The sequence below is a fragment of the Streptomyces sp. NPDC026538 genome (assembly GCF_055567535.1).
In genome coordinates this window covers 230,687-457,581 of record NZ_JBVHQG010000002.1, presented here as the reverse complement: position 1 = coordinate 457,581, position 226,895 = coordinate 230,687, and the positions used below count along the sequence as shown (strand labels likewise).

Genomic DNA, 226,895 nt, shown 5'->3' with positions numbered 1-226,895 from the left:
GGCTTCGGCCGGCATTGGGACGACCACGATGTCGTCGTGATGCAACTGCATGGCTCGAAGCGGTGGCGCCTGTGGGGGATGACCCGTGAGGCGCCCACCTTCCGGGACGTGGAGTCGCCGGAGGAGCCGCAGGGCGACCCGGTGGCGGACCTCGTTCTGTCCCCGGGTGACGTGCTCTATCTGCCGCGCGGCTGGTGGCACTCGGTCACCGCCGATCAGGGGACGGAATCCCTTCACCTCACGTTCGGCATGGTCCCGCACACGGGCGCTGACCTGATGCTGTGGGTCGTCGATCAGCTCCGGGCGTCCCTCGCGCTGCGCAGGGACATCCCGCGCTTCGGCTCGCTGGCGGAACAGTCGGACTTCATCGACGCCGTACGCCGTGAGGTGGCCGACATGATGGCGGACCCCCGCCTCGTGGAGCGGTGGGCGGAGTCGATCGACACGACCGACCTGGGCCACGCGATTCCGTCCCTGCCCTACGTGGATGGACTCCCCGCACGGAGAGAGATCACGGTCAAGCTCACCGCCCCGAGAGGTCGCCTGACGGCCAACCGAGAACAGGGCACGGTCACCTTCTCGGCGGCCGGTACCGCGTGGGACTTCGCCGAGTCCGCAGCGCCCGCGCTAGGCACGCTGTTGACCAACCAGCCGACCACGCTGGGGGAGGTGGCCGACTCCGCCGGGCTTGAGGTCAAGGAGGTGGCCGAACTGGTCTCCGTCCTCATTGACGGCCACGCCGTCGCAGTCGTGGGAACGGCACTGTGACCGCCGCGCTCTGCTTGGGGACATACCGCGTGCGTGCCGTCAGTCAGGCGGCACGCACCGCCCTGGCCGCCGGCAGCCCCTGGGTGGACACGGCACCCAACTATGGTCGTGGTCAGGCGCATGAGGAGCTGCGGCCGGTGCTCGGGGAATACCCGACCGTGCGGGTAGCCACGAAGACGGGGTTCTTCACGGAGGAGCAAGGCCACAGCGCCCTGGCTGAGGGCGTGCTCACCCGGGAAGAGGCGGCCGGTAGGCACAGCCTTGAGCGAGGCTTCGTCCGCTGGCAGACGGAGCGATCCTTGGCCGCGCTCGGGCGCGTGGACCTCGTGTTCGTGCACAACCCCGAGCACCACGGGCACGGCCTTGACCGCGCCGCTCTGCACGGGCGTGTGCGGGAAGCCTTCACGGCGCTGGAGGAGTTCGCCCACGCGGGCAGGATCGGTGGGTACGGCGTCGCCACCTGGTCGGGCCTAACCTCCGGAGCGTTCAGTGTCGCCGAGTTGCTCGCGCTCGCACGCCAGGCGGCTGGTTCCGCCGAGCATCACTTCACGGGCATGCAGATGCCCGTGAGCCTGATCAGGGATGCCCCGATCACACAGGCCCTGAACGGCGGCGGACCACTGGTACAGGCGAAGGACGCCGGGCTGATCACGTTCGGCTCCGCGCCCCTGCACGGGGGCGAACTCCTCGACGCCATGACACCCGAACTGGTGAACCTCATCCGCCCCGGCCTGTCGGCCGCAGCCGCTGCCCTGCTGGCCGCTGGCTCATGCCCCGGCCTAGATGTCGTCCTCACCTCCGCGAGCACCCGCGAGCACTGGGACGATATGGCCAAGGCTCTGGCTGCGCCGCTGACGGCCCAGGAACTCAGGAGGGTGACGGATGAACTCGCCGGTGAATGAGGAGGTACGAGCCCTGATGGAGGCAGCCCACGACCGGGCGGCCAAGGCACTGGGCCTCACCTGCACGGGGCCGCTGGCGTGGGGCTTCCTCGGTGTCACCCTCGGACGCCGAGCGGAGGACCGGTGGCTACGGGTGAGCCGGACGGCGAAAAGGAACGCGGGCAGAAAGCAGGGGGAGGGCATCGTCGGGGCTTCCCAGCTCCTACCCGAAGGCGTCCCGCGCCCCCGCCTGCACGGGGTGCACGACTGGACTGACGGCGAGTGGGCCTTCGAGGCCGAAGTCCTGGACTACCTGAGGCAACCCGTGGTGTCCCCGGACAGAGCCGACATCGACCACGATCCGGCGCTGCCTGACGAATGGTGGGCGGACCTTCGCCAAGCCCTTGCCCTGCTCGCTGAAGCGGAGGGTGTGAAGACGACCGTCCGGGACGGATGGATCGAACGAGCCTTCCCCCAGTTCCTCGGCATCCCGGCCCCCGCCAACGTGGAGCGGGTGACCGGTCACGGTGACCTGCACTGGGGCAACCTCACCGCCGCGCCCCTGTGCCTGCTGGACTGGGAGCGGTGGGGCCTCGTGCCGTTCGGTTACGACGTGGGACTCCTCCACGCCAACAGCCTGCTTGTACCCGACGTAGCCGCCCGCATCCGCAAAGAGTTCGCCGCCATCCTCGACACCCCAGCCGGTCGAATCGGGGAACTCGCGGCCCTGGCCGAGATGCTGCAAGCCGTGGCCCGTGGCTGGTACCCCGACCTTGCGCCCCACCTTCTCGCCCGAGCGGAGGCACTCACGGGAGTGCGCCCGCCCGTTCCGGTGCACTCCGAGGTGAGCGCCTGACTGCGCCCCTGCGCGCCTCTCTCAGGCCCTCTCTGCCAGCTGGCGGTAGAGTGTGGCGCGGTGGACTCCCAGCGCCTTGGCAATGCTGGTGACGCTCTCGCCCTTGTCGCGTCGCGCACGGGCTATGTCCAGCTTGCCGTCCCCACCCGGCCGCGGGGCATCACCGGAGGACCCAGCGTTGTCGGACCGGAGACTGTCGTACCGGCTGTGGACGGCCGTGAGCTCCTCGGTCGATCGCACGTCGCTGTGGACGTACACCTGCGGGCCTTCGCTGCGGATGCCGGCGTCTTGGGCCTGCAGTACGAGGAGCTGCGAGCTGTGTACGAGGAGGCCGCCGCCGCCCTCGGACACGAACCGGGCGGGATGGAGCACGCGGTATGGCGGTTCAAGTCGAGGGCCGTCTGACCCGCCACGCCAGGCGGGCTGCTGCTCGGCGACACCCAGCACGCTCACCCAGATGCTCTGAAGCCTCGTATCGACACGGCGCCCTCGACAGCGGTGGTCGAGGGCGCCGTTGCGGGCGCGTCAGCGGGTTGCTGTCGCCTTGGCGAGGGCCTTGTCGAGATGCTGGTCGACCAGGGCTGGGGCGCCGGAGACGATGAGCAGCAGGCTTCCCTCACGTATCGCGGTCTGCTTGACGACGCTGTCCTGCCCACCGGAGGTGAAGATCATCAGCTGGCTCCACTGCTGGTCGCCGAGCCGGGGCGCGGTCGTCTTCTGTGAGGTGACGTTGATGGCGGTGCTGCCGGAGACGACTTGGTACGTCGGGCAGCCGGTCATGGCGTCGAAGATCCGATCGATGCCGGCGGACAGTTTCGTGGAGGTGTCGCTGTACAGCTCCTCGGAGACCTCCGAACCGGCGCTGCCGCCGGTGTAGGTGAAGGACACCTTCGCCTTGTTGGGGAAGTCGAGGGAGCCGCTGGCCGCCGCGTCGCCGCCCAGCTTCTCCAGGGCGGGGCAGCCGGTGACGGTGACGTCGTCGTGGCTGGAGGTGTCCTCCGGCTTGCGGGTGTAGTCGGACCCGAGGTCGCTCTCGTCGAGCAGGCGGGGCTGAAGCGCGGCCGACGACAGCGGGGCGTCGCTCTGCTTGGTGGTGGCCGGGTGGTCTGCGGGGGCGGAGGACGGGGAGGTGGACTTCGCCTGGCTGGTGCCGGCGGAGCAGGCGGGCAGGGTGAGGGCGGCGGCGGTGAGGCCGAGGGCGGTGATGGTGAGGCGAACGCGCATGGGTGAACTGACCCCTGTGGTGCTCGGTGACGGTTGGACAGTGCGGGCCCGTGGGCCCGAGAAGGGGCCGAAGGAGTGGAGGTCAGCGGTGGCCGAGGTGCCGCAGGCAGTCCTCGAACGTGGCGTGGATGGCATCTCCCGGGCCGGAGTGCCGGTTGAACCACGCGGTGTCGAGACGGGTCTCGTGCTGCTCGTGGCCGGCCTGGCAGCGCAGCCAGACCTGGTTGTGGGTGGAGAGGATGAGCCACTCGCGGTAGGCGCCGCACTCGGCGCAGGCGACGACCTCGCCGTCCAGGACGACCGGCCACGGCCAGGGCATCACCCGGCCGTCGAGCTGGTCGTGGCTGGGGACGCGCAGCTCCGGCGGGAGGAAGTCGTCCACAACCGGCGCCGGCTCCGCGAGCTGATGCTCCTCCTGCATCTGCAGGACCGGCGGCACCTGGTCGGCCATCCGCAGCCACGCCTCGCACGCTTGGCGCTGCACCTCACTGAACTCTTCCTCTTCCGCGCGGCGGCGTCGTCGTATCCGGTGAAACACCCGGTGTCCTCCCTCGTCTCGTCCTGCACGCGTCATGATCGTGCGCGAAGTCCGCTGACCTGTTCAATTCACAAAGTCCACAGTCACGACCGGCCACGCCCAGGCCGGGCCTGTCCGGGGATGTGCTGCCCGGCGCGCTGTGCCGAGCGCTGTGCGGCGTGAGCGTCGGGCACCATGCCGGTGGTATCCGCAGGCAGGTCCGCTGCCCGGCGCAGCCGCCACACCAGGACGTCGCTGACGGACTCCGCCGTGTCCAGCTCCCGCCGACCCGCGGCGTCGGCGAGCAGGGCGGCCGGGTCATGGCCGGCGGCTTCGGCGTCGGCGAGGGTGGCGGCGAGCGCGTACCAGCCGGGCTCGGCGAGGATCTGCTCGGCCAACTCCGGCAGCGCTGTGCGCAGCACCGTCGTCTGCCGCTGCCGCAGCGCCCGGCCCAGGCGCCGGCCTCGCTGGTAGAGGGCACCGAGGGGTTGGGCGGCGGCGGCCTGGTATGCGGCGCGCAGATGTTCGGCGGCCTGGCGGGCGGCGGCGGCCTGCTGGGCGTGGTTCTTCTTCGCGTGCCAGTGGGCGGCGGCGGTGATGAGGAAGAACAGCATGTCGATCGCCATCGCGGTGGTCGCGCCGTCCTCGCCGCGGCCCAACGCCGGACCGCTATAGACGAGGTCACGGGCGGCCTGCCGCAGCGCTCGGTCGTGGCCACGCTCGGCGCGGACGTGGGAGCGGGAGGCCCGCTCGAACGCGAAGGCGGCGTCACGCAGTTCGCGCCTGGTGCGGGCCGCGGAGGTCTTCGCGAGCGCGTCCAGGACCTCGCCGGCAGCGGCAATGTACGCGGCGGCGATGGCGTCGTCGCCGTGCTCGATGACGAGCACCGCGTTCCACGCGGCCGAGGCCGTGCGTCGGCGGGCGGCGGCCGGGTCGCTCGGCGCCGCAGGGGCGGGCACGTCTGCCGCTGTGGCGTCCTGGTCGCGAGTGTCGGCGGACCAGCGCTCCCGGATACGGGGCAGGGACAGATCGGGGGCCAGGCGGGCGCCGGGGTAGAAGACCGGTTCGCCGTCCTTGTTGCGGTCGTCGGGCAGGGCGACCTTGTAGCCGAGCAGGTCGCCGGAGGGGGCGACGCGCTTACGGATGATCAGGCCGGCGGCGGCCAGCCGGTCGAAGAACTCGGTCTCGCTGCTGGCGCCGGCCACCGCGCGGCGCACGGTTTCGCGCAGTTCCTCCCGCGCGGTGCGCTCGCGGCCCTGACGTTCGGCTTTGTGGCGCTCGGCGCTGGTGGGGCGTTGGGCCGCGGTGCCGTCGCCCTTGTTGAGCCGGCGCAAGCCCAGCTCCGCTTCCAAGGCGCGGGCCTGGGCCTGGGCGCGAGCGGCGTCGTGGTCGAGGTCGGGCTTGTAGCCGTCCTCACGGACGAGCGTGGCGACGATGTGAATGTGGTCGTCGGCATGCCGGACGGCCACCCACCGGCAGCCCGCGCCCTGTTCGGGGTAGTCGATACCGGTGGCGGCGACCATCCGGCGGGCCACCTCGCCCCACTCCTCGTCGGTCAGGATCCGGTCCTCGGCACTGTTGCGGACGGACAGATGCCACACGTGCTTCTTCGGCCGGTCAGCCTGGTCGATGTTCTCGACGGGTTGGTCCAGGAGCTGCTGGAGCTGCTTGAGGGTGGCAGACGGGTCGCGGCCGGGGTCGGGAGCGTTGTGGTCCCACGAGGCGACCAGGTGCGGGTCGATGTGCTCCTCGTGCTTCCCGGGCCCGTAGAGGTAGTAGAGGAGACCGATGGTGCGCTGCCCGCGCTTTTGTATCCGGGGGATCATGCTGCTGTCCGAGGTCGTCGCTGGGAGTGGCGGGATGCGGGGCGGTAAGGGGAGCCAGCTCAGCGCTGCTCCAGCAGTCGGTCTGTGGCTGCCTGTACGCGGGTCACGGCGCGCTGGACCGCCGCGACGACCGCGTCGATTTCCGCTGGCTGGCCGCCGGAGTTGATGGCCCGGGCTATCTGATTGAGGTTGTTGCCGACTTGTCCGAGGTGCCGGCGTGCGGCGAACAGCTCGGCGATCAGCTCGCGGTGGCCGGCGATGGCGGCGGCGGTGCTGTCGAGGTCGTGAGCGGCGGCGAGCCCACTGCGGGCGAGGAAGCCTGGCAGGCTCGTACGGGTCGCGGTGGCGGCAGCGCAGAGCAGGGTCTTCTCGTCGCCGTTCAGGCGGACGCTACAGACGTAATCACGCTTGTGCGAGGGCGGCTTGGGCGAGCGCTTGCGCGAGGTTTTCTTCGCGGCGCGCGGCTTGCGCAGTGAAGGCGTCTCCTCCAGCTGCGATCCTCCCTCGGTCGCTGTCTCACCGACCAGCACCCCCCGGTGCTGGTCCGCTCTCGCCACCCCCGGGGCGGGCTTGGCCAAGGCGCGCTTCCCCGACGGGGAAGAGTGTCTTGGCCGATAACTTGCTCGCCGCGAGACCGAGTTGGAGCCGGGAGCAGGTTCCGGGGTGGTGCCGGTCTGGGTGGGGTTCGTCATCAGGATTCGGTCCTCGTGGAGCGGGTGTGCTGTTGGATGCTCGCGGCCAGCGCGAGGACGTCGGCCGGTCCCGTAAGGACGCGGACGGATCCTTCTGAGTGGCCCTGGACGAGCCACTGGCCGGTAGGCGCGAGGACGGCGGCGTGCAGGAGTCTCCGGCGGACCAGGACGTCCGCCCAGGCGCTGGCCTCGACGACCGTGGGCTCGGATGAGCGAACAGGACGCGGAATCAAGGCGGGTCTCCTCAAGCGGGGCGGGTGGCCCGGCACGGAGCCGGGCCACCTTGAGCGGGGTTTTGCCGGTTCAGCCGCACTCGGGGCAGCGACCGACGTGGCTGTTGAGCGCGCGGGCCATCCGCTGCTTCGTCGAGGCAGCCTGCTTCGCGCTGGACTTCGCCGCCGGCCTGCCCTCGTGCCGCTTTGAGTGGGCGAGCATGAAGCCGATCTCCCGCTCGTACTCCGCACGGACGGCGTCGAACTGGTGGCAGGTCTTCATCGGGCGGAGCTCCTTGTCGTCGTGGTGGCGTCACTCCGCAGTTCCTGGAGGACGAGGCTCAGCCGGTCGTTCCGGCCGCCCTTCAGGCCCTCACGGCGGAGAATCTCCCGCAGCTGGACCCGGGTGACGGACTCGTTGCCGTCCCGTTCGAGCAGGGCAGAGACGTGCGGACGGACCTGCTGGACGAGCTGGTCCACCGACTGCTCGAGCTCCCGCAGCGCGCGCTGCGTCTGCGGGCTGCGGGACCGCGCGCGCTTCCCCTTGGTCTTAGTCCGGGGCTTCGTGGTCGTCTTGCTCCGCAGAGGCACCGTGTGTCCCCGGTCCCCGGTGGGCTCGGTCCCCGTGTCGGTGTCGTTCGGTCCCCGGTCCCCGGTGGGCTCGGTCCCCGTGTCGGTGTCGTTCGGTCCCCGGTCCCCGGTGGGCTCGGTCCCCGACTCGGCGGCGTTCGGTCCTGGATGCGAATCAGGGCCTTGAGCAGCTACTTCTCGCGTAGTGCGGTCGGTCCCCACGCCTCCGGCGTCCCCCTGTGAGGCTTCCGGGTCGGTGGGACCGGTCCCCGGGACCCCACCTGTGGCTGGAACCTCGGTCCCCACCCTGGTCCCCGCGTTCTCGCCCCCGGTCCCCGTGCCATCCGACGCCTTAGAGTCCGCAATCTTGGGGACCGGTCCCCTCGGGGCGCTCGGTCCCCGGTCCCTGTACGACTCGTGGTGGCCGGGGGGATCGGTTGCGGGGACCGGCGCCGTCGAGGCCGGATGCGAGGGGACGGCGGCTGCCCTCGCGGTGATGTGCGCCGGGGACCAGGGCGAGGGAAGCGGGACCGTGGCGAGCGCGAGTGCGTGCCGGCGCGCGGCGAGCTGGTCGAGCAGCTGTGCGCGCTGGCGGGCGTCGGTCCCGACCGAGGCCCTGCCGACCGCCTTCGACAGGCGCCGCGTCAGCCGCCGGCCGCGTCGGCTCTGCTGCTGCTCGGGTGTGCGTTCGGCGAGGCGGACGGCGAGGGCGACTGCACGGGCGGTGGCCCGGTCCCGAGTGATCTGTGCGGCGTCGCGGTCGCGTGCGGCGATCCCGAGGCGGGACAGCAGCCGCTCGCGTGCTTCCCGCCCCAGGACGGCGATCAGTCCGTGGGAGGCGGCACCCGGGGTGCGCAGGCGCAGCTCGATCCCCATCGCGAGGTGCCACAGCATCGCCGCCATGACCGGCCCGACGAAGGCCCTTACCGTGCCGCCGATAGGACCGCTCTCGGCATAGGCGGGGATCACCTGAACTGTGGTGATCACCCAGACCAGCGTGCCCGGCAGGCCGGGGGCGCCCTCGGTGGCCAGGTTCTGCCGTGCCATCAGCGCCGTCGCGAAGAGCGCCAGCTCGGCCGCGGCGAACATGCCGGCTCGCTCGGCGGCGCCGGCCATGTCGAGGTAGTCGGCGGCGAACCGCCAGCTCGTGTCCGCGGAGTAGCAAGTACAGCCGAGGGCGGCAAGGGCAGCGACCTTGACCGCCGGACCGCTGAGACGTTTCTGCGGGCGCGTGCTTCGGCGCCGGATCGTCCAGGCGGTCAGCACCAGCACGACGGCGGTGGGCACGACGGCGGCGAGGAGGAGAGGGAGGTCCGGAGCGGCGCTGAGGGACAGGAGGGGGTGGGTCATGCGGCCTTTCCGAGAGAGGCGTGCGCCGGAGTCGACGCTGCCGGGCGGGCTGCCGGCTGCTGTGTGCCGGGTGCGGCGGGCGCGGGGCCGCCTGCTGCTGGGGCGGTCTTCTTCCGCTTCTTCTTGGGCCGCGGCACGCCGTAGGTGCGGTCGCGGTCGAACACCTTGTTGGCCGCCTGCCGGAGCAGGTCACGGGCGTGCTTGTGGCTGATCTGCAGGGCGGTGGCGAGCCGGTCGGGCCGCCAGCCGCGTACGTAGGCGTGGTCGATGACGACCTGCCGCTCGGCCTCGGTCAGATGCACGTCGCGTCCCAGGAAGAAGGACGTGACGCGTCGGTAGTCGAGGCGCTGGTGCAGTCCGTCGTGCCAGGGACGCCGCTCGGCCTCGGTGAGGCCACCCCAGATGCCCTCCTTGAGAACGTTTTCCAGGGCGAAGTTGAGGCAGTCGCTGCGTACCGGGCACCAGCCGCACAGCTCCTTCGCCTCGGCTATGGCTTCGTGGTCCCGCGGGAGCGGGAAGAAGACGGCGTCAGCGTCCTCGACGTCCATGCCGTGGCACGCTCCCTGGGTGTGCCAGCTGGTGTCTCCGATACTGCGCAGGCCGGTGGCCGGCGCGTCGTGGGTGGTGATGTGACGCAAGGGTGGTCTCCGATGTGCTGCCGCGTCGGCCGGCTGGGGCGGTGCTGGGCGCGGCGTCGGGTGGCCGCAGCGCGCGGGCGTGCGCCACAGCCGGGGCGGGACGGTGATAGGGGGTAGCGGTGCATCGGGCGGGATGCGCGCGCCCGATGCGCCGGTCAGGCCACGGCGGGCTGCTGGACCTGCTCGCTCGGCTGGGCCTGCCGGGCGGCGGCGAGGTCGACGCGGCCGGGGTGCGGGGTGGCGCGCGGGGCGGTGGTGCGTACCCCGTCGTCGGGACCGATCCGGCGGCGACGACACGGCTCACCGGGCTGGGCCAGGCACCACTCGCACTTGACGCTCAGGGCGTCGGGCAGCCCCTGAGCGACGGCGGCCTCGCGGGCTGCGCGAGCGGGCCGATAGGGCGCGAGGGCTGCGCGGGCGGCGGGCGGTATGCAGGAGCCGATCTGCCGCAGCCTGGCCTCCAGCCGTGGGTCGATCCGGTCGCGACCGCTGGTGATGGCTCTGGCCTGGGCTGGCTGCACGGTGCCGGCGGCGACGGCGCGGCGGGTGCCGACCAGCTCGGCGGTCCAGGCGGCCTGGTCGTCCGGATCGGCGGACGGTGTGGGATCGGAGTGCCGGGCCAGGCGGTCGCGCCGGTAGCTCTCCCAGGGGCGGGCCACGTCTGCGGGCAGGATCTGGTACGGCGAGACTCGGATGTGCTGTCGGGCGGCGACGCGGGCGTCCCAGCCATGCGGAGTGGCCATCGGCACGTCGCCGAGCAGCTCGTGCCACTGGGCGAGCTGGTCGCGTGCCTCGCCCTGGTCGGTGCGGATGGTGCGGGGGTCGAGTCGGCCGATGTAGGCCAGCAGGGCGGCGATTTCGCGGCGGTCCACGGCTACTGCTCCGTTCCGGTCGGCTCGTTCAGGGCGGCGAGAAGTGCGGCGGTGTGTGCCTCTGCCCGCGTCATGCCGCCGGGCTGGCCGGGACCCGTGCCGGGCACGGCGTAGAGCTTCGGGCGGCCAGGGGGGTGTTCCCGGGCGACCCAGGAACGCCAGTCGGCAGCCCACGCAGCCGCCGACCTCGGCTTGAAGCCGGAGCGGTGGGCACGCCACTTCGCGTCGGCCGCCTGCAGGCCCTGCTCGCCCAGACGGTCGAGGTGCCCCTGCTCGCGGGCCCAAGTGTGGGTGGCTGGGTCGACCTGCCACTCGGCAGCTGAGAGGACGGCAGCACCACCACTGCTGTACCTCCGGTTCAAATCCGGTTCACTACGGTTCTGTGTGCCGGTTTCCGGTACATCGCTGTGCCGGTTCCCGGCACGTCGAGGTGCCGGTTTCCGTCCGGACCTGCCGGATTCCGGTACTGCCGGTTTCCGGGCCCTCCCAGGGGATTCCGGCACCTCACGCGGGCGGATGTTGTAGCGCCGCAGGGCCGAGATCCGGAGCGCCGGGGTGACCTCGGTCCCCTCCGCCGGGGTCTGGTCGGGGTCCTTGTCGTTCACGGTCTTCGCCAGGACCTTGGCGGCGAGGGGGAGGCGGTAGACGGTGCTGCGCTGCGGGCCGGTGAGGTCGTCGAGCTGCTCCAGCTCACCGGCGCCGACCAGACGGTCGATGGCTTCGCGGACCGTGGAGACGGAGGCGCGGGTGCGCTTGGCAAGGCTCGACAGGGAGGCCCAGGAGACGCACTGCTCGTCGCCCACCCGGTCGGCGATCGACAGCAGGACCAGACGCGCCGTCCCCCGGCTGCAACTGTGCTCCCACACCCAGTCGCGGGCTTCGCTGCTCATCGGCAGCTCCCGACGAGCGGGCGGGTCCCGCAGCTCGGCGGGGCCATGAAGGTGCGGTCCGGCTCGGGGCGCTGAGGCGCCGAGGCGGAGATGGCTGCCGCGCAGGCCAGGCGAAAGGGCCTTTTGCGCAGGGCAGGAGACATGCGATACTCCCCTTTGCAGTGTTGCCACGCTGACGCGCCCCTTGGAAGGACTCAGCGTGGTGATGGTGGGCAATCTCCGCCCTTGCCGGGGCGGGTATGCCGCTTAGCGTTCGGCGTCCGTGAGTTACCGCTCCCGGGCGCCGTCGCTGTTTGTGGACCTTCGCGGTCCGGTCCGTCCTCGTGCTCTCCTCAGGTCCGTCGCTGCGGGCGGGCTGCCCGGGGACGACGAACATACGCACGGACCCGTATCAAGATCCAGACTTGGTTCTTAAACTCTGTACTGGTTGCAGAGAGTCATGGGATGATCGTGTGCCGCAAGTGTCCGTACGGCGCGACCTGGGGCGCACCCCCGCGTCGAAGCGCACCGTTGCCGCGGTTGCCTCGAACGCCGAGAGCGTGCCACTGTGTCCGAATTGGAACGGGTGTCTGTTATTCCCCGCAGTGGAAATGCGAGGCGGATGGGGTGTTTCCACTGCCGCCTCCGCGCTTTCCGGTCGAAGATAAAATCCTGCGTGCCAGACGTGACCTATGTCGCTGACTGAATGTGGCTTGTGCCACGTCATCCGGCATACTCCTGCCGGTAAAAACGGACAGGCCGACCTGAAACAGGCGGTACGCGTCACACGGAAACGTGCTGGTGAGGAAGAACTTTCCATACAGTGGATCAGCTCGTCAACTCACGTTTATCGCGGGGTAGGGTGCTTGAAGCGACGACGAAGTCCACCCAGGAAAGGATCATGAAAGACACGACCGAAGGCCAGGTGAGCCCCAAGGGGCTCATGGACCGCCTAAACCGCCTGTTCGACACAGTGCACCCGCCCGACCGCGGCCCCTTCAGCAACGCCGAGGTGGCCGAACTCATGGAGAAGCGCGGGCTGGGCAAACTGTCGGCCCAGTACCTCTGGCTCCTGCGGACCGGGCAGCGCGATAACCCGACGAAGCGTCACCTCGAAGCGCTAGCAGGGTTTTTCGGCGTGGATCCCGCATACTGGTTCGACGACGCTGTCGCCGAAAAGACCGTGCAGGAACTTGAGTTGCTCGCACTGCTTCGCGACACGAAGATCAAAAACGTGCTCCTTCGCCTGTCTGACGTTTCCGCAGACGGAAAGGATGCCGTCCTGGGAATCGTCGAGAGCGTACGAAAATCCGAGGGGTTGCCGCCCTCAACTGGTTCGTAAAACGGCCGCGTTCAGTAAGTGATCAAGGAAAAGCAATGTGGTCCGCACGTAGGCTGCGCCGGCCTGACCTCTTGGCCGAGCTGCAGCTCCCGCACGTCACCAATATCCGCGACCTCAGCGACGAGGTCTCACGCCGCACGGGACGGAAGGTGGTCCTGGAGGCCCGTGAGCAGGCGCCCTCCGTGTGCGGGGCATGCGCCGTCACGGAGAGTGCCTTCCATGTGTACTACGACCCGCGGACCAGCTCCCTGCACCAGGACCACATCATCGCCCACGAGTTCAGCCACCTGCTGCTCGGCCACCATAAGAACCGCCCGGCGTCCGCGCTCTCCTCAACGATCTTCACCAGCGTGGGCTCGGCCACCGTCGAGATGATGCTGGGCCGTACCAAGTACGACGAGGACGAGGAGCGGGACACCGAGCTCCTCGCCTCGTTGATCCAGCGCCGGATCATCGACCGGTGGCTGCGCAGCGACGAGTCCTCCGGAGACGAAGTGCAGGACCGGGTCACGCACACGCTGCTGCGCCGACGGGTGGCCCGGCCGTGAAGGACCTGCTCCACCCGATCAGCCTCGTCGTCGCCACGCTCGGCTTCCTCTGTTTGCTGCGGGACGTGCCGACCCGCCGCCGAGACCCCGCCTCCACCGCGCTGGCCGCCGTCTTCTTGCTGTCAGGGCTGTCGTTCCTGTTCTCCATCACACTGATGTGGCAGTACCTCGACCATGTCCTGGGCGTGGTGAACCTGTCCGTACCCCTGGCGATGGGGTGCGTGGTCGTGCTGCTCGCCTGCCAGCAGATCGTCCTCACCTACTGGGGATCACCCCCCGAAGTCGCCCGGAGGAGGGCACGGGGGTGGCTAGCCGCCGGCTTCGCTGTGATCGCAGGGCTGCTGGTGTTGTTCGCCCTGCTGACGCCGAACGCGCCGCGACCGATCAACTTCACGCTGTACTACGCGCATGATGGCTGGTACGCCGCGTACCTCACCCTGTACGTCACGGCCTACACCATCGGTGAACTGTCCCTCGCCCGTGCCTGCTGGCGCCTGGCCCACCGCAGCACACGCGGGTCCGTCCGTATCGGCCTGCGCATCGTCGCCCTCGGCGCGACCGTCACTCTCGGATACAGCGCCGTGCGCATCGGGAACGTGATCGCCGGCGCCTTCAACGCGTCGCTCGCAGAGTGGGAGGGCTTCGCGTGGACCTGTGGCGATGTCGGCGCCATGCTCACGCTCATCGGCTGGCTAGTGCCCACCATCAACGATCAGGCTCAGAGCCTCCAGTACCGGATCAAGCAATACCGCAGCTACTACGGCCTACGCCCCCTGTGGCTGGCGTTCTACAGCGAGGCGCCCGAGATCGCACTGCCGATCGACCGAGTCGACCCGGCCCAGAGGCGCCGCTTCCGCAGCATCTCGATCCGTCTCTACCGCCGAGCAGTCGAGATCCGAGACGGACGGTTCGTGATCCGTCAGTACCTTGATGCCGCAGTCCGCGAAGCCAGCGAAGCCCGCCACCGGGCCCGAGGGCTTCACGGAGAAGAGCTGTCCGCGGCCGTCACCGCCGACCAGATCCTCGCCGGAATCGCCGCCCGGGCCGCCGGTACCCGCCCGGAGACCGACCAGCTCACCGAGTTCGCCGACTCCGAACGCCAGACCAGCAGGCCCATGGACGACATCGACGCTCTCCTCGACGTCGCGCGCCACCTGCCCCGCCAGCCCGCACGAGCCCCCCACCTTGAGCAGGTCTCCGCATGACGACCAACCTCACCCACCAGCCCGCCCACGTCCAGCTCCAGGCCCTGGATCGCCGCGAGATCTCCAGCCGCGAACTGCTCGACCTCCACCTGGCGCAGATCGAGGCCAGCCAGATCAACGCCGTCGTCACCCGCGACGACAGCGCTGCCCGAGCCGTCGCACACGCGGCCGACGAACGCCGCGCCCGCAACGAGCGCACCGGCATCCTCGATGGCCTTCCCCTCACGATCAAGGACAGCTTCGAGACGGCCGGCCTGCGCACCACCAGCGGTGCCGAAGACCTCGCCGATCACGTTCCCGCACACGACGCCGACGCCGTCGCCCGGCTCCGCCACCAAGGCGCCGTCATCATGGGCAAGACCAATACCCCGGCGTACTGCCAAGACCTGCACACCGACAACGTCCTGTTCGGCTCCACGCTTAACCCGCATGACCCCAAGCGCACTACCGGCGGCTCCTCGGGCGGCCCCGCCGCAGCAGTCGCCGCCCGTCTGACCCCCGCCGACCTCGGCAGCGACCTCGCCGGCTCCCTGCGGCTCCCCGCCCACTACTGCGGCGTCTACGGCTTGCGCCCCACGCAGGGACTCATCCCAGCCCGCGGCCACGTCCCTCGCCCGCCGGGGTGGTTCACCAGCAGCGACATGGTCACCCCCGGCCCCCTGGCCCGCCACCCCCGAGACCTCGACCTGCTCCTCGCCGCACTGACGACACCGTCACCCGACGAGAACAACCCCTGGAGCGTCACGCTGCCCACGGCGCAACGCCCGATCGGCCAGCTCCGCGTGGCAGTTTGGGCCGACGACGCGAGCTGCCCAGTCGACCGCAACACCGCCGATGCTCTCGCCACCGTCGAACGGACGCTGGCCTCCGCCGGCGCGAGTGTCCGCCGCACCGCGGGCCCGGTCGGCTTCGCTGACTCGCTGCGCCTCTTCGAGCAGCTCCTCTACGCCACCACGACGGCAGCCACCGACGACGACGCCGGCGCCGCCGAACTCGCCGCTGCCCGTGACCTGCACACGGACGATGCGAGCCCTCGAGCCACCTTCCTCCGCCACCGAACGCAGACACACCGTGTCTGGCTCCGCGCCAACGAGGAGCGCCTCCGGCTCCGGCAGACGTGGCACCGGTTCTTCGCCGACGCCCAGCACGACGTCCTCATTACGCCCGCCGCTCCTACTGCGGCGATCCCAGCCGGGAGCCGCTCTCTCATGGTCGACGGCGTCGAACGGAGCTTCTTCGACCAGACCGGCTGGGCCAACCTGACCAGCCACGTCGGTCTGCCCAGCCTGGTCATGCCTGCTGCGCGTAGCGCCGATGGCCTCCCGATCGGTGTGCAGCTGGTAGGACCGGCCTATTCGGAGCGGTCCTTGCTCGTGATGGCCGAGCACCTGGCGCCTCTGCTCGGCGGGACGGCCGGGGGCGTCATCGGATCATGGAGCGGATGACCTCTGCGTCGCCGTTGTAGGTGATGACGGCACCTTCATCATCGGTAGGCGGTTCGAACCGAGCGAAGAAGTCGTCCAAGGCTTCGGAAGTCACGTTCAAGGCATTGGCGTCCTTGCGCTGGTTGCGCGCGGCGAGGCGCCGCAGGAGCTCCTCCCTGGAGGCCGGCAGGTAGACGAGCAGCGGGAGTGCGCCCGCGGCCCGGACTGTCTTCTTCCATTCCTCGCGATCGGAACGACGCCACAGGCCGTGGTCGAGGACGACGGCACGGCCCGCGCGCAGGTGCTCCGTGAGCTGCGCACGTACCGTCTCGACCGCAGGAGCCTCGCGCTCGAAATACCCGTGCTCGGGGTAGTCGACCCCATACCGGCCGTGGAGGCGGTGGACCTCCTCGTCAACGCTGAGGCGGACAAGGCCCGTCGCGGCGAGGGCCTGTGCAAGGTGCGTCTTGCCGGAGCCGGTGATCCCGATGAGCAGGACGGCGGTCGGCTTGCTCACGATGTCGCGCTCCCTCGCGGTACTGCTGATAGCTGCTGCTTACTTGCGGTCGCGTGGTCCGTAGACCGCGGCTGCCTGGCCGGTGTGGAGGGCCCATTATCGGTCTCCATAGCTGAAATGCCACCACTCTGTTGGATAGTTCACAAAACCGGCGGCTGACATGACGCGGCAGAGCGTGTCGCGATGGGCCCGGGCAGCGCCGCTGATCGAGTTTGCATGGGTGTAGCAGGCGCCGTCGCTTTCCTCTGGGGAGGCGTTCATCCTCGTCCCCATGTCCACCTCCTGGCCGTCCGAGGCCGCGAGGGTCAGGTCGACGGCCGCGCCGGCGCTGTGCGGCGCGATCTCCGGTGGGGAGACGTAGCGGCTTGCGGCCTCGTGGACGCGGCTGTCGCTCCAGTCGGGGTTTCCGCGACGCAGCTCGGTCGCGTACTCCTCGAAGTACGCCCGCTGGAGCGCCGGAGGCCGGTACCCCTCGACGACGAGCAGGCGGAACTCAGTGGGAAGCAGTCGCTGGGCGTGTTCCAGGCGCTCGATGAGCCCGTGCCGCAGGTGCGCGAAGTGGCCGTCGGGGTCCTGCTTGCGTTGATCGACGAGGAACAGGCCGGACGCCCGTATGTCGATGAGTTCCTCGCCGCAGTCCTGAACAGGGATGGCGGCGACCCGAGGGTCGGACATCAGCACGATCTTCAACTACGTCTCCTTCGACAGTAAAAGATGAGCGGTGCCGCAGGCGTACGAGGGTGCTGGCGGTCAGGCCAGGCCGTCGCCCGGCATGGCCGCTGGTCCGGATGCGAAACGCGTGGAGTGCGCTGGTGAGTGGTCGATGGCCAAGTCGGGCCGCCATGCGGTGAGGATCTGGGCGCTGCACACGAACAGGCTGTCGGGGAGCTGATCGAGCGGGTGCCAAGCCCAGTCGCCGACGCTTTCGTCCGGCTGGGTGGGTGCGCTGGGGATCAGGTGTGCGTGGTGAGGTAGGCGGGGCCTTCGCCACGACGGGCCCGTTCGATGGCGTCGAGGCGAGCGAAGGCGCGCGGCGCCATCAGGCCCTGCCAGGTGGCGAGGTCGTGCACGGCCCACATGTCGTGCTCGGCGGGATCGAGTCGGATCCGACCGAGCTGCTCTGCGGTGAGCCGGCCTCCGTCGAAGATGAGCCCTACCTTGTTCAGCGGCAGGCGGGGCCCGGCGTGAAGGAAGTGCGTCAGGAGTAGCTTCGGCGTATCCAGGCCCAGTTCGAGGCCAGTCTCTTCGACCGCTTCGCGGCGAGCGGTTTGCAGCGGGTCCTCTCCTTGGGCGTCCAGGTTGCCGCCCGGGAACTGCCAGAGGCGCGAGCCGTAGACCGAGCGCAGTTGAACCGGCCGGTCGTGTTCGTCGCGGATGTACAGGCAGCCGTACACCGTATGGTGGGGGACGGTCTGCGCGTACTGCGCGGGCGTCATCGGCATCGGTCGGCCTGGCCGTGCAGGGCGGTGGTCGAATGCCAAGGCGAGGACGCCGAGGCCCTCCTTGGCTGGCGGGTAGATGCTGCGCAGGTTGGCGAGCAGTTCTCCGGGCGGCCCGTTCGGGTCGATGCGCGCAGGGTCCTCTGAACTGAGCAGATCCTCGAAGGAGGGGTACGGGGTGATCCGCTGCACGATGACGTCGAGCTCCCGGCCTGTGTCGCGGTCGTGGAAGACGACCGTGTCGCCGACGGCAACGGCGCGCTTCTGCGGGGTGGCCACCCTCACTTCGATCGTCTTGCGCCCTGCCTCTACTTGACGGTAGTACCGCGGGAGCAGGTGCATGTGGTGCTCCCGCGGTCCACCTCCTGTCGCCGGGTTCGGGACGGATGAGATCGCCTGTTGGGTGTCGTCCGGCACACGTGCCTCCGATCGATGGTCTGGCTGGTCCAGAGTTGAGAAGGGCGGTCGTTCGTGTCAGCTCAGCCGCATCCCCTTCGCAGGGACTTCGTCGATTGCGGTGGGGCGAGCGGTTGGCAGGCCCCAACGCTCTCGGGCTGTCTCAGCGGCGAGTCGGGCTTGCCGCGCTCCTGGCGGGCCCCATCCCAGAAGGGCGGCTGCCTGGGCGGGGGTTGCGAGCAGGCGTGCGAAGGGGCGGCCGGTGGCGGGGTCGACGGTCGCCGGCCCGATATCGGTGACCCGGGCGGCTAGGCGGAGCCGGGCGTTGGGGCCCACTCCGCCGTAGACCTCGCCGGTCTCGTCCAGCACCCAGCCCAGTCGCACCGGGTCGGTCAGGGTGAGCTGGGCTTCCTCGGCGGCTTCGCGGTGGAGGGTGTCCTCGGGTGTCGTGTCGGTCCTTTCCACAGTGCCGCCTGGCAGCATGGGCTGGGCGCCCCGGGGGCTTGGGTCGGCGACGAGGACGACCCGGCCGTCGGGCACGAAGCACCACGCCCAGGCTTGCTGCACGGGGAGCCGTTCAGGGACAGGGTCACGGTTGAGGGGGCTGTCCCACAGGGGCCGGTAGCGGACGTGGACGTCATGGCGGTCCAGGGGTGGGATATCGAGGATGTGCCGGCCGTCGGCGAGGTGGGCGGTGGCGGTGTTCCCGAGGCGGGCGCGGTAGGCGGCGAGCATGATCTGCCCGTCCACGGGGCGCAGCCGCTGCATCGCGTCCCGCGTTTCGAGGAAGGCGTACTCGGATAGTTCCTTGCGCGGCAGGCGGATCGCCTTCGCCTGGTCAGGGGTGAGGGTTCCGCCGTCGAAGACGTAGCGGATCTCTCCGGGGTATGGGATGCCGCGCCGGATGGCGGCGTGGTGTGACGAGAGGGAGTGGACGGCGAGCACGCTCGCCAGGGGCAGGTTCGGCAGACTCAGTTCTTCGGTGATCTCGCGTCGGCAGGCGTCGTGCGGGTGTTCGCCGGGTTCAACGACTCCTCCGGGCAACAGCCACCGGTCGTCCTCATGGTAGGTGGGGTGTACCAGCAGGACGCGGCCGACCTGGTCGGTGACGATCGCGGCGGCGCCGAGCCACACCGCGTGCCGGGAGGACACGGCGTACTGCGCTGCCGAGAGGGCAGCCCGAGGTGCAACGCGATCCGAAGGGGAAGCGGGGGAGGTCACGTGGCTCTGCCTTTCTGGACGGTGGGCGGGCGTGTCATGGCGCGGACGGGGGAGCGTGGATCAGGCGGCGCCGCCGCTCCGTCGCTGCAGCTCTCACTGGGACTGGAACAGCCTCGGTTCCTGGGTGAGTTGGTCGTAGGTGCTTTCCTGGATGATCTGTCCTTCGTCCAGGACGCCGATCCGGTTGCTGATGGCCACGTTGGTGAGTCGCGTTGGCGGCAGGGGTGTGGACTGTGCTGCCGATCGGCGTCCGCGAGCGGACGACCGGCATGCCTGGGCCGGCTTCGGCAGCCCGGCGACGGACATCAGCCGCTCGGCGTGCGGGCTGGTGATGAACCGCACGGTAGCGTGGCCGCGGACCGGGGCGGTTCTGGGGCGAGAGTGATCTTCATCCACGGAACGGCGTTCTCTCGGAAGGAATGCCCGACGGGCTCGATACCGCGTTGGTGGGGGAGGTCGAGACTGAAGCCGGTCACCATGATCATGTCTGTGGAGTCAGCGACGGAGATCAGGTGGGTGCCGCAGCGGGGGCAGAACCCGCGGCGAAGGTCTGGCCATGTCGAGTACCAGGTTGGTTCACCGCCGGGGCCTGTCCAGGCCAGCCCGTTCTTGTGGAAGCCGACCCAGAGTACGGCTGGACCGCCGGAGATCCGGGTTTCGTGAGGACATGAGCACAGATGGGGATCATCCGGGAGGCCGCTTACCTCGTATGCGATGTCACCGCACTGGCATCGGCCGGTTCGGATCTCTGGGGCCAGGAGGGTGACAGCCTGTTCGGTGGCTTCGGATCCGTCGGCTTGCTGGCTCTCGGACACCAGGCGGGGCGGTGTGTGCACCAGCACCGGGTCACCGGAAGGACTGCGTGTGGTGTTGCAGATTTCGCGCTCGGTTTGTTCGGAGGGGCGGGTCGTCTCGGCCATGGATCTCCTCGGGGAAATGGGATGCGGACGGCAGGGTCGTGGAGGCTTCTAGCAGGTGCAGGGATCGATGGGTGGGACTCGACGCCCGTGAGCCGGGGTTCCGTCGGGCTCACGTATGCCGGACATAGCAGGCCGTCCCGGTCCGGCGCGCTTCAGCGCCAGCCCCATGTCTTTCGTCCGGCCGGGTCTACGGTGAAGGCACACGGCCCGGCCACTGGAACACGAGGCGGCTGTGGGGCTTGTCCAGGACATCCCCGGCGGGTAGCTGGTCGTCGGGGGTGCTAGCCGGGTGAACGGTCAGGACAGGGTCGCTTTGCTTGCCGTCGTTCGTGCGTACGTCGCGGTCCCAGGCTCTCACCGTGGCCGCCAGCTGCTCGGCGAGCTGCGGGCCGTGCTGGCCGAAGGCGTGGACGACCCACTCCCACTCCTTTTCGGCGGAGCTGTCACCGTGCCGGGTCTGGGCGTGGATGAGGTAGGCCAGTGAGGCGTCGCCGAGGATCGCCGGCGCATCGCCGTCCTTCGCGATCTGGGTGACGCCCGTGCCTTTGTTCCGGTGGGCGGACAGACGGACGAAGCCTGGCAATGTGGTGGCCGCGTAGAGCTGCAGCGAGCCGAAGTAGAAGGCCGCCCCCATGGTGACCCCGGTGGCGACCTGGTGGCGCGGCCCGCGCAGCGCCTCTTCCAATCCCTTCGTCGAGGCGGGGGTGCCGTCTTTGAATCGGAGCTTCAGCTCGCCGTCGAGGAGGTCCACGGCCGGGATAGGGCGGGCGTGTTCGCCCTGGGCGCGGAGGAATCCGCAGTGCGTGAACTTCCGCGCGTGCAGTACCTCGCAGCGTCGCTCGAACGCGATCGCCCGGGTGTATCCGTGGATTTCGAGGGGCAGGACTAGGCGCCCGCCCTCAGCTACCTGCTCCCGCCAGGAGGGGGAGATGTCCCAGGAGTTGTAGGTGATCACGATTGCGTCGAAGCCGCCGCGCGGTACGAGGTGTGAGGGGGCGCCGAGTGCCGCATCGCCCTGGAACGCGGTGACACGGCCGCTGCCGGCCTCTGTGGTCAACCGCCGGGTGCGGAGTACGACGTAGGGGTCGATGTCGCCGGTGACCACCCTGCCCGTGGGGCCGGCCACATGGGCGATGAGCTCGGCGTTGTAGCCGCCGGATCCCGCCTCGAACACGATCGCTCCCGGCTTCAGGCACAGGCTTTGGAGCATGTCGGCCTGGAGCCAGGCAGCGGACACCGAACTGGTCGCCTTCCCCGTCTCGTCGCGGCGGGTGACGACGGCCCGGTCGCCGCCGTCGTACGCGGTCTTCAGGGCTTTCTCGGGGACGAAGCGGTGCCGGGGCACCGTGCGCAGCGCCTGCTGTACCGGTTCGGAGGGCGCCCAGCCGCCGTCGATGACCGTGTTGGTCATCTGCTGGCGCAGCCGGACAGCTTCTGCCGGTTCGCCGGGCACGGGCGGTTGGTCGATCGCGAGCGGATAGGAGTGGACCGGTGCAAGGCCAGGAATAATCCCGGGCCAGGTCGCGCCCAGGGCCTGCGCGGCTGGAGCGAACACGGGACCGAGGCAGGCCACGGCGTGCAGGTCATGCCACTCCCACCGGTCGAACAACTGCCGTTCTCGGTTGGCGAGGGTGCCGGACCATGCGGTGATACGGACGACCGCGGTGAGCCGCGGCACGCCGTGGCTGTCGTCGGCCAGCATCGTGACCACGTGCGCGTCCGAGGCCGAGGCGGTCAGGCCCGTCTCCTCGGCCAGTTCCCGAACCGCCGCCGCTTCGAAGGACTCCGCACCACTGGTCTTCCCGCCGGGAAGTTCCCACATGCCCCGGCGCGAGCGGCCGAGCAGGACCCGGCCGGCCTCGTCGGTGACGACCGCAAGGGCGCCTGTCACAGCCAGACCGGTGGGCGGTCGCTGCCGCTCCACCGCCCGGGTGCCGGTGTGGCACGGGCCGCGCAGGACCAGGACAGCGAGCTGGTCTGCCTCCAGCCACTCGACGGTCTCCCAGCCTTCGGCGAGCAGGCGGACCTCGTCCTCGTCGAGGGCGATGTCCCGTCGTTCGGCCGGGGTGTGCTCGACCACGGGGGTGATGGCCACAAGCGTGCCGCCGGGCCGCAGTCGTTCACCGAGCCCGTGCAGGACGCAGCTGCGATCGCGCAGGAAGGGGTACATCAGCCGCATGGTGACCAGGTCGTAGCCGTCCTCGTGCAGATCTGCCGGGTCGTCGCGCTCGATGTCCAGGCAGATCCAGCGCACCCGCTCGACGTCGGCGTGTTCGTCCCGGGCCCGGGCGAGAGCACTGTCGGCGAAGTCGACGGCGTCCACCGTGTAGCCGAGGGAGGAAAGGTAGGCGGCCAGGCTGCCGGTGCCGCAGCCCACATCGAGCGCCCGTCCGCCGCCATCGGGAACGGGAGCGTGCTCGGCGAGCAGGGCCCGCTCGCGCTCACCGAGTTCCCGGAACCCCTTGCCGTCGGCATAGTGCTGCTGCCACTGGTCGCGGACGACGTACGCCACGGGCGTGCTCCTCAACTGCTCTTCAGCTGGTGGGTGGTGTGGTGTGCTGTTCAAAGACGGTTCGTTGCGCGGAGCCGGGCCAGGGTGCGGCGGCCTCGCTCGACGAGTTCCGGATCGCCGTGGGCGGCGCCGTATTGGATGCCGGAGACGGCATCCAATACGGACAGGACGACCAGGTGCTCTTCTTCGGCGAGGGACAGGGGGCGGCCGTAGCCGGTCATCAGGGCCTCGTGCAGGTCCGGCCGTCCGTGCCAGGCGTCGGACAAGCGGACGAAGTCCCTGACGGCCGAACCGCCTTCGCTTCTTTCGAAGTCGATCACGTACAAGATGCCCGTCGAGTGCTCCCAACGAAGGTTCCGCCGCTGGAAGTCACCGTGCGTGGGAACCCTCTCCAGGGCCAGCAGACCAGTGGCCCCCTTTGCGGTGGCACGGATGAACGCCTCGTCCCCGGGCTCCAAGTAGGCGCGCGCGCCGTCGAGGTGCCGTTCCAGCTTCTCGAGCGGCAGAGAGTCGGGGAGGGGCGGCAGTGCCGGGGCGCTGCGGTGAATGGTTGCCGCGAGCTGCCCGATGCAGTGGAAGATCCGCCGCTCCTGGTCGGGCGGGTGGACGGCGCCGTGCAGGGAGCGGCCTGGCACCGTGGTGATGACGATGGCCCGCAGTGATTCGTCGGCGGCCACCAGACGGGGTGCCAGCGGGCCCAGACGGGGAACCCAGCTGCGGTATGCGGCCAACTCGCGCTGGTGGAAGCGGTCGTTCTGGTGGATCTTGACAAACCACACCCAATCCTCGGCATCGCGTGCCCGCCACACCTGACTGCCCTTGCGTGCCCAGGAGACATCCGTCCAGCCGGTGATCCTGCCGACCGCCCGCTCGACGAAGTCCCGCACCGCGTCCTCAGGGACCGTGCTGCTTGGACCGGCGTCGGGCACGAGGCGCAGCCGGTCGACGGCCGGGGCGTAGGCGATGGGATCGCCGGGCTCCTGGAAATGCAGGGCCATCCGGGCTCCGGCCCGGTAGGCGTCCAGCCCGGCCCGGCAGTAGGCCACCATGGGCTGCGGCAGCGCGTCGAGCGGGAACCAGCCCATGGCGTCGCACCGGTCCGGCTCCATGACGCGGGGGTTGCCGCGCCAGTGCCGGACCTCGAAGAAGAACCCGACGCGTGCGCCCCCGCCGGGGGAGCGGTGGTGCACGGTGACGGCCGCGCGGATACCAGCGGGGTCGACGATGACGCCGGTCTCCTCGCTGGTCTCCCGCACGAGCGCGGTGACGACATCCTCTCCGGGGTCGAGGTGACCAGATGGGAGATGCCACAGTCCTGTCGCGTAGACGTCGCCGGCCCGCCGGGACAGGAGCACTTCGGGGCCGGCCGCGGTATCGCGGACCGCGACCAGGTGCACGTCCAGCGGCTCGGTGTGCCGCCCCCCGCTCACCGGTCACCGCCGGGGCGGCGCGCGAGCAGCATGGTGAACACGGCGTCCTCGACGAGCCGTTCGCCTCGGGCGTGTTCCTCCAGCAGCAAGTGGGCCTCCCGCTCGAACCGTGCGTGCTGATCGCCGAAGAGCGCCGGGCGGGCGAAGCTCGTGCTGCGTAGATAACCGACCACGGCTGCGGGTGTCCACGTGCGGCGGACCGGGATCCGGTGCTCGCTGACGTCGCTGAACGCGGACTCGGCGAGGTCGTCCTCGTAGCGGCGCCCCGGCTCGGTGTACGCCCCAGCGGTGCCGGCCCGCCGCTCGGGGCCGAGGTAGGACTGGATGAGCCGCTGCAGATCTGCCGTCCACTGCGCTTGGTAGGTCCAGAGGCTGCCATCCCCCATGATCGCCACGCCGGCCCCGGGAGCGGTGACGCGGTCGGCCATCGTGAGGACCGCGGGGCGGGGCATCCAGTGAAACGCCCGCGCGCAGGTGACCAGGTCCGCTCGGTAGCCGTCGAACGGCGGCGTGAAGTCCTCGGCCCGCACGCAGTGGAAGCCAGCGGGACTGTCACCCAGGAGCGGGGCAAGGGTTTCAGTGGCCTCGCGGAGCATCCCATGGTCCGGATCCACTAGGTCCAGGCGGGCCTCATGCGCAAGAGCGGGGAGCAGCGCAGCCGCAACCTGTCCGGTCCCGGAGCCGAGATCGAGCACGACAGGCCGAGCGACACCTCTCACTGTGCCGACGAGTAGGCGGACCGCTTCGGACGGGATGCCCGGCCGGTATCGGGCGTAATCGGCCGCCGCAGAGGCGAACAGGTCCCCGGACTCTTCATCCGGGCGGCCCCTCATGCCTGCTCCAGCAGCGCGCGCAGCGCGGCGGCGTCCGCCTGGAGCTGTACTTCGTCCGGGCGGTTTGTATCTAGGGCCGTCCACGGGAGCGGCCCGCCTGGCGCCGGGTCGGCGTGGTCGGCGTAGCGGGGAACGATGTGGGTGTGGAGGTGGGGCACCACGTTGCCGAGGGTGGAGTAGTTCATCTTCACCGGCTGGTAGAACGCCGTCAGGGCCTTACCGAGCGTGAGGGTGTCGGCCCAGTACGCGGCGGCGTGGGCGTCTGAGAGGTCGGTGGGCTCGGCGACGTGCGGTGCGCCGCGGTGAATGAGTACGCAGTAGCCCCGGACCTGGCCCGAGCGCCACAGGTAGGCGTTGGCCACTTCGCCCTGGTGGAGCAGGATCCCCCAGCCGATGTCGTCGGCGGCGAAGTCGTTGTCACACATGGGGCAGCCCTGGCCGTCGCGGTGGCGGAGGAATTCCTCGGACCACCCGGCCGGTCGACTGGGGCCGTCGGCGAGCGGGTGAACGGGGTGCCGTTGCTGGGTCATGGACACCTCCCGAGCGATGGAGACGTCTGGTGGGGGACGGCGGCGAGCGGGGGCAGCGTCCAGGTGAGGGCCATCCGGCCGGGACCGGAGGCGACGCGCTGCGGGCCCCCGCCGTCCGGAATATCGACCCGGTACGTGTCCGGACGGCCCGCCCGCTCCCAAGCGTCGTGGACGTTTTCGAGTTCGGCCCACACATCACGCGGCCCGTGCACGCGGACCGTGCCGTCGCCGGGGCCGGCCACCGCCCAGGAATCCTCCTCCGGGGCGACGATGGTCATCGTGTCGGCCTGGAAATCCCTGACCAAGCCCGGTGCCAGGTACGCGGCGGCGATCCAGAGGCCGTGGGCGTCATCGTCGGGCGGCGCGAGTCGGGTTGGGCGCGGTCGGCCGGGGTCAGCCTTGACCTTGGGCCGGTGGGTCACGGCGGTGAGCCACTCGTAGCCGAGCAGGGGCCGGTGGCCGCGCGGCCTGCCCGTCAGCACCGCCTGAAGCCTGCCCTTCATCGTGCGAGTGGCGCGCATCTGACCTGGCCAGCTGGGCGTTCTGGTTACGAGCGTGGTCAGCAGCGTTCCGCCGGGGGCGAGCTGCTCCACCCAGGCCAGCGGGATGCAGGGCACGCCGATGCCGGAATGGATCCGGTCATACGGTGCCCCGGTGGCGTGTCCGTTGAGCGCGTCACCTTCGACGACCGTCGCTTCCAGCCCGAGCCGGTCCAGGTTCCGCTGGGCGAACACGCTCATATGCGGATCGCGTTCGACCCCGGTGGCACGGCCAGGGCCCGTGATGGCAGCGGCGAGCGCCAGGGAGATTCCCGGACCCGACCCAAGGTCCAGGAACCGCTGCCCGCAGTCCAGTTGGAGGCATTGCAACACCTCGACGGTGGCAGGGGCGTAAGTGCTCATGGAGGTCATGTGGCCGCCGGTCACCGGTCCTCGGCGAAGGGCGTCCAGCGGCTCGCCGTCACGCTGGAGCAAGACGGAGTCGCCACTGTGGACGAGGTCGAGCCACTCCGCCTGGTCGTCGGGGTGCGAGCCGTCGAGGAGCCGCCAGTCGATCGGATCCGCGCCTGGGCCGCTGACCCGGACGTATGCGTGGGGGAGAAGGACTTCCCGCCGCACACGCAGGAGGGCATCGCGCAGCCGCGGGTCGGTCAGCACGCCGTCGGCGACGAGGCGGTCGACCATCGCGGTTCTGGCGGCGGCCGTTGCGTCGAGCAGGTCAGCGGACATCCTTGGACGGTGTGCTGTACTCGATGTAGAACCCTCTCCTTGTTTCTGACCGGTTGGGCCTACGGCCGTTCTTGCAGTGCTTGCACCGGAAGGTGCGGGTGTATCCGGGATCTCTGCGCGGTGTTTGCAAGAGGAGTCCGGCTGTTGGGCGGCTTCAGGACCAGGCCGGTGCGTGTCCATCTCCGAGGCGCTCACTTCCGCCGCTCCCAACCGATCTCGGTATACAGCCGGCCAGCACGAATACCCTCGATGGCCGCTCGGGTGTAGGGAACGGTCGGCTCCGGCAGGCCGTCGACAGGCCACCAGGCCCAACGGAGGCACTTGTCCGGCTCCAGCACGCGGGGCTCGCCCTCCCACCGGCTGGGCCGGAAGAACAGCTGAACGCGCGGGACGGCGTCCTCGTGGTCGAGGAGGTGCACCGTATGCACGAGGATGAGGTCCTCCTCGGCGACGACCAGCTTCGCCTCCTCCATCGCCTCCCGTGCCACGCAGGTCCGCGCCGGTTCTCGTTCCACATGGCCAGCGAGCAGGTGCCACTGGCCGCCCGCGAATGCCGAAGCCGGGTGCCGCTGCCCGAGCAGCACCATCCCGTCCCGCTCCAGGTACAAGTGGCCGCCGACCATGTTCAGTTCCGCGCTCACGCCGTACCACCTCCGCCCACCGCGGGATTGCGCTGTGCGTCGTCAGCGGGGGCGGCGCCGGGTGAAGGTGAGGGGACGGGTGGTTGCATGAGTGGATCTCCTGGATGGGAGGGGACGGGCTGGGCTCCGGGCATCTGGCGGAGGCCGCGTAGTGGGGAGCGGTAGAGAACCACGAGGGGGACGAGGAGCAGGCAGGTGCCGACGACCAGGGTGGTCCGTACGCCGATCTGTGTCCCGAGGCCGCCCGCGACCAGGGCGGCCACCGGCCGGGCGCCTGAGGTGAGCCAGGTACTGACGGCCTGCATGCGGGCCTGCATGTCATCGGCGGTGACGACCTGACGAATGGAGCGCTGGGTGGTTCCCGCCGCCGCGGTGCAGGCCAGCTGGAGAAACAGGGCGGCGCCGATGCCGATCTGCCAGGCCAGGGCTGGGGAAGCGAGCAGCAGCGGGATCTGGGTGAGCGGGGTGAGCGCGAGCGCGACGAGCATCATCGGCCCGGGCCCGTACCGTCGCGCGAGGGCCGGGGCGGCAAGCGCTCCTGCCGCCGCGCCGAGGGCTCCCAGCCCCAGGACCACGCCGAAGGCGGTCGGGCTCATCGAAAGGGACTTGAGCAGGTACAGGGCCCACAGGGTGTTGAGGAGTGCCAGGGCGGCCGAGGTAGTCGCGTTGACCAGGGTCAGTGTGCGCAGCCGGTGGTCACGGCGTACGTACCGCAGGCCCTCACCGATCTCGGTGTGCAGACGGTGGCTTCCTGCTCGCGCCCGGGTGGTTTCGCGTGTCTGGATGCGGGCGGTGCACCAGGCGCTGACGAGGTAGGAGCCGACGTCGCCGAGCAGTGCCCGGGCCGGTCCGAGGAGCGCGGTCAGGGTGGCGCCGAGGTTGCTGCCGGCGGTGGCGGCGACGGCGAACAGGGCTCCGATACGGCTGTTGCTCCGTTGGATCAGGGACCGGTCGACCAAGCTGGGCAGGAGACTGATCGCGGCGGCATCATGCAGCACCCCTGCCGCACCCTGCACCGCAGCGACCACCATGAGCTGGGTCAGGGACAGCCTGTCCAGCGCCGCCGCTGCGGGCACGCTGGCCAGCGCGGCGGCGCTGACCAGATCTCCGGTGATCATCTGCTTACGTTTGGAGCGCCGGTCGGCCAGCGCTCCGGCGTGCAATGCCAGTAGCGCGGGCGGGAGTTGGCCCATGAACGTGATCCAGGCGACCTGGGCAGGGCTGGCATCCAGGTGAAGAACGGCCAGCACGGGCAGGGCCATCGAGCTGATCGAGCTGCCGGCCACACTGGCGGCCTGGCCGGTCAGGTACCGACGGAAGTCTTGGTGCCGCCACAGCGACGTCCGCCCAGCCGACGAGACGGGGTCACACGAGGAGGACATGACCTACTCCCTCGGCTTCCGTCGGGCGCACGCCTGGTACGACCGTGGCTGCGTGATCGTGTTGCTCGGGCATCCTGGGCACCGCAGTATCCACGGCCGGGTCGCTGGCGCCGCGGAGCAGAAACCCCTTCCGCCGCAGAAGGGGAGCGTCACATGGATGGGGGCCGTTCAGCACATCGGCATCCGGACGGGTCAGCATGGCGGTGTGCTGTGTGCTCACGGCGGCGGACAGGTCTGTGAGCATGATGCTCTTCCGCGGGCGTGTGCTCATGCGGATGCCTGCCGCTGTGCGTCATCGTCCCGGGCATCCGAGGAGACCTGGCACGACAGCAGCTGTCGGAACAGACCCGGTTGCTCGGCCAGCTCTTCGTAGGTGCCCTCCTGCACGACCCTGCCCTCGTCGAGAACGAGGATTCGGTCGGCTACGGCGACGCTGGTGATGCGGTGGGTCACCAGCAGTACCACCCGGTCCCGGGCAAGTCCCCGTAGCCGCCGGAAAATCCCGTACTCGGCAAGCGGATCGAGGTTCGCGGTCGGCTCGTCAAGGACCAAAAGCCCCGCCTGGCGGAAGAAGGCCCGTCCGAGAGCGATGCGCTGCCACTGGCCCCCGCTCAGTTCCTCCCCATTGAGCCACTCGCGGGCGAGGAGAGTGTCCAGGCCGGCGCCGAGCTTGTCGACGACCTCGTCGGCGCCGGCGGCCTCACACGCCTCGCGTACCGCCGCGTCGCCACGTGCCGTGGGCTGCCCGAGGGTGATGTTCTCCCGCACCGTCAACGGCCAACGCGCGTAGGTCTGGGGTACCAGGGCCACTTGCTTCCACAGCGCCTGCGGCTCGGCGTCGCCGGTGGGAACGCCGTCCCACAGCACCTGCCCCTCGGTGGGCAGGTACAGGCCACTGATCAATTTCGACAGCGTCGACTTACCCGAGCCGTTGAAGCCGACAAGGGCGGTGACCTCGCCCTGGCGCAGGGTGAGCGTCACGTCGGACAGAGCATCTTGGTTCTTGCCCGCGTACCGGTGCGTGACCGACTTGACCTCGATCTTCTTCGGCGGCCCCGGGCGATGCGCACCCCGGCGCATGCGGAACCCTCCGGCCTTGTCCAGGAAGCCGCTCCAGTCGTCCATGTACAGGCCCGTGCGCACGGCGCGCGCCCCTACCGAGACCAGACCGCGGACCGACTGGCCCACCGTCTGCAGGGCGAAAACAGCCGTCCCGGCGTGCCCGACGCTGATGCGGCCGGTGGCCAGCAGCCACACGACCGCTGCCCATACGACCGCCGAACCCACGCCGCCGCACAGCGCGCCGATCAGGGACATGCGGGCCCCCTTGTCGGCGGCGGCGCGGTCCTCGCGGTTGATCCGGGCGACCGTCTGCCGGTACCGGCCGGAGAGGAAACCGGCCATGGTGCCAGCACGGATCTGGTCGGCAGCCTCCTTGGTGTAGATGTGCCAGCGCAGGATCGACAGCATCCGCAGATCGCCGTTGCTGCGCAGATTCGCCAGGTATCGCACACGTGCGGCGCTGACCTGTGCCAGGGCCTGCGGCAGGCTGGCCGCGACCAGAAGGGGGAGAAGGACCCAGTGCACGCCGGCCAGCACGATCGCTCCGGCGACGAAGGAGGCCGACGAGGCGATCAGGTCCTGCCCCTCGTCGATCAGGTTCCCGGTGACCTGCGCCCCGCGGTCGGCGGCTTCGCGGTCGTGGTTGAAGTCGGGCTCGTCATAGGCGCACAGCTCCACCTCGGCGCAGCCGGTGAGGAGCATCTGCTCGGCCTCGCGCGACATCAGTGGGCCCAACCGGGAAGACAGCCAGGAGACGGTGATCCCCAAAAGGGCGCGTACGCCGGCGGTGCCGGCCAGCAGGGCCACGGACGGCCACGCCTGAAGGAGCCGCTGGTAGACGTCTCCGCTGGTCAGCAGGGCGGTCAGGGTGCCGCTGATGGCGACCAGGCCAAGGGCTTGCATCACGCCGGTGACGGCCTGGCACAGCAGGAGACCGATGGTCGCTCGGCGGTCGACCCGCCACGCGAGAGCCAGTGACCGGCGTACCAACTGCGGCAGCCGCCGGGCCATATCGCGCATCCTGATCGAACGGCCGGCCGCTTCACGGCTGCCCGTCAGATCGACATACCGCATCTGCGGCTCCGTGGCAGCCGTTTCCGATTCCGATGGCTCATCTGACTCGGCTGTAGAGGACGCGTCGGGCCCGGTCGTCGGTCCGGGAGGCAACGAAGAGGGGGTGGACTCCAGCGGGGCGGTGCGCGGCCCCGGGATGTTGTCGGGTGATGCATCGGTGGGCTCACTCATGCTGCCCACCTCGTATCCGGTCGTGCTGCGCGCTGGGCGGCGGCGTCAACTTGCCGCCCGGATCGTGCGGAGCATGGGACAGCCGGCATAGGTCGTTCGAATGCGGCGATGGGATTCGCAGGGACGGGCACAGGGTTCACGGAGTCCTCCAGATGGACGCACGAGGGGTACTGGTGCTCTAACAACGGCCCCCCGGACGGGTCTGTCACGGGCAGATCCGGGGCAGATAGTGGACGAATGTTCTATTGGGTGTCCGGGGTCAAGCGGGCCTTGTCGTGGGTCGCGCCTGTGTGGCTCGAACAGCTGGGATCACCCTTTCGAGGTATTGCGGGGGATCCCGTCGGGCGCGGTGCGGGCATGGCAACGAGGAGCAGCGGCGGCGGTGGCGTCCGCTGCTCTCGACCTGGGGGGCGGGTCAGGTTCCGGTCTGCTCCAGGGCCCCGTTCCATGCGGTGAGGGCGTCGGGGCCGGAACGCAGGAGCGGGGCGACGGGATTGGTCAGGTACTCGTGCTCGACGAGGTAGAGGCCGGCGGTGGCGGCGTAGCCGGGGAATAGTTCGTTGAGGCGGGTCATCACCGTCTCCGGCGCGGCGTCGTCAGCGTCGAGGAGGCGGCGCGCAAGGATCTTGCGGTTCCACACGTCGATGCCGAAGACGGCAGGGTCGCGGGAAGCGTGCGAGGCAATTACCGCGGCGGTGTAGGGGCCCACTCCTTGGATTTCCTGGACGGCCTCCATCAGGTTTCCGGCGGCCTTGAGGTCCTCGGTGCTGTGGTCGCGGAAGTAGGCCGCGTAGTGCGGAAGGCTTTTGGCGCGAAACCCCAGACGGTCCCGTTCCTTCAGCGTCTCCGGCGGGATGTGGGCGATCTCGTCTGGGGTGAACCAGGCCCGCAGCGTAATCCCGTCGAAGTGGACGAGACGGCCGTAGTGGACCAGCAGGTTGCGGGTCATCTGGGCGGTGCGGCGGATGGTGACGTTCTGCAGCAGCAGGGCGATCACGGCGACCTCGAAGTGGTCCTCCGGGCACGACTGCCGCATCCCGCCCAGGGCTGCGAGTGCCTCGCGCATTGCGGGCACTCGGGACGCGAGTTCCGCGAACGCCGCCTGGTCTTCGTCCAACCCGTATGAAGAGATGAGCCGGCGCGTCAGCTCCTCGCGGTCGGCGGGCTTGAAGTCGCCGTCGGTGTAGATGTCGGCGATCACGGTGCGGTCCTCGGCATGCAGCCGGACTCCGACCACGAGGTCGCCGACTCGGAAGGTACGCCAGCTGCAGGACTCGGTGTGGGCTTCCAGACCGGTGGCGTAGTGGGACGGCTTCCAGAAGGTATGCAGGGCGTTGAACGGACCGTCGCCGGTTACGGACAGTTCGAGGGTGTCGGCGTGGTCGAGGGTGCGGGGGTTCACGTCATGCTCCTGGGTGGCGGCCGTGGGTCGCAGGGGGCCGCCGAACAGCTCGTGTTCGGCGTCGGAGACCTGCGGATCGGCCATCGTGACCGGGCCGAAGAATCTCTTCACCGGGCGCCTCCCGCAGGCCAGTTGATGGCCCGATAGGACGGGCCGTGGGTGAGCATGTGGAAGATGGTGGCGGTGTAGGGGTGACAGTCCGGCGACGGTCGTTCCATCGGCACCCAGAAGAGCCCTTCGTGCTTGTGTGGCTCGGCGTTGTACGGCTCACCCGTCCACGACTGCGCCACGAACACGGCGGTGATCCGGTCCAGGCCACCGTCGGAGTCATGGTGGTGAATTAGCCCGCAGAACTCCTGATGCTCAGCAGTGATAAGGACCCCCACCTCCTCCATGGCCTCGCGTCGCGCAGCATGGTCGAGTGGTTCACCGACTTCCAGGTGGCCGCCCACGACAGTGAGCTGTCCCGGTGCGAGGGCGGCGTCCAGCGCGCGGCGTACGCACAGGGCGGCGCCGTTCGTACGGAGCAGGACCTGTGCCACGTCGGCGATCAGCTGGTGAGGCGAGTCGCTCACGGGCGGCCCTCCTGTACCAGGCGTTCTACGGTGTGCCGACCATTGGTCACGAGGGCACCGCCGTGCCGAAAGCTATAGGTGAGGACGGAGGACGGGAGAGGTGTGGGTTGTGTCATGCCAGGTACCTCGTATCCGGTCGTGACCCGTCGGCGAGCAGAGCTGCGCGACTGGAGGTGAGGCGAAGGCTGGCGCCCGAGGAGGTAGCGGCATTTTCGAACGCAGGATGAACAAGTCCAGGACGGCGTACGGGATGCATGGGGACTCCTCGGGGCGAGATGCGGACAGGTGATCGGGTAACGGCGGTCCTGCTGTAGCCGTAACGGGTGGAGGGGGGCGAAATCTAGAACATGATTTCGAATACCGGGCTCTCTCCTTGTGCGGTCGGGTGGGGCGGGCTGTGATGCAGTGTTCGATCACTCATGTGGGTTGCGGTACCTCCTGCGGGGGATTGCCGGGGGGCGCTTGGTCAGTCATCGCGTGGCGAGGTCCGGGCGGAGGGCGACGGCGTCGCGAAGGAAGCTGCGCTTGGAGTAGAAGGTGTGCTCGGCGGCCCAACCGTGACTGGCGAGGTACTCGCAGAGCCAGCTGTCGATCCGCTTCATCTCGATGAGGATCTCGTCCTGGTCGTGGTCGAGGATGCTGCGTGAGCGGAGGTACTCCAGCTCGCACTGGGAGAGCACCACGTCGGGGGCCGCCAGGAGGGCGCAGCGGTCGAGGAAGATGCCGTAGACGTGTCCGGTGCGCAGCGACTCGCACTGGATGTCGTAGCGGACGCGTTGGAAGGGCGGCATGGCCCGGACCTGGAGGTTCAGGTCTTGGCGCAGGAACGTCTCGAAGCGGTCGGGGGTGATGTCGAGGCCAGGGGTGAGTTCCTCGCGGCGGGCGAAGGCGTCCTTGGTGAACCACTTTCGCTTGAGTACGTGCCCGGCGGTGACGGTGGGGATGAAGGAGGCGTAGCCGATCTCGGGCTCGGGACCGGTGACGTCGAACAGATGGTTCTCGGTGTGGTGGATCTGGAACTCTTCCCGGTACTCCGGACGGCAGCCTTCCAGCTTGCCGTCGCGCAGTGCCTTGAGCAGTTCCATGGACGCGGACCAGATGTCCGGTGCCGGGTCGAGGGTGTACTTGATCTCCAGCTCAGTGCCGGAGAAGTGCTTGCGGAAGTACCGCAGATGGTTGTTGAGCGCCGTACTCGACTCTGCGTGCGCCGTCAGCACGGGGTCGAACCAGCGCAGTTCCTCGACCGGGCCGTGGCCGACTGGTTCCCGGGTGGTGCGGACGAAGCAGGCGTCCTCGGGGTGGAAGTGGATCTGAGCGTACGCGTGGTAGCCGCCGCCGGGGTGTTCGGCCAGGTAGCACAGCGGCACCAGGCCGGGGGCGGCCTCGGTACCGACCAGGCCGCGCAGGGCGGGGCCAGCGATGGCGTCGGGGAACAGTTCGCCGCCGTCGATCCTGGCCGCCCCGAGCCGGCTGCCGCCGGGCTGCAGCGCTTCGGCCGGGCAGGGCCCCAGCGCGTTCCAGCGGACGATCACGGTGGTGGCCGGCCGGCATACCTCCTGCGGTGGCACCCGTACGAGCACGATCGGCTCGTCTGGTCGCCGTGGCGCGGTGCGGTTGAGGAGGTGGACGCCGCCGAGGACGACCCAGGCTCCCCGGTCCGAGGGCTGCTCATCGGGCACGCTGGTCTCCTTCGTGTGAAGCGGGTGCCACGGGTGATCGCCCTGCAGCCCGAAGGGGCCACCGGGTCGGCCGGACATCCCCGGATGGCTGCCTGCTCGTCGCTGCGACGTCCGGCCGGTTTGTCGGCCTAGGGTGGGGCGGGTGAGTCATGGTGAAGTCGGTCAGGTGATCTTGGACGAGGCTGTTGCGGATGCCCGCCTCGCCGCATGGGAGTTCGACGGTGCACGGGCCTGGTTGGAGGAAGCCCGCCGGCATCCGATGGAGCCGCTGGCGGCCGAGGTGTGGGTCACCGACCCTGCTTTCGAGCACGTCCTGCTGGTCAAGCACCGCGTGCGCGGATGGGTGCCGCCGGGCGGCAAGGTGGAGCCGGGCGAGGCGCCGCGTGCGGCGGCGGCACGAGAGCTGCTGGAGGAGACCGGCCTGCGCACCGAGTTGCTGCCCGAGCCCGCGGCCGTGGCGGTGCGTTCCTACCGGGCCGACTGGTCTCCGACGCTGGGCCTGTCCTACGCCGCGATCGTGGGACGCGACGTGCCGCTCGCCGGGGAGCAGAACCAGCCGGCGGCATGGTTCCGTCTGGACACAGGCTGGGACAGTGTCTTCCCCGAGGACCGCGAGCGGATCTGTGCGCACGCTCGCCGTCTGGCAGCCGGCTGGGCGGTCGGCTCCCGCTGAGGTAGGTCCCTGGCCGCCGTTCACAGGAGGGCCTCGATCCGGTCGAGGTCGGCCAAGGGCATGGTGACGAGCTCAAGGTCGTGCAGGAAGCGGCACCACACTGGTTCCAGGCCGGGTTCGCGCTCGAACTCCTCACGGTCCAGGCATCCGTTGGCGTGCGCGGCGGTCCGCAGCGTGTGCTGCTGCAGCTGGGCAGGGTGGATCCACCGAGGGGCGAGGACCTCCCGGGGCGAGGGGCACAGCGACCCGGAAACCTCGGCCTGGAAGATCCACCAGTGGTGGCCGACCGGACCGCTGGGCGTGCGGTGGCAGTGGTTGGGCCGCCACTGGTCCAGCAGCAGGTGCAGGTGGGTGACGGTGAGACCGACCTCTTCGGTGACTTCGTCGCGCGCGGCCTGCTCGGGGCCGCCATGCTCGTCGACGTGGCCGGCGACCGGGGCGATTCCGGCCGGAGGAATCGCCCGCTCGAACACCAGCAGGCCGCTCGGGGAGGAGATCAGTACCCCGACGCTTGCGTGGTCACAGAGGGGGGCCCCGCCGCCGGGAGCCGGGGCGGCCGGGGTCATGCGGTGGCCTCCGGCCGTTGGGCGACGACGACGAGCCAGCTCGTCACGGCCGGGGCATCGGGGGTGGTCATGGCGTAGGCGGTGTCGAGGATCTGCATCCGCTGGGCGTGGGTGAAGTCGCCCTCGGGCCGCGCGAAGACGGGGATGGACAGCCACGCCTTCTTCTCGGCCATGGTGCTGTGCTGGGCGGTGACCTCAGTGCCGACGACCGTCAGTCCGGCTGAAGTCAGCTGCTCGGTGACTGTTTTCAGCGGCAGCTTCGGCGACATGTCCGCGTCGCGCGGCGGTGGGATGTATCCGTGGATCTCAGCGGCGACTTGGCGGATGAGGGCGTTCAGGGTAGGCCCGGTGCGGGGGGACAGTTCGTCGGGGTGCCGGACGCCGGCGAAGCCGCCGCCGATGTTGAAAACGAAGCGCCCGCCTGGGCGCAGGATGTGGGCGACGGCTGCGAACACTGCGGCGGTGTCGGTCTTCCAGATCGCGGAGTTGCACACTACGGCGTCGGCGCTGCTGGCGTGCAGGTGGTCGGCGAGCCGTTCGGCCGGGGAGGTGATCCAGGTCAGGCGGGCGTCGGTCAGGGTGCGGCGACCGACACGCTGCATCGCGGCGGCGTTGTCGACGGAGACGACCCGAGCGCGGGCCGGGATCAGGTCGAGGATCGCGCGGGCGGTCGCGCCGGCGCCGCCGCACAGGTCGACCACCAGGCTGGCGTCGGCCAGATGGCCTCGGCGGGCAAGGTCGCGGCTGGTCGCGTCGTACATGGGGTGGGCGCGGGTGAAGGCGTCGTACGCCTCGGCGTTGCTGTCCTCGTCCCAGCCGAGGATGGCGTCCTGGGGTGCCATGTCGCTGTGGCCTCCCTTCTCAGAGCGGCCCTGCAGTGCAGGCCGGGCGTTCGGACAGGGTCAAAAGAGCGCGGACTGTACGGCGGCGGGCGGTGAGGAGAACTGTGCGCCGAGGACGATGCGTCGGCCCTTGAGGGTGCCGAGGTCGAGCAGGTAGGGCAGTTGTTCACCGTCGCCGTCGAGGGTGGCGAGGACCTGGGAGCCGAGGCAGGAGAGCACAGTCAGCCCGTGCTCACCGGAGCGTGGGTCGTGCGGGTACAAGGCGCGCCCGGTCTTCGGCGTCCGTAGCAGGTCGCCTTCGCCGGCCGGCGTCCACGGCTCCGGTGTGGCCGGGACGTTCAGGCCGCTCAGGGCCGCGGTGGCGCGGTCGAGGTGCTGCTGGTGGGCGGCGCCGGCCGGGGCGAGGTCGCGCAGCTCGGCCAGGGCCGTCAGCTTGGCCGCGGCTCGCACGGTCTGCGTCAGGCCGAGGTGGCGGGTGAGGGCATCCTCCAGGAACCGCACGGCGCGGCCGTCAGCAGTCCGGGCGAGGTAGGTAGCGATCAGGGCACCCTGTTCGTCGAGGCGGGAGCGCTTACGGGGTTCGGCCGCGGTGCCGATCTTGGTGGTGCCGTCGGCGAACGTCGCCAGGTACAGCCAGTGCGGCTGGGCCATGTACGCCGCCAGGGCGTCGGGCACGTGCCCGACGGAGTGGAACCGGTGGGCGAAGCGGAAGTCGTCCCGCCCGGCGCAGGCCGCGCACTGTCCGCCGGCCTCGGCCGGGGCCCGGTCAGGGCAGGCCACCGCCTCGACGCGGACGCGGTCGGCGAACCGGTACCGGCCGGTGCACCACCGGCCGGTACCGCTCACCTGGTAACCCAGGCGCCTGCCGGCGACCGGTGCGTAGACGAGTGGTCCGCCGGTCACGGGGGCGAGCAGAAGACGGGGGTCTCCGCTCGCCCAGGTGATGCCGTGGCAGACGTATGTCCCGCTGGCGGGCAGGGCCTGGTCCATGGTGCGTTCCTTGTCGATCGGGATCGGGGCTGGGTCAGACGGTCAGGTGCAGACGGTCGGCCAGGGCAGCGGAGGCGGCCTTGAAGACCTGGTCGCGGTCCAACTGGGCCACGTCCAGCGTCAGCCAGGCGCCGCGCTCCGCCTGTTCGCGCATCTGCTCCAGGACGGTGTCCTGGTAGCGGATGAAGTCCTCGTCACCGCCGCCGGCGTGGCCGGCCTCCAGGGAAGTGAAAGAGCCCTTGCGGACGAGAGCCTCGCGGGCCCCGATGTTCAGGAAGAACACCAGGTCCGGCTTTGTCAGATGCGCGAAGACCTGCTCGCACAGGCGGGGAGAGACCTCGGGGTTGACCGCATAGCGGGCGAGAATCTTGTGGTGCGCGTTGTCGAGGATCACGTGGGTGCCCGAGGCGAGGGTCGGCTGGATGACGAGCCGGTCCTGCAGGGTGTACCAGGAGGCCAGGGCAAGCAGCCAGTAGTGGTCGCCGCATGCCTGGGCGACGCCGGCGTCGCGCCGGTAGACCAGCTCGTTGAGGCGGTCGAGGTAGCCGGACAGCTCCGGGTCCTGGGGGACGTCGGTGCTGTGCTTGCCGATGAGGACTGCCGTGTGGCCGGCGTCGTTGAGGGCCTGGTGCAGGCGGGCGGCGAGGGTGGACTTGCCGGCCCCGTCACCGCCGACGAAGGTGATCAGCTTCCCGGCTGCGGTGGTGGCCGGCGTGTTCGCCGTCATCGGGATTCTCCCAGGGGGTGGGTCGGGCTGGCGGTCAGGCGGCCGGTGATGATGGTGCGGATGCGGTCCACCAGGACGGCGCGCTGGCGCAGGACGTCGCTGTGACGCTCATTGGACAGGTCGGCGGGATAGTGGGTGGCGAGGTTGTTGGAAATGACGTGGAGGTAACCGAATCTGATCCCCGCCTGGCGCGCCGCCGCCCCCATAGGGCCGATCTCCGGGTCGACGAAGGCGTACGAGGCGGTGTGCTGGGCCAGCCAGTCGCGGTTCTCCAGCAGGATCGACGGGGAGGACACGTGCAGGCCGTTGCGCACCCCGTCGTGGGCGGCGGCGTAGTCGCCGAAGAAGTCGTCCCAGCTCACCATCGCCCCGCGTACCAGGCTGGTGTTGCCGGTCGCCAGCCAGGCGTTCGGTTCGACGCCGGGGGTCAGCGAGCCGACCTTGCCGACGTAGACGACATCGCCTGCGCCGAGTTCAGCAAGGCGCGCGACGACCCGTCCGGCCACGTCTCCCCATATGCTGTGGAGGAAGCCGAGGTAGACCACGCGACGGCCGGCGACTTCGGTGCGCTGCCACGCGTAGCCGGGTCCGCGGGTCCACACTCCGTTCTCGGGAGCAAGGTACTGAAGGCCCCAGCCGACGATCACCAGGTCGCCGTCCAGTTCCAGGTCGAGCGCGTCGAGCGCCGTTCGGCACTCCTCCTGCTCGGGCGGCTGATAGGTGACGGTGCCGACGGGGCGGCCGGTCATGGCCAGATACGTGGCGATGATCAGGGCGTAGTGCTGGACGTAGTCGGCTCCGGGGAAAGCCTTGACGATGAGGTCACGGCCGTGGATCTCTGCGGTGGGCCGTTCGATGTTGAACAGCTTCCCGGTCTTCTCGTACCGGGAGACCACCGCCGTGCGGTCGTAGCCGCCGATGACGCGGATGCTGTCCCAGTCCTGGTCCTGGATGAGGTGGTGGACCTTGATCTCCAGGTAGCGCAGCAGCCTCGCGTGGGTCATGGTGTGCCCGGCCGGCTCGATCGGGGCGGCGCGCAGGAGTCCGGGGGTCCGGTCGGCGAGTAAGGGCGTCATCGGTGCTCCTCGGCGATCGTCACGGTGCTGCCGGCCGCCGCGCGAACGACGGAGATGTTCTTCCGGATGAGGTCGAACCGGTCTTCGGCGATCGGGCCGAGCTTCTCGATGCGGGGCGTGGAGGGCTTCTCGTACGGCCCTTCGGGCAGCAGGGCGACGCCCATCGCGCCGAGGATGACCGGGGCTGCGCCGTCCACGGAGGAGATCCACTCGTGCTCGCGCTGCTCGATCAGCTCCAGGTGCCCGGTCCGGCCCAGACCGAGCAGCCGGTAGATGAGCAGATCGTCGACCAGGCCGCGATCCTGCAGGTAGGCGGTCGCCAACCAGCGGGTGCGGCACAGCTGCTCGTCGGGATCCGGTCGACGCGAGGCCGGCAGGGCGATGGCCCCGGCCCAGCCGCTGGTCACGAAGGCGTCGTAGGTGCGCAGCCACTCGTCGTCGTCCGCGGCGTGCAGGACCGCGCACAGCCGGAATGCGTCGCCGGACAGCTTCCGGATCTCTCGCGCGGCCTTCTCGCTCGCCTTCAAGGTCGCGGCCCCGTCCCGCATGACGTCCGGCAGGATGATTTCCCTCGCGGACACCGCCAGCGCGGCTTCGACGAGGCTTTCTGCCGGCAGGGCGTAGCCGAGGTCGAAGAGCCCGTTGTCGACGATGATCTCGGCGCCGCGCTCGGCCTCGCGAGCGAAGAAGGCCCGGTAGCTCTCGTCGGACAGCACGTGCTGGGCGGCCACGTGGTGGACGCGGGCCGGCTCCTGGGCGACGAAGTTCTTCAGGTAGGCAGGCGGAGCGATGACGGAGAAGTCGATGCCCGCTGTGGCGATCACGACGCCCCCCACAGGCCGGTGGTGAGGGTGAGGAACTGCTGGGAAAGGACGGGGTCGGTGCCGAAGCGCCCACCCGAGTGCACCGTGGTGGTGCGAGCCTCCTCCATCCGTACGCCCCGCATGCTCATGCACAGGTGCACGCCGCGCACGACGACGGCGACGTCCTCGTGTCCGATCACGCCGTTGAGGTATTCGGCGACCTGGCGGGTGAAGCGTTCCTGGACCTGCAGTCGGCCGGCGAAGTGCTGGGCGATCCGTCCGAACTTCGACAGGCCCACCACCTCGCCATCCGGCACGTATCCAGCAGTGACCTGCAAGTTCATGGGCAGCATGTGGTGCTCGCAGAGCGACCACACGCTCATGCCGCCCACGATGACCAGCTGACCACCCAGCTGGGACTCGGTGAAGCAGGTGGCCGTTTCGGCGCCGTCCGGGGACAGGAAGGCTTTCCACCAGGCCGCGACGCGGTCCGGGGTGCCGGTCAGCCCCTCGCGGGCGGGGTCCTCGCCCAGCTCGACCAAGAGCTGGTGGATCAGGGCGGCGACCCGGCCGGTGTCGATGACCGCAGCGGGCCCTGCGACGGCAGCCGTCGGCGCCGCCGCAGGGCTGGCGATAGAGGTCGTCATGGGCGTCTCTCGTTTCTGGGGACTGGGGAACGGATAGGGCGTGGAGTCGCGTGCGGTCAGCGGCCTCGGGCGTCCGCGAAGGCCAACACGTGAAGGCGGGTGGTGAAGTGCCAGTGCCGGGCCGCGACCCCGTCCGCGAGGACCCGGGTAGTCGCGGTGATCACCTCGGGGGTGGTGCCCTCCGGCATCACCCACACCGGCGCGAGCCGGTGGGCGTCGGCCAGCTCGGCGATCCGGTCGAGGTCGTCCACCGTGGAAGCGACGAACTTGAACGCCGCCCGCCCGGAGGCCACAAACGCCTCCAGGGCGGCTGGCACGATGCTCTTGGTCTCCTTCACGCCGAAGCTGGCAAGCTTGGGCGAGACGTTGAACCGGACCCCGTCGGCCACCAGCTCGGGAGTGGGCGCGATGGTGCCGTTCGTCTCGAACTCGATCCGCTTGCCGGCTGCTATCAGTCCCCGGACGAGAGGCACCAGTCGCGCCTGCTGGATCAACGGCTCGCCGCCGGTGATCACGACCAGCTCGACCGGTGAAGACGAGGCCCAGGCCACCAGGCCCGCGACGGATTGCCTCGTCGACTCCTCGTGCGGGTCGAACCGAGACCAGTCCCAGGTGTACTTCGTGTCGCATCGCGTGCAAGTGAGGTTGCACCGGGACAGGCGGATGAACAGGGCCGGGTGTCCGCAGCTTGGGCCCTCGCCCTGAAACGTCGGCACCTCGGTACCGAAGCACTCCGCGACGATCAGGAATTCGCCTTCGGCAGCTTCCGGTTCGAGGTTGAGCGGCTTGGTTGTGGTCATTGGCCCACCACATCGAAGCGGGCCCAGCTGCTTGCGGTCTCGCGGACCAGGACGGCGACAAGGCGGCCGGGGATCTCCGACTGGAGGTTCTGAACGAACCAGCCGGCCAGGAACTGGGCCAGGCGCTCCGAGGTGGGCTCGAAGGGCAGGATCTCGTGCAGGTTGCGGTGGTCGAGCTCGGTGTCCAGGAACGACTTGAACGGGGCGAGCGCACCGAAGTCCGTGACAAAGCCGGGATCCTCCAGCGCGGATGCAGTGAGGATGACCTCAACCTCGTAGCTGTGCCCGTGCTGGCGGGAGCACTTGTGCTCATGCGGCAGCCGGGGAAGCCGATGGCCAGCCTCGAAGCCGAACTTCTTACCGATGGTGAAATTGCCGGGCGGTAGTGGAACAGCAGTGAAGCCCATTCGATTTCTCCGAGAGGTGAGGGTGCGGCTGATTCGGGCGGGGTGGGGCAGCCGCCTCTTCAGGCGGCTACGGGCTGTGCCCCCAGGTGGTTCTTCGCGGCCTTGTCCAGCACCTTGGTGAAGTGCTCGGCGCGCTCGTCGCCCTCGGCCTCCTGAGCGCGGAGGCCCCCGAAACGGGCCCAGTACCGCCGACAGACGTCCCTCTCCATCAGCTTCGAGGCGTAGAACGGCAGACACCCGTCCCGGACGAAGCCGAGGCGGTCGCGCAAGCTGAGCATGCAGATGAGCTGGTTGGCCTTCAGCAGATGCATGTACCCCTCGACGTCCAGGTCCTCGGGCGTCCAGAGCTTGGCGAGGTCCGGGTTGGCGGACATCTGCGTCAGCCAGTCGAGTTGGTTGCGCGCGACGGTCGCCTCATTTCGTTCGGCCTGGTGCCGCGCGTCCTGCCTCAACCGGGCGGCTCCGACCACGACGGTGGCGAGGGAAACCGCGGCGCCGGCAGCGAGGACGGCGGTGGTGAGCTTCATGCTTTAACGGTCCTTTCACGCAAAGTGATCTGGGGCGAGGGCGGGTCTGTGGAAGCCTGCGTGGCTCGCTGCGTCATGCGACCCCCGCGAGCACGACGGCCGGTGAGCCGCCGTCAATGCGATCCAGGGCGTATCGGCGGCGCACAGTGTCCAAAGCGACGGCGATCGGCGGCAGTCCGACGGCGGCCCTTCGCTGGTCCAGCAACTGCGGCGCACGCAGTGGGCACAGCTCCACCCCTGCTGCGCTGAGGACGAGTTGCGTCCCGAACTCTTGGGGTCGCCCGCTGTTGACCAGGGCGCGGTCGTGAAGGTGGGCCCAGTGCTGGATGCGCGCATCGCCGTCCTGGACCGCACGTTTCAAAAGGGTGGTGGCCGCCCGCTGGAAGTCGGGTTCGTCGTCGGCGTGCAGAGCGATGCTCCAGGCGGCACGTGCTGCGTCGGGGCCCACGAGACGGTGGCCGGGCCAGTCATGTTCGGCCAGGATGCGGCGCAGCACTTTGGTGTCGGCGTGCTCAGCGTGACGGTCCTGGCCGAGGTGGACGGCGTCGAGCTGGTTGCGTACGCGTCTTGCCCGGCGTGCTGCCGACTGTGCGGCGCGGGCGATGAGTTCGCGGGCGAGGTCCGGCCGCAGCGGTTCCGCGGTCCTCACGCGATACTCCGCTGGTCGGCGGCGGACTGCGGCTCGTGGACCTGGCAGCCGATGAGCGCGCTCAGCCCAGGCCGAAGCTCGGCGGTGAGTTCGAGGCGCGCGACTCGCTCATGGTGCTGTCCGGTGCCCGATCCACGGACGTCCCAGCCCATGTCGGTGAGCCGACGAAGGAATGTGGCGATCGGATCGACGTCGAGAGGATGGCGGACCATGGCCTCGGCCCGCACAAGCGGTACCTCGAGCCGGGCGGTGAAGTCGGAGGCCCACAGAGTGATCAGCCGGACGGTGTCATCGGAGTGACCGGGCAGGGTGTGGACGCAGTCCAGGAAGAGGCACGGGCCTTCGCCCCATCCGAGGTCGGGCCCGCGTTGCGGGATCATGCAGGCCAGCAGCAGCCCGTCCTCGAACAGTCCAGCCGGCTTCACCTGCGGGGCGCGGAACAGGGCCGGGATATCGGACCGGGCGGGTGTAGGCACGCCGCGCATGGCGAGCCAGCGCTGACGGTCCTGGACGAGGGCCGCGGCCTCATCCCGTTCGGCGTCGGTGCGCAACGACCGCATCTCGTACACGGCCGGTAACCCTGTCGCGCACTGGCTTCGAGGCGCGGGGGAGGACTCGATGGCCGTAGAAGCGGGTGAGGCATTCACTGGCTAGCTCCGCTCTCCATCGTGGTGACCCGCCTGGCGCCCAGCAGGCCCCACGCGTGGGCCCAGGCGACAAGTTGGGTGGTGTTGGCCGCCCCGGTCTTGTCGAGCAGTTCGTCATGTGCGGCTCGCACGTCGGCGGGCGCGATCTTGGCTATGGCAGCAATGTCGCTGGGATTGCTGTGCTCAGCGACCGCCCGCAGCAACAGTTGCTGCTCTGGACTGAGTTCCGGCATTGGCCTGTCCGTTGTGGGCGGAGCGACCTGCCGGGCGTTGCACAGGAAGTGCACGATCACCGGGGGCTTGCAGCGGGGCGGGCAGTGGAGGCTCTCCCGGATGTCGCGTACGTACTGGCGGACGGTCACGGCCGACAGCCCGGTCCTCGCGGCGATCTCTTGAGGGCCGAGGCCGTCCACGAGGTGCTGGGCGACGCGCTGCAGGGTCGGGGTCAGGGGGGTGATCGGTGCGCTGGTCATCATGCGCGGGGTCACGGGTGTCTCTTTCGCGGCTGGGTTGAGGGATATCGGGTGGGGTGTCGCCGGACCCCGCGGGGGACGGGGGCCGGCGACACGGGCCCGTGCGCGGCGGTCTGGATTCACGGGGCGCCGCACACGGGGGCTCATGCGGCTGTCGGGTCGGGGCGGGCCCACGCCGCTTCGGCGGCGAGACGTTCTGACCACTGGATGTGGGCCTCGCCGAAGGCGGCGTCGGCGAGGCGTATGCGCTGGACTTCGCCGGTTCCGGCCGGTGGGTAGGTGAACTGGATGTCGCGCCACAGGCGCTGGAGGATGTAGTCGCCGTTGAGGGCATGGGCGCCGTGCAGCTCCATGGCGTCCTGGGTTGACTGCATGGCCCACTGGTGGCCGAGGTACTTGGCGTTGATCAGGTCGGCGTCGCAGGGCAGGCCCTGGTCGAGGAGGTGCACGGACTGATAGGCCAGGATTCGCCCGGCGCGCAGGCGGGCCTCCATGTCACCGATGCGGTCCCGCAGAACCGGCAGATCGGAGAGGGCGCCCCGGTAGCGGGAGCGCGTCTTGAGGTAAGCGGTCGAGGTGGCCACGACTGCCTCGTGTATTCCCAGGCTGACTGCGGCCAGGTTGGGACGGCCGTACAGGATGCTGCTGCTCTGCGCTACGCCCAGCCCCTGGCCGATCTCTCCGACCACGTTTTCCTCGGGGACGCGGACATGATCGAGGTCGAGGCGGCCGGCGGAGAAGCCGTGCAGGCCGAGGCCGGGACGGTGGTCGGCGACTGAGAGCCCTCGGCGCTTGGATTCGACCATGAACGCGGTCAGCGCCTGGGAGGTGCTCACGCCTGCCTTGGCGGTCCGGGCGACCACGAGGTGGGCTCCCGCGAGGTGGCTATTCCCGATGTGGATCTTGCTGCCGGTGATCACCCATTCGTTGCCGACGTGCTCGGCGATGGTCTCGATGCCGCCGATGTGTCCGCCGGCTCGCGGTTCGGTCACGGCGATCGACAAGAGCAGTGAACCGTCCGCTACGCGGGGCAGCCAGCGGCCCTTCTGCTCGTAGGTGGCGAAGTGCAACAGGGCGCCGACGGGGATCAGCGTGGCCTGGAGGATGGCCGCCGCAGCCGCCGAGACGCGGGCAATGCGGTGGACGAGGATTGTCTTGGCCACGTGTCCGGCGTCCAGCCCTCCGAAGGAGGACGGGACGCTGACGGCGAACCAGCGTCGTGCGGCCATCAGGTCGGCGACCTTGCGCTCCACCCTGCCGGGGGCGGCCTCCATGCGTGCGGCGCGCGGCGCGATGTGCTCGGCCGCGAAGGCGTCCGCCTCGTCCCACAGCAGTTCGTGGCGGGCGTTGAGATAGGGGCGCAGCGCCGGCGGCGGCGTGGTGGGTGTGGCGGGCATGGTCCTCTCCCTCTCCCTGGATGAAGGTCGCACGGTGGAGCGGCCGGGGATCGCCTGCGGCTCCCGGGTGGGGGGTCGTGCAACGGACTAGCGGACGGGCGCGCGGGCGATGTGGTCCATCACCCGGACGCCAGCGTTGATGACGATGTCTCTCAGCCGTCGGGCCTCGCTCAGGGGCCGCTTCTCGGGGTCGATGACGCACACCGTGCCCAGTACAGTGCCGCTGTCGTGGATGAGCGGGGCACCGAAGTAGGAGCGGATCCCGACCGCGTCGACCACGGGGTTGCCGCTGAAGCGCGGGCTGGCGTGCACGTCGTGCAGCGGAAGGGCCTTCTTGCGGGCCATGACCTCCGGGCACCAGCCGTGGTCGCGGCTCATGGTGCGGCCGACGATGACGTACCCGCTGTCCGCGGGCGGCTGGTGCAGCCCGACGAAGGTCTGCTCCTCCAGGAAGAGGTTGACGAAGCCGTACAGGAACCCGGCTTGTGTGGCCATGTCGCGGGCCAGTTCGTCGAAGTCCTCGCTGGCAGCGGTGGGCACGCCTAGGCGATCCAGCAGCTCGTACCGCTGCGCCAGCTCGGTCGCCTGCTGGGCCTGCGGGACGGGGACGGCGGCGCCGGCGGGGAGGGATGGCCCATGGGTGACGTCCCGCATGGTACGTCGCGGCAGCGACTGCGTGAGGGGGGCGGTCTGCCGCGCGCGGTAGGGGTCGTTGGGCTGATACGACATCAGGCGTCCTGAAAGGTGGTAGTGGATGCGGGGCGAGCGGGGCTTGCCGATGCGCTCTTCAAGGCGTGGCCAACGAGGGTCAGCAGGACGCCAGCGACGTGGTTCGGATCGCGGGCGTCGCAGGTGACCACCGGCACAGAGGCGGGCAGTTCGAGGGCGGTGCGGACCTCATCGGGGTGGTAACGATGTGCTCCGTCGAACTGGTTCACCGCGACGACGAAGGGCAGGCCGATGTCCTCGAAGAAACCGACGGGGGTGAAGCTGCTTTCCAGGCGGCGGGTGTCGACCAGGACGACCGCGCCGACGGCTCCGCGACAGAGGTCGTACCAGAGGTCGACGAACCGGTCCTGGCCGGGCGTGCCGAACAGGAACAATTCCAGGGGCACGGGCGCGTCGGGCAGGTTGAGGCGACCGAAGTCGAAGGCAACCGTGGTGGTCTGCTTGGCCTCGACGCCCGCCAGGCTGTCCACGTCCGCGCTCGCCTCGGTCAGGTACTCCTCCGTGCTCAGCGGCGTGATCTCACTGACGGCACCCACGGCGGTGGTCTTGCCCGCGCCGAAACCGCCAGCGATCACGACCTTAAGCACGGTCGGTGCACCGGTACGCGGGCGCGACGACGGCCGCAGCACCACGGCCGGGTCACCCGGCCTGGGGGTAGGCGATGGCATCGGGCCACTTTCTCTTCAGGCCGGCAGATAGGGCCGCCAGCAGTTGTGCAGAGGGACGTGCATGCGCGTCGGACGCGGCATAGGCGGTGACGGGGACGACCAGGGCGTCGGCGTCCAGGAGGTCGGAGATAAGGATCTTGACGGCGGTTACGGGACGGCCGAGTCGGCCCGCCAGCTCGGTCACCGAACGCCGGTGCTCCCGGCACAGGGCGAGGATCTCTGCGCATTCTTCGGCCTGGCCCGGGCCGGGCCGCCCGGGTCCGGCGTCCAGCACCGTGTCCAGGCCGAGCAGATGCCGTGGCCGGGTGCGACCGCGCGTCAGGGTGTAGGTCCGTACGAATGTCGAATCCTCGGCCGCGCTCCCGTGTGCGGTCACCGGACCTCATCACCCGTGCCGACGCGGACGGGGATCTGCATGTAGGGGGCGAACTTCTGCACCAGGCGCCCCATCTCGAACCCGACGGTGCCGGCATCGGCGTCCATGGTCGCGATCACCGCGAGGACCGTGTCCACCACTCCCCGTTCGTTGCCGGGATGGCCCTCGAAGGCCGCGCTGCGACCGGAACTCTGGACGAAGATCAGACAGTCGTCTCGCTCGATGACGACCTGCCTCGCCGGCCTCTTCTTGTGGGTGGGACCGGTGATGTTCGCCGCGAGTGAGGCCACTCCGCTGATGGCGGCCGACAGTTCGTCCGCCCAGTCCTTGTCGACGTCGCTGTCCAGCAGCCGCAGTCCGTCCCGCGAGAGCAGGACGGCGTGCGTGACGCCCGTCGTGTCGGAGGCGAACTGCCGCAGCAGCCACGCCATGTTGTCCCGCTGTCCGCTTGCCGTTGTCTCGGTTGCGGGTGCGTCGCCGGTCACGTTGTTCATCGCGGGGTGGGTACTCATAGGGATCGCTCCAGAAAGGGGGGAAGGGCCAGCGGATGTAACGGCCACCGGGAACGTGGAGGGACGAGGTTCAGGGCCTGGGGTGCTCTGTCGAAGCGGTGGGAGAACCGGCTTGCCCGCTGGCCTGGATGCCGGTGCGGAAGGCGGCTGCGAGCCCTGGCGTCGCCGCGATCACGGGGGCTTGCTCCCGCTCGTGTGGCGGACGGAAGGTGCCGGCCTGGCGTCTACGCGTGGGAAGCGCGGGTGGATCAGCAGGGTGACCTGCCTGTGCGGCTTCCGGCCCCCCTGTGGCACTGGTGCGTGGAACCTGCCCCGCTCTCGGGGTGGCTGGAGTCGCGGCAACCTGCTGCGAGTGCGGCCCCAAGGGGCGGGTGTCCTGGGGCGGCGCGCCCGCATCGTCGATGGAGGGAATCGCTACCAGGAGCCGTGCCGGGATGACCACCAGGGCGGTGGTGCCTCCTGTCACGTTCTCCTGCAGGAGAACGGACAGCCCGTGCGACTGGGCGATCTTCGCGGCGACCAGCAAGCCGAGCTGTCCCGCTCGCACCTGGCCGCTGACGTCGACCTCGTCGGGGGCCTGGAGCAGGTGGTTCATCTGCGCCCGCGTCTGCGGATGCATGGGGATGGCCCGGTCCTCGACCTCGACGGCCAGCCCGTTCGCCACCCGCTGCGCACGCACCGTCACCTTCGTAGCCGGATCGGAACACTCACAGGCGTTCTCGATCAGCTCAGCCAGCAGGTGCGTCAGGTCCGGACCCACATGGCCGGGAAGGCCCAGCTCCGCGCCCACGGACCCCGCCGCAACCGCCACCCGCGGATACTGCACGACCTCGGAGACGGCGCCGCGCAGCACGCTCTTGACGGGAACGGGCCGACGCACGCTGCGCAGGGACTGCCCGCCCAGCACCGCCGTGCTCTCGACCTGGCGACGCATCCGTGTCACGAGGTGATCGATCTCGAAGATCTTGGCGAGCAACTCCGGGTCGTCGGTCAGCATCTCCAGCTGGCTCAGTGCCTCAAGCGCCTTGCCGACCAGCGCGTGCTCGCGCATGGCCAGGCGACGCAGCACTTCCAGGAGGACGACGGACTGGGACTCGTCGTGCACCCGTATCAGCGACGCGATGGCCTGCACCTGGAGGGCACTCAACGCCTTGTTGATCTCGGCGTTCGGACTGGCCGATGGTGGCACCAGCAGGTCCGGCAGCGGCGGTCGTCCCCCGCGGCACAGCTCGTCTGCCGACCACTGCACCGACTTTTCGACGGCCGCCGCTGCTCCTGCGACCGCTGCCAATGCCGCTGCCTGGGCATGCTCCGCAGCCGTCTGCACGGCCCCTGCAGCCGTTCGCGCTCCGCGAGCCGCCAGCGTGGCGACCCCCGCCAGTCCGCAGACCAGGCCGGCGAGGAGCCAGCCGGGGCCCACCGCGGACACCGACCAGAGGATGAAGGCGGCACCCAGCAGTGCGGCAAGGAGCACTAGGGGCAGTGCGACGGCGCGGTGGACATGGTGCAGTGTGAACGCGTCGATCTGAGGCCGCCGTCGGCGGTGGCCGGTGGCGGCCGGCGCTGCCGCAAAGGCGCTGTCAGGCATGGGAATCCTCGTCAGGGTGGGGGTGGCTAGGCGTGCTGCGGCGTCAGGCTGCGCAGGTCTGGTGTGTGCTGCGTGGGGTCGAGCTCCCGTGGAGCGATGCGGCCGCTTACTCGATCACCACGAAGAGCCAGCCACGCCATGGGACCGAGAATCAGCGCGATCAGAACTGCCCCGGCGGCGGTCATGTCCGGGGCACCGACGCGGCCAGAACCACGCAGGCGAGGGCGAGAGCGAAGACCCCGCCGCGCAGCACGTTGATCGGCGGCTTCCACCAGCGCCGTCTCTGGACCGGCTTCGCTGGGGCCACGTAGTGGGCCTGCACGGCAGCGATAAGGTCTTGGGTTGCCTCGGCCAGCCTGACCAGATGGACCCTGCTGGGCATGTAGCCCTCGGGGATGCCCGCCGAGGCGAGTTGCTGCGCGCGGCGCAGTACGGGTGCTTCCGGGGGCACAACCAGCCCGAGCTGGCTGACGTGACCGCGAAGGCGGCACGCGAGTTCCTCCACGTCGGCGGCGCTCTCCGGCAGTGGCGACTCCTCGTCCAGCACGAGCGCCACCGTCTCCGCTGCGGCCATCGACCGATCGCGGTCAGGGCCTGGTTCGGCACCGACAGCGCCCTGTCCGCTCGGGCCAACGCGCTGGCTGGCGTCCCGGCGGAAAGTCAGCCGACGACGCATGAGACAACTCCTGTTCGCATGAGGCCAACTCGGCTTGGCCGTGGTCGGTGAGACGCCTGGTGTCGGGCGCAACCGTGTCCTCCCAGGCGGGTGGCACACGGGAGCGCGGCATGCGGCGTCGTGACATCGCGCTGCGCTGATCACCTCGCCGATCACTCGACGTGATTGCGCGGTGACTAGAGAACACCTCGCGTTGAAGCCTGGGGAATGACTTTCAGATGACGTTGACTCGTCAGTAACCCTGTTTGGGGTGCCGCCGGAGCAAAGGGGCCTGACATGCTGGGCGCCATGGTGACTCTCGATGGAACGCCCGTATCCGTAGACGACCTGCTTCCCTTGGCGCTCACAAACGTCGGCCACTTCACGTCCATGCGCGTCGACTCCGACGGCACTATCCGCGGCCTGACGCTGCACATGGAACGCCTCGCACGGGACTGCAAGATCGTGTGGCATGCGGCTTTGGACACAGACCGTGTGCGCGAGTACGTCCGTCAGGCCCTGGAGGCAGTGCCCCATCCGTGCGTCGTGCGTGTCACGATCTACGACCCGAAGGTCGAGCTGGGCCACCCGGCCGACGCCAAGGAACCGCACGTTCTCGTGTCCGTGCGCGGAGCCGGCGCCCTGCCGCCGGCTCCGCTGCGCGCCCAGAGCCTGGTCTACGAGCGTGACCTCCCCGAGGTGAAGCACGTCGGCCTCTTCGGCGCGTTGCACATCAGGGGCGCGGCCCAGCGAGCGGGCTTCGACGACGCCTTGTTCGTCGGCCGCGACGGCTTCGTCTCCGAGGGCGGTACTTGGAACGTGGCCTTCATCGACCAGGAAGGCACTGTGGTGTGGCCCGACGCCCCCGTACTGCCCGGCGTCACCATGACCCTGCTCCAGCAGCAAGTCGAACACCACACCGCTACCGTTACGTTGGAACAGGCGAAAGGCATGGCTGCGGCCTTCGCCACGAACACCTCGATCGGCGTCCGCCCCTTGGCCGCGATCGACGACACCCAGCTCCCCGTCGAGCACCCCGTCTTGACACGGCTCCAGGAGGCGTACCTGTCGATCCCCGGCGAGACGCTGTAAAGCAGCACCATGGCGGGGGTGACTAGGTGGACCGGCCGTGAAGCCGAGCTGCTGCGCAAGGCCATGCGGAAAACACAGAAGGAGTTCGCTGAACTGGTGGGAGTCAACCCCCGTCAGATTCCTCGCTGGAAGAGCCGGGCGGAGACCATCGAACTCGAACTCGACAACCAGGCAGCCCTGGATACTCTCCTGGCCCAAGCCGAGCCCGACGTCCAGCAGCGGTTCGCCACGCTCCTGACCGAACGTGCCGCTGCTGAGCATGATGAGCGCGCCGAGGAACTGCTGCGAAGGGACCCGAGCACCCGTCGGCACCCGATCGACGGGAAGGTCATGGCCCTCATCGAGGAGGGCATCTACCTCTCCGGCCCCGACAACCGCGCGGTGTGGCTGGAGCCGTTCTTCATCGACGTCTACCCGACGACCAACGAGGACTACGCGAAGTTCGTGCAGGCCACCAATCACCGGCCACCCCAGCACTGGCCTGACGGCCGCTGCCCCGCCGCCCTGGCCACCCACCCCGTGGTGTGGGTGACGTGGCACGACGCGACCGCCTACGCCCGCTGGGCAAGCAAAGCTCTGCCGACCGCTCGGCAGTGGGAGAAGGCGGCTCGCGGACCGCGCGGGCGCATCTACCCCTGGGGCAACGAGGCGACGGCCGCCAAGGCGAACACGGCGGAGGCCGGCATCGACGCGACGACCCCCGTCTCCCGTTACCAATCCGGCGTCAGCCCATTCGGCATCTTCGACATGTGCGGCAACGTCTGGGAGTGGTGCTCCACCGAAGAGGAGCCCGGCAACGGGCGGTACCACCTGAAAGGCTCGGCGTTCACGTCCCCGATCGAACGGGCTGCGCCGTCCTTGATGAACACTGCCGCTGCCTCGATGAAGGACAACGACACTGGATTCCGCTGTGCTATGCCAGCGTGATTCGGGCACCGTGAGCGACCAGTCGATCCTGCATCGGCAGCCGTGAGAGACGGCTCCGGCCATCAGGGCGCTACCCGCATCAGGCGAGGACGGGGCGCACCTCGTACTGCGGTTGCTTGTCATCAGCATGCCGCCAATCTCAGCTCACACCATGTGATGGCGCCGGCGTCCTCGACCCCGCCAGGCCCCTCGTCCCTCTTGGGTGAGCGACTGCACGAGCACCAGGCAGCGGCCGTTCTCGTCGGCGTCACGAGGGGCTTCCTGCCGGGCGCGGCCATGACAGATGTCCAGCCCAGTCCGGTCGTGCCCGCGACGGCATCGTCCGCATTCAGAGCGAGCTGCCGCCTGACCGGCAACGCGTCGGTGGCCACGTCACCGAACTGGACCACCGGGCACGGAACATGCTGCGGGACATAGGCTGACCGCGACACGGGCTCAGGGCCCCGTACGGCAGCTCGTGGATCCGCGTCTCCAAGGGGGAGGAACCAGTACCGGTGACGACGTACGAGGTCGAATCGATCGCAACGGTCGTTGGCGGCCACACCTGCGTTCAGGATGACTACCAGGGTGGGGTCGAGTCGGTCATCCGATTCAACGACGCATACCCCCTGGAAACCCTCCAGGGCATCGATGAGTTCTCCCACTTGACGGTGACGTGGCGCTTCCACCTGGCGCGACCCGAAGACGTCCAGCTCCACGCGCGCAGCCCCCGCGGGAATCCGGGCTGGCCGCCGACCGGTACCTTTGTCCACCGCGACCACCGGCGTCCCAATCAACTGGCGGTCAGTTACCCGCGGTTGCTCCAGGTCGAAGGACGGGACCTGTTGGTCACCGATCTCGACGCTGTAGACGGAACGCCCGTGATCGACTTGGCACCGTACTTCGAACAGATGGGGCCTCGTGGCCCGATCCGTCAGCCCGCCTGGCCCGGCGAGATGCTCGAACCGAATTACTGGGCGAAGGCAAGCGAACGGCCCTCGGAGCGCCCTGTATGACAGAAGCGACTGAGCTGCCCGGCTTGCCATTTGCATCGTCGGGAACCAACTGGAGGTCTGGCTCAAGCTGCAGCCCTCGCGTCTCGGAACTCACACCACGTCTCCTCGCCGTTGCTCTCCCATGCGTCTGAGATCGCATCAACCAGCCGGATCCCGCGCCCCGATTCGCCGTCGGGTCCGGCTTCCTTGAGCACAGCTGGCGCCGGGTTGTGGTCGGTTACCGAGACACGCACCACGTCGACGGCCACCGTGATGCGGAGCACGACTTCGCCCTCACCGTGGACCACGGCGTTGGTGACCAGCTCCGAAACGGCCAGTACGACGAACCCCGCCACCGGCTCCGAAACACGGCACCGCCGCAGGAACGCCCTGGCTATGCGCCGCATCTCCCCGACCTTCGCAAGGTCGGGGAGAAGGGCCGCCTGACAGGCATGGGATGCCGCCGGTACCTCTGCCCTCGCCCATGCGCCGGCCTCATCTTCCTGAACCGGCCTGACGCATGACGCGCCTGCTGTAGCCGCACAGCTGCGGATGCCCCCGCCGGGCGGGGCCGCCTCTTGGAGCCTGGTCATGTGGGCTATGGCACCGTGCGGCGACGCCGTCGACCAGGGGAATCCAGAGGGGGAAAATCATGTCAAGGGGGAAACTGGAGGGGGGAATTGAGGCCATGATTGGATTCCGCCCACCGACAGAGGTCACACTCATGCCAGACCCGTTCGCCGACCTGCTCCTCCGGCTTCGGCAGGAGGCGGGCCGGACGCAGGAGGAGCAGGCGGAGGCGATCAACGCTGTCTCCGGCCGGGACACCATGACCCGCCGAGAGATCAGCCGTTATGAGAACTTCGAGAACATTCCTACCAACCACACAATCGGCCACATCGCGGCGGCCTGCGGTGTCCCCTTCGAGGAACTACAGCGAGAGGCCAAGGCCGCCCGCGCTCGGAAGAGAAAGGGGCATGCCGATGCAGGGGAGGACCAAGACGCCGTGAAGCGTCGCACGCTCCTGGGTAGCGCCACTATCGGCGTGAGCGTGGCCGCCGAGCCGTGGGGGCGCCTCGCCTTCGCCCTCAGCAAGGGGAACAAGATCGATTCGACCGCTGCCGCCGCGCTCATCGACCGAGCCGCTGAACTGCACGTCCAGGAACTCAACCTCAGCGCGCGGCGGCTACAAAAAACGGTCGAGTCGCATCTTGACGCGATCACTGCGGCCCTGCCTCGTGCAGGCGAACACGAAGGCGCTCTCACCATCGCCGCCGGGGAAACCGCCGCTCTGGCCGGTTGGGTGGCCTGGGACCTGGGGGAGCACGACAAAGCCAACGCCTACTACAAGGTCACGTCGCAGTGCGCGGCGGCTGCCGGGCATCCTCCACTCCGAGCCCTGGCCCTGACCTACAGCAGCTACGGCGCTTTGACGCCAAAGGCGAAGATGGAGTTCCTCTCCCAAGCCGCCAACGACGTGCGAGGCCACGGTAACGCTACTGCTGCCGCCTGGGTTCTCGGTAGGCACGCGGAAGAAGCTGCGGCGGCCGGCGACGAGGTGGGGGCGCTCCAGGCGTTAGACCGAGCGCGCTTCGCCTACGATTTCGCGGACCACACCAGCGAGCAGGCATGGGTCAGGTTCGTGACCCCATACCGCATGGACTCGTTGGCCCTGTCCGTGTACGGCCAGCTGAGGCGCCCCGAGCTCACGTCCACAGCTGATACCGCGGTCGACCGCCTCGGAGACGGGCTACCGGACGGGGGCGTCGTAGTCCTCGGTGATCTGGCGTCGGCCCTACTGCGTGGGGGCGACGTCGACCAAGGCGTCTACGTGGCCCGCCAGTTCGCTGCGGCGGCACAGGCCAAGCCCAACACCATGGGCAAGGAGCGGGCGGCGGCTATTGCAGCGTTGCTCCCTGACAGCGAGCACGAACTTGCCGTTCATTTCCGGCGGTTCGCATCCTGATCCACCTCGGGTGGCACGCGGCAAGCCCAGGGCACCAACGTCGCCGACGCCCGGCCCGTGGCTCCTCAGTCGGATTCCGTCTCCTCGAAGACCCAGGACAGGTACGCCTCCGACCCGCCGGTTACGGGCAGTGTGATCCATTGGGGGACGTCGTACGAGTGCTTCTCGTGCACCCACGCTTCTAGCGCGGGAAGACGGTCCGTCGTAGTCATATACGAGATGCGCCACTCCCGCGCCGCCTCGACCTTCCCCTTCCACCAGTAGAAGGCGGTGGTTGGCGCATCGATGTGGACTCCCGCTGCCAGCTTGCTCTCGACCGCACCTCGGGCCAGCATCGTCGCCTGCCCCTCGTCGTCGCTGGTCGTCTGAGCAATCACAATATCGTGGGCCATGCAACTACCTCTCCAGCTCGGGTACCGCGACCCTACCCAGCCGTCCAGGGCACACCGAGAGCCGGTCGCCACCTCTCAAGGCGAGTGAGGGCTCGACCACGACCTGTACCAGTCAAGTGACGGCGGGCCATGCGGGGTGGCGCGTCGCTTCGGCACTGCGGTGGCAGGTTCTCATCAACGAGGTCGTGCGGCTGCATTATGCAGGCGCCGGGCCCGTGCGCTTCATAAGCCCGCGACAGGAGGACTTGCTGGCTGTCGGCGGCCATTCGCTCACGGCAGACGAGAAATAGGACCACAGGACTGGATACCTCCGTCCGGACCATGTCAACGTACAACGTCCCGGAAAACACCAGGCCAGGATGTGCAGATGCTCCACTGCGGCCCAGGTTGCGAAACGCCTTGGAATCCTGCACCCGTGTGACTGCCTTGCTGGCAGGCTCCTACTTGGGGAGGTCCGCCTGTCTGACTCCGCTATTCGATCCGCTCGCTTCACTGCACCCGCTCTTTATACGCGCGGCGCGTCTGAACGCCTGGTACAGCCAGGCAGCCGGCGACTACGGGACCCTTTCCGCCGGGCTGTACGTCTGCCTTTGCGTGGCTGGCCTGTTCGGCGAGGACCTGTTGCAACCCGGCTATCGCGGCGTCAGTGCAGCCCTCGCATACCGTGCGGCACGTCTTGGCGCCGCAACACGGCAAGTGGCACTCGCCATGAGGACGAGCGACTCGCTGCCCGGAATCTCGACCGCCTCACCGATGACGGTCTGCTGGTGCTCGCCACGGACGGCGCGCACCTGGTTGCGCGTCGGCTGGCCCTGGCTGCGGCGGGCCTAAGCAGATGCCGCCTTCGTGATGCGGTGCGCAACATAGACGACGATCGCCGGTTAGCAAAACCGGCGATCGTGAGGTTCCTTGAGGACGTTCGCATGCGCGGCTGTGCTTGGCGGCGGAGCTGCAGCGAACTCAGCAGCCCGTGAAACGGAATGGCACTGGTCTGGTGCCAGCCAGATGATCCGGCGCCCTGCTCGTGCAGGTCCCCTTGAAGGAGAGTGAGTACCCCCTGTCCGTTCCGATCAAGAAGCTTCCACCCAACTCCAGGGGACAGGTGCGCTACCGGTTCGTAGTCGACGTAGGCATCGACTCTGCCACCGGGAGGCGCAAACAGCTGACTCGTACGTTCGCCACTCTCAAGGAGGCGAAGGCTGAGTACGCGCGCATCACCAACCGCCGCGAGGAAGGGACGTTCGTACCGCCCAACCAGATAAATGTAAATGAGTGGCTTGATCAGTGGCTGGCCATGAAGGCAGAGGATCTGGAAGAAACCACTATTTACAACTATCGGGTTACCCTCGATCGAGTTCGAGGGAGGCTGGGGCGCATCCGGCTTCAAGAACTCACCGAGGAAGATGTAGAAAATTGGATGCACTGGGCGTTGAAGCATGGGCGGGTACGTGGTGACAAAGCAGGTACTCCGCTTGGAGTGACCAGTGTGGAGATGAGTCTCGCCCGATTGAAGGACGCCCTGAATCGAGCCGTTACGCGTCGGCTAGTAACCATGAATGTAGCCCAACATGTGACCATCCCACGTAGGGCACGTAAAGAAGAGCGAAAGAAGAAGCAGGAGGTGAAGCCGTGGAACGTGCAGGAGATTCAGACGTTCATTCACGGTGTCCGGACAGAACGGCTTTACGCTGCTCTCTTGCTGTCCCTCATGGGTCTACGTCCGGCTGAAGTCTGCGGACTCCGATGGGAAGACGTGGACTTGGAAGCCGCCACGATCACCATAGCCAACACGCGGACAATGATGGGGAATCGGTACGTTGTGGAGAAGGACACCAAGTCCCTGGCCGGGGAACGGGATCTTCCTTTGCCGGCACCGGTGCTGGCTGCCCTCAAGTCGTTCAGGGCTCTCCAAGCCAAGGAGAAGCTCGTCCTGGGTGAGGCTTACTCGGATTCCGGATACGTCGTGGTGCACGAGACCGGGGAAGCCTTCACGATCAAACAGCTCCGCAGGCGCGCTTACCGGCTCATGGAGATCCTTGAACTCCGCAGAGTGCGCCTCTACGACGCTCGCTCCTCCTGCCTCACATACCTCGCCAACAAAGGCGTGCCGGATCACATCCTTGCCCGGTGGGCCGGACACACGAACGTCAAGACCACCAAGAAGTGGTACGTGAAGCCGGACGTGGAGGACCTCCGCGGAGCCGCCACAACGTGGGACGGCCTGCACGGTGCTGCGACGGAGGGGCAAGCGTGACTCAGGCGGCCTGCCGATTGAGCGACCTGCCCAGCCGTATGGCAGTCAAATCGAGTGAACCCGGAAGCCGCTGCTGGCTGTGGACCAGCGACGGCAAGGGGGAGGGGCGGCCAGGCTACGGCCAACGTCTCCCCTCCTGCGAGGCAAGGCAGAGCTTGCCCGCCGTGTGGCGTTCGGGCTGTTCGTCGGTGAATCCCGGAAGGTTTTCAGGTGCGTCATGCCGATCCTTGGGGACGGCACTACACGCTTTGCTGCAAACCAGACCGTTTGGAAGCCGTGCCGAGGGTGGGAAGCTGTGCGGCGCAGGGATTGGGAGGGTGCGCGAGCCGGGAGGACGCACTGTCCCCACGGTCAGGCGTGCACATCGAGGAACCCGTACGTGGACCCATGAGGGTCTCGGCGGTGCCGGGCGTGCCGCGCCGCGAGGGTCACGAGCCGGCGGGTTCACCTGGCCGTGTGAGATTTCGTGAGACGTGAGAGGGTCTGGGGCGTGAGTGAGACACCCCCGAACACCCTGCAATACCGCTTTGACGGGCCAGAAGACGCTCCGGTCCTGATCTTGGGTCCCTCACTGGGTACCACATGGCACATGTGGGACCGGCAGGTCCCGGAGTTGACCCAGCAGTGGCGGGTCTTCCGTTACGACCTTCCCGGCCACGGTGGCTCCCCGGCACACCCGGCCGGTTCCGTCACCGAACTGACAGCCCGGCTGCTGGCCACGCTCGACTCCTTCGGGGTGCAGCGCTTCGGCTACGCGGGCTGCGCGCTCGGCGGTGCCGTCGGCATCGAGCTGGCCCTGCGGCACCCGGAGCGGATCGCCTCGCTCGCGCTGGTCGCCGCCTCACCCCGGTTCGGGACGGCGGACGAGTTCCGGCAGCGCGGTGTGATCGTGCGGACGAACGGCCTCGACCCGATCGCCCGGACCTCGCCCGAGCGCTGGTTCACCGGCGGGTTCGCCGCCGCGCAGCCCGCGATCACCGAGTGGGCCGTCCAGATGGTGCGCACCACCGACCCCGGCTGCTACATCGCCGCCTGCGAGGCCCTGGCGGGCTTCGACGTACGCCATGAACTCGCCCGGATCGGCGTGCCCACGCTCGTCCTGGTCGGCTCGGACGACCAGGTCACCGGCCCCGCCGAGGCCCGCACCCTGGTCGCCGGGATCCCGGACGCCCGGCTCGCCGTGGTACCCGGCGCCTCCCATCTGGTCCCGGTCGAGCAGCCCGCCGCCGTCACCGACCTGCTGGTGCGGCACTTCTCCACCGCCTGGCAGCCCGCCTACGACTCGACCACCGGCCAGATGGCCATCCCGGCCGCCCCGCCGAAGCCGGTCCTGGCCGCCGCTCCGCAGGCCGTGCCCCAGGTCGCCCCGCAGGTCACGCCCCTCGCCGAGATCGCCCCGGCCGCCGCGGTGCCGCAGCCGCTCGGGCGTCCCGACCCCTACGACGCGGGACTGAAGGTCCGCCGTGAGGTGCTCGGGGACGCGCATGTGGACCGGGCACTGGCCCAGGCGGACGAGTTCTCCGGGGACTTCCAGGAGTTCATCACCCGCTACGCGTGGGGCGAGATCTGGGACCGGCCCGGACTCGACCGGCGCTCGCGCAGCTGCGTCACGCTCACCGCGCTGGTCGCGGGCGGTCACCTGGAGGAGCTGGGCTTCCATGTCCGGGCGGCCCTGCGCAACGGCCTCACCCCGGGCGAGATCAAGGAGGTCCTGCTCCAGGCGGCGGTGTACTGCGGAGTGCCGGCGGCGAACAGCGCCTTCCGGGTCGCCCAGCAGATCATCCGTGAGGAGACCACTCCCGAGGACTGACGGGCCGCCCGGGGGCAGGATGGTGACCATGAAGCTCACGAAGAAGTCCCACGCGTGCGTGCGCCTGGAGAAGGACGGGCGCACGCTCGTCCTGGACCCCGGCGGTTTCAGCGAGGAGGACGCGGCCGTCGGCGCCGACGCGATCCTGATCACGCACGAGCACCCCGACCACTTCGACGAGGGCCGGCTGCGAGCCGCGCTGGACGCCGACCCGGCCGCCGAGATCTGGACCCTGAAGTCCGTCGCCGACCAGCTCGCGGCGGCCTTCCCGGGCCGCGTGCACACCGTCGGCCACGGCGACACGTTCACCGCCGCCGGCTTCGACGTCCAGGTGCACGGCGAGCTGCACGCGGTGATCCACCCCGACATCCCGCGCATCACCAACGTCGGCTACCTGATCGACGGCGGCAAGGTCTTCCACCCCGGCGACGCCCTCACCGTCCCCGAACACCCCGTCGAGACGCTGATGCTCCCCGTGATGGCCCCCTGGAACAAGATCTCCGAGGTCATCGACTACGTCCGGGAGGTGAAGCCGCGGCGCGCCTACGACATCCACGACGCCCTGCTCACCGACCTGGCCCGCCCGATCTACGACCGCCAGATCGGCGCCCTGGGCGGCGCGGACCACCAGCGGCTGGCCCCGGGGGCCTCGGCGGACGTCTGAGGCACGTTGTCAGAGGGGCCCGGTAGGTTGTCAGGCATGCGCATCGCGACCTGGAACGTGAACTCGATCACCGCCCGCCTGCCGAGGCTCCTCGCCTGGCTGGAGAGCAGCGGCACCGACGTGCTCTGCCTCCAGGAGGCCAAGGTCGCCGAGGCGCAGTTCCCGGTCGAGCAACTGCGCGAGCTGGGCTACGAGGCGGCGGTCCACGCCACCGGCCGGTGGAACGGCGTGGCGGTGCTGTCCAGGGTCGGCCTGGCGGACGTCGTCAAGGGCCTGCCCGGCGACCCCGGCTACGACGGGAGCGTGGAGCCCCGCGCGATCTCGGCGACCTGCGGCCCGGTCCGCGTCTGGTCGGTGTACGTGCCCAACGGCCGCGAGGTGGACCACCCGCACTACGCCTACAAGCTCCAGTGGTTCGAGGCCCTCAAGACGGCCGTGGCCGGCGACGCGGGCGGCAGCCGCCCCTTCGCGGTCCTCGGCGACTACAACGTGGCGCCGGCGGACGACGACGTCTTCGACCCGGCCGCCTTCGAGGGCCTCACCCACGTCACACCGGCCGAGCGGGCCGCCCTGACCGCACTGCGCGAGACCGGCCTGTCCGACGTGGTCCCGCGCCCCCTGAAGTACGACCACCCGTACACCTACTGGGACTACCGCCAGCTCGCCTTCCCCAAGAACCGCGGCATGCGCATCGACCTGGTGTACGGCAACGCACCCTTTGCCAAGGCCGTGCAGGACGCCTACGTCGACCGCGAGGAGCGCAAGGGAAAGGGCGCCTCCGATCACGCTCCGGTGGTGGTGGATCTGGACGTGTGAGTGTCAACCTGAGTCCATGAACATCCCCTTCCTGGGTAACAGGCACACCAAGACCGGTGACGTGCCCCTGACCGCCGACCCCGATCTGCTCGCCGAGTGCGAGTTGCTGCGCGCCCAGGCGGCCGAGGACGGTGTCACGCTCGACGACACCCCGGCCTCGCTGGAGGCCCTCGACCAGTTGATCCCGCGCTGGCGGGACGACGAGGAGACCCTGACCTGGCTCGGCACCGACGCCGGTCTGTATCTGGGCACCGTCCTGATCCGGACCGTGCCCGGCGCCGAATGGGAGATCCGTGCGGACGGGGAGCCGGTCGTACGTCTCGAGTCCGGGCGGGAGTTCGATGTCGTCGAGTCCGGCCACGACTGGGCATCGAGCGGCGTCCCCGAGCTCTCCCAGCTCTACGCGGAGGTCGCCGAGGCCTGACCGGCGGCCGTACGAACGCCGATCATCGCATCGATCACCGCATCGCCATCCCCAGCGATAAAGACCGTGTAAATACGGCTAATGCCCGAAAAGTGCGTGTCGTGCCTCAAGTCTTCCCGCGGCTGGATAGTTTGCGGCAACCACGACACAGCTGAGAGTGGGTAGGGCTGCGGATGGCCGTCGATCATTTGATCGAGCTGCGTGACGTCGACAAGTACCACGGCGAGCTCCATGTCCTGCGGGACGTCGGTGTCACCGTCGGCAAGGGGGAGGCGGCCGACGAGGTCCCGGCGGTCATGCGGCAGCTCGCCCGGGACGGCATGGACCGCGCCCCGGAGGAGTTCCTCACCGCCCCGCGCGGCCAGCGTGCCAGGGACGTCCACTCCGAGACCCTCGAGCCCTGAGCGGGGAGTGCGACCCATGCGCCGTACCCCCCGGGTGCCCGCTGCCCCGGCGCTGCTGTGCGCCTTGCTCACCGCACTGCTCGCCACCGCCGGAGCCGCCGGCTGCGGCAAGGAGGGCAGCCCGCCCAGGAAGGGCCCGGCGGCCGGCACACTTCCCCATTACCAGGTGGCGCGGAACGTCCGGCTGCCCGCCTCCAGGACCTGGACCAGGGCGAAGCGGCGCGGCTACTTCGTCGTGGGCGCCAAGGAGGACCAGCCCTACCTCGGTGAGCGGGACCCGGCCACCGGCGTCTACTCGGGCTTCGACATCGAGATCGCCAGGATGATGTCCGCCTCCCTGGGCCTCGCCCCGCAGACCATCCGCTTCCGGACCATCGCCTCCGCCAACCGCGAGACCGCCCTGCAGAACGGCCAGATCGACTACTACGTCGGCACCTACACCATCAACGCCAACCGCAGGAAGCTGGTCGGCTTCGCCGGACCCTACTACCTGGCCGGCCAGTCCCTGCTGGTGCGCCATGACGAGAACGACATCCACGGCCCCCAGGACCTCGCCGGCAAACGCGTCTGCTCGGCCGCCGGTTCGACGCCGTACCAGCGGATCAGGGCCGACTACCCGAAGGCGGTCCTGGTCGCCTACGACACCTACTCCGTGTGTGTGGACAACCTGCTCACCTACCAGGTCGCCGCCGTCACCACCGACGACGCCATCCTCATCGGCTACGCGGCGAAGGCCCCCGGCGAACTCAAGGTCGTCGGCAAGCCGTTCTCCCAGGAGCCGTTCGGCATCGGCGTCCCGCGCGACGACACCGCCCTGCGCTTCGCGATGGACGACGCATTGGAGGCCCGTGAGAAGAACGGCGACTGGAAGAAGGCCTACGACGCGACGCTCGGCCTGTCCGGCGTCCCCGCCCCGAAGCCGCCCCCGATCGACCGCTATCCCGCGAGCTGAGCGAGGACGGCATGAACGTACTGACCGACAACTTCCGCACGTACGCCGAGGGTTTCCTCGGCACCGTCGAACTGACCGTCTACGCGTCGGTCCTCGCCCTGGTCCTGGGCTTCCTGATGGCGGCCTTCCGGGTCGCCCCCGTGGCCTCGCTGCGGTTCCTCGGCACGGCCTGGGTCACCGTGCTGCGCAACACCCCGCTCACCCTGCTGTTCTTCGCGGTGCTGCTCGGCCTGCCGCGCTTCGGACTCGTGCTGCCCTTCCAGGCGTTCGCGGTCCTCGCGCTCGGCTGCTACACCTCGGCGTTCATCTGCGAGGCGCTGCGCGCCGGCATCAACACCGTGCCCAGGGGACAGGGCGAGGCCGCCCGCAGCCTCGGCATGACCTTCGGGCAGACCCTTGGCCTGGTGATCCTGCCCCAGGCGTTCCGGTCGGTCATCCCGCCGGTCGGCTCCACCCTCATCGCGCTCGCCAAGAACTCCGCGATCGCGGGCGCGTTCAGCGTCACCGAACTCCTCGGCACCTACCGGACCTTGAGCGAGCTCGGCCACGACATCGTCTGGACGTTCGTCTGGATCGCCGTCGGCTACCTCGTCATCACTCTCGCCATCAGCGCCCTGTTCACCCTGCTGGAGCGGAAGTGGGGGGTCGCCCGGTGACCGAGGCAGGCGCGCTCTACGACGTCCCGGGTCCCCTCACCAGAAGACGGCACGCGGTGTACGGCGTCCTGTCGGCCCTCGTCATCCTCGGCCTGCTCGCCTGGATCCTGTATCTCCTCATCGACACCGGACAGTTCACGTACACGAAGTGGATGCCCTTCGCGTACAAGGGGATTCAGGAACTCCTGCTGCGGGGCCTCGGCAACACGCTCGCGGCCTTCGCGACGGCCGCCGTCCTCTCCCTAGCGCTGGGCGGCCTGCTGGCCACCGGACGGCTCTCGGAACACCGGCCGGTGCGCTGGGCGGCCACCGTCGTCGTGGAGTTCTTCCGCGCCATGCCCGTACTGGTGATGATCTTCTTCATCTTCGTGGCGCTGAAGGTCCGGCCGCTGCCCGCCCTGGTCGCCGGACTCACCCTCTACAACGGCTCGGTGCTCGCCGAGGTGTTCCGCTCCGGTGTGAACAGCGTCGAACGCGGCCAGCGGGAGGCCGCGTTCGCGCTCGGTATGCGCAAGACCCAGGTCATGGCGTACGTCCTGGCGCCGCAGGCGGTACGGGCCATGCTGCCCGCCATCATCAGCCAGCTCGTGGTGGCCCTCAAGGACACCTCGCTCGGCTATCTCATCACCTACGAGGAGTTCCTCCATGCCGGGAAACTGATCGCATCCAACCTCGACTACGATTTGCCCTTCATCCCTGTGGTGATGGTGATCTCGCCGATCTACATCGGGATGTGTGTGTTGCTCTCGTGGTTCGCCGGCTGGGTGGCCAGACGGGAGCAGCGCAGTCCCAGGACCGAGGCCGTCGAGGTGGCCCCGGCCGAACCGGGGACGCTGTTGCCGTAGGGGGCGGCAGCCAGGGCCAGGCCCGGCCGGCGGCAGCCGGAGATCACTGCTCGCGCAGCGGAACGGACACGTACGACGGGTCGTCCACCGGCGAGGAGAAGGTCAGCTGCGCGCCGGACGGGTTGTGCTCGATGTAGAGCGGGTCCACCGTGTCGACCACCAGTGCCAGCCGGTGCCCGGCCGGCACGTCGTAGGCCGTGGAGAACAGGTCCAGGTCCACGTCGAACGCCTTGCCGGGGGCGCGGTCGTACCAGGTGTACGGCGCGTGGGTGACCAGCTTGCCGAAGCCGAGCGGGCCCACGTCGTACAGGTAGGCGACGAGGGTGCCGCTCTCCTTGGTCGGGGTGAGGGTGGTGTGCAGCCGGGCCGTGCCGCGCACCCGCTGGGCGCTGCCGTACCGCTCGGACTGCCAGACTGCGGCCCAGCGGCGGGGGAGCAGCGGGATCGAGGCGACCGGCGGCAGCTGGGCGATCTGGTCGAGGAGGCCGGAGAGGAGGACCACCCCGCCGTCCGCGCCCGAGTCGACGTTCGCGTGGATCGTGGTCGAGCCGGCGAGGGTGATCTTCTTGCGGGTGGCGCCCACCGACTTCCAGTCCGGGTAACCCTCGTAGCCGCCGTCGGTGCGGGACTTGAGCTGGACCGGCTGCTCGCGGTCGATGCCGTTGTCCGTGCCCTTGAGGTAGTGGTCGAACCAGCGCTCGGTGTCGGCCCACACGTCGTTCGGCACCCCCAGCAGGCCGGTGATCTCGGCCGTGGCGTGGTCGCCGGGGCGCAGCTCCAGGCGCTTGGGGCCGGTCAGCTTCCCGTAGAAGTCGGCGTACTGGTTGGCCGGGAAGACGGAATCGCTCCAGGCGTTGGCCATGAGGACGGCCGCGCCGTTCTCGTTGAGCTGGTCGACATAGGTCGCGACGGAACGTTTCGCCCCCCAGGCGATCAGGTCCTGTTCCCGGTCCAGGTTCGAGGCGTAGAAGTCGTCGAAGACCTGCCGGACTTCGGGGCTCTCGCGCCCGGTGAGGGTCGCCGAGCCGTCCAGGAGAGCGGCTGCCTCGACGTGCTGGGTACGACCCGAGTAGATCGAGTCGATCAGATCCGCCCAGCCGCTGAGCGCGCCGACCGCCTTGATCCGCTTGTCGTGCGCGGCGGCCAGCAGGCTGATCCCGGCGCCGTACGAGACCCCCGCGATGCCGATATGCCCGGGATCGGCGGTGGTGTTGGCGAGGGCCCAGTCGATGACCTTGGACGCGTCCGCCACGTCCGGCGGACCGGCCACTTCTATCTGCCCGCCGGACTGCCAGAACCCGCGCACGTTGTAGCTGAGCACGATGTAGCCGGCGTCGGCGAGCTTCTGGGCCTGGGCCAGATACTCGACCTGGGGCAGCGACCAGCTCGTGGGGAGCACGATGAGCGGGTAGCGCCGCGTGGCGTCGGCGCCCGCGGGCGTGACGACGTTCGCCTTCAGGACCGTGCCGCCGTCGCCGGTGATGTCGACGAAGCGGACGGAGGCGGCGGCCTGGGCGGCCGGGGCCACGCCGACGACGCCGGCGGCGATCAGCGCCGCGGAGACGGCCCCGGCGGCGGTCGTACGCAGAGCGGCGGTGCGGTGGTCGGCGCGGCGGCCGGTGGCGGTACGGCGGCTGGTGGTGGTGCGACCTCGTCCCATGGGTCACTCCTCACTCGTGTCAGTGCAAAGTGACCAGACGGTAACCGCCATCTCTTACCGTAAGTAACCCGTCGGTAAGTTACGTGCGGGTAACGATTGTTGAATGGTGCAGCTACTCAGGAGGCGCGGTGCGAGGAACGCGTGGTCTCGGTGGTGGCGGGCGGCAGCGGCGCCTGGGCGGCACGCGTCACGTCCGAGACGAGTTCGACCACGTCAGGGCCGTACGCCTGCGAGTTGACCACCTTGAGGAGCAGCACGAAGGTGTTGTTGCCGTGCTTGCGGGCGAGCCGCTCGTGGTTGCGGGCGAGGTAGCGGGTGGCCGCCTGGTTGGTGATCGCGCGCTGTCCGCAGAAGAGGAACACCGGTCGGGCGTCGGGGCGTTGGCCGGCGGTGAGACGGGCCAGCAGGACGTACTCGGTGATGCCCGGGTCGAGGCGGTAGCGCTCGGTGCCGATCTGGAAGGCGCCGCGGTCCGGGCCCGGTTCCGGGTCGATGTTGACCCGTACGCCCGGCAGCATCGCCGACATGTGCGCCAGCATGCGCCGGTTCGACCCGGGCCCGCCCACGCAGAACTCGGTGCGCTCGCCGAAGCCCTGCTGGACGTTCTCCTGGGTCACCATCTGGAGGTTGGCGCCGCAGTCCTTGATCAGGGCGGCCAGCTCCAGGAGCGCGAACACGTCGAAGCGGTGCACCGCCGGTTCGGAGGTGGCCGGATCGCGATTGACGACCAGCAGTGACTCCGAGTTCTCCGGCAGCCCGAAGAAGGCCTGCTTGCGGCGCAGACCGCGCCGCCACAGCGAGGTGCGGGCCAGCCAGCCGAGGGCCGCGCTGATGCCGGCGGCCACGACGCCAAGGATAATGTTCCGCAGGTCGTCATTCATGGGCGCGCATGGTAGCGGTCACGGGTGGCCGGAACGTACCCGTGTTCGAAGTGTGGCGGTCGTATGACAGTGCCCTGAATGTGGCTGTCGGGGCCGGGGCCTCGCGGATACGCTGCGCGGACGTTCCGGAACTGGAGGTGCGGATGCGTCGCCCTGTCACGCGGAAACTGACCGTTCTGGCGGTCTCGGCCGCCGTGGTGTCGGTGGGGGCGGCAGCGCCTCCCGCCCCCGGCGGTGCGACCGTCGCGAAATCGCCGGTGGCCGTCGGCTACGGCGGTGCGGTCTCCAGCGTCGACGCGGACGCCACCGCCGCCGGTATCGAGGTGCTCCGCAAGGGCGGCAACGCGGTCGACGCGGCCGTCGCGACGGCCGCCGCGCTCGGGGTCACCGAGCCCTACTCCTCCGGCGTCGGCGGAGGCGGCTACTTCGTCTACTACAACGCCAAGTCCCGTACGGTGCACACGATCGACGGCCGAGAGACCGCGCCGCTGACCGCCGACTCCAACCTCTTCGTGGAGAACGGCAAGCCGCTCGCCTTCGCGGACGCCGTGAGCAGCGGGCTGAGCGTCGGCACGCCCGGGACGCCGGCCACCTGGCAGACCGCGCTGGACCGGTGGGGGAGCGAACGGCTGGGCACGGTGCTGAAACCGGCCGAGCGGATCGCCCGCGACGGGTTCGTCGTCGACGACACCTTCCGGTCGCAGACCGCGTCCAACGAGACGCGGTTCCGGTACTTCCCGGACACGGCGAAGCTGTTCCTGCCCGGCGGGCAGCTGCCGGCGGTGGGGTCCACCTTCAAGAACCCCGACCTGGCCCGGACCTATCGGGAGCTGGGGCGGAAGGGGACCGGGGCGATCTACAAGGGGGACCTCGGCAAGGACATCGTGTCGACGGTCAACAATCCGCCGGTGGATCCCGGTTCGGGGTGGAAGGCCCGGGCGGGCAAGCTGTCGGCGAAGGATCTGGCGGCCTATCGGGCCAAGTCCCAGGCGCCCACCGAGACCGGCTACCGCGGACTGAAGGTGTACTCGATCGCGCCGTCCTCGTCCGGTGGGACGACCGTCGGGGAAGCCCTCAACATCCTTGAGAACACCGACCTCTCGAAGGCCGATGAGGTGCAGTACCTGCACCACTTCATCGAGGCGAGCCGGATCTCGTTCGCGGACCGGGGGAGGTGGGTCGGCGACCCCGCGTTCGAGAAGGTGCCGACGAAGGGGCTGCTGTCGCAGCGGTACGCCGACGAGCGGGCGAAGCTGATCAGCGACGACGCGGTGCTGACCAGCCCGGTCGCCCCGGGCGACCCGAACAACCCCGGGTCGACCGGTACGGCGGCGCCGACCACGTACGAGGGCGAGAACACGACACACCTCACGGTCGCCGACAAGTGGGGGAACGTCGTCTCCTACACGCTGACCATCGAGCAGACCGGTGGTAGCGCGATCACCGTTCCCGGACGGGGGTTCCTGCTCAACAACGAGCTGACCGACTTCTCGTTCACGCCGGCGAACCCCGCGGTGCACGACCCGAACCTGCCGGGGCCGGGGAAGCGGCCGCGGTCCTCCATCTCACCGACGATCGTGCTCGACAAGGCCGACAGGCCCGTGGTGGCGGTCGGTTCGCCCGGCGGGGCGACCATCATCACCACCGTGCTCCAGGTGCTGACCGAGTTCCTGGACCGGCATCTGCCGTTGGTGGACGCGATCGCCGCGCCTCGGGCGTCGCAGCGGAACGCGGCGAAGACCGAGTTGGAACCGGCGCTGTACAACGACCCCGTGGTGAGGGGCAAGTTGGAGGCCATCGGGCAGTCGTTCTCGCTGAATCCGGAGATCGGGGCGGCTACCGGGGTGCAGCGGTTGCCGGGCGGTAAGTGGCTGGCGGCGGCGGAGACGGTGCGGCGGGGTGGTGGAGCCGCGCAGGTGGTGGATCCGGCTCCGTAGTCGCGCGGGTGCGGCGGCGTGGGGGCCGGTCGCGCCCACGCGGCGGCAGCCGCAAATTGACACTGCCGCGGCGGCAGCCGCAAATTGACACAGCCCCGCGCCCCTGTCGGGGCGCCTCAGCCGGGCGCGCTTGAAAGGTCCTGCTTCCGAAACACCAGACTCCCGCCCTCCACATCCACCGTCACCACGCTGCCCTCCGTGACCGTGCCGTCCAGAAGCAGACGGGACAGCGGGTTGTCGACCTCCCGCTGGATCGTGCGGCGCAGTGGCCGTGCGCCGTACTCCGGCTGGTAGCCGTGTTCCGCCAGCCAGTCGACCGCCGCGTCCGTGAAGCGGGCCGTGATGCCCTGGGCGTGCAGCATGCGGCGGGTGTGCTCCAGCAGCAGTTCGGTGATCTGGTGCAGCTGTTCGCCGGTGAGCTGGCGGAAGACCACGATCTCGTCGATGCGGTTCAGGAACTCCGGGCGGAAGTGGTCCCGAAGCGGGCGGAGGACCTGTTCCCGGCGGGCCTCCTGCGTCGCCTCCTCCCCGCCGGGGCCGAAGCCGACAGTCGCGCCGCGCCTGGTGATCACGTCCGAGCCGAGGTTGCTCGTCATCACGATGACCGTGTTGGTGAAGTCCACCGTGCGGCCCTGGGAGTCGGTCAGGCGGCCGTCGTCCAGGACCTGGAGCAGGATGTTGAAGACGTCCGGGTGGGCCTTCTCCACCTCGTCGAGGAGGAGAAGCGAGTAGGGGTGGCGGCGGACCACCTCGGTGAGCTGCCCCGCCTCCTCGTGGCCGACATAGCCGGGCGGGGCGCCGACCAGGCGGGAGACGGTGTGGCGCTCCTGGTACTCGCTCATGTCCAGGCGGACCATCCGGTCCTCGCTGCCGAACAGGACCTCGGCGAGGGCACGGGCCAGTTCGGTCTTGCCGACACCGGTCGGGCCGAGGAAGAGGAAGCTGCCGATCGGGCGGTCCGGGCTGGCGAGCCCGGCGCGGGAGCGGAGCACCGCCTCGGAGACGGCCGCGACCGCCTCGTTCTGGCCGATGACCCGCTGGTGCAGATGAGCCTCCAGGCCCAGCAGCCGCTCCTTCTCCTCCTGGGTGAGGTTGCTGACCGGGATACCGGTCTGGCGGGACACCACCTCGGCGATCGCCTCGGCCGTCACCTCCAGGTCCATCCCCTCGTCCGCCTCGTCCTCGCCGGAGAGTTCGGCGATGCGTGTCTTCAACTCACCGATGCGGTCGCGGAGCTGGGTCGCGTGTTCGTACTGCTCGTCGGCGACCGCCTGGTCCTTGTCCCGGGTGAGCTGCTCGATCTCGCGCTCCATGGTCCGTACGTCGCTGCCCTTGGCGCGGGAGCCGAGGCGTACCCGGGCACCGGCCTGGTCGATCAGGTCGATCGCCTTGTCCGGGAGCCTGCGGTCGGTGAGGTAGCGGTCGGACAGCTCCACGGCGGCGACCAGGGCCTCGTCGGTGTAGCGGACCTGGTGGTGGGCCTCGTAGCGGTCGCGCAGGGCGCGCAGGATCTCGATGGTGTCCGGGACGGTCGGCTCGGGCACCAGGATCGGCTGGAAGCGGCGGGCCAGCGCCGCGTCCTTCTCGATCTTGCGGAACTCCTCCAGCGTGGTCGCGCCCACGATGTGCAGCTCGCCCCGGGCCAGCGCCGGCTTGAGGATGTTGCCCGCATCCATCGAGCCGCCCTCGCCGCCGCCTCCGGCGCCGACCACGGTGTGCAGTTCGTCGATGAAGACGACCAGCTGGTCGGAGTGGGCGCGGATCTCCTTCACGATGTTGGTCAGGCGCTCCTCGAAGTCACCCCGGAAGCGGGTGCCCGCGACCACGCCGGGCAGGTCGAGGGCGATCACCCGGCGCCCGGAGAGAACGTCCGGCACGTCCTGGTCGGCGATCCGCTGGGCCAGGCCCTCGACGATCGCGGTCTTGCCGACACCGGCGTCGCCGATCAGCACGGGGTTGTTCTTGCCGCGCCGGGAGAGCACCTCGATGGTCTGCTCGATCTCGTCGTCGCGGCCGATGACCGGGTCGATCCGGCCCTCACCGGCCAGCTCGGTGAGATCGCGGCCGTACTTGTCGAGTGTGGGCGTGCCGGTACGGCGGCGGCTGTCCGTGCTGGTGAGGACCCGGTCGGTGTCCGGGACGTCCGCCGGCAGGCCGGCCGCGAACCGGGCCGCGTTCAGGATGTGCCCGGCGGCCGAGTCCGGGTTGGCGGCGAGTGCGCCCAGTACGTGCTCGGGGCCGATGTATCCGGCGCCGCTGGCCCGGGCCAGGTCGTGCGCGTCCAGCAGGGCCCGCTTCACGGCCGGGGTCAGGGACAGCGAGGTCGGCGGGGGCGCCTCGCCGGGCGGGTGCTGGACCGGCCCGGCGCGGCCGTCGATCGCCGTGGCCAGCGAGTCGGGATCCGCGCCGGACCTGCTGAGCAGGGAGCGGGTCGGCTCCGCCGTCAGGGCCGCGCGCAGCAGATGCTCGGTGTCGAGGTCCCGGCTGCCGTGTTCGGCCGCGTACTGGGCGGCGCCCCGGACCAGTTCCCGGGCGGGCTGGCTGAGCAGCCTGCCGATGTCTACCTGACGGGGGCCCTGGCGCTCGCCTCCGCCGCCGAAGAAGCGGGCGAGGAACTCTCCGAAAGGATCCTGTCCGAAGTCGCTCGGTCCGGGGTAGCCGCTGCTCATGAGCGATCGTTCCGTTCCGGCGTCCCGGCGCCTGGCGGGACGCCCTCGCTGGTCGACGTGCCGGTCCACGCGGGTGCCCCGTGCAGCGCCCGGTCACACCACCTTCGCACGCCTGCCCGAAGGGGGCATGTCCAGCACTGCGGGGGCGGCCGAGGGGGTCGGCACGGTCGCCGTTGTGCGGAGGAAATCCGCAGGTACAGCCTGCGTCAGCGCTTCGGATTCCTTTCCGTGAGGATCCGCGGCCCCGCCTCCGTGATCGCCACCGTGTGCTCCACGTGCGCCGCGCCGGAGCCGTCGTTCGTGCGCAGGGTCCAGCCGTCGGGAGCCTCGTGGTAGCCGTCCCGGCCGCGGCCGATCAGCATGGGCTCGATCGCCAGGGCGCCCGTGCGCTCGGCCTGTCGATGGACGAACCGGTGGCCCGCTGCGCCATGGCCCCGGTGTGAGGCGGATCGGTCAAGATCCCGTAATGAGGGCTCTGCGCGCCCGCTGAAAACTCCCCGTAGCAGCCCCGTAACACAACTGGTGTTGCCTACGAAGCCGGAGTGTTCCGGTCGGGTGGGAGTGCGGCGATGACTGTGGATCAGCTCCCGGGCCGGGTACGGGAGTTCGCGAACTACCTCAACGGCCTGCTGGCGCGCCTGGACCAGGGGAGCGGCTGGTGCGCGGTGTTCTGGCAGCGCGACCCCGACGGTATGCAGGCCTGCCTCGGCGGCCGTGAGGTCCCGCCCTGGGACGTCGTGGAGGCGCTTGTCCAGGACTTCGCGACCGCCTACGGTCCCGAGGCCGCCGCCCGCGCGGCCGAGCAGGGCCGGCACCTGCACGCCGGCGCCCTCGCCGCGTACGACGCCCGGCCCGGGGTCCGGGAGGAGCTGAGCGACCGCCTCGACGTCATGCTCCGCGAACAGCGCTACGCCGCCGAACGGCTGGCCCAGCTCGGCCGCGCGTACAGCTCCGCGCACTCCCGCGAGGAGGCCGAGTCCCTCGACATCGACCTCGCCTGGGCCCGCGACGACCACGAACGGGCCTCCGCTCGGTGCGCCGAACTCCGGGCCCGGATGGGGCGGTTGGAGCGCCAGGCCGAACCGGGGCCGCCGTCGCCCGGGCCTGCCGCAGAACCGACCGCGACCGCGTCCACGACCGTGCAAACGTCCACGACCGCGCAAGCGACCGCATCCGGTACGACGATGCGCGGCCGCCCCGACGGCGGCACAGCCCGGCCGTCCTCCGCCCCGCAGGCGCCCGAAGCCCCGGCCCCCGCTCCCGCCCCAGCCCCCGCCAAGCAGCGCAAGCGCCGGCGGGGCAGCGCCCGGTTCGCCGGGCTGGCGGAGGACGAGGCCGTGCCCACCGCCGTACCGCAGACGCCGGAGGCGGCCGTATCCGCGGACCCCGGTGGCCGTCGCACCCCGCGCGGCGCCCGGTTCGCCGGGGCCGCCGAGGCACCGGTGCGGCCGGAGCCGGTGGTGGAGCAGGCCGACGAGGAGGCGGGACAGGCCGTGACGGGGGCCGTGGCGCGACTCGAACGGCTGCGGGCCGAGGGCCGCACCGGAGAGGCGCACGCGCTCCTGGCCGAGGCCGCGCAGTGGCCCGCCGCCTGCTTCCCCCTGCTCGCGGACGCCCTCCAGCGGGCCGGGCTCGGCGCGGACTGGGCCACGCTGCTCTGGGAGACGGCCTCGCTGCCGGCCGCCCGGCTGGTGGCCGCAGCCGACGCGCTGACCGCCGCGGGCCGGACCGCCGACGGCCGCCAGATCCTCCGCCAGGGCGTGGTCCGCCCCGCCACCGAGATCGGCCAGGCCGTCCTCGCCCTGGACACGGCGGGCCGCCACCGCGAGGTCCGGGCCCTGCTGGACACCTACGTCCAGGTCCGCACCCCGGAAGAGGCGGCGCACAGCGCGGAACCCGACCCGCACCGCATGGTCCCGCTGCTCCTGCGCTCGGCCCGGACGGTCTCGGACCAACGCCACTGGGACCTGCTGCACGCGCTGCGGGTGGCAGGCCTCACCTCCTGACGCACGGGCGCACCGGCCCCCGCATCCGCCAGCCAGGTTAGAAACGAGATCGACTCGGCGGCTTAACGACGATGGTCTTGGCAAGGACTCCGAGGAGGCTTACTTTCGACCCTCTACGGGCGTAGAAGGAGCAGCTCATGGCCAACGTCGTACGCGCCGCTCTGGTCCAGGCCACCTGGACCGGCGACACCGAGTCCATGGTGGCGAAACACGAGGTGCACGCCCGCGAGGCGGCCCGCCGGGGTGCGAAGATCATCGGATTTCAGGAAGTCTTCAACGCCCCCTACTTCTGCCAGGTCCAGGAACCCGAGCACTACCGCTGGGCCGAGCCGGTCCCGGACGGCCCCACGGTCCGTCGTATGCAGGAGCTGGCCCGCGAGACCGGCATGGTCGTCGTCGTCCCGGTGTTCGAGGTCGAGCAGTCCGGGTTCTACTACAACACCGCCGTGGTGATCGACGCCGACGGCAGCGTCCTCGGCAAGTACCGCAAGCACCACATCCCGCAGGTCAAGGGCTTCTGGGAGAAGTACTACTTCAAGCCCGGGAACGTCGGCTGGCCGGTCTTCGACACCGCCGTCGGCAAGGTCGGCGTGTACATCTGCTACGACCGCCACTTCCCGGAGGGGTGGCGGCAACTCGGTCTCAACGGCGCCCAGTTGGTCTACAACCCGTCGGCCACCTCGCGCGGCCTGTCGGCCTACCTCTGGCAGCTGGAGCAGCCCGCGGCCGCCGTCGCCAACGAGTACTTCATCGCCGCCATCAACCGGGTCGGCCAGGAGGAGTACGGGGACAACGACTTCTACGGCACGAGCTACTTCGTCGATCCGCGTGGGCAGTTCGTGGGGGAGGTTGCGAGCGACAAGAGCGAGGAACTCGTCGTCCGCGACCTCGACTTCGACCTGATCGAAGAAGTACGGCAGCAGTGGGCCTTCTACCGCGACCGCCGTCCCGACGCCTACGAAGGGCTGGTACAGCCGTGAACGACCTCTTCGCCCGCCACCGCCAGGTCCTGCCCGACTGGCTGGCCCTCTACTACGACGAGCCGCTGGAGATCAGCCACGGGGAGGGCCGGCACGTCTGGGACGCGGACGGCAACCGCTACCTCGACTTCTTCGGCGGCATCCTCACCACGATGACCGCGCACGCCCTCCCCGAGGTGACGAAGGCGGTGAGTGAGCAGGCAGGACGGATCATCCACTCCTCCACGCTCTACCTCAACCGTCCGATGGTCGAACTGGCCGAGCGTGTAGCTCACTTGAGCGGCATCCCGGACGCCCGGGTGTTCTTCACCACCTCCGGCACCGAGGCCAACGACACCGCCCTGCTGCTCGCGACGACCTACCGCCGGACCAACACGATCCTGGCGATGCGCAACAGCTACCACGGCCGCTCCTTCAGCGCCGTCGGCATCACCGGCAACAAGGGCTGGTCCCCCACCTCCCTCTCGCCGCTCCAGACGCTGTACGTCCACGGCGGCGTGCGCACCCGCGGCCCGTACGCCGATCTGAACGACCGGGACTTCATCGCGGCCTGCGTCGAGGACCTGCGCGACCTCCTCGGCCACACCCGCCCGCCGGCCGCGCTGATCGCCGAGCCCATCCAGGGCGTCGGCGGCTTCACCTCCCCGCCCGACGGGCTGTACGCGGCCTTCCGCAAGGTCCTCCAGGAGCAGGGCATCCTCTGGATCGCCGACGAGGTGCAGACCGGCTGGGGCCGCACCGGCGAGCACTTCTGGGGCTGGCAGGCACACGGCCAGAGCGGCCCGCCGGACATCGTCACCTTCGCCAAGGGCATCGGCAACGGCATGTCCATCGGCGGCGTGATCGCCCGCTCCGAGATCATGAACTGCCTGGACTCCAACAGCATCTCGACGTTCGGCGGCACCCAGATCACCATGGCGGCGGGCCTCGCCAACCTGTCGTACCTCCTGGACCACGACCTCCAGGGCAACGCCCGCCGGGTGGGCGGCCTGCTGATCGAACGCCTCCGTGCCGTCGCCGCCCAACTGCCCGGCGTACGGGAGGTCCGGGGCCGCGGCCTGATGATCGGCGTCGAACTGGTCAAGCCCGGCACGGACGAGGCCGACCCCAAGTCCGCGGCGACGGTCCTGGAAGCGGCGCGCGAGGCCGGCCTCCTGATCGGCAAGGGCGGCGGCCACAACACCAGCGCCCTGCGCATCGCGCCGCCCCTGTCCCTGACGGTGGCGGAGGCGGAGGAGGGCGCGGCGATCCTGGAAAGCGCTCTGAGAAGCGCCTACTGAAGCGCCCCAAAGGGGCGCGGGGCTGTTTCGGATATGCGGCTACCGCCGCGCGGGCGCGACCAGCCCCACCGGCCCGCAGTCCCTGAACGCACCGAACCCGACCAAGGGACCACGCCAGATGACCGCCACTTGGGATCCCCCGAACACCACAGACAGCCCCATACTGTCGGTCCGCCAGATCCTCTCCCTGGAACGGGTCCTCGCCGGCGACCCCGAGGTGGTGGCCGGCGCCGCCCACCTCGACCGCCCCGTCCGCTGGGTGCACGTGGCCGAGGCGCCCGACGTCGGCGTCATGCTCACCGGCGGCGAGATGGTCCTCACCACCGGCGTCCTGCTGGCGGACGACGCGCACAAACAGGCCGAGTACATCCAGTCCCTGCACCGGGCCGAGGCCGCCGCGGTCGTCCTCGGCCTCGGGCGCGCCTTCCCGTCCCCGCCCGACGCCATGCGCCGCGCGGCGGACCGCTGCGGCCTCCCCCTGGTGGTCCTGCACCGCCCCTTCCCCTTCGCCGAGCTGACGGAGGAGGTCCAGTCCCGTCTGGTACGGCGGAAGTTCGCCGCCGTCAGCCTCTCCGAGTCGGTCCGTACCGCCCTCACCGGCCTCATCACCGCCGGCGCCCCGCTGCAACGCCTCCTCGACGAGGTCGCCGTGCACAGCGCCTGCCCGGTCGTCGTCACCAACCTCGCGCACCGGGTGCTGGCCACCGCGGGGGAGCGGTCGGCCGTGGACGACGTGCTGCGCGACTGGGAGCGCATCGCCCGGCAGGCCGGCGGCGGCGAGGGCGATGGCTGGATCCGCGCCGAACTCGGTGGCCGCGGCGAGCGCTGGGGCCGGATCATGCTCTGCGGCTACCGCGGTGACACCGCCACCGGGCGGCTGCTCGCCGACCGCGGTGCCGAGGCCCTCGTCCTGCACCGCATGCTCGGCGGCGGCTCCGCCCACAGCTGGGAGGAGCAGTCCGCGCAGAGCCTGCTGACCGACCTGGTCTCCGGGGTCGTACCGGCCCGGCAGCTGCTGCCCAGGGCCCGGGCGGCCGGACTGCCGGTCAACCGGCGGACCTTCGTCCCCGTCGTCGTCACGGATGCCGAACCGGCCCAACTGGAGAGGATTCTCCGGCTGCTGGGGCTGCCCGGACTCGTCGCCGAGCTCACCGAACGCGTCACCGCCGTCCTGCTCAGCCTCGCCCGCGACCAGGACGCCGACGCCCTCGCCACGCACTTCGCCGTCCGGCTGCACGGCGAGGCGGCCGAGCCGCAGGCGGTGGTCGCCGCCGCCGGCCCCCGTACCTCCTGGGACGACGTGCCCGCCGGTCTGCGCGAGGCACAGCACGTGGCCGACGCCGTCGCCGACTCCTCGGACGCCCTCGACCTGCCACCCGTCGTACGGCTCAAGGACGTACACCTGCGGGGCCTGATCCGGCTGCTCCGCGACGACCCGCACGTCCAGTCCTTCGCCGAGCGCGAGCTGGACGGGCTGCTGTGCGGAAAAGGCGTCGACCAGGACCTCCTCGGCGTCCTGCGGACGTACCTCGCCACCGGGCGCAACAAGTCCCGCACCGCCCAGCTGCACCACGTCTCGCGACCCGCCCTGTACCGCCGCCTGGAAGCGATACAGGCCCGGCTCGGCGTCGACCTCGACGACTTCGAACAGGCGGCCTCCGTGCACATCGCACTCCTCGCACATGACGCGCAACAGCGGTGAAACATGCGACGACCTGGGAAAACGGCGGTGAAACATGAGCCGACGACCGCGTGACACGGTGACACGCGGAGCGCCCGCAGACGTGACACCGTGCCACTCAAAGCCCGCTTCCGGACTTTCTAGGCTCCTCGCACACCGAGCGACCGGAGGTCCCGATGAGCCGAGTGATTCGTGCCGCCCTGTTCCAGACCGCCTGGACCGGCGACAAGGAGTCGATGATCCAGGTCCACGAGCAGGCGGTCCGCGACGCGGCCGCGCAGGGCGCCCAGGTCCTGTGCTTCCAGGAACTGTTCTACGGACCCTACTTCTGCCAGGTCCAGGACAAGGCGTTCTACGAGTACGCCGAGCAGGTACCGGACGGCCCGGTCGTCCAGCGTTTCCAGGCCCTCGCGCGGGAGTTGGGCATCGTCCTGATCCTGCCGGTGTACGAGGAGGAGCAGCCCGGCGTCCTCTACAACACCGCGGCCGTGATCGACGCGGACGGCTCGTACCTCGGCAAGTACCGCAAGCACCACATCCCCCAGGTCCCCGGCTTCTGGGAGAAGTTCTACTTCCGTCCGGGCAACGCGGGCTGGCCGGTCTTCGAGACCGCGGTCGGGAAGATCGGCGTCTACATCTGCTACGACCGGCACTTCCCCGAGGGCTGGCGGGCGTTGGGCCTCGGCGGCGCCGAGATCGTCTTCAACCCGTCGGCCACCTCGCGCGGACTCTCCCGCTACCTCTGGCAGTTGGAGCAGCCGGCGGCGGCCGTGGCCAACGAGTACTTCGTCGGCGCGATCAACCGGGTCGGCGTGGAGGACCTGGGGGACAACGACTTCTACGGGACCTCGTACTTCGTGGACCCGGAGGGCCAGTTCGTCGGCGAGGTGGCTTCCGACAAGGAGACCGAACTCGTCGTCCGCGACCTGGACCTGGCCAAGCTGCGCGAGGTCCGCGACCGCTGGCAGTTCTTCCGGGACCGCCGCCCGGACGCGTACGGCCCCATCACCGCACCGTAGAACCGGCGTTGACCGCGCCCCATCAGGGGCGCGGGGCGGCACCGAACATGCGGCTACCGCCGCGTAGGCGCGACCAGCCACGTCGGACCCGCACGTGACCACGAACGAGAGGACCCCATGACCGGCCGTACCCTCATCCGCGGTGGACTCGTCATCACCGCGTCCGACGAGATCCACGCCGACGTCCTGATCGAGGACGGCCGTATCGCCGCCCTCGCCGCCGCCGGAACCCCCGCCGCCGAGGCCTTCACCGCCGAGCGGACCATCGACGCCACCGGCAAGTACGTCATCCCGGGCGGCGTCGACGCCCACACCCACATGGAGCTGCCGTTCGGCGGCACCTTCGCCTCCGACACCTTCGAGACCGGCACCCGGGCCGCCGCCTGGGGCGGTACGACGACGATCGTCGACTTCGCGGTGCAGAGCGTCGGCCACAGCCTGCGTGAGGGCCTGGACGCCTGGCACGCCAAGGCCGAGGGCAACTGCGCGATCGACTACGGCTTCCACATGATCGTCTCCGATGTGAACCAGGAGACGCTCAAGGAGATGGACCTGCTGGTCGAGGAGGGGGTGACCTCCTTCAAGCAGTTCATGGCCTACCCCGGCGTCTTCTACTCCGACGACGGCCAGATCCTGCGCGCCATGCAGCGCTCCGCCGAGAACGGCGGCCTGATCATGATGCACGCAGAGAACGGCATCGCCATCGACGTCCTGGTGGAGCAGGCGCTGGCCCGCGGCGAGACCGACCCCCGCTACCACGGCGAGGTGCGCAAGGCGCTGCTGGAAGCCGAGGCCACGCACCGGGCCATCAAGCTCGCCCAGGTGGCCGGCGCGCCCCTGTACGTCGTGCACGTCTCGGCGATGGAGGCGGTGGCCGAGCTGGCGCGGGCGCGCGACGAGGGGCTGCCCGTCTTCGGCGAGACCTGCCCGCAGTACCTGTTCCTGTCGACCGATAACCTCGCCGAGCCCGACTTCGAGGGTTCCAAGTACGTGTGCTCGACCCCCTTGCGGCCCAAGGAGCACCAGGCCAAGCTCTGGCAGGGCCTGAGGACCGACGACCTCCAGGTGGTCTCCACCGACCACTGCCCCTTCTGCTTCGTGGGCCAGAAGGAGCTGGGCCGCGGGGACTTCTCGAAGATCCCCAACGGCCTGCCCGGCGTCGAGAACCGCATGGACCTGCTCCACCAGGCCGTCGTCGACGGGCACATCTCGCGCCGTCGCTGGATCGAGATCGCCTGCGCCGCCCCGGCCCGGATGTTCGGGATGTACCCGAAGAAGGGCACCATCACCCCGGGTGCCGACGCCGACGTCGTCATCTACGACCCGCACGCCGAGCAGATCGTCTCCGCCGAGACCCACCACATGAACGTCGACTACTCGGCGTACGAGGGCAAGCGGCTCACCGGCCGGGTCGAGACGGTCCTCTCGCGCGGCGAACTCGTCATCACCGAGCGGGAGTACACCGGACACGCCGGGCACGGCGTCTACACCCCGCGCTCCACCTGTCAGTACCTCAACTAGGAGTGGCGCCCATGGACTTCGGACTCGTCCTGCAGACCGACCCGCCGGCCTCCCGTGTCATCAGCCTGATGAAGCGGGCCGAACGCAACGGGTTCTCGTACGGCTGGACCTTCGACTCCGCCGTGCTGTGGCAGGAACCGTTCGTGATCTACAGCCAGATCCTCGCCAACACGACGAAGCTGACCGTCGGGCCGATGGTCACCAACCCGGGCACCCGCACCTGGGAGGTCACCGCCTCCACCTTCGCCACCCTCAACGACATGTTCGGCAACCGCACGGTCTGCGGCATCGGCCGCGGCGACTCCGCGATGCGGGTGGCCGGGCGCAAGCCCAACACCCTCGCCCGGATCAGCGAGGCCATGAAGGTCATCCGGGCGCTGGGCCGGGGCGAGGAGGCCGACCTGGGCGGCACGGTGATCCGGTTCCCGTGGATCAGGCCCGGTGCCGAACTCCCCGTCTGGATGGCCGCGTACGGCCCGAAGGCGCTCAAGATGACCGGCGAGGAGGCCGACGGCTTCATCCTCCAGCTCTCCGACCTCTACCTCACCGAGTACATGGTGAAGGCGGTGAAGGACGCGGCGGTGGCCGCCGGACGTGACCCGTCCGAGGTCAGGATCTGCGTCGCCGCCCCGGCGTACGTCACCGAGGACGGCTCGCCCGAGGCCCTGGCGCACGCCCGTGACCAGTGCCGCTGGTTCGGCGGCATGGTCGGCAACCACGTAGCCGACCTCGTCGCCAAGTACGGCGAGCACTCCGCCGCCGTACCCGACGAACTCACCGACTACATCAAGTCCCGCCAGGCCTACGACTACGCGCACCACGGGCGCAGCGGCAACCCCGACACCGAGTTCGTGCCCGACGAGATCGTCGACCGGTTCTGCGTCATCGGACCGGCGGAGAAGCACATCGAGAAGCTGAACGCACTGCGCGAGCTGGGCGTCGACCAGTTCGCCGTCTACGACATGCACGACGCGCAGGAAGCCACCATCGACGCATACGGGAGCAAGGTCATCCCGGCCGTCAACGGCTGATCCGCACCCACCGGTTGATCTCCCCCTTCCCGCCGTCCCGGGAAGGGGGTCCCCCCTCGCACCCCCCGCTCACCTCCCCCCTCGGCGCCACCCGCACGGCCTTTCTCCCGTCCCGCCTCCTCCCGATTGGCCTGCCCATGACCGACACCGCTCCCACGGCCATACCGCCGTCCGGCCAAGTCACCGCCTCCGACGGGCGCGTCGAGCTCGCCCCGGGCTCCCCGCCGCCGACCGGTCCCTACGCCAACGAGGACCTGCTGCCGGTCCCCGTCGAAAAGCGCACGTGGACCACGTACAACTTCTCCGCGCTCTGGGTCGGCATGGCCCACAACACGGCGTCCTGGACCCTGGCCTCCGGGCTGATCGCGGTCGGCATGGACTGGAAACAGGCCGTGTTCACCATCGCCCTGGCCAACCTGATCGTCCTGGTCCCGATGCTGCTCACCGGGCACGCCGGACCGAAGTACGGCATCCCCTTCCCGGTCTTCGCCCGCGCAAGCTTCGGCGTACGCGGCGCCAACCTCCCCGCCGTCGTACGGGCGCTGGTGGCCTGCGGCTGGTTCGGCATCCAGACCTGGATCGGCGGCGAGGCCATCTACTTCCTCGCCGGCAAGCTCATCGGCGGCAGCTGGGCGAACGCCTCGCACGTCGGCGGCTACGCCTGGACCATGTGGCTGTCGTTCGCGATCTTCTGGGCGCTCCAGGTCGCCATCATCTACCGGGGCATGGAGACCATCCGCCGCTTCGAGAACTGGGCCGCGCCCTTCGTGATCGTCGGCGCGATCGTGATGCTGGTCTGGATGAGCAACAAGGCCGGCGGTCTCGGCCCGCTCTTCGACCAGCCCTCCAAGCTCGGGTGGGGCGGGGACTTCTGGAAGCTGTTCTGGCCCTCGCTGATGGGCATGATCGGCTTCTGGTCCACCCTGAGCCTGAACATCCCGGACTTCACCCGGTATGGCAAGAGCCAGAAGGCGCAGACCTGGGGGCAGGCCCTCGGTCTGCCGACCACGATGACCCTGTTCGCGTTCCTGTCGGTCCTGGTGACCTCCGGTTCCCAGGCCGTGTACGGAGCGCCGATCTGGGACCCGGTCCAGCTGGCCGCCAAGACGGACAACGTGGTCGGGCTGCTCTACGCCCTGGTCACCGTCCTCGTCGCGACCCTGTCCGTGAACATCGCGGCCAACCTGGTGTCGCCGTCGTTCGACTTCTCCAACATCGCGCCCCGGAAGATCAGTTTCCGCACCGGCGCCCTGATCACCTGCGTGCTCGGTGTGGTGATCTTCCCGTGGAAGCTGTACTCCGACCCGCAGGGCTACATCTTCACCTGGCTCGGCCTGGTCGGCGGTCTGCTCGGCACGGTCGCCGGCATCCTCATCGCCGACTACTGGCTGCTGCGCCGCACCCGCCTCGACCTGACCGACCTGTACCGCACGGGCGGCCGTTACTGGTACGACGGCGGCTGGAACTGGCGGGCGGTCGTGGCCTTCCTCGTCGGCGGTGTCCTCGCCGTCGGCGGCGCCAGCTTCAAGCCGCTGTTCGACGGCCGCCCGATCCCGGCGTTGTCCTCGCTCGCCGACTACGGCTGGGCGGTCGGCCTCGGCACGTCCCTGGTGCTGTACGTGGGACTGACCCTGCTGACGAGGCGCACCCCCGAAGAGGCATGAGCGCGAAGGGCGGCCGGAACGGTTACCGGCTGCCCTTCAGCGCGGTCACCGCGCTCTTCGCCGCCTTGATGGCGCCCTTGTTGATCTCGTCCGTGGACGGCGCCTTCTTGTTCTCGAAGTCGCTGCCGTTGTAGGTGATGACCACCAGCGCGTTGGAGACCTGGGCCATCACCACGCCCTCACGGGTCTGCTGCTTGTCCTCGGTAGTGAGGTTCACCACCGAGTAGCCGCTGTCACCGAGCCCCGGCACCGCGCCGCCGCCGCTCTTCTCCGCGACCCGGTCCTTGTACTCCTTCGCCGCCGCCGCGTCCGTGTCCATGATCTCGAAGGAGACGTCGAGCCAGCGGTAGTCGTACCCCTTGAGCGCGTTCCAGGAGCAGGTGCGGCGCAGCTTGGTGTCCGTGGAGGGGATCTCCTTGCCGGCCGTCTTCGCGCCCGGCACCAGCGACTTGATGGTGGCCACCGGGATGCTGCCGCAGGGCGCGGGAGCGCCGGCGTAGGTCTTGGCGGCCCCCGTCGACGCCGTGGACGACGACGGGGCGTCGCTCGCCGACTGGCCGGCCGTCTGCTGGGTCGAGGTGCTACCGGAGGCGGTGGCGGACGTCTTGTCCGGACCCGACGCCATCGCCCAGCCCGCACAGGCGAGCACGGCGACCGGCGTCAGGCGCGCGGTGAGGGCGAGTGGCAGTGGTAGAGAACGCAAGTCGCACTTCTCGTGGGGGACGGTGTGCCGAGGTGTCCACACTGCGGACGGGACGCCAGTGTCACACGACTCACTGTGGGGTGGAAGTGGAATCGGCGCCTTGCCTGTGCGGCAGGCACTTACGCCCTGTTGACGAGGCCCGCGGGCCCGTCCCCGTACATCCGGAATGTCGTGTGGTCACGGTCCCCGTACTTCCGGAATGTCGTGACTGGGCCTGGCTCCGGAAGGTGACCGGAGTCACCGCCGCGCGCAGTCGCGCGAGTTGCCGAACAGCAGCCGGTAGGCGATGAGGAGGACCAGGGAGCCGGCTATCGCGGCGCCCCAGGTGTAGAGGTCGAAGAACTGCTTCTCCACCGGGCGGTCGAGGAAGCGGGCCGAGAGCCAGCCGCCGACGAAGGCGCCCGCGATGCCGATCAGGGTGGTGCCGATCAGGCCACCCGGGTCACGGCCGGGCAGCAGGACCTTGGCGATGGCTCCGGCGAGGAGGCCGAGGATGATCCAGCTGACGATGCCCACGTTGGTTGTCCTCCCGGTACGGGGTGGTGCCTTTGCTCAGTTGCCTTGTTGCGCAAGCTTATGAACGGCGACGGCCCGCGGCGGCGCCTGACGCCGAGCCGTCGATGATCTGTCACCCGCTCATGACAATGCGGAGTACATGTGCGGGACATTCCGGGGAGGCCGTACGGAGGCCGGTGACCGCCCGCCTACACTGAGTGCACTTCTGTGCGACGACCGTGAGGGAGGGAGCGGGCTGTGGGGGAGGACATCGCTGGAGCCGCGGACCCCTCCGGCAGGGTGCTGGCGGAGGCGGCCGCGGTGTTCGGGCTGCTCGCCTCACCGGCCCGGCTGCACCTCATGTGGGCGCTGTCCCAGGGCGAGAGCGACGTGACATGCCTCGCCGACCGGGTCGGCGGCGCCCTGCCCGCGGTCAGCCAGCACCTGGCCAAGCTCAGGCTCGCCGGCCTGGTGCGCTCCCGCCGGGAGGGGCGCCGGCAGATCTACTATGTGGACGATCCGGACATCGTGACCGTGGTGCGGGTGACCGTCGGACAGCTGACCGCGCGCTCGTACCAAGTTCCGGCATCGGTGCGCCGATTGCGCGAAGCCGGCGTCTGAGAGCACCGGCGCGGATCCGACGGCACCGGCGCCCCCGGGGTTCCACGGGGATGCCCGGGCGTTTCCATGAGATCACTCACCTGTGAAATCAGTCGGGATCTGTGCTGCTCGGGCCGTGGGTTTGTTAGATTGCGCAATCACGCAACCCAACTGGGCCCACCTCGCGCCTGCCCGTACACCGCCGCGTACGGGACGACCTTACTGTCGCGGGCCCACCCGTTCATGGGAGTGGAAGATGACCGACCCGTGGGACGGCCCGGGGGGGCAGGCCACGCGGAGCCGCACCGACCGGGTGCCCGGACAGCGCGGTGCCCTGCCCGACGGGACGCGCCCGACCGGTGGCCGGGCCGCGGCCCGGCAGGCGGCCAGATCCCGCGGCGGCAGAGGGGCCCGACGGGCCAGGCCGACGGGCCGCGGCAGGCGGGCGCTGAAGGTGCTCGGCCTGGTCACCGCCGTCCTGGTCCTGGTCACGGCCGGCGCGGGCTGGTGGTTCTACCAGCACCTGAACGGCAACATCAACAGCGTCTCCCTCGACGGCAAGGGCGGCACCGAGAAGGCCGACGCGTTCGGCCGGACCCCGATCAACATCCTGGTGATCGGCTCGGACGGCCGGACCAGCTCCGAGGACTGCAAGCTCGGCGGCGGCTGCAAGACGACCGGAGTGCAGACCGGCAACGGCAACGCGGACGTGGAGATGGTCGTCCACATATCCGCGGACCGCTCCAACGCCACCGTCATGAGCATCCCCCGCGACACCATGGTCAACGTGCCGGCCTGCAAGGACAGCGCGAGCGGCCAGTCCACGTCCGGCTACTACGGCCAGGTCAACAGCGCCCTCGAGTACGGGCCCGCCTGCCAGGTCGACACCATCCACCAGCTCACCGGCATCACCATCGACCACTTCGTCAAGCTGGACTTCTCGGGCGTGGTCAAGATGTCCGACGCGGTCGGCGGCGTCTCCGTCTGCGTCAGCTCCAACGTGTACGACACCTACTCGCACCTCAAGCTGTCCAAGGGCCCCCACACCCTCAAGGGCGAGGCCGCACTGGAGTTCGTCCGCTCCCGGCACGGCTTCGGCGACGGCAGCGACCTCGGCCGTACCGTCTCCCAGCACATCTTCCTCAGCGCGATGATGCGCAACTTCAAGAGCGCGGGCACGCTCACCGACCCCACCGCGGTCTACAAGCTCGCCGACGCCGCCACCAAGGCGCTCACCGTGGACGACGGCCTCGGCACCGTCAAGAAGCTCATATCGCTCGCGGCCGACGTCAACAAGGTCCCCACCAAGCGGATGACCTTCACCACCATGCAGACCGCCCCGGACCCGAACAACGACAACCGCGTGGTGGTGGGCGACGGCGCCAAGGACCTTTTCGCCACCATGGCCAACGACCAGTCGCTGACCACCAGTTCCGGCAAGAAGTCGTCGGCCGCCGGGGCCACCGCGAAGCCGAAGGCCACCACCGCGACCGTACCCGCCGCCCAGATCGCCGTGACCGTCGAGAACGGCACCGACCTCACGGGCCGCGCCTCCGCGATCGCGACCTCGCTGATCTCGCAGGGCTTCAGCAGCGGTACGAGCACGGCCAACGCGCCGAGCTCCGCGACCACGACCACCGTGACCTACGGGAGCGGCGACAAGGCCGCGGCACAGACCGTCGCCAAGGCGCTGGACGTACCCAGCTCGCACATCAAGCAGGGCACCGGCACCGGCGTGACCCTGGTCATCGGCAGCGACTGGACGACCGGCACCAGCTACCCGGCGAGCTCCGGCGACACCAAGGCCGCCGTCTCCAACGCCAACGCCTCGACCGCCGACGACTCCAAGACCTGCGCCAAGGTCAGCCCCTACAAGACGGTGAGCCTCAACGGGGTCCCGATGACACCGGCCCAGGCGTACGCGGCGGCGGGGAACAAGCCCGACTCGGATGCCGACTAGGGCCTGACTGGGTCTGTGATCGATCAGGTCGCGTGCCCCGGCATCCCCTTAGCCCCCGGAGGCAGGCCGCCGCGCCGACCGCTTAGGGGCGGCGCCGGAGGGTCACCGGATGTCGGGGACACCCCTCGGGCGTGATACCGGGACGTGCCGAGTCACGGGCGCCTTCGGGGGTGCTCGACACGAATGCGCAGCGCCGCGAGCAGACTGTTCACGTAGTCGCGGCCGGCCGGTGTGTTCAGCTCCAGCGGGGCCTCGGACGACGGCTTGAGCAGGGCGGGGCCGTTCTCCCTCTCGTACAGGGCGCACACCTCGCCGGAGAGCAGCCCCGAGTCCTGGCGCGAGGGCCAGCGCAGACCCACCGCCCAGTCGGCCTGGCCCCGGATCCACGAGCCCCAGCGACGGGTACGCGGATACGCCGGGGCCTCCGCCTGCACGAGCCAGATGTCCTGGCGGACCGCCGCGAGACGGGCGTTGTCCGTGAGGTCGACCAGCGGCAGGTCGACGGCCGCTACGACCTTCGACAGCAGCATGCCCCGCACCCGGGGCTGGGTGATGCGCCGGCGCCCGTTCGGCTGCACACGCAGATCGCGGGCCAGGGTCTCGCACAGAGCGGTCAGCGGGGACAGCCCCGCATACAGGTAGGGGAGCCGCTCGGGGCTCAGTTCGTCCCTGATGTGGCAGAACCGGCCGCCGCCCCAGTGCAGGTCGGCCGGTACGGCCTTGAACTCGGTGGCGGCACGGCGTTCGCTGTGCACCCGCCACAGCTCGGTACCGGCGGGCAGCACATGGCGGTGCGGGGTGACGCGGACGGCCGGGGCGGGGATCATCTGGTCGGGCACGTGCTCACCACTCCGGGATCTCGGCTCGCGCGGCGGACCGCAGGACGTCGTCGGCCCCGGTGCCCAGGAGCCTGGCGGGCGCGGCGTTCAGCCACACGTTGGAACCCAGCCACCAGTCCGCGGCGCCCCACGGGTCCTCGTCGGCCGACAGCATCCTGTTGATCTCCACGACCACCGGGTACGGGGTTCCGGTGACCGGGTCCAGCTGGAAGGCGGGCACGTGCTCGGTGTTCCGGCCGTCGGTGAGCGTGATCAGGTACCGGAGCTCCTCCACCGTGAGGGTCAGGGAGGGACGGTCGACCGAGGGTTCGGCGAGGAGCCAGGAGTCGTCGGGGTCGGGGAGGTACGCAGGGGCGGCTTCGGGTGCGAGGGCACGGACGGCCGGCCCGTCCGTGCCCGGTGCCGCCACCGCGTTCTCCCGCAGCCGCAGCAGCGACTCCAGCAGCAACGGCCCTTCCGCCGCAGGTCCGGAGGTCGGCCGGAAACGCACACCGGACGGCGTCAGCACTTCGCGCAGCGGATGCCCGGGCGGTACGAACGGCTTGACGAGAGCGTGCAGTTCGGCCGCCGCGGCCTCGGGATCCGCCTCGGCCTCCGCCAGGATCTCCCGCAACTCCTGACGCGCGGGCCCGTCCAGCAGCCCGTACAACTCACCCCAGTTGGCCCGGATCGCCTCGACCGCGTCCGCCAGGAACGACAACTCCACCACCCCCTCTCCGCCAGGCACCGTAACAGCGCGAAAAGAAGAGCGTCCCGAGATCGTCGAACAGGAGTCATATGGACCGTCAGTGATGCATCATTGCCCCCTGTGACATCGCGGCCCTGGGGGAGGGTCATTTGAGCAACTCCGCGGCATACGAGTGGACCTACGTCGACGTCGAGGCGGAACGACGGCGGGAGCTGCGCGCCCAACTGGCACAGGAGACCACCCGCTCACAGAACCTTCGCGGACAGGCCAGGTCCCTGCGTCGCGCGTACGGCACGGCCAAGGTCGACGTGCACGTCGTCAGCGTGTCCGGATCCGCGGACTCGGCCGAACTGGCCGCCGCGCTGGACTCGGCCCGGGCGGTCAACGAGCGCGCGGAGGCCGAACTCGCCCGCGCGGCCGCCGGCGTATGGTCGCTGCCGCCCGCCGGCAAGCAGACGAAGGGCAGCGGCAGGCCGGCCACGAGGCCCGCGCCCGCCCCCGCCGCCCGGCCGAAGGCCGACCGCACCGAGCAGGTCAGGGCCGCCGCCCTGGTCGAGGCCGAGGCGCTGCTCACCCGTGACGGGCCGTCCTGCGAGCCGGACGACCTGCCCCTCTTCGCACGCCGGCTGGACGCCCTGCGCCAGGCCCGCAGCACCGAGGAGGCCCGGACCCTCCTGCACGACCTCGGGGTCCTCGTGCACAAGTCGACCCAGCGGCAGCGCAACGCGGTCCGTACGGCCGCACTGCGGGCCCGGCTGCTCGACCGCCTCGAGGACGCCGACCCGGCGGAGCGGGAGCGGCTGGCTCAGGCCGTACGCGAGGCACCCGACCCGTCCCATCTGGAGGGCGAGGTCGACCTGGCCGTGGCCCGTGCGGACACCGCCCGCCACCGGTCCACGGTCGCCGACACCCTGATGCGGGTGCTGCGCGAGCGCGACTACGCCGTGGGCGACGACTTCGCCGACCTTCTGGAGGAGAACGGCAGCGTCGTCGTGCCCTTCGGCGAGGCCGACGGCTACGGGCTGCGGTTGGCGCTCGCCCCCGACCGGCCCGGCCTCAGCACCGTGCTGGTGGCCGAGTCGGAGGCCGACCCCGAAACCGACCGCGAGGTCCAACGCTGGTTCTGTGACGAGCAGTTGCCCGGCATCGAGGAGGCGGTACGCGCACACGGCGTCGACCTGGCGCGTACGTCCACGCTGCCGCCCGGGGTACGGCCCACGGCCGTGGTGCCCGACGGTTCCTGGCCCGACACGGGTCTCGCCCACGACCGCACGGACGAGGACGCGGACCAGGCGGACCAGGGCGAGCAGCCGGAGCGGCGCCGGAAGAAGAGGTCCAGGCCCGCGCGGTCCACCACGTACGGACAGGAGCGGCAGCGTGAGCACTGACACCACGGGCGCCTTCCGCGAGGACGAGGCGCCGACCGGGCCACCCGCACTCGCCCCCGCCTGGATCCGCGAGCTGGACATGGCGCTCACCGTGTACCCGCAGATCCTCCTCACCGGCAACGTACGCGATGTCTTCCTGCTGCCCGAGGACGCCGAGGGCGGGGTCGCCGCGCCCGAACCCGGCCACCCGCCCACGCCGTTCAACCTGGAGGAGGTCATCGAGTCGGTCTGCCGCACCCGGGGCTACGGTGCCCTGGCCCGGCAGAGCATGGTCAACGACCGGGTGATCGCCTGGCGGCTCACCAACGACCCGTTCTCCCTGCCGCCCGCCCTGCGCCGCATGGCCGAGGAGGACGCCCGCGCCGACCGTGAACGCGCGGAACGTGAACGCGCGGAACCGGGCACCCCCGGCGCCGACGCGGACCGGGACGACAGCGACGACGACGGCGACATCGAGGCCGGCATCGCCCGCTTCCGGGAGATCATGATCGGCACGGTCCAGCACACCGGCCCCGCGATCGGCCTGATCATCCCCTACACCGCCCGGCTCGGCTCGCCACGCGGTCCGGTGGCCGGGGAGGCGGCCCGACTGCTCGCCGCCGCGGAGGAGTTGGGCCACACCGCGCGGCCGGTCCGCGGCACCGGGGGCGTGACGCCGTACAACACGATCTTCTGGGTGGTCGAGAAGCAGGAGGACCTCCCGCTCGAATTCGCCATCGGCAGCCGGGCGTTACGAGTGATCACGGTGCCCGAACCGCCCCACGACCAGCGTCACGCGGCCGGCCGGTTCGTGGTCGAGCGCCTCGCGAGGCGCCGCTCCGGCAAGGACGGGGCACCCGAGGACGCCTTACCGGCGACGGAGGCCGAGCAGCGACAGGCGACCGAGGCGCTGGCCCGGTCCTCGTACGGCATGGGAGTCGGGGAGATCCTGGCGGTGGGCCGGATGGCCGCCGACCGGGGGCTGCCGCTGAGCCGGCTCGACGAGGCCGCCCGGCTGTACCGGGTCGGCGTACTGGACAACCCCTGGGCCACGCAGGCCGTCCGGGAGAACATCCTCAACGGCGAGGACTACCTGAACGCGGCGGTCATCGGCCAGCCGCACGCCGTCCGGCGGACCATCGAGATCTTCATGCGCTCGGCGGCCGGACTGACCGGCGCCCAGTCGTCCAGTTCCCCCAGCAGGCCGCGGGGCACGCTCTTCCTTTCGGGGCCGACCGGTGTCGGCAAGACCGAACTCGCCAAGGGTGTCGCGAAGATGATTCTCGGCGAGGACGCCCGCCCGATCCGCTTCGACATGAGCGAGTTCGCCGAGGAACACGCCAGGGACCGGCTGATCGGGGCCCCACCCGGGTTCGTCGGGCACAGCGCGGGCGGTGAACTGACCAACGCGGTAAGGGCGTCGCCGATGAGCGTGCTGCTCTTCGACGAGATCGACAAGGCGCACCCCCGGCTGTTCGACCTGTTCCTGCAGATCCTGGAGGACGGCAGGCTGACCGACGGACAGGGCGCCACGGTGCACTTCACCGAGTGCGTGCTGATCTTCACCTCGAACCTGGGGGTGTCGGCCGAGGTGATGCGGCCCAGGAACCGGCGCGGGCAGAGGAACGACCAGGCGGACACCGACCCGGAGGCCGAGGCGGCCGCACGTCCGCCCCGGCTCAGCCGCCACGACAAGCCCGAGGACGTGCGCGAGGCGTTGCGCGCGGCCTTCGACACCTTCTTCAACGACCACATCGGGCGGCCCGAGCTGCGCAACCGGTTCGGCGACAGCTTCGTGCCCATGGACTTCATCCAGCCCGACTCGGTCCGGCTGATCCTCAACAAGGCGCTCGCCTCGGTGGCCGGCCGGGTCAGGGAGGTGTACGGCGCCGAACTGACGGTGGCCGACGACCCCTGGGAGGTCCTGCGCATCGAGGCCACCCGCCGCCTCGACCACGGCGGGCGCGGAGTGGTGACCGCCGTGGAGTCCGCGCTGGTCAACCCGCTCTCCCGGGAACTGTTCCACCAGCGGGCCCGGCCCGGCGAGCACATCGAGATCGAGGCGGTGGACGGTCAGGTCGAGGCCTACACGCTGAAGGTACGACGATGGATGTGAGCGACGACGGCCGTACGGGCGCGCGACCCGCGCCGGAGCCGCCGGGACCCGCGCTGCGGGTGTCCCAGGTGCTCGGACCCGTCACCGCGCTCGGGCCGGGCAGGCGTCTCGGCGTGTGGGTGCAGGGCTGCCCGCTCGCCTGCGCCGGCTGCATGTCCCGGCAGACCTGGGACCCCCGGGGCGGCCACGACGTGGAGGTCGAGCGGCTGGCACGGCTGTGGCGGCGCGGCCTGGCCGAGGGCTACGACGGGCTGACCGTCAGCGGCGGTGAACCGCTGGAACAGCCGGCCGCCCTGGCCGCGTTGCTCGACGCGGCCGACCGGGTGCGCGTCGCCGCGGGCCGGGCCGACGCCGACCTGCTCGTCTACACCGGCTGGGAGGACGCCGAGATCGCCGCCTCACCCGAGGCCACGGCCGTGCTCGGCCGCGCGGACGCCGTCATCACCGGGCGGTACCGCGTGGGCGAACCGACCTCACTGGTCTGGCGGGGCTCCGCCAACCAGCGGCTGATCCCGCGGACTTCGCTCGGCAGCCGTCGGTACGGTCCCCATCTGCGCCGCACGGCCGACCGGCCGGAACTCCAGATCCAGGTGACGGACCGGGCCGTGCACATCGTCGGCGTGCCGAGACCTGGTGAACTCAGCGCCCTGGAGCGGGATCTGTCCGCCCGAGGGGTGACCTTCCGGGAGAACACATGGCGACCGTGACCACCCGCTACCGCTGCCCGGTGACCCCGGACGAGTGCCCGTCGTCGCCCCGGCGCGGCTTCTGCAAGGTCCACGAGTGGGAACAGCTCGTTCCCGAACGGGTGTACGTGACGGCGGAGCCGGCAGACGCGCCGGGGAGCAGCGATCCCGGTGGCCCCGGCTCGCGTTCCGAGGCGGGCGCGGGCGCGGGCGCGGGCGCGGGCGCGGGTGCGGGTGCGGGTGCGGGCGCGGGTGGGCCGGGCGGGGCGGGTGTCCGTGCGGAGGCGGGTGCGGGTGGGCCGGGCGGGGCGGGTGTCCGTGCGGAGGCGGGTGCGGGTGGGCCGGGGCGAGCCCGTGTCCGTCCCGAGGTGCCCGCCGACCGGCCCCGGGACCGCACCACCCGGCCGACGGCCGACGCGAACCCCCGCGCGCCCCGCGACCGCGCCGCCGCACCGCCCACCCGGCTGCAGTCGCCACCGGCGTCCGGCCGGGGGACCACCCCCGCGCCCGCCACGCCCTGCCTGGCCCTCGTACTCGCCGGCGCCCTCGTCCCCGTACGCGCCGAAGGCCAGGGCGCCACCCGGCTGGGGCGGGACGCCCCCGACTGCGCCCATGTGGCGGGCCTGGCCGGCCTCGACCAACTCTCCCGGAACCACGCCGAGCTGACCTGGCACGCGGGCCGGCTCTACATCACCGACCTGGGCTCGTCCAACGGCACGTTCGTCGACGGGCAGCTCGTCACCCGCCCCGCCCAGCTCTGGCCGGGCAGCCACCGTCTCCGGCTGGCCGAGGACGTGGACGTGACCCTCGTGGAACTGGACGAGTACGGCGCGCCCCGGTGACGTGACCCGCTCGCCGCCACCGCACCGGCTCCGCACTCCCCGCACCACCGCCACCCATAAGACGCCCGCCTCCGTGGCGGGCACCCAGGACCCTTCGAGGACCCCGCATGGCCGACAACCCGACTGAGGAACCCGCGGGCCCCACCGAGCCGCCCCGCAAGCCCTCGAGCCCACCGACCCGCAAACAGCGGCGGCCCAAAGCCGCCCCGCCGAGCCCCCAGACGCGGGCCCAGCGGCAGGATCCGGCTCCGCAGAGTCCTCCGACGCGCGTGCAGCGCCCGAATCCGGCCCACCAGAGCCCGCCGGACCCCGCGGCCACACCCGCGTCCGCGACTTCGCAGAGCCCGCCCACCCGCGTCCAGCGGCCGGACCCCACGCCCCCGCCCCGGACACCGCGGGCCCGGTCCGCAGGGACCCCCTCGGAACCCCGGACACGCCCCGGCCGCCCCGCGGATCCGCCCACCCGCCGTGACCCCGCCACCGCCCATGCCGAGTTCCCGCAGGCGCTCCGCGACCGCTACGAGCCGCACGGCATCGCGGGCGCCGGCAGCGAGGGCACGGTCTGGCATGTGCGCAGGCTGGCCGACGGCACCGACACGGCGGTGAAGATCGCCCACCCGGGCCAGGCCATGGACCTGGACACCCTCGAACACCTCGCGACCCCCGACTTCCGCCGACACGTCCCAGGCATCCACGAGTTCGGGGACATCGCGGTCGGCGGCACGGTGTGCGGCTGGGTGGCGATGGAGTATCTGCCGACCACGCTGGAGGACCACCTCGGCCGCAGGCTGCGCGACGGAAAGCCGCGCGAGGAGAGGGCGCGGACCGAGCGGACCGTACGCGAACTCGCCGATCTGCTCGACTTCTGGCAGACCCGGATCGACCGCAACCCGCTGGACCTGAAGCCCGCCAACATCCTCGTCAGGCAGAGCCACGGCGGCACCAGGAAGGACAACGACGGCCAGTTCCAGCTGGTCGTGGCGGACTTCGGCGGCGTGGCCAAGTTCACCGCCAGCCAGAGCTACCGCGACTTCCAGATCACCGCGCTCTACATGGCGCCCGAGCAGATCGTGAACCAGAACCTCAAGGCCACCCCGTGGTGGACCATCGGCCTTGTCCTGTACCAGGTGTTCACCGGGCGCCCGCTGTACGTCCTCGGCGACGACGCCCGCATCACCGACGAGGCGTGGACCCGTGCCCTGATCGTCAACCACGAGGTCGATCTGTCCGCCGTCACGGACGCCCGGCAGAACCTGCTGGTCCAGGGCCTGCTCACCAAGGACCCCGACGACCGCTGGACCGCGGCCGAGGTGCGCCGCTGGCTCAAGGGCGACACTCCGCAGGTCGTCCGCCCCGCGGCACCGGACGCGGCGCCCGCCGCCGCCCGCCACGCCAACAGCCCCATCACCTTCCGCGGCACCGCCCACCACGAGGCCGAGAGTCTCGCCGCGGCGATGGCCCAGCACTCCCAGGAGGCGGCGGACTGGCTCGCCGCGGAGGGCGGGCAGCGGCTGGCGGCCTGGCTGCGCAAGGATCTCAAGGACACCTCGTACGACAGCGGGCAGCTGCTCGATCTCCAGCGCGGCCAGAACCGGCCGGTCCGCGCCGCGGTGGCCGCGCTCGCCTTCGTCGCCGTGTTCGCGCCGACCGCGACACCGCAGTACCGGGGCCGGCGCGTGGACGCGGACGGCATCGCCCGGATCGCCCAGGGACAGGGCGCGGTCGCCTTCATCGACGAGCTGCTGAAGGCGAACGTGCCGACGGTGGCGGCCGCTTTCCACTGTGGGCACGCCGAGTGCGCGGACGGGCGCTGCGAGGTGCTGCTCGCGCTGGCCGAGCAACTACCGCGCACCATCGAGGACGTGCGCGCCCGGGCGCGCACGCTCGGCCGGCGCACCGGAAACAACGGCGGCAGCGGCGGCAGCCTCGACAAGCGCGAGACGAACGCCGCCTACGGTCTGGCCGCCGCGCTCATCGTGCACCCGGAACAGCGCGGACGGGCCCTGCTTCCGCTCGCGGGACTGCCCGGTCCGCTGGCCGCGTTCCTCGCGAAGGCCCCCGTCGGTGTGCTCGCCGTGCTGGCCCGCCTGGGCGCGCTGCGCTACCGGGTGGGCGCGTTCATGCGCAGCCGGGGCGCGGACGCCGGGTTCCTGCGGCGCTGGGCGGAGCTGCACCGCCGGGCGGCCGCCGGCGACGTGCGGACGGTCACCGGGCGGGCGGCCCTGGTCGCCGCCGCCGTGCTGCTGCCGAGGGCGCTGCGCGCCGACGCGATCGGGCAGGACCACGCGGTCACCCTCACCGAGTGGTGGTCCACGGCCTGGCGCCCGCTGGCCCGTCGGCTGGCCGCGGGGGCCGCCCTGTTCATCGCGTTCTGGCTGCTGATCTGGTCCGGCGCCATGCTTCGCTACGTGCACGACAGCGGGCTCGGCGGCGACGCCCTCGACCCCGCCGACCGGCTCGTCGCCCCCCTCGCCCACGCCGCCGACCTCGCCTCCGCGACCCAGGCCGGGCTGTGCGCGGTCGCCCTGGTCGGCGCGGTGGCGTTCGCGGCGGCCACCACCCGGATCTCCGGGTGGCTGCTGGTCGCGGGGGCTGCCCTGGCGTCGTACGTCGGCTACGCGCGCTCCGACCTTCCCCCGCTGGACCCGATGCAGGCCCCCGGCTGGCTGACCGAGCGCATGCGCTACTTCCTGGGCGGCTGGAAGAGCTGGAACGGTGTCACGGCCCTCGTGCTCGTCCCGCTGGTCTGCGTGCTGCTGATGGTCCTGGCCCGCCGACAGCTCGGCCTGGCCCGCGCCGCCGAGGAGGAGCAGGCCCGGCTGCGGCGCGAGCGGGCCGAGCAGCGCCGGGTCGCGGCCGGGCTGCCCAGGCGCCCGTACGAGAACCCGGCGCGCTGGCGCACCGGCCCGCGCGGCACCCGCGACCGCGCGCTGTTCGCCGTGTCCGCCCTGCTCATGCTGCTCACCCTGTTGTGGGCGGCCGTGGAGGTCCGGGTCGCGCTCGACGGCGACCATCCGACGCTCGCCTCCTGGGGGACCGGGCGGCAGGGTGCCTCGTACCAGTCGCAGTACGTCCTGGTCTGCGCGGCGGTCTGCGCGCTGGCCGCGCTCGCCTCGCCCGCGTTCGCCCGCCGGGTACTGGCGTGGGCGGCGGCCGCGGTGATCGCGCTCGGTCTGTGGCCACCGCCCGTGGAGCCCGCCCGCGCGCTGAGCCTGCCCGTGGCGCCCGACCTGTTCACCGGGTTCGCGGAGACCTGGGGGCACGCCGCCTTCTGGGCCGCGCTGCTGCTCGCCCTGCCGCTGAGCCTGTACGCGGCCGGGTTCGCCGTACGCAGGACCCGGCGCGCCGCGCGATGACGGCCCCCGCCGCCGCACCCGACGCGGGACCGCTCGAACTCCTCGACCACGCCGAGGACCTGCTCGAACAGCACGACGAGCAGGACCGGCCCGAGGAGGCGGGCGACTCCTGGCAGCGCTGCCGTGACGTCCTGCTGCGCGCCCGCGACCTCCTGGAGGACCAGGCCGCGAAGGCCGACCCGGCGGCACTGGCCCGCGCCCGGTTCCTGCTGGGCCTCACCCTGTCGGTGGGCTACTGGCAGGCCGTGGCGGGCCACGGGCAGGCATACGGCGTCCAGGACGCGCACGGCCTCCGCGACCAGGCGGCGCCCCTGCTCGCCCTGGCCCGCGCGACGCTGCCCCAGGACACGGAGGCGTACGCGACCGCCTGCGTCCGCCTGGGCCTCCTGCTGCACGCCCGGCACGAGGACACACAGACGGCCGAGGAGGAGGACGAGCGGGTCCTCGCCGACGCCCGCGACGAAGAGCACCGGCAGGCCGCCCGAGCCGCCGGCCCCGACGGCGCCCCTGCCGACGCCGTCGACGGGGTCCGTGCCGAGGGGCCTGCCGGCGGCCCTGATGGTGTCCCGCCCGGAGGGCCTGGCGGCGACCCTGACAGGGCCCGAGCCGGCGTGCCTGGCGGCGGCCCTGATGGTGCCCGTGCCCGTGATCTCGACGAAGCGCTTGCCGCCTTCGACGACGGGCTGCCGCTGCTCGGCGACGACGTCCACCTCGGACTCTTCGTCAGTTACGGCTGCGCGCTCGCCGACCGCTACGACCGTGACCGGGCCCCCGAGGATCTGCGGGACGCGTCCGCGGCGCTGGAGGCGGTGCTGGAGGCGCTGCGGCCGTCCGGGTGGGAGCCCGCGGAGGGCGGCGGGGGCTCCTGGGCGGACGAGGCCGACGAGATCGAGACCGAGGCCCGGGTCCGGCTGGCCCGGCTGTTCCTGGAGCGCTCCGACGCCCCCGAACTCGCGTACCCGCACCTCGAGTTGCTCGCCGCGACCCTGCCGGAGGAGCACGGCTCACGGATCTTCGCCGCGGCGCACCTCGTCGACGTCTACCGCGAGCGCGGCGACGGCCGGGTCGGTCCCGAGGACCGCCCCGCCTACCTCGCGCGACTGCGCGACCTGTACCGGTTGCTCGACCCCGGCAGCCCGTACCACGCCCAGGCGACCTCGATGCTCGGCGCGGCGCTCGCGGAGCGGGACGAGTCCGCCGGACCCGGGACGGCACCGACCACCGAGAACGAGGAGGCGGTCGGGCTGCTGCGCGAGGCGCTCGACACCCTCCCCGAGGACGACGACCGGCGCCCGCCGACCCACGCCGTCCTCGGCTGTCTCCTGAACTCCCTGCGCGAACGTCATCCCGAGCGCTACGACAACGACGAGGCCCTGCTTCATCTGGAGCGGGCCGTCGAGCTGTACCCGCCCGACGACCCGATGCGCAGCGACCTGCTCAACCAGCTCGCCCACGCGGCGATCGTCCGGGACGACCGGGGCCGTGGCGACCTCGAAGGCGTCGACCGCACGATCGCGCTGCTCAACGAGTCGATGCGGGTGCCGTCGCCCACACCGGGCTTCGGTTCGCAGGCCCACGGCGCGTACGCCGCCGCGCTCAGCCAGCGCCACGCGCTGTCCAACTCCGCCGACGACCTGGACGAGGCGATCCGCCATCTCACGACGGCGTTCCGCCAGACCGCACTCGACGACGTGAACCGGGTGGTGTACCTCCAGAACCTGGCCGTCAGTCTCTACCAGCGCTACCAGTTGGGCGGCGACCTCCAGGACCTGGAGACCGCGGCCCGCTACATGAGGGAGGTCAGCACCGTCCTGGACGGCGGGGACACCGGCGTCTCCATCGACCTGTACCTGATCGAGCGGGACCGGCCCCACCTCGAACACGCCCTGGCACAGCTGCAGTTCATGCTCGCCATCACCTCCCGTTCCGAGACCGGGATGGCGGCGGCCGTCGAGTCGATGCGCCGGCTGCGGGACTCCGTCGACGAGGAGGACCCCGAACGCCTGACGCTGGACGCGGACTTCGGCCTGATGCTGATGGTGCGGTCCTTCTACGGCGGCAGCGTGCAGGAGCGCATGGAGGGCCTGGTCCTCATGTCGGAGACCGTGGAGGCACTGCCCGAGGACCATCCCGAGCGGCCCCGGCTGCTGCTGCGCACCGCGGGCGCGGTGCTGATGACGTCGTTGTCGCCGTACAACAGACGGGGTATCGAGTCGGCCGAGAAGATGCTCCAGAACGTTCTCGGCACCGTGCGACCGGAGAGCCAGGAGGGCCTCAGGGCAAGCGCGTTGACCGCGGTGCTGAACCACAACCGCTTCCTCCACGGGCGCGCCCCCGCCGACGCCGACCGGGCGGTCGAGGTGGCCCGGGCCGCGCGCGAGCACCTCGCCGACCGGCCCCCGTCCCCGGTGGGCGCCCTCCTCACCAACGTCCTCGCCGACTCCCTGCGGCTGCGCTCGGCCCCCGGTGACGACGCGGACGGGCGGCGCACGGGCATCGCCGGGCTGCGCGAGGCGGCGACCGTCGTGCTGCTCCAGGCCGCCGCGGAACCGGCGCTCCAGGTGGCCCGCACCGCCGCCGACCGGGCCTTGCACATTGCCCGCTGGTGCCTGGCGGACGGCGAACTGGCCGCCGCCGTGGAGGCGTTGGAGCTGGGGCGCGGTCAGGTGCTGCACGCCTCCACGACCACCGCCGACGTGCCCGCGCTGCTGCGTGAGGCCGACCGGGCGGACCTCGCCGAGGAGTGGGAGGGCGGCGGCAGCCGCGGGGCACCGGTTCCGATCGACCTGGCGGCGCTGCTCGACGGCCCCGGCTCCCTGCTCGGCACACTCAGCGAGGGCGCCGAACTCCCGCTCCCCGACGATCTCCGCCGGCGTACGCTCACCGCGCTGGCCCGCTCCCGGGCGGGCACGGCCCTGATGACGCCGCCCACGGTCGACGAGATCGCCGCCGCCCTGCGAAAGGCCGGTGCGCACGCGCTGGTCTACCTGCTCCCGCCGGGTGGCCCGGGCGCCGGCACGGCCGTGCTGGTGACGCATGATTCCCGGGTGGGGACCGTCGAGTTCGGCCTTCTCCGGCGCGACGCCCTGGACGTTCTCACGACCTACCGGGCGGCCCACCGCGACCGCCAGGAGGCCCTGGACACCTCCACCGACCCGGACGTCCACGAGGCGGCGCACACGCGCTGGCGTTCCGCGCTCGCCGAACTCTGCGACTGGGCGGGCCCGGTGGTGATGGCCCCGCTCATCCGCTCGCCCCTCGTCCGCGCGGCGGCCCCCGAACCCCACCTGGTCCTTGTTCCGTTCGGCGACCTCGGCGGCATCCCCTGGCACGCGGCGCTGCTCAGCAGCGGTCTGCGCGACGGCGGGCGACCGGTGCGCGCGCTGGAGCGCCTGACACTGTCGTATGCGGCCTCGGCCCGCCAGCTCCACGAGGTGCTGGGCCGCCCGCGCCTGCCGGTCGACGGCCGCCCGGTGATCGTCGGCAACCCCGACGGCACGCTGCCCGGCGCGACCACGGAGGCTCGCCAGATCCACGCCGCGTTCTACCCGTCGGGTCAACTCCTCGGCAAGGTACGCCGAGCGGCCGGTCCGGGTACGCCCGCCGAGGTCCTGGCCGCACTACCGGGCGCGGCCGGCACGGCAGCCTCGGTCCTCCACCTCGCCTGCCACGCCCGCCCGTCGGGCAACTCCCCGCTGGACGCGTGCCTGTTGCTTGCCTCACCACCGGGCGGCGGTACGGGACGGCTACCGGTCCGCGAGATCCTCCGCCAGGCCCGTGGCCGTCCGCCCGGTGCGCCCGGCGGTCTGGTCGTCCTCGACGCCTGCGTCAGCGACCACACCACGGGAGACTTCGACGAGGCGCTCACGCTGTCCACGGCGTTCATCGCCGCCGGGGCGACGGGGGTCGTCGGCTCCCGCTGGGAGGTCCCGGACGGCCTGACGGGCCTCATGATGTACGTCTTCCACGACCGCCTCCGCACCGGCGTGACGCCTGTGCAGGCCCTGCGCGAGGCCCAGTTGTGGCTCCTGGACCCGGACCGCGTGCTCCCCGACGGCATGCCCCGCCCGATCGCGGACATACTGCACGACGGGGATCCTTCGGCCCTGGACATGTGGGCGGCCTTCGCCTGCCAGGGGCACTGAGCCCAAGGGGCGGGACGGGGGAGGGCGCGCGATGGACTCGGCCGTGACGGGCCTGCTGGCGGCGGTGGTCGGCGTGGGCGGCACCCTCGGTTCCGCCTGGCTGACCCAGCGCCGCGGGGACACCCTGCGGCGCGAGGAGTGGGACCGGCTGGAACGTGCCCGGCTGGCCGAACTCGACGCCCAGCGGCAGCAGTCGGGACGCGCGGCCCGCCAGACGGCGTACACGGAGTTCAACGCCGCGGCCCGCCACTACCTGGCGACGCTCAACGACCATGCGCATGTACTGCGCATCGGGGGCGACCCGGGGGAGTCCCTGGAAGCGTTGGAGACGGCCCGGGTGGACTACCGCCGCCGGTATGCCGAGGCTCAGATGATCGTGCCGGACGCGGTGCTGGCCGAGGTGAGAAAGGTCGACAGGGGACTGGGCTCGGTCTACGGCAGCCTGGCCCGCCTCACCCGCGACAGGGCCCGCGACGGCGACGACCTGGACAGCGTCCGCACGGTGATCAAACAGGGCTGGCGGGACCTGTCGGGCACCCGGGCAGCCATGCGAACGGACCTGGACGTGACGGGCCCGACGTACGAATGAGCCCGGCGGACGCCTCCGGGGCGACGGTCTCGACGTACGAATGACCCCCGCGACCGCCTGCCGGGCGACGGCCTCGACGTACGAATGAGCCCGGCGGACGCCTCCCGGGCGACGGTCTCGACGAGGAAGGCAGGCGGCCTGCTGTGCCCGGCCCGTCCGTGGGTAGTCTGCTGCGTGATCAGGGCGATCGGAGCCGAGCTGAAACCTCCCGGATCCTCCCCGCGGCGGGTCCGGAGGACTGTCCGGCCCGGCCTACGCGCGCACCTACCGAGGTGAGAGATGCACTTCACCACCCGACCCACGCTTCAGGGATCCTTCGGCATGGTGTCGTCCACGCACTGGCTGGCCTCCCAGTCGGCGATGGCGGTCCTGGAGAACGGCGGCAACGCGTACGACGCGGCCGTCGCCGGCGCGTTCGTCCTGCACGTGGTCGAGCCGCACCTCAACGGACCCGCCGGTGAGGTACCGATCCTGCTCGCCCCGGCCGGCGGCGAGGTGCGGGTGCTGTGCGGGCAGGGTGTGGCCCCGGCCGGCGCCACGGTCGCCCACTACCGGGGGCTCGGCCTCGACCTGGTCCCCGGCACCGGCCCGCTGGCCGCCGCCGTCCCCGGCGCCTTCGACGCCTGGCTGCTCCTGCTCCGCGACCACGGCACCAAGCCGCTGGACGAGATCCTGGCGTACGCCATCGGATACGCCGAGCACGGGCACCCACCCGTGGAGAACGTCGGCGCGACCGTGGCGAGCGTACGGAAGCTGTTCGAGACCGAGTGGACCTCGTCGGCGGAGCTGTACCTGCCCGGTGGCCGGGCGCCCCGGCCCGGTGAGTTGTTCCGCAACCCCGCCCTCGCCGCCACCTGGCAGCGGCTGCTCGCCGAGACCGCGGGCGCCGGGGACCGGGAGGCGCGGATCGACGCGGCCCGTGAGGTGTGGCGCACCGGCTTCATCGCCGAGGCCCTGGTCGGGCAGGCCGCCCGCCCCACCATGGACACCAGCGGCGAGCGGCACACCGGCACCCTCACCGCAGCCGACCTGGCCGGCTGGTCCGCGAGTTACGAGGCCCCGGCGTCGTACGACTGGCACGGCTGGACCGTGTGCAAGGCGGGTCCCTGGAGCCAGGGGCCAACCTTCCTCCAGCAGCTGGCCCTGCTGCCGCCCGAGCTGTCCGAACTGCCCGCCTACGGCTCCGCCGACTACATGCACCTCCTGATCGAGGGCTGCAAGCTCGCCATGGCGGACCGGGAGGCCTGGTACGGGGACGCGGCCGAGGTACCGCTCGCCGAACTCCTCTCCGACGCGTACAACGCCGGGCGGCGCGGCCTGGTCGGCGGCAAGGCCTCCGAGGAGCTGCGGCCCGGCAGCCCCGGCGGACGCGTGCCCCGGCTGCCCGGGTACGCGCGCGTGGAGGCCGCGCGGGGCAGCGCCTTCGACCCGCTGGGCGCCGGTGAGCCGACGGTCGCGCAGGTCGCCGCCGACGGCACCACCCGGGGCGACACCTGCCACCTGGACGTCGTCGACCGCTGGGGCAACATGGTCGCGGCCACCCCCAGCGGCGGCTGGCTCCAGTCCAACCCCGTCGTCCCCGAGCTGGGCTTCCCGCTGGGCACCCGGCTCCAGATGGCCTGGCTGGAGGAGGGGCTGCCGAACTCCCTCACCCCCGGCCGCCGCCCCCGCACCACGCTCACCCCGTCGATAGCCCTGCGCGACGGCGTCCCGGTGCTGGCCTTCGGCACGCCCGGCGGCGACCAGCAGGACCAGTGGCAGCTGCACTTCTTCCTCGCCGTCGCACTGCGCGGCGAGGTGCGCGGCGGACTCGACCTCCAGGGCGCGATCGACGCCCCGAACTGGCACAACGACAGCTTCCCCAGCTCCTTCTACCCGCGCGGGCGCCGCCCCGCGAGCGTGACCGTCGAGTCGCGGACGGACCCCGGGGTGGTGGCCGAGCTACGGCGGCGCGGCCATGACGTGACGGTCGGGCCGGGCTGGTCGGAGGGGCGGCTGTGCGCGGTGGCCCGGGACCCGCGGACCGGGGTGCTGTCGGCGGCGGCGAATCCGCGCGGGATGCAGGGGTACGCGGTGGGGCGCTGACGCCGATGTGCTGCTGTCAGGGCGCTGACCTGGCACGTCCGTCGACGGCCCGCTGATCGTCGGCACCGGCTGTTCGTCCGTATTCCATGTCCCGTACATCCGGGCGGCGGGGATTGTCAGGGGCGCGTGCTCTCATGGAGGCATGATCGAAGCAACGGAGACCATCGACGAGTTTCTCCTCCAGCACGCCGGTGACGTCGAGGATGCCATCCGCAAGGCCGCCCGGACCGAGATCCTGCCCCGCTGGCGCCGGCTCGCCGACCACGAGGTCGACCAGAAGAGCGGGCCGCACGACCTGGTGACGGACGCCGACCGGCTCGCCGAGAAGTACCTCACCGGGGCGCTGGGCGCCCTGCTGCCGGGCTCCGTCGTGGTCGGCGAGGAGGCGGTGCACGCGGACCCGGAGACGTACGAGGCGCTCCAGGGCGACGCGCCGGTGTGGATTGTCGACCCGGTCGACGGCACCCGCCAGTTCGTGCGCGGCGAGGACGGCTTCTGCACGCTGGTCGCGCTGGCCCACCGGGGCGTCCTGCTCGCCTCCTGGACCTTCGCTGCGGCCCGCGGCCAACTCGCCACCGCGGTACGGGGGAAGGGCGCCTTCCTGGACGGCGTACGGCTGCACGCCGGACCGCCCGCCGCCGACCGTGACCTGCGGATCGCCACCTCCCACCCGGACTACACGACGGACGCGCAGAAGCGCGCGCTGTTCGCCCTGTGGGTCGACGGCGTCGCCCCGCGCGCCTGCGGTTCGGCGGGCCTGGAGTATCTGGCCGTCGCCCGGGGCGAGTTGGACGCGACGGCGTTCTCCTGGGAGGCCGCCTGGGACCACGCGGCCGGACTGCTGCTGGTCGAGGAGGCGGGGGGTGCCCACCTCACGCTCGCCGGCGAGCCGTTCCGGATCACGGGCGACAACGTCCTGCCGTTCACCGCGGCCCGCGACGTGGCCACCGCCCACCGGGTGGTGGACCTGCTGCAGAACCCGCACTGGTAACCCCGGACGAGGGCGGTGTCAGTCCTCCGGCATATCCTGAACCCGAGTGGCCAATCGGCTGACGAAGGGGTGCGAAGGTGCCGTCGATGCTCGATGCGGTCGTGGTGGGGGCGGGGCCGAACGGCCTGACGGCCGCCGTGGAGCTGGCCCGGCGCGGCTTCTCCGTCGCCGTCTTCGAGGCGCGCGACACCGTGGGCGGCGGCGCCCGCACCGAGGAGCTCACGCTGCCGGGCTTCCGGCACGATCCGTGCTCCGCGGCGCACCCGCTCGGGATCAACTCGCCCGCGTTCCGCGCCCTGCCCCTGGAGCGCTACGGCCTGGAGTGGCTGCACCCCGAGCTGCCGATGGCCCACCCGTTCCCGGACGGCCGGGCCGCCGTACTGGCCCGCTCGGTCGCCGAGACGGCGGCCTCCTTCGGACCGCGCGACGCGGGCGCCTACCGCAGGCTGGTCGAGCCGTTCCTGCCCAAGTGGGACACCCTGGCGCGGGACTTCATGTCCCTGCCGCTGACCGCGCTGCCCCGCGACCCGGTCACCCTCGCCCGCTTCGGCCTGGTCGGGCTGCCGCCCGCCTCCCTGCTGCTGCACCGCTTCCGCGACGAGCGGGCCAGAACCCTCTTCGCCGGCCTCGTCGCCCATGTCATGGCCCCGCTCAGCGGGCCCGGGACCGGTGCCGTCGGCCTGGTCTTCGCACTCGCCGCGCACGCCCGCGGCTGGCCGGTGGCCCGGGGCGGCTCGCAGGCCATCTCCGACGCCCTCGCCGCCTACCTCGAAAACCTCGGCGGCGCGATCTACACCGACTACGAGGTCAAGCGCCTGGACGACCTGCCGCCCGCCCGGTCGTACATCTTCGACACCTCGCCGACCGCCCTGGCCCGCATCGCCGGCCTCGGCAACTACTACCAGGACTACCGGTACGGCCCGGGCGTCTTCAAGATCGACTACGCGCTGGACGGGCCGGTCCCCTGGACCGCCCCGGAAGCCCGGCGCGCCGGGACCGTGCAGATCGGCGCGGACAGCGCGGAGATCGGCGCCGCCCTGCGCGCCGCCTCCCGCCAGGGCCGCGCCCCCGACCGGCCGTTCATGATCACCGTGCAGCCCGGGGTCGTGGACCCGTCCCGTGCCCCCGAGGGCAAACAGGTGTTCTGGGCCTACGCCCATGTGCCGAGCGGCTGGACCGGTGACCTCACCGATGTGATGGAGCGTCAACTGGAGCGCTTCGCCCCGGGGTTCCGGGACCGCGTGCTGGCCCGTGCCACCGCGGGACCCGCCGAGCTCGCCGCCCGCAACGCCAACTACGTCGGCGGCGACATCGGCACCGGCGCGGTCTCCGGCCTGCAGATCCTGCTGCGCCCCAAACTCTCCCTGTTCCCGTACGGCACCCCGCATCCGGCCGTCTTCATCTGCTCGTCGGCCACCCCGCCCGGCCCGGGTGTACACGGCATGTCGGGGCACAACGCGGCCAAGGCCGTGTGGAGGAGGCTGAGACAGTCATGACCCGCATCACGCTCGTCCAGGGCGACATCACCCGGCAGACCGCCGACGCCATCGTCAACGCGGCCAACTCCTCGCTGCTCGGCGGCGGAGGCGTCGACGGCGCCATCCACCGGCGCGGCGGCCCCGCGATCCTGGAGGACTGCCGCAAGCTGCGGGCCGGTCACTACGGCAAGGGCCTGCCCACCGGCCAGGCGGTGGCCACCACCGCCGGCGAACTCGACGCCCGGTGGGTCATCCACACCGTCGGACCCGTCCACTCCACGAGCGAGGACCGCTCCGAGCTGCTGGCCTCCTGCTACCGCGAGTCCCTGAAGCGCGCCGACGAACTCGGCGCCCGCACGGTCGCGTTCCCCGCCGTCTCCACCGGGATCTACGGCTGGCCGCTGGACGACGGCGCCCGGATCGCCGTGGCGACCGTCCGGGAGGCGGACACGGCCGTCGAGGAGGTCCGGTTCGTCCTCTTCGACGAGCGGGCCTACGAGGCGTTCGCCACGCAGCTGACCTGAGCGCGGCTGCTCACGCCGACTCCCGGGCGATGATCCGCGCCGGGACCGGTACCAGGCCCGCCGAGTCCAGCCCCAGCGCGGTGCGCGCCGCCAGCCGGCCATGGGCCTCCGCGTCGATGTGCACGGTGGTCAGGGCGGGGCTGCTCAGCTCGCCGTACTCGGTGTCGTCGTAGCCGATCACCGCCATGTCGCCGGGGACGGCCAGGCCCAGGTCGTGCAGGGCGGTCAGGGTGCGCAGGGCGACGTCGTCGTGGAAGGCGGCGACCGCCGAGACGTCCGGATGGGCCGCGCGCAGTCCGGCGACCGCGCCGGTGCCCGCCCGCCGCGGGCGCGGCACCGTGACCGGGACCAGCGGCGGCAGGCCCAGGCTGTGCACGGTGTGCTCGGCGAACGGCTCACCGTGGCGCTGGAGACACCGCTGGCGGCGGCCACGTCGTTCAGCGTGACTCTCCCGGACGTGCTCATCACGCAGCCCCGATCATCGATTCCGGCCGTTCAGTCTAGGCAGCGCCGACCGGGACCAGATGGGCCTCGGCCGCGCGCCGGAACGCCGGCAGCAGGGGATGGCGGTCTCCGGCCCGGGTGGCCAGGACGACCTGCAGGGGATCCGCGTCCACGACCGGCACGAGGACGATGTCCGGCCGCAGATTGCCCCGGAAGCCGGCCGGCGCCAGCGACACCACCTCACCGCTCGCCACCAGCTCCAGCTTGTCCTCCAGCGTGTCCACCAGGGCGCCCAGCTTGGTGTGACCGGCGGGATTCGCGCCGATCCGGTCGGCGCCGGTGAAGCGGGGCAGCGGCTCATCGGCGAAATCGGCGAGCGTGACCGACTCCTTGCCCGCCAGCCGGTGGCCGAGCGGGACCAGCAGCACGCGCGGCTCGTCGTACAGCACCGTGATGTCCAAGCCGTCGGCGGTGAACAGGAACCGGGTCACCACCACGTCGACCCGGTGGTCGAGCAGCGCGTCGCGCGGTTCGTTCCAGTCCACGTGCAGGGTGCGGACGTCGGCCTCCGGGTGGCGGTGGCGGACGTCCCGGACGGCCGGGGTGACGATCTGGTGGGTGGTGTACCCGACCGTGAACGGGCCGTGCGCGGCGGCCGAGCGCGCGCTCGCGGCGGCCCGGGCGGCGCTGCGCAGCAACTCCCTGGCCTGCGGCAGAAAGGTCTCGCCGGCCTCGGTGAGCCGGGTGCCGCGCGGGGTGCGGTCCAGCAGCCGGACGCCCAGCTCCCGCTCCAGACGCCGGATCTGCCGGCTCAGCGACGGCTGGGCCAGATGCAGCGCGTCGGCTGCCCGGCCGAAGTGCAACTCCTCGGCGACCACGGTGAAGTAGCGCACCAGCCGGAGCTCCAGGTCCACCGGCGGTACGAAGGAATCGGGCACCCCACGACTCTACTCCCGCCGCCGTGAGCTGCGGTCATGACCGGACAGGCATCACCCGGTGCGAAACGGGTCTTGGACCCCGGCCCCGGGCCGGACGCAGGCTGGAGTCGTCCCAGCCCGTTCACTCTCCGTGAGGTGATCTGTCATGCGTGTGTTCGTCACCGGCGCCACCGGGTTCATCGGCAGCGCGGTGGTCCGCGAACTGCTCGGCACCGGGCACCAGGTGCTCGGCCTGGCCCGCTCGGACGCGGCCGAGGCGGCCCTGAAGGAGGCGGGAGCGGAGGTGCACCGCGGCGACCTGAACGACGTCGACGGCCTGCGGGTCGCGGCGGGAGCGGTGGACGGGGTGGTCCACACGGGGTACAACCACGACTTCTCCGACATGCCCGGCGCTCTCCGTACCGAACTCGCCGTGCTGGAAGCCCTCGGTGACGCGCTCGCCGAGTCCGGCCGGCCCCTGGTCGTCACCTCCGTGACCGGCCTCCTCGCCCCGGGCCGCCTAGGCACCGAGGAGGACGCGCCCGACCTCGCGGGCCCCGGCGCCCACCGGGCCGAGGCGGAACGCTCCGCCCTGGCCCTGGCCGACCGCGGGGTGCGGGTGTCGGCGATCCGGCTCCCTCAGGTGCACGGAGCAGGCGACCACGCCTTCGTCCCGTTCCTGATCGGCGTCGCCCGCGACAAGGGTGTCGCCGCCTATGTGGGGGACGGCACCAACCGCTGGTCGTCCGTGCACCGTCTCGACGCCGCCACCCTCTACCGCAAGGCCGTCGAGACGGCTCCGGCCGGGGCCGTGCTGCACGCCGTCGCCGACGAGGGCGTCCCGCTCCGCGACATCACCGAGGTCATCGGCCGCCGCCTCGACGTGCCGGTCGTGTCCCTCGCACGGGAGGAGGCGTCCGACCACTTCGGCTGGATGGCGGCCTTCGTCGGCAACGACAACCCCACATCCGGCGCCGCCACCCGCGAGCGGTACGACTGGCGGCCCGCCCAGCCGGGCCTGCTGGACGACCTCGACCAGGACCACTACTTCGGCTGACGGCCCTGAGGGGCCGGACCTTGGAGCCCTGAAGGTCAGACCACCCTCGTGTCGGATTTCCGCCAGCATCGGCCCCGCCCGCGGGCCGATGCTGGACCCATGCAGAAAGGGACGAACCTCGACCGCGAGCACTGTGTACGCGCCGTGCAGTCCAAGGACGCACGGTTCGACGGCTGGTTCTTCACGGCCGTCCTGACCACCCGCATCTACTGCCGGCCCAGCTGCCCGGTGGTTCCGCCCAAGCCCGAGAACATGACGTTCTATCCGAGCGCGGCCGCCTGCCAGCAGGCCGGCTTCCGGGCCTGCAAGCGCTGCCGCCCCGACACCAGCCCCGGTTCCCCGGAGTGGAACCAGCGCGCCGACCTGGTCGCCCGCGCCATGCGGCTGATCGCCGACGGGCTCGTGGACCGCGAGGGCGTGCCCGGCCTCGCCGGCCGCCTCGGCTACAGCCCCCGGCAGGTCGAACGCCAGCTCCTCGCCGAACTCGGCGCCGGCCCGCTGGCCCTCGCCCGCGCCCAGCGCGCCCAGACCGCCCGCCTGCTGGTCGAGACGACCGCCCTGCCGATGGCGGAGATCGCCTTCGCGGCCGGTTTCTCCTCGATCCGCACCTTCAACGACACCGTCCGCGAGGTCTTCGCGCTGTCCCCGAGCGAGTTGCGCGCGAGGGCCCCCAAGAGCGCGTCGAGCGCCCCCGGAGCGCTGTCCCTCCGGCTGCCCTTCCGCGCCCCCCTCAACCCCGACAACCTCTTCGGCCACCTCGCGGCCACCGCCGTACCCGGCGTCGAGGAATGGCGGGACGGCGCCTACCGTCGGACCCTGCGGCTGCCGTACGGCCACGGCATCGCGGCCCTCGCCCCGAAGCCCGACCACATCGCCTGCCGGCTCACCCTCAGCGACCTACGGGACCTGCCCGTCGCCATCAGCCGCTGCCGGCGGATGCTCGATCTGGACGCCGACCCGGTCGCGGTCGACGACCAGCTGCGCACCGACCCCGTGCTGGCTCCGCTGGTGGACAAGGCGCCCGGACGCCGGGTGCCCCGCACGGTCGACGAGGCGGAGTTCGCCGTCCGGGCCGTGCTCGGCCAGCAGGTCTCCACGGCCGCCGCCCGCACCCACGCGGCCCGCCTGGTGACCGCCCACGGCACCCCGGTCGACGACCCGGAGGGCGGCCTCACCCACCTCTTCCCGACCCCCACGGCGCTGGCCGAACTGCCCTCCGAGTCGCTGGCGATGCCGCGCACCCGCCGTACCACCTTCACCACCCTGGTCGGCCAACTCGCCGACGGCACCCTCCACCTGGGCGTGGAGAGCGACTGGGCGCAGGCCCGCGCCAAGCTCCTGGAACTCCCCGGCTTCGGCCCCTGGACCGTCGACGTCATCGCCATGCGCGCCCTCGGCGACCCCGACGCCTTCCTCCCCACCGACCTCGGCATCCGCCGCGCCGCCCTGGACCTGGGCCTGCCCGGCACCCCTGCCGCCCTCACCGCCCGTGCGGCCGCCTGGCGCCCCTGGCGGGCCTACGCCGTCCAGTACCTGTGGGCGACCGACAGCCACCCGATCAACTTCCTTCCCGTGTAAGGACCTTGCCGTGAAGAACCACACCGTCACCGACAGCCCCTACGGCCCCCTCACCCTGGTCGCCGAGGACGGCATCCTCTGCGGCCTCTACATGGAGGACCAACGCCACCGCCCGATCGAGGAGACCTTCGGCGCCCGCGACGACGACCTCTTCGCCGAGACCGAGGAACAGCTCAGCGCCTACTTCGCGGGCGAGTTGAAGGAGTTCACCGTCGAACTGCGCCTGAACGGCACCCCGTTCCAGCGCGGCGTCTGGGAACAGCTGCGCCGGATCCCCTACGGCGAGACCCGCTCGTACGGCGAACTCGCCGACACCCTCGGCAAACCCAAGGCCTCTCGCGCGGTCGGCCTCGCCAACGGGAAGAACCCGGTCGGCATCATCGTCCCCTGCCACCGCGTGATCGGCGCCAACGGCAACCTCACCGGCTACGGCGGCGGCCTGCCCCGCAAGCAGCGCCTGCTGGACTTCGAACGGGGCGCGGGCCTCTTCTGACCGCCCTCACCGGCGCCCGGCCACGGGCCGCTAGCCGGCCCGCAGCTCCGCGAGCAGCTTCGGCAGCGCGGTGCCGATCGGCTCGCGGACGATCTCGTCCGCCCGGTCGTCGTACGGTGTCGGTTCGGCGTTGACGATGACGAGCCGGGCGCCGTGGTCGGCGGCGATGCCCGCGAGGCCGGCGGCGGGCTGGACCTGGAGGCTGCTGCCGACGGCGATGAAGACGGTGCAGGCCTTGCTGATGGCGAGGGCCTCGCCGAGCACGACGGGATCGAGTCGCTCGCCGAACATCACGGTCGCCGACTTGAGGATGCCTCCGCACCCCAGGCACGGCGGGTCCTCCTCGCCGGCCTCGACGCGGGCGATCGCGTCCACCATCGGCCCCCGCGCATGGCACCTGGTGCACACCACACTGCGCGCCGAGCCGTGCAGTTCGAGCACCTTGCGGGCGGGCATCCCGGCGAGCTGGTGCAGCCCGTCCACGTTCTGCGTGATGACCCTGATCGGCACGCCCGACCGTTCCAGGTCGGCCACCGCCCGGTGCGCGGCGTTCGGCTCGGCCTGGAGCGCGCGGTTCTTGCGCCGCATCTGCCAGGACCGGCGCCGGATCTCCGGGTCGCCCATGTAGTAGTCGTAGGTCACGAGTTTCTCGGCCTCGGGATCCCGACGCCACAGACCGGCGGGCCCCCGGTAGTCGGGGATGCCGGAGTCGGTCGAGATGCCGGCGCCGCTGAGGACGGCGACGAGGGGCTTGGGCATGTGTTCGAGGGTAGGGCGGGGCCGGTGCGGGCGGCGAACGGATTATTGCCCGCCCCCGGGATCAGCCCGCGCGGTTGCCGTTCTCCAGTTCCGCCGTGCCCGTGCCCTCGTCCAGTACGTCCAGCGCGGCCAGTACGCGGCGGCCCAGCGAGCCCGGCAGATACGTGGGGAGCTCGGCGCGCGGCACCAGCCGCCAGGAGAGCAGTTCCTCCTCCTGGAGCCGGATCGCCCCGAGGTCGGCGTCGGTGACGCGACCGCCGTCGTACAGATAGGCGACGATCGGCGGCCGGCCGGTGCCGTGCACCCAGTCCACCGCGAGCAGCCGGCCCATCTCCCGGTCCAGGCCGATCTCCTCCAGGGTCTCCCGGCGGGCGCCCTGGCGCGGGGTCTCCCCGTCGTCGGACTCGACGGTCCCGCCGGGCAGCGCCCAGCCCTCCCGGTAGTTGGGCTCGACGAGCAGCACCCGTCCTTCGGCGTCCCGGAAGAGCGCGGCCGCCCCGGCGAGGATCCGGGGGAGGCTCGCGATGTACGTGGCGTAGTCGTCAGTCGTGGTCACCCAGGAAGGGTAACCAGCGCGGGCTCGGGGCCCGTCCGGGCGAGCCGCACGGTGCGCTCCGCCAGGTCGCTGATGCGGGCCCCGTCGAAGCCGAAGACCGCGCTGCGGACCGTGTCCTCCAGCGGGTCCTTCCACTGGTCCGGGATGGCCGCCGCGCCGGTCAGCACCCCGGCCACCGAGCCCGCCGTCGCGCCGTTGGAGTCGGTGTCCAGGCCGCCGCGCACGGTGAGGGCGACGGTCCGGGTGAAGTCGCCGTCGCCGTAGAGCAGCCCCGCGGTGAGCACCGCCACGTTCGGGACGGTGTGGATCCAGCCGAGGCCCGCGGTCTCCCCGGAGACGGTGGCGAGGGTGTCCTCCCAGCTCAGCCGGGTCTCGTGCAGGGAGACGACCCGGCGTACGGTCCGCGCGAGACGGCAGCTCGCCGGTACGACGGTGAGCGCGCTGTCGATCGCCTGCCGCACGGTCGGCGCGGTGAACGCCGCCGAGATCAGCGCGGCGGCCCACATCGCGCCGTAGACCCCGTTCCCCGCATGGGAGAGCACCGCGTCCCGGCGGGCCAGGGCGGCGGCCCGGTGCGGGGCGTCCGGGCAGGTCCAGCCGAAGATGTCGGCGCGGATCAGGGCGCCGATCCACTCCTGGTAGGGGTTGTCGTAGGTGGCGGTGAGGGGCGGTTTGAGGCCGCCCGCGAGGTTGCGGTAGGCGGCCCGTTCCGCCGTGAAGGTCTGGAGGTACGGCAGCCGCAGCAGCCACAGCTCGCCGACCTGCTCGGTGCTGAAACCGAAGCCGTGGGTCTCCAGGAGGTCCAGGCCGAGGATGGCGTAGTCGACGTCGTCGTCACGGCAGCTGCCGTGGATCCGGCCGCGCACGCATTGGCGCCACTCGGGGCGCAGCGCGAGCGCGTCGCTCTCGTCGGCGGGCTCGGGGAGGTAGTCGGTGAGCGGCAGGGCGGCGGCCCGCCGCAGATAGCCGTCGATGCGTTCCCTGGTCCACACGTCGCCCCGCTCGACCGGTTTGCCGAGCATGTTGCCCGCGATCCGGCCGAGCCAGCCGCCGAGCACGCGGTCGGCGAGGTCCGGACCGGCGGTGCCGTCGTTGCCCATGGCTGTGGTCTACCCGATTTCCCAGGTGGCTCCCAGGCCGTTCCCAGGCTTCGGTCCCGGAATGACGGCGAGGGTGTCCTCCGGTTAAGGTCACAGCGGCGCGACTGGCCTCGACATGCGCGAGGCCCGGAGAGCAAGGGGATACAGGTGACACAGCGCGTGCTCATCGCCGCGGACAAGTTCAAGGGCTCGCTGACGGCCGTGCAGGTCGCCGAGCGGGTCACTGCGGGGCTCCGGCGGGTCGTGCCCGGCCTGGAGGTGGCGGCGCTGCCCGTCGCGGACGGCGGGGACGGCACCGTGGCCGCGGCGGTCGCCGCCGGTTTCGAACGCCACGAAAGGCCGGTCGCCGGGCCGCTGGGGCAGGAGGTCGGCGCCGCGTTCGCGCTGCGCGGCGACACCGCGGTGGTGGAGATGGCCGAGGCGAGCGGACTGCAACGGCTGCCCGGTGTCTTCGCGCCCCTGACGGCCTCCACGTACGGCTCGGGAGAGCTGCTGCGGGCCGCGCTGGACGCGGGCGCCCGCACGATCGTCTTCGGTGTCGGAGGCAGCGCCACGACCGACGGTGGCGCCGGAATGCTGTCGGCGCTCGGGGCGCGGTTCCTGGACGAGGACGGCGAACCGGTACCGCCGGGCGGCGGCGGCCTCGCCGGCGTGGCCCGCGCGGACCTGTCCGGCCTGGATCCGCGGCTGTCCTCGGTCGACCTGGTTCTCGCCAGCGACGTCGACAACCCGCTGACCGGACCCAAGGGCGCACCGGCCGTGTACGGCCCGCAGAAGGGTGCCTCGCCGGACGACGTGGCGGTCCTGGACGCCGCTCTCGCCCACTTCGCGAAGGTCCTGGAGGCCGAGGTCGGCCCGCGCGCGGCGGAGTACGCCGTCGCGCCGGGCGCCGGGGCCGCCGGCGGCATCGGATACGGCGCGCTGCTGCTCGGCGCCCGCTTCCGCCCCGGCATCGAGGTCATGCTCGACGTCCTCGGCTTCGCGCCCGCCGTGGAGCGGGCGTCACTGGTCATCACCGGCGAGGGCTCGCTGGACGAGCAGACGCTGCACGGGAAGGCGCCGGCCGGGGTGGCCGCGGCCGCGCGTGCCGCCGGCAAGGAGGTCGTGGCGGTGTGCGGGCGGCTGGCCCTGCCGCCGGCGGCGCTGGGGCGGGCGGGGTTCCGCCGCGCCTACTCGCTGACCGAGGTGGAACCGGACGTGGTGAAGTGCATCGCGGACGCCGGACCGATCCTGGAGCGGGTCGCCGAGCAGATCGCGCGGGACTTCCTCTGCTGAGGGCGGCCTAGATCGGCGTCAGGACGCCCGTTGAGTCACGGTAGAAGCTGCCACTCGTGAGGTCCCACACCTTGTGCTTGTTGTGGAGCCACTGGAACGCGATGTCGTGCACGATCTCGGCGGGGCGCTCCCAGACCACGGAGTGTCCCGCACCCGCCAGCTCGAACATCAGCTTCTCGGGCCCGCCGATGGCCTGGTACAGGGCTGGTACGGAGAAGCGCAGGGGCGGGGGAACGGGGACGTTCGGCGGGGTGTTGGCCGTCTTGTCCAGTTCTCCGTAGACGATGGCGACCGGAACGCGGTCACCGAGGACGTAGTTGCCCAGCGCGTCCTGGTAGGGCACCGTCTCGTTGGACCAGCTCCAGAAGTAGGAGTTCCGGAACCGGTGGATGCCCTCGTACACGCCGGGTGACAGCTCCCGGCCCCATGTGCTGCCGACGGGGTCGTTCTCCATCATGGCGGCCCATGCCGTGTCCTCCATGCCGGGCTCGCGTTGGGGTGGGGTGCCCTGCTCGTTGTTCCATGCGCCCACGAAGCTCTTCTTGTCGCTGACGAACATGGGGAAGCCGTACAGGGTGGGCGGGGTGGAGACCGGCAGCGAGGTGCCCGCCGGAATGGCGAAGGGGTCCGCGGGGTCGCCCGACCACCGCCCCGCAGGCGGGAAGATGGGGGCGAGCAGGAACAGGCTCTTGACGACTTCGGGGTGCTGGAGGCTGTACGGCCCCATGGCCTGTGCCGCGGCGGACCAGCCGATGAAGTCCATGGGCTTGTTCCTGCCGGGCAGGGCCCGGATGAAGTCGACCACGGTGGCCAGCTCCGCACATTCGCTCTCCGTGTTGCCCAGCTGGTGGGGGTACAGAGGCGGGCCGGTGTACGGGGGCGACAGCGGATTGGGCGACAGGGCGCCGCGCTGCGTGGGGTTGGCGTTGCGGGGCTCGTCCATCTTCGGGCGTGGCGACCGTCCGTTGCCCTGGAGGTCCATCATGAAGACGTCGAAGTGGTGCTTGGCCAGGTCCTGTGCCCAGTTGTAGTCGATGGTGGATCCGGGGACCGTCAGGTCGTACCCGGCGAGGACCGGCACGCTTCTGCCGTGGAGCATCAGTACCGGCTCGTGGGGCTGGTTGCCCTGGGTGCCGTCGTACTCCCGGACGAAGAGGTTCACGGTGTCGCCCTCGTTCGCCGGAAGCTTCGAGACGTGCGGGACCGCGTAGTCCTTGTGAGTGAGTCCGGCCATGGCTCTCCTCCGATCTGTAAGAGGGGAGTAATCCCCATCCCCGAAATAGGGACAAATCCCCGTAAAGGTCAGCCCAATTCCACCGTCCTCCCCTGTCTCGTCCTGTGCAACTCGGCCCCGGCCAGGGGTGGTTGACCGGTCAAAGGCCAACGCCGAACGCCCTTGAACCGGAAACGGGTGTGGCCCGAGCCTGCGAGGCTCGGGCCACACCCGTTTCGCGTCGTCACGAGGCTCAGGGCAGCTGCGCCGCCCGTGCCTCGCGCCTGTTGTCGCGGATGTTGTTCACCCGGCGGGCCGTGGCGAACAGGGGGATCACCGCGCCCATCACCAGCTGCAGCGCACAGCCGGTCTGGAGCAGGAGCTGGCCGCCGGGGGCGTCGAAGGCCCAGGCCGCCAGGAGCCCCATCGAGAGGACGATCCAGGCCAGCATCGCCCCGGCGAGACGCCCGCGCGGCTTCGGGTACTCGACCCGGCTCACCATCAGCCAGGCCGTACCGAGGATCGCAAGGAGCGTCGCGAAGAAGGGCAGCTCCAGGAGCACGATCGAGACGACCGTGAGCGCACCGAACGGCGACGGCATGCCCTGGAACATGCCGTTCGGCGGGGTCACGCAGCTGAACCGGGCCAGCCGCAGCACCACCGCCAGCAGCACGACCACCGCTCCGACCGCGGCCACCTTCTGGTACGCGTCGTCGGCCACCATGCCGTAGACGAGCACGAAGTACGCGGGGGCCAGGCCGAAGCTGACCAGGTCCGAGAGGTTGTCCAGCTCGGCGCCCATGGGGGAGGAGCGCAGCTTGCGCGCCACGAGGCCGTCGAACAGGTCGAAGACCGCCGCGCAGAGCATGAGGATGACCGCGGTGGCGGCGCTGTGCCGCGCCATGCCCGCCGACTGGTCGTCCCCGGTGAGGTGCGGGATCAGGATCCCGGTGGTGGTGAAGTACACCGCCATGAAGCCGCACGTGGCATTGCCCAGCGTGAGGGTGTCCGCTATCGAGAGGCGGAGAGAGAGCGGCATCTCCTCCTCGTCGTCGCCGGCCTCGTCGGCCTCGGGCACCCAGCCCGCCTGGGTCTCCGGATCAATCACGGTCAATGCGAGTCACCCCAGCCACGGTCTTCTGCCCGACCTCGACCGCGACCTCCACGCCTTCGGGCAGGTAGATGTCTACGCGCGAGCCGAAGCGGATCAGACCGATGCGGTCGCCCTGCTCGACCTTCGTGCCCTGCGGGACGTAGGGCACGATGCGACGGGCCACCGCGCCGGCGATCTGGATCATCTCGATGTCGCCGAGTTCGGTGTCGAAATGCCAGACTACGCGCTCGTTGTTCTCGCTCTCCTTGTTGAAGGCGGGAACGAAGCCACCGGGGATGTGCTCCACCGACGTCACGGTGCCGGACAGCGGCGCCCGGTTGACGTGGACGTTGAGCGGGCTCATGAAGATCGCGACGCGGGTGCGGCCGTCCTTCCACGGCATGATGCTCTGCACCACACCGTCGGCGGGGGAGATGACACGGCCCTGGGCGATCTCACGCTCGGGGTCGCGGAAGAACCACAGCATGCCCGCCGCGAGCGCGGTGGCGGGTACGGCGACTGCCTTCGCGGCGCCGGAGCGACGGGCGCGCAGAAGGCTGACGGCTGCGGTGGCGACGGTCGGGAGAAGCCACGGCGATGCTCCGCGCGCGAGGCGTACGCCGGCCAGGCTGTCTCGATGTGCAGAGGTTTGGCTGTGGGGCATGGATGACCTTCGTAGCGGATGATGCCGCGCGGGAAATGGGGACGGCGGCTTTCCGGGATGGTACCGGTCGTGGGCTACAACTGGGCAAGCCAGGAAGACGAGTCGGCGGCCGAAGACCGCTGACGGGGTGTGATCTTCTTCTCGAAGAAAACACCCCATACCCGGACAATCAGCCCTGGAACCGATACTCTTCGAGCAACCTTCGCCCGATGATCATTTTCTGGATCTCGGCGGTACCTTCGCCGATCAGCAACATCGGCGCCTCCCGGTAGAGGCGTTCGATCTCGTACTCCTTGGAGAATCCGTAGCCGCCGTGGATCCGGAAGGCGTCCTCCACGACCTCCTTGCAGTACTCGGAGGCGAGGTACTTCGCCATCCCGGCCTCAAGGTCGTTTCGTTCCCCGGAGTCCTTTTTGCGTGCCGCGTTGACCATCATGGCATGCGCGGCCTCGACCTTGGTGGCCATCTCCGCGAGCTTGAACTGGATGGCCTGGTGCTGGGCGATCGGCTTGCCGAAAGTGTGACGCTGCTGGGCGTACCGGACGCCCAGTTCGAACGCACGCTGTGCGACACCGCAGCCACGCGCCGCCACGTTGACGCGGCCGACCTCGACTCCGTCCATCATTTGGTAAAAACCTCGGCCGGTGACCCCGCCGAGCACCCGATCGGCCGGAATCCGGAGCCCGTCCATGATCAGCTCGGTGGTGTCGACACCCTTGTAGCCCATCTTGTCGATCTTGCCCGGGATGGTGAGGCCGGGGCGGACCTCTCCGAAGCCGGGCTCCTTCTCGACCAGGAAGGTCGTCATCGACTTGTGGGGCGCGGTGCCCTCGGGGTGGCCTTCGTCACTTCGGACGAGGACGGCGACGAGGGACGACGTGCCGCCGTTCGTCAGCCACATCTTCTGGCCGTTCAGGACGTACTCCTCGCCGTCCTTCACCGCCTTCGAGGTGATCGCCGACACGTCCGAGCCCAGGGCGGGCTCCGACATCGAGAACGCGCCCCGGATGTCGCCGGCCGCCATGCGCGGCAGGAAGTGGTCCTTCTGCTCCTGCGTGCCGTGCTGCTTGAGCATGTACGCCACGATGAAGTGCGTGTTGATGATCCCGGAGACGGACATCCACCCGCGGGCGATCTCCTCGACGCAGAGCGCGTACGTCAGGAGGGACTCGCCCAGGCCGCCGTACTCCTCGGGGATCATCAGGCCGAAGAGGCCGAGCTCCTTGAGGCCGTCGACGATCGCTTGCGGGTACTCGTCGCGGTGCTCCAGCTCGGTGGCGACCGGGAGGATCTCCTTGTCCACGAAGTCGCGGACGGTGGAGAGGATCTCCTGCTGGACGTCGGTCAGACCGGCGGTCTGGGCGAGACGGGCCATCGCTTACTTCCCCTGTTCCTTGAGCTCGGGGCGGCCCGGCTGCTCGCCGCCGCGCTCCTTGATGTACGTCTCGGTCGGCACCATCACCTTGCGGCGGAAGATGCACACCAGCGTGCCGTCCTGCTTGTAGCCCTTGGTCTCGACGTAGACGATCCCACGGTCGTTCTTCGACTTGGAGGGCCACTTGTCGAGCACGGTCGTCTGGCCGTAGACCGTGTCGCCGTGGAAGGTCGGCGCCACGTGCTTGAGCGACTCGATCTCCAGGTTGGCGATCGCCTTGCCGGAGATGTCCGGCACGCTCATGCCGAGCAGCAGCGAGTAGATGTAGTTCCCGACCACCACGTTCTTGCCGAAGTCCGTCGTCTTCTCGGCGTAGTTGGTGTCCATGTGGAGCGGGTGGTGGTTCATGGTGAGGAGACAGAACAGGTGGTCGTCGTACTCCGTGACCGTCTTTCCGGGCCAGTGCTTGTACGTCGCCCCGACCTCGAACTCCTCGTACGTGCGTCCGAACTGCATCGCGCTCAGGCCTCCGGGATCTCGAACTTCGACGTGCGCTGCATGCCGGCGGCCCGGCCCTTGCCGGAGATGACCAGGGCCATCTTGCGGCTGGCCTCGTCGATCATCTCGTCGCCGAGCATCGCGGAGCCCTTCTTGCCGCCCGCCTCGGACGTGTAGTAGTCGTACGCGTCCAGGATCAGCTCGGCGTGGTCGTAGTCCTCCTGCGACGGCGAGAAGATCTCGTTGGACGCCTCGACCTGGCCCGGGTGCAGCACCCACTTGCCGTCGAAGCCGAGCGCGGCGGCGCGCTGGGCGACCGCGCGGTAGCCGTCGATGTTGCGGATCTGGAGGTAGGGGCCGTCGATCGCCTGGAGGTTGTTGGCGCGGGCGGCCATCAGGATCTTCATCAGGATGTAGTGGTAGGCGTCCGCCGGGTAGCCGGGCGGCTGCTCGCCCACGACCAGCGACTTCATGTTGATGGACGCCATGAAGTCGGCCGGGCCGAAGATGATCGTCTCGACGCGCTGGGAAGCGGTGGCGATCTCGTTGACGTTGTTGAGGCCCTGCGCGTTCTCGATCTGCGCCTCGATGCCGATCTTGCCGACCTCGAAGCCCATGGTCTTCTCGATCTGGGTGAGGAGGAGGTCGAGCGCGACGACCTGCTGGGCGGTCTGCACCTTCGGCAGCATGATGCAGTCGAGGTTCTGGCCGGCACCCTCGACGACCGTGACGACATCGCGGTACGTCCACTCGGTCGTCCAGTCGTTGACGCGCACCACCCGCGTCTTGCCCGTCCAGTCACCCTCGTTGAGGAACTTCACGATGGTGTGCCGCGCCCCGGGCTTGGCGAGCGGCGCGCACGCGTCCTCCAGGTCCAGGAAGACCTGGTCCGCCGGGAGACCCTGGGCCTTCTCCAGGAAGCGGGGGTTCGAGCCGGGCACGGCCAGGCAGGAGCGCCGCGGGCGGAGCCGGTTGACGGGCGTGGTCATGCGGGGACCTCCAGGGGGTCGAGCTTGTTCGCTTTCCGGATCTCGTCGACGATGCGGCCGATGATTCCGGTGATGTCGAAGTCCTTCGGGGTGAAGACCGCGGCCACTCCGGCTTCCCTGAGCTGCTCGGCGTCACCATTCGGGATGATGCCACCGGCGATGACGGGTATATCTGTGGCACCGGCCACACGGAGTCGTTCCAGGACGTCCGGGACCAGCTGGGCGTGCGAGCCGGACAGGATCGACAGGCCCACCGCGTGCACGTCCTCGGCCAGGGCCGCGTCCACGATCTGCTCGGGTGTCAGCCGGATGCCCTGGTACACCACTTCGAAGCCGGCGTCCCGGGCCCGTACGGCGATCTGCTCGGCGCCGTTGGAGTGCCCGTCAAGACCCGGCTTGCCGACCAGGAACCTCAGCTTGCCGCTGCCCAGGTCGCGGGCGGTGGCATCCACCTTCGCCCGCACCTCGGCCAGCGCCGAGCCCGCCTCGACGGGGACCGCGACGGGAGCGGAGGAGACCCCGGTGGGCGCCCGGAACTCGCCGAACACCTCCCGCAGCGCGCCCGCCCACTCGCCGGTCGTGACTCCGGCGCGGGCGCACTCCAGGGTGGCCTCCATGAGGTTGCCGGTGCCCTTGGCGGCCTCCTTCAGCCGCTCCAGCGCCTTGCAGGGTCGCGGGTGGTTGAACGGCGGCTGGTACCGCGTGTCGCGCCAGCGGCCGATCGCCGCCACCACCCGGGCCTCGACCGCCGGGTCGACCGTCTGGATCGCGGTGTCCAGGTCGGCCGTGAGCGGGTTGGGTTCGGTCGTCTCGAAGATGTTGACGCCGACGATCTTCTCCCGCCCGGACTCGATCCGGCCCCGGCGCTCCGCGTGCGAGGAGACCAGCTGCGACTTCAGATAGCCGGACTCGACGGCGGCCATCGCGCCGCCCATTTCCTGGATCCGGTCGATCTCGGCCAGGGAGTCCTCGACCAGCTGGGCGACCTTCGCCTCGATGACGTGCGAGCCCTCGAAGATGTCCTCGTACTCCAGCAGGTCGCTCTCATGGGCGAGCACCTGCTGGATGCGCAGCGACCACTGCTGGTCCCAGGGCCGGGGCAGGCCGAGGGCCTCGTTCCACGCGGGCAGCTGAACGGCACGCGCGCGGGCGTCCTTCGACAGCGTCACGGCGAGCATCTCAAGGACGATCCGCTGGACGTTGTTCTCCGGCTGCGCCTCGGTCAGACCCAGCGAGTTGACCTGGACGCCGTACCGGAAGCGGCGCTGCTTGGGGTTCTCGATGCCGTACCGCTCACGGGTGACCCTGTCCCAGATGCGGCCGAACGCGCGCATCTTGCACATCTCCTCGACGAAGCGGACGCCCGCGTTCACGAAGAAGGAGATCCGCGCGACCACATCGCCCATCCGCTCCTGCGGCACCTGGCCGGAGTCACGGACGGCGTCCAGCACCGCGATGGCCGTGGACATCGCGTACGCGATCTCCTGGACCGGCGTGGCGCCCGCCTCCTGCAGGTGGTAGCTGCAGATGTTGATCGGGTTCCACTTCGGCATGTGGGAGACCGTGTAGGCGATCATGTCCGTCGTCAGCCGGAGCGACGGCCCCGGCGGGAAGACATGCGTCCCGCGGGACAGGTACTCCTTGACGATGTCGTTCTGGGTCGTGCCCTGGAGCTTGGTGATGTCGGCGCCCTGCTCCTCGGCGACGACCTGGTAGAGCGCCAGCAGCCACATGGCGGTGGCGTTGATCGTCATCGAGGTGTTCATCTGCTCCAGGGGGATGTCCTGGAACAGCCGGCGCATGTCACCGAGGTGCGAGACGGGTACGCCCACCCGGCCGACCTCGCCGCGGGCGAGGATGTGGTCGGGGTCGTAGCCGGTCTGCGTCGGCAGGTCGAACGCCACCGACAGGCCGGTCTGGCCCTTGTCGAGGTTGCGCCGGTACAGCTCGTTGGACGCCTCGGCCGTGGAGTGCCCGGCGTACGTGCGCATGAGCCACGGCCGGTCCTTCTCCCTCGGCGCCTGCGGCACGGAATCCCGCCCGCCGTCGGCGATCTGACGCTCAGTCATCTATGACCTCGGGTGTCTCAGACGTTGCGGAAGCGGTTGATGGCGTCGAGGTGCTTGGCGCGCATCTCCTCGTCGCGCACCCCGAGGCCTTCCTCGGGGGCCAGGCACAGGACGCCGACCTTGCCCTGGTGGAGGTTGCGGTGCACGTCGTAGGCGGCCTGGCCGGTCTCCTCCAGGGAGTAGACCTTGGACAGGGTGGGGTGGATCTTGCCCTTCGCGATCAGCCGGTTGGCCTCCCAGGCCTCGCGGTAGTTGGCGAAGTGCGAGCCAATGATCCGCTTCAGGGACATCCACAGGTAGCGGTTGTCGTACTCGTGGTTGTAGCCGGAGGTGGAGGCGCAGGTGACGATCGTGCCGCCCTTGCGGGTGACGTAGACGGAGGCGCCGAAGGTCTCGCGGCCGGGGTGCTCGAAGACGATGTCGACGTCCTCGCCGCCGGTCAGCTCACGGATGCGCTTGCCGAAGCGCTTCCACTCGCGCGGGTCCTGCTCGTGCTCGTTCTTCCAGAACTTGTAGTCCTCGGCGTTGCGGTCGATGATCGCCTCGGCGCCCATGGCCCGGCAGATGTCCGCCTTCTGCGGCGAGGACACGACGCAGATGGGGTTGGCGCCGCCGGCCAGCGCGAACTGGGTGGCGTAGGAGCCGAGTCCGCCGCTCGCGCCCCAGATGAGGACGTTGTCGCCCTGCTTCATGCCGGCGCCGTTGCGGGAGACCAGCTGCCGGTAGGCGGTGGAGTTGACCAGGCCCGGGGCGGCGGCCTCCTCCCAGCTGAGGTGGTTGGGCTTGGGCATCAGCTGGTTGGACTTGACCAGCGCGATCTCGGCGAGCCCGCCGAAGTTGGTCTCGAAGCCCCAGATGCGCTGCTCGGGGTCGAGCATGGTGTCGTTGTGGCCGTCGGACGACTCCAGTTCCACGCTCAGGCAGTGCGCGACGACCTCGTCACCGGGCTTCCAGGCGTTGACGCCCGGGCCGGTGCGCAGGACGACGCCCGCGAGGTCGGAGCCGATGATGTGGTACGGCAGGTCGTGCCGCTTGGCCAGCTCGTTCGTACGGCCGTAGCGCTCCAGGAAGCCGAAGGTGGACAGCGGCTCGAAGATCGAGGTCCAGACCGAGTTGTAGTTGACGCTCGATGCCATGACGGCGACCAGGGCCTCGCCCGGGCCCAGCTCGGGCAGGGCCACCTCGTCGAGGTGGGTGGACTTGCGCGGGTCCTTGTCGCGGGTCTCCAGGCCCGCGAACATCTCCGTCTCGTCCTTGTGCACGGTGATCGCGCGGTACGACTCGGGCAGCGGCAGGGCGGCGAAGTCGGCCGGCGTCGAGTCCGGCGACTGGATCGCGTCGAGAATGGCCTGAGTGGTCACGGTGTTGCCTCCGGCGGTTCTGCGCCCCTTGAGGGAAGGGGCGCTGAGGGTTACGTCGGTGCTGCTGAGGGTTTTGGGAAGGTGCCGTCGGTTCGGCGTGGGTGGTGCTTCGGCAGCGCTTTGTGGCGCGGGAGGTTGCCTGTGACGCAGGCGTCCGGCGGGCGGGCTGGTGGGCTCGCCGGGACAGGCCGGACACCCATCAACGTATGACACCGCGTGTCAGGTGACAAGGCACTGAGTGCCAGAACTTGCTCTCAGATGAAATCTTTACGTAACAAATGAGCGATGATCGATCAAAGCTACCGGCCGGTAGGGTAAGGTGTCCCGACTTGCGGAGGTCGTCCGGATGTCAGAGCGGCTCGGCCGTCCGTGTCGAGCGGTGACCGGCACGCAGTGCCATCGCGGGCGGCAGCCGGAGTCGGACCTCGGGGCCGATCGGGTGACGGGGACGCCTCCCCGTGCCTCGGCGGCGGGATTCTCACCGACCAGCCGTGGACCCGCCCCGAGAGGGGCGCGGAATGGTGTCGATCTGCGGCTCCGCCGCGTGCACGGCGAACCACCACGACGCCGCACCCGCCCAGGGGGGCACGTCAGGGCACCCCCTAGGCGCTCAACGCTCCTTCAGCGCCTGCTCGATGGTGCGCATCACCTCGTCGAGCGGGGCGTCGGTCCGGGCCACCGTCACCAGCACCTCGCCCTGCGAGGCCACGGTGGCCGGCGTGGTGGACCGGGGCGGGGTCTCCCGGCCCGCGCCGATGCCCGTCCCGAACGTCCTGCGCACGATCGCGAAGGCGTGGTCGAGCTGCGCCTCCACATCTCCCTGCCCGCCGGCCCGCAGCCAGCGCCGCAGCACGTGGTTGTGGGCGGTGACCACCGCCGACGCGGCGACCTCGGCCAGCAGCGGGTCGTCGTTCGCGTCGTCCGCGTGCGCGTGCTCGTCGAAGTGGCCGAGGAGGTAGCGGGTGAAGAGGCGCTCGTAGCGGGCCACCGAGGCGATCTCGGCCTCGCGGAGGGTGGGCACCTCGCGGGTGAGCTTGTAGCGGGCGACCGAGATGTCCGGCCGGGCCGCGTACATCTTCATGACTTCCTTGATGCCACGGCACACGGTGTCCAGCGGGTGCTCGTGCGCCGGGGCCGCATTGAGCACGGCCTCCGCACGGATCAGCGTGTCGTCGTGGTCCGGGAAGATGGCCTCTTCCTTGGAGCGGAAGTGGCGGAAGAAGGTGCGGCGGGCGACTCCGGCCGCGGCCGCGATCTCGTCGACGGTGGTCGCCTCGTACCCCTTGGTCGCGAACAGCTCCATCGCGGCGGCCGCCAGTTCTCGGCGCATCTTGAGCCGCTGGGCTGCCGCGCGACTGCCCGCGGCACTTTCCGGCGCGTCGGACGTGGCTGCTGTACGTGAGGACCTGGCGGGCTGGGGCATGCCCCGAACGTACTGCATGTGCGCAGCTTGATGGGCATGACCGGGGTTTCCCCCGCCTGTGAAGGGCGGGGGGCCTCCGGGCCGGGCGGGCGGGGGAGGGCTGTGCCGGGCGGGCGGCGGACCGCTGCCCGGGTCGAGCAGCCCGCCCCAGTCCCGCTCGTCCCGGTACCAGTCGCCGAGGCCCTCAGCGGCGGGCATATTCGCGGAAGCCACGGCCGGTCTTGCGGCCGAGGCAGCCCGCGGCCACCAGGTGCTCCAGGAGCGGCGCGGGTGCCAGCCCCGGATCGCGGAACTCCCGGTGCAGGACCTTTTCGATCGCGAGCGACACGTCGAGGCCGACCACGTCCAGCAGCTCGAACGGGCCCATCGGGTAGCCGCCGCCGAGCTTCATCGCCGCGTCGATGTCGTCGAGCGAGGCGTAGTGCTCCTCGACCATCTTGATCGCGTTGTTGAGGTACGGGAACAGCAGCGCGTTCACGATGAATCCGGCCCGGTCACCGCAGTCGACGGCGTGCTTCCTGATGTTCGCGCAGACCTCGCGGACGGTCGCGTGGACGTCCTCGCCGGTCAGCACGGTACGGACGACCTCGACCAGCTTCATGGCCGGCGCCGGGTTGAAGAAGTGCATGCCGATCACGTCCTGCGGACGCGAGGTGGCCCGGGCGCAGGCCACGACCGGCAGCGAGGAGGTCGTGGTGGCCAGGATCGCGCCGGGCTTGCAGACCTTGTCCAGCGTGGCGAACAGCTGCCGCTTGATCTCCAGGTCCTCGGCGACCGCCTCGACGGCCAGGTCGACGTCGGCGAAGGCGTCGTAGGAACCCGCGGCGCTGATCAGGTCCAGGGTCTGTGCGGCGGCCTCGGCGGTCATCCGCCCCTTGCCGACCGAGCGGTCCAGCGACTTGCCGATGCGGGCCTTGGCGGCCTGCGCCTTCTCCTCGCTGCGGGCGGCCAGGACGACCTGGTAGCCGGCCTTGGCGAAGACCTCGGCGATGCCGGAGGCCATGGTGCCGGAGCCGGCCACCCCGACGGAGCGGACCGGGCGGCCCTGGGTGAGGGCGGCGCCGTCCAGCGGGGTCAGCGCGTCCCGGACGACGGTGGCGCTGCCGGGGGCCTCGTAGGTGTAGAAGCCGCGCCCGGACTTGCGGCCGGTCAGGCCCGCCTCGCTGAGCTGCTTGAGGACGGGGGCCGGGGCGTGCAGCCGGTCGCGGGACTCGGCGTACATGGCCTCGAGGACCGTCCGCGCGGTGTCGATGCCGATCAGGTCGAGCAGGGCGAGCGGGCCCATCGGCAGGCCGCAGCCGAGCCGCATGGCCGCGTCGATGTCCTCCCGGGAGGCGTACTTGGCCTCGTACATCGCGGCAGCCTGGTTGAGGTAACCGAACAGCAGCCCGTCCGCGACGAACCCGGGGCGGTCCCCGACCGCGACCGGTTCCTTGCCCAGTTCCAGCGCGAGGTCGGTGACCGCGGCGACCGCGCTCGGCGCGGTGAGCACCGAGGAGACGACCTCGACCAGCTTCATCGCCGGGGCCGGGTTGAAGAAGTGCAGGCCGAGAACGCGCTCGGGGCGCGCCGAGTCGGCGGCCAGCCGGGTCACGGAGAGCGCGTTGGTACCGGTGGCCAGGATGGTCTCGGGGCGGACGATGCCGTCCAGCTCGCGGAAGATCTGGTGCTTGATCTCGTACGACTCCGGGACCACCTCGATGACGAGGTCGGCGTCGGCCGCGGCCGTCAGGTCGGTGCCGGTGCGGACCCGGGCGAGGACGTCGGTGCGTTCCTGCTCGGTCAGCCTGCCGCGGGTCACGGCACGGGCCGTGGAGGCTTCCAGGGCGGCGAGGGAGCCGGCGGCCTGGGCCTCGCTGATGTCGATGCCGATCACCTCGCGGCCGGCCCTCGCGAGGACCTCGGTGATACCGGTGCCCATGGTGCCGAGGCCGACCACGGCGACGGTCCTGAGCGGGGACAGGGAGGGGTCGGACTGGGGAGTGGCCATCGCGGGACTCCAGGAATGAGGGTGACGACTGGAAACGCCCCCCGGTGCGCCGAAGGGGCGCACCGGGTGCGGAGAGAGCTGCAAGGGAGCTGCGTGAATGCGGGTGTTGCCGGGCTGCTGGCGCACACGCCCGGTGCCGTCGCCGCAGGCGTGCACACGCCTGGGAGCGGCTGATCCCGACCGGCCCTGTCCCGGAGCCGAGTCGTGCATACGGTACGAGGTACCGAACCGACCTGATGCTCACGACGGCTGCGTCACCAAACCGGAATGAGCGTTAGTGCGAGTGGGTGACTCGCTCGATTGAGCTTAACCGGCGGGTAACGAGCGCGCCAGCCCCCCGACTTTGTGATGTACGTCCCTCCGCCCCCGCAACCCCTCTACGCTGGGCTTCGTGGACGAAGAGTTGCGATCGCTCACGGAGCGTCTGCGCCAGGAGTCGCAGGGAACGGTCGCCTACGACCGGCTTCTGGCGACCGAGGACCCCGACGAGCTGGCGGAGGTGCTCATCGCCGCCGGACAGCCCCTGTGGGCCAGGGAGTTGGCGGCGTACCGCCTGGGGACGGCCGGCGACCGGCGCGCCTTCGAGACGCTGGTCCTCCTCCTGAACCACCGCGATCCACCGCGGTGCGCCTCCGCCGCGCACGCCCTCGCCCGCCTGCGGGACCCGCGCACCGCCCGCGCCGCCGCCGCTCTCGCCACCAACGAACTCCGGGTCGCCTACGCCCTGCACCCCGTCCGTCTCCTGGTCGCGCTCCGCGCCCCGGAGTCCGTGCCGGCCCTCATCACCACCCTGGAGCGCCGGCTGCGCCCCCACGACCCCTACCGCAGGGTCGCCCTCGCCTGTGTGGAGGGCCTGGGCGCCCTGGGCGACACCCGTGCCCGCCGCGTCCTGAGCGAGGCGCTGGCCCACCCCAACCTCGCCGAGGCCGCGGTCCAGGCTTTGTCCCACATCCCTAGGCCACGGTGAGGCCGCCGTTCCTGACGTACCGCACCTCGGGCACGGGCACCCCGTCGACCTCGTACGGCTCCTCGGTGCCGTCGGGCCGGAAGCCCGCCGTCTCGTAGAACCGCCGGGCTCGCGCGTTCCCCTTCAGTACCCACAGGTACACGCGCGTGGACCGGGCGCACTGCTCGAGGACCGTCTCCAGCAGTCGCCGCCCGGCCCCGGTGCCGACATGGCCCGGGTCGAGGTAGATCGCGTACAACTCGGCGTCCCCGGTGCGTACTTCGCCGTCCCGGTACGGCCCGTGCGCCGCCCAGCCGACGATCTCGCCGCCCTGCTCGGCGACCAGGTCCGTCACTCCGTCCTCGCCGTCCCGGAACCGGGCCCGCCGCCGCTCGGCGTCCCGCTCGACACTGAGTCCGTCCAGGAACGGCTGCGGCATGAGCCCCCGGTAGGCGTACTGCCAGCCCCGGATGCGTATCTCGGAGACCCGGTCGCAGTCGTCGAGGGCCATCGGTCGGATGCGGAGGGAGTCGTCGGTCATGACGGCACCCTAGGAAGCCGACGGGTCCGGCCGCCCGGTGTTTCGCTCAGTCCGCCACCACCGCGAAGGCCTCGATCTCCATCAGGAACTGGGGAGCGACGAGTGCGGCCACCTGGATCGCGGACGACGCCGGGAGGCGGTCGTCGGGTATGTGGGCGGCACGGGCCTCGCGGACGGCCGGCATATGCGCCATGTCCGTGACGAAGTAGGTGAGCTTGACGACGTCGTCGAAGCCGGCGCCGGCCGCCGCCAGGCAGCGGCTCAGGTTCTCGAAGACCTGGCGGGCCTGGGCGGCCGGGTCGCCCTCGCCGACGAGCCTGCCGTTCTCGTCCAGCGGCAGCTGGCCGGAGACGGCGACGAACCGGCCGGTGGCCGCCACCACATGGCTGTACTGGGCGGCCGGGGCGACGCCGTCGGGGGCGGTGATGCGGGTCGGGTCAGTCATGCGTCCATGGTGGACCATGGGTCCGACAGCGCCCCCGACGGCCGGTCAGGACCGGTTCAGCCGCGGAACCCCAGCAGCCCGTGCAGGGTCGAGCCACGCGACGACGTGGACGCCGCCTTCGTGCTCAGGGGCTTCGGGTCCGGGGTCTTCCGGCAGACTGCGTCGGCGGTGCCGTCGCCGTGCGGGACCCTGCCGTCGGTCAGGTAGGCGGCGAGGTAGTCGTCCAGGCAGCTGTTGCCGCTCAGTGTGATGCCGTGGTTGCCGCCGCCCTGTTCGACGACCAGGCTGGAGCCGGCCAGCAGCCGGTGGGCCGTGACACCGCCCTGGTAGGGCGTGGCCGCGTCGTCCGTGGCCTGGAAGAGAAGGGTCGGCGGGAGCTTGCCGTTGGCGATGGTCGGCGGCTTCAGCGCGGACGTCGGCCAGGAGGTGCACGCCGCGTTGTACCAGGCGTTGTTCCAGACCATGAACGGTGCCTTCTCGTAGGCCGCCCAGTTGTCCTTGCGCCACTGGTTCCAGTCCCGCGGCCAGGAGGCGTCCCGGCACTGGACGGCCGCGTAGACGCTGTAGCCGTTCTCGCCCGAGGCGTCGACGGCCGCGAAGTTCTGGTACGCCTCGACCAGCGCCGCCGTCTTCTTGCCGTTGACGTAGGAAGAGAACGCCTCCGCCAGGTAGGGCCAGTAGCCGTTGTAGTAGCCGCCCGGGATGAAGGTGTCCTCCAGCTCGGCGGCGCCCACCTTGCCGCCCGCCGGCTTCTTCGCCAGCGCCGCCCGCATGGCGTACCACCTGGCCTCGACCTGCTTCGGGTCGGTGCCGAGCTTGTAGGTGGAGTCGTACTTCGCGATCCACGCCATCAGGGCGCGGTGGCGGTCGTCGAACGCGTAGTCCTGGCCGAGGTTGTCGTCGTACCAGACACCCGTCGGGTCCACGATCGAGTCCAGGACCAGGCGGTGGATCCGCTCCGGGTGCAGCTTCGCGTAGACGGCGCCCAGGTAGGTGCCGTAGGAGTAGCCGAAGTAGCTGATCCGGCCGGCTCCGAGGGCCTGGCGGATGGAGTCCATGTCCTGTGCGGCGCTGACCGTGTCGAGGTACGGCAGCAGGCTCGCGTACTTCTTGCCGCAGGCCGCCGCGAACGACTGCACGCGCTTGAGGTTCGCCTGTTCCAGGGCGGGCGTGGCCGGTACCGAGTCGGGGCGCACCGGGTCGAAGTAGCCCGGCGCGCAGTCGATCGCCGGGCTGCTCCGGCCCACGCCACGCGGGTCGAAGCCGATGACGTCGTACTGGGCCGCCACCTTCTTCGGCAGCGTGGAGGCGACGAAGCCGGCGAGGCTCAGTCCGCTGCCGCCGGGGCCGCCGGGGTTGACCAGCAGCGGGCCCTGGTACGTGGACGCGGTGTGCGGGACGCGGGAGAGGGCGAGCGTGATCTGCTTCCCGCCCGGGTTCCGGTGGTCGAGGGGCGCCTTGACGGTGCCGCACTGCAGCGTCGGATAGTCGGTGGTGCCGCACTTCTTCCAGGCCACCGAGGGCGCCTGGACGGCGGCTCGGGCGGTGGCGCTCGCGGGCAGGGCGGTGAACGACCCGGCCACGACAGCGGCGGCGGCGCACAGCACGGCTGCGCGTGTTCGCATGGGGTCCTCCCAGGACGGAGGTGTCGCGGACCGCACGTGTCACGGTCCTCGCCGCATCGTCCCGGGAACAGCACCCGGAAGAACCTGTTCTGACGATTATTGACCCAATTGGGCCGAGGGTTGCGCTCGAACGCTCCCAGCTGTGAACGCCTCGGTCGGGAACGCTCTCAGAGCAGCGTGAGTTGCGTCGGCTCCGGCAGCGCGGGCTCCTCCTCCGCCGTCGGTACCGGCATCCGGCGGGGGGAGCCGGCGCGGTTCGGCCCGATGCCGTACTCCTCGGCCAGCTCGTGCACCTGACGGGTGATCCGGCGCTGGTACCACTTGGGCGCGTAGGCGCCCTCCGCGTACAGCCGCTCGTAGCGCCGGACGAGGTGCGGGTGGTGGGCCGCGAGCCAGCTCATGAACCACTCGCGGGCGCCGGGGCGCAGATGCAGCACCAGGGGCGTCACGGAGGTGGCCCCGGCGGCCGCGATCGCCCGCACGGTGGCCCGCAGTTGGGCCGGGTGGTCGCCCAGGAAGGGGATCACGGGCGCCATCAGGACCCCGCACCCGATGCCGGCCTCGGTGAGGGCCCGCACCACGTCCAGGCGGCGCTCGGGGGCCGGGGTGCCCGGCTCCACGGTGCGCCACAGCTCGGGGTCGACGAAGCCGACCGAGACCGAGATGCCGACGTCCGTGACCTCGGCCGCGCGTCGCAGCAGGTCGAGGTCGCGCAGGATCAGCGTGCCCTTGGTGAGGATCGAGAAGGGGTTCGCGTGGTCGGCCAGGGCCGAGATGATCCCCGGCATCAGCCGGTAGCGCCCCTCCGCGCGCTGGTAGCAGTCGACGTTGGTGCCCATCGCGATGTGATCGCCCAGCCAGCGCCGTGAGCCCAGCTGGCGGCGGAGCAGATCGGGGGCGTTCACCTTGACCACGATCTGGGTGTCGAAGCCGATCCCGGTGTCGAGGTCCAGATAGCTGTGCGTCTTGCGCGCGAAGCAGTACACGCACGCGTGCGTGCAGCCCCGGTACGGGTTCACCGTCCATTCGAACGGCATCCGGGAGGCGCCCGGCACCCGGTTGATGATCGACCGTGCCCGCACCTCGTGGAACGTGATCCCCCGGAACTCGGGGGTGTCGATGGTGCGGGTCGTCACCGCGTCCGCGCCGAACAGCGCGGTGTCGGCGCGGCCGTGTTCGGCCTCCTCGGTGAGGTTCTCCCAGCGCATGACGCCTCCTCGGTAGCACTGCCCCCAGAATAGAACATCTGTTCCCATGATCGTGCGAACGATCCCTGGAGACCGCGCGCGCACCGTTTCCGACCGCTTCCGGCACCCCGATTTGGGCGGCCGGGCGCCGGGGTGGTTGGCTTGCCCAAACCCCGAGAACTCAGGTGCTGGAGGAAGTCAATGGCGCAGGTCGAGGCCACTACGGAGCGGATCGTCGCGGCGGACGCGGAGACGGTGTTCGACGCGCTCGCCGACTACAGCGGCACGCGCGCGAAGCTGCTGCCCCAGCACTTCAGCGAGTACGAGGTGCGCGAGGGCGGTGACGGCGAGGGCACCCTGGTCCACTGGAAGCTCCAGGCCACCAGCAAGCGCGTCCGCGACTGCCTCCTGGAGGTCAGCGAGCCCACCGACGGCGAGCTGGTCGAGAAGGACCGCAACTCCTCCATGGTCACCACCTGGCGCGTCACCCCGGCCGGCGAGGGCAGCTCCAGGGTCGTGGTCCACACCACCTGGCAGGGCGCCGGCGGTATCGGCGGCTTCTTCGAGAAGACCTTCGCCCCCAAGGGCCTCGGCCGGATCTACGACGAGGTGCTCGACAGGCTCGCCGCCGAGGTCGCGAAGTAGCCCCGATCCCCCGGCGGTAGGCAACCGCCGGATGGACAGGGGGCGTTGAACCCCTCACCGGTTCGAGTGGATCTCCGGCCCGACCGGTCTCGTGCCGTAACTCGTCGCGCTTGCCCACAGTTGTCGCCCTACGGGACATAAGGCGGGAACTGTGCGCAGGCGCGACGAGGGGAGCGGTACGTGGGGACGACTCTGGTGCAGTACGAGGAGCCGGCCGCGGCACCTGCCGACGCCCCCGTACCCGAACCCGCCCCGGCCTCCGGACTCGGGCCGCGCCGCACCCGGTTGGTGTTCTGCGGGCTGATGCTCGCCCTGCTGCTGGCCGCCCTGGACCAGATGATCGTCGCCACCGCGCTCCCGAGGATCGTCGGCGAGCTGCACGGCCTGGACCGGATGTCCTGGGCGATCACCGCCTACCTGCTCACCTCCACCATCGGCCTCCCGGTCTACGGCAAGCTCGGCGACCTCATCGGCCGCAAGAGCGTCTTCCAGTTCGCGATCCTGGTCTTCGTCGTCGGCTCCGCGCTGGCCGGACGGGCGCAGAGCATGGACCAGCTGATCGCCTACCGCGCGGTGCAGGGCGTCGGCGCCGGCGGGCTGATGATCGGTGTCCAGGCGATCATCGCCGACATCGTGCCGCCCCGGCAGCGCGGCCGCTTCATGGGTCTGATCGGCGCCGCCTTCGGCCTCGCCTCCGTCGCCGGACCGCTGCTCGGCGGCTACTTCACCGACCACCTCTCCTGGCGCTGGTGCTTCTACGTCAACGTGCCCTTCGGCCTGGTCACCCTGGCCGTCGTCACGGCCGTACTGAAGCTGCCCCGGCCCCGGGCCCGTGCCCGGTTCGACGTCCTGGGCACCCCGTTGCTGGCCGCCGCCTCCACCTGCGTCGTCCTGCTGACCAGTTGGGGTGGCACGGAGTACGAGTGGGGCTCGCGTGTCATCCTCGGGCTCGGCGCCGGTGCCGTGGTCGCCACCGTGCTGTTCCTGATCGCCGAGCACCACGCGGTCGAACCCCTCATCCCGCTGCGGCTGTTCCGGGACTCCGTCTTCAACGTGACCGGACTCGTCGGACTGGTCGTCGGCGTCGCGCTGTTCGGCGCCGCCAGCTACCTGCCGACCTTCCTGCAGATGGTCGACGGCGCCTCGGCCACCGAGTCCGGGCTGCTGATGCTGCCGATGATGGGCGGGATCGTCGGCGCCTCGATCGTCTCCGGGCAGCTCATCAGCCACACCGGTCACTACCGGATCTTCCCGGTGCTCGGCGGCGGACTGTCGGTGGTCGGCATGGGGCTGCTCTCCCGGCTCGAAGTCGACACCCCGCGCTGGCAGTACAGCATCTGGATGGCCGTGCTCGGCGCCGGCATCGGCATGGTGATGCCGGTGCTCGTCCTCGCCGTGCAGAACTCCGTACGGCCCGCCGACCTCGGCACCGCCACCAGCGCCAACAACTACTTCCGGCAGATCGGCGGCAGCGTCGGCGCCGCCGTCTTCGGCACCCTCTTCGCCGACCGGCTCACCGACGCCCTGCACAAACGTCTCCCCGCCCACGCCGGCGCCCGGCTGCCCGACCCCGAGTCCCTCACCCCGCAGCTCGTCCACGCGCTGCCCCCGGCGCTGCGCGACGCCTACATCCGCGCCTACGCCGACGCGATGCCCAGGATCTTCCTCTACCTGGTCCCGATGCTCGTGCTCGGTCTGCTCATCGCCTGCTTCCTCAAGGAGAAACCGCTGGTGTCCCACCCCACCGCCGAAACCGAGTCCGTCCCCGTGAACACCCCGATCCCGCAGGCACGCTCGCCGTACACCGGTGCCGGGATCCCGGTCTGCGGCACGGTGCAGCACCCCGACGGGACCGTGGTGCCCCGCGCCGCACTCACCCTCATCGACGCCGTCGGCCGACAGATCGGCCGGGGTGCGAGCGGCGACGACGGACGGTACGCCCTGTCCACGCCCGGCTCCGGTGCGTACGTCCTGATCGCCGCCGCCGGCGGCCACCAGCCGCAGGCGGTCACCGTGACCGTCGGCGAGCGGCCCGTCGAACTCGACGTCGTCCTCGGCGGCGCCGGACGCCTCGCGGGCACCGTCCGCACCGCCGACGGCACACCCGTCCGCGACGCCACCGTCACGCTCACCAACGTGCAGGGCGAGGTCGTCGCCAGCACCCGCAGCGGACGCGAGGGCGGCTATGTCATCACCGAGCTGGTGGCCGGCGAGTACACCCTTGCCGGCAGCGCCCCCGCCTTCCGCCCGGCCGCCCTTCCGGTCACCGTGCAGGCATCGCGGGAGACCCGGCAGGACGTCGAACTCGCGGGCGGCGCCGTGCTGAAGGGCACCGTCCGGGCCGGCGGCGGGCGGCCCGTCGAGGACGCGCGCGTGACCCTCCTCGACGCCGCGGGGAACGTCGTGGACACCCTCACCACCGGCGCCGACGGAACGTTCCGGTTCGTCGACCTCTCCTCCGGCGAGTACACCGTCATCGCCGCCGGTTACCCGCCGGTCGCGACGGTGCTCCAGGTCGCGGGCGGCGGTCGCACCGAACGCGATCTCCAACTGGGGCACGAGGACTGAGCGGACGGGGCGCGGGGACCGGCCGAGCGGGGCGCGAGGGCGCGGACCTGCGCGCCGGTGCGCTCCGGTGAAACCAATTCCAGAATTGCCACACATCGCGACCGGCGGCCACCGTACGGTAGTGGCGGGCGGCATAGATCTTTCGCGGAGCCGTGGGGAGAGAGGGCCTGGGCCATGGACCATGGCAGCGAGCGGGACACACCTCCCGGCTTCGGTGCCGGGGAGGGCGCGGCAGGCCGTATCCCGCTGGCCGTGGTCGTCGTCGACCGCGACGGGCGGGTCTCCCACTGGAGCACCGGCGCGCGCCGGCTGTTCGGCGCCGCCAGGGAACAGGCGATCGGCCGCTTGGCCCTGGACCTGCTGCCGGTCTCCGGCGCGCTCCCCGAGGACGACGAGATCACCCCGTACGGCGCCTACGCGGCCTACGACGGACTCGGCCCCGACCTGGAGTCCTCGCTCGACGGACGGCTGAACTTCCCCGCCGCGGGCCGCGCCCGGCTCACCGTGCCGGAGCACGACCGGGTCGATGTGCTCTGGTGGGCGTATCCGCTGGTCGGTCCCGGCGAGGAGCGGCTGCTGGTGCTCGCGGCGGACGCCGAGCGGCTGCGCCGGTCCGAGCGTGCCGAGGACGTGGCCTTCGAGCGCATAGCGCCCGGATTCGCCCTGCACACCGACTTCCCCGGCGCCGAGGAACTCGCCCGCCGGCTCCCCGAGATCCTGCCCAGCATGAGCGTCGACGAGAGCGCCCGGATCGTCGCCCAGGTTCTGGAACTCGGCTATCCGATCCTGGAGTTCAGCCAGAACGACCGGGTCCCCGTCACCCCGGACTGGGGCGTCGCCCGGCGCGTCGAGCGCAAGGGCCGCCGGGAGCGCGCCGCCCTGGTGGCCGCCCAGGGCCTGCCGGTACCCGCCGACCTCACCGACGACGAGGGCGAGGACCTGGAGTACGCGGCCGTCCGTGAGCGCCTCGAATTCCTCAACGAGGTCAGCGGGAAGATCGGCACCTCGCTCGACCTGTCCCGCACCATCGTCGAGGTCAGCAGGGCCGTCGTACCCCGCTTCACCGATGTCGCCGGCACCTATCTGCGTGAACAGGTCGTCGCCGGCGAGGGGTTCCCGGACGGCGTGCCCGACACCACCACCATGTGGCACCGGGTCGCCCTGGAGCACACCGACGAACCCGGCCGCTGGGACGACGTCGTCCCGGTCGGCGAGGCCATGCCGTTCCCCGCGCACACCCCGTTCTTCCAGTGCATGACGAGCGGCGAGCCGGTCCTGGTGCCGCGCATCAGCGTGGAGATGGGCCATGCCATCGCCTCGCAGTTCGAGAAGCGTGACATCCGGCCCCTGATCACCGGCCGCTCGATGCTGGTCGTCCCCCTCAAGGCCCGCAACGTCGTGCTCGGCTTCATGATCCTGCTGCGCCACCCCGAGCGCGAGACGTTCAACGACATGGACCGGGTCACCGGTGCCGAACTCGCCGCCCGCGCGGGCCTCGTGCTCGACAACGCGCGCATGTACACCTTCCAGGAGAGCGTCGCCGAGACCCTCCAGGACAGCATGCTGCCGCACATACCGCCGCGCATGGCGGGCTGTGACATCGCCACCCGGTATCTGCCGGGCACCCTGCTCGGACGCATCGGCGGTGACTGGTTCGACTCCGTGAAACTCCCCGGCGCCCGCACCGCCCTGGTCGTCGGCGACGTCATGGGCCACGGCCTCAACTCGGCCGCGATGATGGGCCAGTTGCGGACGGCCGTCCAGACCATGGCGGCCCTGGACCTGCCGCCCGCCCAACTCCTGCGCAACCTCGACGACCTGGCCCAGCGGCTCGGCGACGGCTACCTCGCCACCTGCCTGTACGCCGTCTACGACCCGATCGAGAGCGAACTTCACCTCGCCAACGCGGGCCACATACCGCCCGTGCTGGTCCGTGCCGTGGACGGCCGCAGCGAACTCCTCGACCTGCCCACCGGGGCGCCCATCGGCGTCGGCGGGGTCGCCTTCGAGTCGCTTCGGGTGCGCGTGGACCCCGGCGACCGGCTGGTGATGTGCACCGACGGACTCGTCGAGATGCGCGGTGCGGACATCGGTGTCGGCCTCGCCGCCCTCTGCGAGTCCGCCGCCCATCCGGCCGCCTCCATGGACGACGCCTGCGACACCATCATCCGTGCCCTCGCCGCGACGTTCTCCGCGGCGGGCCGCGGCGACCGCAAGGACGACGTCGCCCTGCTGATGGCCCGCCTCAACGGCATCGAGCCGGACGACGTCGCCGAATGGCGGCTCGCCCTCGACCCGGCCGAGGTCCCCCGGGCCCGCGCCGCCGTCCGCGAACAGCTCCACGACTGGGGCCTGGCCCGGCTCGCCGACCCCGCCGAACTGATGGTCAGCGAGATCGTCACCAACGCCGTCCGGCACTCCCACAACCGTCCGGTCCAGCTCCGGCTGATCCGCGGCGAGACCCTGCTGTGCGAGGTCGATGACGACGACCACACCCTGCCGACCCTGCTCAGCGTGGAACCCGACGCCGGCTCCGGGCGTGGACTGCGGGTGGTGAGCACACTGGCCCGGGAGTGGGGCACCAGCCGCACGTCCGCCGGCAAGACCGTCTGGTTCGAGCTCACCTCACGGCGCCGTTGACTCCAGGGCGCACGTTCGTCGAAAGTGGGGTGAAGGAACGCGCCAGGCGCTTGTGGCCGAAACCGGCGCAGGGTAGACCGTACTGGCCCGTCACATACGGCGGCCTTCCGCGGTCACATCCTGGGGAGTTGGGCATGAGCGTGACGAGTAGATACCGGGACGCCTGGGAGGGCTTCTGGCGCGAGGCGCCCGAGGCGACGGGGGCGGTGTTCTGGGACGCCGAACCGGGCGTGACCGCGTCGGTCCATGTCCCCCTCTTCGAGCCCCACCTCACCGACCCCGGCCTGCCGCTGGTCGACCTCGGCTGCGGCAACGGCACCCAGACCCGCTTCCTCACCGGCCGCTTCCCGCGGGTGCTGGGCACCGACATCGCCGAGGCCGCCCTGGAACACGCCCGGCACGCCGATCCGGCCGGACTGGCCCGCTACCGGCAGCTGGACGCGGTCGAGAAGACCGAGGCCGAGGCCCTGCACGCCGAACTCGGCGACGCCAACGTCTATATGCGGGGCGTGCTGCACCAGTGCGAACCCGATGACCGGCAGCCGTTGACCGACACCGTCGCCACCCTCGTCGGCGATCGTGGCAGGGCCTTCCTCGTCGAGCTCTCCCAGGCCGCCGGCCCCATCCTCGGCGGCCTCGCCCAGAGCCCGGCGGGCCCGCCGCCCAAGCTCGCCCCGGTCTTCCGGCATGGCATCGCCCCCGGCGAGGTCGCCGACGACGCGGTACCCGAGTACCTGCGCAACGCCGGCCTCACGGTCTTGGCGAGCGGCGAACTGCCCCTGACGACAACAGAGTTCACCCCGGACGGCGATCGGATCGTGCTGCCGTCGAAGTGGCTGGTGGCGGGGCGCGCGAACTGACCTCCACGGACAGCGTCAGTCCGCCCCTCGGCGTGCCGTCGGGCCGGGGGCGGACGGCCGTGCCGGGCCGGTCGGGTGCGGGGGAGGACGACGGCTTGCTTCCTGGCCGGTGGCCGCCCGGACGCGTAACGTGGCGCACCATGAAGATCCTCATCAGCGCCGACATGGAGGGCGCCACCGGGGTGACCTGGCCCGGCGACGTACTGCCCGGCACACCGCAGTGGGAGCGGTGCCGGTCGATGTTCACCTCGGACGTCAACGCCGCCGTCCTCGGCTTCCTCGACGGCGGTGCCGACGAGGTCCTCATCAACGAGGCCCACTGGAGCATGCGCAACCTGCTCCTGGAGCAGCTCGACGATCGCGCCGAGATGATCACCGGCCGCCACAAGACCCTCTCCATGGTCGAGGGCGTCCAGCACGGCGACGTCGACGGCATCGCCTTCGTCGGCTACCACACCGGCGCCGGCATGGAGGGCGTCCTCGCCCACACCTACCTCGCCAACTCCATCACCGGCGTCTGGCTCAACGACGTCCGTGCCAGCGAGGGCCTGCTCAACGCCCACGTGGCCGCCGAGTACGGCGTCCCGGTCGTCCTCGTCACCGGCGACGACCTGGCCTGCGAGGACGCCCTCGGCTACGCGCCCGAGGCCCTCAAGGTCGCCGTCAAGGACCATGTGTCGAGGTATGCCGCCAAGTGCCGCACGCCCGCCAGGACCGCCGCCGACATCCGCGCCGCCGCCAAGGAGGCGGCCGGGCTCGCGGTGCGCCACGAACCCGTGAGCGGCGGGCCGTTCACCGTCGCCCTGGAGTTCGACGCCGAGCACCTCGCCCTCTCCGCCACCGTCGTCCCCGGCGTGAAGCGGATCGGCGAGCGGAAGGTGGCGTACACCGAGGGGACCATGTACGACGGCATCCGCACCTTCAAGGCGGTCACCACGATCGTCTCGGCCGCGGTGGAGGAGCAGTATGGCTGACGAACAGGCGCTGGACGAGGTGGTCCGGTTCACCTCCGAGCTGATCCGGATCGACACCAGCAACTTCGGCGGCGGCGACTGCCGGGAGCGGCCCGCCGCCGAGTACGCGGCCGAGCGGCTGGCGGGAGCGGGTCTGGAGCCGATCCTCCTGGAGCGGACCGAGGGCCGCACCAACGTCGTCGCCCGCATCGAGGGGACGGACGCGAGGGCGGACGCGCTCCTTGTCCACGGGCACCTCGACGTGGTGCCCGCACAGCCCGCCGACTGGAGCGTCGACCCCTTCTCCGGGGAGATCCGCGACGGGGTCGTGTGGGGCCGGGGCGCCGTCGACATGAAGAACATGGACGCGATGATCCTGGCGGTGGCGCGGTCCTGGGCCCGCGAGGGGGTACGACCGCGCCGGGACATCGTCGTCGCCTTCACCGCCGACGAGGAGGCCAGCGCCGAGGACGGCTCCGGGTTCCTCGCCGACCACCACCCCGAGCTGTTCGAGGGCTGCACCGAGGGCGTCAGCGAGTCGGGCGCCTTCACTTTCCACGACGGCCGCGGACGGCAGCTCTACCCCATCGCCGCGGGCGAGCGGGGCACCGGCTGGCTGAAGCTCACCGCGCACGGCCGCGCCGGACACGGCTCCAAGGTCAACAAGGAGAACGCGGTCACCCGGCTCGCCGCCGCCGTCACCCGGATCGGCGAGCACAACTGGCCGCTCCGGCTCACCCCGACGGTCACCGCCGCCCTCAGGGAACTCGCCGCCGTCTACGGCATCGAGCCCGACCTCACGGAGGTCGACGTGCTGCTCGACAAGCTCGGGCCGGCCGCCAAACTGGTCGAGGCCACCGTCCGCAACAGCGCCAACCCGACCATGCTGAACGCCGGTTACAAGGTCAACGTCATCCCCGGCGAAGCCGTCGCATTCGTCGACGGACGCCATCTGCACGGTACCGAGGACGAGTTCCGCGCCACCCTGGACCGGCTCACCGGACCCGATGTCGACTGGGAGTTCCACCATCGCGAGGTCGCCCTCCAGGCGCCGCTCGACTCACCGACGTACGCCCGGATGCGCGCCGCCGTCGAGGAGTTCGCGCCCGAGGGGCACGTGGTGCCGTACTGCATGTCGGGCGGCACCGACGCCAAGCAGTTCTCCCGGCTCGGCATCACCGGCTACGGTTTCACACCGCTCCGGCTGCCCGAGGGCTACGACTACCAGGCCATGTTCCACGGCGTCGACGAACGGGTCCCCGTGGAGGCCCTGCACTTCGGCGTCCGGGTCCTGGACCGCTTCCTGCGCACGGCATAGGAGACATCGTGGAGACGAAGCCGTACGGCTCCTGGCCCTCGCCCATCGACGCGGCCCTGGCCGCCGCGCACGACGGCAGCCCCGAGTGGGTGGGCTTCGTCGGCGACGAGACCTGGTGGACCGAACCCCGCCCGCGGGAGGGCGGCCGCCGGACCCTGGTGCGGGGCGCCACCCGGGAGTCCGTGCTGCCCGCGCCGTGGAACGTCCGCAGCCGGGTCATCGAGTACGGCGGACATCCCTGGGCCGGTGCCGTGCCCGCGGCCGGCGGCGAACCGCTGCTGGTCTTCGTCCACTTCGACGACCAGCGGCTGTACCGCTACGAGCCGGGTACCGAGCCGCGCCCGCTGACCCCGACGGGGCTCCGCTGGGCCGAACCGCGGTTGCTGCTCGAACGGGGTGAGGTCTGGTGCGTCCTCGAGGAGTTCACCGGGGACGGCCCCGGCGATGTGCGGCGGGTGCTCGCCGCCGTACCCCTGGACGGCTCGGCCGCCGAGGACCGGGCCGCCGTACGCGAACTCACCGACGACCGGCACCGGTTCGTGACCGGTCCACGCCTGTCGCCCGACGGGCGGCGGGCCGCCTGGCTCGCCTGGGACCATCCGCGGATGCCGTGGGACGGCACGGAACTGCTGGTCGGCGAGGTCGGCGACGACGGTGTGCTGCACGGGGTCCGTACGGTCGCGGGCGGGCCCGAGGAGTCCGTCGCCCAGGTCGAATGGTCGTCGGACGGCCGTCTCCTGTACGCGAGCGACCGCAGTGGCTGGTGGAACCTCTACCGCGACGGCAATCGGCTGTGCCCGCGCGAGGAGGAGTTCGCCGGGCCGCTCTGGAAGCTCGGCCAGCGCTGGTTCGCCCCGCTGGACAACGGGCTGATCGCCGTCGTCCACGGCCGGGGGGCGACCGCACTCGGGATACTCGACCCGGAATCCGGTGACCTCGTCGACGCCGCCGGCCCCTGGACCGAGTTCGCCGCCGCCCTCGCGGCGCACGGCACCCGAGTCGTCGCGGTCGGCGCCGGCCCGCGCACCACGTACGAAGTGATCGAACTGGACACCGCGAGCGGCCGTGCCCGGGTCGTCGGCGCCGCCCACCGTGACCCGGTCGACCCCGCCTACTATCCGGAGCCGCGGGTCCGCACCTTCTCCGGCCCGGACGGCCGCGAGGTGCACGCCCACATCTACCCGCCCCACCACCCCGGCCACACCGCCCCCGACGGCGAGCTGCCGCCGTACGTCGTCTGGGCACACGGCGGCCCCACCAGCCGGGCGCCCCTCGTCCTCGACCTGGCCATCGGCTACTTCACCGCCCGGGGCATCGGCGTCGCCGAGGTCAACTACGGCGGCTCCACCGGGTACGGGCGGGAGTACCGCAACCGGCTGCGCGAGCAGTGGGGCGTGGTCGACGTCGAGGACTGCGCGGCCGTCGCCCTCGCCCTCGCCGAGGAGGGCACCGCCGACCGCGCCCGGCTGGCCATCCGGGGCGGCAGCGCCGGCGGCTGGACCGCGGCGGCCTCGCTGACCAGCACCGACGTCTACGCCTGCGGCACCATCGCCTACCCCATCCTCGACCTCACCGGCTGGGGCACGGGGGAGACCCACGATTTCGAGTCCCGGTATCTGGAGTCACTGATCGGGCCGCTGGCCGAGGTCCCCGAGCGGTACGTCGAACGCTCGCCCAGCGAGCACGCCGACCGGCTCGCCGCGCCCTTCCTGCTGCTCCAGGGCCTGGACGACGTGATCTGCCCGCCCGTGCAGTGCGAACGCTTCCTCGCCAACCTCGACGGACGGCGCGTGCCGCACGCCTACCTCACCTTCGCGGGCGAGGGCCACGGCTTCCGTCGCGCCGAGACCATGGTTCGCGCCCTGGAGGCCGAACTCGCCTTGTACGCCCAGGTGTTCGGGCTGAACGTGCCCGGCATCCCCGAGTTGGAGCTGGTGAAGTGAGAGAGCTGGTACGGCCGTCGAGGCTCGCCCCCGGAGCGCGGGTCGCCGTGGTGGCGCCGAGCGGGCCGGTGGTGGAGGAGCGGCTCCAGGCGGGCCTCGACATCCTGCGCGGCTGGGATCTCGACCCCGTGGTGGCACCGCATGTGCTCGCCAAGGACGGAGAGCTGGGCTATCTCGCCGGCTCCGACGCCGACCGGGCCGCCGACCTCCAGCGGGCCTGGTGCGACCCGTCCGTGTCCGCCGTGCTCTGCGCGCGCGGCGGCTACGGCGCCCAGCGCCTGGTCGACCTGCTCGACTGGGAGGCGATGCGGGCCGCCGGGCCGAAGGCGTTCGTCGGCTTCAGCGACGGGACGGTGCTGCACGAGGCGTTCGCCACCCGGCTCGGGCTCGCCACCCTGTACGGGCCGGTGGCCGCGGGTGCCGACTTCGTCAAGAGCACCGAGGCGCAGCAGCATCTGCGGGCCACCCTGTTCGCCCCGGAGACGGTCCGCACGATCACCGGCCGGGGCCGCTCGCTGGTGCCCGGCCGGGCCCGGGGCGTCACGGTCGGCGGCTGCCTGCGCCTGCTCGCGACCGGCATCGGCACCCCGCACACCCACCCCGGCGCGCGCGGCGGGCTGCTCCTGCTGGAGGACGTGGGCGAGCAGCCGTACAGCCTCGACCGGAGCATCACCCAGCTGCTGCGGTCCGGCCGGCTCGACGGCGTCGCCGGGATCCTGCTCGGGTCCTGGGACCGGTGCGGGCCGTACGAGGACGTGCGGGCGGTGCTCGCCGACCGGCTGGGCGGGCTCGGGGTACCGGTGGTGGAGGAGTTCGGCTTCGGGCACTGCGAGTCCGCCCTGACGATCCCGCTCGGCGTCGCGGCGGAGCTGGACGCCGACGCGGGCACGCTCACGCTGCTGGAACCGGCACTGCGTTGAGTCGGAGCACGGTGCGGGGCCTGAGTCACGAAACACCGCGGCCGGCTTTGCGTAGGGTGGTCGGATGCCGCACATCGCTTCCCGCTATCTCGCCGAGGGCCCTCGCGTGGGCATCCGCCACTTCACCTACGAGGACGGCGCCGAGTTCATCGCCCGGGCCCGGGAGAGCAAGGACCTCCACGAGCCCTGGCTGTTCCCGCCCACCACGGACGCGGCCTACGCCGGTTACGCGGGCCGGCTGATCGAGGACCGCAGCAAGGCCGGGTTCCTGGTCTGCGAGAAGGACAGGGCAGAGCACGGTGGGGCGATCGCCGGGTTCATCAACATCAACAACATCGTCGAGGGCGGCTTCCAGTGCGGTGCCCTCGGCTACGGGGTGTTCGCGCACGCCGCCGGGCGCGGGCTGATGCGGGAGGCGATGGGGCTGGTCGTGGACCACGCCTTCGGGCCGATGCGGCTGCACCGGCTGGAGATCAACGCCCAGCCCGGCAACGCCGCCTCCATCGCGCTCGCGCGCGGTGCCGGGTTCCGCCTCGAGGGGTTCTCGCCGAACATGATCTACATCGACGGGGCCTGGCGGGACCACGAGCGGTGGGCCATCACGGCCGAGATGCGCTGATCCGGGGCGGCGGCCCGGGCTTTGCGGAATCCTGACCGGCAGCTCCCCTGGTCAGCTCGTCCCGTGCCGGGTTCCATGGCGATCGTGACCAGGATCCGACGTGAGGTACTGACCCTGCCCGCGGCGGAGCTGGGCCCGGACAATCCGCTGCCCCCGCTCCGCCCGCTCGACGAGCTGCATCGCGTCGATGAGCGCGAGCGGGACGAATTCCCCGCCGACATGGCCCGCCAGCTCGGCTACGAACCGCTCCGCAGCCTCCTCCCGGTGCGGATCCGCGACGGCTACGGCAGAACCCGCGAGCCGCGCGCCCTGGACGCGCTCGTGATCGAGAACGACCGGCTGCGCGCCACCGTCCTGCCCGGCCTCGGCGGCCGCGTCGCGTCCCTCGTGCACCTGCCCACCGGCCGTGAACTCCTCTACCGCAACCCGGTGTTCCAGCCCGCCAACTTCGCTCTCAACGGGGCCTGGTACGCCGGTGGCATCGAATGGAACATCGGTGCCACCGGCCACACCACCCTGTCCTGCGCCCCGCTCCACGCGGCCCGTGTCGCCGCCCCCGACGGCGGGGAGATGCTCCGGCTGTGGGAGTGGGAACGGCTGCGCGACCTGCCCTTCCAGGTCGACCTGTGGCTGCCGGACGGCTCCGACTTCCTGTACGTCGGCGTCCGCGTCCGCAATCCGCACGAACGCCCGGTGCCGCTCTACTGGTGGTCCAACACCGCCGTGCCCGAGGACCGCCGGGTCGTGGTGGCGGCCGAGGAGGCCTGGGAGTTCGGGCCCGAACGCCGGCTGCGCCGGGTGCCCGTTCCGTCGTACGACACCCGGCATCCCTACGCCACCGACTACTTCTACGACCTGCCGGACGGCCGGCGCCGCTGGATCGCCGCGCTGGACGCGGCCGGGCACGGGCTGGTGCAGACCTCGACCGACGTGCTGCGCGGCCGGAAGCTGTTCGTGTGGGGCTCGGGCCCCGGCGGCCGGCGCTGGCAGGAATGGCTCGGCGGACCCGGCACCGGCGGCTACCGCGAGATCCAGGCCGGGCTGGCCCGCACCCAGCTGGAGCACGTCCGGCTGGAGGCGGAGAGCGAGGTCTCCTGGCTGGAGGCGTACGGGCCGCTGTCCGCGTCGCCGGAGACGGAGACGGAGACGGAGACGGAGACGGAGACGGCGACGGTGGCGGCGGCCGTGGCGGAGCGGCTGGAGGACGCCCTGCCGCGCGCGGTGCTCGACGCCGCGTTCGCGGCCTGGCAGCCGTACGCCGACACCGCACCCGGCGAGATCCTCGCCACCGGTTCCGGCTGGGGTGCTCTGGAAGTCCTGCGCACGGACTGGAAGCTGCCCGGCACACCGTTCGCGGAGTCGACGCTCGGCGAGGAGCAGGCGCCCTGGCGGGAACTGCTGCACACCGGCACGCTGCCCGAACCCCGCCGGGTACGGCCGCCGGGGCCCACCCTGGTCGCCCCGCACTGGCGGGACATGCTGGAGACGGCCCCCGCGACCCCGCACACCGAGTATCACCTGGGCGTCGCCCAGTGGCACGCCGGCGACCGGGCCCAGGCCGTCCGCAGCTGGGAGCGGGCCCTCCAGCTCGCCCCGTCCCTGTGGCCGCTGCTGCGCTGTCTCGCGGTCGCCGACCAGGAGCACGGGCACCACGAACGGGCCGCCGAGCGGTACGCCGACGCCTTCGACGACCTGTGCCGGGAACGCCGCGACGACGGCGAGGCCTGGACGGCGGCCGTCGCCGCGCTGGGCCGGGAGGCCCTCGAGGCGCTGCTGCGGGTACGCCGGGCCGCGGACGCCCGCACCGTCTGGGAGGCGCTGCCCCCGGCCACCCGGGAGCGTGGCCGGTTCCGGCTCCTGGAGGCGGAGTTGCTGCTCGCCGAGGGGCGGCGGGCGGCGGCCCGGGCCGTGTTCGAGGACGGGTTCGAGGTCGCCGACCTGCGGGAAGGGTCCGATGCCGGCGGCCGGTTGTGGGCGCGGCTCGGTGACGACCCGCTGCCCGGTCGGTACGACTTCCGGATGCGGCCGCGGAACCCCTGATCAGGCCGGTTGCTGATCGACGTACTCGAAGACCGAGCCGTCGGGGTGCATCGCGAGCAGGTTGCGGCCGGCGGGGGTGGGCACCGGCCCGGCGAGGATGCGGGCGCCGAGGCCGTCCAGCAGCCGGTGGGCCGCGTCGACGTCCTGCACCGCGATCGTCGCGGTCACCTTGCGCAGCACCTCCAGCTCCGCCTCCGGACCGCTCATCAGAAGAAAGGAGCCGACCGCGGCGACCTGGACGCCCCCGCGTTCGAAACGGAGGGCTCTGCCGCCGGAGAGGCGTTCGTAGAACGGGATCGCGGTTTCGAGGTCGTCGACGCAGATGCGCAGGGAGGCGCCCAGAATCTCCATGCGACGAGCCTAGTTGGCGCCGGGCGGGAAGACTCCGCCTCCGGCGATCTCCTGTTACGGCTTTTCGCGTCCGGGTACCCGCCCCGCATGGAACACCTCGATCATCTCGAACATCTGGACAAGGACCTCGTCGACGAACTGGCCCAGGTCGCACGCGAGACCGTACGGGATGAGCTGCGCCAGCAGGGCCGCAAGCGGCGGCGGGCCGCTCTGCTGTACGGCGCCTCCGGTGCGGTCGCCCTGTACGCCGGGGCGGCGGTGGCGTCGGCCGTGGGCCTGGCGCTGGCGATCGTGCTGCCGGGGTGGGCCGCGGCGCTGGTCACCGCGGGGGTCCTGGGCGCGGTCGCGTACCTGCTGAGGGAGGCCGGCCGCCCCAGTCGGCCGCACGCTCCCCGGCGGGTCATCGGCGGAACGGCGCCCGCGGGGCCGCCCAGCGGGCTGGGGCTGCCGTACCCGCCCATGCCGGCGCAGCCGCCGGTGCCGCCGATCACGCCGGTCACACCCGTCACACCCGACGCCGGCCAGGACGTGCCGCCTCGTCGCGCCTGACGTCGCCCGGGAGGCGGCACCGCGCGGTGTGCCCAGGCCGCGCGGTGCCGCGCACCCTTGGCGGGGCGCTCTCGGCGGGCGGCGTTTGACGGGCCCGCCTACGGTTACGTGGGAAGCCTCGGAACCCAGACGCATTCCCGGAGGCGCACCGTGAGCCGTCGACCCCGGATCGTGACCGCCGGCACCGGGTCCGCCGGGGGCCGCGCGGGCCGTACCCCCCGCGTGGCCGGCCCGGAACCGTGCCGGCGGCACGCCGCCCCACCCCGCCGGCCGCCTTCCGTATCCGCGTCGGAGGCCCCCGGCGCGGTCCGGTCCCGCCCGGCCCTGGCCGGCGCCGCCGGGCACGGTGGGCACGGACGCCCCGCAGCCGCCGAGCGCCCCGGAACCGCTACGGACACTCCCTCCGAAGGAGTCTCATGAACACCGCCGAACTCGTCGAACTCGCCCAGCAGTTGCGCGTGGACAGCGTGCGGGCGGCCGCCGCGGCCGAGTCCGGGCATCCGACCTCGTCGATGTCCGCCGCCGATCTGATGGCCGTCCTGCTCGCCCGGCATCTGCGCTACGACTTCGACCGGCCCGCCCATCCCGGCAACGACCGCCTCATCCTCTCCAAGGGCCACGCCTCGCCCCTGCTGTACGCCGCCTACAAGGCGGTCGGTGCCATCGACGACGCCGAACTGCTCACCTTCCGCAAGCTCGGCTCCCATCTGGAGGGGCACCCCACCCCGCGCCGGCTGCCCTGGGTCGAGACCGCCACCGGCTCGCTGGGCCAGGGACTGCCGGTCGGCGTCGGCATCGCGCTGTCCGGGAAGCGGCTGGAGCACGGCCCGTACCGGGTCTGGGTGCTGTGCGGGGACAGCGAGCTGGCCGAGGGCTCCGTGTGGGAGGCCGCCGAGCACGCCGGGTACGAGCATCTCGACAACCTCATCGCGATCGTCGACGTCAACCGGCTCGGCCAGCGCGGACCCACCCGGCACGGCCACGACCTGGACGCCTACGCCCGCCGCTTCCAGGCCTTCGGCTGGCACACCGTGCAGATCGACGGCCATGACGTGGACGCCGTCGACCGCGCCTGCGCCGAGGCCACGGCCACCGCGGGCCAGCCCACCGTGATCCTCGCCCGTACCCGCAAGGGCCGGGGCGTCGCCGCCGTCGAGGACCGCGAGGGCATGCACGGCAAGCCGCTGCCCGACCCCGAGGAGGCCATCGCCGAACTGGGCGGAATGCGGGACGTCCGCGTTCATGTGCAGGAACCTCCGGCGGCCCGGGCCCTGCACTCCGTGCCCACCGGCGCGCTCGAACTCCCGCGCTACGACAAGGGGGACAAGGTCCCCACCCGCGATGCCTTCGGCAAGGCGCTGGCCGCGCTCGGCACCGCCCGCGCCGACATCGTCGCCCTGGACGGCGAGGTCGGCGACTCCACCCGTACCGAGTTCTTCGGCAAGGAGCACCCCGACCGCTACTTCGAGTTCTACATCGCGGAACAGCAACTCGTCGCGGGCGCCGTCGGGATGGCCACCCGCGGCTGGGTGCCGTACGCGGCGACCTTCGCCGCCTTCCTCACCCGGGCCCACGACTTCGTCCGCATGGCCGCGATCAGCGGCAGCGGGATCAACCTGGTCGGCTCGCACGCGGGCGTCGCGATCGGCCAGGACGGGCCCTCCCAGATGGGCCTGGAGGACCTGGCGATGTTCCGCTCGGTGTACGGCTCGACCGTGCTGTACCCCTGTGACGCCAACCAGACCGCCAAGCTCGTCGCGACCATGGCCGGGCTCGAGGGCATCCGTTATCTGCGCACCTCGCGCGGTGCGGCCCCGGTGATCTACGGACCGGACGAGGAGTTCCCGGTGGGCGGCAGCAAGGTGCTGCGCTCCTCCGACGCGGACCGGCTGACCGTGGTCGCCGCCGGGGTCACCCTGCACGAGGCGCTGAAGGCCGCCGACGCGCTCGCCGAGGACGGCATCCGGATCCGGGTCGTCGACCTGTACTCCGTCAAGCCCGTCGACCGGCAGACCCTGCGCCTGGCCGCCGAGGAGACCGGCTGTCTGCTCACCGTCGAGGACCACCACGAGGAGGGCGGGCTCGGCGACGCGGTCGCCGAGGCCTTCGCGGACGGCCGGCCGGTCCCGCGCCTGGTACGGCTCGCCGTGCGGACCATGCCGGGCTCGGCCGCGCCCGACCAGCAGCTGCACGCGGCGGGCATCGACGCCGAGGCGATCGCGGCGGCCGGCCGGCTGCTGGTCGAGGAGGCGATCGTGCGATGACCGATGACGAGCTGATCGTGGCGCCGGCGGCCGCCCGGCGCGGACCTCGACGAGAGGAGGGGCCATGACCGGACAGGCTGGACTCCGGTACGTGTACGCCGTCTGCCGTCCCTTCGAGGCGGCCCTGCAGTCCCAGCTCACCGGCGTGGCCGGGGCTCCGCCGGGGCTGCTCAGGCACCACGGTCTGGTCGCCGTGGTCAGTACGGTCCCGGAGGGCGACTTCGCCGAGGCGCCCCTGCGGGACCATCTGGCGGACCGGGACTGGCTGGCCGCGACCGTCCGCGCCCATCAGGGCGTGGTCGACGCGCTCACCACGGTCACCACCCCGTTGCCGCTGCGGCCGGGCACGGTCTTCCGGGACGACAGCGGTGTACGGACCATGATGGAGGCCTGCGAGGCCGACTTCCGGTACGCCCTCGACCGGCTCGACGGCAGGGTCGAGTGGGGCGTCACGCTCTACGCCGGCCCCGACTCGCCCGAGACGGATCAGGCATCCGCCGGGAAATTCGCCCGTGCCCTGCACGAGCGGCTTTCCCGGCACGCCGAGGATTTCCGGCTGCACCCTCCGCAGAGCGCGGCGCCGGCCGGAGATCCGGAGAGGAATCTGCTCGACGCCGCCTATCTGGTGGCGCGTGTGAATTGCGAGGAATTCGTGGAACTGGTGGACCGTACGAAGGGCGAGGTGCCGGGAATACGCGTGGAACTCAGCGGACCCTGGGCGGCCTACTCGTTCTACTCGTTCACCGGAGACCTCGCCCTGCACGAGCGGACCGGCTCCGGGACGGCGACGGGCAGCGGCCCGAGGTCCTGAATCCGGACCCCGGGCCACTGCCACCGCTGTTGCCGCGCGAATGAAGGCCACCGGCGGGGCCTCACCACCTGTACCAGCGACCCCTGCCGCCGGAGGCGTTCGTGCCTCGGACCAGGAATCCGAGAAGCCACAGAACCAGCACGACGAGCGCGATCCACCAGAGCAGTTTCACCGCGAATCCGGCACCGAAAAGTATCAGCACCAGAAGCAGTACCAGCAGAATGGGAACCATAGTCTGACCTCCTGGCGATCCGTGTTTCCCGAATTCCGCGGATCAGGCTCACTTACGGCAGAGAATTTCTCCGTGCAGAACGGCGAACCAGCCGTCGTCCTGTGCCGCCCACTCCCGCCAGGCCGCCGCGACGGCCTGCAGTTCCCCGGTGGTCGCGTGGCCGCCCTCCGTGGCCCGCTCGGCGTAGGACGAGGCGACCGTACGGTCCGCCCACAGCCCGCCCCACCAGGCCCGCTCCTCGGCCGTGCTGTAGGTCCAGGTGCCGGAGGTGGCGGTGACGTCGGTCAGTCCCGCGGCCAGCGCCCAGGACTTCAGCCGCCGCCCGGCGTCCGGCTCGCCCCCGTTGGCGCGGGCCACCCGGCGGTACAGCTCCAGCCAGTCGTCCAGGCCCGGCACCGCCGGGTACCAGGTCATCGCCGCGTAGTCCGAGTCCCGTACGGCGATGAAGCCGCCGGGCTTGGTCACCCGGCGCATCTCGCGCAGCGCCCGCACCGGATCGCCCACATGCTGGAGCACCTGGTGGGCGTGGACCACGCAGAAGGTGTCGTCCGGGTAGTCCAGCGCGTGCACGTCCGCGACCGTGAAGTCCACGTTCGTCAGCCCGCGCCCGGCGGCGGTCTGCCGGGCCTGCTCCAGGATGCCCGGCGCCTGGTCGGCGCCGGTGACCCGGCCGTCGGGGACCAGCTCCGCCAGGTCGGCGGTGATGGTGCCGGGGCCGCAGCCGATGTCCAGGATCCTCATGTGGGGCTTGAGCGAACCGAGCAGATAGGCCGCGGAGTTGGCGGCGGTGCGCCAGGCATGGGAACGCAGCACCGACTCGTGGTGCCCGTGCGTGTAGACGGCGGTCTCCCGTGGTTTCGGCATGGCTCAGCCCCTTCGCTTCGCACCAGGCGGACGAGGCCGGACGGCTCCGTCCCGCGGTATCCGCAACGCTACGCCCGCATGCCGAATAATGAGATCTGCGTTTTACGATGTGGACTGACGCTCTGTCAGTGCGAGCGGTATACCGTCAGTGCCTTCGGCAGCTTGTCCACCGTCACCTCGCCCTTCACGTCGGTGACTTCACCGTCGTAGGCGAGCGGGGTACCGGTCTTGAGGCCGGTGAGACGAAGTCGGCTCACCCGCACCTCCGCGTGTGCGGGGGAACGGGAGAGCGGGCCCGCGACGGCGGCGGAGAGCAGGCGCAGCGCGGGATGCCGGCCGCCGTGCACCACCCGTACGTCCAGCTGGCCGTCCGCCAGGTCGGTACGGCGGCCCGGTGTCAGGCCCATCCGGTGGTAGACGCAGTTGCCGACGAACAGCAGCCACAACGGGTGCGCCGAGTCGCCGAGTTCGACCTCCAGCGGATGCTGGTCCGTGCGCAGCACACGCAGCGCCGCCAGCACCTCGGCGGGCCGGCCGCCGATGCGGTGCGCCCAGCGCTCCCGCTCGCGCACCAGCTCCGGATACACCCCGAGGCTCAGCGTGTTGAGGAAGATGCCCTCCTGGCCGTCGCAGGCGAAGCGGCCGACGTCCACCCGGACCGCCTCGCCGTCGCGCACCGCACGGCCCAGGCCGCGGCCGTCCTCCACGCTCAGGTCGTAGGCGAAGTGGTTGAGGGTGCCGCCGGGCAGCACCGCGAGCGGCAGGCCGTGCCGCAGCGCGACCTGGGCGGCCGCGTTCACGGTGCCGTCGCCACCGCACACCCCGAGCGCCTGCGCCCGCAGTGCCGCCTTCTCCAACTCGGCCCGCACCTCATCCGGTTCGCACTCCACCAGTTCGGCCTTCGGCAACTCGTCACGCAGCGCCCGGACCCGGTCGGAGCTGCCCGAGGCCTGGTTGGCCACCACCACCAGGCCCTCCCCGTCGGGCAGCGCCGGGGCCTGGGCGCGCGGCCGGGGCGGCGGCCCGATCTGGCCCCGGGTCGGCACCAGCCGGCGGACGACGAACGCGGCGCCCACCCCCAGGGCCGCACCCGCGAGCACATCGCTCGGGAAGTGCACGCCCGTGTAGACGCGGGACATCGCGACGGAGAACGCCACCGGCGCCACCACCGCGCCCCACCCCGGGGACTCCAGGGCGACCCCGGCCGCGAACGCCGCCGCCGACGCGGCGTGACCGGAGGGGAACGAGGTGGTGATCGGCTGCCGCTTCAGCTGTCGTACCGCCGGCACCGGGTCCAGGACCGGCCGGGGCCGGCGCACCGAGCGCTTGCCGAGGGTGTTGATGGTCAGGGAGGCAAGGCTGAGCGAGGCCAGGCCGCGGACGGCCGCGCGGCGGGCCCTGGGGGTGCGGGACGCGGCCACCGCTGCCGCCGCCGCGAACCACAGCACGCCGTGGTTGGCACTGCGGCTCAGCCGGGGCAGCACCGGGGCGGCGAACGGCCAGTTCCGCTCGGCGGCCACCTCGAACACCCTCAGGTCGAGAGCGAGCAGTCGGTCGCGCAGCGCGTGCCGGCCGGGCTTCAGGACGGTCAGGTCAACATCTGGACTCATGCGGGTCCGGTTACCCTGAAGTGGCTGTTTCGTGCCGGTAACCGGTGCGGTCGAGTGAGAGGACCTTCTGGATGCGCCTGCTCCTCATACGTCATGGGCAGACTCCGACCAACGTCGACTTCCTGCTCGACACCGGCGTACCGGGCCCCGGTCTGACCGCGCTCGGCGAGCAGCAGGCGGCGGCCCTGCCCGAGGCCCTCGCCGGCGAGGACATCGAGGTTCTCTACGTCTCCACGCTGACCCGCACCCAGCTCACCGCCGCGCCGCTGGCCGCCGCCCGCGGCCTGGTCCCGATCGTCCGGGACGGCATCCGCGAGGTCTCCGCCGGCGACCTGGAGCTGCTGCCCGGCCACTCCGAGCGCGGCCAGGAGTACATGCGGACCGTGTTCGCCTGGGCGGCCGGGGACACCGCGCTGCGCATGCCCGGCGGCGACAGCGGGGACGAGACGCTGGCCCGCTACGACGCGGTGATCGCCGAGGCCGCGGCGAGCGGCGCCGGGACGGTCGCCGTGATCAGCCACGGTGCCGCGATCCGCCTGTGGACGGCGGCCCGCGCCGACAACGTCGACGTCCCCTTCGCCGCCGCCCGCCCCCTCGACAACACCGGCGTGGTCATCCTGGAGGGCTCCCCGGCCGACGGCTGGAAGGCGGTGTCCTGGGAGGGCGCGATCGTGGAACCGGCGGGGGAGAGCGGGCCGGCGGGGGAGCCGCTCGAGTCGGCGGTGGAGTGAAGGGGGCCGACGCGTTCGGGGGCGGGCGCGGCGTGGTCGCTCGCGCAGTTCCCGCGCCCCTGAAGGGGCGCTACCGCAACGCGCCCCAAAGGGGCGCGGGGAACTGCGCGACCAGCCCCCACTGGCCCGCGGCCGGAAGACGTCGGGACGATAACGGTTTGCCCCCGGTCGGGGCTGCCGCGCAGAATCGCTGACCATGGGACACCTGGAAGCCGCGCATCTCGAGTACTACCTCCCCGACGGGAGGGCCCTGCTCGGCGATGTGTCGTTCCGGGTCGGTGAGGGGGCCGCCGTCGCGCTGGTCGGCCCCAACGGCGCCGGCAAGACCACCCTGCTGCGGCTGATCTCCGGCGAGCTGAAGCCGCACGCCGGCACCGTGACCGTGAGCGGCGGGCTCGGCGTGATGCGCCAGTTCGTGGGCTCCGTGCGGGACGAGACGACCGTGCGTGACCTGCTGGTGTCGGTGGCGCCCCCCGGGATCCGGGAGGCCGCGCGGGCCGTGGACCGGGCCGAGCACGGCATCATGACCGTCGACGACGAAGCCGCCCAGCTCCGCTACGCGCAGGCCCTGGCCGACTGGGCCGAGGTGCGCGGCTACGAGCACGAGACGCTCTGGGACATGTGCACGACGGCCGCGCTCGGCGTGCCGTACGACAAGGCCCAGTGGCGGCAGGTGCGCACCCTCTCCGGCGGCGAGCAGAAGCGGCTGGTGCTGGAGGCCCTGTTCCGGGGCACCGACGGGGTGCTGCTGCTCGACGAGCCGGACAACTACCTCGACGTCCCCGGCAAGCGCTGGCTGGAGGCGCAGCTGGGGGAGACCCGCAAGACGGTCCTGTTCGTCTCCCACGACCGGGAACTCCTCGCCCGCGCCGCCGAGAAGATCGTCTCCGTGGAGCCGTCGCCCACCGGCGCCGACGCCTGGGTGCACGGCGGCGGCTTCGCCACCTACCACGACGCCCGCCGCGAACGCTTCGCCCGCTTCGAGGAACTGCGCCGCCGCTGGGACGAGAAGCACGCCCAGCTGAAGAAGCTGGTGCTGAACCTCCGCCAGGCCGCCGCCGTCTCCCACGAGATGGCGTCCCGGTACGCGGCCGCGCAGACCCGGCTGCGCAAGTTCGAGGAGGCCGGCCCGCCCCCGGAGCCGCCGCGCGACCAGGACATCAGGATGCGGCTGCGCGGCGGCCGTACCGGCGTGCGTGCCGTCACCTGCGCGGGACTCGAACTCACCGGACTGATGAAACCCTTCGACCTGGAGGTCTTCTACGGCGAACGGGTCGCCGTCCTCGGCTCCAACGGCTCCGGCAAGTCACACTTCCTGCGGCTGCTGGCCGGCGAGGAGGTGGCGCACACGGGGCAGTGGAAGCTGGGCGCGCGGGTGGTACCCGGGCACTTCGCCCAGACCCACGCCCACCCCGAGCTGCAGGGCCGTACCCTCCTCGACATCCTGTGGACGGAACACTCCCAGGACCGGGGCGCCGCCATGTCCCGGCTGCGCCGCTACGAGCTGACCAACCAGGCCGAACAGACCTTCGAGCGGCTCTCCGGCGGCCAGCAGGCCCGGTTCCAGATCCTCTTGCTGGAGCTACAGGGGGTGACGGCACTGCTGCTCGACGAGCCGACCGACAACCTCGACCTGGAGTCCGCGGAAGCCCTCCAGGAGGGTCTGGAGGCCTTCGACGGCACGGTGCTCGCCGTCACCCACGACCGCTGGTTCGCCCGCTCCTTCGACCGTTACCTGGTCTTCGGCACCGACGGCCGGGTCCGCGAGACCCCGGAGCCGGTGTGGGACGAGCGCCGGGTGGAGCGCGCCCGCTAGACAGGCCCGGCGGCCCGGACCTTCGTACAGTGGATGCAGGGATCCGGACCGCCGGGACGGACACGACGAGCGGGGTACCACCATGACCGGAGTCGACCCCAGCCGGCTGGACGACCAGCAGCTCATGAAGGAGCTGGAGACCATCCACCGGACGCGCCACGACACCCTGCTGTACGGGTCCAACGACGCGCTGCGCGCCCACAACGAGCGCATGGCCCAGCTGGAGGGCGAGTACCTGCGCCGCAACCCGCGCCGCATCGTCGCCGCCGGCCGCACTCGGGAGGGCGCCCGGGAGCGCAGCTGCGCGGAGACGGCGACACCGCGCGCCTCCGCGAGCTGAGACCGGCCCCTGGTCTGGCTCAGCCCTGGCCGAGCGCGTCGAGGAAGGCCTCGCAGAAGGCCTTGAGGTCGTCCGGCTTACGGCTCGTGACCAGTGTGTTGGGACCGGCCCCGCAGACCTGGACCTGCTCGTCGACCCAGGTGCCGCCGGCGTTGCGGATGTCGGTCCGCAGGCTCGGCCAGGACGTCAGGGTCCGGCCGCGCACGACATCGGCCTCGACCAGCGTCCAGGGCGCGTGACAGATCGCGGCGACCGGACGGCCCGCCTCGAAGAAGCCCTTCACGAACGCCACCGCCTGCTCGTCCGTCCGCAGAATGTCCGGGTTGGCGACCCCGCCGGGCAGTACCAGGGCACCGAACGAGTCCGCCGAGGCGTCGCCGACCACCTCGTCCACGGCGAACGTGTCCGCCTTGTCGAGATGGTCGAAGCCCTGGACCCGCCCCGGCTCCGTCGACACCAGCACCGGCTCGTGCCCGGCGTCGGAGACCGCCTTCCACGGCTCGGTCAGCTCCACCTGCTCGACGCCCTCGGGCGCGGTCAGAAACGCGATACGCATGACGTTCACTCCTTGCTTTGTCGGCTTCGCGGCTGCATCGTCGGCGCGCGGGCTCACTCCTCGCCGGCCACGGCCTCGGCCAGTGCCAGCAGGTTGCGGTAGCGCGTCGAACGCGGCAACCGGGACACCCGCTGGACGAGATCGTCGGAGGCGTGGCCACGGCGCAGCACCCGTACCAGTTCACTCGGCTGGGCCGGGAAGTCGTGCCGGGTCAGGGACCGGGCCAGTTCCAGCCGGAGAGTCGCCAGTGACGGCCGTTCACTGGTCCACGGCAGCATCGGGGCGCGGTACACCTCCGGGTCGTCCTCGGCGGGCGGCTCGGGGTCGTTCCAGTCCTCGGTGCGGGTCGGATGCCCGGACCTGAGCAGGTCCCGCAGCTCGTGCTTCATCTCCTCGTCCCGGTGAACACTCAACCGGTCGCTTCCTCGCTGCATATCTCCCTCCAGGTACTTCAGGGGTGCCGGACGCGTACCCGGTGGCATGGGGCCGACACGCCGGAATCCGCCCGTGCCGTCACCCGAAAGGACCGGCGTGTCCCGCGAATGGGGGTCGGCCGCGCGCGGCACGGCGTGGGGCGGGCTGTGATGGCTGCGGGGGCACCGACCGCGTGTCCCCGGAGTCGTACGTTCCGAGGAGCCACCCCATGCGCCGTACCGCTCGCACCCTGTCCGTCGCCGTCCTGGCGGGTGCCGCGTTCGGCGTCGCCGGCACGGCCGCCGCGGCCGGCCCCGCCGCCGGGGCGAACCCCGGCGGCGTGCGGCCCGGGACCACCGTCTCCGTGACCTGCGGGACGACCGACGCGAACTGTCCGGTGGGGAGCGGGGCGCAGGGAAAGCTCCGGAGCACAGACGCCACGGTCGCCGGGGGTGAAGGGGGCACCGTTCCCCCGGCCGACGGCGGGGCGGTCCGGGGCGAGAACAGCGGGGTGCCGCAGGGGAACGGGGGTGCGGTGCCCGGCGGGGACAGCGGGGTGGTGCCCCACGGGGACGGGGGTGCGGTGCCCGGCGGGGACAGCGGGGTGGTGCCCCACGGGGACGGGGGTGCGGTGCCCGGCGGGGACAGCGGGGTGCCCCACGGGGACGGGGCCGCGGTGCCCGGCGGGGACAGCGGCGTCTCTCTCGGGGATGACGGCACGGTCCCTCGGGGGGATGACGGCACGGTCCCGCAAGGCGACGACGCCACTGCGCCTTTTGTCGGCAGCGGCACGGGTGTGCGGGGTGACGACAGCGGTACGGGTGGCCGGGGTGACGACGGCGGTACGGGTGGCCGGGGTGACGACGGCGGTACGGGTGGCCGGGGTGACGACGGCGGCACTGCTGGTCGGGGGGACGCGGGCACTGCTGGCCGGGGGGACGACGCGACCGGTTCCCGGGGGGACGCCGGGGGCGGCACGGCGACCGGGGGCAAGGGCGAGCGGCCCTGCTCCGCGGGGCAGAAGTCGTGCGGCGAGGGGGGACACGAGTGCGCCTCCTCCGGTGCCTCTCGTCCCTTCGGCCCCTCCGGCGGATCCGGCGGAGCCGGCTCGTCCGGTTCCTGCGACGGCGAGCACGCGTGCGACGAGCCGCGCGGCGGGGACACGTCCTGTGCTCCGCCGACCGTGGAGCACGGGGTGGCGGCCGGGGAAGGCGGCGCGTTCACGGACTCCGTTCCCGCGCTGGTCGCGGGCGGCCTGCTGATCGCGGCCGCGTGCGGTGGTGCGGTGTACCGGCTGGCCGGCGGGAGGTCACGCGCGCACGGATGAGACGCTCGCCACCGGGTACCCCGGGGGCGACCACTCCGGCACCGTCCGCACCACCCGACGAACAGCACGGCCCGGAACCGGACGGCACACGGCACCACGGACTGCGCGGAGGCGGACATGCGGCGGACGGACCCCGAGGGGCAGGGACCGGTCCGGGACACGCCCGCGCGGGGTCACGGACCCGTGCGGTACGGGCCGCCGCTGCCCGACGACGGACTGCCCGTCCTGCCGGCCCTCGCCACCGCGCTGGCCGCCGCCGCGAGCCGGGGCGGGGAGGAGCCGGTCGGCGGCGGTCCGGCGCTGCTCGACGCGGCCCGCGGCTACTGGGAACGCCGCGGGCTGGCCGCCCCGCCCGGCCGGCTGACCGCCGGCCCCGGCGCCCCCGCCCTCCTGCTGGCGCTCACCGCCGCGCTCGGCGGCGACGTCCTGGTGCCGCGCCCCTGCGCCGCCTGGTGGGCGCCGTACGCCCGGCTCCTCGGCCGGCCCGCCTTCCATGTGGCCACCCCGGCCGAGTCCGGGGGCGTGCCCGACCCCTACGCGCTCCTGGAGACCGTGCGCCGGGTCCGGGACGAGGGCGGTGACCCCCGGCTCCTGGTGCTCTCCGTCGCCGACGACCCGACCGCCACCGTCGCCCCGCCCGAACTGCTGCACGCCACCGTCGAGGCGGCCACCGGCGAGGGACTCCACCTGGTCAGCGACGAGACCTGGCGCGACACCCTGCACGCCCCGCACGCCACCGTGCTGCTCAGCCCCGCCGAGATGCTCCCGGACCGGGTGACCGTCGTCACCGACCTGGCCGGCGCCCTGCTGCCGGCCGGCTGGCCCGCCGCCGTCGCCCGGTTCCCCGAGGGCGACACCGGTACGTCCCTGCACGCGCGCGTGCTCGACGTCCTCACCGCGCTCGGCGCCCGCCTCGCCGGACCGGTCGCGGTGGCGGCCGCCCACGCGCTCGACGAGCCCGAGTCCGTCACCAGCCGCCGGGAGGCCGCCGTCCGCCTGCACGCGCGCCTGGCCGCCGCCCTGTACGCCGCGGTGGTCGACAGCGGCGGCGTGGCCCGGCCTCCACAGGCCGGCCGTCACCTGTACGCCGACCTGGAACCCCTGCGCGCCGCGCTCGGCGGCCAAGGGGTCGGCGACGCACAGGAGTTGGAGGACTTCCTCACCACCCGGCTCGGCATGCCCGTACCCGGCGGCCATCGCTTCGGCGACGACCTCCAGGCGCTGCGCGTCCGGCTCGCCACCGGGCCGCTGCTGGGCGGCACCGACGCGGAACGCCTGGAATGCCTCACGTCACCCACACCGTTGGAACTGCCACACGTGCAACGCGCGTTGATGTCCGTGAGGTCGGTACTCGACGATCTCCGCGACGACGCTCAGCGATGGGAGCCTCCTCGATGACGCAGCAGACGCATGAGTCAGGGTCCGCCACGACGACCGCCCCCACCACGACCGCCCCCACGACGACGGCCGATCCGACGACCGCCCCCACGACGACGGCCGATCCGGCAACTGCCCCCACGACGACGGCCGACCCGGCTGCCACGACGACCCGGGACGCCATTTCCACCACCCCTGCCACCCCCGTGGCCCCGACTCCCTACGCGCCGCCCTTCCCGCCGCTCGCAGAACCCCGTCCGCTGGGCGAACTCCGGTTCTGGCCACGGACCTTCCACGACCGTCTGACCGCACCCCTGCCCGGCCTCAAGGCCATGGCCCGCTTCGCCCGCGAGGGCTCCGTCCGCCCCGGGCGCGAGGGCCTCGCCGACATCCCCCGGCTGCCGTACATGCCGGGCCCGCTGCCCCGCGTCGACACCGACACGGTCGCCGTGACCTGGGCGGGACACGCCAGTTGGGTCGTCCGGATCGGCGGCCTGACCGTCCTCACCGACCCCGTCTGGTCCCGCCGCATCATCGGCACCCCGGCCCGGGTCACCCCGGTCGGCGTCGACTGGGAGACCCTGCCGCGCGTCGACGCGGTCGTCATCAGCCACAACCACTACGACCACCTCGACGCCCCCACCCTGCGCCGTCTCCCGCGCGACACCCCGGTGTTCGTACCGGCCGGCCTGGGCCGCTGGTTCCGGCGGCGCCGCTTCACGACCGTCACCGAGCTGGACTGGTGGGAGGCGGCCGAACTCTCCGGTGTCCGTTTCGACTTCGTCCCCGCCCACCACTGGTCCAAGCGCACCCTCACCGACACCTGTCACAGCCTCTGGGGCGGCTGGGTCCTCACCGCCGCCGACGGCCGGCGCGTCTACTTCGCCGGCGACACGGGTTACGGACACTGGTTCTCCCGCATCGGCGGCCGCTACCCCGGAATCGACCTCGCCCTGATGCCCATCGGCGCCTACGACCCCCGCTGGTGGCTCAGCGACGTCCACCTCGACCCGGAGGAGGCGGTCCGGGCGACGGAGGACCTGGGGGCGAGGCGGATGGCCCCCATGCACTGGGGCACCTTCATCCTCTCGGCAGAACCGGTCCTGGAGCCGTTGAGGCGGGTACGGGCGGCGTGGGAGAAGGCGGGGCTGGACCGGGAGAACCTGTGGGACCTGCCGGTGGGGGGTTCAAAGGCGTTGGAGCCGAGCGCCCCCTAAGGACGCGGCGCTGCGACATTCCGCGGCTCCGCCGCGTCGGCGCGCTGAGCCCCCACGCCCCCGCAGTCAGCCACGCACCGCACCACCCCGAACTCGCCGCACCACACCCGGCATCGCGCTGATCACCACGGTCAGCGCGACCGCCAGGACAACCCCCTCCCACGGCTCCGGAAACAACGACCCGCCCAGAATCCCGATCAACTGATAGGTCACCGCCCAGGCCACACAGGCCGGCGCGTTCCCCCGGGCGAACCGGCGCAACGGCCACTTGGCCAGCAGACAGGCCAGCATCACCGGTATCCGCCCCGCCGGCACCAGGCGCGACAGCACCAGCACCAGCACCCCGTGCTCGGCCAACTTCTCCTGCGCCTGCTCCAGCCGGTCCTCCGGCGCCCGCGCGCGGATCGCCGCCAGCCACCGCGACCCGTTCTTCGACCCCATCCCGCGCCGCCCCAGCCAGTACAGCGCCGCGTCCCCCAGGAAGGCGGCCAGCGACGCCGTCACCAGCACCAGCCCCAGCGCGAACGGCGCCGTCTGGTGGAAGGCCACCACCGCCGCCGAACTCACCAGCGCCCCCGTGGGCACCACCGGCACCAACGCCCCGACCAGCACCAGCAGAAACAGCGTCGGATAGCCGATCGCCTGCTGCGTGGACTCGGTCGACGAGGTCGACGAGGTGGCCGCCGTCGCGCCGGCGGCCGCCATCACCAGCAGCAGTCTCACCGCGCGACCTCCAGCCGCACGCTCTCCCCGTGACCGAGCTTGTGCACCGCGACCTGCGGCGCGTACTCCGCGGCGAGGCGCACGAACTCGTCGCCGGGCGCGTGGAACTCGTGCGGCCGCACCCCGTCCATACCGATCGGCCAGTACGTCCCGTAGTGCACCGGCACCGCGCTGCGCGGTGCCAGCCGCGCCAGCGCCCGTGCCGCCCGCCCGGCGTCGAGATGCCCCTCCCCGAGGTGGGGCCCCCAGCCGCCGACCGGCAGCAGGGCCACGTCCACCGGCCCGACCGCCTCGGCCATCTCGTCGAACAGCCCGGTGTCCCCGGCGAAGTACGTGCGCGCCGCGCCCTCGACGACATACCCGAGAGCGGGGGATCGGTGCGGGCCGACCGGCAGCCGGCGCCCGTCGTGGCGTGCGGGCACGACGCGGACGACCAGCGGGCCGACGGGTATCTCGTCGCCGACACCGACCTCGGTGATCCGCAACTGCCGGAGCCGGCGGAGTGCGGGTACCGCGCGTGGTGCGCCCCGGGGCACAAGCAGGCGCGTGCCCGGGGCGAGCCCGGCCAGCGAGGGGACGTGCAGATGGTCGGCGTGCAGGTGGGAGACGAGCGCGAGGTCCGCACGACGGGCCTCGGGCGGCGGCGGGGCACCCCGGCGGCGGCGCAGGTGCGCGAGCCGGCGCGCGAACAGAGGATCGGTGAGCAGTCGTACGCCCGAATCCTCGATCGTGCAGGTGGCGTGACCCCACCAGGTGATCTCCACCGGCACCTCTTTGCCTCCTTCGTGCGACTCCCCGAAGCCTACGTGCAGGAGTAGGGTCGGCGGCGAAACCCGGAGGTGAGGGGGGACGCCATGGGACAGGCACGGGGTGCCTACGGCGGGCTCGCGCCGGTGCGGGTGACCGCCATCGCGAGTCTGACGCCCCTGGAGGAACTGGAGATCGACCCCTTCCTGGTCGACTCCCGCAGCCAGCACGCGATGTGCGCGCGCTGGGCCGTGGAACACGGGTACGTCATCGCCCGGGAACTCCTGGTCCGCGGGCTGCGTCACGACCACAGCGCCCTGTGGGCGGGTGTCCGACCCGGCCTCGACGTCTTCGTCGCGCCGAGCAGACGGGTGCTGGAGAGCGCGCTGTCGTCGGTCGAGGACTTCACGGCGGAGTGCGCGAGACGCGGGGTGCGGGTGGAGACGGTGGGGCGGGCCGAGCCCTGCTACGACGCCCAGATGAAGGCGCGGGTCCACCGGAGGCTGTCGATGCCGACGGCGGGGTACGACGGGAGGTGAGCCCGTTCGCGTCCACGGCCGTGTGACAGTGTTGGCGGCAGCAGACCCGCGGCGGACGCGGGTCGCGGACGTGAGGTCGGTGGGGCGTGCGGTGGCGGCGGTTCGTCAGTCAGATCGGGCGAAGCGTCGTGGTGTGGGCGGTGTCCACCGTGACCATGCTGGTGCTCGCCGGGATCCTGCCCGACTTCCAGCTCCAGTCCGCCGACGGTGACAGTGCCACCCGCATCGCGGTGACCGCGGCCCTCGGCGCCGGTGCCTTCGGTGTGCTGTCGGCCGTCGTATGGCCCCTCCTCGTACGACTGCTGCTGCTGGTGCCCGCCCTCGTCCTCGGCCTGCTGGTCTTCTTCCTCAACGGCTCCCTCCTCCTCGTCGCCCTGCGCATCAACCCCTCGGGACAGAGCGAGGCCGCCCCGGAGACCGCCGTGATCGTGGCCGCCGTGATGTCCGCCGTCGCCTCCGCCACCGGCGGTGCCCTCGCCGTCCGTGACGACGACGCCTACCGGAGCCGGCTCTCCCGCCTCGCCACCCGCCGCCGCGGTTCCCGGCCGCCCTGCCCGGCCACCCCCGGCACCGTCTTCCTCCAGCTCGACGGCGTCGGCCACGACGTCCTCACCGCCGCCGTCGCCAAGGGGCTGATGCCGACGGTCGCGGCCTGGCTGGACGACACCCACCGGCTCACCCCCTGGCGCACCGACTGGTCCAGCCAGACCGGCGCCAGCCAGCTCGGCATCCTGCACGGGTCCGCCTTCGACGTCCCGGCCTTCCGCTGGTACGAGAAGGACAGCCGGGAGGTGATGGTCTGCAACCGGCCGACCAGCGCCGCCGAACTCCAGCGCCGGGCCGTCGAGCGCACCGCCGACGGGGGGCTGCTCACCCTGGACGGCGCCAGCCGCGGCAACCTCTTCAGCGGCGGCGCCGACGAACAGGCCCTCGTGCTGTCCATAGCCACCCGGCGCCGAGGCCGGGAGAACCGTTCCCGCGCCGGCTACTTCGCCTACTTCTCCGACCCGGCCAACGCCGTCCGCACCGCGCTCTCCTTCTTCGCCGAGGTCGGCCGCGAGATCGGCCAGTCGACGGCGGCCCGGATACGCAAGCAGCGGCCCCGCGTGGGGCGCGGCGGCCTCTATCCCTTCGTGCGCGCCTTCGCCACCGTCGTCGAACGGGACGTCGTCGTGGCCGCGGTCATGGGCGACCTGCTCGCCGGCCGCACCGCCGTCTACGCCGACCTCGTCGCCTACGACGAGGTCGCCCACCACTCGGGACCGCACAGCCGCGACGCCGAGAAGGTGCTGCAACGCCTGGACCGGGCCCTCGCGCTGATCGGGAAGGTCGCCGAGCACGCGCCGCGGCAGTACCGGATCGTGGTCCTCTCCGACCACGGGCAGAGCCCCGGCGAGACCTTCCACTCCCGGTACGGCCTCACCCTCGGCGACCTGGTCCGGGCCGGCTGCGGGCTGCACGTGCCGCGCCGGGCCGAGCACACGCACAGCGGCACCGAGGCCCGGGCCGCCGTCCGCGCGGCCCTGCGCAGGCCGGTCGAGGAGGGCGGCGAGAAGCACCGGCCCACCCGGCACTCGGAACCGGTCGTACTCGCCTCCGGCAACCTCGGCCTGGTCTCCTTCCCGGACGTGCCGCACCGCATGACCAAGGAGGAGATCGACGCCCGGCACCCGGCGCTGCTCACCACCCTCGCCAACCACCCCGGCATCGGGTTCCTGCTGGTGCGCAGCGAGGAGCACGGCGGGGTGCTGCTCGGGGCGTACGGGGCGGAGATACCGCTGGACCGGCTCGACGGGCACCCGGGACCGCTGGCCGCTTTCGGGGCGGGCGCGGCGGACGCCGTCCGGCGCACGCACTCGTTTCCGCACACCGCCGACATCATGGTGAACTCCTCGTACGACCCGGAGGGCGGCGACGTCCTCGCGTTCGAGGAGCAGATCGGGTCGCACGGGGGACTGGGGGGCGCGCAGGGCAGGCCGTTCCTGTTGTCGCCGGTCTGCGTCTCGGCGCCGGTGGCCGAGGGGGAGACGCTGGTGGGGGCCGAGGCCGTGCACGGGGTGCTGCGGCGGTGGCTTCGGGAGGCGGACGGGCCGCAGGTGCCGGTGCCTGCCGGCGAGGAGACGGTCGCGTAGTTCGTTCGCCGCGGGGCGGTGGGGGCTGGTCGCGCCAGCGCGGCGGAGCCGCACATTGACACAGCCCCGCGCTCCCGAGGGGGCGCTTCAGCTCAGCCGGGGATAAATCAGCTGCGTTTCCCTTGCTCGCGACACACACTGTTCGAGTCGTCACGCCCTCGAACATCCCCCAAGGAGCCGCTTCTTGCAGGCTGCCGTTGCTGTCACTCCTGCCCGCCTTCCCGAGCTTCTGCTCGGGCTTGCCACCGTGCGGCCCGTGTTCATCTGGGGGGCGCCCGGGATCGGGAAGTCCTCGCTGGTGCGGGCGTTCGCCGAGTCGCTGGGGCTGGAGTGTGTGAGTCTGCTCGGTACGCAGCTCGCGCCCGAGGATCTGATCGGCGTCCCGCAGATCCGTGACGGGCGGTCGGTGTTCTGCCCGCCCGAGGTGATCGCCCGGGACGAGCCGTACTGTCTCTTCCTCGACGAGCTGAACGCGGCCACCCCGGATGTGCAGAAGGCGTTCTACTCGCTGATCCTCGACCGCCGGATCGGCAGTTACGAACTGCCCAAGGGGTCGATCGTCATCGGTGCCGGCAACCGGGCCACCGACAACGCCCTCGCGCGGCCCATCGCCTCCGCGCTCGTCAACCGGCTGGCCCACGTCCACCTGGAGGCCTCGGCCCACGACTGGCTCGCCTGGGCCGCGGGCAACGGCATCCACCCGTGGATCCTGGACCACCTCACCGACCGGCCCGACCATCTGTGGTCCAAGCCGCCGAAGACCGAGGAGCCGTTCTCCACCCCGCGCTCCTGGCACATACTCTCCGACGCCCTGCACTCCTTCGGGCGCGATCTCGACGAGGAGACTCTGAAGGTCCTCGCCCACGGCACGCTCACCCCGGCCCACGCCACCGCCTTCCGCGGATACGTCAAGATCGTGCGCAGCCGCTTCGGGATCGAGGCGATCCTCCGGGGCGACGCCGGCTGGCCGCACCGGATCGAGGACCGTGACCTGCTGTACTACCTCGCCGAGTCGTTCCGGGGGCGGCTGGTCAAGGAGCTGCCCGCCGCCAAGGAGCACATGTCGGCGAACGGCCGGCAGACCGCGTACCGCGCCAAGTCGCTGCTCGTGCAGCTCGCCGAGATCTCCGTCGAGGTCGCCCAGACCGTCATCGCCTCCGACGCCGACGGCAACCCCGTGCTGCCCTCCTGGTTCCTGATCGAGGCCGCCCGGGACATGCCCCGGCTGGTGGAGGCCCGACGATGAGCCCCAGCGGCCGTAAGGACCAGAAGAAGGCGGAGAAGAAGGACCCGGCCGCGGAGAACTTCGCGGCCGGGGTCGAGCTGCTGCGCGCCAACCCGGCTTTGCGGGCCGTCGAGTTCACCCTCTGTCGACACGAGAAGTGCGAACTGGCGCCCCATGAAGGGCTGGTACGGGCCGACTCCGACGGAGTCCTGCACGCCCACGCCACCCGGCGCGCCGAACCGGCTCAGTGGGCCTGGGCGTTGGCCCACTGCACGATCCATCTCGGCTTCGGCCACCTGCCGGCCGCCACCGGGCAGCGCACCCAGCCCGACCGCTACGACCTCGCCGCCCGCTGCACCGTCGTCAACCGTTTCCTGGCGACCTTCCCGGTCGGCGAGGCACCGGACCACCTGCCCGCGTCCTATCCGGAGGGCGACGAGGACCGGCTGGCCGCCGGCTGGCGCCGCGTCGGCAGCGTTCCGGCCGCCTACGAGCGCGGCGGCACCAGCGGCGGCGAACCCGACCAGCTGCTCCTCTCCTGGGACAAGTGGGCCGGCCAAGTCCCCGACTGGCAGGTCGCGTTCGCGCACGCGCTGACCCGGACCATGTCCCGGGCGATGGACCTGGCAGGCGGCCGCCGCACCTCCATGACCGGGCCGCCGACCCCGCTGCGTCCCTGGGAGCAGGCGCTGAGCTGGTTCGTCTCCTCCTATCCGCTGCTCGGCGGGATCGCGGCCGGTATCAAGCTGGTCGCCGACGCCGAACTGGCCCGCGCCCACGACATCGCGATCGCCGCCGTCAACCCCGAGGCCGGCGAGATCTACGTCAACCCGCTGCGCACCCTGGACGAGGAGGAGTGGCGGTTCGTCCTCGCCCACGAGATGCTGCACGCCGCGCTGCGCCACGGCGACCGCCTCGGCGGCCGTGACCCCTACCTCTTCAACGTCGCCTGCGACTACGTCATCAACGGCTGGCTGGTCGAGATGCGCGTCGGCACCATGCCCGAAGGGCTGCTGCACGACCCGGAGTTGAAGGACCTCTCGGCGGAGGAGGTGTACGACCGGATCGCCGTCGACCTGCGCCGGATGCGGCGCCTCGCCACCCTGCGCGGCAAGGGGCGCGGCGACGTGCTTGGCGCGCCGCTCGGGCCGCCCCGCGCCTGTGTCGACCTCGACGAGTTCTACCGCCGGGGCCTCGGCCAGGGACTGGACCTGCACCAGACGCAGGACCGCGGGTTCCTGCCCGGCGGCCTGGTGGAGGAGATCCGCGCGCTCAGCCATCCGCCGCTGCCCTGGGACGCCCGACTGGCCCGGTGGTTCGACGAGTTCGTGCCCCGGCCGGAAGCCGTCCGGTCGTACGCCCGGCCCTCCCGCCGGCAGTCGTCCACCCCGGACATCCCGCGCGCCGGCCGGTACTTCCCGCCCGAGGAGGTCGCCCGCTGCACCTTCGGCGTGGTCCTGGACACCTCCGGCTCCATGGACCGCACCCTGCTCGGCAAGGCCCTCGGCGCGATCGCCTCCTACGCCGAGGCCCGGGACGTACCGGCGGCCCGTGTGGTGTTCTGCGACGCCGCCCCGCACGACGCCGGGTACCTGCCGACGACCGAGATCGCCGGGCGGGTCCGGGTGCACGGCCGCGGCGGTACCGTCCTCCAGCCCGGGATCGACCTGTTGCAGCGCGCGGACGACTTCCCGCCGACCGCACCGGTCCTGGTGATCACCGACGGCTGGTGCGACGTCCTGCGGGTGCGGCGCGAGCACGCCTACCTCGTGCCCGACGGCCGTCGCCTGCCGTTCACTCCCCGTGGGCCGGTCTTCCGCGTGCGGTGAGCCCGGATGTGATCGGATGGGAGGCAGCGAAACCGGTTCATTCGCCTTCGTACGCCGAAAGGAACAACCGTGGCCACCACGCGCACCGCACACACCGTTTGGGAAGGCAACCTCCTCGAGGGCAACGGTGTCATCACCTTCGACTCCTCCGGTATCGGCCAGCAGCCGGTCACGTGGGCCTCGCGTTCCCAGGAGGCGAACGGCAAGACCAGCCCGGAGGAGCTGATCGCCGGCGCCCACTCCAGCTGCTTCTCCATGGCCCTCTCGCACGCCCTGGCCGGGGCCGGTACCCCGCCCACCAGGCTGGTGACCACCGCCGACGTCAAGTTCCAGCCGGGTGAGGGCATCACCGGGATCCACCTGACCGTCGAGGGCACGGTGCCCGGCCTGGACGAGGCCGGCTTCGCCGCCGCCGCCGAGGACGCCAAGAAGAACTGCCCGGTCAGCCAGGCCCTGGCCGGCACCACCATCACCCTGGACGCGAAGCTCGCCTGACCGTCGTACCCCTTAGGATGCCGCGTCCCCGTCACGGGGGCGCGGCATCGTTGTTCACGGGGTACCCGGCATTGACAACGGCCCGCTCAAGTTTTGTGCTGGAGTCGGGGAAGCGGCCGGGCGGAAGGGGACGGACATGGCACGTGCGGTAGGGATCGACCTCGGTACGACGAACTCGGTGGTGGCCGTCCTGGAGGGCGGTGAGCCCACCGTCGTCGCCAACGCCGAGGGGGCGCGCACCACCCCGTCGGTGGTGGCCTTCGCGAAGAACGGGGACGTGCTGGTCGGCGAGGTCGCCAAGCGGCAGGCGGTGACCAACGTGGACCGCACCGCGCGCTCGGTGAAGCGGCACATGGGCGACGGCGCCTGGCGGTTCCCGGAGAGCGGGAGCGTGGACGGCACGCGGTACCGGGCCCAGGAGCTGTCGGCGCGGGTGCTGCAGAAGCTCAAGCGGGACACCGAGGCCTACCTCGGCGAGGACGTCACCGACGCGGTGATCACCGTACCCGCGTACTTCGACGACGCGCAGCGGCAGGCCACCAAGGAGGCCGGGGAGATCGCCGGCCTGAAGGTGCTGCGGATCATCAACGAGCCGACCGCCGCCGCGCTCGCCTACGGCCTCGACCGGGGCGAGGAGCAGACGGTCCTCGTCTTCGACCTCGGGGGCGGAACTTTCGACGTCTCCCTCCTGGAGATCGGCGACGGCGTGATCGAGGTCAAGGCCACCAACGGCGACACCCGCCTCGGCGGCGACGACTGGGACCAGCGGGTCGTCGAGCACCTGGTCAAACGCTTCAAGGGGCAGTACGGCATCGATCTCGGCTACGACAAGATGGCGCTGCAACGGCTGCGCGAGGGCGCCGAGAAGGCGAAGATCGAGCTGTCCTCGTCCACGGAGACCTCGGTCAACCTGCCGTACATCACGGCCTCCGCCGAGGGCCCGCTGCATCTGGAGGAGAAGCTGACGCGGGCCCAGTTCCAGGAGCTGACCGCGGACCTGCTGGACCGCTGCAAGAAGCCGTTCCACCAGGCCGTCAAGGACGCGGGCGTGGAGCTGTCCGCCATCGACCACGTGATCCTGGTCGGCGGCTCGACCCGGATGCCCGCCGTCACCGACCTGGTCAAGGAACTCACCGGCAAGGACCCGCACAAGGGCGTCAACCCGGACGAGGTGGTGGCGGTCGGCGCCGCCCTCCAGGCGGGCGTCATCCGCGGCGACGTCAAGGACGTCCTGCTGCTGGACGTCACCCCGCTGTCCCTGGGCATCGAGACCAAGGGCGGCATCATGACGAAGCTGATCGAGCGCAACACCACGATCCCGACCCGGCGTTCGGAGATCTTCACGACCGCCGCCGACAACCAGCCCTCGGTGGGCATCCAGGTCTACCAGGGCGAACGGGAGATCGCGGCCTACAACAAGAAGCTCGGCGTCTTCGACCTCACCGGCCTGCCGCCGGCACCGCGTGGCGTCCCGCAGATCGAGGTCGCCTTCGACATCGACGCGAACGGGATCATGCACGTCTCGGCGAAGGACCTGGCGACCGGCCGCGAGCAGAAGATGACCGTGACCGGCGGCTCCGCCCTCCCCAAGGACGACATCGACCGCATGATGCGGGAGGCCGAGCAGTACGCCGAGGAGGACCGCAAACGCCGCGAGGCCGCCGAGACCCGCAACCAGGCCGAGCAGCTCGTCTACCAGACCGAGAAGTTCATACGCGAGAACGAGGACCGCGTGCCGCCCGACACGAAGACCGAGGTGGAGTCGGCGATCACCGAACTCAGGACCCTGCTGGACCGCGACGCCGACACCACGGAGCTGCGCCAGGGCGTCGAGAACCTGGCGACCGTCAGCCAGCGCATGGGGCAGGCCATGTACGCGTCTGCCTCCGGCGGTTCGGCCGAAGAACAGCGCCCGCCCGAGGCCGACGAAGAGGGAGTGGTGGACGCGGAGATCGTGGACGACGAGAGGGGTGCGGCCGGGTGAGGCGCCGCCGTGATCCGCCGTCGTGGCCGATCGCCGCTGCGGGGGCTCACGGGCGCGCCCCGGTGCGTGCGGTCGGCAGGGCCGCACAGACCGCGTCCAGCACGCACGCGTACGGCGTGCCGAAGTCGGAGAGTCTGCGCCGCAGTTGCTCCAGACAGTCACGGTGTTCGGTGAGCAGGTCGGTGTTGCCGGTGCGCGCCGTGAACTCCAGGACGGCGGGCAGGAAGTCCGGCAGCTCCTCGCCGGTGAACTCCATGCCGTACGCCTGGTAGACCTCCTTGAAGCGGACCAGGGACATGCCCCGGCGGCGGGTGTCGCCGTCGTGCCACCAACTGAGATGGAGGCTGTGCCGGTTCTTGAAGTCGAAGACCTGCACATAGTGCGCGGCCAGCTCCTGCGGCGGGGTCACCGCGGCGTGGTCGGTGAACTCCCGCAGTTGCGGGGCTGCTTCGCGCAGCAGCGGCAGCCGGGCGACGAAGTCGTCGTCCGGGTAGGTGAGGCAGAGCGCCGCCGCCTGGTAGAACACCGCGTCCGTGGACATCAGGTCTCCTTCGCCTCGTCCGGGGTGGCCACGCTGTGTGGATCGGGCGCGGGCGTGCCGGGGCGGAAGAACCGGGCGGCACCGAGCAGCGCCGCACCGGCCTCCCTGGGAGGTGTCTGCGTGTCGGTCACCTGCGCTCCCTTGCTCACCCTTCGCTTCGACGCTAGGGGCGGGCAGGGGAACGCACCTGTCCAGACGATCCGAACGGGTCACCCGGCCTAGCCGTACGGGGTCACCTGTCCAGGACATCCGGACGTGTCGCCGGCCGGGCCACCCGAACGGCTCAGGCCTTGCGGGCGACAGCTCCGTACACCGGCACGATGCCCTCCTGCTGGAGGGCCACGTCCTCGGGGTCCGGGCGCCAGCCGGAGACCGGGATCACTCCGGGACCGAGCAGTTCCAGGCCGTCGAAGAAGCGGTGGAAGCCGGCCAGCGGACGCGGATGGAACGGTGTCCCGCTGCGCCGGAAGTGGTCGGCCGCCCGCTCGACGGCCTCGGGGCTGAGATCCGGGGTGACCTGGGACAGGATCAGATGGCTGCCCGGGGCGAGCGCGTCGACGTACGTCTTCAGCAGGCCGTGGACGTCGTCGCCGTCCGGGTCGTCGTCGAGGTAGTGGGTGAGGGCCACCAGCGACAGGGCGACCGGCTCCGCGAAGGCCAGGGTCTCGGCGGCGTGGGCCAGCAGGCTGCCGGGGTCGCGGACGTCGGCGTGGACGTACGCGGTGCTGCCCTCGGGCGTGCCGCGCAGCAGGGCCTCCGCGTGCCGCAGCACGATCGGGTCGTTGTCCGCGTACACCACCCTCGACTCCGGTGCGACGCCCTGGGCCACCTGGTGCAGATTCGGTTCCGTGGGGATGCCGGTGCCGATGTCCAGGAACTGGCGGGTCCCGGACTCGGCGACGGCGCGCACGGCCCGCTGCATGAACCGGCGGTTGGCGCGCGCCCCGCGCAGCACCGTGCCGTCCACGGCGAGGATCCGCCGGGCGAGCTCCTCGTCCACCGGGTAGTTGTCCTTGCCGCCCAGCCACCAGTCGTACACCCGGGCCGGATGCGGCCGGCTGGTGTCGACGGCGGTGGGTGCGGGCTCGGATGCGGTCACAGTCCCTGCTCCTCAGAGGTTGTCACGGTACTCCCGCAGCAGTTCCTCGGTCCGCTGCGCCGAGGCGGCCCGGGCCGTCATGTGGTCCAGCACCTCCAGATGGGCGCCGACCTCGTCCCGGGAGTCCAGGTACAGGGCGCCGGTCAGGTACTCGGTGAAGACCATGTCGGGCAGTTCGGGCTCGGCGAACCGGAACAGCGTGAACGGCGCGTACGTCCCCGGGTGCGGGCCGCTCGCGAACTCGGCTATCTGGAGCGTGATCCGGTCCCGTTCGACAAAGGCGAGAAGCTTGTCGACCTGCTCGCGCATCACCGCGCAGTCGGCGCTCACCGGGCGACGCAGTACCGTCTCGTCCATGATCACCCACAGGTGGGGCGGATCGTCCTGCTCCAGCAGCCGCTGCCGGGTCAGACGCAGCGACACATGCCGTTCCACGGCCGCGGGGTCGCTGTGGCCTATCGTCCCGGCCTCCAGCACGGCCCGCGCATAGGCCTCGGTCTGCAACAGGCCGGGCAGGAAGTGCGGTTCGTAGGAGCGGATGACCCGGGCCGCGCCCTCCAGGCTCACGTACAGGCTGAACCAGTCCGGCAGTACGTCATGGAACCGCTGCCACCAGCCCGGCTGGTTGGCCTCCTCGGCCAGCCGCACGAACGCGGCGTGCTCCTCCTCGGGCACCCCGTACGTCTCCAGCAGCACCTGGACGTACGGGATCTTCAGCGCGACCTCGGCCATCTCCATCCGCCGCACGGTCGCCTGCGCCACCCGCAACACCCGCGCCGCCTCGTCCCGGCCGAGGCCCGAGGCCTCCCGCAGTTCCTGCAACCGCTTGCCGAGTACGACCTGACCTACGGTGGGCGCAGCACGCCGCTCACTCACGCCACGCCTCCCCTACGCGCACAAGTAACGGGGAGCAGTGTGTCACGCGATGCCGTCTCGCACACCTGGTCGAGGCGACCTCTTACGTCAACTTGCCAGCGAGTGCAGGTACTTGGCCGTCGCCGGATCCGCCGGCAGGAACGTCTCGATGGCCAGTTCGGCGACCGTCACGTCCATCGGTGTGTTGAACGTCGAGATCGACGACACGAACGACAGCACCCGACCCTCGTGCTCGATCCGCATCGGCAGCGCGAACCAGGCCACCGGCTCGGCGGGTCGACCGTCGTCCACGCCCGCGGGGGCCGGATAGCCGGCGACCTCCTCGTACAACTCCCGCAGCGCGTCCGAGCGGTGCAGCGCGATCTGCCGCTCCATCTGCTCCAGCAGATGCCCGCGCCACTCGCGCAGATTGCGGATGCGCGGTGCCAGTCCCTCCGGGTGCAGGGTCAGCCGCATCGCGTTCGGCGCGGGCGTCAGCAGCGACTCCGGCACGCCCTCCAGCAGCATCGCGATGCCCCGGTTGGCGGCGACCACCGTGTACGTGGCGTCCACCACCAGCGCCGGGTACGGCTCGTAGCCCTGGATCAGCCGCTCCATGCCGTCGCGCAGCGCGTCCAGGGCGGGGTCGTCCAGCGGGGTCTCCGGGTAGTGCGGGGCGTAACCGGCCGCCAGCAGCAGCGCGTTGCGCTCCCGGACCGGCACGTCCAGGTGCTCGGCGAGCCGCAGCACCATCTCCTCGCTGGGCCGCGACCGGCCGGTCTCGATGAAGCTGATGTGCCGGGCGCTCGATTCGGCACGCAGTGCCAGTTCCAGCTGGCTGACCCGCCGCCGCTCCCGCCAGGCGCGCAGCAGCGGGCCGACGCCCTTCCCGTCGGGGGCGGGCGGGGAGGCGGCGGGGCCGGGCGCGACAGTGGTCATGCGGACGACGGTAGTCGAGGAGGGCCCGGGCGACCGTGGCCGTGGTGCGCTCGGGCATCGGGCCGAGCCCTCGGTGCGCGGGGCACCGGGCCGAGTCGGCGGCCCGCGTCGAGGGGCCGGACGACTGGGCCGGCCGCCCGGCGACGCGCACCGCCGTGCGTACGCGCCCGGAGGGCCCTGTCGTGGCAGGCTGAGCCCACGTACGCCTCCGGGCACCTCAGGGAAGGAAGCCGCACCATGGCCGTCGAACCGTTGGCGCAGCAGGAGATCGAGGACCGGCTGGCCGAGCTGCCGGGCTGGTCGCTGGACGGTGACCGGCTCGCCCGCGTCTACCGTCTCGACTCGCACTTCGCCGCCGCCGCACTCGTCGTGCACATCGCCAGGATTCAGGACGAGCTCGACCACCACTCCGACCTCACCCTCGGCTATCACACGGTCTCCCTCACCGTGAACACCCACAGCGTGGGCGGCGCCGTCACCGGCCTGGACATCGAACTCGCCCGCAGAGTGGAGGACATCGCCCCAGGCCACGGCGCGCACTGAGCCATGTCGGCGGACCACGCGTCGCCGAATTCCTGCGCCCGGTGCGCGTCGGCCGACCACCGCAACTCCAGCGGTTACGTCCTCTCCGACAACGGCACCAAGGCGACCCCGGCCCTCTCCGGGGACATCCTCGGCGACTGGCGCGAGGAGGCCGTCTGGCCGACGACGGACAACACGGCCGTGCGCATCTACTCCACGCCGTACGAGACGAGTACGAGGATCACGACCCTTCTCCACGACACCCAGTACCGCACGGCCCTGGCCTGGCAGAACACCGCCTTCAACCAACCACCGCACCCGAGCTTCTTCATCGGCGACCGGATGGGAACGGCCCCTCGCCCGACGGTCTACACGCCCTGAGCGGCGGCGGCCGCGTGCCGGCGGTGGCACGCGCCCGCGCTCGACGGCGTGCGTGGTGCCGCATCGCACCGGTTTCCGGTCGGTCACTCGGCGAGCGCTCCGTCGCGTGCACCGGACGGAATGCTTGACTAACTGGAGGAATTGGACATTTAGCAATCACTCCACATCAAGGTGCGAAATCGTGCAGACGATCATGACCGAATCCCCGAACCTCCGGGCCGACGCGTTCGACGCGTTGATCCGCGAGCTCGTCGGACCGCTCGCCGACGAGGTGGACCGGAGCGGCCGCTTCCCACGGGAGGGGATCCGGGCGCTGGGCGAGGCCGGGCTGCTGGGGCTGCTCAGCGCGCGGGAGCACGGTGGAGCGGGCGCGGGACTGCGTGCGGCCGCCCAGGTGATCGAACGGCTCGCGGGTGCGTGCGGGTCGACGGCCATGGTGCTGCTCATGCACTACTCGGCCGTCACCGTCCTCGACCGGCACGCTCCCGAGGACGTCCGGCGCGAGATCGCCGCCGGCCACCATCTGACCACCCTGGCGTTCTCCGAGCGCGGCTCCCGCAGCCACTTCTGGGCCCCGGTGAGCACCGCCGAGCCCCAGGGCGCCGACGCGGTGCGCCTGGACGCGCAGAAGTCCTGGGTCACCTCGGCCGGCGAGGCCGACAGCTACGTCTGGTCCAGCAGGCCGCTGCGGGCGGACGGCCCGATGTCGCTGTGGCTGGTGCCCGCGGGCAGCGCCGGACTCGAAGTACAGGGCGACTACGACGGGTTCGGCCTGCGCGGCAACGCGTCCAGCCCCGTGTCGGCGAAGGCCGTCGCCGTGCCCCGCTCCGCGCTGCTGGCCGCCGACGGGGAGGGGCTGAGCACCGCCCTCGAAGTGGTGCTGCCGTGCTTCCTCGTGCTGAGCGCGGCCTTCTCGCTCGGCGTGACCGAAGCGCTGCTCGGCCTCACCGCCGCGCACCTTCGCCACACCCGCCTGGCGCACCTGGACCAGACGCTGGCCCAGCAGCCGATGACCCGCAACCAGTTCGCGGGGCTGCGACTGCGCGCCGACGCGCTGCGCGCCCTGCTGGAGGAGACGCTCACCGCCACGGAGACCGGTCGACCCGAGGCGACGCTGCGGGTCCTGCAGATCAAGGCCCTCGCCGCGGAGACCGCCGCCGAGGTGGCGGACGGCGCGATGCGCTTGTGCGGCGGCGCCGCCTTCCGGCGTGAGACGGGCGTGGAGCGACGGTTCCGGGACGCCCTCGCCGCCCGGGTGATGGCACCCACCACCGAGGCGCTGCACGACTTCTGCGGCCGCGTGGAACTGGGCCTGCCGCTCTTCGAGGAGGCCTGATGCAGGAGCTGGTCCTCGGCGCCGTCGCCTACGATCCGAAGGTCGTGACCATCTGGTCCGGCTTCCGGTCCTGGCTCCTCGCGCAGGGTCTGCCCTTCGACTTCGTGCTCTACGCCCACTACGAGCGGCAGGCACAGGACCTGGTCGACGGGCGGATCGACGCGGCCTGGCACTCGCCGCTGGCCTGGCTGCGCACCCGCCGGCTGGCCGCCGCGGCGGGCGCGGAGGTGACGCCGCTCGTGATGCGGGACACCGACCGCGACCTGGCCTCCGTGGTGGTGGTCAGGGCGGACGGCGAGATCCGCTCGACGGCCGATCTGAAAGGCCGGACGGTTGCCGTCGGCGCGGTCGACTCGCCTCAGTCGACCCTGATCCCCCTGCACCACCTGGCCGATCTCGGCCTGGTCGCGGGCACCGACTTCGAGGTACGCCGCCATGACACCGGGGTGGGCCTGCACGGCGACCACATCGGCGGCGAACGGGACGCGGCCCGAGCGCTGGTGGCGGGGGAGGCGGACGCCGCCTGCATGATCGACACCAGCCATCTGCTGTTCGGGCAGGAGGGCACCCTGCAGCCCGGCGGTACCCGGCTGCTGTCGCGCACCGAGCCCTACGACCACTGCGTACTGGCGGCCGGACCGTCCCTGGACGAGGAGCGCGGCGACCGGTTCTCGGCGCTGCTGCTCTCCATGTCGTACAGCGATCCCGAGGTTCGCCGACTCCTGGACCTGGAAGGGCTCACCCGGTGGCTGCCCGGCCGGGAGACCGGCTTCGGCCAGTTGACCGCGGCCGTCGACGCCACCGGCTTCTACGACGCGCACGGCCGGATCACCGCTGTCGGCTACCGGCCGTGACAGCCGCCGGCGCGGTCTCGGCCGACCTCGGCGCGCTCGGCTTCGAGCAGGGCGCGCGGCTGCTGCTGAGCCGCGCCCTGCGGCAGGCACCGCCCGGAACACGGGTCGACGTGCTCGGGACGGACCCGGCGCTCCTGCCCCATCTGGCCATCTGGTCCGCCAGGACGAGGCACGGCACGTCGCGTTCGGGGTCGGGCATCTGGAACACCGGGCCACGGTCGACCCGCTGCTGCACGGCCGGCTGCGTGCCGCGGTGGAGCGGCGGCACGACGCGCTGACCGGCACCGCGGGACTCAACGAGGACGTGTTCGACTCCCTGGTGCTGCTCGCCGCGGGCTCCTGGGCGCCGCGGGACATCGCCCGCGGCTGGCAGGCGGTGCAGCGACTGCAGAAGGAGATGGACGAAGGACGCCGCCACCGCCTGGCCCGCCTGGGGTTCCCCGACGAGGAGGCGGCGGCCCTGTCCGCACTGCACACCCGCAACTTCATGTGACAGCCACGGGCGTCACAGCCGTAGCCGTAGCCGTAGCCGTAGCCGTAGCCGTAGCCGTAGCCACGCCCACACCCAGAACCCGGCTCCGTGAACCCGGCTTCGTCCGCGACGGCACCGGCCGACGTGGACCGGGCGGCCGGGATGCCGGCCGACGCCGTACGCTCGCTCGCCGCCGCGGGTCCGGTCGGGTCCCTGCCCGCGGCGCCCTGAACTTGCCGCGGCCCGCCCCCCGGGTAGCGTGGAGACGAGGTCGGGGGCCCTGACGCGAAGGAGCGGGCGGATGGGCGTGAAACGGTGGGCGGACCTGTGGCCGGTGTACCGGCAGATCACCGGAGCCGACCGGCTGGGCCGGGGCAGGGCGGTCGAGTCGAAGCGGTCGAGGACCCTCACGCCCCACACCGAGGACGCCGACCGGGTCGTGCACTCGGTCTGCCCCTACTGTGCCGTCGGCTGCGCCCAGAACGTCTACGTCCAGGACGAGCGGGTCACCCAGATCGAGGGGAACCCGGACAGCCCGGTCTCCCGTGGCCGCCTGTGCCCCAAGGGTTCCTCCAGCAAGCAGCTGGTCACCGGACCGCAGCGCGAGGACAAGGTGCGCTACCGGGCCCCCTACGCCACCGAATGGCAGGACCTGGACCTGGAGACGGCCCTCGACATGGTGGCCGACCGGGTCCTGGACGCCCGGCGCCGGGGCTGGCAGGACACCGACGGGCAGGGCAACCCGCTCCGCCGCACCATGGGCTTCGCCAGCCTGGGCGGAGCGGCGCTGGACAACGAGGAGAACTACCTCATCAAGAAGCTGTTCACCGCCCTGGGCGCCCTGCAGATCGAGAACCAGGCGCGCATTTGACACTCCGCCACGGTTCCCGGTCTGGGAACCTCGCTCGGCCGTGGCGGTGCCACGGACACCCCGGAGAGCCTGACGGACGCCGACTGCGTCATCATCATGGGCTCCAACATGGCCGAGGCCCATCCGGTCGCCTTCCAGTGGGTCATCGAGGCGAAGAAGCTCGGTGCCCGGGTGGTCCACATCGACCCCCGGTTCACCCGCACCAGCGCGCACGCGGACCAGCACGTGCGGATCAGGGTGGGCAGTGACATCGCCTTCCTCGGCGGTGTCGTCAACCACATCCTCTCCAACGACCTGCACTTCGAGGAGTACGTGCGGGCCTACACCAACGCCACGTTCCTGGTCAACGAGGACTTCGAGGACACCGAGGACCTGGACGGCCTGTTCAGCGGCTACAACCCGGAGACCGGCAAGTACGACAGCACCAGCTGGGCGTACGAGTGCGTCGGCGGCGAGGGCGACGGCAGGCAGGGCAGCACACTCATCTCCGCCACCCCCGCGCAGTCGGCCGGCGGTCACGAGGCGCTGCCCGGCACCGCCGGCCGGATCGCGACGGACCCCACGATGCGGCACCCGCGCTGTGTGCTCCAGATCCTCAAGCGGCACTTCTCCCGGTACACCCCGGAGATGGTGGAGCGGGTCTGCGGCATCACCCGGCGGCAGTTCCTCGACGTGTGCCGCGCCTGGACCGAGAACTCCGGCCGGGAGCGGACCACTTCGCTCGTCTACAGCGTGGGCTGGACACAGCACTCCGTCGGCGCTCAGTACATCCGGGCCGGCGCCATCGTCCAGCTGCTCCTGGGCAACATGGGGCGGCCCGGCGGGAGCATCCTGGCGCTGCGCGGCCACGCCAGCATCCAGGGCTCCACGGACATCCCGACCCTGTACAACCTGCTGCCCGGCTACCTGCCGATGCCCAACGTCACCCACACCAGCCTGACCAGGTTCGTGGACGACGTACGCCATGTGATGCGCAAGGGGTACTTCGCGAACGCCAGGACGTACATGGTCTCCATGCTGAAGGAGTACTGGGGTGACGCGGCCACCCCGGAGAACGACTTCCGCTACGACTGGCTGCCACGGATCAACGGCGACCACGGCACCTACCGCACCGCGATGGACATGATCGCCGGCACGGTGTACGGCTTCTTCCTGGTCGGGCAGAACCCGGCGGTGGGGTCGGCCCACGGCCGGCTCCAGCGGCTCGGCATCGCCAACCTGGAGTGGCTGGTCGTCCGCGACCTCGCGATGATCGAGAGCGCCACGGTCTGGAAGGACGCCCCCGAGATCGAGACGGGCGAGATCTCCACCGGGACCTGCAAGACCGAGGTGTTCTTCTTCCCCGCCGCCTCGCACGTCGAGAAGAGCGGCACGTTCACCCAGACCCAGCGCATGATCCAGTGGCGCGACCAGGCGATCGAACCGATCGGCGACCGCCGCTCCGACCTGTGGTTCTTCTACCACCTCGGGCGGATCGTCCGGGAGAAGCTGGCGGGGTCGCAGGACGAACGCGACCGGCCGGTCCTCGATCTGGCCTGGGACTACGCGCTGGAGCACGGGGACGAACCGTCCGCCGAGGACGTCCTGCGCCACATCAACGGCATCGACCTCACCACCGGACGCACCGTCAACTCCTACGAGGAGCTCAGGGACGACGGGACCACCGCCTGCGGCTGCTGGATCTACAGCGGCGTCTTCGCGGACGAGACGAACCAGGCCCGGCGCCGCAGCTCGCGGTTCGAGCACCCGATCACGGACAACCAGTGGGGCTTCGTGTGGCCGCTCAACCGCAGGGTCCTCTACAACCGGGCGTCCGCCGACCCCGACGGCCGGCCGTGGAGCGCGCGCAAGGCTCTGGTCTGGTGGGACGGGGACCGCGGTGAGTGGACCGGTCACGACATCCCCGACTTCCAGCTGCACAAGCCGCCGCACCACCAGCCGCCGCCGGAGGCGACCGGTACGGAAGCGCTGGCCGGGGACGACGCGTTCATCATGATGGGAGACGGGAAGGCGGCGCTGTTCGCACCGACCGGCCTGGTCGACGGGCCGCTGCCCACCCACTACGAACCCGAAGAGTCCCCGGTGCGCAACGCGCTCTACACGCAGCAGTCCAACCCGACCCGGCTGACCTACCCGCGCACCGACAACCCGTACAACCCCTCGCCTCCCGAGCCCCACAACGAGGTGTTCCCGTACGTGTTCACCGCCTCCCGGTACACCGAGCACCACACGGCCGGCGCGATGAGCCGTCAGCTCCCCTACCTCTCGGAGCTCCAGCCCGGACTGACGGTGGAGGTGTCCCCGGAACTCGCCGCCGAGCGCGGGCTGCACCACATGGGCTGGGCGCACGTGATCACCAGCCGGACCGCGGTGGAGGCCAAGGTGGTCGTCACCGACCGGCTGGCCCCGCTGCGGCTCGACGGCCACACGGTCCACCAGATCTGGATGCCTTACCACTGGGGCAGCCGCGGCATCACCACCGGCGACGTCGTCAACGACCTGATCGGCGTGGTGGCCGACGCCAACGTGCTGATCCAGGAGAGCAAGGTGCTCACCTGCGACATCCGGCCCGGGCGGCGCCCGCGCGGCCCCGCACTCCTCGCGTACGTCGAGGACTACCGGCGCCGCGCGGGAATCACCACGAGGACCGGCACCAGCGAGGTGACGGCCCACGGCCACCGGACGGACGGGCCTCCTGACGACGGCCGCCCGGCCACCACTGAAGGGCCGGAGGAACCCTGATGAGCGAGCACGAGAACAGCTTCTTCGGCCCGCTGGCGGACCCGGCCGGGGACGCCGGCCACCCCGAGGACCACCCGCCCCGGGTCGGCTTCTTCACCGACACCTCCGTCTGCATCGGCTGCAAGGCGTGCGAGGTGGCCTGCAAGGAGTGGAACGGCGTCCCGGCGGACGGCTTCGACCTGCTCGGCATGTCCTACGACAACACCGGCTCGCTCGGCGCGAGCACCTGGCGGCACGTCGCCTTCATCGAGCAGGACCTGCGGCTCGGCGACCAGGACTCCGGTCTGGTCGGCCTGCCCACCGGGCCGTCCGGGACGGAGACCACCCGCGAGGTGGTCGCGGAGGCGCTGCACGACGCGGGCCACCGGGCCGGCGCCGAACTCGGCACGGAACCCGTCGACCTGGGCTTCCCCAGCTTCGACCTGCCCGGCGCCGGGAGCGGCGCGGAGACCCGCACGGACTTCCGCTGGCTGATGTCGTCGGACGTGTGCAAGCACTGCACCCATGCCGCATGCCTGGACGTCTGCCCCACCGGGGCGCTCTTCCGCACCGAGTTCGGCACCGTCGTCGTCCAGCCCGACATCTGCAACGGCTGCGGCTACTGCGTCTCCGCCTGCCCCTACGGCGTCATCGACCGCCGCCCCGACGACGGCCGGGCCTGGAAGTGCACCCTGTGCTACGACCGGCTCAAGGGCGGTCTGGAACCGGCCTGCGCCAAGGCCTGCCCGACCGACTCCATCCAGTTCGGCGTGCTCGACGAACTGCGCGAGCGCGCCGACGCCCGTCTGGAACAGCTCCACGAGGCAGGCGTGCCCGAGGCCCGGCTGTACGGCCGCGACCCCGACGACGGGGTCGGCGGCGACGGCGCCTTCTTCCTGCTCCTCGACGAGCCGGAGGTCTACGGGCTGCCACCGGACCCGGTCGTCACCACCCGTGACCTGGGATCCATGTGGAAGCACGCGGCAGTCGCGGCCGGGATGATGGTGGCCGCGTCCGCCGCGGTGTTCGTCAAGGGAGGCCGTCGATGACCGGACGCGGCGGGGACGGGAAGCACCGCAGGGGCGGCGGTGGCGAGGAGTCGGTGGTCCCGCGCGCGGAATTCCGGTCCTACTACGGACGCCCGGTCCTGAAGCCGCCGGTCTGGGAGTGGAAGGTCCCCGCCTACCTCCTCACCGGCGGACTCTCGGCGGGCGCCGCCCTGCTGGCCGTCGGCGCCGACCTGACCGGGCGGCCCGAGATGCGCAGGTCCTGCCGCGTCGGCAGCTTCGGGGCACTGCTCGCCAGCAGCTACCTCCTCATCGGCGACCTCGGCCGGCCGCTGCGCTTCCACCACATGATGCGGGTGGCGAAGCCGAGTTCCCCGATGTCGGTGGGCACCTGGATCCTGATGTCCTACGGCCCCGGCTGCTCGCTGGCGGGCATCGCCGAACTCGTGCCGAAGGCCTGGCTGGACCGGGCCGGGCTCACCACCGCCGTGAAGTGGGCGGCCCGGCTCGGCGGCGTCTCCGCGGCCGCGATCGCGCCCGCGCTGGCCTCGTACACGGCCGTTCTGCTCTCCCAGACGGCGGTGCCCGCCTGGCACGAGGCCCACCGGGAGCTGCCGTTCGTGTTCACGGGGTCCGCCGCGGCGAGCGGTGCCGGTCTGGCGATGATCTGCGCCCCGCCTGCGGAGGCGGCCCCGGCCCGCCGGCTGGCGCTCCTCGGGGCCGCGATCGAGATCGTGGCGGCCCACCTCATCGACCGCAGGCCGCAGTTCGAGACCTCGGCGTTCACCCACGGCGCCGCCCACCGGATGCGCAGGGCGTCGGAGTACCTGACCATCGGCGGGGCATGCACCGCGCTGACCTTCGCCCGCCGCAGCCGGGTCGCCGCCGCACTCGGCGGCCTCGCGCTCCTGGTGGGCAGCGGGTTCCAGCGGTTCGGGACCTTCGAGGCGGGCGTGGCGTCCACGAAGGACCCGGCGTACGTGGTGAAGCCGCAGCGCGAACGCCTCGACGCCCGGCGCGAGGCCGAGGGCGGCACGTGACCTCGTGACGGTCGTCCGGGCGCGCGGCAGCCCGGCCGCTCACGCTCGTCACGGCCCGTGTCGGGCCCGCGTGTCCTCGTCATGGTCCGCACCGGATCAGCGCACCGGCCCCCCGACCCGCCGGGGTCATGAGCCGTACCGGTCCGGGCCGGACCGCGCACGGTGCGGCGCGGGCTCCGGGAGCGGCCGCCGACCTAGCCTGGCCGGGTTGCCGTCAGCAGGGCCGGAGCGGAGGTGCACGAGATGGCGCGCGAGCCCGCCGGCGCGGCGGACGCCGGCCCGCCCGTCGACAGGCGGCGGCTGCCGCGCACCGATGTGCTGCTGGCCGATCCCCGGCTGACCGCGGCGGCGCGGCGGCTCGGGCGGGAGCTGGTCAAGGACGTGGTCGCGGGCGTGCAGTCCCGGGCGCGGGCGGGTGAGGTACCCGTCGACGAGATCGCCGACCGTGCCGTGGCCGCCCTCCCCGCCACCGCCTGCGCCCTGCGCCCGGTCGTCAACGCCACCGGCGTACTGCTCCACACCAACCTGGGCCGGGCCGCCCTCTCGCCGGCCGCCCGGGACGCCGTGCTGGCCGCGTCCGGCACCACGGACGTCGAACTCGACCTCGTCACCGGGAGCCGGTCCCGGCGGGGGCGAGCCGCGCTCGACGCCCTGCTGCGCGCCGTGCCGGCCGCCGAGGCCGCCCATGTGGTCAACAACGGCGCGGCGGCGCTCGTCCTGGCGGCGACCGCGCTCGCCCAGGGACGGGAGATCGTCGTCAGCCGGGGCGAGATGGTGGAGATCGGGGACGGCTTCCGCCTGCCCGACCTGCTGGTCTCCACCGGCGCCCGGCTGCGCGAGGTCGGCACCACCAACCGCACCACACCCGCCGACTACGCCGCGGCCGTGGGCCCGGACACCGGTTTCGTCCTGAAGGTCCACCCCTCCAACTTCCGCGTCACCGGCTTCACCCGGGAGGCGTCCGTGGCCGAACTGGCCCCGCTGGGGGTTCCCGTGGTGGCCGACATCGGCTCGGGCCTGCTCACCCCGGAGCCCGCACTGCCCGGGGAGCCCGACGCGACGACCTGGCTGCGGGCCGGGGCGTCCCTGGTCACCGCCAGCGGCGACAAGCTGCTCGGCGGACCGCAGTGCGGGCTGGTGCTGGGCGACGCGGAACTGGTACGGCGGCTGGCCCGGCACCCGCTGGCCCGTGCCCTGCGCGTGGACAAGCTGACCCTGGCCGCGCTGGAGGCGACCGTACGCGGCCCCGTCCCGCCGGCCGTCCTCGCGCTGCGCGCCGACCCGGTACGGCTGCGTGAACGCGCCCGGGACCTCGCCGCGGGCCTGCGCGCGGACGGGTTCGACAGCCGTGCCGTCGACACCGAGGCGGTGGTCGGCGGTGGCGGCGCGCCGGGCGTGACGCTGCCGAGCGCCGCCGTTTCCCTGCCCGCCGCCTACGCGGCCCCGCTGCGCGGAACCGACCCCGCCGTCATGGCCCGCGTCGAGGACGGCCGCTGCCTGCTGGACCTGCGGGCCCTGCCGCCGGAGGCCGACGCGCTCCTGGCGCGGGCGGTGCGCCTGGCCGAGGTCCCGCCCGGGGCGGCCGGGCCGGGAACGGGGAGCTGACCCGTGCACGTCGTCGCCACCGCGGGACACGTCGACCACGGCAAGTCCGCGCTGCTGCGCGCCCTGACGGGCATGGAGCCCGACCGCTGGGCGGAGGAACGGCGCCGGGGCATGACACTGGACCTGGGTTTCGTGTGGACGCGGCTGCCCGGCGCGGGCGACGTGGCCTTCGTGGACGTACCGGGGCACGAACGCCTGGTGGGCAACATGCTGGCCGGGGTCGGCCCGGTCCCCGCCGTCCTCTTCGTCGTCGCCGCCGACCAGGGCTGGCAACCGCAGTCCGAGGAGCACCTGTCCGTCCTGGACGCGCTCGGCGTACGGCACGGCGTCCTCGCCGTCACCCGCTGCGACCTGGCCGGACCGGACACGGCCCGTGCCGGGGCGCTCGCCCGGATCGCCCGCTCGTCCCTCGGCGAAGTGCCGGGCGTGGCCGTCAGCGCGGTGACGGGTACCGGCCTCGACGCGCTGCGCGCCGCCCTGGTCCGGATGACCGGCGACCTGCCCGCCCCCGACCTCGCCGCGGACGTACGGCTGTGGGTGGACCGGGCGTTCACGGTGCGCGGCCACGGCACGGTCGTCACCGGCACCCTCGGCGCGGGGACCGTGCGCGTCGGCGACCGGCTCCGGCTCGCCCGCGACGGGCGGACGCTGCGGGTACGCGGGCTGGAGTGCCTCAAGGAGCCGTGCCAGGAGGCCGGGGCGGTCGCGCGGGTCGCGGTCAACGTGACCGGACCGGGCGCCGGGGAGCTGCGCCGAGGGGACGCGCTGCTCACCCCGGACCGCTGGCTGACCACCGACATCATGGACGTACGGCTGCGCGGCGACGCCGCCCGCGACCTGCCGCGCGACCTCACCCTGCACGCGGGCTCCGCGGCGGTGCCGGTGACGGTCCGCCCGCTCGGCACGGACACCGCGCGCCTGCGGCTGGCCGCACCGCTGCCGCTGCGCGTCGGCGACGGCGCGCTGCTGCGCGACCCCGGACTGCACCGCGTCCCGGCGGGGATCACCGTGCTCGACGTCCGCCCGCCGCGGCTGACCCGCCGCGGTGCTGCGGCGGCCCGGGCCCGGGAACTGGCGGCGGCGCCGGGACGCGCCGACGGAGCCGGGGAACTGCGCCGGCGCGGTCTGATCCGCCGCTCGGAGCTGCTCGCCATGGGGGTGGAACCGCCGGTGGAGCCGGTCGCGGGGGAGTGGCTGGCGGACCCGGCCCACTGGGCGGCGCTGCGCGTGCGGCTGGCCGAGGCGGTCGAGGAACACGCCGTCCGTAACCCCCTGGAACCCGGCTTGCCGCTGGAGACGGCCCGCCGGACGCTCGGGCTGCCGGAGCGCGGCCTCGTCGACGCGCTCCGGGCACAGGCGCCCGGCCTGCGGTACAGCGACGGCCGGCTCTACGGCAGCCACGGCGGCCCCACGCTGCCGCCCGCGATCGAGGCCGCGGTGGAAGCCGTACGCGCGGACCTCGACCGTGCGCCGTTCCACGCCCCGGACGCCGAGCGGCTGCACCAACTCGGCCTCACACCCAAGCTGCTGGCGGCCGCCGAGGCCGCGGGAACCCTGCTGCGGATCGGCCAGGGGATCGTGCTGCTGCCGGACGCGGACGTACGGGCCGCGGCCGTCCTCGCCCGGCTGGAGCAGCCGTTCACCACCAGCCAGGCACGCCAGGCGCTGGACACCACGCGCCGGGTCGCCGTCCCGCTGCTGGAATACCTGGACCGGCACGGCCACACCGTACGGGTGGACGCCGCGCTGCGCCGCTGCCCCGCCACGGGCCTGGACGGCAGGTGACACGGACATCACGCGCTGATCGGCGGAGACGGACGGGAATCGAACCCGCCTGCCCGAGTTGCTCGGACACCTCGGTTTTGAAGACCGGGAGGGCCACCAGGCACCCTTACGCCTCCCCGCAGGGTCATCGAACCGTCGCATTCCGGGGCAAGTCAACGCGCCACACGGCGCTCCCCCTTCACCCGCAAGGACTGATGCAGCCATGACAGGCACACGAACCGGCGTCCACGAGCCACAGAAGCAGGGGACCGTGCGGCTCACGCAGTACGCACACGGCGGCGGTTGTGCCTGCAAGATTCCCCCTGGTGAACTCGAGGAGATCGTCGCCGGACTGACGGCCCCGGGGATGTCCGGCGTCGCCACGGGTGACCTGCTCGTGGGCCTCGAAGCCGGCGACGACGCGGCGGTCATCCGACTGCCGGGCAACGCCTCCGCGACCGCCGCCGTCGCCACGGCGGACTTCTTCACCCCGGTGGTCGACGATCCCTACGACTGGGGCCGCATCGCCGCCGCCAACGCGCTCTCCGACGTCTACGCCATGGGCGGCACCCCGCTCGTGGCGGTCAACCTCCTGTGCTGGCCCCGTGACGTGCTGCCGTTCGATCTGGCACGAGAGGTACTGCGCGGCGGAATGGACATCGCCGCGGCGGCGGGCTGCGTCGTGGCGGGCGGCCACAGCGTGGACGACCCGGAACCCAAGTACGGCATGGCGGTGACCGGCACCGTCGATCCGGACCGTCTCCTGCGCAACGACGCGGGACGGTCGGGGACGCCACTGTCACTGACCAAACCGCTGGGCCTGGGAGTCCTCAACAACCTGCACAAGACGACCGGCGAGGTCTTCCCGCAGGCGATCGAGACGATGGTGGCGCTCAACGGCGACGCGGCGCGCGCCGCGGTGGCCGCGGGGGCGGTCTGCGCCACCGACGTCACCGGCTTCGGCCTGCTGGGACACCTGTACAAGCTCGCCCGCGCCTCGGGCGTGACCGCCGTCGTCGACTCCGCCGCGGTGCCGTTCCTCGACGGTGCCAGGGAGGCCGCCCGCACCGGACACATCAGCGGCGGCACCCGCCGCAACCTCGCATGGGTCACCCCGCACACCGACTTCGGCGACGCCGACGACCTGACCCGGCTCCTCCTCGCCGACGCCCAGACCTCCGGCGGCCTCCTCGTCGCCGGCGAGGTCCCGGGTGCTCCGGTCATCGGCGAACTGGTCCCGGCGGGACCGCACCGACTGATCGTCCGCTGATCCCACCCGCCGAGCGGCCGGGAGAGCGCGTGCCCGGTGCGGCACGCGCCCTCGTCCGTCAGGCGACCGTGCAGGTCTGGTCGCCCAGTTCGAAGGACGTGGGTTCGGTGTTCGCCCCCGCCCAGGTACCCGTGAAGCCGCGCCCGGCCAGCAGGCCGCCATCAACGCCTATCTGGACGGACACCGAGGAGCCGGCGGCGACCGTGCCGTTCCAGCTGACGTTCTTCGCCGTCACCGACGCGCCGGACTGGGTCCAGTCGGCGTTCCAGAGCCGGCCGACGGTCTGGCCGTTCGGGAAGGACCAGGCCAGGGACCAGCCGGTCCAGGGCGCCGAGCCGGTGTTGGTGAGTCGTACGTCCGCCTGGAAACCGCCCGTCCACTGGCTGGTGACGCCGTAGGTGACCGTGCAGGCGCCGGTCGGGGTGGGATCCGTGCCGCCTCCGCCGTCGTCACCGCCTCCGGACGTGTCGCCGTAGATCACGCCCCGGCCGTCAGCTGTCGGCGGCAAGCGCTTACTGCGCGGTGTGACAGTTGCCGGGCGTCCCCCAGTGCGGGTGGGGGACGCCCGGCCGACCTGGCCCCCGTGCCCCGAAGGGGCGCGGGGAACTGCGCGACCAGCCACGACGAAACCCGCAGCCGGCCACCGCAATCACCGGGACTACTCGAGAAGCTCCGCGTACGACCCCATCGCCAGCGCGATGTCCGCCTGGGCCCAGAACCGGTGATACGTGAACACGGGCGCGGCCCCGCCCGCCAGATAGCTCTGGATCTTCGACCACGCAGGGTCGCTCTGATAGAAGGACCGCAGCGAGGCGAACGTCGACGACGAGTTGACCGTGTCGCCGTTCGGCATCTTCCCGGACCACCCGCTCGGGACGTACACACTGTCGTCGAAGCGGCTGTAGTCGGCCCGCGTCTCCGGTACCGCGATCCCCAGGCTGTCCTGGTAGTTGGCCCACATGCCGTCGAGCAGCGCCTTGGCCGTCGACTTGGCCGTCGCGTTGCCGGACTTGGCGGCGTAGTACGTCAACGTCTTGGCGTACGCGGCCGCCACGCCCACGTCGTTCGTGTAGTCGGCGACGGTGACGTGAAGTCCGCTGTTGGAGCCGGGACTTGAGGCGTTCCAGGTGTCGGGCTGGCCCGACCACTGGAGGGTCGAGGGGATCTGGTAGGTGCCGTCCGGGTTGATCGTGGTCTTGGACAGCGCCCAGGCCACCCACTTGTCGAGTACCGCCTTGGCCGTGGCGTTCCCGGTCTGCTGGTAGTACTCGGCGACCCGCTCCATCGACCAGGCCTGGAAGCCGAACCACTGGTTGGACGGCGGGTCGTGGTAGACCGGCTCCCAGTCGTAGTACATGCCGTAGAAGGTCGAGGTACCGGCCGGCGGACTGGCGTACCGGCCCTGCCAGCTGTTCGTCGCCCCGCCCGCGATGGCGCCCTCGGAGGACTGCAGCCAGCGGTAGAACTCCAGCTGCCGGGTCAGTGACGTACTCCAGTCCGCCGCCCCGGTCGCCGACTTGGGCTTCAGGTCGGCGTTCGAGCTGAGCGCGTACGCGGCCAGCGGGTTCTGGTAGCCCCCGTGCACATGGCTGGAGCCGATCCGCCACGCCCAGCCCGCACTCGTATCGGTCGCCCCGCCCCACGCGTAGTACCAGGACAGCAGGTAGTCCGAGGCGTCCTTGCCGGTGCCGGCCGGGCAGGTGGACGGGCCGACGCAGTTGCCGATCTTCTTGAAGTACTTGTCGTACATGGCGTAACGCAGGTAGTCGCCCATCTTCGCCGCCTTGCCGACGGTGGCGGAGACGTCGGCGCCCTTGCCCTGCGCCTTCGCCCACACGTCCGCCCAGTACGCGGCCTGCACCGCCCGCGCGTCGGCGTCCGGGGCGTCCGTGTACTTCCACTGCCTGGCGTAGGACGAGTCGCCGGTGAACAGGTCCAGGTACCCGTTCGTCCCGCCGTACTTGAAGGCGTCGCAGGTCGGCTGCGGGACCGTCTCCCACACCGACTCCTGCACGCCGCGCTGGAAGGTGTTGATGTACGACGGCCCGTCGGCCGTCGGGCCCGCCTCGCAGCCGCCGCCCGGAGTGTCACCGTAGCCGTAGACGTTGTCCACGTCCTCCAGCCAGTGCATGCCGTAGACGTCGTCCGTGCCGTACGCGGTCTTCAGTTCGGCGGCGATCGGGTCCGAGCCCACCGGCACCGAGGTGTCCAGCTTCGCCGGGTACTCGTTCGGGGTGTCCAGCTCCGGTGCGTAGGTGGCCGGTTTGGACGCGTTGTAGAAGGAGTTCGTCGGCTGGTCGGCGTGGGCCGGGATCATGTACTTCTCCATGAGGGCCCACGCACCATTGAACTTGGACCAGTCACCGGTGACCTTGCCGTACATGGCCTGCAGCCAGAGAAGGTAACTGTAGGCCTCCGACGTGGTCTCATGACCCTGGTCCGGGGCCTCGACGACCAGTGTCTCCACCGAGTGGTACGGGATGCCCTCGGGGGAGAAGTAGCCGTTCGCCGGGTTGGTGATCTTCCCGTAGAGGTCCAGGAAGCGTGCGTCGTACGCCTTCGACGCGGCCAGCTCCGTCACGGTGACCGCGGCGCTCGTGTAGCCGGTCGCGGACGCGGTGAAGGTCGCGGTGCCGGTGCCGGCGGTGTCCGCGGCGACGGTCACCTTCTGCGCGGTGCTCCAGTTGGACGGGGTGAAGGTCAGCGACGATCCGGCGCTCACCGACAGCCCGGTGTTCCCGGCCGTCCGGGCCACCGACACCGTCACGTTGGCGGCCGGCTGCTTGGACAGGCTCACCCCGAAGGTGCCGGTCGCGCCCTGCTGGATGCCCAGTTGGGTCGGCGAGGCGACCACGGCGGGACCGGAGGCGACCGTGATGCCGACCGGGGTCGAGGAGGCGGACGCGCCCAGGCTGTCGTACGCCTTCGCCACCAGCGAATGGCTGCCCACGGCCAGACCGGTGACCGAGAGCGAGTACGGCGACGTGGTGTCCGTCCCCAGCAGGGTGGTGTCGTCGTAGAACTCGATCCTGCTGATCGTCGCGCCGTCGACCGCCGCCGCGGTCGCCGCCAGCGGCACCGCGTCGCCCTGTGTGTAGACCGCGCCCGCGCTCGGGCTGGTCAGCACGGTGACCGGCGGCTGGTGCGCCCCGGCGCAGGTCGTGCCGTTGACCGCGAAACCGGTGGGCGCGGCGTTGCCGCCGGTGTACGAGAACTGGGCGCCCGTCGACACCGCCGCGCCCGCCGCGATCGTGCCGTTGTACGACGCGTTCTGCACGGTGACCGAGGTGCCGGACTGGGACCAGGTGCCGTTCCAGCCGTTCGTCAGCTTCTGGTTGCCCGTGTACGCGTACGTCAGCGTCCAGCCGTTGATCGCGTCGGTGCCGCGGTTGGTGAGGGTCAGGTCGGCCGTGAAGCCGGTGCCCCAGTCGTTGGTTTTGTAATCGACGCTGCACTGGACCGTCGCCGCGTGGGCGGGGGTCGTGCCGGTGGCGAGCATCGACAGGGGCAGGGCGAGGGCGGCGACGACGGCCGTCCACAACCGTCGTACGGCTCTGCGCCTGCGCCCGGGGTGCGGGGGGTGTGCGGGATACATGTGCTGGTTCCTCCTTGCGCTTGCGGCTCGGGGAGAAGTCAAGGCTTGAACCAGTGGGAGCGCTCCCATAGTGGAGACGTGACATGGTTCGGTCAAGGCTGTCGAAGAGTCGAAAAGATTCGACGGACGCCGCTGCGGAAAAGTCAAGCAACTGCCCTGGTCTTCAACGGCACTTGGCGCTACCTTCCTTCGCACCAGTGGGAGCGATTCCGTTCAGTCGACGCGTCGGTCACGACGCGCCCGAGCTGCAAGGAGTCGCTCATGCGACACCCCCCGCGTTCAGTTCTTTTAGCCGTCGCCGGTGCGGTAGCCCTCGTCGGGTCCGCGCTGGTGCCGGTGGTGTCGGCGTCCGGAGCAACGCCGGCGTGCACGGTGCAGTACACGGTCACCGGCCAGTGGGACACCGGCTTCCAGGCCTCCGTGACCATCACCAACAACATGGCGGCCATGAGCGGTTGGAGCCTCGGCTTCGGCTTCGCGAACGGTCAGAAGGTCACCCAGGGCTGGAGCGCCAAGTGGTCCCAGTCCGGTACCGCGGTCACCGCCGCGAACGAGAGCTGGAACGGTTCGCTGGCCACCGGCGCCAGTGTCAGCGCCGGGTTCCTCGGCTCCTGGTCCGGCAGCAACGCCGTGCCGACGGCGTTCACGCTCAACGGCACGACCTGCAACGTCGATTCTGAACCCACCCCGACCCCGACCCCGGCCCCGACCGGGCCGCCCGGCACCGGCACGGCGCCCGCCCTGCACGTCTCGGGCAGCAAGCTCGTGGACGCGGGCGGCACGGCCCACCGGCTGCTCGGCGTGAACCGTTCCGGCGGCGAGTTCATGTGCGTGCAGGGCTACGGGATCTGGGACGGCCCGGTGGACGACGCGGCGATCAAGGCGATCGCCGACTGGAAGGCGAACGCGGTCCGCATCCCGCTCAACGAGGAGTGCTGGCTTGGCCTGTCCAACGTCAAGCCCGAGTACGCGGGCGCCAACTACATCAACGCGGTCAAGGACCTGGTGGCCCGCGTCGAGTCGTTCGGCATGACACCGATCCTCGATCTGCACTGGTCCTACGGCCAGTACACCGGCAACTCCGCCGGCTGCTCCGACGTGCACGCCACCTGCCAGAAGCCGATGCCGGACGCGCAGTACAGCCCGTCCTTCTGGTCCTCGGTGGCCGGCACCTTCAAGGACGACCCGGCGGCCGTGTTCGACCTGTTCAACGAGCCGTACCCGGACCGGGCCACCGCCACCACCGCCCAGGCCTGGGCGTGCTGGCGGGACGGCGGCACCTGCCCGGGGATCGGGTACGAGGTCGCCGGCATGCAGGATCTGGTGAACGGCATCCGGTCGGCGGGCGCGAAGAACGTGATCATGATCGGCGGGCTGGCGTACTCCAACGACCTCAGCCAGTGGCCGGCGTACAAGCCCACCGACCCGGCCGGCAATCTCGTCGCCTCCTACCACGTCTACAACTTCAACACCTGCGCCAGTGAGAGCTGCTGGAACTCCACCCTCGCCCCGGTCGCGGCCCAGGTGCCGCTGGTCGCCGGGGAGATCGGCGAGAACACCTGCTCACACGCCTTCGTGGACCAGGTCATGAAGTGGTTCGACGACCGCGGCCTGTCCTACCTGGGCTGGACCTGGAACACCTGGGACTGCTCCTCCGGCCCGTCCCTGATCTCCGACTACAGCGGTACGCCGACGGCGTACGGCGCCGGTCTGCGCGACCACCTCCGGGCCGTCAACTCCTAGCCCATCCACCGAAGAAGAAGGAAACCCGCACTCATGAGCCGTACCAGAACTTCGTTACTCGCCGCCCTGGCGCTCGTCGCCGGGGTGGCCGGTCCGGCGGTCGCCGTCACCACCTCCTCGCAGGCGGCGATCTCCGCGATTCCCTGCACCGTCGACTACAAGATCCAGAACGACTGGGGCGCCGGCTTCACCGCCGCCGTGACCGTCACCAACAACTCGGCGGCGAAGTCGAGTTGGGCGGTGAAGTGGTCGTACGCCGGGAACCAGAAGGTGACCAGCTTCTGGAACAGCAAGATCAGCCAGAACGGCACCGCCGTCACCGCGGCCAACGAGACCTACAACGGCACGTTGGCGACCGGCGGTTCGGTCAGCTTCGGCTTCAACGGGTCCTACAGCGGTACCAACGCGCTCCCGACCGCCTTCACCCTCGACGGCGTCACCTGCAACGTCGACGACGGCAGCGGCGGGGGCGGCGGGGACAACGGGGGCGGTGGCAGCGGCACCCGCGTCGACAACCCGTACTCCGGCGCCAAGGTGTACGTGAACCCCGAGTGGTCCGCGAAGGCCGCCGCCGAACCGGGCGGCAGCCGGGTCTCCAACCAGCCCACCGGCGTCTGGCTCGACCGTATCGCCGCGATCGCCGGCACCGGCACCGGCATGGGTCTGCGCGCCCACCTGGACGCCGCCCTCGCCCAGAAGGGCAGCGGCGAGGAGGTCGTCCAGCTGGTCGTCTACGACCTGCCCGGACGGGACTGCGCGGCCCTCGCGTCCAACGGCGAGCTCGGCCCGACGGAGATCGACAAGTACAAGACGCAGTTCATCGACCCGATCGCGACGATCCTCGCCGACCCCAAGTACGCCTCGCTGCGGATCGTCACCACCATCGAGATCGACTCGCTGCCCAACCTGGTGACCAACACCGGCAGCCGGGCCACCGCCACCGCCAACTGCGACACCATGCTGGCCAACGGCAACTACGTGAAGGGCGTCGGCTACGCCCTCGCCAAGCTCGGCGCCATCCCGAACGTCTACAACTACCTCGACGCCGGCCACCACGGCTGGCTCGGCTGGGACGACAACTTCGCCCCGGCGGCCACCATCTTCAAGCAGGCGGCGACCAGTGAGGGCGCCACCGTCGACGACGTCGCCGGGTTCATCACCAACACGGCCAACTACAGCGCCCTGAAGGAGAACAACTTCACCGTCAACGACACGGTGAACGGCACCTCCGTGCGGCAGTCCAAGTGGGTCGACTGGAACCGGTACGTCGACGAGCTGTCCTTCGCCCAGGCCTTCCGCACCCAGCTGGTCTCGGTCGGCTTCAACTCCGGCATCGGCATGCTGATCGACACCTCCCGCAACGGCTGGGGCGGCAGCGCCCGCCCGACCGGCCCCGGCGCGACGACCAGCGTGGACACCTACGTCGACGGCGGCCGCTACGACCGCCGGATCCACGTCGGCAACTGGTGCAACCAGGCCGGAGCCGGCCTCGGCGAGCGCCCGCAGGCCGCCCCGGCCACCGGGATCGACGCCTACGTCTGGATGAAGCCCCCGGGCGAGTCCGACGGCTCCAGCACCGCCATCCCGAACGACGAGGGCAAGGGCTTCGACCAGATGTGCGACCCGACGTACACGGGCAACGCCCGCAACGGCAACAGCATGTCCGGCGCCCTGCCGAACGCGCCGCTGTCCGGGCACTGGTTCTCCGCCCAGTTCCAGCAACTGATGCAGAACGCCTACCCGCCGCTGTCGTAGGACGGTGACCGTCCGCCGGGGTCAGCCCTGCGCAGAGCCCAGGGACAGGCCCCGGCGGACCGCGATCTCGACCGGCGAGCAGGTCCCGTCGGGGCGGTCCAGGTCCAGGGGCGCGTTCAGGTACAGCGGCGGCTGGGCCAGGAAGCGCGGTCGCGTGCCGTGGTTCGGCTGGGCGGCATGGACCAGGAACGGGTGGCACAGGTACACGTCACCCGGCCGGCCGGTGGCGAGAGCGACCGGGCGGTGCGCGGAGGCCGCCGCCACCTGCGGGCCGAGCTCGCCCAGCGTGGCACCCTCGACGCCGTACGGCTCCAGGATCCGGGGCACGTCCAGGTGCGAGCCGACCCGGATGCGGGTCGGGGCGTCCTCCTCGGTCACCTCACTGAACAGGAACAGCATCAGCAGGGCGCGCTCCCTGGACCACACGTTGGCGTACCAGTCGGTGGTGCCCTCCGGCTGGAAACTCGTGTCGATGTGCCAGCCCGCGTCATCCGGCTCCTCACGGTGCGGGAACCTGAGCGGGAAGGCACCCAGCGAGTAGCGCGGGTCCCAGCGCCGTTCACCGACCAGCAGGTCGAACGCCTCATGCAGCGCGGGGGAGTTGGGTGCGGCGGCGAACGGGCCGTCGGCCAGGCCGGCCACCCAGACCACCGGATCCTTCCAGGTGCCCGGGTCCTCGGGGTCGTACCCCGTCTCCCGCCACAGCCGCCGGGCGCAGCCCTCGGCGACCCGGGGCGCGACGGCCCCCTCGATCTTCACGAAGCCGTCGGTCAGGAAGCGCTCCACCAGCTCGTCGTCCATCCGGGCATGGTGGCCCGCCGGCCTTGCCGTCCGCATCTTGTTTTTTGCCGCACCGGCAACAGGGCTGGCCTCCGGGCGGTGCGTCGGCGCACCCTGGCGGCACCCGGACGAGAGGCTGCTCCCATGGCGCACGATCACCACCACCAGCACACCGACACCCACGCGCACACCCACGCGCACACCGACATCGACTGGGCGGAGATGGCCCCGCACCTCGAATCGCAGGCCGAGCTGTTCGCACCGCTCTACGAGAACGCCCTGGGCTGGCTGGGCAGGGAGGTCACCGAGCCGGGCCTGATCGTCGACGTGGGCAGCGGGCCGGGCGTGGTGTCGTGTCTGTTCGCCGAGGTCTTCCCGGGTGCGCGGGTCCTGGCCGTGGACGGCAGCGAACCGCTCCTCGACCGGGCCAGGGCGCGCGCCGAGCGGCTCGGCGTGGGGGACCGCTTCGACGTCCTCGCCGGTGAACTCCCGGGCGTCCTCGACAAGCTGGACTACCCGGCGGACCTCCTGTGGGCCGGGCACAGCCTGCACCACCTCGCCGACCAGCGGGCCGCGCTCACCGCCTTCGGCGAGCGGCTCGCCCCCGGCGGCACCCTGGCCGTCCTCGAGGGCGGCCTGCCCAGCCGCTTCCTGCCCCGGGACATCGGCATCGGCCGGCCCGGCCTCCAGGCACGGCTGGACGCGCTGCAGGAGGAGTGGTTCGCGCAGATGCGCACCGACCTGCCCGGAGCCGTCACCGAGGCCGAGGACTGGCCCGCGCTGCTCAACTCCGCCGGGCTCAGGTACGCCCGCAGCCGCAGCTTCCTCATCGACCTGCCCGCCCCGGCCCCCGACCGGGTCCGCGCCTACGTGACCGAGATCCTCGCCCGACTGCGCGACAGCGTCGGCGAGGGTCTGGACGCCGAGGACCGCACCACCCTGGACCGCCTCCTGGACCCGGCCGACCCGGCGAGCGTGCACCGCAGGGCCGACGTGTTCGTCCTCGGGGCCCGCACGGTGCACACGGCCGTTCGGCCCGTCTAGCAGCGGAGCGCGTACACACTCACCCGCGCTCCGTGCACCACCCGCGTCCCGCACTCCTCGAACCGCCCGGCGAGCGCCGTGCGCACGCCCTGGCGTTCTCCGCCGACGGGACACTGCTCGCGGCGAGCATCGCCGACGATTCGGCGCAGATCTGGGGGACGGCCCGCACCCGGCCGGCCCCGACGACCGCACCGGCCGGTGACGGACCGGTCCTCGCCCTCGGATTCACCGCGGCCGGAGCGGAGTTGCACGTGGCCGCCCCGCATCTCCCCGACCGGAGCGTTCCGTTGCGGCCCGAGGAGAGCGCGAGCGAGCTGTGCGCCCGGGCGGACGGCGGTCCGACGCGGGCGCGGTGACGGCGGTACCTCCCCTCCGTGCCGTACTGCCCCACCTGCGGTTCTTGACATCGAGAGCGCTCGAAGTGATGGACTCCGGTCGATCACCAACCACAGGGGGAAACCATGAACGACTCTCCGGTCGCGCTCATCACCGGTGGCGGCAGCGGTATCGGTGCCGCCGTCGGGCGTCAACTGCTGGACGCGGGCCACCGGGTGGCCGTCACCGGGCGGGGTGCGGAGCGGCTGCGCGCCTTCGCCCGCGAACTCGGTGATCCGGCAGGCCTGTTGACCGTCGTGGGCGACACCGCCGAGTACGCCGACGTGCAGGCCGCGGTCGACAGCACGCTCAAGGCGTTCGGCCGGCTCGACACCGTCGTCGCCAACGCCGGCTTCGCCACCCACGACACCGTCGCCGACGGCGACCCGGCGGGCTGGGCCGAGATGGTCCTCACCAACGTCCTCGGCCCGGCCCTGCTGATCCGGGCCTCCGTCGACGCCCTGAAGGCGAGCCGGGGGCGGATCGTCCTGGTCGGCAGCGTCGCCGGGTTCGTGAACACGCCCGGCAACCTGTACGGCGCGACCAAGTGGGCGGTCACCGGGCTCGCGGAGAACACCCGCCGCCAGGTCACCGAGTTCGGCATCGGCGTCACGCTGGTCGCGCCGGGCCGGGTGGAGACCCCGTTCTGGGACGCCAACCTGCCGCCCGGCCTGCTGCTGACCGCCGACCAGATCGCCGACTCGGTGGTGTGGGCGATCCGGCAGCCGGCCGGCGTGGACGTCAACACCCTCGTCGTACGCCCGCTGGGGCAGCCCAACTGACGTACCCGACGGCCCGGTACCGCGTGGTACCGGGCCGCCCGCCCCCCCGGTCAGTTGTTGGCGAGGAACTGCTTCGCCAGCTGGTCACCGAGGGACACCGCCGCGCTGTGGCTCTCGATGGGGGAGACCTTGGAGTTCTTGAACAGGATGTAGGTGACGCCGGAGTCGGCACCGCCGGTCGCCGGGTCGGGGTCGATGCCGAGCGCCTTGGCGGTCGCGTACGACGCCTCGCCGATGATCTTCGTGGGGCCGGTGTCGCCGACCACCGCGTACTCGACCTTGTTGTTGTAGATGACGGCGACCACGCCGCCGCCCTTTATGCCGGCGCTGGAGTAGTTCCAGATGCTGCTGGAGCTGGGCACCACGACGTACGGCAGCGACTCGGCCTTGAGCGGCTTGCCGTCGGACTGGTGGAACGCGGTGTCGTCCTGGTACCAGGGGTCGCGGTCCTCGTTGCAGTTGGTGGTGCGCTGGCCGTCACAGTCGATGTCCATGTCGGACTTCCAGAACACCGCGCCGTTCTTGCCGCACACGGGGATCGTGGCCGAGGTCTCGTCGTCGGTCTTGTACTTGCCGCTGGAGATCTGGGAGCAGGAGGTCACCTTGGCGAGCAGGTCGGCCGCGCTGACCGAGCCCTCCTGAGCGGACTTCGGGACGGTGGCGCCGGACGCGCTCGCGGGAAGCACTCCGGCGGCCAGCAGTGCGGCCCCGGAGGCCGCGGCAAGGGTCAGTGTTCGGATGCGCACTGTGGGGGGTCCCCTTCTGTTAGGAAAGTTTCCTGACCGGGTGCCGTACAAGGTGGACCCGGCTGCATGTCCGCGTCAACCCCTGAGTGTGAACTCGGAGAATTGTCATGCATTGCGGCGAAATGTTCCCCGGGGAACACTGGTGGAGCAGGACATTCCGAACATTTATGCAGGAGCCGTGCGAGGGTTGAGCGGTGGCTCCGGTGGCTCCTGGGAGGCGAGGGGTCATGTTCGTACGGACGGTGTACGTCACCGGTGATCCGGCGCAGATCGAGGCAGCCATCCGGGCGCTGAACAGCGAAGGGCGCAGTCTGCTGGAGGAACGTCCCGAGTACCGGGGCGCGGGCGTCTTCGTCGACCGGGATCTGGGCAAACTGCTCGCGGTGAGCTGGTGGGGATCCGAGGAGGCCCGGCGCAACAGCGACCAGGTGATGCGCGAGCGGCGCGGGCCGATGCTGGAGCCGTTCGCGGGCACCGTCGCCGTCGAGAACTACGAGGTGGCCGTCTTCCACTCGGTGCAGCTGCCGAGGGTGGGCGGCGGCATGCGGATGACCAGGGTGGAGTTCGACCCGGCCGACACGGACCTGTTCATCGAGACGTTCCGGTCCTCGGGTATACCCCGCCTGGAGACGCTGCCCGGCTACGCGCGGTGTGCCCTGTTCGTCGACCGGCAGCTGGGCCGGGGCATGGTCGGCGTGCTCTTCGTCGACCGCGCCTCGATGGCCGCGTCCCGCGGCGGCCAGGCGGCCGCCCGGCGCCAGGACGTCGCCAAGGCGCATGTGAGCGTGGTCGCCCTGGAGGAGTTCGAGGTCGTCCACGCGGACGTGCACACCTACTGACGCGCTCCGCATCCGCACGGGAGTCGGGGAACACGAGCGGCCGTCCCGCCGTGGTCACGACGGGACGGCCGGTGTGTGCGGGGCTGCCGTTCAGTCCATGTCGGTTGCCCGGCCCGTGTGCGCTCGACCCATGTGGGCTTGATGCATGTGCGCTCGGCCTACGTGCGCATGGCCCATGTGCGCTCGGCCTACGTGCGCATGGCCCATGTGCGCTCGACCCATGTGGGCACGATTCATGGGGTCAGCCCATGTCGAAGGTGGCCGGGTCCGGGCCGATGCGGCGGTCCTCGTTGAGCGCGCTGATCGCCGCGAGGTCCTCGGTGTCCAGGCTGAAGTCGAACACCTCGATGTTCTCCTTGATCCGGGACGGCGTGACCGACTTCGGGATCACCACGTTGCCCAGCTGGATGTGCCAACGAAGCACGACCTGGGCCGGGGTGCGGTTGTGCTTCTGCGCGATGGCGACGATCGCCGGCACCTCCAGCAGGCCCTTGCCCTGGCCGAGCGGGGACCAGGCCTCGGTGGCGATGCCCTGCTCGGCGTGGAACTCCCGGGCCGCGTGCTGCTGCAGGTGCGGGTGCAGTTCGATCTGGTTGACCGCGGGGATGACCGACGTCTCCTCGATCAGCCGCTCCAGGTGCTCCGGGAGGAAGTTGGAGACGCCGATCGCCTTGACGAGGCCGTCGGTCAGCAGCTGCTCGAACGCCTTGTAGGAGTCGATGTACTTGCCCCGGGCGGGCAGCGGCCAGTGGATGAGGTACAGGTCCAGGTGGTCCAGACCCAGCTTCGCCAGCGACGCGTCGAAGGCGCGCAGCGTGGCGTCGTACCCCTGGTCGGCGTTCCAGAGCTTGGTGGTGACGAACAAGTCCTCGCGGGGGACGCCAGAGGCGGCGATGGCCTTGCCGGTGCCCTCTTCGTTGCCGTAGATCGCCGCTGTGTCGATGCTGCGGTACCCGGCCTCCAGTGCCGTGGCGACGGCCCGCTCGGCCTCGTCGTCCGGCACCTGCCACACACCGAAGCCCAGCTGGGGCATCTCGACGCCGTTGTTGAGGATTTTCGGGGGGACCTTGCTGCTCACGAGCTTTCGATCCTTAAGGTTGTCGACAGGTGGTACACCCATCGTCAACGATCATCGGCCGTGATGCATTCCTGAGTCCGGAATCCGCCGGAACCGAGCGGTGAGTCGGCCTCTGGGACGGAGATTGGCCGGAAATGCATCCGACCTCATGGGTCCGGACCATTGACCGCGGCCCGTTCCTGCCGAGACTCTGGTCGCATCGTCGGACGTATCGCTGAACCCGATACAGGGATGTGAACCATCCTGTGGGTTTTCCAGCGGATCCCTGTGAACGCGACTCCCTCTCTGCCCTCTGAGAGCCCCCAACCTCAGGAAAGCAGGTATGCGCCCATGAACGAGACGATCACCGAAGACGTCCAGGCCGAACCCATTGTTCGGCAGACATCCGATGAAAAGGTCTGGCGAAGCCCTGGTTATCAGGTCGTGGAGACCGCCCTGGAAGTGACCGGCTACGCCCTCGGCGACCGCTGACCCGCAAGATGACCCTCACCAGCGTCCGCGCCGGGACGACCGCCGGCCCCTGGCCGGTCACGGAGTTCACCGAACGGCTGCGGGCCGTCACCGCCGACCGCTACCACGACCGCCACCCCTTCAACCAGCGCATGCACCGGGGCGAACTGACCCCGGCCGAACTGCGCCGCTGGATCACCAACCGCTTCCACTACCAGCGGCACATCCCCGTCAAAGACGCCCTGATCCTCGCCAAACTGGACCGGCCGGCGCTGCGCCGCTCCTGGCTGCGCCGCATCCGCGACCACGACGGCACCGCGGAGGATGAGGGCGGTATCGAACGCTGGCTGCGCCTCGGCGAGGCGGCCGGGCTCGCCCGGGACCAGTTGTGGGACAGCTCCCGAGTGCTGCCCGGGGTGCGCTTCGCGGTCGAGGGGTACGTCACCTTCTGCCGGGTCCGCCCCGCGCTGGACGCGGTCGCCGCCTCCCTGACGGAGCTGTCCGCGCCCGGCCTGATGCGCACCCGCATCGCCGCCTTCGAACGGCACTACCCGTGGATCGACCCGGCGGGACTCGCCTACTTCCGCGGCCGCGTCGACCAGGGTGCCCGGGACGGCGAAGAGGCGCTCGGCCTGGTCCTGGACTGGGCCCGCACCCGTGAGCAGCAGCAGCGCGCCGTCGCCGCGCTCGCCTACAAGTGCGAGGTGCTGTGGGCGCTGCTCGACGCCGTGGACCGCGGGGACACCGGCGGCTGGGGCGGGTCATGACCTGGCGGCCCGCCCTCGCCCGCGCGGTCGTGCTGCGCCACGACCGGGTGCGCGGCACCGACCTGTTACTGCTGCCCGAGCGGGTGGTGGTCCTGCACGGCCGGGCGGGCGGGGTGCTGCGCCTGTGCGACGGCAGCCGTGCGGTGGCGGACATCGTCACCGAACTGGCCAGGACGTTCCCGGACGCCCCGGTCGCCACCGAAGTCCCCGAGTTTCTCACGGCGTTGCGAAGAGAGGGGTGGCTGAAATGAGCACGGCGCGCCCGGACAGGGATCCACCTTGGGCGAACACCGCCGAGCGGGGTGCGGGCCGGCACCCACCGGTCCCGGTCGATCCGGGCGGAAGGCGAGCTTCACCGACCCCCGTGGCCCCGCCCTGGGCGTTGCTGGCCGAGCTCACCCATGCCTGTCCGTTGCGCTGCGGGTACTGTTCCAACCCCGTCCGACTGACCGGTCGGTCAGCTGAATTGGGGACCGGACAGTGGGCGGAGGTGTTCCGGCAGGCCGGTGAGCTGGGCGTGGTGCAGACCCATCTGTCCGGCGGTGAGCCGCTACTGAGGCGGGATCTGCCCGAGCTGGTCGCCGCCGCCGACGCCGCCGGCCTCTACACCCAGCTCGTCACCAGCGGGCTCGGACTGAGCGAGCGCCGGCTGGCCGGGCTGGCGGGCGCCGGGCTGCGCAGTGTGCAGCTGTCCGTGCAGCACCCGGAACCGACGGCCGCCGAACGCATCGCCGGCGCTCGCTCGTTCGCGGCGAAGGAACGCGCGGCCCGGCTGGTCCGGGCGGCGGGCCTGCCCCTCGGACTCAACGTCGTCCTGCACCGGGGCAACCTGGACGCCGTCGAGGATCTGATCGCACTCGCCGTGGCGTGGGGCGCGGACCGGATCGAGCTGGCCAACACCCAGTACCACGGGTGGGCGGCCCGCAACCGCGCCGCCCTGCTGCCGCTCCCCGGCCAGGTCGAGCGGGCCCGGGAGACGGTCCTGCGCTGGCGCCGGCGCCTGGACGAACCCGAGCTGGTCTGGGTCGCCCCCGATCTGGCGGGCGGCACGGCGAAGCCCTGCATGGGTGGCTGGGGCCGGATCTCGCTCACCGTGGCTCCCGACGGCACGGTCCTGCCCTGCCCCGCCGCGGCCACCCTGCCCGAACTGGACCCGCCGAACGTCCGGGAGTGCGAACTCGCCCGGATCTGGCGGGAGTCGAAGGCCTTCAACGCCTACCGGGGTGAGTCCTGGATGCGCGAGCCCTGCCGGGGCTGCGCCCTGCGCACCGCCGACTTCGGCGGCTGCCGCTGCCAGGCGTACGCGCTCACCGGAGACGCCCGCAACACCGACCCGGCCTGCCGCCACGCACCGGGCCACCGTGCCGTACCCCTCCGGCGGACCACCGAGGCCGCCGCCTACCGAGAAGGAGGACCATGAGACGTCTACGAGCCGCCCTGGCGGCCGTCGCACTCACCACCGCCGCGGCGGCCATGCTCCCCGCCGCGGTATCCCCGCCCGCCACCGCGGCCACCGAGACCGGGCCCGCCGCCGCGACCAGGCCCGCCGCCACCCCCGACTGGTCCACCGCGGTCGTCGACTCCACCATGGCCCGCTACACCCCGAGCACCATCGGCGGCTGGTCCTACCCGGTCGGCCTCTACCTCTACGGCCAGTACCTCACCTACCGGCGCACCCACGACCCCCACTACCTCGCCTACCTCAAGAGCTACGCCGACCGGTTCGTGAGGAGCGACGGCTCGATCGACCAGTCGTTCAACAGCCTGGACAGCATGCAGGCGGGCCGGCTCCTGGTCATCCTCCACCACGAGACCGGCCAGGACCGCTACCGCAAGGCGGCCAAGAAGATCCGCGACCGCCTGAACACCTACCCGCGCACCGGCGACGGCGGCTTCTGGCACGCGGACAACTCCAGCCGCGCGCACCAACTGTGGGCGGACGGCGTCTACATGGTGAACCCGTTCCTCGTCGAGTACGGCAAGGAGTTCGGGGACAGCGCGTACGCCGACGACGAGGCGGCGCGGCAGCTCGCCGTCTACGGCGGCCACCTTCAGGTCGCGAACGGACTGCTCAAGCACGCCTACGACGAGTCGAGGAGCGCGAGTTGGGCGGATCCGGCGACCGGGCTCGCGCCCGAACACTGGTGCCGCGCCGTCGGCTGGTACGCGATGGCGATCGTCAACGTGCTGGACGCCGTCCCGGCGAACCAGTCGCGCCGGCCCCAACTTCTCACCATCTTCCGGAAACTGGCGGCGGGGTTGGAGAAGTACCAGGATCCGGCGACCGGACGCTGGTTCCAGGTGATGGACAAGGGCGGGCGCGGTGACAACTGGACCGAGACGTCCTGCTCCAGCATGTTCACCTACGCCCTGTCCCGCGGCGTCCAGCAGCACTACCTCGACCCGCACTACGCGGATGTCGCCCGCCGCGGCTACCAGGGCGTGCTCGCCGAGCTGTCTGTAGGCGCGGACGGCCGCACCGACCTCGCCGGCATCTCCGTCGGCACGAACGTCGGCGACTACGCGTACTACGCCGCCCGCACCCGGGCCACGAACGACTTCCACGGCCTCGGGGCCTTCCTGATCATGAACGAGCAACTGAGAGGTGAGTCAGTGTCATGAGCACGACATTAATAAGGACGGTCCTCGGAGCCGCAGTCGCCGGTGCCGCCGTGGGGCCGCCCGCGAACACCGCACACGCCGTGGGCGTCCGGCGCTCGCTCGGCGGCATCTCGGACTCGCAGGACACCTGCCTCCTGCTCACCGATCTCCGCGACCACCAGCTGGTGTGAGGAACCGTCACCATGAAACCCCCCACTGCCGCGCGGCGCAGAGCTGCCGCGATCGTCCTCTCGGTCCTCGCCGTCGTCCTCGGGCTCTCCCGCCCCGCGGCCCTGGCATCCCCGCACACCGCGCCCCGCGCAGCCGTCTACGACGTACGTGACTACGGCGCCAAGGGCGACGGCTCGGCCAACGACACCCCAGCCATCGACAAGGCCGTGGACGCGGCCGGTTCGGCGGGTGGCGGCACCGTCCGCTTCACCGCAGGCACCTACAAGTCCAAGAACACCATCCACATGAAGAGCCATGTGACGCTCCAGCTCGACAAGGGCGCCACCCTGCAGGGCTCCAGCGCCGACACCTACGACAAGGCCGAGTCCAACCCGAACGACGCCTACCAGGACTACGGCCACAGCCACTTCCACGACGCGATGATCTATGGCGACAAGCTCACCGACATCGGGTTCGTCGGCCAGGGCGTCATCGACGGCGCCGGCAACCTGATCACCGGCAACCCGAAGTCCGGCGAGGCCGACAAGATCATCTCGCTGACCCGGTGCGACGGACTCAGGATCGGCGACGGCCTCACCCTGCGTCGCGGCGGCCACTTCGCGGCCCTGGTCAACGGCTGCACGAACGTCACGTCCGACCACCTGACCATCGACACCGCGAGTGACCGCGACGGCTGGAACATCATCTCCACCACGAACGTCACGGTCACCGACGCGAACATCAAGGCCAACGACGACGCCCTGGTCTTCAAGAGTGACTACGCCCTCGGCGCCAAGCTCCCCAACGGCCATGTCCGGGTGAGCGATTCCCACCTGTCGGCCAAGTGCTGCAACGCCCTGATGTTCGGCTCCGAGACCTGCGGGGACTTCTCGGACTACCAGTTCGAGAACATCCGTATCGAGGGCGCCGACAAGTCCGGGCTCGGCATGGTCTCCATGGACGGCGCGAACATCTCCGACGTCCACTACAAGGACATCACCATGACCGGAGTGCACTCCCCGATCATGGAGAAGATCGGCACCCGCAAGCGCTGTGGAAACACCCCGGGCACCGGCTCGATCAGCGATGTGACGTACGAGAACATCACCGCCACCGGCACCACCCCCTCCTTCAGCCCGACCCTGTGGGGCGAGAGCGGACACCGGATCCACGGCGTGACCTTCACGCACGTCGACATCACCGTGCCCGGCGGCAACGGCACCATGTCGACCGCCGTACCGGGCAACGACCCCAAGGACTACAACCCCAAGGCCATCGGCACCCGGCCGGCCTACGGCTGGTACCTGCACAACGCCAATGACGTCCGGTTCACCGACAGCTCCGTGAAGTTCGCGTCGGACGACGGGCGGCCGGCGGTCATCGCCAACGCGGCGAGCGGCATCCGCCTCACCCGCTTCACGGCGCAGAAGGGCGGCGACTCCCCGTACGACATCGGCCTCCAGGACGTCACCGGCGCCTGCCTGACGGACAGTCACAACACCTCCGGCGGTGCCCTCCGCGTCTCGGGCGGCCAGGACTGCGGTACGGCCGCGAAGCCGTCGGACCTGGAGAATCCCCGGCAGGACTTCCTCCGGGGCTCCGTAGGCGGCCTCTTCCTGCACTGGGGTCTGCGCACCGCCCCCGCCCACACCAGCTGCACCGCCTGGGAGAAGGACGTCACCGGCGGGGGCTGGACCCCCGACTACTGGGTGAAGGAGGCCCAGAAGCTGCACACCCAGTACCTGGTCCTCGCCACCTTCCACAGTCGCCTCGGCTACGCCCGCCCCTGGCCCTCGAAGATCCCGGGCTCCTGCGCCACCGAACGGGACTTCCTCGGCGAGCTGATCACCGCCGCCAAGGCCAAGGGCATGAAGGTCATCCTCTACATGACCGACGACCCCCAGTGGCACGACGAGGGCGGCCACGAGTGGCTCGACTCGGCCGCCTACTCCGCCTACAAGGGCAAGGACGTCGACCTCACCACCCGCGACGGCTTCGGCCAGTTCAGCTACGACAACTTCTTCGAGGTCATGGACCGCTATCCCGACCTCGGCGGCTTCTGGATCGACAACGACAACGCGTACTGGGAGAGCCACGACCTGTACGCGCAGATCCAGCACAAGCGCCCCGGGTACACGCTCAGCAACAACAACGAAGACACGCCGATCATGGACATGATCAGCAATGAGCAGAAAACCGGGATGACCCCGTCCTACGACTACCCGCAGGCGCTCTACACGGCCCAACCCCGCCTGACCGAAGCCGACTTCAAGCTGCCCTCGACGGGTGCCTGGTGGTACGACGGCTCGGACCCGACCGTCGACCGCGCACTCACCCTGGGCCGGCTGGTCACCAACGCCGGCTCCTCGATCAAGGCCCTGATGGCCGAGACCGCCCAGGTCAACGGCAGGTTCCCGGCCAACCAGGCGAACTTCAACACCTTCGTCGACTCCTATCTCGACCCCATCTGGGAGTCCCTGCACGGCACCGAGGGCGGGGGCTACCTGTACGGCGGCCTCAAGCCCGGCTTCTGGAACGACGGGGCGCACGGCGTCACCACCATCGCCAAGGGCGACTCCGCCCGCCAGTACGTCCACGTCCTGACCCCGCCCTCGACCGGCACCCTGCGGATCCGCGACAACGGCTACCGCATCGCCTCCGTCACCAACCTCCGTACGGGCAAGGCGGTCTCCTGGTCGCAGTCCGGCGGTGTGCTGACCCTGACCGGTCTCGGCGACTGGGATCCGTACGACACCGTCTTCAAGGTCATGACCGCCGGCCGTCAGGGCATCCTGTCCGGCGTCAAGGTCACCGCGAGCGCCTCGGCGAGCGGTCACGCGGGCTCCGCCGCCGGTGACAGCGACTACCTCACCTACTGGGACAGCAACAAGACGCTGCCCGTGAACCTGACCTTCGACCTCGGCTCGGCCGAGAAGGTCCGGTACATCGGCCTCAACCAGCGCGAGGACTCGGTCGCCTACGCGCGCTCCGGCACCGAGCAGTCGGCGCGCATCAAGGCGTACAAGGTGTTCCTCAGCGACGACGGCACGAACTGGGGGAGCGCCGTCAAGTCCGGGGAGCTGCCCAGCCGACGGGGCATCCAGGGCATCGACCTGGCCGCCGCCACCGCCCGCTACGTCCGCCTGGAGGTGGACTCCACCTGGGCCGCCGCCACCGACACCACCCGCTACCGACGGCTGCGCGTCGACGAGGCCTGGATCGGCACGGCCTACGCGACGCCCGTGAACGGAGGACGACCGTGATCCGGATCAGAGCACTGACAGCGGCGGTCGCCGGACTACTGGTCGCCTCGGCGGTACCGCTCGTGGGCACCGCCCACCCGGCCGCCGCCTCCGACAACGGCCAGGCCGTCCGGCCCGCCATGGGCTGGAGCAGCTGGAGTTATGTGCGTCGCGGGCCCACCGAGGCCAAGATCAAGGCCCAGGCCGACGCGCTGGTCGCGAGCGGGCTGAAGGACCACGGCTTCGTCCACGTCAACCTCGACGATTTCTGGCAGAAGTGCGACTCGAACGGCTTCACCGTCGACTCCTACGGCCGCTGGGCCGTCGACACCGCCAAATTCCCGGGCGGCATCAAGGCCGTCGCCGACTACGTCCACTCCAAGGGCCTGAAGTTCGGCTTCTACGTCACACCGGGCATCGCCAAGAACGCCGTCACCAAGAACACCCCGATCGAGGGCACGTCGTATCACGCGAAGGACATCGCGGACACCTCGAAGAGCGAGAAGAACTACAACTGCAAGAACATGTACTACATCGACTACTCCAAGCCGGGCGCGCAGGAGTTCGTGAACTCCTGGGCGAACCAGTTCGCCTCCTGGGGGGTCGACTACCTGAAAATCGACGGGGTGGGCAGCCAGGACGTCCCGGACGTGAAGGCCTGGTCCCAGGCGCTGCGCTCCACCGGACGGCCCGTCACCTTCGGGCTCTCCAACAACCTCCCGATCGCCGACGCCCCGACCTGGCGGCAGCTCGCGAACAGCTGGCGCACCCAGGGCGACGTCGAGTGCTACTGCGGTCCCGGCGACCACGGCAGCGGCTATCCGCTCACCGACTGGTCCCATGTCTCCGCCCGCTTCGGCACGGCCGCGAACTGGCAGCCGTACGCAGGCCCCGGCGGCTGGAACGACCTGGACTCCCTGGAGATCGGCAACGGCGACCAGGTCGGCCTCACCGCCGACCAGCGGCGCTCCCACTTCACCCTGTGGGCGATGGCCGCCGCGCCCCTCCTCCTCGGCACCGACCTCACCCGTCTCGACACCGTCGACAAGGCCATGCTCACCAACGACCGGCTCATCGGCGTCGACCAGGACGGGGCCGCCGCGAAACGGATCGTGAACAGCGGGGTCAAACAGGTGTGGAGCAAGAAGGAGAGCGACGGCCAGTACGCCGTCGCCCTCTTCAACACCGGTACCTCCGGCAGCTCCACGGTCTCGGTGAACTGGTCCCAGGTCGGCTTCTCCGGCTCCGGTGACGTCACCGACCTGTGGTCCGGCTCCCACAAGGGCGTGACGGCCGACTCCTACAGCGCCACCCTGCGGCCGGGTGAGACCCGTCTGATCCGCGTCAGGCCCGTCGCCCCCTACCGGTACACCGGCTGAGAGAGGCCAACCTCCATGAAAACCAGCAAAGTTCTGCCCTACGGGCTGGCCGCGATGCTCGCGCTGCCACTGGCCGGGCTGAGCCAGGGCACCGCCCTGGCGGCCACCGACTACCAGGCCGAGAGCGCGACGATCTCCCAGGGCACGGTCGCCACCAACCACACCGGCTACACAGGCACCGGCTTCGTGGACTACACCAACATCAAGGGCTCCTCTGTGGAGTTCACGGTGAGCGCGTCCGCCGCGGGTACCTGGGCGCTCGCCCTCCGCTTCGCCAACGGCACCGCCGTCGACCGGCCGATGGACATCTCGGTGGGTGGCACGGTCGTCGCGTCCGGCGTGTCCTTCCCGGCCACCGCCGACTGGAACACGTGGACCACGAAAACCGTCAACGTCCCCCTGGCGGCGGGCTCCAACAAGATCCGCGCCACCGCGACCACCGCCAACGGCGGTCCCAACCTCGACAAGATCAGCCTCAACGCGGCCGCCGACACCCAGGCCCCCACCAGGCCCGGCCAGCCGTCCTGCTCCGACATCGGCGAGGACGGGCTGACCCTCGGCTGGGGCGCGGCCACCGACAACGTGGGTGTGACGGCGTACGACCTCTACGAGCACGGCAACAAGATCGCTGAGGCGCCCGGGAGTTCTTCCTCCAAGACGCTCACCGGCCTCACTCCGGACACCACCTACGACCTCACCGTCATCGCCCGCGACGCGGCCGGCAACACCTCACCGGCCAGCCCGGTGGTCGACTGCACCACCAAGCCGAGCTCCGACACCACACCGCCCACCAGACCCGGGACCCTGTCCGCGGCCGGCGTCACGGCGAACACCGTCGACCTCTCCTGGGGCGCGTCCACCGACGACCGGGCGGTGACCGCGTACGACATCCGCAGCGGGACGACGGTCTACCGGACCGTCACCGGCGCCACCGCCGGCACCCTCACGGGCCTCGCCTGCGACAGCCCGTACACCCTGGACGTCGTCGCCCGGGACGCGGCCGGGAACGTCTCCGAGCCGAGCAACAGCGTCACCTTCACCACCAAGGCCTGTGCCACCGACGGCGGCGTCCCCTCCTCCGTCGCCACCCTCTCCTCCGGCTGGACGATCCCCTGGGGCACCTACTGGATGCCCGACGGCAAGACCGCCCTGGTCACGGAGCGGGACGACTTCCGGGTCTGGAAGGTGACCGAGGACGGTACGAGGACCCAGGTCGGGACCGTCCCGAACGCCGTCACCACCAACGGGGAGGGCGGGCTGCTCGGGGTCGCGGTCGACCCCAAGTGGGGAACGAACCACTACGTCTACTTCATGCACACCGCGGCCGAGGGCAACCGGGTCGTGCGCATGACCTACGACGGCAGCAGGCTCAGCGACTACAAGGTGCTGCTCCAGGGCATCAAGAAGAACCGCTACCACAACGGCGGACGGCTCCTCTTCGGCCCCGACGGCTATCTCTACGTCTCCACCGGTGAGGCCCAGACACCCGACCTCGCCCAGGACAAGAACTCCCTGAACGGCAAGATCCTGCGGATGACGACGGACGGAAAGGCGGCGCCGGGCAACCCGTTCGGGAACTACGTCTACAGCCTCGGCCACCGCAACCCGCAGGGCCTCGCCTTCGACCGCAACGGGCGGCTGTGGGAGGCCGAGTTCGGCAACAGCTCCAAGGACGAGCTGAACCTGATCAAGCCGGGCGCCAACTACGGCTGGCCGACCTGCGAGGGCACCTGCTCGGTCGCGGGGATGACCAACCCGAAGGCCACCTGGAACGTCTCGGAGGCCTCGCCGAGCGGTATCGCGATCGTCCGCAACGTCGTCTACATGGCGTCGCTGCGCGGCGAACGGCTGTGGCGCATCCCGGTCAACGGCAACGCCGAGAGTGTCGGCACACCGACGGCGTACTACGTGGGCACGTACGGTCGCCTGCGGACCGTGACCAAGGTGCCGGGCGCCGACCAGCTGTGGCTGTCCACCACCAACTGCGACAACAACGGCAACGAGCCCGACGGATCCGACAAGGTCTTCCGGATCGACATCAGGTGACAGGCTGACGGGCCGTCAGGCCCGGTAGAGGGCCTCGACCTCGTTGGCGTAGGCGTTCTCGATCGCCTTGCGCTTGAGCTTCAACGACGGGGTCAGCAAGCCGTGTTCCTCGGTGAACGGCTGGGCGAGGATACGGAAGGTACGGATCGACTCGGCCTGTGAGACCAGGGTGTTGGCGGCCACCACCGCGCGCCGCACCTCGGTCTCCAGGTCGGTGTCGCGCACCAGCTGGGCCTCGGACATCCGGGGCTTGCCGCGCATCTGCAGCCAGTGTTCGACGGCCTCGGTGTCCAGCGTGACCAGGGCCGCGATGTAGGGGCGGTCGTTGCCGACGACGATGCACTGGTTGACCAGCGGATGGTCGCGCACCCGCTCCTCCAGGACACCCGGGGAGACGCTCTTGCCGCCGGAGGTCACCAGGATCTCCTTCTTGCGGCCGGTGATGGTGAGATACCCGTCCTCGTCCAGGGAGCCCAGGTCGCCGGTGGCCAGCCAGCCGTCGTGCAGGGAGGCGTCGGTGGCCTTCTGGTTGTTGAGGTAGCCCTGGAAGACGTTGCCGCCGTGCAGCCAGACCTCGCCGTCGTCCGCGATGTGCACGGTGGTGCCCGGTACGGCCTGGCCGACCGTGCCGTAGCGGGTGCGCTCGGGCGGGTTGGCGGTGGCGGCCGCCGTCGACTCGGTCAGGCCGTAGCCCTCGTAGATCTGCACGCCCGCGCCGGCGAAGAACAGGCCGAGCCTGCGGTCCATGGCCGAGCCGCCGGACATGGCGTTGCGGATCCGGCCGCCCATCGCCGCCCGCACCTTGGAGTAGACGAGCTTGTCGAAGAGCTGGTGCTGCACCCGCAGTGACGCCGACGGGCCGGGCCCGGTGCCCCACGCCTTCGCCTCGACGGCGTCCGCGTACTTCACCGCGATCTCCACCGCCTTCTCGAACGGCCCGCCCTTGCCCTCCTTCTCCGCCTTCCGCCGGGCCGCGTTGAACACCTTCTCGAAGATGTACGGCACGGCCAGGATGAACGTCGGCCGGAACGCGGCCAGATCGGGCAGCAGCGCGGCCGCGTTCAGCTGCGGCTGGTGGCCGAAACGCACGCCGTGCCGGATCGCGGCGACCTCCACCATGCGGCCGAAGACGTGCGCGAGCGGCAGGAAGAGGAGGGTGGAGACCTCCTCGCCCTTCTTCGCGCGGAACACCGACTCCCAGCGGCCGACGACCGCGTCCGCCTCGTACATGAAGTTCCCGTGCGACAGCACACAGCCCTTCGGGCGGCCGGTGGTGCCCGAGGTGTAGATGATCGTGGCGACCGAGTCGGGGGTGACCGCCTGCCGGTGCCGGTGCACGACCTCGTCCTCCAGGTGCGCGCCCGCGTCGTACAGCTCCTGCACCGCGCCGGAGTCCAGCTGCCACAGCTGGCGCAGCTGCGGCAGCCGGTCGATGACGGTGGCGATCGTCATCGCGTGGTCCTCGTGCTCCACGATCGCGGCCGTGCACTCGGCGTCGTACAGCATCCAGAAGCACTGTTCGGCCGACGACGTGGGGTAGACCGGCACCACCTGGGCACCGATCGTCCACAGGGCGAAGTCGAACAGTGTCCACTCGTAACGCGTGCGGGACATGATCGCGACCCGGTCGCCGAACCGGATGCCACGCGCCAGCAGCCCCTTGGCGAGCGCCAGGACCTCGTCGCGGAACTCGGCGGAGGTCACCTCACGCCACTGGCCGAGGTCGTCCTTGCGGCCCAGGGCGATGTGCAGCGGGTCCGCCAGGGCATGCTCGAACACGCAGTCGGCCAGACCGCCGACCGGCGGCGCCGACGCCAACGGCGGGTTGGTGAACTCGCGCAAACCCCGCTCCCGCTTCTCGCTCCCCAGTCACGCTCCGCACAGCGCCGTGAAAGCTACCCCACCGGCAGACCGTTCGGGAGGGGGGTGCGAAAACGAGCATTGCTCTCGTATGGGCCCGCCATGGCCTGGCAAATACCCACACATGGGGAAGGGCCGGACAGAATCCTTACGGTTGAGTAAGTTCCGTCTCCGTAATCTCCACTGAATCTGTACGACCCGATTACCGCCCCCGGCCGGTTACCGGCCGGTCAGGTACGCGGCACTGCCGTGCCCTTCGAGGACTGCGCCGCCGGCGCCGATTTCGTCACCGGGCCGTCCGTGCGCGGGGCCCGTACCAGCACCAGGACCAGGGTGCCCGCCACCACCGAGGCGCCGCCCAGCACCAGCAGGGCGCCGTTCAGACCGGAGGCGAAGGCCGTGCGCAGGGTGTGCTCGGCGAACGTCCCGCGCAGCGCTCCGGCGCCGCCGCCCGCCAGCCTGTGCGCCGCGTCGGGCGGGAGCGTGCCGGTCATCCGGGAGGTCACCACGGTCCCGGAGACGGCGACCCCGAGCGCGTACCCCAGCTGCCGGACCGTGTTCACCGCACCGCCCGCCATCCCGGCCCGCTCCGCGGGCACCGCGGCCAGCGCCGCGCCCGCGACCGTCGGCGACACGAGCCCGGTGCCGACCCCCACCAGCACGAACCCCGGTATCAGCGCGGTCCAGGAGGAGCCCGCGCCCAGCACCGCCTGGCAGAGGTCGCCCGCGCCGATCAGCAGCAGCCCGCCGCCGACCGTCAGCCGGGCCGGCGCCCCGTGCAGCAGCCGCCCCACCAGCACCGCGACCACCATCGCCGCCACCGTCATCGGCAGCAGTGTCAGCCCGCCCCGCACCGGGGTCATCCCGAGCAGGGTCTGCATCCAGATCGACACGTACGGCAGCGCCCCGAACGCGACCCCGCTGAACGCGAACGCCCCCACCATGACTCCGGTGAACGACCGCCCGCGCAGCAGCGACAGCTCCAGCAGCGGATGCGCGGCCCGCCGTTCCGCCAGCACGAACACCAGCAGCCCCAGGGCCGCCGCGGCGAACGCGCCGAGCGCCGCCGGGGCCGTCCAGCCGTCCTCCCCGGCCCGTACGACCCCGTAGGTCACACCACCGGCGAACAGCGCGAACGCGGCCGTACCCGCCCAGTCCACGCGCATCCCCCGCGGTCCCCGCGACTCCGGTACGACCCGCAGCGTCAGCCACACCGCGACCACGCTGACCGGCAGGTTCACCAGGAAGATCCACCGCCAGCCGGGCCCCGCCGTCAGCAGCCCGCCGACCACAGGACCGACCGCCGCGGCCCCGCCGCTCACCGCACCCCACACGCCGAGCGCCGCCGACCGCTGCCGCCCCTGGTAGACCGAGCCGAGCAGCGGCAGTGTCGTCGCGAACATCGCGGCCGCGCCCACCCCCTGCACGGCCCGTGCCGCCACCAGGGTCCCCGGACCCGGCGCCAGCCCACACAGCAGGCTGGCCGCGGCGAACAGCACGACACCGGCCACGTGCACCCGGCGGCGGCCGAGGATGTCGGCCGCCGCCCCCGCCCCCAGCAGCAGCGCGGCCAGCGCCAGGGCGTACCCGTCCACCACCCACTGCAGGTCGCTCAGCGACGCGTGCAGTGCCGCCGCCATGTCCGGCAGCGCCACCACCACGATCGTCACGTCGAGCAACAACATGAACGTTCCCAGACATACCGCGGTCAGCGGCCCCCACCTGCGCATCTCTTCACTCCTCGGCCGAATGGCTTGCTGTCGCTCCGTACCATGGGGTCAATCCGGCCGATCAGGGCGGTGCGGCCGGGGTGATCGGCCGAATCCGATGGGAGAAACCATGCTGCCGCTGGAATCCGACACGTTCGACGACCTGGACCTGCGGCTGCTCAGCGCGCTGGAGGTCGACGGCCGGGCCTCCTTCAGCCGGATCGGGGCCGTGCTCGGCGTCTCCGACCAGACGATCGCCCGCCGCTACCGCAGACTGTGCGCCGAGGCCGGGCTGCGGGTGGTCGCCCTCCGGGACCCCGAACGGCTCGGCCAGGACCAGTGGATGCTCCGGCTGCGCTGTGCGCCCGACGGCGCCACCGTCATCGCCGAGGCCCTCGCCAAGCGTCCCGACACCGCCTGGATCGGGCTGGCCGCCGGCGGCACCGAGATCGCTTGCATGACCCGGCCGCGCCACCCCGGCGACCACGACGACCTGCTGCTCGGCAAACTGCCACGCACCCCCAGCGTGGTGGAGATCCGCGCCCAGCAGCTCCTGCACCGGTTCTACGGCGGGCCGTCCGGGTGGGTGCTGAAGTTCCGGGCGCTGACGGACGACCAGGTCGCCGCGTTGCGCCCGGCGGCGCCGGAGTCCGACGGGCCGGCGCGGCTGGAACCCGAGGACGCTCCGCTGCTCGCCGCGCTGGAGCGGGACGGGCGCGCGACCTACCCGGAGTTGCAACGGGCGACGGGACGGTCCGAGTCGTCGGTGAAGCGCCGGCTGGCCGCGTTGCTCGCCTCCGGGGCGGTGTACATCGACGTCGAGTACCGGTCCGAGGTGCTGGGGTTCTCGAAGGCCGCGGTGCTGTGGATCACCACCACGCCGGCCGCGATGCACTCCGTCGGCCAGGCGCTGGCAGGGCATGACGAGGTGGCGTTCGCCGCGGCCACCGCCGGGCCGTCGCACGTCGTGGTGACGGCCGTGCTGCGGGATACGGCGCATCTGTACGCGTATCTGAGCGGCCCGGTGGGGCAGCTGGAGGGGGTGCAGCATGTGGAGGCCATGCCGTTTTTGCGGAGGGTGAAGCAGTTGACGTATCACGGGCCGTGGTGAGTCCGCGGGCGGTGGCGGCCGGTCGCGCCCACGCGGCGGCAGCCGCACCTCTTCAGCCCCGCGCCCGTGCGGGCCGCAACCGCGCGCCTCCTTTCAGGATCGCCGCCGCCAGTGCGTCCGCCGCCGCCTGCGCCGGTGTGCGTCTCGGGCCGTGTACGACGACGAAGTCGACCTTGCCCAGTTCCGGGAGGCCCGAGCGGTCCGGGACGCGGAACAGGCCCGGGGGGATCAGGCCCTTCGAGTGGGCCATCACGCCCAGGCCCGCCCGCGCCGCCGCGATGAGCCCGTTGAGGCTGCCGCTGGTGCACACGATGCGCCATGGGCGGCCCTGGCGTTCCAGCGCCTCCAGGGCCAGTGCGCGGGTGATGCCCGGCGGGGGATAGACGATCAGCGGGACCGGACGGTCGGGGTCCAGGCGGAGCCGCTCCGCGCCGATCCACACCAGGTCGTCGTGCCAGACCAGCTCGCCCAGCGGATCCTCCGCGCGCCGCTTCGCCAGCACCAGGTCCAGCTTCCCGGCGGCCAGCTGCTCGTGCAGGGTGCCCGACAGCTCCACGGTCAGCTCCAGGTCGACCTCGGGATGGTCGTAGCGGAAGCCCTCCAGGATCTCCGGCAGCCGGGTGAGGACGAAGTCCTCCGACGCGCCGAACCGGAGCCGGCCGCGCACCCTGGTCCCGGTGAAGAAGGCCGCCGCCTGCTCGTGCACCTCCAGGATCCGGCGGGCGAAGCCGAGCATCGCCTCGCCGTCCTCGGTCAGTTCCACCGAGTGGGTGTCCCGCGAGAACAGCTGGCGGCCGGCCGCGTCCTCCAGCCGGCGCACGTGCTGGCTGACGGTCGACTGGCGCAGTCCCAGGCGGCGGGCGGCCTGGGTGAAGCTGAGGGTCTGGGCCACCGCCAGGAAGGTCCGCAGCTGCGAAGGGTCATACACTCGAACATGTTATCGCGGAACGCGATGGCAGTCAGAACGGTATACCGGATTCCCGATCGCCTGCCGGAGGAGGACGATGGGGAGGGGCCTTCCGGCCACCGGCGAGAGCCCCCGCGAGAGCCCGGCGTACGCGCCGGCCCGACACCATGGACCGACCGCAAGTGGAGCACCGTGAAACGCCTGAGCTGGCCCAGTTGGATGCCGATCGACCCGTACGTCCTGCTGTTGCTCGGGACGGTATGCATCGCCGCGCTCCTCCCGGCCCGGGGCACCGCCGCCGACGTGGCCTCCGGCGCCTCCACGGCCGCGATCGCCTTCCTCTTCTTCCTCTACGGCGCCCGCCTGTCCACCCGCGAGGCCGTCGACGGACTGCGGCACTGGCGGCTCCACGTCACGGTCCTGGTCTGCACCTTCGTGATCTTCCCGGTGCTCGGCCTGGCCGCCCGCGGCCTGGTGCCCGTACTGCTCACCCATCCGCTCTACCAAGGATTCCTCTTTCTCACCCTGGTGCCCTCGACCATCCAGTCGTCGATCGCCTTCACCTCGATCGCCCGGGGCAACGTGCCCGCCGCGATCTGTGCCGGTTCCTTCTCCTCGCTGATCGGCATCGTCCTCACCCCGTTGCTCGCCGCCGCACTGCTCGGCGGCAGCGGAGGCGGCTTCTCCGCCGACTCGGTCGTCAAGATCGTCCTCCAGCTGCTGGTGCCGTTCGTCGCCGGACAACTGCTGCGCCGGTGGATCGGGGAGTTCATCGCCCGGCACAAGAAGATCCTCGGCCTGGTCGACCGAGGCTCGATCCTGCTGGTCGTCTACACCGCGTTCAGCGAGGGCATGGTCCGGGGCATCTGGCACCAGGTCAGCGCCGTCCGGCTGGCCGGGCTGCTCGCCGTCGAGGCCGTGCTGCTCGCCGTGATGCTCCTCCTGACCTGGTACGGCGCCAAGGCGCTCGGCTTCGGCCGCGGGGACCGCATCGCCATCCAGTTCGCCGGATCGAAGAAGTCCCTCGCCTCCGGGCTGCCGATGGCCAGCGTCCTGTTCGGCGCCCACGCCTCGCTGGCGGTGCTGCCGCTGATGCTCTTCCACCAGATGCAGCTCATGGTGTGCGCCGTCATCGCCAGGCGCCGCGCCCACGACCCGGAGGCCCAGGAGGCGCCCGAAGCCCCGGCCGCCCCCCCTGCGGAGTCACGGTCCGCGGTCGGCACCGGGCCGCTCCGCCGCTGAGCCGTGGCCGCGGTCGTGGCTCAGCGGCGCTGCCCCGCCGCGCCGTCGGCTGCCGAACGCCACCAGTTCACGGGCCTGTTGATCCGGATTACCGGTACGGACGGCTGATGACGGCTAACGTTCCGTCATGACCGCACCTCTGGCGCTCGACCCGGCGCGCACCGCTCTCGTCCTCGTCGACCTGATGGACCGCATCGTCGCGCTGCCCCTGGAGCCCCGCAAGGGCACCGAAGTCCTGCACACCGCCGAGCAGCTGGCCCACTCCTTCCGCGCGGCCGGCGCACCCGTGGTGCTGCTCCGCGTGGAACGGCCCGCGCTCGCCGAGCAGCCGCCGGGCAGCGGGCTGGTCGCCGGACTCCGCAGAGAGGGGGACGTGGAGATCGTCAAGCGCACGATCGGCGGTTTCCAGGGCACGGAGCTCGACGCCCGGCTGCGTCGGCTCGGCATCACCCGGCTGGTGTTCGGCGGCATCGCCACCAACCTCGGCGTCGAGTCCACCGCCCGCGCCGCCGCCGACCTCGGCTACGACCTGGTCTTCGTCGAGGACGCCATGGCCGCCCTCACCGGGGCCGAGCACGAGGCGTCCGTCCGGCTCGACTTCCCGCGCCTCGGCACGGTCGTGACCGCCGCCGACGTCCGCCTCACCCCCGCCTGACCGCTCAGACCAGCGTCCCGCCGCCGTCCACGACCACCACCGACCCGGTGCTGTACCCCCCACGCATCAGGTACAGGTACGCCTCCGCCACATCCGTCGGCTCGCCCATCCGCCCCACCGGCAGCGACTCGGCGGACGACCGGAACAGTTCCTCCCGGGCCGCCTCCGGCAGCTCCCGCCACAGCTCCGTGCGCACCACCCCCGGCGAGACCACGTTGACCCGCACCGGCGCCAGCTCCACGGCCAGCGCCCGGGTCAGCGACTCCATCGCCCCGCACAGCGCCGACGCGACGCTCGAACCAGGCAACGGCCGCTGTCCCGCCGTACCCGTGGTCAGCACCACCGAACCCCCGGGGCGGATCGAGCCGACGCCGTACTTCACCGCCGCGTACGCACCCCACAGCCGGGTGTCCAGGAAGCTTTGAGCCGCCGCGATCTCCGTGTCGGCCACGGTCTCCAGCAGGAGCGAGTCACCGGCCGTGTACACCAGGTGGTCGTAGGCTCCGACCCGCGTGAAGAAGCCGCGCACCGCGTCCTCGTCCGTGGCGTCCAGTACCTGCCCCTCGGCGCCCTCCGGCAGCACCTTCAGCGCCGCGTCGACACTCTCCTGCCGCCGCGAGGCGACGACCACCCGCGCACCCTCCCGTGCCGCGCCCTCGGCGACCGCGAGCCCGATGCCCGCCGTACCCCCGATGACAACGACACGCTGTCCTGTCAGACCCATGGCAGATCCCTTTCCACGCCGGTGTTCCGTCCCGTTCGGACATCTCCAGCCTGCGGCCCCACCCCAGCGGCCGTCCAAGACCTCTTCCGGCGGTGGCGATACCCTGAAGACATCGCCACCCGGGAAGGAGCCGCGGTCATGGACCTGGACCTGCGCAAGGTCCGCTACTTCACGGCGGTCGCCGAACTCCTCCACTTCGGCCGGGCGGCGGAGCGGCTGCACATCGCCCAGCCCGTGCTGAGCCGTCAGATCCGGTCGCTGGAGAAGGACTTGGGCGCCGAATTGTTCGTACGGGACAGCCACGGCGTGACCCTGACCGACGCCGGGCGGCAACTCCTCGAGGACGCACGTCAGTTGCTGGCCGTCGCCGACGGAACCCGGCGCCGGGTCGTACAGGCCGCACGCGGCCGGCGGCGGCTCGTCGTCGGCTTCCGGGCCGGCGTCGTGGTCACCGAGGCGCTGCGCGCCTTCAACGCGGGCCACCCGGACATCGAGGCGCGCGCCCGCCGGGTCGAGTGGGACGACCAGGAGCAGCTGATCCTCGACGGCACCGTCGACATCGCCTACGTGCGGCTGCCGGTCCGGGAGGACGGACTCGAACTGCGGACCCTGTACAGCGAGCCCCGCGTGGCCATGCTCCCGGACCGGCACCGGCTCGCCGGAAAGCAGGAGATCTCGCTCGCCGACCTCGACGGCGAGCAGTGGCTGCGCTACAACGACCCGCGGCCCGGCGACCTGCCGCTGCGCACCATCGAGGAGAAGTTCGAGTGCGTGGCCGCCGGCACCGCCATCACGATGGTGCCCCGCTCGGCCGCCGAGCAGTACTCCCGCCCGGACATCGTCTACGTCCCGGTCGTCGACGCCGAACCCGACCGGGTGCTGCTGGCCTGGGCCGCCGGTCGCCGCTCCCCGCTGGTCGCCGCGTTCGCCGAGGCCGCGGCGGGCGTCGGGGCGCCCGGCTCCGACTGAGGCGGGGCCCCTGCGGCGCAGGGGGCGCTCCCCGCCGGTCGGGGCCCCGCCGCCGTGCCGCGGGGAACCGGTCAGCCCTGGGCGGCCGCGGCCCGCAGGGCGATGCGGTCCTCGCCCGCGTACACGTTCATGTTGGGGCCGCGCAGGAAACCGACCAGGGTCAGCCCGGTCTCCGCCGCCAGGTCCACCGCCAGCGAGGACGGCGCGGAGACCGCCGCCAGCAGCGGGATGCCCGCCATCACCGCCTTCTGCGCCAGCTCGAAGGAGGCCCGCCCGGAGACCAGCAGGATCGCCCGGGACAGCGGCAGCTGCCCGTTCTGAAGGGCCCGGCCGACCAGCTTGTCCACCGCGTTGTGCCGGCCCACGTCCTCGCGGATGTCCAGCAGCTCGCCGTCCTCGGTGAACAGGGCCGCCGCGTGCAGCCCCCCGGTCCGGTCGAACACCCGCTGGGCCGCGCGGAGCCGGTCGGGGAGGCTCGCGAGCAGCTCGGGTCCGACCCGGACCGGGGGAGTGTCGGCTATCGGCCAGCGAGCCGTCGTACGCACCGCGTCCAGGCTCGCCTTGCCGCACAGCCCGCAGGACGAGGAGGTGTAGACGTTCCGCTCCAGGGTGAAGTCGGGGAGCGTGACGCCCGGCGAGGTCCGTACGTCGACCACGTTGTAGGTGTTGGAGCCGTCCACCGTCGCTCCCGCGCAGTAGACGATGTTCTGCAGGTCGTCGGCGGTCGCCAGGACGCCTTCGCTCACCAGGAACCCGGCCGCCAGCGCGAAGTCGTCGCCGGGTGTGCGCATCGTGATGGCCAGGGGTTTCCCGTTGAGCCTGATCTCCAGCGGTTCCTCGGCGACGAGCGTGTCCGGCCGGGCGGAGACCGCTCCGTCGCGGATGCGGAGGACCTTGCGTCGTTCCGTGACTCGTCCCATGGTCTGATCAGCCCCGGTTCTGTACGTGCTGGTAGCCGAAACGGCCCTTGATGCAGAGGTTGCCGTGGGTCACCGGGTTGTCGTGCGGCGAGGTGACCTTGACTATCTCATTGTCCTGCACGTGGAGCGTGAGGTTGCAGCCCACACCGCAGTACGCGCACACGGTGGTCGTCTCCGTCTGCCGCGTCTCGTCCCAGGTACCCGCCGCCCGCATGTCGAACTCCGACTTGAACGACAGCGCCCCGGTGGGGCACACCTCGACGCAGTTCCCGCAGTAGACACAGGCCGAGTCGGTCAGCGGGGCGTCGTGCTCCACGGCGATCCGGGCGTCGAAGCCGCGCCCGGCGACCGAGATCGCGAAGCTGTTCTGCCACTGGTCGCCACAGGCGTCCACGCACTTGTAGCAGAGGATGCACTTGTCGTAGTCGCGCACATACAGATCGTTGTCGACTCTGGGCTCCTCGTCCAGGCGGGCGGCGCCGGGGCCGAAGCGGTCCGGTTTCGCCTCGTACTCCTTGATCCACTCGGCGGCCCGCGGGGTTGTCGACAGGTCCACCGATGAGGCCAGCAGCTCCAGGACGATCCTGCGGCTGTGCCGGACGCGCTCGGTGCCGGTGCGCACCACCATCCCCGGCTCGGCCTTCCGGGAGCAGGCCGGGACCAGGGTCCGGGCCCCCTCCACCTCGACCACGCAGACCCGGCAGGCGTTCTTCGGGCGCAGGGTGTCGCCCTCGCACAGCGTCGGGACGTCCGTCCCGGCCGCCCGGCAGGCGTCCAGGATCGTCGAGCCCTCCGGGACCCGGGCCTCCTCGCCGTCGATCGTGAACTCCAGCAGCCGGCGCGGGATCCCCAGCGGTGTGACGGTCATCGGTACGCTCCCAGACGGTCGATGGCGGATTCCACGGCGTTCCAGGCGGTCTGACCCAGACCGCAGATCGAGGCGTCCCGCATCGCCCGGCCGACCTCGCGCAGCAGCGCGATGTCGTCGGCCGCGCCGGGGCCGGTGCGTTCGACGATCCGGTGCAGCGCCTCCTGCTGCCGGACCGTCCCCACCCGGCACGGCACGCACTGCCCGCAGGACTCGTCCCGGAAGAACTCGGCGATGCGGAGCAGGAGCCGGGGGAGCGGCACGGTGCCGTCGAAGGCCATGACCACACCCGAGCCGAGCGTGGTGCCCGCCTCCCTGGTGCCCTCGAAGGTGAGCGGGATGCCGAGTTCGTCCGGCCGTACGAAGCCGCCGGCGGCCCCGCCCAGCAGCACCGCCCGCAAGTCGTCCCGGACTCCGGCGAGTTGCAGCAGCTCGCCGAGCGTGGCACCGAAGGGGAGCTCGTAGACACCGGGGCGGGCCACGCTCCCCGACACGCAGAACAGCTTGGGTCCGGTGGACCCGGCGGTGCCGATCGCCGCGTAGGCCGCGGCGCCCGTGGTCAGGATCGGCAGGACGTTGACCAGCGTCTCCACGTTGTTCTCGACCGTCGGTCTGGCGAACAGCCCTTTCTCCACCGGGAACGGCGGCTTCGAGCGCGGCTCGCCCCGGTACCCCTCGATGGAGTTGAACAGGGCCGTCTCCTCACCGCAGATGTACGCCCCCGCCCCGCGCCGGATCTCGATGTCGAAGGCGAAGCCCTGGCCGAGGATGTCGTCGCCGAGGAGGCCACGGGCACGCGCCTGGTCGACCGCGTGCCGTATCCGCCGTGTCGCGCGCGGATATTCGCCGCGGATGTACAGGAGACCCCGGTGCGCGCCGATCGCGTACGCCGCGACGGTCATCGCCTCCACCAGCGCATACGGGTCGCCCTCCATGAGGACGCGGTCCTTGAAGGTGCCCGGCTCGGATTCGTCGGCGTTGCAGACGAGGTAGTGCGGGTGGTCCGGCTGGGACGCGGTGGCCTGCCACTTGCGGCCGGTGGGGAAGGCGGCGCCCCCGCGTCCGACCAGACCGGAGTCGGTGACCTCGCGGATGATCCCGGCGGGACCGAGGGCGAAGGCCTGGCGCAGGGCGGTGTAGCCGCCGTGGGCGCGGTAGTCGTCGAGCGAGGACGGGTCGACCACGCCCACCCGCTTCAACAGGGTCAGACCTTCCTGTCCCGCCTGTGGTACGGCCGATGCGGCCGACGGCTCCTCGGGGGCCGAGTCGGGCGCGGTGGCCGCGAGGACGGCCGTCCTGACCTTCGCCGGGGCCGCCACCGCCGTGCGTACCGGATCCCCGGCCCGGACCGCGAGGGCGGCCGGGGCCCGCTCGCACAGGCCCAGACAGGGGCTGCGCTCGACGTGCACCCCGGGACCGAGACCCTCCTCGACCCCGGCGCACAGGGCGGACGCCCCGGCCGCCGTGCACGCCAGGTCCGTGCAGACGTGCAGGACGGTCGCCGGGCGGGGCCTGACGGAGAACATCGCGTAGAAGGTGGCGACGCCGTAGGCCTCGGCCGGCGGGACCGTCAGGCGGCGGCACAGATAGCCGAGGGCGCCCTCACTGATCCAGCCGACGCGGTCGTTGATCGCGTGCAGCCCCGGCAACAGCAGGTCGCGCCGGTCCCGGGCGGGACGCCCGCCGCGTGCCCAGCGCAGATCCGCGGTCCTCGCCCCATCGCGGGCGGCGCCCTCCCAGGAGGACTCCGGAGGACCCAACAGGGCGTCCACGGCCGCCCGTTCCTCGTCCGTCGGTTTGCTGTCGCCGAAGTGCAGGTCCACCTGGGTCACCTCACGATGGTCGCGACCGGGAGCTTCTCGATACGGATCGCCGACGCCTTGAACTCCGCCGTCCCCGCGATCGGGCAGTTGGCCTCGATCGTCAGCTGGTTGGTGTCCACCTCGTCGGGAAAGTGCATGGTCATGAAGGCGAGACCGGGGCGCAGGGCGGTGTCGATCCAGACGGGGGCCACGACCGAGCCCCGCCGCGAGGACACCTGGACCTTTTCGCCGACGACGACCCCGTACCGCTCGGCGTCCTCCGGGCACAGCTCGATGTACTCGCCGCGCCGCAGCGGGGAGGCGTAACCGCCGCTCTGCACCCCGGTGTTGTAGGAGTCCAGCCGCCGCCCGGTGGTGAGCCGGACGGGGTACTCCTCGTCGGTGAGGTCGACCGGAGGATCGTGCCGGACCAGCCCGAAGGGGGCCGGCAGGCCGCGCCGCGCCGGGTCCTTCTCCCACAGCCTGCCGTGCAGATAGGCCGGTTCGAGACGCTCGGTGCTCGGGCACGGCCACTGGATGCCCTGGTGCTCGACGAGCCGGTCGTACGTCATCCCGTAGTGGTCCGGGGAGACCGACCTCAGCTCGTTCCAGACGGCCTGGGCGTCGGCGTACTTCCAGTCGTGGCCGAGGCGGGTGGCGAGGTCGCAGAGGATGTCGATGTCCTCGCGGGCCTCGCCGGGCGGGGTCACGGCCCGGCGCACCCGCTGCACCCGCCGCTCGCTGTTGGTGGTGGTGCCCTCGGTCTCCGCCCAGCCGGCGGTCGCGGGCAGCACCACGTCCGCCAGCTCCGCCGTCTTCGTGAGGAAGATGTCCTGGACGACCAGGAAGTCGAGGGCGCTCAGCCGGCGGATCGCCTGCTCGCTGTCGGCCTCCGACTGGGCCGGGTTCTCGCCGATGCAGTAGACCGCCTTGAGCGTGCCCTCCTCCATGGCCTCGAACATCTCGGTGAGGTTCAGCCCGTAGTGCGGCTGGATGACCGTGTCCCAGGCCGACTCGAACTTCAGCCGGGCGTCCGGGTCGAGGATGTCCTGGAAGCCGGGGAGGCGGTTGGGGATCGCGCCCATGTCGCCGCCGCCCTGCACGTTGTTCTGCCCGCGCAGCGGCTGCAACCCGGCGCCGTAGCGCCCCACCTGGCCGGTGAGCAGGGAGAGGTTGATCAGGGCGCGGACGTTGTCGGTGCCGTTGTGGTGCTCGGTGATGCCGAGGGTCCAGCACAGCTGGGCGCGCTCGGCGCGGGCGTAGGCGTGCGCCAACTCCCGTATCGCGGCGGCCGGGACGCCCGTCACCTTCTCGGCCAGCGACAGCGTCCAGGGTTCGACGAGCGCCCGGTACTCCTCGAAGCCGGTCGTCGCCCGCTCGACGAACGCCTCGTTGGCCAGCCCCGCGTGGATGATCTCCCGGCCGATCGCGTGCGCCATCGGGATGTCCGTCCCGACGTTCAGCCCGAGCCAGCTCTCCGCCCACTCGGCGGTGGAGGTGCGGCGCGGGTCGACGGCGTACATCCGGGCGCCGTTCCTGATGCCCTTCAGCACGTGCTGGAAGAAGATCGGGTGCGCGAAGCGGGCGTTGGAGCCCCACATCACGATGACGTCGGTGTGCTCGATCTCCTCGTACGACGACGTGCCGCCGCCGGAGCCGAAGGCGGCGCTCAGACCGGCCACGCTCGGGGCGTGACAGGTCCGGTTGCAGGAGTCGACGTTGTTGGTGCCCATCACCACCCGGGCGAACTTCTGCGCCACGTAGTTCATCTCGTTGGTGGCGCGGGCACAGGAGAACAGCCCGAACGCCCCGCGGTTGCGGTCCAGGCCGCAGGCCGCGCGGCCCAGGGCCTCCTGCCAGCTCGCCCGCCGGAACGGCTCGTCACGGGAGTCCCGCACCAGGGGGTGGGTGAGCCGGGTGTAGGTCTTCTGCTGCCGTTTCCTCATGCGGCGCTCCTCAGCGCGAGCAGGTCCGAGATGGCGTGCACGGTGCGCAGGGTGGGCACCTGCACGCCGGTGATCTCCGCCAGCTCGACGACGGCCGCGAGGAGCACGTCGAGTTCCAGCGGCTTGCCGCGCTCCAGGTCCTGGAGCGTGGAGGTGCGGTGGTCGCCGACCTTCTCGGCGCCCGCGAGCCGGCGTTCGATGGAGACACCGACCTCGCAGCCGAGCGCCTCGGCGACGGAGAGCGTCTCGCGCATCATGACCTCGATGACCCGGCGGGTGCCGCCGTGCAGGCACATCTGCCGCATGGTGGCCCGGGCCAGCGCGCTGATCGGGTTGAAGGAGATGTTGCCGAGCAGCTTGAGCCAGATGTCGTTGCGCAGCTCCGGCTCCACCGGGCACTTCAGCCCGCCGCTCCGCATCGCCTCGCTGAACCGCAGGCAGCGCTCGGACGCACTGCGGTCGGGCTCGCCGATCGAGAACCGGGTGCCTTCCAGGTGCCGTACCACGCCGGGGGCTTCGAGCTCGGTGGCCGCGTAGACCACACAGCCGACGGCGCGTTCGGGGGCGAGTACGGCGCTGACCGCGCCGCCCGGGTCGACGCTCTCGACGCGGTGGCCGTCGTAGGGGCCACCGTGCCGGTGGAAGTACCACCAGGGGATGCCGTTCTGGGCGGCGACCACCGCCGTGCGCTCGTGCAGCAGCGGCTCGATCAGCGGCCCGCACGCCGCGTACGAGTTGGCCTTCAGG

Annotated in this window: 202 protein-coding genes, 1 tRNA gene and 5 pseudogenes (2 of these 208 running past the window's edge); 104 read left to right on the top strand and 104 right to left on the bottom strand. The window is 71.3% G+C overall.

Features of this window, described 5'->3' with window-relative positions; translation table 11 throughout:
• The 3 genes in view from ACZ4N4_RS08975 to ACZ4N4_RS08965 are tightly spaced (each overlapping or abutting the next) and all read left to right on the top strand, a layout consistent with a single transcriptional unit that may run on beyond the window.
• A protein-coding gene (locus ACZ4N4_RS08975; protein ID WP_362491057.1) for a cupin domain-containing protein crosses the window boundary here: on the top strand, nt 1–768 show its 3' portion. The gene continues 420 nt to the left of window position 1, outside the view; the window shows 768 of its 1,188 coding nt (coding positions 421–1,188); the start codon falls outside the window, past its left edge; its stop codon occupies nt 766–768.
• Complete coding sequence (locus tag ACZ4N4_RS08970; RefSeq protein WP_467586091.1) at nt 765–1,670, top strand: aldo/keto reductase; 906 nt, start codon at nt 765–767, stop codon at nt 1,668–1,670. The genes ACZ4N4_RS08975 and ACZ4N4_RS08970 overlap by 4 nt, the downstream gene beginning before the upstream one ends.
• Nucleotides 1,651–2,505, top strand: a complete 855-nt coding sequence (locus tag ACZ4N4_RS08965; RefSeq protein WP_334540775.1) for a hypothetical protein — start codon at nt 1,651–1,653, stop codon at nt 2,503–2,505. The genes ACZ4N4_RS08970 and ACZ4N4_RS08965 overlap by 20 nt, the downstream gene beginning before the upstream one ends.
• Before the next feature lie 21 nt (nt 2,506–2,526).
• Here the strand turns inward: ACZ4N4_RS08965 and ACZ4N4_RS08960 are convergent, their stop codons facing one another.
• The 11 genes from ACZ4N4_RS08960 to ACZ4N4_RS08910 form a co-directional block, all read right to left on the bottom strand.
• Nucleotides 2,527–2,877: a helix-turn-helix domain-containing protein gene (locus ACZ4N4_RS08960; protein ID WP_467586088.1), complete on the bottom strand. Its 351-nt coding sequence runs from the start codon at nt 2,875–2,877 to the stop codon at nt 2,527–2,529.
• Between the two features lie 153 nt (nt 2,878–3,030).
• Nucleotides 3,031–3,729: a hypothetical protein gene (locus ACZ4N4_RS08955; RefSeq protein ID WP_334540778.1), complete on the bottom strand. Its 699-nt coding sequence runs from the start codon at nt 3,727–3,729 to the stop codon at nt 3,031–3,033.
• An 82-nt stretch (nt 3,730–3,811) separates the two neighbouring features.
• Nucleotides 3,812–4,267, bottom strand: a complete 456-nt coding sequence (locus ACZ4N4_RS08950) for a hypothetical protein (RefSeq protein WP_365154748.1) — start codon at nt 4,265–4,267, stop codon at nt 3,812–3,814.
• An 83-nt stretch (nt 4,268–4,350) separates the two neighbouring features.
• On the bottom strand, nt 4,351–6,072 hold the full coding sequence (locus ACZ4N4_RS08945) for a relaxase/mobilization nuclease domain-containing protein (protein WP_365154745.1): 1,722 nt from the start codon (nt 6,070–6,072) through the stop codon (nt 4,351–4,353).
• A 59-nt stretch (nt 6,073–6,131) separates the two neighbouring features.
• Nucleotides 6,132–6,650, bottom strand: a complete 519-nt coding sequence (gene mobC / locus ACZ4N4_RS08940; RefSeq protein WP_467586084.1) for a plasmid mobilization relaxosome protein MobC — start codon at nt 6,648–6,650, stop codon at nt 6,132–6,134.
• Between the two features lie 113 nt (nt 6,651–6,763).
• Complete coding sequence (locus ACZ4N4_RS08935; protein WP_361226269.1) at nt 6,764–6,997, bottom strand: hypothetical protein; 234 nt, start codon at nt 6,995–6,997, stop codon at nt 6,764–6,766.
• A gap of 70 nt (nt 6,998–7,067) precedes the next feature.
• Nucleotides 7,068–7,259 (bottom strand): hypothetical protein, encoded by a 192-nt coding sequence (locus ACZ4N4_RS08930; RefSeq protein WP_073946777.1) that lies wholly within the window; start codon nt 7,257–7,259, stop codon nt 7,068–7,070.
• Nucleotides 7,256–8,896: a hypothetical protein gene (locus ACZ4N4_RS08925; protein WP_467586081.1), complete on the bottom strand. Its 1,641-nt coding sequence runs from the start codon at nt 8,894–8,896 to the stop codon at nt 7,256–7,258. The genes ACZ4N4_RS08930 and ACZ4N4_RS08925 overlap by 4 nt, the downstream gene beginning before the upstream one ends.
• On the bottom strand, nt 8,893–9,534 hold the full coding sequence (locus ACZ4N4_RS08920; RefSeq protein WP_145870839.1) for a WhiB family transcriptional regulator: 642 nt from the start codon (nt 9,532–9,534) through the stop codon (nt 8,893–8,895). The genes ACZ4N4_RS08925 and ACZ4N4_RS08920 overlap by 4 nt, the downstream gene beginning before the upstream one ends.
• Before the next feature lie 155 nt (nt 9,535–9,689).
• Nucleotides 9,690–10,406 (bottom strand): zinc finger domain-containing protein, encoded by a 717-nt coding sequence (locus ACZ4N4_RS08915; RefSeq protein ID WP_334540784.1) that lies wholly within the window; start codon nt 10,404–10,406, stop codon nt 9,690–9,692.
• Between the two features lie 2 nt (nt 10,407–10,408).
• Nucleotides 10,409–11,296: a helix-turn-helix domain-containing protein gene (locus ACZ4N4_RS08910; RefSeq protein ID WP_467586077.1), complete on the bottom strand. Its 888-nt coding sequence runs from the start codon at nt 11,294–11,296 to the stop codon at nt 10,409–10,411.
• Between the two features lie 880 nt (nt 11,297–12,176).
• Here ACZ4N4_RS08910 and ACZ4N4_RS08905 point away from each other — a divergent pair.
• The 4 genes from ACZ4N4_RS08905 (at nt 12,177) to ACZ4N4_RS08890 (ending at nt 15,815) form a co-directional block, all read left to right on the top strand.
• Nucleotides 12,177–12,617, top strand: a complete 441-nt coding sequence (locus ACZ4N4_RS08905) for a helix-turn-helix domain-containing protein (RefSeq protein WP_467586074.1) — start codon at nt 12,177–12,179, stop codon at nt 12,615–12,617.
• A gap of 71 nt (nt 12,618–12,688) precedes the next feature.
• Entirely contained in the window at nt 12,689–13,165 is a 477-nt protein-coding gene (locus tag ACZ4N4_RS08900; protein ID WP_355330224.1) for a hypothetical protein, read from the top strand.
• The gene (locus tag ACZ4N4_RS08895; RefSeq protein ID WP_402151589.1) at nt 13,162–14,370 is read left to right on the top strand and encodes an MAB_1171c family putative transporter; all 1,209 of its coding nucleotides are present in this window, start codon (nt 13,162–13,164) and stop codon (nt 14,368–14,370) included. The genes ACZ4N4_RS08900 and ACZ4N4_RS08895 overlap by 4 nt, the downstream gene beginning before the upstream one ends.
• Nucleotides 14,367–15,815 carry an amidase family protein gene (locus ACZ4N4_RS08890; RefSeq protein ID WP_467586070.1) on the top strand — a complete coding sequence of 483 codons (1,449 nt, stop codon included), beginning with the start codon at nt 14,367–14,369 and terminating at the stop codon, nt 15,813–15,815. The genes ACZ4N4_RS08895 and ACZ4N4_RS08890 overlap by 4 nt, the downstream gene beginning before the upstream one ends.
• Here the strand turns inward: ACZ4N4_RS08890 and ACZ4N4_RS08885 are convergent.
• The 16 genes from ACZ4N4_RS08885 to ACZ4N4_RS08810 form a co-directional block, all read right to left on the bottom strand.
• On the bottom strand, nt 15,793–16,311 hold the full coding sequence (locus ACZ4N4_RS08885) for a P-loop nucleotide/nucleoside kinase family protein (protein WP_055493681.1): 519 nt from the start codon (nt 16,309–16,311) through the stop codon (nt 15,793–15,795). The genes ACZ4N4_RS08890 and ACZ4N4_RS08885 overlap by 23 nt on opposite strands.
• Nucleotides 16,312–16,407: 96 nt before the next feature.
• Nucleotides 16,408–16,986, bottom strand: a complete 579-nt coding sequence (locus tag ACZ4N4_RS08880; RefSeq protein ID WP_467587651.1) for a M15 family metallopeptidase — start codon at nt 16,984–16,986, stop codon at nt 16,408–16,410.
• A 278-nt stretch (nt 16,987–17,264) separates the two neighbouring features.
• Entirely contained in the window at nt 17,265–18,092 is an 828-nt protein-coding gene (locus ACZ4N4_RS08875) for an NUDIX domain-containing protein (RefSeq protein ID WP_365889059.1), read from the bottom strand.
• A 132-nt stretch (nt 18,093–18,224) separates the two neighbouring features.
• On the bottom strand, nt 18,225–19,298 hold the full coding sequence (locus ACZ4N4_RS08870; protein ID WP_467586068.1) for an NUDIX hydrolase: 1,074 nt from the start codon (nt 19,296–19,298) through the stop codon (nt 18,225–18,227).
• Between the two features lie 374 nt (nt 19,299–19,672).
• Nucleotides 19,673–20,287, bottom strand: a complete 615-nt coding sequence (locus ACZ4N4_RS08865; RefSeq protein ID WP_453602725.1) for a GFA family protein — start codon at nt 20,285–20,287, stop codon at nt 19,673–19,675.
• 187 nt (nt 20,288–20,474) lie between these two features.
• The gene (gene fxlM / locus ACZ4N4_RS08860) at nt 20,475–22,799 is read right to left on the bottom strand and encodes a methyltransferase, FxLD system (RefSeq protein WP_467586066.1); all 2,325 of its coding nucleotides are present in this window, start codon (nt 22,797–22,799) and stop codon (nt 20,475–20,477) included.
• 50 nt (nt 22,800–22,849) lie between these two features.
• The gene (locus tag ACZ4N4_RS08855; RefSeq protein WP_467586063.1) at nt 22,850–24,229 is read right to left on the bottom strand and encodes an NUDIX domain-containing protein; all 1,380 of its coding nucleotides are present in this window, start codon (nt 24,227–24,229) and stop codon (nt 22,850–22,852) included.
• Nucleotides 24,226–25,062: a class I SAM-dependent methyltransferase gene (locus tag ACZ4N4_RS08850; protein WP_467586060.1), complete on the bottom strand. Its 837-nt coding sequence runs from the start codon at nt 25,060–25,062 to the stop codon at nt 24,226–24,228. The genes ACZ4N4_RS08855 and ACZ4N4_RS08850 overlap by 4 nt, the downstream gene beginning before the upstream one ends.
• The gene (locus tag ACZ4N4_RS08845; protein ID WP_467586058.1) at nt 25,059–25,592 is read right to left on the bottom strand and encodes an HIT family protein; all 534 of its coding nucleotides are present in this window, start codon (nt 25,590–25,592) and stop codon (nt 25,059–25,061) included. The genes ACZ4N4_RS08850 and ACZ4N4_RS08845 overlap by 4 nt, the downstream gene beginning before the upstream one ends.
• Nucleotides 25,589–26,821 carry a methyltransferase domain-containing protein gene (locus ACZ4N4_RS08840; protein WP_467586055.1) on the bottom strand — a complete coding sequence of 411 codons (1,233 nt, stop codon included), beginning with the start codon at nt 26,819–26,821 and terminating at the stop codon, nt 25,589–25,591. Before ACZ4N4_RS08840 ends, ACZ4N4_RS08845 begins: the two co-directional genes overlap by 4 nt.
• A gap of 191 nt (nt 26,822–27,012) precedes the next feature.
• Complete coding sequence (locus ACZ4N4_RS08835; RefSeq protein WP_467586052.1) at nt 27,013–27,462, bottom strand: NUDIX hydrolase; 450 nt, start codon at nt 27,460–27,462, stop codon at nt 27,013–27,015.
• A complete protein-coding gene (locus ACZ4N4_RS08830) occupies nt 27,459–28,844 on the bottom strand; it encodes an MFS transporter (RefSeq protein ID WP_467586049.1) in 1,386 nt (461 codons plus the stop codon). Before ACZ4N4_RS08830 ends, ACZ4N4_RS08835 begins: the two co-directional genes overlap by 4 nt.
• A 267-nt stretch (nt 28,845–29,111) precedes the next feature.
• Nucleotides 29,112–30,980: an ABC transporter ATP-binding protein gene (locus tag ACZ4N4_RS08825; protein ID WP_467586046.1), complete on the bottom strand. Its 1,869-nt coding sequence runs from the start codon at nt 30,978–30,980 to the stop codon at nt 29,112–29,114.
• Between the two features lie 586 nt (nt 30,981–31,566).
• Nucleotides 31,567–32,664: a DNA-3-methyladenine glycosylase family protein gene (locus ACZ4N4_RS08820; RefSeq protein WP_467586043.1), complete on the bottom strand. Its 1,098-nt coding sequence runs from the start codon at nt 32,662–32,664 to the stop codon at nt 31,567–31,569.
• Nucleotides 32,661–33,128 carry an NUDIX domain-containing protein gene (locus ACZ4N4_RS08815; protein ID WP_382104162.1) on the bottom strand — a complete coding sequence of 156 codons (468 nt, stop codon included), beginning with the start codon at nt 33,126–33,128 and terminating at the stop codon, nt 32,661–32,663. The genes ACZ4N4_RS08820 and ACZ4N4_RS08815 overlap by 4 nt, the downstream gene beginning before the upstream one ends.
• 470 nt (nt 33,129–33,598) lie before the next feature.
• Nucleotides 33,599–34,807: a hypothetical protein gene (locus ACZ4N4_RS08810; protein WP_467586040.1), complete on the bottom strand. Its 1,209-nt coding sequence runs from the start codon at nt 34,805–34,807 to the stop codon at nt 33,599–33,601.
• A gap of 142 nt (nt 34,808–34,949) precedes the next feature.
• Here ACZ4N4_RS08810 and ACZ4N4_RS08805 point away from each other — a divergent pair, with 142 nt between their 5' ends.
• Complete coding sequence (locus tag ACZ4N4_RS08805; protein WP_352224300.1) at nt 34,950–35,480, top strand: NUDIX domain-containing protein; 531 nt, start codon at nt 34,950–34,952, stop codon at nt 35,478–35,480.
• Nucleotides 35,481–35,500: 20 nt separating this feature from the next.
• Here the strand turns inward: ACZ4N4_RS08805 and ACZ4N4_RS08800 are convergent, their stop codons facing one another.
• The 20 genes from ACZ4N4_RS08800 to ACZ4N4_RS08705 all read right to left on the bottom strand — a co-directional run bounded on the left by ACZ4N4_RS08800 (nt 35,501) and on the right by ACZ4N4_RS08705 (nt 50,478).
• The gene (locus tag ACZ4N4_RS08800; protein WP_467586036.1) at nt 35,501–36,046 is read right to left on the bottom strand and encodes an NUDIX domain-containing protein; all 546 of its coding nucleotides are present in this window, start codon (nt 36,044–36,046) and stop codon (nt 35,501–35,503) included.
• A complete protein-coding gene (locus ACZ4N4_RS08795) occupies nt 36,043–36,888 on the bottom strand; it encodes a class I SAM-dependent methyltransferase (protein ID WP_362490991.1) in 846 nt (281 codons plus the stop codon). The genes ACZ4N4_RS08800 and ACZ4N4_RS08795 overlap by 4 nt, the downstream gene beginning before the upstream one ends.
• 60 nt (nt 36,889–36,948) lie before the next feature.
• Nucleotides 36,949–37,878 (bottom strand): DUF2797 domain-containing protein, encoded by a 930-nt coding sequence (locus ACZ4N4_RS08790; RefSeq protein ID WP_467586033.1) that lies wholly within the window; start codon nt 37,876–37,878, stop codon nt 36,949–36,951.
• Between the two features lie 34 nt (nt 37,879–37,912).
• Entirely contained in the window at nt 37,913–38,605 is a 693-nt protein-coding gene (locus ACZ4N4_RS08785) for a dTMP kinase (RefSeq protein ID WP_467586031.1), read from the bottom strand.
• Nucleotides 38,602–39,681, bottom strand: coding sequence for a hypothetical protein (locus ACZ4N4_RS08780; RefSeq protein ID WP_467586028.1), 1,080 nt, complete (start codon nt 39,679–39,681; stop codon nt 38,602–38,604). Before ACZ4N4_RS08780 ends, ACZ4N4_RS08785 begins: the two co-directional genes overlap by 4 nt.
• The gene (locus ACZ4N4_RS08775) at nt 39,678–40,505 is read right to left on the bottom strand and encodes a hypothetical protein (protein ID WP_467586025.1); all 828 of its coding nucleotides are present in this window, start codon (nt 40,503–40,505) and stop codon (nt 39,678–39,680) included. The genes ACZ4N4_RS08780 and ACZ4N4_RS08775 overlap by 4 nt, the downstream gene beginning before the upstream one ends.
• Nucleotides 40,502–41,131, bottom strand: a complete 630-nt coding sequence (folE, locus tag ACZ4N4_RS08770) for a GTP cyclohydrolase I (RefSeq protein WP_467586022.1) — start codon at nt 41,129–41,131, stop codon at nt 40,502–40,504. The genes ACZ4N4_RS08775 and folE overlap by 4 nt, the downstream gene beginning before the upstream one ends.
• Nucleotides 41,132–41,187: 56 nt before the next feature.
• Nucleotides 41,188–41,931, bottom strand: coding sequence for a 7-carboxy-7-deazaguanine synthase QueE (locus tag ACZ4N4_RS08765; RefSeq protein ID WP_467586019.1), 744 nt, complete (start codon nt 41,929–41,931; stop codon nt 41,188–41,190).
• Nucleotides 41,928–42,338 (bottom strand): 6-pyruvoyl trahydropterin synthase family protein, encoded by a 411-nt coding sequence (locus tag ACZ4N4_RS08760; protein ID WP_467586016.1) that lies wholly within the window; start codon nt 42,336–42,338, stop codon nt 41,928–41,930. Before ACZ4N4_RS08760 ends, ACZ4N4_RS08765 begins: the two co-directional genes overlap by 4 nt.
• Nucleotides 42,339–42,397: 59 nt before the next feature.
• The gene (locus tag ACZ4N4_RS08755) at nt 42,398–42,865 is read right to left on the bottom strand and encodes a DUF6082 family protein (protein WP_467586013.1); all 468 of its coding nucleotides are present in this window, start codon (nt 42,863–42,865) and stop codon (nt 42,398–42,400) included.
• Between the two features lie 73 nt (nt 42,866–42,938).
• A complete protein-coding gene (locus tag ACZ4N4_RS08750) occupies nt 42,939–43,514 on the bottom strand; it encodes a DUF6624 domain-containing protein (RefSeq protein ID WP_159774750.1) in 576 nt (191 codons plus the stop codon).
• Complete coding sequence (locus tag ACZ4N4_RS08745) at nt 43,511–44,083, bottom strand: hypothetical protein (protein WP_389580787.1); 573 nt, start codon at nt 44,081–44,083, stop codon at nt 43,511–43,513. The genes ACZ4N4_RS08750 and ACZ4N4_RS08745 overlap by 4 nt, the downstream gene beginning before the upstream one ends.
• 74 nt (nt 44,084–44,157) lie before the next feature.
• Nucleotides 44,158–44,649, bottom strand: coding sequence for a DNA-binding protein (locus ACZ4N4_RS08740; RefSeq protein ID WP_389580784.1), 492 nt, complete (start codon nt 44,647–44,649; stop codon nt 44,158–44,160).
• A gap of 128 nt (nt 44,650–44,777) precedes the next feature.
• Nucleotides 44,778–46,031, bottom strand: a complete 1,254-nt coding sequence (locus tag ACZ4N4_RS08735) for an acyl-CoA dehydrogenase family protein (RefSeq protein WP_467586010.1) — start codon at nt 46,029–46,031, stop codon at nt 44,778–44,780.
• A gap of 87 nt (nt 46,032–46,118) precedes the next feature.
• Nucleotides 46,119–46,760, bottom strand: a complete 642-nt coding sequence (locus ACZ4N4_RS08730) for a GAF domain-containing protein (protein ID WP_285557742.1) — start codon at nt 46,758–46,760, stop codon at nt 46,119–46,121.
• Nucleotides 46,760–47,392, bottom strand: coding sequence for a GTP-binding protein (locus tag ACZ4N4_RS08725; RefSeq protein ID WP_079189041.1), 633 nt, complete (start codon nt 47,390–47,392; stop codon nt 46,760–46,762). The genes ACZ4N4_RS08730 and ACZ4N4_RS08725 overlap by 1 nt, the downstream gene beginning before the upstream one ends.
• A 7-nt stretch (nt 47,393–47,399) precedes the next feature.
• On the bottom strand, nt 47,400–47,804 hold the full coding sequence (locus ACZ4N4_RS08720; RefSeq protein WP_006143017.1) for a DUF742 domain-containing protein: 405 nt from the start codon (nt 47,802–47,804) through the stop codon (nt 47,400–47,402).
• On the bottom strand, nt 47,801–48,316 hold the full coding sequence (locus ACZ4N4_RS08715) for a roadblock/LC7 domain-containing protein (RefSeq protein ID WP_061916021.1): 516 nt from the start codon (nt 48,314–48,316) through the stop codon (nt 47,801–47,803). Before ACZ4N4_RS08715 ends, ACZ4N4_RS08720 begins: the two co-directional genes overlap by 4 nt.
• 70 nt (nt 48,317–48,386) lie before the next feature.
• A complete protein-coding gene (locus ACZ4N4_RS08710; protein ID WP_467586007.1) occupies nt 48,387–49,904 on the bottom strand; it encodes a sensor histidine kinase in 1,518 nt (505 codons plus the stop codon).
• A 181-nt stretch (nt 49,905–50,085) separates the two neighbouring features.
• Nucleotides 50,086–50,478, bottom strand: coding sequence for a DUF6415 family natural product biosynthesis protein (locus tag ACZ4N4_RS08705; RefSeq protein WP_467586004.1), 393 nt, complete (start codon nt 50,476–50,478; stop codon nt 50,086–50,088).
• Nucleotides 50,479–50,856: 378 nt separating this feature from the next.
• Between ACZ4N4_RS08705 and ACZ4N4_RS08700 the strand changes: the two genes are divergently transcribed.
• The 3 genes from ACZ4N4_RS08700 to ACZ4N4_RS08690 all read left to right on the top strand — a co-directional run bounded on the left by ACZ4N4_RS08700 (nt 50,857) and on the right by ACZ4N4_RS08690 (nt 53,573).
• Nucleotides 50,857–51,651, top strand: coding sequence for an aminotransferase class IV family protein (locus ACZ4N4_RS08700; protein WP_370665462.1), 795 nt, complete (start codon nt 50,857–50,859; stop codon nt 51,649–51,651).
• Between the two features lie 9 nt (nt 51,652–51,660).
• Nucleotides 51,661–52,578 (top strand): SUMF1/EgtB/PvdO family nonheme iron enzyme, encoded by a 918-nt coding sequence (locus ACZ4N4_RS08695; protein WP_370665463.1) that lies wholly within the window; start codon nt 51,661–51,663, stop codon nt 52,576–52,578.
• A gap of 494 nt (nt 52,579–53,072) precedes the next feature.
• Nucleotides 53,073–53,573 (top strand): SAM-dependent methyltransferase, encoded by a 501-nt coding sequence (locus ACZ4N4_RS08690; RefSeq protein WP_467586001.1) that lies wholly within the window; start codon nt 53,073–53,075, stop codon nt 53,571–53,573.
• Nucleotides 53,574–53,635: 62 nt separating this feature from the next.
• On the opposite strand, the gene ACZ4N4_RS08685 is transcribed toward ACZ4N4_RS08690, so the two are convergent.
• A complete protein-coding gene (locus tag ACZ4N4_RS08685; protein WP_360964825.1) occupies nt 53,636–54,145 on the bottom strand; it encodes an ATP-binding protein in 510 nt (169 codons plus the stop codon).
• Nucleotides 54,146–54,276: 131 nt separating this feature from the next.
• Here ACZ4N4_RS08685 and ACZ4N4_RS08680 point away from each other — a divergent pair, with 131 nt between their 5' ends.
• Entirely contained in the window at nt 54,277–55,518 is a 1,242-nt protein-coding gene (locus ACZ4N4_RS08680; protein ID WP_467585998.1) for a helix-turn-helix transcriptional regulator, read from the top strand.
• Between the two features lie 65 nt (nt 55,519–55,583).
• Here the strand turns inward: ACZ4N4_RS08680 and cutA are convergent, their stop codons facing one another.
• Nucleotides 55,584–55,910, bottom strand: coding sequence for a divalent-cation tolerance protein CutA (gene cutA, locus ACZ4N4_RS08675; RefSeq protein WP_467585996.1), 327 nt, complete (start codon nt 55,908–55,910; stop codon nt 55,584–55,586).
• A gap of 1,036 nt (nt 55,911–56,946) precedes the next feature.
• Between cutA and ACZ4N4_RS08670 the strand changes: the two genes are divergently transcribed.
• The 9 genes and pseudogenes from ACZ4N4_RS08670 to ACZ4N4_RS08630 all read left to right on the top strand — a co-directional run bounded on the left by ACZ4N4_RS08670 (nt 56,947) and on the right by ACZ4N4_RS08630 (nt 64,735).
• Complete coding sequence (locus ACZ4N4_RS08670; RefSeq protein ID WP_467585993.1) at nt 56,947–58,164, top strand: tyrosine-type recombinase/integrase; 1,218 nt, start codon at nt 56,947–56,949, stop codon at nt 58,162–58,164.
• Between the two features lie 490 nt (nt 58,165–58,654).
• Nucleotides 58,655–59,974: a bifunctional 3-oxoadipate enol-lactonase/4-carboxymuconolactone decarboxylase PcaDC gene (gene pcaDC, locus ACZ4N4_RS08665; protein WP_450766291.1), complete on the top strand. Its 1,320-nt coding sequence runs from the start codon at nt 58,655–58,657 to the stop codon at nt 59,972–59,974.
• A 28-nt stretch (nt 59,975–60,002) separates the two neighbouring features.
• Nucleotides 60,003–60,638 (top strand): MBL fold metallo-hydrolase, encoded by a 636-nt coding sequence (locus ACZ4N4_RS08660; RefSeq protein ID WP_467585990.1) that lies wholly within the window; start codon nt 60,003–60,005, stop codon nt 60,636–60,638.
• Between the two features lie 36 nt (nt 60,639–60,674).
• The gene (locus ACZ4N4_RS08655) at nt 60,675–61,454 is read left to right on the top strand and encodes an exodeoxyribonuclease III (RefSeq protein WP_453569464.1); all 780 of its coding nucleotides are present in this window, start codon (nt 60,675–60,677) and stop codon (nt 61,452–61,454) included.
• Nucleotides 61,455–61,470: 16 nt separating this feature from the next.
• Entirely contained in the window at nt 61,471–61,878 is a 408-nt protein-coding gene (locus ACZ4N4_RS08650; protein WP_453569467.1) for a DUF6278 family protein, read from the top strand.
• A 173-nt stretch (nt 61,879–62,051) separates the two neighbouring features.
• Nucleotides 62,052–62,150, top strand: a pseudogene (locus tag ACZ4N4_RS08645) (amino acid ABC transporter ATP-binding protein); the annotation flags it as partial.
• A gap of 148 nt (nt 62,151–62,298) precedes the next feature.
• The gene (locus ACZ4N4_RS08640) at nt 62,299–63,234 is read left to right on the top strand and encodes a glutamate ABC transporter substrate-binding protein (RefSeq protein ID WP_467585987.1); all 936 of its coding nucleotides are present in this window, start codon (nt 62,299–62,301) and stop codon (nt 63,232–63,234) included.
• 11 nt (nt 63,235–63,245) lie between these two features.
• Nucleotides 63,246–63,890, top strand: a complete 645-nt coding sequence (locus ACZ4N4_RS08635) for an amino acid ABC transporter permease (RefSeq protein ID WP_450766279.1) — start codon at nt 63,246–63,248, stop codon at nt 63,888–63,890.
• Nucleotides 63,887–64,735, top strand: a complete 849-nt coding sequence (locus ACZ4N4_RS08630; RefSeq protein WP_453569472.1) for an amino acid ABC transporter permease — start codon at nt 63,887–63,889, stop codon at nt 64,733–64,735. Before ACZ4N4_RS08635 ends, ACZ4N4_RS08630 begins: the two co-directional genes overlap by 4 nt.
• Nucleotides 64,736–64,778: 43 nt before the next feature.
• Here the strand turns inward: ACZ4N4_RS08630 and ACZ4N4_RS08625 are convergent, their stop codons facing one another.
• Both ACZ4N4_RS08625 and ACZ4N4_RS08620 read right to left on the bottom strand, forming a co-directional pair.
• The gene (locus tag ACZ4N4_RS08625; RefSeq protein ID WP_467585984.1) at nt 64,779–66,395 is read right to left on the bottom strand and encodes a CocE/NonD family hydrolase; all 1,617 of its coding nucleotides are present in this window, start codon (nt 66,393–66,395) and stop codon (nt 64,779–64,781) included.
• 116 nt (nt 66,396–66,511) lie between these two features.
• Complete coding sequence (locus ACZ4N4_RS08620; protein WP_453569477.1) at nt 66,512–67,276, bottom strand: hypothetical protein; 765 nt, start codon at nt 67,274–67,276, stop codon at nt 66,512–66,514.
• A gap of 143 nt (nt 67,277–67,419) precedes the next feature.
• On the opposite strand from ACZ4N4_RS08620, the gene ggt reads away from it, so the two are divergent.
• Entirely contained in the window at nt 67,420–69,213 is a 1,794-nt protein-coding gene (ggt, locus tag ACZ4N4_RS08615; protein ID WP_467585981.1) for a gamma-glutamyltransferase, read from the top strand.
• A 116-nt stretch (nt 69,214–69,329) separates the two neighbouring features.
• On the opposite strand, the gene ACZ4N4_RS08610 is transcribed toward ggt, so the two are convergent.
• A complete protein-coding gene (locus ACZ4N4_RS08610) occupies nt 69,330–71,882 on the bottom strand; it encodes an ATP-dependent Clp protease ATP-binding subunit (RefSeq protein ID WP_467585978.1) in 2,553 nt (850 codons plus the stop codon).
• A 206-nt stretch (nt 71,883–72,088) separates the two neighbouring features.
• Nucleotides 72,089–72,262 (bottom strand): annotated as a pseudogene (locus ACZ4N4_RS08605) (type I methionyl aminopeptidase); the annotation flags it as partial.
• A 189-nt stretch (nt 72,263–72,451) separates the two neighbouring features.
• Between ACZ4N4_RS08605 and ACZ4N4_RS08600 the strand changes: the two are divergent.
• The 8 genes from ACZ4N4_RS08600 to ACZ4N4_RS08565 all read left to right on the top strand — a co-directional run bounded on the left by ACZ4N4_RS08600 (nt 72,452) and on the right by ACZ4N4_RS08565 (nt 83,064).
• Nucleotides 72,452–73,888 (top strand): hypothetical protein, encoded by a 1,437-nt coding sequence (locus ACZ4N4_RS08600; protein ID WP_467585975.1) that lies wholly within the window; start codon nt 72,452–72,454, stop codon nt 73,886–73,888.
• Nucleotides 73,889–74,025: 137 nt separating this feature from the next.
• Nucleotides 74,026–74,868 carry a nitrilase-related carbon-nitrogen hydrolase gene (locus tag ACZ4N4_RS08595; protein ID WP_450766261.1) on the top strand — a complete coding sequence of 281 codons (843 nt, stop codon included), beginning with the start codon at nt 74,026–74,028 and terminating at the stop codon, nt 74,866–74,868.
• Entirely contained in the window at nt 74,865–76,148 is a 1,284-nt protein-coding gene (locus ACZ4N4_RS08590) for an aspartate aminotransferase family protein (RefSeq protein WP_453569490.1), read from the top strand. The genes ACZ4N4_RS08595 and ACZ4N4_RS08590 overlap by 4 nt, the downstream gene beginning before the upstream one ends.
• 118 nt (nt 76,149–76,266) lie before the next feature.
• Complete coding sequence (locus ACZ4N4_RS08585; protein ID WP_453569493.1) at nt 76,267–77,850, top strand: PucR family transcriptional regulator; 1,584 nt, start codon at nt 76,267–76,269, stop codon at nt 77,848–77,850.
• A 155-nt stretch (nt 77,851–78,005) separates the two neighbouring features.
• Nucleotides 78,006–78,848 (top strand): nitrilase-related carbon-nitrogen hydrolase, encoded by an 843-nt coding sequence (locus ACZ4N4_RS08580; RefSeq protein ID WP_467585972.1) that lies wholly within the window; start codon nt 78,006–78,008, stop codon nt 78,846–78,848.
• Nucleotides 78,849–78,965: 117 nt separating this feature from the next.
• A complete protein-coding gene (gene hydA / locus ACZ4N4_RS08575) occupies nt 78,966–80,369 on the top strand; it encodes a dihydropyrimidinase (RefSeq protein WP_453569497.1) in 1,404 nt (467 codons plus the stop codon).
• A gap of 11 nt (nt 80,370–80,380) precedes the next feature.
• Nucleotides 80,381–81,400, top strand: a complete 1,020-nt coding sequence (locus ACZ4N4_RS08570; RefSeq protein WP_467585970.1) for a TIGR03842 family LLM class F420-dependent oxidoreductase — start codon at nt 80,381–80,383, stop codon at nt 81,398–81,400.
• Between the two features lie 137 nt (nt 81,401–81,537).
• Nucleotides 81,538–83,064: an NCS1 family nucleobase:cation symporter-1 gene (locus ACZ4N4_RS08565; protein ID WP_467585967.1), complete on the top strand. Its 1,527-nt coding sequence runs from the start codon at nt 81,538–81,540 to the stop codon at nt 83,062–83,064.
• 22 nt (nt 83,065–83,086) lie between these two features.
• Here the strand turns inward: ACZ4N4_RS08565 and ACZ4N4_RS08560 are convergent, their stop codons facing one another.
• Nucleotides 83,087–83,767 carry a hypothetical protein gene (locus tag ACZ4N4_RS08560; RefSeq protein ID WP_467585964.1) on the bottom strand — a complete coding sequence of 227 codons (681 nt, stop codon included), beginning with the start codon at nt 83,765–83,767 and terminating at the stop codon, nt 83,087–83,089.
• 237 nt (nt 83,768–84,004) lie between these two features.
• Nucleotides 84,005–84,283, bottom strand: a complete 279-nt coding sequence (locus tag ACZ4N4_RS08555) for a GlsB/YeaQ/YmgE family stress response membrane protein (RefSeq protein ID WP_467585962.1) — start codon at nt 84,281–84,283, stop codon at nt 84,005–84,007.
• 237 nt (nt 84,284–84,520) lie between these two features.
• On the opposite strand from ACZ4N4_RS08555, the gene ACZ4N4_RS08550 reads away from it, so the two are divergent.
• A complete protein-coding gene (locus tag ACZ4N4_RS08550; RefSeq protein ID WP_467585959.1) occupies nt 84,521–84,883 on the top strand; it encodes an ArsR/SmtB family transcription factor in 363 nt (120 codons plus the stop codon).
• 235 nt (nt 84,884–85,118) lie between these two features.
• Nucleotides 85,119–86,822, top strand: a complete 1,704-nt coding sequence (locus ACZ4N4_RS08545) for an LCP family protein (protein WP_467585957.1) — start codon at nt 85,119–85,121, stop codon at nt 86,820–86,822.
• 152 nt (nt 86,823–86,974) lie between these two features.
• On the opposite strand, the gene ACZ4N4_RS08540 is transcribed toward ACZ4N4_RS08545, so the two are convergent.
• The gene (locus ACZ4N4_RS08540) at nt 86,975–87,661 is read right to left on the bottom strand and encodes an RES family NAD+ phosphorylase (RefSeq protein ID WP_453569511.1); all 687 of its coding nucleotides are present in this window, start codon (nt 87,659–87,661) and stop codon (nt 86,975–86,977) included.
• Nucleotides 87,662–87,665: 4 nt separating this feature from the next.
• Nucleotides 87,666–88,388, bottom strand: coding sequence for a hypothetical protein (locus ACZ4N4_RS08535; protein WP_453569514.1), 723 nt, complete (start codon nt 88,386–88,388; stop codon nt 87,666–87,668).
• A 110-nt stretch (nt 88,389–88,498) separates the two neighbouring features.
• Between ACZ4N4_RS08535 and ACZ4N4_RS08530 the strand changes: the two genes are divergently transcribed.
• The 11 genes from ACZ4N4_RS08530 to ACZ4N4_RS08480 all read left to right on the top strand — a co-directional run bounded on the left by ACZ4N4_RS08530 (nt 88,499) and on the right by ACZ4N4_RS08480 (nt 106,528).
• A complete protein-coding gene (locus ACZ4N4_RS08530) occupies nt 88,499–89,737 on the top strand; it encodes a hypothetical protein (protein ID WP_467585955.1) in 1,239 nt (412 codons plus the stop codon).
• Nucleotides 89,727–91,832, top strand: coding sequence for an AAA family ATPase (locus tag ACZ4N4_RS08525; protein WP_467585953.1), 2,106 nt, complete (start codon nt 89,727–89,729; stop codon nt 91,830–91,832). The genes ACZ4N4_RS08530 and ACZ4N4_RS08525 overlap by 11 nt, the downstream gene beginning before the upstream one ends.
• Nucleotides 91,823–92,539: a 4Fe-4S single cluster domain-containing protein gene (locus ACZ4N4_RS08520; RefSeq protein WP_453569521.1), complete on the top strand. Its 717-nt coding sequence runs from the start codon at nt 91,823–91,825 to the stop codon at nt 92,537–92,539. Before ACZ4N4_RS08525 ends, ACZ4N4_RS08520 begins: the two co-directional genes overlap by 10 nt.
• On the top strand, nt 92,527–93,360 hold the full coding sequence (locus tag ACZ4N4_RS08515; protein ID WP_467585950.1) for an FHA domain-containing protein: 834 nt from the start codon (nt 92,527–92,529) through the stop codon (nt 93,358–93,360). The genes ACZ4N4_RS08520 and ACZ4N4_RS08515 overlap by 13 nt, the downstream gene beginning before the upstream one ends.
• Before the next feature lie 269 nt (nt 93,361–93,629).
• Nucleotides 93,630–96,716, top strand: a complete 3,087-nt coding sequence (locus ACZ4N4_RS08510) for a protein kinase domain-containing protein (protein WP_467585947.1) — start codon at nt 93,630–93,632, stop codon at nt 96,714–96,716.
• Nucleotides 96,713–100,861, top strand: coding sequence for a CHAT domain-containing tetratricopeptide repeat protein (locus ACZ4N4_RS08505; RefSeq protein WP_467585944.1), 4,149 nt, complete (start codon nt 96,713–96,715; stop codon nt 100,859–100,861). The genes ACZ4N4_RS08510 and ACZ4N4_RS08505 overlap by 4 nt, the downstream gene beginning before the upstream one ends.
• Before the next feature lie 31 nt (nt 100,862–100,892).
• Nucleotides 100,893–101,450, top strand: a complete 558-nt coding sequence (locus ACZ4N4_RS08500; protein WP_467585941.1) for a hypothetical protein — start codon at nt 100,893–100,895, stop codon at nt 101,448–101,450.
• A 279-nt stretch (nt 101,451–101,729) separates the two neighbouring features.
• Complete coding sequence (locus ACZ4N4_RS08495; protein ID WP_467585938.1) at nt 101,730–103,535, top strand: gamma-glutamyltransferase family protein; 1,806 nt, start codon at nt 101,730–101,732, stop codon at nt 103,533–103,535.
• Between the two features lie 142 nt (nt 103,536–103,677).
• On the top strand, nt 103,678–104,526 hold the full coding sequence (locus tag ACZ4N4_RS08490; protein WP_467585935.1) for an inositol monophosphatase family protein: 849 nt from the start codon (nt 103,678–103,680) through the stop codon (nt 104,524–104,526).
• 86 nt (nt 104,527–104,612) lie between these two features.
• Entirely contained in the window at nt 104,613–106,022 is a 1,410-nt protein-coding gene (locus ACZ4N4_RS08485; RefSeq protein ID WP_467585932.1) for a phytoene desaturase family protein, read from the top strand.
• Complete coding sequence (locus ACZ4N4_RS08480; RefSeq protein ID WP_453569542.1) at nt 106,019–106,528, top strand: O-acetyl-ADP-ribose deacetylase; 510 nt, start codon at nt 106,019–106,021, stop codon at nt 106,526–106,528. Before ACZ4N4_RS08485 ends, ACZ4N4_RS08480 begins: the two co-directional genes overlap by 4 nt.
• Nucleotides 106,529–106,538: 10 nt before the next feature.
• Here ACZ4N4_RS08480 and ACZ4N4_RS08475 read toward each other — a convergent pair whose 3' ends face one another.
• The gene (locus tag ACZ4N4_RS08475; RefSeq protein ID WP_467587648.1) at nt 106,539–107,000 is read right to left on the bottom strand and encodes a substrate-binding domain-containing protein; all 462 of its coding nucleotides are present in this window, start codon (nt 106,998–107,000) and stop codon (nt 106,539–106,541) included.
• Between the two features lie 28 nt (nt 107,001–107,028).
• Entirely contained in the window at nt 107,029–107,910 is an 882-nt protein-coding gene (locus ACZ4N4_RS08470; protein ID WP_467585930.1) for a LysR family transcriptional regulator, read from the bottom strand.
• A gap of 145 nt (nt 107,911–108,055) precedes the next feature.
• On the opposite strand from ACZ4N4_RS08470, the gene ACZ4N4_RS08465 reads away from it, so the two are divergent.
• The 3 genes from ACZ4N4_RS08465 to ACZ4N4_RS08455 all read left to right on the top strand — a co-directional run bounded on the left by ACZ4N4_RS08465 (nt 108,056) and on the right by ACZ4N4_RS08455 (nt 111,017).
• Nucleotides 108,056–108,946 carry an SDR family oxidoreductase gene (locus ACZ4N4_RS08465; RefSeq protein ID WP_467585927.1) on the top strand — a complete coding sequence of 297 codons (891 nt, stop codon included), beginning with the start codon at nt 108,056–108,058 and terminating at the stop codon, nt 108,944–108,946.
• 99 nt (nt 108,947–109,045) lie between these two features.
• The gene (locus tag ACZ4N4_RS08460; RefSeq protein WP_467585924.1) at nt 109,046–110,524 is read left to right on the top strand and encodes an AlkA N-terminal domain-containing protein; all 1,479 of its coding nucleotides are present in this window, start codon (nt 109,046–109,048) and stop codon (nt 110,522–110,524) included.
• 10 nt (nt 110,525–110,534) lie between these two features.
• The gene (locus ACZ4N4_RS08455) at nt 110,535–111,017 is read left to right on the top strand and encodes a methylated-DNA--[protein]-cysteine S-methyltransferase (protein ID WP_453569553.1); all 483 of its coding nucleotides are present in this window, start codon (nt 110,535–110,537) and stop codon (nt 111,015–111,017) included.
• A gap of 30 nt (nt 111,018–111,047) precedes the next feature.
• Here ACZ4N4_RS08455 and ACZ4N4_RS08450 read toward each other — a convergent pair whose 3' ends face one another.
• The 3 genes from ACZ4N4_RS08450 to ACZ4N4_RS08440 all read right to left on the bottom strand — a co-directional run bounded on the left by ACZ4N4_RS08450 (nt 111,048) and on the right by ACZ4N4_RS08440 (nt 113,432).
• Nucleotides 111,048–111,776 (bottom strand): SIR2 family NAD-dependent protein deacylase, encoded by a 729-nt coding sequence (locus ACZ4N4_RS08450; protein ID WP_453569556.1) that lies wholly within the window; start codon nt 111,774–111,776, stop codon nt 111,048–111,050.
• Between the two features lie 61 nt (nt 111,777–111,837).
• Complete coding sequence (locus ACZ4N4_RS08445; protein WP_467585921.1) at nt 111,838–112,332, bottom strand: NUDIX domain-containing protein; 495 nt, start codon at nt 112,330–112,332, stop codon at nt 111,838–111,840.
• Nucleotides 112,329–113,432, bottom strand: coding sequence for an ADP-ribosylglycohydrolase family protein (locus ACZ4N4_RS08440; protein ID WP_453569561.1), 1,104 nt, complete (start codon nt 113,430–113,432; stop codon nt 112,329–112,331). Before ACZ4N4_RS08440 ends, ACZ4N4_RS08445 begins: the two co-directional genes overlap by 4 nt.
• A 141-nt stretch (nt 113,433–113,573) precedes the next feature.
• Between ACZ4N4_RS08440 and ACZ4N4_RS08435 the strand changes: the two genes are divergently transcribed.
• Nucleotides 113,574–114,707 carry a glycerate kinase gene (locus ACZ4N4_RS08435; protein WP_467587645.1) on the top strand — a complete coding sequence of 378 codons (1,134 nt, stop codon included), beginning with the start codon at nt 113,574–113,576 and terminating at the stop codon, nt 114,705–114,707.
• 7 nt (nt 114,708–114,714) lie between these two features.
• Here the strand turns inward: ACZ4N4_RS08435 and ACZ4N4_RS08430 are convergent, their stop codons facing one another.
• From ACZ4N4_RS08430 to ACZ4N4_RS08385, 10 genes are all read right to left on the bottom strand, one after another.
• Nucleotides 114,715–115,941, bottom strand: a complete 1,227-nt coding sequence (locus tag ACZ4N4_RS08430; protein WP_467585918.1) for an alpha/beta fold hydrolase — start codon at nt 115,939–115,941, stop codon at nt 114,715–114,717.
• A 232-nt stretch (nt 115,942–116,173) separates the two neighbouring features.
• On the bottom strand, nt 116,174–116,998 hold the full coding sequence (pssA, locus tag ACZ4N4_RS08425) for a CDP-diacylglycerol--serine O-phosphatidyltransferase (protein WP_453383960.1): 825 nt from the start codon (nt 116,996–116,998) through the stop codon (nt 116,174–116,176).
• 22 nt (nt 116,999–117,020) lie between these two features.
• Nucleotides 117,021–117,677, bottom strand: coding sequence for a phosphatidylserine decarboxylase (locus ACZ4N4_RS08420; protein ID WP_365684803.1), 657 nt, complete (start codon nt 117,675–117,677; stop codon nt 117,021–117,023).
• A 169-nt stretch (nt 117,678–117,846) separates the two neighbouring features.
• Nucleotides 117,847–119,052 (bottom strand): acyl-CoA dehydrogenase family protein, encoded by a 1,206-nt coding sequence (locus tag ACZ4N4_RS08415; protein ID WP_453569566.1) that lies wholly within the window; start codon nt 119,050–119,052, stop codon nt 117,847–117,849.
• A gap of 3 nt (nt 119,053–119,055) precedes the next feature.
• Complete coding sequence (locus ACZ4N4_RS08410) at nt 119,056–119,568, bottom strand: MaoC family dehydratase (RefSeq protein WP_316781971.1); 513 nt, start codon at nt 119,566–119,568, stop codon at nt 119,056–119,058.
• Between the two features lie 5 nt (nt 119,569–119,573).
• Nucleotides 119,574–120,539, bottom strand: a complete 966-nt coding sequence (locus ACZ4N4_RS08405) for an HpcH/HpaI aldolase/citrate lyase family protein (RefSeq protein ID WP_467585915.1) — start codon at nt 120,537–120,539, stop codon at nt 119,574–119,576.
• Nucleotides 120,536–122,608, bottom strand: a complete 2,073-nt coding sequence (locus ACZ4N4_RS08400) for a protein meaA (RefSeq protein ID WP_450766203.1) — start codon at nt 122,606–122,608, stop codon at nt 120,536–120,538. Before ACZ4N4_RS08400 ends, ACZ4N4_RS08405 begins: the two co-directional genes overlap by 4 nt.
• A 17-nt stretch (nt 122,609–122,625) precedes the next feature.
• Complete coding sequence (ccrA, locus tag ACZ4N4_RS08395; RefSeq protein ID WP_467585913.1) at nt 122,626–123,969, bottom strand: crotonyl-CoA carboxylase/reductase; 1,344 nt, start codon at nt 123,967–123,969, stop codon at nt 122,626–122,628.
• A gap of 610 nt (nt 123,970–124,579) precedes the next feature.
• Nucleotides 124,580–125,410: a TetR family transcriptional regulator gene (locus ACZ4N4_RS08390; protein ID WP_453569573.1), complete on the bottom strand. Its 831-nt coding sequence runs from the start codon at nt 125,408–125,410 to the stop codon at nt 124,580–124,582.
• Between the two features lie 166 nt (nt 125,411–125,576).
• Complete coding sequence (locus ACZ4N4_RS08385) at nt 125,577–127,382, bottom strand: 3-hydroxyacyl-CoA dehydrogenase family protein (RefSeq protein ID WP_467585911.1); 1,806 nt, start codon at nt 127,380–127,382, stop codon at nt 125,577–125,579.
• Nucleotides 127,383–127,773: 391 nt separating this feature from the next.
• Between ACZ4N4_RS08385 and ACZ4N4_RS08380 the strand changes: the two genes are divergently transcribed.
• Nucleotides 127,774–128,349, top strand: a complete 576-nt coding sequence (locus ACZ4N4_RS08380) for an adenylosuccinate lyase (RefSeq protein ID WP_467585908.1) — start codon at nt 127,774–127,776, stop codon at nt 128,347–128,349.
• On the opposite strand, the gene ACZ4N4_RS08375 is transcribed toward ACZ4N4_RS08380, so the two are convergent.
• The 4 genes from ACZ4N4_RS08375 to ACZ4N4_RS08360 form a co-directional block, all read right to left on the bottom strand.
• Entirely contained in the window at nt 128,336–128,869 is a 534-nt protein-coding gene (locus ACZ4N4_RS08375) for a GNAT family N-acetyltransferase (protein ID WP_467585906.1), read from the bottom strand. The two genes, ACZ4N4_RS08380 and ACZ4N4_RS08375, sit on opposite strands and share 14 nt — an antisense overlap.
• A gap of 46 nt (nt 128,870–128,915) precedes the next feature.
• Nucleotides 128,916–129,314 carry a RidA family protein gene (locus ACZ4N4_RS08370; RefSeq protein WP_453383862.1) on the bottom strand — a complete coding sequence of 133 codons (399 nt, stop codon included), beginning with the start codon at nt 129,312–129,314 and terminating at the stop codon, nt 128,916–128,918.
• A 56-nt stretch (nt 129,315–129,370) separates the two neighbouring features.
• On the bottom strand, nt 129,371–130,939 hold the full coding sequence (locus ACZ4N4_RS08365; RefSeq protein WP_467585903.1) for an alpha/beta hydrolase: 1,569 nt from the start codon (nt 130,937–130,939) through the stop codon (nt 129,371–129,373).
• Between the two features lie 167 nt (nt 130,940–131,106).
• Nucleotides 131,107–132,147 carry an Rv2578c family radical SAM protein gene (locus ACZ4N4_RS08360; protein WP_467585900.1) on the bottom strand — a complete coding sequence of 347 codons (1,041 nt, stop codon included), beginning with the start codon at nt 132,145–132,147 and terminating at the stop codon, nt 131,107–131,109.
• A 180-nt stretch (nt 132,148–132,327) separates the two neighbouring features.
• On the opposite strand from ACZ4N4_RS08360, the gene ACZ4N4_RS08355 reads away from it, so the two are divergent.
• From ACZ4N4_RS08355 to ACZ4N4_RS08310, 10 genes are all read left to right on the top strand, one after another.
• Nucleotides 132,328–132,771, top strand: coding sequence for an SRPBCC family protein (locus tag ACZ4N4_RS08355; protein WP_453569592.1), 444 nt, complete (start codon nt 132,328–132,330; stop codon nt 132,769–132,771).
• Between the two features lie 180 nt (nt 132,772–132,951).
• Nucleotides 132,952–135,339: an MFS transporter gene (locus ACZ4N4_RS08350; protein WP_467585897.1), complete on the top strand. Its 2,388-nt coding sequence runs from the start codon at nt 132,952–132,954 to the stop codon at nt 135,337–135,339.
• Between the two features lie 174 nt (nt 135,340–135,513).
• Nucleotides 135,514–137,979: an ATP-binding SpoIIE family protein phosphatase gene (locus ACZ4N4_RS08345; protein WP_467585895.1), complete on the top strand. Its 2,466-nt coding sequence runs from the start codon at nt 135,514–135,516 to the stop codon at nt 137,977–137,979.
• A 134-nt stretch (nt 137,980–138,113) separates the two neighbouring features.
• On the top strand, nt 138,114–138,839 hold the full coding sequence (locus ACZ4N4_RS08340; protein ID WP_453569601.1) for a class I SAM-dependent methyltransferase: 726 nt from the start codon (nt 138,114–138,116) through the stop codon (nt 138,837–138,839).
• Nucleotides 138,840–138,979: 140 nt separating this feature from the next.
• On the top strand, nt 138,980–139,813 hold the full coding sequence (locus tag ACZ4N4_RS08335; RefSeq protein ID WP_467585893.1) for a M55 family metallopeptidase: 834 nt from the start codon (nt 138,980–138,982) through the stop codon (nt 139,811–139,813).
• Complete coding sequence (locus ACZ4N4_RS08330; protein ID WP_467585890.1) at nt 139,806–141,110, top strand: M20/M25/M40 family metallo-hydrolase; 1,305 nt, start codon at nt 139,806–139,808, stop codon at nt 141,108–141,110. Before ACZ4N4_RS08335 ends, ACZ4N4_RS08330 begins: the two co-directional genes overlap by 8 nt.
• Before the next feature lie 8 nt (nt 141,111–141,118).
• Nucleotides 141,119–143,053 carry a prolyl oligopeptidase family serine peptidase gene (locus ACZ4N4_RS08325; protein ID WP_467585888.1) on the top strand — a complete coding sequence of 645 codons (1,935 nt, stop codon included), beginning with the start codon at nt 141,119–141,121 and terminating at the stop codon, nt 143,051–143,053.
• Nucleotides 143,050–143,973 (top strand): S66 peptidase family protein, encoded by a 924-nt coding sequence (locus tag ACZ4N4_RS08320; protein WP_467585885.1) that lies wholly within the window; start codon nt 143,050–143,052, stop codon nt 143,971–143,973. Before ACZ4N4_RS08325 ends, ACZ4N4_RS08320 begins: the two co-directional genes overlap by 4 nt.
• 64 nt (nt 143,974–144,037) lie before the next feature.
• Nucleotides 144,038–144,592, top strand: coding sequence for a GNAT family N-acetyltransferase (locus ACZ4N4_RS08315; RefSeq protein ID WP_467585883.1), 555 nt, complete (start codon nt 144,038–144,040; stop codon nt 144,590–144,592).
• Between the two features lie 75 nt (nt 144,593–144,667).
• Complete coding sequence (locus tag ACZ4N4_RS08310; protein WP_467585880.1) at nt 144,668–146,632, top strand: DUF5107 domain-containing protein; 1,965 nt, start codon at nt 144,668–144,670, stop codon at nt 146,630–146,632.
• On the opposite strand, the gene ACZ4N4_RS08305 is transcribed toward ACZ4N4_RS08310, so the two are convergent.
• Complete coding sequence (locus ACZ4N4_RS08305; RefSeq protein WP_453569618.1) at nt 146,633–146,983, bottom strand: VOC family protein; 351 nt, start codon at nt 146,981–146,983, stop codon at nt 146,633–146,635.
• 87 nt (nt 146,984–147,070) lie between these two features.
• Between ACZ4N4_RS08305 and ACZ4N4_RS08300 the strand changes: the two genes are divergently transcribed.
• The 3 genes from ACZ4N4_RS08300 (at nt 147,071) to ACZ4N4_RS08290 (ending at nt 150,607) form a co-directional block, all read left to right on the top strand.
• Nucleotides 147,071–147,532: a phage holin family protein gene (locus ACZ4N4_RS08300; protein WP_467585877.1), complete on the top strand. Its 462-nt coding sequence runs from the start codon at nt 147,071–147,073 to the stop codon at nt 147,530–147,532.
• 416 nt (nt 147,533–147,948) lie between these two features.
• Nucleotides 147,949–149,796 carry a transketolase gene (locus ACZ4N4_RS08295; RefSeq protein WP_467585874.1) on the top strand — a complete coding sequence of 616 codons (1,848 nt, stop codon included), beginning with the start codon at nt 147,949–147,951 and terminating at the stop codon, nt 149,794–149,796.
• Between the two features lie 64 nt (nt 149,797–149,860).
• A complete protein-coding gene (locus ACZ4N4_RS08290) occupies nt 149,861–150,607 on the top strand; it encodes a GvpL/GvpF family gas vesicle protein (protein ID WP_467585871.1) in 747 nt (248 codons plus the stop codon).
• 61 nt (nt 150,608–150,668) lie between these two features.
• On the opposite strand, the gene ACZ4N4_RS08285 is transcribed toward ACZ4N4_RS08290, so the two are convergent.
• From ACZ4N4_RS08285 to ACZ4N4_RS08275, 3 genes are all read right to left on the bottom strand, one after another.
• Nucleotides 150,669–150,839, bottom strand: coding sequence for a hydrophobic protein (locus ACZ4N4_RS08285; protein ID WP_453569628.1), 171 nt, complete (start codon nt 150,837–150,839; stop codon nt 150,669–150,671).
• 48 nt (nt 150,840–150,887) lie between these two features.
• Entirely contained in the window at nt 150,888–151,703 is an 816-nt protein-coding gene (locus ACZ4N4_RS08280) for a class I SAM-dependent methyltransferase (protein WP_467585868.1), read from the bottom strand.
• Between the two features lie 125 nt (nt 151,704–151,828).
• A complete protein-coding gene (locus ACZ4N4_RS08275; RefSeq protein WP_467585865.1) occupies nt 151,829–153,313 on the bottom strand; it encodes a phosphatase PAP2 family protein in 1,485 nt (494 codons plus the stop codon).
• 71 nt (nt 153,314–153,384) lie between these two features.
• Here ACZ4N4_RS08275 and ACZ4N4_RS08270 point away from each other — a divergent pair, with 71 nt between their 5' ends.
• From ACZ4N4_RS08270 to ACZ4N4_RS08260, 3 genes are all read left to right on the top strand, one after another.
• Nucleotides 153,385–154,044: a histidine phosphatase family protein gene (locus tag ACZ4N4_RS08270; protein WP_467585862.1), complete on the top strand. Its 660-nt coding sequence runs from the start codon at nt 153,385–153,387 to the stop codon at nt 154,042–154,044.
• A 196-nt stretch (nt 154,045–154,240) separates the two neighbouring features.
• Nucleotides 154,241–155,860 (top strand): ABC-F family ATP-binding cassette domain-containing protein, encoded by a 1,620-nt coding sequence (locus ACZ4N4_RS08265; RefSeq protein WP_453569636.1) that lies wholly within the window; start codon nt 154,241–154,243, stop codon nt 155,858–155,860.
• A gap of 82 nt (nt 155,861–155,942) precedes the next feature.
• Nucleotides 155,943–156,200, top strand: a complete 258-nt coding sequence (locus ACZ4N4_RS08260) for a DUF6158 family protein (protein WP_360474837.1) — start codon at nt 155,943–155,945, stop codon at nt 156,198–156,200.
• Nucleotides 156,201–156,219: 19 nt separating this feature from the next.
• On the opposite strand, the gene ACZ4N4_RS08255 is transcribed toward ACZ4N4_RS08260, so the two are convergent.
• Together ACZ4N4_RS08255 and ACZ4N4_RS08250 are read right to left on the bottom strand one after the other, a co-directional pair.
• On the bottom strand, nt 156,220–156,756 hold the full coding sequence (locus ACZ4N4_RS08255) for a type 1 glutamine amidotransferase domain-containing protein (RefSeq protein WP_450766150.1): 537 nt from the start codon (nt 156,754–156,756) through the stop codon (nt 156,220–156,222).
• Between the two features lie 53 nt (nt 156,757–156,809).
• Nucleotides 156,810–157,190, bottom strand: coding sequence for a DUF2795 domain-containing protein (locus ACZ4N4_RS08250; protein ID WP_467585859.1), 381 nt, complete (start codon nt 157,188–157,190; stop codon nt 156,810–156,812).
• 209 nt (nt 157,191–157,399) lie between these two features.
• Here ACZ4N4_RS08250 and ACZ4N4_RS08245 point away from each other — a divergent pair, with 209 nt between their 5' ends.
• From ACZ4N4_RS08245 to ACZ4N4_RS08235, 3 genes are all read left to right on the top strand, one after another.
• Nucleotides 157,400–158,497, top strand: a complete 1,098-nt coding sequence (locus ACZ4N4_RS08245) for a hypothetical protein (protein WP_467585856.1) — start codon at nt 157,400–157,402, stop codon at nt 158,495–158,497.
• A gap of 117 nt (nt 158,498–158,614) precedes the next feature.
• The gene (locus ACZ4N4_RS08240; protein ID WP_453569645.1) at nt 158,615–159,895 is read left to right on the top strand and encodes an aminotransferase class I/II-fold pyridoxal phosphate-dependent enzyme; all 1,281 of its coding nucleotides are present in this window, start codon (nt 158,615–158,617) and stop codon (nt 159,893–159,895) included.
• Entirely contained in the window at nt 159,892–161,091 is a 1,200-nt protein-coding gene (locus ACZ4N4_RS08235; protein ID WP_467585853.1) for an MBL fold metallo-hydrolase, read from the top strand. Before ACZ4N4_RS08240 ends, ACZ4N4_RS08235 begins: the two co-directional genes overlap by 4 nt.
• A 66-nt stretch (nt 161,092–161,157) precedes the next feature.
• On the opposite strand, the gene ACZ4N4_RS08230 is transcribed toward ACZ4N4_RS08235, so the two are convergent.
• Together ACZ4N4_RS08230 and ACZ4N4_RS08225 are read right to left on the bottom strand one after the other, a co-directional pair.
• Nucleotides 161,158–161,796 (bottom strand): DedA family protein, encoded by a 639-nt coding sequence (locus ACZ4N4_RS08230; protein WP_453569929.1) that lies wholly within the window; start codon nt 161,794–161,796, stop codon nt 161,158–161,160.
• A 14-nt stretch (nt 161,797–161,810) separates the two neighbouring features.
• Nucleotides 161,811–162,584, bottom strand: coding sequence for an MBL fold metallo-hydrolase (locus ACZ4N4_RS08225; protein WP_453569651.1), 774 nt, complete (start codon nt 162,582–162,584; stop codon nt 161,811–161,813).
• An 84-nt stretch (nt 162,585–162,668) separates the two neighbouring features.
• Here ACZ4N4_RS08225 and ACZ4N4_RS08220 point away from each other — a divergent pair, with 84 nt between their 5' ends.
• From ACZ4N4_RS08220 to dnaK, 6 genes are all read left to right on the top strand, one after another.
• Nucleotides 162,669–163,100: a hypothetical protein gene (locus ACZ4N4_RS08220; RefSeq protein ID WP_453569653.1), complete on the top strand. Its 432-nt coding sequence runs from the start codon at nt 162,669–162,671 to the stop codon at nt 163,098–163,100.
• A gap of 131 nt (nt 163,101–163,231) precedes the next feature.
• Complete coding sequence (locus ACZ4N4_RS08215) at nt 163,232–165,232, top strand: alkaline phosphatase family protein (protein WP_467587642.1); 2,001 nt, start codon at nt 163,232–163,234, stop codon at nt 165,230–165,232.
• Nucleotides 165,233–165,416: 184 nt separating this feature from the next.
• Nucleotides 165,417–166,478, top strand: a complete 1,062-nt coding sequence (locus ACZ4N4_RS08210) for an ATP-binding protein (protein WP_453569654.1) — start codon at nt 165,417–165,419, stop codon at nt 166,476–166,478.
• A complete protein-coding gene (locus ACZ4N4_RS08205) occupies nt 166,475–168,286 on the top strand; it encodes a vWA domain-containing protein (RefSeq protein ID WP_467585850.1) in 1,812 nt (603 codons plus the stop codon). The genes ACZ4N4_RS08210 and ACZ4N4_RS08205 overlap by 4 nt, the downstream gene beginning before the upstream one ends.
• Nucleotides 168,287–168,355: 69 nt before the next feature.
• On the top strand, nt 168,356–168,781 hold the full coding sequence (locus ACZ4N4_RS08200; protein ID WP_362575352.1) for an OsmC family peroxiredoxin: 426 nt from the start codon (nt 168,356–168,358) through the stop codon (nt 168,779–168,781).
• Between the two features lie 136 nt (nt 168,782–168,917).
• A complete protein-coding gene (gene dnaK, locus ACZ4N4_RS08195; protein ID WP_453569659.1) occupies nt 168,918–170,765 on the top strand; it encodes a molecular chaperone DnaK in 1,848 nt (615 codons plus the stop codon).
• 46 nt (nt 170,766–170,811) lie between these two features.
• Here the strand turns inward: dnaK and narJ are convergent, their stop codons facing one another.
• The 5 genes from narJ to ACZ4N4_RS08170 form a co-directional block, all read right to left on the bottom strand.
• The gene (narJ, locus tag ACZ4N4_RS08190; RefSeq protein WP_453569661.1) at nt 170,812–171,306 is read right to left on the bottom strand and encodes a nitrate reductase molybdenum cofactor assembly chaperone; all 495 of its coding nucleotides are present in this window, start codon (nt 171,304–171,306) and stop codon (nt 170,812–170,814) included.
• Nucleotides 171,306–171,437: a hypothetical protein gene (locus ACZ4N4_RS08185; RefSeq protein ID WP_453569663.1), complete on the bottom strand. Its 132-nt coding sequence runs from the start codon at nt 171,435–171,437 to the stop codon at nt 171,306–171,308. Before ACZ4N4_RS08185 ends, narJ begins: the two co-directional genes overlap by 1 nt.
• Nucleotides 171,438–171,589: 152 nt before the next feature.
• Nucleotides 171,590–172,405 (bottom strand): SAM-dependent methyltransferase, encoded by an 816-nt coding sequence (locus ACZ4N4_RS08180; protein WP_467585846.1) that lies wholly within the window; start codon nt 172,403–172,405, stop codon nt 171,590–171,592.
• Between the two features lie 12 nt (nt 172,406–172,417).
• Entirely contained in the window at nt 172,418–173,281 is an 864-nt protein-coding gene (locus ACZ4N4_RS08175) for a helix-turn-helix domain-containing protein (RefSeq protein WP_453569669.1), read from the bottom strand.
• A gap of 87 nt (nt 173,282–173,368) precedes the next feature.
• Nucleotides 173,369–174,199 carry a helix-turn-helix domain-containing protein gene (locus tag ACZ4N4_RS08170; RefSeq protein WP_467585842.1) on the bottom strand — a complete coding sequence of 277 codons (831 nt, stop codon included), beginning with the start codon at nt 174,197–174,199 and terminating at the stop codon, nt 173,369–173,371.
• 237 nt (nt 174,200–174,436) lie between these two features.
• Between ACZ4N4_RS08170 and ACZ4N4_RS08165 the strand changes: the two genes are divergently transcribed.
• From ACZ4N4_RS08165 to selB, 11 genes and pseudogenes are all read left to right on the top strand, one after another.
• Entirely contained in the window at nt 174,437–174,742 is a 306-nt protein-coding gene (locus ACZ4N4_RS08165) for a 4a-hydroxytetrahydrobiopterin dehydratase (RefSeq protein WP_467585839.1), read from the top strand.
• Nucleotides 174,743–174,820: 78 nt separating this feature from the next.
• Nucleotides 174,821–175,102: pseudogene (locus ACZ4N4_RS08160) on the top strand (rhamnogalacturonan lyase family protein); the annotation flags it as partial.
• 181 nt (nt 175,103–175,283) lie between these two features.
• Complete coding sequence (locus ACZ4N4_RS08155) at nt 175,284–176,438, top strand: acyl-CoA dehydrogenase family protein (RefSeq protein WP_467585836.1); 1,155 nt, start codon at nt 175,284–175,286, stop codon at nt 176,436–176,438.
• Entirely contained in the window at nt 176,438–177,292 is an 855-nt protein-coding gene (locus ACZ4N4_RS08150; RefSeq protein ID WP_467585833.1) for a phosphate/phosphite/phosphonate ABC transporter substrate-binding protein, read from the top strand. The genes ACZ4N4_RS08155 and ACZ4N4_RS08150 overlap by 1 nt, the downstream gene beginning before the upstream one ends.
• Nucleotides 177,289–177,570: a hypothetical protein gene (locus tag ACZ4N4_RS08145; protein WP_467585831.1), complete on the top strand. Its 282-nt coding sequence runs from the start codon at nt 177,289–177,291 to the stop codon at nt 177,568–177,570. Before ACZ4N4_RS08150 ends, ACZ4N4_RS08145 begins: the two co-directional genes overlap by 4 nt.
• Nucleotides 177,546–177,785 carry a hypothetical protein gene (locus tag ACZ4N4_RS08140; protein ID WP_467585828.1) on the top strand — a complete coding sequence of 80 codons (240 nt, stop codon included), beginning with the start codon at nt 177,546–177,548 and terminating at the stop codon, nt 177,783–177,785. Before ACZ4N4_RS08145 ends, ACZ4N4_RS08140 begins: the two co-directional genes overlap by 25 nt.
• Before the next feature lie 280 nt (nt 177,786–178,065).
• Nucleotides 178,066–181,290 (top strand): annotated as a pseudogene (fdh, locus tag ACZ4N4_RS08135) (formate dehydrogenase); the annotation flags it as partial.
• 86 nt (nt 181,291–181,376) lie between these two features.
• A complete protein-coding gene (locus ACZ4N4_RS08130) occupies nt 181,377–182,405 on the top strand; it encodes a 4Fe-4S dicluster domain-containing protein (protein ID WP_467585825.1) in 1,029 nt (342 codons plus the stop codon).
• Entirely contained in the window at nt 182,402–183,403 is a 1,002-nt protein-coding gene (gene nrfD, locus ACZ4N4_RS08125; RefSeq protein ID WP_467585823.1) for an NrfD/PsrC family molybdoenzyme membrane anchor subunit, read from the top strand. The genes ACZ4N4_RS08130 and nrfD overlap by 4 nt, the downstream gene beginning before the upstream one ends.
• A 243-nt stretch (nt 183,404–183,646) precedes the next feature.
• Entirely contained in the window at nt 183,647–185,008 is a 1,362-nt protein-coding gene (gene selA, locus ACZ4N4_RS08120; RefSeq protein ID WP_467585820.1) for an L-seryl-tRNA(Sec) selenium transferase, read from the top strand.
• A 3-nt stretch (nt 185,009–185,011) separates the two neighbouring features.
• Nucleotides 185,012–186,793 (top strand): selenocysteine-specific translation elongation factor, encoded by a 1,782-nt coding sequence (gene selB / locus ACZ4N4_RS08115; protein WP_467585818.1) that lies wholly within the window; start codon nt 185,012–185,014, stop codon nt 186,791–186,793.
• Nucleotides 186,794–186,816: 23 nt separating this feature from the next.
• On the opposite strand, the gene ACZ4N4_RS08110 is transcribed toward selB, so the two are convergent.
• Nucleotides 186,817–186,909 (bottom strand) — tRNA-Sec (locus ACZ4N4_RS08110).
• A gap of 86 nt (nt 186,910–186,995) precedes the next feature.
• Here ACZ4N4_RS08110 and selD point away from each other — a divergent pair.
• A complete protein-coding gene (gene selD / locus ACZ4N4_RS08105) occupies nt 186,996–188,042 on the top strand; it encodes a selenide, water dikinase SelD (RefSeq protein ID WP_467585816.1) in 1,047 nt (348 codons plus the stop codon).
• A gap of 58 nt (nt 188,043–188,100) precedes the next feature.
• Here the strand turns inward: selD and ACZ4N4_RS08100 are convergent.
• Nucleotides 188,101–188,535, bottom strand: a pseudogene (locus tag ACZ4N4_RS08100) (cellulose binding domain-containing protein); the annotation flags it as partial.
• A gap of 165 nt (nt 188,536–188,700) precedes the next feature.
• On the bottom strand, nt 188,701–191,637 hold the full coding sequence (locus tag ACZ4N4_RS08095) for a glycoside hydrolase family 48 protein (protein WP_467585814.1): 2,937 nt from the start codon (nt 191,635–191,637) through the stop codon (nt 188,701–188,703).
• Between the two features lie 261 nt (nt 191,638–191,898).
• Between ACZ4N4_RS08095 and ACZ4N4_RS08090 the strand changes: the two genes are divergently transcribed.
• Both ACZ4N4_RS08090 and ACZ4N4_RS08085 read left to right on the top strand, forming a co-directional pair.
• Nucleotides 191,899–193,380 (top strand): cellulase family glycosylhydrolase, encoded by a 1,482-nt coding sequence (locus tag ACZ4N4_RS08090; protein ID WP_467585811.1) that lies wholly within the window; start codon nt 191,899–191,901, stop codon nt 193,378–193,380.
• 33 nt (nt 193,381–193,413) lie between these two features.
• Nucleotides 193,414–195,135: a glycoside hydrolase family 6 protein gene (locus ACZ4N4_RS08085; protein WP_467585809.1), complete on the top strand. Its 1,722-nt coding sequence runs from the start codon at nt 193,414–193,416 to the stop codon at nt 195,133–195,135.
• A gap of 21 nt (nt 195,136–195,156) precedes the next feature.
• Here ACZ4N4_RS08085 and ACZ4N4_RS08080 read toward each other — a convergent pair whose 3' ends face one another.
• The gene (locus ACZ4N4_RS08080) at nt 195,157–195,936 is read right to left on the bottom strand and encodes a phytanoyl-CoA dioxygenase family protein (RefSeq protein WP_467585806.1); all 780 of its coding nucleotides are present in this window, start codon (nt 195,934–195,936) and stop codon (nt 195,157–195,159) included.
• Between the two features lie 123 nt (nt 195,937–196,059).
• Between ACZ4N4_RS08080 and ACZ4N4_RS08075 the strand changes: the two genes are divergently transcribed.
• The 3 genes from ACZ4N4_RS08075 (at nt 196,060) to ACZ4N4_RS08065 (ending at nt 198,116) form a co-directional block, all read left to right on the top strand.
• Complete coding sequence (locus ACZ4N4_RS08075; RefSeq protein ID WP_467585804.1) at nt 196,060–196,959, top strand: class I SAM-dependent methyltransferase; 900 nt, start codon at nt 196,060–196,062, stop codon at nt 196,957–196,959.
• A 32-nt stretch (nt 196,960–196,991) separates the two neighbouring features.
• On the top strand, nt 196,992–197,315 hold the full coding sequence (locus ACZ4N4_RS08070; protein WP_467585801.1) for a hypothetical protein: 324 nt from the start codon (nt 196,992–196,994) through the stop codon (nt 197,313–197,315).
• Nucleotides 197,316–197,420: 105 nt separating this feature from the next.
• A complete protein-coding gene (locus tag ACZ4N4_RS08065; protein WP_467585799.1) occupies nt 197,421–198,116 on the top strand; it encodes an SDR family oxidoreductase in 696 nt (231 codons plus the stop codon).
• Nucleotides 198,117–198,166: 50 nt separating this feature from the next.
• On the opposite strand, the gene ACZ4N4_RS08060 is transcribed toward ACZ4N4_RS08065, so the two are convergent.
• On the bottom strand, nt 198,167–198,862 hold the full coding sequence (locus ACZ4N4_RS08060) for a glycoside hydrolase family 75 protein (RefSeq protein ID WP_351730417.1): 696 nt from the start codon (nt 198,860–198,862) through the stop codon (nt 198,167–198,169).
• A gap of 227 nt (nt 198,863–199,089) precedes the next feature.
• Here ACZ4N4_RS08060 and ACZ4N4_RS08055 point away from each other — a divergent pair, with 227 nt between their 5' ends.
• Complete coding sequence (locus ACZ4N4_RS08055) at nt 199,090–199,701, top strand: hypothetical protein (RefSeq protein WP_467585796.1); 612 nt, start codon at nt 199,090–199,092, stop codon at nt 199,699–199,701.
• A 241-nt stretch (nt 199,702–199,942) separates the two neighbouring features.
• Here ACZ4N4_RS08055 and ACZ4N4_RS08050 read toward each other — a convergent pair whose 3' ends face one another.
• Entirely contained in the window at nt 199,943–200,779 is an 837-nt protein-coding gene (locus tag ACZ4N4_RS08050) for an aldo/keto reductase (protein WP_453569708.1), read from the bottom strand.
• A gap of 330 nt (nt 200,780–201,109) precedes the next feature.
• Between ACZ4N4_RS08050 and ACZ4N4_RS08045 the strand changes: the two genes are divergently transcribed.
• The 9 genes from ACZ4N4_RS08045 to ACZ4N4_RS08005 all read left to right on the top strand — a co-directional run bounded on the left by ACZ4N4_RS08045 (nt 201,110) and on the right by ACZ4N4_RS08005 (nt 211,435).
• Nucleotides 201,110–201,250, top strand: coding sequence for a pyrroloquinoline quinone precursor peptide PqqA (locus ACZ4N4_RS08045; RefSeq protein ID WP_467585793.1), 141 nt, complete (start codon nt 201,110–201,112; stop codon nt 201,248–201,250).
• Nucleotides 201,251–201,258: 8 nt separating this feature from the next.
• Nucleotides 201,259–201,996 (top strand): pyrroloquinoline-quinone synthase PqqC, encoded by a 738-nt coding sequence (gene pqqC, locus ACZ4N4_RS08040; protein WP_467585790.1) that lies wholly within the window; start codon nt 201,259–201,261, stop codon nt 201,994–201,996.
• On the top strand, nt 201,993–202,247 hold the full coding sequence (gene pqqD / locus ACZ4N4_RS08035) for a pyrroloquinoline quinone biosynthesis peptide chaperone PqqD (protein WP_453569715.1): 255 nt from the start codon (nt 201,993–201,995) through the stop codon (nt 202,245–202,247). Before pqqC ends, pqqD begins: the two co-directional genes overlap by 4 nt.
• Nucleotides 202,248–202,360: 113 nt before the next feature.
• Nucleotides 202,361–203,416, top strand: a complete 1,056-nt coding sequence (gene pqqE, locus ACZ4N4_RS08030; protein WP_453569718.1) for a pyrroloquinoline quinone biosynthesis protein PqqE — start codon at nt 202,361–202,363, stop codon at nt 203,414–203,416.
• Nucleotides 203,413–204,618: a glycoside hydrolase family 88/105 protein gene (locus ACZ4N4_RS08025; RefSeq protein WP_467585787.1), complete on the top strand. Its 1,206-nt coding sequence runs from the start codon at nt 203,413–203,415 to the stop codon at nt 204,616–204,618. Before pqqE ends, ACZ4N4_RS08025 begins: the two co-directional genes overlap by 4 nt.
• A complete protein-coding gene (locus ACZ4N4_RS08020; protein WP_467585785.1) occupies nt 204,615–204,788 on the top strand; it encodes a hypothetical protein in 174 nt (57 codons plus the stop codon). Before ACZ4N4_RS08025 ends, ACZ4N4_RS08020 begins: the two co-directional genes overlap by 4 nt.
• A 12-nt stretch (nt 204,789–204,800) precedes the next feature.
• On the top strand, nt 204,801–208,031 hold the full coding sequence (locus ACZ4N4_RS08015) for a glycosyl hydrolase family 28 protein (protein WP_467585782.1): 3,231 nt from the start codon (nt 204,801–204,803) through the stop codon (nt 208,029–208,031).
• Nucleotides 208,028–209,389 (top strand): glycoside hydrolase family 27 protein, encoded by a 1,362-nt coding sequence (locus tag ACZ4N4_RS08010; RefSeq protein ID WP_467585779.1) that lies wholly within the window; start codon nt 208,028–208,030, stop codon nt 209,387–209,389. Before ACZ4N4_RS08015 ends, ACZ4N4_RS08010 begins: the two co-directional genes overlap by 4 nt.
• Before the next feature lie 15 nt (nt 209,390–209,404).
• The gene (locus tag ACZ4N4_RS08005) at nt 209,405–211,435 is read left to right on the top strand and encodes a PQQ-dependent sugar dehydrogenase (RefSeq protein WP_467585776.1); all 2,031 of its coding nucleotides are present in this window, start codon (nt 209,405–209,407) and stop codon (nt 211,433–211,435) included.
• Nucleotides 211,436–211,450: 15 nt separating this feature from the next.
• On the opposite strand, the gene ACZ4N4_RS08000 is transcribed toward ACZ4N4_RS08005, so the two are convergent.
• Both ACZ4N4_RS08000 and ACZ4N4_RS07995 read right to left on the bottom strand, forming a co-directional pair.
• On the bottom strand, nt 211,451–213,277 hold the full coding sequence (locus ACZ4N4_RS08000) for an AMP-dependent synthetase/ligase (protein ID WP_453569733.1): 1,827 nt from the start codon (nt 213,275–213,277) through the stop codon (nt 211,451–211,453).
• A gap of 248 nt (nt 213,278–213,525) precedes the next feature.
• Nucleotides 213,526–215,025, bottom strand: a complete 1,500-nt coding sequence (locus ACZ4N4_RS07995) for an MFS transporter (RefSeq protein ID WP_467585773.1) — start codon at nt 215,023–215,025, stop codon at nt 213,526–213,528.
• A 109-nt stretch (nt 215,026–215,134) separates the two neighbouring features.
• On the opposite strand from ACZ4N4_RS07995, the gene ACZ4N4_RS07990 reads away from it, so the two are divergent.
• A complete protein-coding gene (locus ACZ4N4_RS07990; protein ID WP_467585770.1) occupies nt 215,135–216,115 on the top strand; it encodes an Lrp/AsnC family transcriptional regulator in 981 nt (326 codons plus the stop codon).
• Between the two features lie 52 nt (nt 216,116–216,167).
• On the opposite strand, the gene ACZ4N4_RS07985 is transcribed toward ACZ4N4_RS07990, so the two are convergent.
• A complete protein-coding gene (locus ACZ4N4_RS07985; RefSeq protein ID WP_467585767.1) occupies nt 216,168–217,043 on the bottom strand; it encodes a LysR substrate-binding domain-containing protein in 876 nt (291 codons plus the stop codon).
• A gap of 171 nt (nt 217,044–217,214) precedes the next feature.
• On the opposite strand from ACZ4N4_RS07985, the gene ACZ4N4_RS07980 reads away from it, so the two are divergent.
• Both ACZ4N4_RS07980 and ACZ4N4_RS07975 read left to right on the top strand, forming a co-directional pair.
• A complete protein-coding gene (locus ACZ4N4_RS07980) occupies nt 217,215–218,264 on the top strand; it encodes a bile acid:sodium symporter family protein (protein ID WP_467585764.1) in 1,050 nt (349 codons plus the stop codon).
• Nucleotides 218,265–218,391: 127 nt separating this feature from the next.
• Nucleotides 218,392–218,919, top strand: a complete 528-nt coding sequence (locus ACZ4N4_RS07975) for an isochorismatase family protein (RefSeq protein WP_467585761.1) — start codon at nt 218,392–218,394, stop codon at nt 218,917–218,919.
• Between the two features lie 4 nt (nt 218,920–218,923).
• Here ACZ4N4_RS07975 and ACZ4N4_RS07970 read toward each other — a convergent pair whose 3' ends face one another.
• Nucleotides 218,924–219,643, bottom strand: a complete 720-nt coding sequence (locus tag ACZ4N4_RS07970; protein WP_467585757.1) for an SDR family oxidoreductase — start codon at nt 219,641–219,643, stop codon at nt 218,924–218,926.
• Nucleotides 219,644–219,781: 138 nt separating this feature from the next.
• Here ACZ4N4_RS07970 and ACZ4N4_RS07965 point away from each other — a divergent pair, with 138 nt between their 5' ends.
• Complete coding sequence (locus tag ACZ4N4_RS07965) at nt 219,782–220,612, top strand: LysR family transcriptional regulator (protein ID WP_467585754.1); 831 nt, start codon at nt 219,782–219,784, stop codon at nt 220,610–220,612.
• Between the two features lie 71 nt (nt 220,613–220,683).
• Here ACZ4N4_RS07965 and fdhD read toward each other — a convergent pair whose 3' ends face one another.
• The 5 genes in view from fdhD to ACZ4N4_RS07940 are tightly spaced (at most 7 nt apart) and all read right to left on the bottom strand, a layout consistent with a single transcriptional unit that may run on beyond the window.
• Entirely contained in the window at nt 220,684–221,532 is an 849-nt protein-coding gene (gene fdhD / locus ACZ4N4_RS07960; protein WP_467585751.1) for a formate dehydrogenase accessory sulfurtransferase FdhD, read from the bottom strand.
• A 7-nt stretch (nt 221,533–221,539) separates the two neighbouring features.
• Nucleotides 221,540–222,400, bottom strand: coding sequence for a 2Fe-2S iron-sulfur cluster-binding protein (locus ACZ4N4_RS07955; protein ID WP_453569756.1), 861 nt, complete (start codon nt 222,398–222,400; stop codon nt 221,540–221,542).
• Nucleotides 222,397–224,223, bottom strand: a complete 1,827-nt coding sequence (locus ACZ4N4_RS07950; protein ID WP_467587640.1) for an NADH-ubiquinone oxidoreductase-F iron-sulfur binding region domain-containing protein — start codon at nt 224,221–224,223, stop codon at nt 222,397–222,399. The genes ACZ4N4_RS07955 and ACZ4N4_RS07950 overlap by 4 nt, the downstream gene beginning before the upstream one ends.
• A gap of 5 nt (nt 224,224–224,228) precedes the next feature.
• The gene (locus ACZ4N4_RS07945) at nt 224,229–226,148 is read right to left on the bottom strand and encodes a molybdopterin oxidoreductase family protein (RefSeq protein WP_467585749.1); all 1,920 of its coding nucleotides are present in this window, start codon (nt 226,146–226,148) and stop codon (nt 224,229–224,231) included.
• Nucleotides 226,145–226,895: the 3' portion of a 2-dehydropantoate 2-reductase gene (locus tag ACZ4N4_RS07940; protein ID WP_467585746.1), read on the bottom strand. It continues 221 nt past the right edge of the window; the window shows 751 of its 972 coding nt (coding positions 222–972); its start codon lies off the right edge, out of view; its stop codon occupies nt 226,145–226,147. Before ACZ4N4_RS07940 ends, ACZ4N4_RS07945 begins: the two co-directional genes overlap by 4 nt.

Excerpts from the sequence above, each read along its gene's own strand:
- ACZ4N4_RS08965 (WP_334540775.1), top strand. The coding sequence starts at position 1,651 with ATGAACTCGCCGGTGAATGAGGAGGTACGAGCCCTGATGGAGGCAGCC.
- ACZ4N4_RS08955 (WP_334540778.1), bottom strand. The coding sequence starts at position 3,729 with ATGCGCGTTCGCCTCACCATCACCGCCCTCGGCCTCACCGCCGCCGCC.
- ACZ4N4_RS08945 (WP_365154745.1), bottom strand. The coding sequence starts at position 6,072 with ATGATCCCCCGGATACAAAAGCGCGGGCAGCGCACCATCGGTCTCCTC.
- ACZ4N4_RS08930 (WP_073946777.1), bottom strand. The coding sequence starts at position 7,259 with ATGAAGACCTGCCACCAGTTCGACGCCGTCCGTGCGGAGTACGAGCGG.
- ACZ4N4_RS08925 (WP_467586081.1), bottom strand. The coding sequence starts at position 8,896 with ATGACCCACCCCCTCCTGTCCCTCAGCGCCGCTCCGGACCTCCCTCTC.
- ACZ4N4_RS08910 (WP_467586077.1), bottom strand. The coding sequence starts at position 11,296 with ATGAGCAGCGAAGCCCGCGACTGGGTGTGGGAGCACAGTTGCAGCCGG.
- ACZ4N4_RS08905 (WP_467586074.1), top strand. The coding sequence starts at position 12,177 with ATGAAAGACACGACCGAAGGCCAGGTGAGCCCCAAGGGGCTCATGGAC.
- ACZ4N4_RS08890 (WP_467586070.1), top strand. The coding sequence starts at position 14,367 with ATGACGACCAACCTCACCCACCAGCCCGCCCACGTCCAGCTCCAGGCC.
- ACZ4N4_RS08880 (WP_467587651.1), bottom strand. The coding sequence starts at position 16,986 with ATGTCCGACCCTCGGGTCGCCGCCATCCCTGTTCAGGACTGCGGCGAG.
- ACZ4N4_RS08875 (WP_365889059.1), bottom strand. The coding sequence starts at position 18,092 with ATGCACCTGCTCCCGCGGTACTACCGTCAAGTAGAGGCAGGGCGCAAG.
- ACZ4N4_RS08865 (WP_453602725.1), bottom strand. The coding sequence starts at position 20,287 with ATGGCCGAGACGACCCGCCCCTCCGAACAAACCGAGCGCGAAATCTGC.
- ACZ4N4_RS08850 (WP_467586060.1), bottom strand. The coding sequence starts at position 25,062 with ATGAGGGGCCGCCCGGATGAAGAGTCCGGGGACCTGTTCGCCTCTGCG.
- ACZ4N4_RS08845 (WP_467586058.1), bottom strand. The coding sequence starts at position 25,592 with ATGACCCAGCAACGGCACCCCGTTCACCCGCTCGCCGACGGCCCCAGT.
- ACZ4N4_RS08840 (WP_467586055.1), bottom strand. The coding sequence starts at position 26,821 with ATGTCCGCTGACCTGCTCGACGCAACGGCCGCCGCCAGAACCGCGATG.
- ACZ4N4_RS08830 (WP_467586049.1), bottom strand. The coding sequence starts at position 28,844 with ATGTCCTCCTCGTGTGACCCCGTCTCGTCGGCTGGGCGGACGTCGCTG.
- ACZ4N4_RS08825 (WP_467586046.1), bottom strand. The coding sequence starts at position 30,980 with ATGCGGTATGTCGATCTGACGGGCAGCCGTGAAGCGGCCGGCCGTTCG.
- ACZ4N4_RS08800 (WP_467586036.1), bottom strand. The coding sequence starts at position 36,046 with ATGACCCCGGCCGCCCCGGCTCCCGGCGGCGGGGCCCCCCTCTGTGAC.
- ACZ4N4_RS08795 (WP_362490991.1), bottom strand. The coding sequence starts at position 36,888 with ATGGCACCCCAGGACGCCATCCTCGGCTGGGACGAGGACAGCAACGCC.
- ACZ4N4_RS08790 (WP_467586033.1), bottom strand. The coding sequence starts at position 37,878 with ATGGACCAGGCCCTGCCCGCCAGCGGGACATACGTCTGCCACGGCATC.
- ACZ4N4_RS08785 (WP_467586031.1), bottom strand. The coding sequence starts at position 38,605 with ATGACGGCGAACACGCCGGCCACCACCGCAGCCGGGAAGCTGATCACC.
- ACZ4N4_RS08780 (WP_467586028.1), bottom strand. The coding sequence starts at position 39,681 with ATGACGCCCTTACTCGCCGACCGGACCCCCGGACTCCTGCGCGCCGCC.
- folE (WP_467586022.1), bottom strand. The coding sequence starts at position 41,131 with ATGACGACCTCTATCGCCAGCCCTGCGGCGGCGCCGACGGCTGCCGTC.
- ACZ4N4_RS08765 (WP_467586019.1), bottom strand. The coding sequence starts at position 41,931 with ATGACCACAACCAAGCCGCTCAACCTCGAACCGGAAGCTGCCGAAGGC.
- ACZ4N4_RS08760 (WP_467586016.1), bottom strand. The coding sequence starts at position 42,338 with ATGGGCTTCACTGCTGTTCCACTACCGCCCGGCAATTTCACCATCGGT.
- ACZ4N4_RS08755 (WP_467586013.1), bottom strand. The coding sequence starts at position 42,865 with ATGAAGCTCACCACCGCCGTCCTCGCTGCCGGCGCCGCGGTTTCCCTC.
- ACZ4N4_RS08735 (WP_467586010.1), bottom strand. The coding sequence starts at position 46,031 with ATGCCCGCCACACCCACCACGCCGCCGCCGGCGCTGCGCCCCTATCTC.
- ACZ4N4_RS08730 (WP_285557742.1), bottom strand. The coding sequence starts at position 46,760 with ATGTCGTATCAGCCCAACGACCCCTACCGCGCGCGGCAGACCGCCCCC.
- ACZ4N4_RS08715 (WP_061916021.1), bottom strand. The coding sequence starts at position 48,316 with ATGAGTACCCACCCCGCGATGAACAACGTGACCGGCGACGCACCCGCA.
- ACZ4N4_RS08710 (WP_467586007.1), bottom strand. The coding sequence starts at position 49,904 with ATGCCTGACAGCGCCTTTGCGGCAGCGCCGGCCGCCACCGGCCACCGC.
- ACZ4N4_RS08705 (WP_467586004.1), bottom strand. The coding sequence starts at position 50,478 with ATGGCCGCAGCGGAGACGGTGGCGCTCGTGCTGGACGAGGAGTCGCCA.
- ACZ4N4_RS08700 (WP_370665462.1), top strand. The coding sequence starts at position 50,857 with ATGCTGGGCGCCATGGTGACTCTCGATGGAACGCCCGTATCCGTAGAC.
- ACZ4N4_RS08695 (WP_370665463.1), top strand. The coding sequence starts at position 51,661 with ATGGCGGGGGTGACTAGGTGGACCGGCCGTGAAGCCGAGCTGCTGCGC.
- ACZ4N4_RS08685 (WP_360964825.1), bottom strand. The coding sequence starts at position 54,145 with ATGACCAGGCTCCAAGAGGCGGCCCCGCCCGGCGGGGGCATCCGCAGC.
- ACZ4N4_RS08680 (WP_467585998.1), top strand. The coding sequence starts at position 54,277 with ATGCCAGACCCGTTCGCCGACCTGCTCCTCCGGCTTCGGCAGGAGGCG.
- cutA (WP_467585996.1), bottom strand. The coding sequence starts at position 55,910 with ATGGCCCACGATATTGTGATTGCTCAGACGACCAGCGACGACGAGGGG.
- ACZ4N4_RS08660 (WP_467585990.1), top strand. The coding sequence starts at position 60,003 with ATGAAGCTCACGAAGAAGTCCCACGCGTGCGTGCGCCTGGAGAAGGAC.
- ACZ4N4_RS08655 (WP_453569464.1), top strand. The coding sequence starts at position 60,675 with ATGCGCATCGCGACCTGGAACGTGAACTCGATCACCGCCCGCCTGCCG.
- ACZ4N4_RS08650 (WP_453569467.1), top strand. The coding sequence starts at position 61,471 with ATGAACATCCCCTTCCTGGGTAACAGGCACACCAAGACCGGTGACGTG.
- ACZ4N4_RS08640 (WP_467585987.1), top strand. The coding sequence starts at position 62,299 with ATGCGCCGTACCCCCCGGGTGCCCGCTGCCCCGGCGCTGCTGTGCGCC.
- ACZ4N4_RS08635 (WP_450766279.1), top strand. The coding sequence starts at position 63,246 with ATGAACGTACTGACCGACAACTTCCGCACGTACGCCGAGGGTTTCCTC.
- ACZ4N4_RS08625 (WP_467585984.1), bottom strand. The coding sequence starts at position 66,395 with ATGGGACGAGGTCGCACCACCACCAGCCGCCGTACCGCCACCGGCCGC.
- ACZ4N4_RS08620 (WP_453569477.1), bottom strand. The coding sequence starts at position 67,276 with ATGAATGACGACCTGCGGAACATTATCCTTGGCGTCGTGGCCGCCGGC.
- ggt (WP_467585981.1), top strand. The coding sequence starts at position 67,420 with ATGCGTCGCCCTGTCACGCGGAAACTGACCGTTCTGGCGGTCTCGGCC.
- ACZ4N4_RS08610 (WP_467585978.1), bottom strand. The coding sequence starts at position 71,882 with ATGAGCAGCGGCTACCCCGGACCGAGCGACTTCGGACAGGATCCTTTC.
- ACZ4N4_RS08600 (WP_467585975.1), top strand. The coding sequence starts at position 72,452 with ATGACTGTGGATCAGCTCCCGGGCCGGGTACGGGAGTTCGCGAACTAC.
- ACZ4N4_RS08595 (WP_450766261.1), top strand. The coding sequence starts at position 74,026 with ATGGCCAACGTCGTACGCGCCGCTCTGGTCCAGGCCACCTGGACCGGC.
- ACZ4N4_RS08585 (WP_453569493.1), top strand. The coding sequence starts at position 76,267 with ATGACCGCCACTTGGGATCCCCCGAACACCACAGACAGCCCCATACTG.
- ACZ4N4_RS08580 (WP_467585972.1), top strand. The coding sequence starts at position 78,006 with ATGAGCCGAGTGATTCGTGCCGCCCTGTTCCAGACCGCCTGGACCGGC.
- hydA (WP_453569497.1), top strand. The coding sequence starts at position 78,966 with ATGACCGGCCGTACCCTCATCCGCGGTGGACTCGTCATCACCGCGTCC.
- ACZ4N4_RS08570 (WP_467585970.1), top strand. The coding sequence starts at position 80,381 with ATGGACTTCGGACTCGTCCTGCAGACCGACCCGCCGGCCTCCCGTGTC.
- ACZ4N4_RS08565 (WP_467585967.1), top strand. The coding sequence starts at position 81,538 with ATGACCGACACCGCTCCCACGGCCATACCGCCGTCCGGCCAAGTCACC.
- ACZ4N4_RS08545 (WP_467585957.1), top strand. The coding sequence starts at position 85,119 with ATGACCGACCCGTGGGACGGCCCGGGGGGGCAGGCCACGCGGAGCCGC.
- ACZ4N4_RS08520 (WP_453569521.1), top strand. The coding sequence starts at position 91,823 with ATGGATGTGAGCGACGACGGCCGTACGGGCGCGCGACCCGCGCCGGAG.
- ACZ4N4_RS08515 (WP_467585950.1), top strand. The coding sequence starts at position 92,527 with ATGGCGACCGTGACCACCCGCTACCGCTGCCCGGTGACCCCGGACGAG.
- ACZ4N4_RS08505 (WP_467585944.1), top strand. The coding sequence starts at position 96,713 with ATGACGGCCCCCGCCGCCGCACCCGACGCGGGACCGCTCGAACTCCTC.
- ACZ4N4_RS08500 (WP_467585941.1), top strand. The coding sequence starts at position 100,893 with ATGGACTCGGCCGTGACGGGCCTGCTGGCGGCGGTGGTCGGCGTGGGC.
- ACZ4N4_RS08495 (WP_467585938.1), top strand. The coding sequence starts at position 101,730 with ATGCACTTCACCACCCGACCCACGCTTCAGGGATCCTTCGGCATGGTG.
- ACZ4N4_RS08490 (WP_467585935.1), top strand. The coding sequence starts at position 103,678 with ATGATCGAAGCAACGGAGACCATCGACGAGTTTCTCCTCCAGCACGCC.
- ACZ4N4_RS08485 (WP_467585932.1), top strand. The coding sequence starts at position 104,613 with ATGCTCGATGCGGTCGTGGTGGGGGCGGGGCCGAACGGCCTGACGGCC.
- ACZ4N4_RS08480 (WP_453569542.1), top strand. The coding sequence starts at position 106,019 with ATGACCCGCATCACGCTCGTCCAGGGCGACATCACCCGGCAGACCGCC.
- ACZ4N4_RS08465 (WP_467585927.1), top strand. The coding sequence starts at position 108,056 with ATGCGTGTGTTCGTCACCGGCGCCACCGGGTTCATCGGCAGCGCGGTG.
- ACZ4N4_RS08460 (WP_467585924.1), top strand. The coding sequence starts at position 109,046 with ATGCAGAAAGGGACGAACCTCGACCGCGAGCACTGTGTACGCGCCGTG.
- ACZ4N4_RS08450 (WP_453569556.1), bottom strand. The coding sequence starts at position 111,776 with ATGCCCAAGCCCCTCGTCGCCGTCCTCAGCGGCGCCGGCATCTCGACC.
- ACZ4N4_RS08440 (WP_453569561.1), bottom strand. The coding sequence starts at position 113,432 with ATGGGCAACGACGGCACCGCCGGTCCGGACCTCGCCGACCGCGTGCTC.
- ACZ4N4_RS08430 (WP_467585918.1), bottom strand. The coding sequence starts at position 115,941 with ATGGCCGGACTCACTCACAAGGACTACGCGGTCCCGCACGTCTCGAAG.
- ACZ4N4_RS08420 (WP_365684803.1), bottom strand. The coding sequence starts at position 117,677 with ATGCCCCACAGCCAAACCTCTGCACATCGAGACAGCCTGGCCGGCGTA.
- ACZ4N4_RS08415 (WP_453569566.1), bottom strand. The coding sequence starts at position 119,052 with ATGGCCCGTCTCGCCCAGACCGCCGGTCTGACCGACGTCCAGCAGGAG.
- ACZ4N4_RS08410 (WP_316781971.1), bottom strand. The coding sequence starts at position 119,568 with ATGCAGTTCGGACGCACGTACGAGGAGTTCGAGGTCGGGGCGACGTAC.
- ACZ4N4_RS08405 (WP_467585915.1), bottom strand. The coding sequence starts at position 120,539 with ATGACCACGCCCGTCAACCGGCTCCGCCCGCGGCGCTCCTGCCTGGCC.
- ACZ4N4_RS08400 (WP_450766203.1), bottom strand. The coding sequence starts at position 122,608 with ATGACTGAGCGTCAGATCGCCGACGGCGGGCGGGATTCCGTGCCGCAG.
- ACZ4N4_RS08390 (WP_453569573.1), bottom strand. The coding sequence starts at position 125,410 with ATGCAGTACGTTCGGGGCATGCCCCAGCCCGCCAGGTCCTCACGTACA.
- ACZ4N4_RS08385 (WP_467585911.1), bottom strand. The coding sequence starts at position 127,382 with ATGGCCACTCCCCAGTCCGACCCCTCCCTGTCCCCGCTCAGGACCGTC.
- ACZ4N4_RS08375 (WP_467585906.1), bottom strand. The coding sequence starts at position 128,869 with ATGACCGACGACTCCCTCCGCATCCGACCGATGGCCCTCGACGACTGC.
- ACZ4N4_RS08370 (WP_453383862.1), bottom strand. The coding sequence starts at position 129,314 with ATGACTGACCCGACCCGCATCACCGCCCCCGACGGCGTCGCCCCGGCC.
- ACZ4N4_RS08365 (WP_467585903.1), bottom strand. The coding sequence starts at position 130,939 with ATGCGAACACGCGCAGCCGTGCTGTGCGCCGCCGCCGCTGTCGTGGCC.
- ACZ4N4_RS08360 (WP_467585900.1), bottom strand. The coding sequence starts at position 132,147 with ATGCGCTGGGAGAACCTCACCGAGGAGGCCGAACACGGCCGCGCCGAC.
- ACZ4N4_RS08355 (WP_453569592.1), top strand. The coding sequence starts at position 132,328 with ATGGCGCAGGTCGAGGCCACTACGGAGCGGATCGTCGCGGCGGACGCG.
- ACZ4N4_RS08345 (WP_467585895.1), top strand. The coding sequence starts at position 135,514 with ATGGACCATGGCAGCGAGCGGGACACACCTCCCGGCTTCGGTGCCGGG.
- ACZ4N4_RS08340 (WP_453569601.1), top strand. The coding sequence starts at position 138,114 with ATGAGCGTGACGAGTAGATACCGGGACGCCTGGGAGGGCTTCTGGCGC.
- ACZ4N4_RS08335 (WP_467585893.1), top strand. The coding sequence starts at position 138,980 with ATGAAGATCCTCATCAGCGCCGACATGGAGGGCGCCACCGGGGTGACC.
- ACZ4N4_RS08330 (WP_467585890.1), top strand. The coding sequence starts at position 139,806 with ATGGCTGACGAACAGGCGCTGGACGAGGTGGTCCGGTTCACCTCCGAG.
- ACZ4N4_RS08315 (WP_467585883.1), top strand. The coding sequence starts at position 144,038 with ATGCCGCACATCGCTTCCCGCTATCTCGCCGAGGGCCCTCGCGTGGGC.
- ACZ4N4_RS08310 (WP_467585880.1), top strand. The coding sequence starts at position 144,668 with ATGGCGATCGTGACCAGGATCCGACGTGAGGTACTGACCCTGCCCGCG.
- ACZ4N4_RS08305 (WP_453569618.1), bottom strand. The coding sequence starts at position 146,983 with ATGGAGATTCTGGGCGCCTCCCTGCGCATCTGCGTCGACGACCTCGAA.
- ACZ4N4_RS08300 (WP_467585877.1), top strand. The coding sequence starts at position 147,071 with ATGGAACACCTCGATCATCTCGAACATCTGGACAAGGACCTCGTCGAC.
- ACZ4N4_RS08295 (WP_467585874.1), top strand. The coding sequence starts at position 147,949 with ATGAACACCGCCGAACTCGTCGAACTCGCCCAGCAGTTGCGCGTGGAC.
- ACZ4N4_RS08290 (WP_467585871.1), top strand. The coding sequence starts at position 149,861 with ATGACCGGACAGGCTGGACTCCGGTACGTGTACGCCGTCTGCCGTCCC.
- ACZ4N4_RS08285 (WP_453569628.1), bottom strand. The coding sequence starts at position 150,839 with ATGGTTCCCATTCTGCTGGTACTGCTTCTGGTGCTGATACTTTTCGGT.
- ACZ4N4_RS08280 (WP_467585868.1), bottom strand. The coding sequence starts at position 151,703 with ATGCCGAAACCACGGGAGACCGCCGTCTACACGCACGGGCACCACGAG.
- ACZ4N4_RS08275 (WP_467585865.1), bottom strand. The coding sequence starts at position 153,313 with ATGAGTCCAGATGTTGACCTGACCGTCCTGAAGCCCGGCCGGCACGCG.
- ACZ4N4_RS08270 (WP_467585862.1), top strand. The coding sequence starts at position 153,385 with ATGCGCCTGCTCCTCATACGTCATGGGCAGACTCCGACCAACGTCGAC.
- ACZ4N4_RS08265 (WP_453569636.1), top strand. The coding sequence starts at position 154,241 with ATGGGACACCTGGAAGCCGCGCATCTCGAGTACTACCTCCCCGACGGG.
- ACZ4N4_RS08260 (WP_360474837.1), top strand. The coding sequence starts at position 155,943 with ATGACCGGAGTCGACCCCAGCCGGCTGGACGACCAGCAGCTCATGAAG.
- ACZ4N4_RS08255 (WP_450766150.1), bottom strand. The coding sequence starts at position 156,756 with ATGCGTATCGCGTTTCTGACCGCGCCCGAGGGCGTCGAGCAGGTGGAG.
- ACZ4N4_RS08250 (WP_467585859.1), bottom strand. The coding sequence starts at position 157,190 with ATGCAGCGAGGAAGCGACCGGTTGAGTGTTCACCGGGACGAGGAGATG.
- ACZ4N4_RS08245 (WP_467585856.1), top strand. The coding sequence starts at position 157,400 with ATGCGCCGTACCGCTCGCACCCTGTCCGTCGCCGTCCTGGCGGGTGCC.
- ACZ4N4_RS08240 (WP_453569645.1), top strand. The coding sequence starts at position 158,615 with ATGCGGCGGACGGACCCCGAGGGGCAGGGACCGGTCCGGGACACGCCC.
- ACZ4N4_RS08235 (WP_467585853.1), top strand. The coding sequence starts at position 159,892 with ATGACGCAGCAGACGCATGAGTCAGGGTCCGCCACGACGACCGCCCCC.
- ACZ4N4_RS08230 (WP_453569929.1), bottom strand. The coding sequence starts at position 161,796 with ATGGCGGCCGCCGGCGCGACGGCGGCCACCTCGTCGACCTCGTCGACC.
- ACZ4N4_RS08220 (WP_453569653.1), top strand. The coding sequence starts at position 162,669 with ATGGGACAGGCACGGGGTGCCTACGGCGGGCTCGCGCCGGTGCGGGTG.
- ACZ4N4_RS08205 (WP_467585850.1), top strand. The coding sequence starts at position 166,475 with ATGAGCCCCAGCGGCCGTAAGGACCAGAAGAAGGCGGAGAAGAAGGAC.
- dnaK (WP_453569659.1), top strand. The coding sequence starts at position 168,918 with ATGGCACGTGCGGTAGGGATCGACCTCGGTACGACGAACTCGGTGGTG.
- narJ (WP_453569661.1), bottom strand. The coding sequence starts at position 171,306 with ATGTCCACGGACGCGGTGTTCTACCAGGCGGCGGCGCTCTGCCTCACC.
- ACZ4N4_RS08170 (WP_467585842.1), bottom strand. The coding sequence starts at position 174,199 with ATGACCACTGTCGCGCCCGGCCCCGCCGCCTCCCCGCCCGCCCCCGAC.
- ACZ4N4_RS08165 (WP_467585839.1), top strand. The coding sequence starts at position 174,437 with ATGGCCGTCGAACCGTTGGCGCAGCAGGAGATCGAGGACCGGCTGGCC.
- ACZ4N4_RS08150 (WP_467585833.1), top strand. The coding sequence starts at position 176,438 with ATGCAGGAGCTGGTCCTCGGCGCCGTCGCCTACGATCCGAAGGTCGTG.
- ACZ4N4_RS08130 (WP_467585825.1), top strand. The coding sequence starts at position 181,377 with ATGAGCGAGCACGAGAACAGCTTCTTCGGCCCGCTGGCGGACCCGGCC.
- nrfD (WP_467585823.1), top strand. The coding sequence starts at position 182,402 with ATGACCGGACGCGGCGGGGACGGGAAGCACCGCAGGGGCGGCGGTGGC.
- selA (WP_467585820.1), top strand. The coding sequence starts at position 183,647 with ATGGCGCGCGAGCCCGCCGGCGCGGCGGACGCCGGCCCGCCCGTCGAC.
- selD (WP_467585816.1), top strand. The coding sequence starts at position 186,996 with ATGACAGGCACACGAACCGGCGTCCACGAGCCACAGAAGCAGGGGACC.
- ACZ4N4_RS08095 (WP_467585814.1), bottom strand. The coding sequence starts at position 191,637 with ATGTATCCCGCACACCCCCCGCACCCCGGGCGCAGGCGCAGAGCCGTA.
- ACZ4N4_RS08090 (WP_467585811.1), top strand. The coding sequence starts at position 191,899 with ATGCGACACCCCCCGCGTTCAGTTCTTTTAGCCGTCGCCGGTGCGGTA.
- ACZ4N4_RS08085 (WP_467585809.1), top strand. The coding sequence starts at position 193,414 with ATGAGCCGTACCAGAACTTCGTTACTCGCCGCCCTGGCGCTCGTCGCC.
- ACZ4N4_RS08080 (WP_467585806.1), bottom strand. The coding sequence starts at position 195,936 with ATGGACGACGAGCTGGTGGAGCGCTTCCTGACCGACGGCTTCGTGAAG.
- ACZ4N4_RS08075 (WP_467585804.1), top strand. The coding sequence starts at position 196,060 with ATGGCGCACGATCACCACCACCAGCACACCGACACCCACGCGCACACC.
- ACZ4N4_RS08065 (WP_467585799.1), top strand. The coding sequence starts at position 197,421 with ATGAACGACTCTCCGGTCGCGCTCATCACCGGTGGCGGCAGCGGTATC.
- ACZ4N4_RS08055 (WP_467585796.1), top strand. The coding sequence starts at position 199,090 with ATGTTCGTACGGACGGTGTACGTCACCGGTGATCCGGCGCAGATCGAG.
- ACZ4N4_RS08045 (WP_467585793.1), top strand. The coding sequence starts at position 201,110 with ATGAACGAGACGATCACCGAAGACGTCCAGGCCGAACCCATTGTTCGG.
- pqqC (WP_467585790.1), top strand. The coding sequence starts at position 201,259 with ATGACCCTCACCAGCGTCCGCGCCGGGACGACCGCCGGCCCCTGGCCG.
- pqqD (WP_453569715.1), top strand. The coding sequence starts at position 201,993 with ATGACCTGGCGGCCCGCCCTCGCCCGCGCGGTCGTGCTGCGCCACGAC.
- ACZ4N4_RS08025 (WP_467585787.1), top strand. The coding sequence starts at position 203,413 with ATGAGACGTCTACGAGCCGCCCTGGCGGCCGTCGCACTCACCACCGCC.
- ACZ4N4_RS08020 (WP_467585785.1), top strand. The coding sequence starts at position 204,615 with ATGAGCACGACATTAATAAGGACGGTCCTCGGAGCCGCAGTCGCCGGT.
- ACZ4N4_RS08015 (WP_467585782.1), top strand. The coding sequence starts at position 204,801 with ATGAAACCCCCCACTGCCGCGCGGCGCAGAGCTGCCGCGATCGTCCTC.
- ACZ4N4_RS08005 (WP_467585776.1), top strand. The coding sequence starts at position 209,405 with ATGAAAACCAGCAAAGTTCTGCCCTACGGGCTGGCCGCGATGCTCGCG.
- ACZ4N4_RS07995 (WP_467585773.1), bottom strand. The coding sequence starts at position 215,025 with ATGCGCAGGTGGGGGCCGCTGACCGCGGTATGTCTGGGAACGTTCATG.
- ACZ4N4_RS07990 (WP_467585770.1), top strand. The coding sequence starts at position 215,135 with ATGCTGCCGCTGGAATCCGACACGTTCGACGACCTGGACCTGCGGCTG.
- ACZ4N4_RS07975 (WP_467585761.1), top strand. The coding sequence starts at position 218,392 with ATGACCGCACCTCTGGCGCTCGACCCGGCGCGCACCGCTCTCGTCCTC.
- ACZ4N4_RS07970 (WP_467585757.1), bottom strand. The coding sequence starts at position 219,643 with ATGGGTCTGACAGGACAGCGTGTCGTTGTCATCGGGGGTACGGCGGGC.
- ACZ4N4_RS07965 (WP_467585754.1), top strand. The coding sequence starts at position 219,782 with ATGGACCTGGACCTGCGCAAGGTCCGCTACTTCACGGCGGTCGCCGAA.
- fdhD (WP_467585751.1), bottom strand. The coding sequence starts at position 221,532 with ATGGGACGAGTCACGGAACGACGCAAGGTCCTCCGCATCCGCGACGGA.
- ACZ4N4_RS07955 (WP_453569756.1), bottom strand. The coding sequence starts at position 222,400 with ATGACCGTCACACCGCTGGGGATCCCGCGCCGGCTGCTGGAGTTCACG.
- ACZ4N4_RS07945 (WP_467585749.1), bottom strand. The coding sequence starts at position 226,148 with ATGAGGAAACGGCAGCAGAAGACCTACACCCGGCTCACCCACCCCCTG.